General features: G+C 71.0%; 203 protein-coding genes, 1 tRNA gene and 5 pseudogenes (2 of these 209 cut by a window edge). 85 read left to right on the forward strand and 124 right to left on the reverse strand.

Annotated features, from left to right (window positions below):
• From ACFY01_RS07780 to ACFY01_RS07845, 14 genes are all read right to left on the reverse strand, one after another.
• On the reverse strand, positions 1–964 hold the 5' portion of the coding sequence (locus tag ACFY01_RS07780; protein WP_390734785.1) for a pectinesterase family protein. It extends 173 nt beyond the left edge of the window; 964 of the gene's 1,137 nt are visible here — the first part of the coding sequence; its start codon is at positions 962–964; the stop codon falls past the left edge of the window.
• A gap of 80 nt (positions 965–1,044) precedes the next feature.
• Entirely contained in the window at positions 1,045–2,358 is a 1,314-nt protein-coding gene (locus ACFY01_RS07785; protein WP_390734786.1) for a polysaccharide lyase family 1 protein, read from the reverse strand.
• A 16-nt stretch (positions 2,359–2,374) separates the two neighbouring features.
• A complete protein-coding gene (locus ACFY01_RS07790) occupies positions 2,375–3,169 on the reverse strand; it encodes a rhamnogalacturonan acetylesterase (RefSeq protein WP_390734787.1) in 795 nt (264 codons plus the stop codon).
• A 96-nt stretch (positions 3,170–3,265) separates the two neighbouring features.
• On the reverse strand, positions 3,266–4,603 hold the full coding sequence (locus tag ACFY01_RS07795; RefSeq protein ID WP_390734788.1) for an ABC transporter substrate-binding protein: 1,338 nt from the start codon (positions 4,601–4,603) through the stop codon (positions 3,266–3,268).
• A 125-nt stretch (positions 4,604–4,728) separates the two neighbouring features.
• The gene (locus ACFY01_RS07800; RefSeq protein WP_390734789.1) at positions 4,729–6,249 is read right to left on the reverse strand and encodes a family 43 glycosylhydrolase; all 1,521 of its coding nucleotides are present in this window, start codon (positions 6,247–6,249) and stop codon (positions 4,729–4,731) included.
• A complete protein-coding gene (locus ACFY01_RS07805) occupies positions 6,246–7,091 on the reverse strand; it encodes a PmoA family protein (protein ID WP_390734790.1) in 846 nt (281 codons plus the stop codon). The genes ACFY01_RS07800 and ACFY01_RS07805 overlap by 4 nt, the downstream gene beginning before the upstream one ends.
• A complete protein-coding gene (locus ACFY01_RS07810; RefSeq protein ID WP_390734791.1) occupies positions 7,088–8,236 on the reverse strand; it encodes a Gfo/Idh/MocA family protein in 1,149 nt (382 codons plus the stop codon). Before ACFY01_RS07810 ends, ACFY01_RS07805 begins: the two co-directional genes overlap by 4 nt.
• A 2-nt stretch (positions 8,237–8,238) precedes the next feature.
• Positions 8,239–9,129, reverse strand: a complete 891-nt coding sequence (locus ACFY01_RS07815; protein WP_390734792.1) for a carbohydrate ABC transporter permease — start codon at positions 9,127–9,129, stop codon at positions 8,239–8,241.
• Positions 9,126–10,061, reverse strand: coding sequence for a carbohydrate ABC transporter permease (locus ACFY01_RS07820; RefSeq protein WP_390734793.1), 936 nt, complete (start codon positions 10,059–10,061; stop codon positions 9,126–9,128). The genes ACFY01_RS07815 and ACFY01_RS07820 overlap by 4 nt, the downstream gene beginning before the upstream one ends.
• 119 nt (positions 10,062–10,180) lie before the next feature.
• Positions 10,181–11,902, reverse strand: a complete 1,722-nt coding sequence (gene araD, locus ACFY01_RS07825) for an L-arabinonate dehydratase (protein ID WP_390734794.1) — start codon at positions 11,900–11,902, stop codon at positions 10,181–10,183.
• The gene (locus ACFY01_RS07830; RefSeq protein WP_390734795.1) at positions 11,899–12,807 is read right to left on the reverse strand and encodes a dihydrodipicolinate synthase family protein; all 909 of its coding nucleotides are present in this window, start codon (positions 12,805–12,807) and stop codon (positions 11,899–11,901) included. Before ACFY01_RS07830 ends, araD begins: the two co-directional genes overlap by 4 nt.
• Positions 12,804–13,460, reverse strand: coding sequence for a GntR family transcriptional regulator (locus tag ACFY01_RS07835; protein WP_390734796.1), 657 nt, complete (start codon positions 13,458–13,460; stop codon positions 12,804–12,806). Before ACFY01_RS07835 ends, ACFY01_RS07830 begins: the two co-directional genes overlap by 4 nt.
• Before the next feature lie 153 nt (positions 13,461–13,613).
• Complete coding sequence (locus ACFY01_RS07840; RefSeq protein ID WP_390734797.1) at positions 13,614–14,366, reverse strand: MBL fold metallo-hydrolase; 753 nt, start codon at positions 14,364–14,366, stop codon at positions 13,614–13,616.
• 34 nt (positions 14,367–14,400) lie between these two features.
• Positions 14,401–14,997, reverse strand: a complete 597-nt coding sequence (locus ACFY01_RS07845) for a TIGR03086 family metal-binding protein (protein WP_390734798.1) — start codon at positions 14,995–14,997, stop codon at positions 14,401–14,403.
• Positions 14,998–15,187: 190 nt separating this feature from the next.
• Here ACFY01_RS07845 and ACFY01_RS07850 point away from each other — a divergent pair, with 190 nt between their 5' ends.
• Complete coding sequence (locus ACFY01_RS07850) at positions 15,188–16,414, forward strand: MFS transporter (RefSeq protein WP_390734799.1); 1,227 nt, start codon at positions 15,188–15,190, stop codon at positions 16,412–16,414.
• On the opposite strand, the gene ACFY01_RS07855 is transcribed toward ACFY01_RS07850, so the two are convergent.
• A complete protein-coding gene (locus ACFY01_RS07855; RefSeq protein WP_390734800.1) occupies positions 16,357–17,523 on the reverse strand; it encodes a hypothetical protein in 1,167 nt (388 codons plus the stop codon). The genes ACFY01_RS07850 and ACFY01_RS07855 overlap by 58 nt on opposite strands.
• Entirely contained in the window at positions 17,520–18,461 is a 942-nt protein-coding gene (locus ACFY01_RS07860; RefSeq protein WP_390734801.1) for a 5-dehydro-4-deoxyglucarate dehydratase, read from the reverse strand. The genes ACFY01_RS07855 and ACFY01_RS07860 overlap by 4 nt, the downstream gene beginning before the upstream one ends.
• Positions 18,462–18,695: 234 nt before the next feature.
• On the opposite strand from ACFY01_RS07860, the gene ACFY01_RS07865 reads away from it, so the two are divergent.
• The 7 genes from ACFY01_RS07865 (at position 18,696) to ACFY01_RS07895 (ending at position 26,163) form a co-directional block, all read left to right on the forward strand.
• A complete protein-coding gene (locus tag ACFY01_RS07865) occupies positions 18,696–19,520 on the forward strand; it encodes an NAD-dependent epimerase/dehydratase family protein (protein ID WP_390734802.1) in 825 nt (274 codons plus the stop codon).
• 259 nt (positions 19,521–19,779) lie between these two features.
• On the forward strand, positions 19,780–20,550 hold the full coding sequence (locus tag ACFY01_RS07870) for a DeoR/GlpR family DNA-binding transcription regulator (protein WP_390734803.1): 771 nt from the start codon (positions 19,780–19,782) through the stop codon (positions 20,548–20,550).
• A 94-nt stretch (positions 20,551–20,644) separates the two neighbouring features.
• Positions 20,645–22,018, forward strand: a complete 1,374-nt coding sequence (locus ACFY01_RS07875) for an ABC transporter substrate-binding protein (RefSeq protein WP_390734804.1) — start codon at positions 20,645–20,647, stop codon at positions 22,016–22,018.
• Entirely contained in the window at positions 22,015–22,953 is a 939-nt protein-coding gene (locus ACFY01_RS07880) for a carbohydrate ABC transporter permease (protein WP_390734805.1), read from the forward strand. Before ACFY01_RS07875 ends, ACFY01_RS07880 begins: the two co-directional genes overlap by 4 nt.
• Entirely contained in the window at positions 22,950–23,792 is an 843-nt protein-coding gene (locus ACFY01_RS07885; RefSeq protein ID WP_390734806.1) for a carbohydrate ABC transporter permease, read from the forward strand. The genes ACFY01_RS07880 and ACFY01_RS07885 overlap by 4 nt, the downstream gene beginning before the upstream one ends.
• Positions 23,789–24,778 (forward strand): zinc-dependent alcohol dehydrogenase family protein, encoded by a 990-nt coding sequence (locus ACFY01_RS07890; RefSeq protein ID WP_390734807.1) that lies wholly within the window; start codon positions 23,789–23,791, stop codon positions 24,776–24,778. Before ACFY01_RS07885 ends, ACFY01_RS07890 begins: the two co-directional genes overlap by 4 nt.
• 206 nt (positions 24,779–24,984) lie before the next feature.
• On the forward strand, positions 24,985–26,163 hold the full coding sequence (locus ACFY01_RS07895; protein WP_390734808.1) for a TerD family protein: 1,179 nt from the start codon (positions 24,985–24,987) through the stop codon (positions 26,161–26,163).
• Between the two features lie 285 nt (positions 26,164–26,448).
• On the opposite strand, the gene ACFY01_RS07900 is transcribed toward ACFY01_RS07895, so the two are convergent.
• Positions 26,449–27,015 (reverse strand): TetR/AcrR family transcriptional regulator, encoded by a 567-nt coding sequence (locus ACFY01_RS07900; protein ID WP_390734809.1) that lies wholly within the window; start codon positions 27,013–27,015, stop codon positions 26,449–26,451.
• A 144-nt stretch (positions 27,016–27,159) separates the two neighbouring features.
• Here ACFY01_RS07900 and ACFY01_RS07905 point away from each other — a divergent pair, with 144 nt between their 5' ends.
• Positions 27,160–28,605 carry an MFS transporter gene (locus ACFY01_RS07905; protein WP_390734810.1) on the forward strand — a complete coding sequence of 482 codons (1,446 nt, stop codon included), beginning with the start codon at positions 27,160–27,162 and terminating at the stop codon, positions 28,603–28,605.
• Between the two features lie 100 nt (positions 28,606–28,705).
• On the opposite strand, the gene ACFY01_RS07910 is transcribed toward ACFY01_RS07905, so the two are convergent.
• From ACFY01_RS07910 to ACFY01_RS07920, 3 genes are all read right to left on the reverse strand, one after another.
• A complete protein-coding gene (locus tag ACFY01_RS07910; RefSeq protein ID WP_390734811.1) occupies positions 28,706–30,286 on the reverse strand; it encodes a TROVE domain-containing protein in 1,581 nt (526 codons plus the stop codon).
• 466 nt (positions 30,287–30,752) lie between these two features.
• Positions 30,753–32,195, reverse strand: coding sequence for an alkaline phosphatase PhoX (locus ACFY01_RS07915; protein ID WP_390734812.1), 1,443 nt, complete (start codon positions 32,193–32,195; stop codon positions 30,753–30,755).
• A 210-nt stretch (positions 32,196–32,405) separates the two neighbouring features.
• Positions 32,406–33,851 carry a hypothetical protein gene (locus ACFY01_RS07920; RefSeq protein WP_390734813.1) on the reverse strand — a complete coding sequence of 482 codons (1,446 nt, stop codon included), beginning with the start codon at positions 33,849–33,851 and terminating at the stop codon, positions 32,406–32,408.
• Positions 33,852–34,118: 267 nt separating this feature from the next.
• On the opposite strand from ACFY01_RS07920, the gene ACFY01_RS07925 reads away from it, so the two are divergent.
• Positions 34,119–35,945 carry an endonuclease/exonuclease/phosphatase family protein gene (locus ACFY01_RS07925; RefSeq protein ID WP_390734814.1) on the forward strand — a complete coding sequence of 609 codons (1,827 nt, stop codon included), beginning with the start codon at positions 34,119–34,121 and terminating at the stop codon, positions 35,943–35,945.
• 72 nt (positions 35,946–36,017) lie between these two features.
• Here ACFY01_RS07925 and ACFY01_RS07930 read toward each other — a convergent pair whose 3' ends face one another.
• Genes ACFY01_RS07930 through ACFY01_RS07945 form a run of 4 tightly spaced genes read right to left on the reverse strand, consistent with a single transcriptional unit; the run spans position 36,018 to position 37,820 of the window.
• Positions 36,018–36,515: a DUF3618 domain-containing protein gene (locus tag ACFY01_RS07930; RefSeq protein ID WP_390734815.1), complete on the reverse strand. Its 498-nt coding sequence runs from the start codon at positions 36,513–36,515 to the stop codon at positions 36,018–36,020.
• Positions 36,512–36,931, reverse strand: a complete 420-nt coding sequence (locus ACFY01_RS07935) for a phage holin family protein (RefSeq protein WP_390734816.1) — start codon at positions 36,929–36,931, stop codon at positions 36,512–36,514. The genes ACFY01_RS07930 and ACFY01_RS07935 overlap by 4 nt, the downstream gene beginning before the upstream one ends.
• A 53-nt stretch (positions 36,932–36,984) precedes the next feature.
• The gene (locus ACFY01_RS07940) at positions 36,985–37,677 is read right to left on the reverse strand and encodes a hypothetical protein (protein WP_390734817.1); all 693 of its coding nucleotides are present in this window, start codon (positions 37,675–37,677) and stop codon (positions 36,985–36,987) included.
• A complete protein-coding gene (locus tag ACFY01_RS07945; RefSeq protein ID WP_390734818.1) occupies positions 37,674–37,820 on the reverse strand; it encodes a hypothetical protein in 147 nt (48 codons plus the stop codon). Before ACFY01_RS07945 ends, ACFY01_RS07940 begins: the two co-directional genes overlap by 4 nt.
• A gap of 158 nt (positions 37,821–37,978) precedes the next feature.
• On the opposite strand from ACFY01_RS07945, the gene dapA reads away from it, so the two are divergent.
• Complete coding sequence (gene dapA / locus ACFY01_RS07950) at positions 37,979–38,908, forward strand: 4-hydroxy-tetrahydrodipicolinate synthase (protein ID WP_390734819.1); 930 nt, start codon at positions 37,979–37,981, stop codon at positions 38,906–38,908.
• Here dapA and ACFY01_RS07955 read toward each other — a convergent pair whose 3' ends face one another.
• Positions 38,909–40,147: a YncE family protein gene (locus ACFY01_RS07955; protein ID WP_390734820.1), complete on the reverse strand. Its 1,239-nt coding sequence runs from the start codon at positions 40,145–40,147 to the stop codon at positions 38,909–38,911.
• Entirely contained in the window at positions 40,144–40,704 is a 561-nt protein-coding gene (locus ACFY01_RS07960) for a SigE family RNA polymerase sigma factor (RefSeq protein ID WP_390734821.1), read from the reverse strand. Before ACFY01_RS07960 ends, ACFY01_RS07955 begins: the two co-directional genes overlap by 4 nt.
• Before the next feature lie 142 nt (positions 40,705–40,846).
• Here ACFY01_RS07960 and ACFY01_RS07965 point away from each other — a divergent pair, with 142 nt between their 5' ends.
• Entirely contained in the window at positions 40,847–41,344 is a 498-nt protein-coding gene (locus tag ACFY01_RS07965) for a hypothetical protein (RefSeq protein WP_390734822.1), read from the forward strand.
• Between the two features lie 60 nt (positions 41,345–41,404).
• On the opposite strand, the gene dapD is transcribed toward ACFY01_RS07965, so the two are convergent.
• Both dapD and ACFY01_RS07975 read right to left on the reverse strand, forming a co-directional pair.
• Entirely contained in the window at positions 41,405–42,391 is a 987-nt protein-coding gene (gene dapD / locus ACFY01_RS07970) for a 2,3,4,5-tetrahydropyridine-2,6-dicarboxylate N-succinyltransferase (protein ID WP_390734823.1), read from the reverse strand.
• Between the two features lie 94 nt (positions 42,392–42,485).
• Positions 42,486–42,920: pseudogene (locus ACFY01_RS07975) on the reverse strand (TetR/AcrR family transcriptional regulator); the annotation flags it as partial.
• Positions 42,921–43,188: 268 nt separating this feature from the next.
• Between ACFY01_RS07975 and ACFY01_RS07980 the strand changes: the two are divergent.
• Positions 43,189–44,061: an AbfB domain-containing protein gene (locus ACFY01_RS07980; protein ID WP_390734824.1), complete on the forward strand. Its 873-nt coding sequence runs from the start codon at positions 43,189–43,191 to the stop codon at positions 44,059–44,061.
• A 74-nt stretch (positions 44,062–44,135) separates the two neighbouring features.
• On the opposite strand, the gene ACFY01_RS07985 is transcribed toward ACFY01_RS07980, so the two are convergent.
• From ACFY01_RS07985 to ACFY01_RS08020, 8 genes are all read right to left on the reverse strand, one after another.
• Positions 44,136–44,468, reverse strand: a complete 333-nt coding sequence (locus ACFY01_RS07985; RefSeq protein WP_390734825.1) for a metal-sulfur cluster assembly factor — start codon at positions 44,466–44,468, stop codon at positions 44,136–44,138.
• Positions 44,465–44,932: a Fe-S cluster assembly sulfur transfer protein SufU gene (gene sufU / locus ACFY01_RS07990; protein WP_390734826.1), complete on the reverse strand. Its 468-nt coding sequence runs from the start codon at positions 44,930–44,932 to the stop codon at positions 44,465–44,467. The genes ACFY01_RS07985 and sufU overlap by 4 nt, the downstream gene beginning before the upstream one ends.
• An 18-nt stretch (positions 44,933–44,950) precedes the next feature.
• Positions 44,951–46,225: a cysteine desulfurase gene (locus ACFY01_RS07995; protein WP_390734827.1), complete on the reverse strand. Its 1,275-nt coding sequence runs from the start codon at positions 46,223–46,225 to the stop codon at positions 44,951–44,953.
• Entirely contained in the window at positions 46,222–46,986 is a 765-nt protein-coding gene (gene sufC / locus ACFY01_RS08000) for a Fe-S cluster assembly ATPase SufC (RefSeq protein ID WP_390734828.1), read from the reverse strand. The genes ACFY01_RS07995 and sufC overlap by 4 nt, the downstream gene beginning before the upstream one ends.
• Positions 46,987–46,993: 7 nt before the next feature.
• Positions 46,994–47,314 (reverse strand): non-heme iron oxygenase ferredoxin subunit, encoded by a 321-nt coding sequence (locus ACFY01_RS08005; protein WP_390734829.1) that lies wholly within the window; start codon positions 47,312–47,314, stop codon positions 46,994–46,996.
• A complete protein-coding gene (gene sufD / locus ACFY01_RS08010; RefSeq protein WP_390734830.1) occupies positions 47,311–48,495 on the reverse strand; it encodes a Fe-S cluster assembly protein SufD in 1,185 nt (394 codons plus the stop codon). The genes ACFY01_RS08005 and sufD overlap by 4 nt, the downstream gene beginning before the upstream one ends.
• Positions 48,496–48,556: 61 nt before the next feature.
• Positions 48,557–49,978: a Fe-S cluster assembly protein SufB gene (gene sufB / locus ACFY01_RS08015; protein WP_225828092.1), complete on the reverse strand. Its 1,422-nt coding sequence runs from the start codon at positions 49,976–49,978 to the stop codon at positions 48,557–48,559.
• Positions 49,975–50,718: a helix-turn-helix transcriptional regulator gene (locus tag ACFY01_RS08020; protein ID WP_390734831.1), complete on the reverse strand. Its 744-nt coding sequence runs from the start codon at positions 50,716–50,718 to the stop codon at positions 49,975–49,977. Before ACFY01_RS08020 ends, sufB begins: the two co-directional genes overlap by 4 nt.
• 161 nt (positions 50,719–50,879) lie before the next feature.
• Here ACFY01_RS08020 and ACFY01_RS08025 point away from each other — a divergent pair, with 161 nt between their 5' ends.
• The 4 genes from ACFY01_RS08025 (at position 50,880) to ACFY01_RS08040 (ending at position 54,682) form a co-directional block, all read left to right on the forward strand.
• A complete protein-coding gene (locus ACFY01_RS08025) occupies positions 50,880–51,695 on the forward strand; it encodes an aminoglycoside N(3)-acetyltransferase (protein WP_390734832.1) in 816 nt (271 codons plus the stop codon).
• A 208-nt stretch (positions 51,696–51,903) separates the two neighbouring features.
• Positions 51,904–52,827 carry an ABC transporter ATP-binding protein gene (locus ACFY01_RS08030; RefSeq protein ID WP_390734833.1) on the forward strand — a complete coding sequence of 308 codons (924 nt, stop codon included), beginning with the start codon at positions 51,904–51,906 and terminating at the stop codon, positions 52,825–52,827.
• A gap of 50 nt (positions 52,828–52,877) precedes the next feature.
• Positions 52,878–53,594 carry an ABC transporter permease gene (locus ACFY01_RS08035; RefSeq protein WP_390735268.1) on the forward strand — a complete coding sequence of 239 codons (717 nt, stop codon included), beginning with the start codon at positions 52,878–52,880 and terminating at the stop codon, positions 53,592–53,594.
• A gap of 86 nt (positions 53,595–53,680) precedes the next feature.
• Positions 53,681–54,682 (forward strand): heme A synthase, encoded by a 1,002-nt coding sequence (locus tag ACFY01_RS08040; protein ID WP_390734834.1) that lies wholly within the window; start codon positions 53,681–53,683, stop codon positions 54,680–54,682.
• Positions 54,683–54,704: 22 nt separating this feature from the next.
• Here the strand turns inward: ACFY01_RS08040 and ACFY01_RS08045 are convergent, their stop codons facing one another.
• The 3 genes from ACFY01_RS08045 to ACFY01_RS08055 form a co-directional block, all read right to left on the reverse strand.
• Positions 54,705–55,811: an amidohydrolase family protein gene (locus tag ACFY01_RS08045; RefSeq protein ID WP_390734835.1), complete on the reverse strand. Its 1,107-nt coding sequence runs from the start codon at positions 55,809–55,811 to the stop codon at positions 54,705–54,707.
• A 68-nt stretch (positions 55,812–55,879) separates the two neighbouring features.
• Positions 55,880–56,212, reverse strand: coding sequence for a hypothetical protein (locus ACFY01_RS08050; RefSeq protein WP_390734836.1), 333 nt, complete (start codon positions 56,210–56,212; stop codon positions 55,880–55,882).
• 93 nt (positions 56,213–56,305) lie between these two features.
• Positions 56,306–57,259, reverse strand: coding sequence for a heme o synthase (locus ACFY01_RS08055; RefSeq protein WP_390734837.1), 954 nt, complete (start codon positions 57,257–57,259; stop codon positions 56,306–56,308).
• A gap of 377 nt (positions 57,260–57,636) precedes the next feature.
• Here ACFY01_RS08055 and tkt point away from each other — a divergent pair, with 377 nt between their 5' ends.
• Genes tkt through pgl form a run of 5 tightly spaced genes read left to right on the forward strand, consistent with a single transcriptional unit; the run spans position 57,637 to position 64,295 of the window.
• A complete protein-coding gene (gene tkt, locus ACFY01_RS08060) occupies positions 57,637–59,724 on the forward strand; it encodes a transketolase (RefSeq protein ID WP_390734838.1) in 2,088 nt (695 codons plus the stop codon).
• Positions 59,725–59,757: 33 nt separating this feature from the next.
• Positions 59,758–60,876, forward strand: coding sequence for a transaldolase (gene tal, locus ACFY01_RS08065; protein WP_390734839.1), 1,119 nt, complete (start codon positions 59,758–59,760; stop codon positions 60,874–60,876).
• Position 60,877: 1 nt separating this feature from the next.
• Positions 60,878–62,416 carry a glucose-6-phosphate dehydrogenase gene (zwf, locus tag ACFY01_RS08070; protein WP_390734840.1) on the forward strand — a complete coding sequence of 513 codons (1,539 nt, stop codon included), beginning with the start codon at positions 60,878–60,880 and terminating at the stop codon, positions 62,414–62,416.
• Positions 62,413–63,516, forward strand: a complete 1,104-nt coding sequence (gene opcA / locus ACFY01_RS08075; RefSeq protein ID WP_390734841.1) for a glucose-6-phosphate dehydrogenase assembly protein OpcA — start codon at positions 62,413–62,415, stop codon at positions 63,514–63,516. Before zwf ends, opcA begins: the two co-directional genes overlap by 4 nt.
• Positions 63,513–64,295 (forward strand): 6-phosphogluconolactonase, encoded by a 783-nt coding sequence (gene pgl / locus ACFY01_RS08080; protein WP_361815869.1) that lies wholly within the window; start codon positions 63,513–63,515, stop codon positions 64,293–64,295. The genes opcA and pgl overlap by 4 nt, the downstream gene beginning before the upstream one ends.
• Positions 64,296–64,375: 80 nt before the next feature.
• Here the strand turns inward: pgl and ACFY01_RS08085 are convergent, their stop codons facing one another.
• The 5 genes from ACFY01_RS08085 to ACFY01_RS08105 form a co-directional block, all read right to left on the reverse strand.
• Positions 64,376–65,215 carry a carbohydrate ABC transporter permease gene (locus ACFY01_RS08085; protein ID WP_390734842.1) on the reverse strand — a complete coding sequence of 280 codons (840 nt, stop codon included), beginning with the start codon at positions 65,213–65,215 and terminating at the stop codon, positions 64,376–64,378.
• Positions 65,212–66,582, reverse strand: coding sequence for an ABC transporter permease subunit (locus ACFY01_RS08090; protein ID WP_390734843.1), 1,371 nt, complete (start codon positions 66,580–66,582; stop codon positions 65,212–65,214). The genes ACFY01_RS08085 and ACFY01_RS08090 overlap by 4 nt, the downstream gene beginning before the upstream one ends.
• An 8-nt stretch (positions 66,583–66,590) precedes the next feature.
• Positions 66,591–67,916 (reverse strand): ABC transporter substrate-binding protein, encoded by a 1,326-nt coding sequence (locus tag ACFY01_RS08095; RefSeq protein ID WP_390734844.1) that lies wholly within the window; start codon positions 67,914–67,916, stop codon positions 66,591–66,593.
• A gap of 75 nt (positions 67,917–67,991) precedes the next feature.
• Entirely contained in the window at positions 67,992–69,638 is a 1,647-nt protein-coding gene (locus tag ACFY01_RS08100; protein WP_390734845.1) for a glycoside hydrolase family 13 protein, read from the reverse strand.
• 139 nt (positions 69,639–69,777) lie between these two features.
• Entirely contained in the window at positions 69,778–71,049 is a 1,272-nt protein-coding gene (locus ACFY01_RS08105; protein ID WP_390734846.1) for an ABC transporter substrate-binding protein, read from the reverse strand.
• A 130-nt stretch (positions 71,050–71,179) separates the two neighbouring features.
• Here ACFY01_RS08105 and ACFY01_RS08110 point away from each other — a divergent pair, with 130 nt between their 5' ends.
• From ACFY01_RS08110 to ACFY01_RS08120, 3 genes are read left to right on the forward strand one after another with little or no spacing between them, the layout of a single operon-like run.
• Positions 71,180–71,695: a PadR family transcriptional regulator gene (locus tag ACFY01_RS08110; RefSeq protein ID WP_390734847.1), complete on the forward strand. Its 516-nt coding sequence runs from the start codon at positions 71,180–71,182 to the stop codon at positions 71,693–71,695.
• Positions 71,692–72,444, forward strand: coding sequence for an ABC transporter ATP-binding protein (locus ACFY01_RS08115; protein WP_390734848.1), 753 nt, complete (start codon positions 71,692–71,694; stop codon positions 72,442–72,444). The genes ACFY01_RS08110 and ACFY01_RS08115 overlap by 4 nt, the downstream gene beginning before the upstream one ends.
• Positions 72,445–72,450: 6 nt before the next feature.
• The gene (locus ACFY01_RS08120) at positions 72,451–74,733 is read left to right on the forward strand and encodes an FtsX-like permease family protein (RefSeq protein WP_390734849.1); all 2,283 of its coding nucleotides are present in this window, start codon (positions 72,451–72,453) and stop codon (positions 74,731–74,733) included.
• 133 nt (positions 74,734–74,866) lie between these two features.
• Here the strand turns inward: ACFY01_RS08120 and pgi are convergent, their stop codons facing one another.
• The 12 genes from pgi to uvrC form a co-directional block, all read right to left on the reverse strand.
• Complete coding sequence (pgi, locus tag ACFY01_RS08125) at positions 74,867–76,519, reverse strand: glucose-6-phosphate isomerase (protein WP_390734850.1); 1,653 nt, start codon at positions 76,517–76,519, stop codon at positions 74,867–74,869.
• A gap of 73 nt (positions 76,520–76,592) precedes the next feature.
• Positions 76,593–77,861 carry an MFS transporter gene (locus ACFY01_RS08130; RefSeq protein WP_390734851.1) on the reverse strand — a complete coding sequence of 423 codons (1,269 nt, stop codon included), beginning with the start codon at positions 77,859–77,861 and terminating at the stop codon, positions 76,593–76,595.
• Between the two features lie 190 nt (positions 77,862–78,051).
• Entirely contained in the window at positions 78,052–78,387 is a 336-nt protein-coding gene (locus ACFY01_RS08135; RefSeq protein WP_003976875.1) for an RNA polymerase-binding protein RbpA, read from the reverse strand.
• Between the two features lie 224 nt (positions 78,388–78,611).
• Positions 78,612–78,842 (reverse strand): preprotein translocase subunit SecG, encoded by a 231-nt coding sequence (secG, locus tag ACFY01_RS08140; protein ID WP_390735269.1) that lies wholly within the window; start codon positions 78,840–78,842, stop codon positions 78,612–78,614.
• Positions 78,843–78,956: 114 nt separating this feature from the next.
• Positions 78,957–79,733, reverse strand: coding sequence for a triose-phosphate isomerase (tpiA, locus tag ACFY01_RS08145; protein ID WP_390734852.1), 777 nt, complete (start codon positions 79,731–79,733; stop codon positions 78,957–78,959).
• Positions 79,734–79,739: 6 nt separating this feature from the next.
• A complete protein-coding gene (locus ACFY01_RS08150) occupies positions 79,740–80,951 on the reverse strand; it encodes a phosphoglycerate kinase (RefSeq protein ID WP_390734853.1) in 1,212 nt (403 codons plus the stop codon).
• A 138-nt stretch (positions 80,952–81,089) separates the two neighbouring features.
• Entirely contained in the window at positions 81,090–82,097 is a 1,008-nt protein-coding gene (gene gap, locus ACFY01_RS08155) for a type I glyceraldehyde-3-phosphate dehydrogenase (protein ID WP_132854504.1), read from the reverse strand.
• 252 nt (positions 82,098–82,349) lie between these two features.
• Positions 82,350–85,313 carry a M14 family zinc carboxypeptidase gene (locus ACFY01_RS08160; RefSeq protein WP_390734854.1) on the reverse strand — a complete coding sequence of 988 codons (2,964 nt, stop codon included), beginning with the start codon at positions 85,311–85,313 and terminating at the stop codon, positions 82,350–82,352.
• Between the two features lie 150 nt (positions 85,314–85,463).
• Positions 85,464–86,453, reverse strand: coding sequence for a DNA-binding protein WhiA (gene whiA, locus ACFY01_RS08165; RefSeq protein ID WP_189942915.1), 990 nt, complete (start codon positions 86,451–86,453; stop codon positions 85,464–85,466).
• Positions 86,444–87,511 carry a uridine diphosphate-N-acetylglucosamine-binding protein YvcK gene (yvcK, locus tag ACFY01_RS08170; protein ID WP_390734855.1) on the reverse strand — a complete coding sequence of 356 codons (1,068 nt, stop codon included), beginning with the start codon at positions 87,509–87,511 and terminating at the stop codon, positions 86,444–86,446. The genes whiA and yvcK overlap by 10 nt, the downstream gene beginning before the upstream one ends.
• The gene (gene rapZ / locus ACFY01_RS08175) at positions 87,508–88,509 is read right to left on the reverse strand and encodes an RNase adapter RapZ (protein WP_390734856.1); all 1,002 of its coding nucleotides are present in this window, start codon (positions 88,507–88,509) and stop codon (positions 87,508–87,510) included. The genes yvcK and rapZ overlap by 4 nt, the downstream gene beginning before the upstream one ends.
• A complete protein-coding gene (gene uvrC, locus ACFY01_RS08180; protein WP_390734857.1) occupies positions 88,506–90,638 on the reverse strand; it encodes an excinuclease ABC subunit UvrC in 2,133 nt (710 codons plus the stop codon). Before uvrC ends, rapZ begins: the two co-directional genes overlap by 4 nt.
• A 306-nt stretch (positions 90,639–90,944) precedes the next feature.
• Here uvrC and ACFY01_RS08185 point away from each other — a divergent pair, with 306 nt between their 5' ends.
• The 3 genes from ACFY01_RS08185 to ACFY01_RS08195 all read left to right on the forward strand — a co-directional run bounded on the left by ACFY01_RS08185 (position 90,945) and on the right by ACFY01_RS08195 (position 93,937).
• Positions 90,945–91,895, forward strand: coding sequence for a hypothetical protein (locus tag ACFY01_RS08185; RefSeq protein WP_390734858.1), 951 nt, complete (start codon positions 90,945–90,947; stop codon positions 91,893–91,895).
• A gap of 72 nt (positions 91,896–91,967) precedes the next feature.
• Positions 91,968–93,029, forward strand: a complete 1,062-nt coding sequence (locus ACFY01_RS08190; protein WP_390734859.1) for a LacI family DNA-binding transcriptional regulator — start codon at positions 91,968–91,970, stop codon at positions 93,027–93,029.
• On the forward strand, positions 93,026–93,937 hold the full coding sequence (locus ACFY01_RS08195) for a carbohydrate kinase (RefSeq protein ID WP_390734860.1): 912 nt from the start codon (positions 93,026–93,028) through the stop codon (positions 93,935–93,937). Before ACFY01_RS08190 ends, ACFY01_RS08195 begins: the two co-directional genes overlap by 4 nt.
• A 70-nt stretch (positions 93,938–94,007) precedes the next feature.
• Here ACFY01_RS08195 and uvrA read toward each other — a convergent pair whose 3' ends face one another.
• The gene (gene uvrA, locus ACFY01_RS08200; protein ID WP_390734861.1) at positions 94,008–97,034 is read right to left on the reverse strand and encodes an excinuclease ABC subunit UvrA; all 3,027 of its coding nucleotides are present in this window, start codon (positions 97,032–97,034) and stop codon (positions 94,008–94,010) included.
• 223 nt (positions 97,035–97,257) lie between these two features.
• Between uvrA and ACFY01_RS08205 the strand changes: the two genes are divergently transcribed.
• Both ACFY01_RS08205 and ACFY01_RS08210 read left to right on the forward strand, forming a co-directional pair.
• Positions 97,258–97,947, forward strand: a complete 690-nt coding sequence (locus ACFY01_RS08205) for a maleylpyruvate isomerase family mycothiol-dependent enzyme (protein WP_390734862.1) — start codon at positions 97,258–97,260, stop codon at positions 97,945–97,947.
• A gap of 46 nt (positions 97,948–97,993) precedes the next feature.
• Complete coding sequence (locus tag ACFY01_RS08210) at positions 97,994–98,647, forward strand: MBL fold metallo-hydrolase (RefSeq protein ID WP_390734863.1); 654 nt, start codon at positions 97,994–97,996, stop codon at positions 98,645–98,647.
• Between the two features lie 173 nt (positions 98,648–98,820).
• Here ACFY01_RS08210 and ACFY01_RS08215 read toward each other — a convergent pair.
• The 7 genes and pseudogenes from ACFY01_RS08215 to ACFY01_RS08245 form a co-directional block, all read right to left on the reverse strand.
• Positions 98,821–99,534 (reverse strand): annotated as a pseudogene (locus ACFY01_RS08215) (PhzF family phenazine biosynthesis protein); the annotation flags it as partial.
• 15 nt (positions 99,535–99,549) lie between these two features.
• Complete coding sequence (locus tag ACFY01_RS08220; RefSeq protein ID WP_390734864.1) at positions 99,550–99,684, reverse strand: PhzF family phenazine biosynthesis protein; 135 nt, start codon at positions 99,682–99,684, stop codon at positions 99,550–99,552.
• A 20-nt stretch (positions 99,685–99,704) separates the two neighbouring features.
• Positions 99,705–100,643 carry a class I SAM-dependent methyltransferase gene (locus ACFY01_RS08225; RefSeq protein WP_390734865.1) on the reverse strand — a complete coding sequence of 313 codons (939 nt, stop codon included), beginning with the start codon at positions 100,641–100,643 and terminating at the stop codon, positions 99,705–99,707.
• 71 nt (positions 100,644–100,714) lie between these two features.
• Complete coding sequence (locus ACFY01_RS08230; protein WP_390735270.1) at positions 100,715–101,143, reverse strand: HGxxPAAW family protein; 429 nt, start codon at positions 101,141–101,143, stop codon at positions 100,715–100,717.
• Positions 101,144–101,353: 210 nt separating this feature from the next.
• Positions 101,354–101,770, reverse strand: a pseudogene (locus tag ACFY01_RS08235) (winged helix-turn-helix transcriptional regulator); the annotation flags it as partial.
• Positions 101,733–103,313: an MFS transporter gene (locus ACFY01_RS08240; RefSeq protein WP_390734866.1), complete on the reverse strand. Its 1,581-nt coding sequence runs from the start codon at positions 103,311–103,313 to the stop codon at positions 101,733–101,735. The pseudogene ACFY01_RS08235 and the gene ACFY01_RS08240, both read right to left, overlap by 38 nt.
• 66 nt (positions 103,314–103,379) lie before the next feature.
• Entirely contained in the window at positions 103,380–104,582 is a 1,203-nt protein-coding gene (locus ACFY01_RS08245; RefSeq protein ID WP_390734867.1) for an Acg family FMN-binding oxidoreductase, read from the reverse strand.
• 189 nt (positions 104,583–104,771) lie between these two features.
• Between ACFY01_RS08245 and ACFY01_RS08250 the strand changes: the two genes are divergently transcribed.
• The gene (locus ACFY01_RS08250) at positions 104,772–106,970 is read left to right on the forward strand and encodes a LuxR C-terminal-related transcriptional regulator (RefSeq protein ID WP_390734868.1); all 2,199 of its coding nucleotides are present in this window, start codon (positions 104,772–104,774) and stop codon (positions 106,968–106,970) included.
• A 66-nt stretch (positions 106,971–107,036) separates the two neighbouring features.
• Positions 107,037–107,252 carry a hypothetical protein gene (locus ACFY01_RS08255; protein WP_390734869.1) on the forward strand — a complete coding sequence of 72 codons (216 nt, stop codon included), beginning with the start codon at positions 107,037–107,039 and terminating at the stop codon, positions 107,250–107,252.
• A 23-nt stretch (positions 107,253–107,275) separates the two neighbouring features.
• Here the strand turns inward: ACFY01_RS08255 and ACFY01_RS08260 are convergent, their stop codons facing one another.
• Entirely contained in the window at positions 107,276–108,406 is a 1,131-nt protein-coding gene (locus tag ACFY01_RS08260; RefSeq protein WP_390734870.1) for an FAD-dependent oxidoreductase, read from the reverse strand.
• 121 nt (positions 108,407–108,527) lie between these two features.
• Between ACFY01_RS08260 and ACFY01_RS08265 the strand changes: the two genes are divergently transcribed.
• The 5 genes and pseudogenes from ACFY01_RS08265 to ACFY01_RS08285 all read left to right on the forward strand — a co-directional run bounded on the left by ACFY01_RS08265 (position 108,528) and on the right by ACFY01_RS08285 (position 112,419).
• Positions 108,528–109,109 (forward strand): TetR family transcriptional regulator, encoded by a 582-nt coding sequence (locus ACFY01_RS08265; protein WP_390734871.1) that lies wholly within the window; start codon positions 108,528–108,530, stop codon positions 109,107–109,109.
• A gap of 229 nt (positions 109,110–109,338) precedes the next feature.
• Positions 109,339–109,536 (forward strand): annotated as a pseudogene (locus ACFY01_RS08270) (MBL fold metallo-hydrolase); the annotation flags it as partial.
• Between the two features lie 347 nt (positions 109,537–109,883).
• On the forward strand, positions 109,884–110,768 hold the full coding sequence (locus tag ACFY01_RS08275; RefSeq protein WP_390734872.1) for an ABC transporter substrate-binding protein: 885 nt from the start codon (positions 109,884–109,886) through the stop codon (positions 110,766–110,768).
• Positions 110,765–111,670: an amino acid ABC transporter permease gene (locus tag ACFY01_RS08280; protein ID WP_390734873.1), complete on the forward strand. Its 906-nt coding sequence runs from the start codon at positions 110,765–110,767 to the stop codon at positions 111,668–111,670. Before ACFY01_RS08275 ends, ACFY01_RS08280 begins: the two co-directional genes overlap by 4 nt.
• A complete protein-coding gene (locus tag ACFY01_RS08285; RefSeq protein WP_390734874.1) occupies positions 111,667–112,419 on the forward strand; it encodes an amino acid ABC transporter ATP-binding protein in 753 nt (250 codons plus the stop codon). The genes ACFY01_RS08280 and ACFY01_RS08285 overlap by 4 nt, the downstream gene beginning before the upstream one ends.
• 26 nt (positions 112,420–112,445) lie before the next feature.
• Here the strand turns inward: ACFY01_RS08285 and aroQ are convergent, their stop codons facing one another.
• A complete protein-coding gene (gene aroQ / locus ACFY01_RS08290) occupies positions 112,446–112,919 on the reverse strand; it encodes a type II 3-dehydroquinate dehydratase (protein WP_390734875.1) in 474 nt (157 codons plus the stop codon).
• A 103-nt stretch (positions 112,920–113,022) separates the two neighbouring features.
• Between aroQ and ACFY01_RS08295 the strand changes: the two genes are divergently transcribed.
• Both ACFY01_RS08295 and ACFY01_RS08300 read left to right on the forward strand, forming a co-directional pair.
• The gene (locus ACFY01_RS08295; protein WP_390734876.1) at positions 113,023–114,069 is read left to right on the forward strand and encodes a S66 peptidase family protein; all 1,047 of its coding nucleotides are present in this window, start codon (positions 113,023–113,025) and stop codon (positions 114,067–114,069) included.
• A 61-nt stretch (positions 114,070–114,130) separates the two neighbouring features.
• Entirely contained in the window at positions 114,131–115,453 is a 1,323-nt protein-coding gene (locus ACFY01_RS08300) for an MFS transporter (protein ID WP_390734877.1), read from the forward strand.
• Here the strand turns inward: ACFY01_RS08300 and ACFY01_RS08305 are convergent.
• The 7 genes from ACFY01_RS08305 to ACFY01_RS08335 all read right to left on the reverse strand — a co-directional run bounded on the left by ACFY01_RS08305 (position 115,443) and on the right by ACFY01_RS08335 (position 124,113).
• A complete protein-coding gene (locus ACFY01_RS08305; protein ID WP_390734878.1) occupies positions 115,443–116,543 on the reverse strand; it encodes a calcium:proton antiporter in 1,101 nt (366 codons plus the stop codon). The two genes, ACFY01_RS08300 and ACFY01_RS08305, sit on opposite strands and share 11 nt — an antisense overlap.
• A 110-nt stretch (positions 116,544–116,653) precedes the next feature.
• Positions 116,654–116,956, reverse strand: coding sequence for a hypothetical protein (locus ACFY01_RS08310; RefSeq protein ID WP_390734879.1), 303 nt, complete (start codon positions 116,954–116,956; stop codon positions 116,654–116,656).
• Positions 116,957–117,086: 130 nt separating this feature from the next.
• Positions 117,087–118,088 carry a TerC family protein gene (locus ACFY01_RS08315; protein WP_390734880.1) on the reverse strand — a complete coding sequence of 334 codons (1,002 nt, stop codon included), beginning with the start codon at positions 118,086–118,088 and terminating at the stop codon, positions 117,087–117,089.
• Positions 118,089–118,310: 222 nt separating this feature from the next.
• Positions 118,311–120,272 carry a TerD family protein gene (locus tag ACFY01_RS08320; RefSeq protein ID WP_390734881.1) on the reverse strand — a complete coding sequence of 654 codons (1,962 nt, stop codon included), beginning with the start codon at positions 120,270–120,272 and terminating at the stop codon, positions 118,311–118,313.
• A gap of 46 nt (positions 120,273–120,318) precedes the next feature.
• A complete protein-coding gene (locus tag ACFY01_RS08325; protein ID WP_361810727.1) occupies positions 120,319–120,897 on the reverse strand; it encodes a TerD family protein in 579 nt (192 codons plus the stop codon).
• A 164-nt stretch (positions 120,898–121,061) separates the two neighbouring features.
• Positions 121,062–123,209, reverse strand: coding sequence for an excinuclease ABC subunit UvrB (gene uvrB, locus ACFY01_RS08330; protein WP_390734882.1), 2,148 nt, complete (start codon positions 123,207–123,209; stop codon positions 121,062–121,064).
• 40 nt (positions 123,210–123,249) lie between these two features.
• Positions 123,250–124,113: an MHYT domain-containing protein gene (locus ACFY01_RS08335; protein WP_390734883.1), complete on the reverse strand. Its 864-nt coding sequence runs from the start codon at positions 124,111–124,113 to the stop codon at positions 123,250–123,252.
• A gap of 337 nt (positions 124,114–124,450) precedes the next feature.
• Between ACFY01_RS08335 and ACFY01_RS08340 the strand changes: the two genes are divergently transcribed.
• Complete coding sequence (locus ACFY01_RS08340) at positions 124,451–125,323, forward strand: glycerophosphodiester phosphodiesterase (protein WP_390734884.1); 873 nt, start codon at positions 124,451–124,453, stop codon at positions 125,321–125,323.
• 54 nt (positions 125,324–125,377) lie between these two features.
• Positions 125,378–125,932 carry a methylated-DNA--[protein]-cysteine S-methyltransferase gene (locus tag ACFY01_RS08345; RefSeq protein ID WP_390734885.1) on the forward strand — a complete coding sequence of 185 codons (555 nt, stop codon included), beginning with the start codon at positions 125,378–125,380 and terminating at the stop codon, positions 125,930–125,932.
• A 24-nt stretch (positions 125,933–125,956) separates the two neighbouring features.
• Here the strand turns inward: ACFY01_RS08345 and ACFY01_RS08350 are convergent, their stop codons facing one another.
• The gene (locus ACFY01_RS08350) at positions 125,957–126,385 is read right to left on the reverse strand and encodes a VOC family protein (RefSeq protein ID WP_390734886.1); all 429 of its coding nucleotides are present in this window, start codon (positions 126,383–126,385) and stop codon (positions 125,957–125,959) included.
• 99 nt (positions 126,386–126,484) lie between these two features.
• Between ACFY01_RS08350 and ACFY01_RS08355 the strand changes: the two genes are divergently transcribed.
• Positions 126,485–127,393, forward strand: a complete 909-nt coding sequence (locus tag ACFY01_RS08355) for a pseudouridine-5'-phosphate glycosidase (RefSeq protein ID WP_390734887.1) — start codon at positions 126,485–126,487, stop codon at positions 127,391–127,393.
• Entirely contained in the window at positions 127,390–128,322 is a 933-nt protein-coding gene (locus ACFY01_RS08360; RefSeq protein ID WP_390734888.1) for a carbohydrate kinase family protein, read from the forward strand. Before ACFY01_RS08355 ends, ACFY01_RS08360 begins: the two co-directional genes overlap by 4 nt.
• A gap of 54 nt (positions 128,323–128,376) precedes the next feature.
• Here the strand turns inward: ACFY01_RS08360 and ACFY01_RS08365 are convergent, their stop codons facing one another.
• Positions 128,377–129,216, reverse strand: a complete 840-nt coding sequence (locus ACFY01_RS08365) for a methyltransferase domain-containing protein (protein WP_390734889.1) — start codon at positions 129,214–129,216, stop codon at positions 128,377–128,379.
• A 149-nt stretch (positions 129,217–129,365) separates the two neighbouring features.
• Between ACFY01_RS08365 and ACFY01_RS08370 the strand changes: the two genes are divergently transcribed.
• On the forward strand, positions 129,366–130,493 hold the full coding sequence (locus ACFY01_RS08370) for a magnesium and cobalt transport protein CorA (RefSeq protein ID WP_390734890.1): 1,128 nt from the start codon (positions 129,366–129,368) through the stop codon (positions 130,491–130,493).
• Between the two features lie 34 nt (positions 130,494–130,527).
• Here ACFY01_RS08370 and ACFY01_RS08375 read toward each other — a convergent pair whose 3' ends face one another.
• Both ACFY01_RS08375 and ACFY01_RS08380 read right to left on the reverse strand, forming a co-directional pair.
• Positions 130,528–130,941, reverse strand: coding sequence for a PPOX class F420-dependent oxidoreductase (locus ACFY01_RS08375; RefSeq protein ID WP_390734891.1), 414 nt, complete (start codon positions 130,939–130,941; stop codon positions 130,528–130,530).
• Between the two features lie 114 nt (positions 130,942–131,055).
• A complete protein-coding gene (locus tag ACFY01_RS08380; RefSeq protein ID WP_390734892.1) occupies positions 131,056–131,697 on the reverse strand; it encodes a uridine kinase in 642 nt (213 codons plus the stop codon).
• A 62-nt stretch (positions 131,698–131,759) separates the two neighbouring features.
• Here ACFY01_RS08380 and ACFY01_RS08385 point away from each other — a divergent pair, with 62 nt between their 5' ends.
• From ACFY01_RS08385 to ACFY01_RS08395, 3 genes are all read left to right on the forward strand, one after another.
• Positions 131,760–132,455: a DUF2293 domain-containing protein gene (locus ACFY01_RS08385; RefSeq protein WP_390734893.1), complete on the forward strand. Its 696-nt coding sequence runs from the start codon at positions 131,760–131,762 to the stop codon at positions 132,453–132,455.
• A 129-nt stretch (positions 132,456–132,584) separates the two neighbouring features.
• Entirely contained in the window at positions 132,585–133,064 is a 480-nt protein-coding gene (locus ACFY01_RS08390; RefSeq protein WP_390734894.1) for a DUF1772 domain-containing protein, read from the forward strand.
• Positions 133,065–133,254: 190 nt separating this feature from the next.
• On the forward strand, positions 133,255–134,742 hold the full coding sequence (locus ACFY01_RS08395; protein ID WP_390734895.1) for a glutamate synthase subunit beta: 1,488 nt from the start codon (positions 133,255–133,257) through the stop codon (positions 134,740–134,742).
• A gap of 40 nt (positions 134,743–134,782) precedes the next feature.
• Here the strand turns inward: ACFY01_RS08395 and ACFY01_RS08400 are convergent, their stop codons facing one another.
• From ACFY01_RS08400 to ACFY01_RS08410, 3 genes are all read right to left on the reverse strand, one after another.
• Complete coding sequence (locus ACFY01_RS08400) at positions 134,783–135,595, reverse strand: SAM-dependent methyltransferase (RefSeq protein WP_390734896.1); 813 nt, start codon at positions 135,593–135,595, stop codon at positions 134,783–134,785.
• A gap of 109 nt (positions 135,596–135,704) precedes the next feature.
• The gene (locus ACFY01_RS08405; RefSeq protein WP_132854465.1) at positions 135,705–135,959 is read right to left on the reverse strand and encodes a DUF397 domain-containing protein; all 255 of its coding nucleotides are present in this window, start codon (positions 135,957–135,959) and stop codon (positions 135,705–135,707) included.
• A complete protein-coding gene (locus ACFY01_RS08410) occupies positions 135,959–136,819 on the reverse strand; it encodes a helix-turn-helix transcriptional regulator (RefSeq protein ID WP_390734897.1) in 861 nt (286 codons plus the stop codon). The genes ACFY01_RS08405 and ACFY01_RS08410 overlap by 1 nt, the downstream gene beginning before the upstream one ends.
• A gap of 251 nt (positions 136,820–137,070) precedes the next feature.
• Between ACFY01_RS08410 and ACFY01_RS08415 the strand changes: the two genes are divergently transcribed.
• From ACFY01_RS08415 to ACFY01_RS08425, 3 genes are all read left to right on the forward strand, one after another.
• The gene (locus ACFY01_RS08415) at positions 137,071–137,766 is read left to right on the forward strand and encodes an ATP-binding protein (protein WP_390734898.1); all 696 of its coding nucleotides are present in this window, start codon (positions 137,071–137,073) and stop codon (positions 137,764–137,766) included.
• A 26-nt stretch (positions 137,767–137,792) separates the two neighbouring features.
• Positions 137,793–138,209: a hypothetical protein gene (locus tag ACFY01_RS08420; protein WP_390735271.1), complete on the forward strand. Its 417-nt coding sequence runs from the start codon at positions 137,793–137,795 to the stop codon at positions 138,207–138,209.
• Positions 138,210–138,439: 230 nt separating this feature from the next.
• Positions 138,440–140,404, forward strand: coding sequence for an ABC transporter ATP-binding protein (locus tag ACFY01_RS08425; RefSeq protein ID WP_390734899.1), 1,965 nt, complete (start codon positions 138,440–138,442; stop codon positions 140,402–140,404).
• A 6-nt stretch (positions 140,405–140,410) separates the two neighbouring features.
• Here ACFY01_RS08425 and ACFY01_RS08430 read toward each other — a convergent pair whose 3' ends face one another.
• From ACFY01_RS08430 to ACFY01_RS08460, 7 genes are all read right to left on the reverse strand, one after another.
• Positions 140,411–140,587 (reverse strand): hypothetical protein, encoded by a 177-nt coding sequence (locus ACFY01_RS08430; RefSeq protein ID WP_165955606.1) that lies wholly within the window; start codon positions 140,585–140,587, stop codon positions 140,411–140,413.
• 101 nt (positions 140,588–140,688) lie between these two features.
• Positions 140,689–141,927 (reverse strand): cytochrome P450, encoded by a 1,239-nt coding sequence (locus tag ACFY01_RS08435; RefSeq protein WP_390734900.1) that lies wholly within the window; start codon positions 141,925–141,927, stop codon positions 140,689–140,691.
• Between the two features lie 31 nt (positions 141,928–141,958).
• Positions 141,959–143,812, reverse strand: a complete 1,854-nt coding sequence (locus tag ACFY01_RS08440; RefSeq protein WP_390734901.1) for an FUSC family protein — start codon at positions 143,810–143,812, stop codon at positions 141,959–141,961.
• A gap of 546 nt (positions 143,813–144,358) precedes the next feature.
• Positions 144,359–145,090, reverse strand: coding sequence for a hypothetical protein (locus ACFY01_RS08445; RefSeq protein WP_390734902.1), 732 nt, complete (start codon positions 145,088–145,090; stop codon positions 144,359–144,361).
• Between the two features lie 19 nt (positions 145,091–145,109).
• On the reverse strand, positions 145,110–145,877 hold the full coding sequence (locus ACFY01_RS08450) for a nucleotidyltransferase domain-containing protein (protein WP_390734903.1): 768 nt from the start codon (positions 145,875–145,877) through the stop codon (positions 145,110–145,112).
• Entirely contained in the window at positions 145,874–146,056 is a 183-nt protein-coding gene (locus ACFY01_RS08455) for a DUF397 domain-containing protein (RefSeq protein WP_390734904.1), read from the reverse strand. Before ACFY01_RS08455 ends, ACFY01_RS08450 begins: the two co-directional genes overlap by 4 nt.
• Positions 146,053–146,868, reverse strand: a complete 816-nt coding sequence (locus ACFY01_RS08460; RefSeq protein ID WP_390734905.1) for a helix-turn-helix domain-containing protein — start codon at positions 146,866–146,868, stop codon at positions 146,053–146,055. The genes ACFY01_RS08455 and ACFY01_RS08460 overlap by 4 nt, the downstream gene beginning before the upstream one ends.
• Positions 146,869–146,998: 130 nt before the next feature.
• Here ACFY01_RS08460 and ACFY01_RS08465 point away from each other — a divergent pair, with 130 nt between their 5' ends.
• The 3 genes from ACFY01_RS08465 (at position 146,999) to ACFY01_RS08475 (ending at position 149,229) form a co-directional block, all read left to right on the forward strand.
• Positions 146,999–147,436, forward strand: a complete 438-nt coding sequence (locus ACFY01_RS08465) for an ATP-binding protein (RefSeq protein WP_390734906.1) — start codon at positions 146,999–147,001, stop codon at positions 147,434–147,436.
• Positions 147,437–147,480: 44 nt separating this feature from the next.
• Positions 147,481–148,152: an SMI1/KNR4 family protein gene (locus ACFY01_RS08470; protein ID WP_390734907.1), complete on the forward strand. Its 672-nt coding sequence runs from the start codon at positions 147,481–147,483 to the stop codon at positions 148,150–148,152.
• A gap of 111 nt (positions 148,153–148,263) precedes the next feature.
• The gene (locus tag ACFY01_RS08475; RefSeq protein ID WP_390734908.1) at positions 148,264–149,229 is read left to right on the forward strand and encodes an expansin EXLX1 family cellulose-binding protein; all 966 of its coding nucleotides are present in this window, start codon (positions 148,264–148,266) and stop codon (positions 149,227–149,229) included.
• A gap of 7 nt (positions 149,230–149,236) precedes the next feature.
• Here ACFY01_RS08475 and ACFY01_RS08480 read toward each other — a convergent pair whose 3' ends face one another.
• From ACFY01_RS08480 to ACFY01_RS08490, 3 genes are all read right to left on the reverse strand, one after another.
• Complete coding sequence (locus tag ACFY01_RS08480) at positions 149,237–150,289, reverse strand: hypothetical protein (RefSeq protein WP_390734909.1); 1,053 nt, start codon at positions 150,287–150,289, stop codon at positions 149,237–149,239.
• Positions 150,286–150,702, reverse strand: a complete 417-nt coding sequence (locus ACFY01_RS08485; protein WP_390734910.1) for a hypothetical protein — start codon at positions 150,700–150,702, stop codon at positions 150,286–150,288. The genes ACFY01_RS08480 and ACFY01_RS08485 overlap by 4 nt, the downstream gene beginning before the upstream one ends.
• A 101-nt stretch (positions 150,703–150,803) precedes the next feature.
• Positions 150,804–151,295, reverse strand: a complete 492-nt coding sequence (locus tag ACFY01_RS08490) for a hypothetical protein (protein ID WP_390734911.1) — start codon at positions 151,293–151,295, stop codon at positions 150,804–150,806.
• Positions 151,296–151,542: 247 nt separating this feature from the next.
• Here ACFY01_RS08490 and ACFY01_RS08495 point away from each other — a divergent pair, with 247 nt between their 5' ends.
• Together ACFY01_RS08495 and ACFY01_RS08500 are read left to right on the forward strand one after the other, a co-directional pair.
• Positions 151,543–151,944, forward strand: coding sequence for a RidA family protein (locus ACFY01_RS08495; protein WP_390734912.1), 402 nt, complete (start codon positions 151,543–151,545; stop codon positions 151,942–151,944).
• A complete protein-coding gene (locus ACFY01_RS08500; RefSeq protein ID WP_390734913.1) occupies positions 151,941–152,399 on the forward strand; it encodes a GNAT family N-acetyltransferase in 459 nt (152 codons plus the stop codon). The genes ACFY01_RS08495 and ACFY01_RS08500 overlap by 4 nt, the downstream gene beginning before the upstream one ends.
• Here ACFY01_RS08500 and ACFY01_RS08505 read toward each other — a convergent pair whose 3' ends face one another.
• Together ACFY01_RS08505 and ACFY01_RS08510 are read right to left on the reverse strand one after the other, a co-directional pair.
• The gene (locus tag ACFY01_RS08505) at positions 152,400–153,122 is read right to left on the reverse strand and encodes an aspartate/glutamate racemase family protein (RefSeq protein WP_390734914.1); all 723 of its coding nucleotides are present in this window, start codon (positions 153,120–153,122) and stop codon (positions 152,400–152,402) included. It abuts the gene before it with no gap.
• Positions 153,123–153,127: 5 nt separating this feature from the next.
• A complete protein-coding gene (locus ACFY01_RS08510) occupies positions 153,128–154,579 on the reverse strand; it encodes an NCS1 family nucleobase:cation symporter-1 (RefSeq protein WP_390734915.1) in 1,452 nt (483 codons plus the stop codon).
• Between the two features lie 164 nt (positions 154,580–154,743).
• On the opposite strand from ACFY01_RS08510, the gene ACFY01_RS08515 reads away from it, so the two are divergent.
• Positions 154,744–155,403, forward strand: coding sequence for a GntR family transcriptional regulator (locus ACFY01_RS08515; protein WP_390734916.1), 660 nt, complete (start codon positions 154,744–154,746; stop codon positions 155,401–155,403).
• A 48-nt stretch (positions 155,404–155,451) separates the two neighbouring features.
• Here ACFY01_RS08515 and ACFY01_RS08520 read toward each other — a convergent pair whose 3' ends face one another.
• Complete coding sequence (locus tag ACFY01_RS08520; RefSeq protein ID WP_390734917.1) at positions 155,452–156,156, reverse strand: uracil-DNA glycosylase; 705 nt, start codon at positions 156,154–156,156, stop codon at positions 155,452–155,454.
• 90 nt (positions 156,157–156,246) lie between these two features.
• Here ACFY01_RS08520 and ACFY01_RS08525 point away from each other — a divergent pair, with 90 nt between their 5' ends.
• Positions 156,247–156,786: an RNA-binding S4 domain-containing protein gene (locus ACFY01_RS08525; RefSeq protein ID WP_390734918.1), complete on the forward strand. Its 540-nt coding sequence runs from the start codon at positions 156,247–156,249 to the stop codon at positions 156,784–156,786.
• A gap of 14 nt (positions 156,787–156,800) precedes the next feature.
• Here the strand turns inward: ACFY01_RS08525 and ACFY01_RS08530 are convergent, their stop codons facing one another.
• From ACFY01_RS08530 to ACFY01_RS08540, 3 genes are all read right to left on the reverse strand, one after another.
• The gene (locus ACFY01_RS08530; RefSeq protein WP_390734919.1) at positions 156,801–157,268 is read right to left on the reverse strand and encodes a DoxX family protein; all 468 of its coding nucleotides are present in this window, start codon (positions 157,266–157,268) and stop codon (positions 156,801–156,803) included.
• A 66-nt stretch (positions 157,269–157,334) separates the two neighbouring features.
• Positions 157,335–158,012, reverse strand: coding sequence for a class I SAM-dependent methyltransferase (locus ACFY01_RS08535; RefSeq protein ID WP_390734920.1), 678 nt, complete (start codon positions 158,010–158,012; stop codon positions 157,335–157,337).
• Positions 158,013–158,086: 74 nt separating this feature from the next.
• Positions 158,087–158,998, reverse strand: a complete 912-nt coding sequence (locus ACFY01_RS08540; protein WP_390734921.1) for an acyltransferase domain-containing protein — start codon at positions 158,996–158,998, stop codon at positions 158,087–158,089.
• A 65-nt stretch (positions 158,999–159,063) separates the two neighbouring features.
• On the opposite strand from ACFY01_RS08540, the gene ACFY01_RS08545 reads away from it, so the two are divergent.
• Entirely contained in the window at positions 159,064–159,384 is a 321-nt protein-coding gene (locus ACFY01_RS08545) for a DUF6343 family protein (RefSeq protein ID WP_390734922.1), read from the forward strand.
• 70 nt (positions 159,385–159,454) lie between these two features.
• On the opposite strand, the gene ACFY01_RS08550 is transcribed toward ACFY01_RS08545, so the two are convergent.
• From ACFY01_RS08550 to rpsA, 4 genes are all read right to left on the reverse strand, one after another.
• Positions 159,455–159,835, reverse strand: a complete 381-nt coding sequence (locus ACFY01_RS08550; protein WP_390734923.1) for a tetratricopeptide repeat protein — start codon at positions 159,833–159,835, stop codon at positions 159,455–159,457.
• A gap of 50 nt (positions 159,836–159,885) precedes the next feature.
• Entirely contained in the window at positions 159,886–160,518 is a 633-nt protein-coding gene (coaE, locus tag ACFY01_RS08555) for a dephospho-CoA kinase (RefSeq protein WP_390734924.1), read from the reverse strand.
• Positions 160,519–160,577: 59 nt separating this feature from the next.
• The gene (locus ACFY01_RS08560) at positions 160,578–161,516 is read right to left on the reverse strand and encodes a PAC2 family protein (protein WP_390734925.1); all 939 of its coding nucleotides are present in this window, start codon (positions 161,514–161,516) and stop codon (positions 160,578–160,580) included.
• Positions 161,517–161,779: 263 nt separating this feature from the next.
• Positions 161,780–163,279: a 30S ribosomal protein S1 gene (gene rpsA / locus ACFY01_RS08565; RefSeq protein ID WP_361437177.1), complete on the reverse strand. Its 1,500-nt coding sequence runs from the start codon at positions 163,277–163,279 to the stop codon at positions 161,780–161,782.
• A 319-nt stretch (positions 163,280–163,598) separates the two neighbouring features.
• Here rpsA and ACFY01_RS08570 point away from each other — a divergent pair, with 319 nt between their 5' ends.
• Both ACFY01_RS08570 and hrpB read left to right on the forward strand, forming a co-directional pair.
• Positions 163,599–164,459 (forward strand): class I SAM-dependent methyltransferase, encoded by an 861-nt coding sequence (locus ACFY01_RS08570; RefSeq protein WP_390734926.1) that lies wholly within the window; start codon positions 163,599–163,601, stop codon positions 164,457–164,459.
• Positions 164,460–164,463: 4 nt separating this feature from the next.
• A complete protein-coding gene (gene hrpB, locus ACFY01_RS08575; RefSeq protein ID WP_390734927.1) occupies positions 164,464–166,959 on the forward strand; it encodes an ATP-dependent helicase HrpB in 2,496 nt (831 codons plus the stop codon).
• Here the strand turns inward: hrpB and ACFY01_RS08580 are convergent.
• From ACFY01_RS08580 to ACFY01_RS08590, 3 genes are all read right to left on the reverse strand, one after another.
• The gene (locus tag ACFY01_RS08580; protein ID WP_390734928.1) at positions 166,949–167,941 is read right to left on the reverse strand and encodes a DUF3068 domain-containing protein; all 993 of its coding nucleotides are present in this window, start codon (positions 167,939–167,941) and stop codon (positions 166,949–166,951) included. The genes hrpB and ACFY01_RS08580 overlap by 11 nt on opposite strands.
• A 25-nt stretch (positions 167,942–167,966) precedes the next feature.
• Positions 167,967–168,104, reverse strand: coding sequence for an SPW_0924 family protein (locus ACFY01_RS08585; protein ID WP_390734929.1), 138 nt, complete (start codon positions 168,102–168,104; stop codon positions 167,967–167,969).
• 164 nt (positions 168,105–168,268) lie between these two features.
• Positions 168,269–170,047 carry a lytic transglycosylase domain-containing protein gene (locus tag ACFY01_RS08590; protein WP_390734930.1) on the reverse strand — a complete coding sequence of 593 codons (1,779 nt, stop codon included), beginning with the start codon at positions 170,045–170,047 and terminating at the stop codon, positions 168,269–168,271.
• A gap of 281 nt (positions 170,048–170,328) precedes the next feature.
• Here ACFY01_RS08590 and ACFY01_RS08595 point away from each other — a divergent pair, with 281 nt between their 5' ends.
• Positions 170,329–171,183, forward strand: a complete 855-nt coding sequence (locus tag ACFY01_RS08595) for a DUF4184 family protein (protein ID WP_390734931.1) — start codon at positions 170,329–170,331, stop codon at positions 171,181–171,183.
• On the opposite strand, the gene ACFY01_RS08600 is transcribed toward ACFY01_RS08595, so the two are convergent.
• On the reverse strand, positions 171,104–171,496 hold the full coding sequence (locus tag ACFY01_RS08600) for a hypothetical protein (RefSeq protein WP_390734932.1): 393 nt from the start codon (positions 171,494–171,496) through the stop codon (positions 171,104–171,106). The two genes, ACFY01_RS08595 and ACFY01_RS08600, sit on opposite strands and share 80 nt — an antisense overlap.
• 241 nt (positions 171,497–171,737) lie before the next feature.
• Positions 171,738–174,464, reverse strand: a complete 2,727-nt coding sequence (polA, locus tag ACFY01_RS08605; RefSeq protein ID WP_390734933.1) for a DNA polymerase I — start codon at positions 174,462–174,464, stop codon at positions 171,738–171,740.
• A 212-nt stretch (positions 174,465–174,676) separates the two neighbouring features.
• Here polA and ACFY01_RS08610 point away from each other — a divergent pair, with 212 nt between their 5' ends.
• The 8 genes from ACFY01_RS08610 to ACFY01_RS08645 all read left to right on the forward strand — a co-directional run bounded on the left by ACFY01_RS08610 (position 174,677) and on the right by ACFY01_RS08645 (position 184,251).
• Positions 174,677–176,956, forward strand: coding sequence for an FdhF/YdeP family oxidoreductase (locus ACFY01_RS08610; RefSeq protein WP_390734934.1), 2,280 nt, complete (start codon positions 174,677–174,679; stop codon positions 176,954–176,956).
• A gap of 48 nt (positions 176,957–177,004) precedes the next feature.
• Positions 177,005–177,493, forward strand: a complete 489-nt coding sequence (locus tag ACFY01_RS08615; RefSeq protein ID WP_390734935.1) for a PaaI family thioesterase — start codon at positions 177,005–177,007, stop codon at positions 177,491–177,493.
• Between the two features lie 82 nt (positions 177,494–177,575).
• The gene (locus ACFY01_RS08620; RefSeq protein WP_390734936.1) at positions 177,576–178,004 is read left to right on the forward strand and encodes a hypothetical protein; all 429 of its coding nucleotides are present in this window, start codon (positions 177,576–177,578) and stop codon (positions 178,002–178,004) included.
• Positions 178,005–178,491: 487 nt separating this feature from the next.
• Positions 178,492–179,718 (forward strand): branched-chain amino acid ABC transporter substrate-binding protein, encoded by a 1,227-nt coding sequence (locus ACFY01_RS08625; protein WP_390734937.1) that lies wholly within the window; start codon positions 178,492–178,494, stop codon positions 179,716–179,718.
• A gap of 129 nt (positions 179,719–179,847) precedes the next feature.
• Complete coding sequence (locus ACFY01_RS08630; protein ID WP_390734938.1) at positions 179,848–180,777, forward strand: branched-chain amino acid ABC transporter permease; 930 nt, start codon at positions 179,848–179,850, stop codon at positions 180,775–180,777.
• A gap of 5 nt (positions 180,778–180,782) precedes the next feature.
• Positions 180,783–182,603: a branched-chain amino acid ABC transporter permease gene (locus tag ACFY01_RS08635; RefSeq protein ID WP_390734939.1), complete on the forward strand. Its 1,821-nt coding sequence runs from the start codon at positions 180,783–180,785 to the stop codon at positions 182,601–182,603.
• Positions 182,604–182,608: 5 nt separating this feature from the next.
• Positions 182,609–183,538 (forward strand): ABC transporter ATP-binding protein, encoded by a 930-nt coding sequence (locus ACFY01_RS08640; RefSeq protein ID WP_390734940.1) that lies wholly within the window; start codon positions 182,609–182,611, stop codon positions 183,536–183,538.
• Complete coding sequence (locus ACFY01_RS08645) at positions 183,535–184,251, forward strand: ABC transporter ATP-binding protein (RefSeq protein WP_390734941.1); 717 nt, start codon at positions 183,535–183,537, stop codon at positions 184,249–184,251. The genes ACFY01_RS08640 and ACFY01_RS08645 overlap by 4 nt, the downstream gene beginning before the upstream one ends.
• A 95-nt stretch (positions 184,252–184,346) precedes the next feature.
• Here the strand turns inward: ACFY01_RS08645 and ACFY01_RS08650 are convergent, their stop codons facing one another.
• The gene (locus ACFY01_RS08650; RefSeq protein ID WP_390734942.1) at positions 184,347–185,003 is read right to left on the reverse strand and encodes an ANTAR domain-containing response regulator; all 657 of its coding nucleotides are present in this window, start codon (positions 185,001–185,003) and stop codon (positions 184,347–184,349) included.
• A gap of 103 nt (positions 185,004–185,106) precedes the next feature.
• On the opposite strand from ACFY01_RS08650, the gene ACFY01_RS08655 reads away from it, so the two are divergent.
• Both ACFY01_RS08655 and ACFY01_RS08660 read left to right on the forward strand, forming a co-directional pair.
• A tRNA-Leu gene (locus tag ACFY01_RS08655) sits at positions 185,107–185,190 on the forward strand.
• Positions 185,191–185,271: 81 nt separating this feature from the next.
• On the forward strand, positions 185,272–186,027 hold the full coding sequence (locus ACFY01_RS08660) for a transcriptional regulator (protein WP_390734943.1): 756 nt from the start codon (positions 185,272–185,274) through the stop codon (positions 186,025–186,027).
• A 16-nt stretch (positions 186,028–186,043) separates the two neighbouring features.
• Here ACFY01_RS08660 and pyk read toward each other — a convergent pair whose 3' ends face one another.
• Entirely contained in the window at positions 186,044–187,474 is a 1,431-nt protein-coding gene (gene pyk / locus ACFY01_RS08665; protein WP_390734944.1) for a pyruvate kinase, read from the reverse strand.
• 174 nt (positions 187,475–187,648) lie between these two features.
• Complete coding sequence (locus ACFY01_RS08670; RefSeq protein ID WP_390734945.1) at positions 187,649–188,332, reverse strand: SIMPL domain-containing protein; 684 nt, start codon at positions 188,330–188,332, stop codon at positions 187,649–187,651.
• Positions 188,333–188,481: 149 nt separating this feature from the next.
• Between ACFY01_RS08670 and ACFY01_RS08675 the strand changes: the two genes are divergently transcribed.
• On the forward strand, positions 188,482–190,296 hold the full coding sequence (locus ACFY01_RS08675) for a bifunctional metallophosphatase/5'-nucleotidase (protein WP_390734946.1): 1,815 nt from the start codon (positions 188,482–188,484) through the stop codon (positions 190,294–190,296).
• A 33-nt stretch (positions 190,297–190,329) separates the two neighbouring features.
• Here the strand turns inward: ACFY01_RS08675 and ACFY01_RS08680 are convergent, their stop codons facing one another.
• Together ACFY01_RS08680 and ACFY01_RS08685 are read right to left on the reverse strand one after the other, a co-directional pair.
• Positions 190,330–191,742 (reverse strand): lysine N(6)-hydroxylase/L-ornithine N(5)-oxygenase family protein, encoded by a 1,413-nt coding sequence (locus tag ACFY01_RS08680; RefSeq protein ID WP_390734947.1) that lies wholly within the window; start codon positions 191,740–191,742, stop codon positions 190,330–190,332.
• Positions 191,739–193,097 carry a pyridoxal phosphate-dependent decarboxylase family protein gene (locus ACFY01_RS08685; RefSeq protein ID WP_390734948.1) on the reverse strand — a complete coding sequence of 453 codons (1,359 nt, stop codon included), beginning with the start codon at positions 193,095–193,097 and terminating at the stop codon, positions 191,739–191,741. Before ACFY01_RS08685 ends, ACFY01_RS08680 begins: the two co-directional genes overlap by 4 nt.
• Before the next feature lie 167 nt (positions 193,098–193,264).
• Between ACFY01_RS08685 and ACFY01_RS08690 the strand changes: the two genes are divergently transcribed.
• Entirely contained in the window at positions 193,265–193,813 is a 549-nt protein-coding gene (locus tag ACFY01_RS08690) for a GNAT family N-acetyltransferase (RefSeq protein WP_390734949.1), read from the forward strand.
• Positions 193,814–194,014: 201 nt separating this feature from the next.
• Here the strand turns inward: ACFY01_RS08690 and ACFY01_RS08695 are convergent, their stop codons facing one another.
• From ACFY01_RS08695 to ACFY01_RS08715, 5 genes and pseudogenes are all read right to left on the reverse strand, one after another.
• Positions 194,015–194,848 carry an NAD(P)H-binding protein gene (locus ACFY01_RS08695; RefSeq protein WP_390734950.1) on the reverse strand — a complete coding sequence of 278 codons (834 nt, stop codon included), beginning with the start codon at positions 194,846–194,848 and terminating at the stop codon, positions 194,015–194,017.
• A 148-nt stretch (positions 194,849–194,996) separates the two neighbouring features.
• Positions 194,997–197,498, reverse strand: coding sequence for an aminopeptidase N (gene pepN, locus ACFY01_RS08700; RefSeq protein ID WP_390734951.1), 2,502 nt, complete (start codon positions 197,496–197,498; stop codon positions 194,997–194,999).
• A gap of 99 nt (positions 197,499–197,597) precedes the next feature.
• On the reverse strand, positions 197,598–198,146 hold the full coding sequence (locus ACFY01_RS08705) for a two-component system response regulator (RefSeq protein WP_390734952.1): 549 nt from the start codon (positions 198,144–198,146) through the stop codon (positions 197,598–197,600).
• 114 nt (positions 198,147–198,260) lie between these two features.
• Positions 198,261–198,611 (reverse strand): chorismate mutase, encoded by a 351-nt coding sequence (locus tag ACFY01_RS08710; RefSeq protein WP_390735272.1) that lies wholly within the window; start codon positions 198,609–198,611, stop codon positions 198,261–198,263.
• Positions 198,612–198,647: 36 nt separating this feature from the next.
• Positions 198,648–199,505, reverse strand: a pseudogene (locus ACFY01_RS08715) (helix-turn-helix domain-containing protein); the annotation flags it as partial.
• A gap of 184 nt (positions 199,506–199,689) precedes the next feature.
• Between ACFY01_RS08715 and ACFY01_RS08720 the strand changes: the two are divergent.
• Together ACFY01_RS08720 and ACFY01_RS08725 are read left to right on the forward strand one after the other, a co-directional pair.
• Positions 199,690–201,462, forward strand: a complete 1,773-nt coding sequence (locus ACFY01_RS08720) for a beta-galactosidase family protein (protein WP_390734953.1) — start codon at positions 199,690–199,692, stop codon at positions 201,460–201,462.
• 38 nt (positions 201,463–201,500) lie between these two features.
• Positions 201,501–202,382 (forward strand): hypothetical protein, encoded by an 882-nt coding sequence (locus tag ACFY01_RS08725; RefSeq protein ID WP_390734954.1) that lies wholly within the window; start codon positions 201,501–201,503, stop codon positions 202,380–202,382.
• Between the two features lie 7 nt (positions 202,383–202,389).
• Here the strand turns inward: ACFY01_RS08725 and ACFY01_RS08730 are convergent, their stop codons facing one another.
• Both ACFY01_RS08730 and ACFY01_RS08735 read right to left on the reverse strand, forming a co-directional pair.
• Complete coding sequence (locus ACFY01_RS08730; RefSeq protein ID WP_390734955.1) at positions 202,390–203,295, reverse strand: SDR family oxidoreductase; 906 nt, start codon at positions 203,293–203,295, stop codon at positions 202,390–202,392.
• 1 nt (position 203,296) lies between these two features.
• Positions 203,297–204,043: an SDR family oxidoreductase gene (locus tag ACFY01_RS08735; protein WP_390734956.1), complete on the reverse strand. Its 747-nt coding sequence runs from the start codon at positions 204,041–204,043 to the stop codon at positions 203,297–203,299.
• Between the two features lie 98 nt (positions 204,044–204,141).
• Between ACFY01_RS08735 and ACFY01_RS08740 the strand changes: the two genes are divergently transcribed.
• Genes ACFY01_RS08740 through ACFY01_RS08755 form a run of 4 tightly spaced genes read left to right on the forward strand, consistent with a single transcriptional unit; the run spans position 204,142 to position 207,538 of the window.
• Positions 204,142–204,900, forward strand: a complete 759-nt coding sequence (locus ACFY01_RS08740; protein ID WP_390734957.1) for an enoyl-CoA hydratase family protein — start codon at positions 204,142–204,144, stop codon at positions 204,898–204,900.
• The gene (locus ACFY01_RS08745; RefSeq protein ID WP_390734958.1) at positions 204,901–205,749 is read left to right on the forward strand and encodes a CoA transferase subunit A; all 849 of its coding nucleotides are present in this window, start codon (positions 204,901–204,903) and stop codon (positions 205,747–205,749) included. It abuts the gene before it with no gap.
• Entirely contained in the window at positions 205,746–206,489 is a 744-nt protein-coding gene (locus tag ACFY01_RS08750; RefSeq protein WP_390734959.1) for a CoA-transferase subunit beta, read from the forward strand. The genes ACFY01_RS08745 and ACFY01_RS08750 overlap by 4 nt, the downstream gene beginning before the upstream one ends.
• Positions 206,489–207,538 (forward strand): NAD(P)H-dependent flavin oxidoreductase, encoded by a 1,050-nt coding sequence (locus ACFY01_RS08755; protein WP_390734960.1) that lies wholly within the window; start codon positions 206,489–206,491, stop codon positions 207,536–207,538. The genes ACFY01_RS08750 and ACFY01_RS08755 overlap by 1 nt, the downstream gene beginning before the upstream one ends.
• A 149-nt stretch (positions 207,539–207,687) precedes the next feature.
• Here ACFY01_RS08755 and ACFY01_RS08760 read toward each other — a convergent pair whose 3' ends face one another.
• From ACFY01_RS08760 to ACFY01_RS08770, 3 genes are read right to left on the reverse strand one after another with little or no spacing between them, the layout of a single operon-like run.
• Positions 207,688–208,845 carry an acetyl-CoA C-acetyltransferase gene (locus ACFY01_RS08760; protein ID WP_390734961.1) on the reverse strand — a complete coding sequence of 386 codons (1,158 nt, stop codon included), beginning with the start codon at positions 208,843–208,845 and terminating at the stop codon, positions 207,688–207,690.
• A gap of 23 nt (positions 208,846–208,868) precedes the next feature.
• A complete protein-coding gene (locus ACFY01_RS08765) occupies positions 208,869–209,504 on the reverse strand; it encodes a TetR/AcrR family transcriptional regulator (protein WP_390734962.1) in 636 nt (211 codons plus the stop codon).
• 15 nt (positions 209,505–209,519) lie between these two features.
• Positions 209,520–210,305 (reverse strand): SDR family oxidoreductase, encoded by a 786-nt coding sequence (locus ACFY01_RS08770; RefSeq protein ID WP_390734963.1) that lies wholly within the window; start codon positions 210,303–210,305, stop codon positions 209,520–209,522.
• Between the two features lie 72 nt (positions 210,306–210,377).
• Between ACFY01_RS08770 and ACFY01_RS08775 the strand changes: the two genes are divergently transcribed.
• Together ACFY01_RS08775 and ACFY01_RS08780 are read left to right on the forward strand one after the other, a co-directional pair.
• Positions 210,378–211,517, forward strand: coding sequence for an acyl-CoA dehydrogenase family protein (locus ACFY01_RS08775; protein WP_390735273.1), 1,140 nt, complete (start codon positions 210,378–210,380; stop codon positions 211,515–211,517).
• Positions 211,517–212,467 carry an acyl-CoA dehydrogenase family protein gene (locus ACFY01_RS08780; RefSeq protein WP_390734964.1) on the forward strand — a complete coding sequence of 317 codons (951 nt, stop codon included), beginning with the start codon at positions 211,517–211,519 and terminating at the stop codon, positions 212,465–212,467. The genes ACFY01_RS08775 and ACFY01_RS08780 overlap by 1 nt, the downstream gene beginning before the upstream one ends.
• A gap of 29 nt (positions 212,468–212,496) precedes the next feature.
• Here ACFY01_RS08780 and ACFY01_RS08785 read toward each other — a convergent pair whose 3' ends face one another.
• Positions 212,497–213,219: a vWA domain-containing protein gene (locus tag ACFY01_RS08785; RefSeq protein WP_390734965.1), complete on the reverse strand. Its 723-nt coding sequence runs from the start codon at positions 213,217–213,219 to the stop codon at positions 212,497–212,499.
• Positions 213,220–213,359: 140 nt separating this feature from the next.
• On the opposite strand from ACFY01_RS08785, the gene ACFY01_RS08790 reads away from it, so the two are divergent.
• The 4 genes from ACFY01_RS08790 (at position 213,360) to ACFY01_RS08805 (ending at position 220,307) form a co-directional block, all read left to right on the forward strand.
• On the forward strand, positions 213,360–214,244 hold the full coding sequence (locus ACFY01_RS08790) for a rhomboid family intramembrane serine protease (RefSeq protein ID WP_390735274.1): 885 nt from the start codon (positions 213,360–213,362) through the stop codon (positions 214,242–214,244).
• A 76-nt stretch (positions 214,245–214,320) separates the two neighbouring features.
• A complete protein-coding gene (locus ACFY01_RS08795) occupies positions 214,321–219,534 on the forward strand; it encodes a caspase family protein (RefSeq protein ID WP_390734966.1) in 5,214 nt (1,737 codons plus the stop codon).
• The gene (locus tag ACFY01_RS08800) at positions 219,531–219,860 is read left to right on the forward strand and encodes a hypothetical protein (RefSeq protein ID WP_390734967.1); all 330 of its coding nucleotides are present in this window, start codon (positions 219,531–219,533) and stop codon (positions 219,858–219,860) included. Before ACFY01_RS08795 ends, ACFY01_RS08800 begins: the two co-directional genes overlap by 4 nt.
• Before the next feature lie 3 nt (positions 219,861–219,863).
• Entirely contained in the window at positions 219,864–220,307 is a 444-nt protein-coding gene (locus ACFY01_RS08805; protein WP_390734968.1) for a hypothetical protein, read from the forward strand.
• Positions 220,308–220,429: 122 nt separating this feature from the next.
• Here the strand turns inward: ACFY01_RS08805 and ACFY01_RS08810 are convergent, their stop codons facing one another.
• The 3 genes from ACFY01_RS08810 to ACFY01_RS08820 all read right to left on the reverse strand — a co-directional run.
• A complete protein-coding gene (locus tag ACFY01_RS08810; RefSeq protein ID WP_390734969.1) occupies positions 220,430–221,893 on the reverse strand; it encodes a glutamate synthase subunit beta in 1,464 nt (487 codons plus the stop codon).
• Positions 221,886–226,493 (reverse strand): glutamate synthase large subunit, encoded by a 4,608-nt coding sequence (gene gltB, locus ACFY01_RS08815; RefSeq protein WP_390734970.1) that lies wholly within the window; start codon positions 226,491–226,493, stop codon positions 221,886–221,888. The genes ACFY01_RS08810 and gltB overlap by 8 nt, the downstream gene beginning before the upstream one ends.
• Positions 226,494–226,875: 382 nt before the next feature.
• A protein-coding gene (locus ACFY01_RS08820) for a VIT1/CCC1 transporter family protein (RefSeq protein ID WP_390734971.1) crosses the window boundary here: on the reverse strand, positions 226,876–227,592 show its 3' portion. The gene runs 15 nt beyond the window's last position; the window shows 717 of its 732 coding nt (coding positions 16–732); the start codon falls outside the window, past its right edge; it ends in the stop codon at positions 226,876–226,878.

A 227,592-nucleotide genomic window follows, 5' to 3' on the forward strand; every position in this document is an offset into this window, starting at 1 on the left:
TGTCGGTGTAGGGCGCGACCGCGTCGATGCCGGGGCCGAGGTGGGTGTCCCGGACGGTCAGCATCGGGCGGGCGGTGGGATCGGAGCCGGGGACCCAGGGGCGGGCCAGCTTGTAGCAGGCGTCCGGGGCCCCGCTGCTGACCCTGCTGCGTATCACCAGGTAGCCGCGGGGATGGGCGACCGCCGTGGAGGGCGCGAAGACGAAGCCGTAGGGGGCGGCGGTGAGGTCGGTGCGGTTCAGCGTGCGGAAGTGGCAGTGCTCGTAGACGGCCGTGGCCCGGCCGAAGACGAAGTCGACGTCGCCCTCGATGTAGCAGTGGGCGTAGTACTGGCGGGCGAAGACGCCGAGCGCCGTCGAGTCGGCGTACAGGGTGTCCTGGTGGCCGAGGAACCGGCAGTGGGTGAAGGCGCTCCGGTCGCCCTGCACCTTGATGGCCACCGCCTGCGTACCGGTGATGTCCGGGTGGTCGGCGCGCAGCCAGTCGTTGGCGAAGGTGATCCAGCGGGCGGTGAAGCCGTCGGCCTGGACGGTCGTGGTGGCCGAGCCCGTGGTGCCGTAGGTGCCCGAGCCGTCCGGCTTCGGCGTGCCGTTGGCGTTGTCGTAGACGATCACGACGTCCCGGGGGTCCTCCGAGGCGCCGATCCAGGTCGCCTCGGTGCGGGTGGCGTCGACGGCGACGGTCTCCCGGTAGGTGCCCGGCGCGAGGACCAGGGTCCGGCCGGTGCCGGTCGCGGCGGTCACGGCGGACCGGACGGTGGTGAAGTCGCCGCGGCCGCGCGGGTCGACGTACAGGGTCTGCGGCGTCAGGCGGCGCGCCGGTGACCCGTACCGGCCGAAGGGGCGCCGGTCACCGGTGGCGTGCGCGGGGGTGGCGGTCGCGAGGCCGAGCGCGGCGGCTTGGGCGCTCGCCGCGAGGAAACCCCTTCTGGACAGGAAGGGTGGTGGGAGGTGGGGCGAGGGCATGCGGATGCTCCTTCGCGGTGCGGCTCGTCGGGGGATGCCGGCCGGGGCCCGTGCGGGGCCCCGGCCGATTCGTGCGGCGCTCAGCGCAGGTGCCCGGCGCCCGCACAGTGGTCGACGATCTTCGGGACGGCCTTCGCCCGGTCGACCTTCGTCCTCAGGGTCGGCGTCCAGCCGGCGCCCGGCTGGAGGATCTCGCCGGGGACCTGGGCGTTGTGGACGGCGATCAGGTCGGTCGGGGTGCCGTTGACGTAGTTGTCGTCGGCGGTGACCGGTGCCTCCTTCCACTTCTTCAGGATCGAACCGGCGGCCACACCGTCGGGCAGCGTGAACGCGTTGTGCTCGGCCACGAGTTGGGACTCCATGCCGATGCCGTAGCTGTAGCCGTAGCCGTCACCGGCGACGAAGTGGTTGTTGTAGGAGTCCACCTGGCCGAAGCGGACGCGGGGCGCGCGCTCCACCAGGTTCGCGAACAGGTTGTGGTGGAAGGTGACCTTCAGGTGCCCCCGGTCCACGGCGGCCGTCGAGGCGCTGTCGCTGTTGCCGATCAGGATCGTCTTGTCGTGGTCCTCGAAGACGTTCCAGGAGGCGGTGACGTAGTCGGCTCCCTTGACGATGTCGAGCTCGCCGTCGTGCTGCTCGTAGATCCGGCCGTAGTAGTACGGCAGGGTGCTGTCCGGGTGGTCGCCGTCGGTGAAGGTGTCGTGGTCCATCCACACATGGGTGGAGCCGTAGACCACCGCGCTGTCGTACTCGGAGTTCCAGTTGCCGTCGGCGGTGTCGGTCGGGTCCCACTGCGGGAAGCAGTCGAGCGGGCTCTCGAAGCCCAGGTTGCGGACGATGACGTTGTCGACGCCCTTGATCTGGAGGCTCGCGCCCCTGAAGCCGGCGTCCTTGCCGGTGCCGACGATGGTGGTGTTGGCCGGGACGTTCGCCTTGATGTAGGCGTCCTGGAGGGCGGCGGAGGCGCGGCGCAGGCCCTCGGGGCTGTCGTCGGGCTCGCTGTCGAGGGTCTTGGTGCGGCCCCACACGGCCGGGTCGTACGTCTTGAGGTAGGTGTCGAAGTCGTACCCCGGCACCGCGAAGGACGCGCAGCTGGGCCCGTCGGCGTCGATGGTGCCCTTCACTCTGATGATCTTGGGTGCGCTGCCGCCGTCGGCGAGGGCGGCCTTGAAGGCGTCCCAGGTGGTGACGGTGTAGACGTGCGCGGGGTCGGCGGCGGCGCCGCCGGTGGTGCCGGTGGTGGCCGCGCCCCAGCCGTCGTTCGCGGCCAGCACCTGGCGGTCGGGCGCGACCCGGTGGGGGGCGGCCTGGGCCGTCCCGGTCACGGACAGCACGAGGGCCGTGCAGCCCGCGAGCGCCGCTATGACACGTCCATGACATTTCTGTGTGCGCACTGTGCGGTCTCCTCGTTCACGATTCCGATGCGGGTGGCCAAGTGATCCAGGACGTCGGAATGTCCTCGTGCAGCCGGACGACGTCGTGCCGGGCCAGCACCCGGGTGCGCAGCAGCTCCTGCGCCACCAGCCGGGCCACGGCGATGGCGCCCGGCGGGTTGAAGTGCGTGTTGTCCTGCTCGGTGTCCGTCCAGTTGAAGTACGTCTTGGTCGCCTCGACTCCGAGCGACTGCCACAGCGCGAGCGACAGCGCCTCGACGTCGAGCAGCGCCACGCGCTCCTCCGCGGCGAGGGCACGCATCGCTGCCGGATAGTCGCCGTGGGTCGGCACGGCGTTGCCGTCGGCGTCGAACTTCCTCCGCTCGACGGGGGTGGCGAGCACGGGCCGGGCGCCCTTGGCCCGCGCCCCGTCGGCATAGAGCCGCAGATAGTCCTGGTACGTGGTCCACGGCTCGGTGTAGCGGGTGGGGTCGGCGGACTTCTCGTCGTTGTGCGCGAACTGGACGATCAGCAGATCGTGCGGCCGGATGGTGGCGAGGATGGCGTCGAGCCGGCCCTCGTCGACGAAGCTCTTGGAACTGCGGCCGTTCACTGCCTGGTTGGAGACGCCGATTTCCTTCCGGAGGAAGAACGGGAGCGCCATTCCCCATCCCGTCTCGGGGGCGGCGTCGGCGTATTTCTGGGCGGCGGTGGAGTCACCGGCGATGTAGAGGGTGCGACGGTGAGGGGCGGCCTGCGCGGTGCCGTTGGCGGCGAGGAGCGGGAGGGCGGCGAGAGCCGCCAGTGTTACCTGTCTGCGGGTGGGAGACACGACGGTGCCTTTCAAACAGGGAGTGAGGGGCCCGCGCCCCAAAGGGGCGCGGGGAACTGCGCGACCAGCCACAACCGGCCCGCAGCCGAAACGACCTCAGTGGTTCTTCTTCCAGTCGGCCTGCGCCTTGTTCAGCTGGTCGGCCAGCGTGTCCAGGAACTCCTTCGCGCTCATCTTCCCGAGCAGCAGCTTCTGGAAGTTCGGCTCGTTGTCCGCCTTGGAGATCGTGTTCCAGTCCGGCAGGTAATACGGCAACTGCACGATCTTCGTGCCGGCCCCGTTCAACGCCTCGGCGGCGAGTTTCGTCGGCTCGGCCTGCTGGATCCAGGCGTCCTTGGCCGCGTCGGTGTTCGCCGGGACCTGCCCCGCCGACTCGTTGAACTTGGAGTTCTCCGCGGCGGAGACCGCGAACTCGATGAACTTCCAGGCGGCAGCCTTGTTCTTGCTGGACTTGAACAGGCTCAGCCCGTCCACCGGGTTGGACACCTGCACCCGGGTGCCGTCGTCCATGGTGGGGTTGGGAACGCCCCGGAACTTGTCCTTGCCCAGCGCCTTCAGATGGTCCTGGTACGAGCCCAGGTTGTGGCTCAGCATGCCGATCGTGCCGCTGTCCCACTGGGCGACCATCTTCGTGAAGTCGTTGTTCACGTCGGCCGACGGGGTGTCCTTCTTGTAGAGCGCGACGTACTTCTGGAGGGCGGCCACGTTCTTGGGGTCGTTGACGGTGGTCTTGTCGCCGTTCCAGAACGACGTGATCCCGGTCTGGCCGTACACCGCGTCGAGGGCCGGCGCGATGGCGCCCTCGCCGCCGCGGATGGTGAAGCCGAACTGGTTCTTGCCCTTGTTCGTGAGCTTGTCGGCGGCCGCGTAGAACTTCGACCAGGTGGTCGGCGCGTCCAGGCCGGCCTTCTTGAACAGGTCGGTCCGGTACCACAGCGTGCCGTTGTTCGCGGAGGTCGGCACCTGGTACAGCGTGTCACCGCCACCCGCCGCCTTGCTGACGTCGATCAGGTTCTGGCTCAGCTTTCCGTTCAGCGGGCTCTTCTTCAGCCGGCCGTCCAGCGGCTCCAGCGCGCCCTGGGCCCCGACCTCGGCGAGCATCGCGGTGCCCACGCCGCCGACGTCCGGCAGGCCGCCGCCCTGGATGGCGGTGTCGTACTTGGACTGGGCGCCGGCCGCCGGGATGCCGACGTACTTGACCTTGATGTCCGGGTACTTCTGCTCGAAGTCGGCGATGATCTGCTTCCAGATGTCGGTGCGGACACCACCGTTGTTGTCCCAGAAGGTGATCGTGCCCTTGCCGGAGCCCTCGTCGCCCTTGTCCCCCGCGCCGCCGCTGCCGTCGTCACCGCAGGCGGTGGCGGCCAGCGCGAGCACGGAGCCCAGGGCGACGACCGTGGCGGCGCGCCTGCTTCTGCGGATGCTGCTCTTCATCGGTCTGCTCTCTTCTTCCGGGTTCAGTTCTTCTGTCTTCAGCGGAGACATGAGGGGCAAGCGCTTGCTACGGAGGTGCGTCATTGCGGCTCCCAAGAGGCGTGCGGGTTGAACCAGGCAGGTGATCAGCAGGGCTGGATACGGAAGTGCGTGAAGGTGCCCGAACCGGCGTGCCCGGTTCCGGCCGGCGCGGTGGCGAACAGGCCGAGCAGGGCGCCGACCCAGCGCCAGGGGGTGGCGGCGAAGACGGGGCCCGACGGGCGGAAGCCGTCCCCGGTGTCGGCGGCGAAACGGCAGCGCGCGTCCGGGCCGATCTCGATGCGCAGCCGGGCGTGTCCCTCGGCGGCGGGCCGCGGACGCTCGGCGTCCCGCTCCTTCTCCGCCGCCGCCTCGGCGAACCGGTGCACGAGGTGGACGGTCCCGTCGGCCCGGCGCTCCAGCCCGATCCAGCCGAACGCGTCCCCGAGGACCGCCAGCCCGGCCCGCGCCCCCGGTTCCTCGCTGTGCAGCCGGAGCCCGACCTCGACGGTCGCCGGTGTGCCGGGCAGCCGCTGGGTGAGGATGTGCGGCAGCCTGCGCAGGTCGTGGGCGTCGGAGGTGGGGACGCAGGTCAGCCGCAGTCCGTCGGCGGAGTGCTGGGTGGCCCAGCCGTCCTGGGGGTTGGCCGTCCACTGCCACTGCCGGCCGTACCGTCCGCCGGGGAAGTCGTCGTCGGTGGCGGGCGCCGCGGGCGGCTGCGGCGGCAGGGCGGGGCGGCGGTGCTCGGTGACGGGGGCGCCGTCGTCCCCGATCACCGGCCAGCCGTCGGCACCCCAGCGCATCGGCTGGAGGTGCACGACACGGCCGTACGCGCCGCGCTGCTGGAAGTGCAGGAACCAGTCCTCGCCGGACCGGGTGCGCACCCAGCCGCCCTGGTGCGGCCCGTTGACGCCGGTGTCCCGTTGTTCGAGGACGATCCGCTCCTCGTACGGCCCGAAGAAGTCCCGGGACCGGAAGGCGCCCTGCCAGCCGGTCTCCACTCCCCCGGCGGGCGCCAGGATCCAGAACCAGCCGTCGTGCCGGTACAGCTTGGGTCCTTCCAGGGTGAACCAGCCCGGGATCGCGTCACCGTCGACGATTGTCCTGCCCTCGTCGAGGAGGCCGGCGCCGTCGGGGTGCATCCGGTGGCCGGTGAGCCGGTTCTTGACGCCCGAGCGGGACTTCGCCCAGGCGTGCACCAGATACGCCTCACCGGTCTCCTCGTCCCACAGCGGGCAGGGGTCGATGAGCCCCTTGCCCCTCTTGACGAGGTGCGGGCGGGTCCAAGGGCCGCGGATCTCGGGCGCGTTGACCTGGAAGATGCCCTGGTCGGGGTCGCCCCAGAAGATCCAGAAGCGGTCGTCGTGGAAGCGCGACGAGGGTGCCCAGACCCCGCAGTCGTGGCGCGGCGCCCTGAACTCGGCGGCCGGCTGCAGGCGTTGCAGGGCGTGGCCGACCAGGGTCCAGTTGACCAGGTCGCGGGAGTGCAGCAGCGGCAGGCCCGGGGCGCGGCCGAAGCTGGACGCGGTGAGGTAGAAGTCGTCGCCGACGCGCACGACGTCCGGGTCGGACCAGTCGGCGTTCAGGACCGGGTTGCGGTACGTCTCCTCGGCCGGGCGGACGCTCATTGACTCACGGCCTTCCGCACCAGCGCGGCCGCCTCGTCCCGGCCGAGCCGGCCGTCGGCGACGACGGTGACGACCCGCCGTACGACGGTGTCGCCGGGCGCGATCGGCAGCCGCTCGGCGGACGCCAGCGAGGAACCCACCCCCGGGTACTCGGCGGTGCGCACGAACCACGGGTCGCGGCGGGTCTCCTCGGTGGCCCCGGCGAACACCAGCGTCCAGCCGGCGCCGGCCAGCGCCAGCCAGTCGGCGCGGGCACCGTGCACCTCGGCCTCGCCCGCCCGCTCGCCGGTGAAGACGTCCGGCGCCGACGCCTCCTTGCGGGCCCGCCAGAAGAAGCCGCCGTACGCGGCACCGGGGCGCCCGTTCGTGGCGGGGCTGCCGATGGACAGCGCCTTCGGCGTGACGTTGGTGAGGGAGAAGGTGAAGTCCAGCGCCCAGGCGGTGGCGGTGAGTTCGGTGGCGGCCACGGTACGGCGCTCGCGCAGCAGTTCGGCGCCCGGGGCGACCCAGCGCAGCTCCTCGACGAAGCCGTCCGGGTCGCGCAGCTGGAAGCCGGTGTGGCGCTGGGCGCCATGGTTGTCCAGCTCGGTCGGGCCCTGGTCGCGGACGTAGGTGCGCCCGCCCCAGAAGTTGTGCCCCTCGACGTCGGGAACGGCGACACCGACGCCGAGGTGGTGTGTGTGGTCGGCGGGGCCGAGCTCGGTGACCGCCGTGCCGGCCAGGGTGGTGACGGGGTGCAGGTAGGGGCGCGGGGAGAGCCGGGCCGGCAGCTCGGGCCGGGTGACGTAGCGGCCGACCGGGCGGCCCGCGACCCGCAGGACGTGGGTGTCGTCGGGTGTCATCGGGTGCTCACCTCTTTCGGTAGGGCCCAGGAGGCGCCCAGCTCGGAGTAGAGGGCGAGGGTGTCGGCGGCGGCCGCGACCAGGGAGTCGATGCCGGGTACGACCCGGCGGTTCTCGTCCGGGAGGAGGTGCCAGGCGTCGGCGGGCAGCGCGGCCGGGTCCTCGGCCAGCCGGATCGCCTCGACGACCTTCATGAAGGCGCCCGTCGACTCGGGTTCGACCAGCAGGGCCGCGCCGGTGGTGAGGTGGTCGACGAGGTTCTCCAGCAGGTCGGTGCGGCCGTACTCGTGCTCCTCGGGACCGTGGCCCGCCCGCTGGAGCAGCACGCGGTCCTGCTTGTACCAGTAGGTGATCCGGCCGCTGGAGCCGTGCACCACGACGTACGGCTCGCCCGGCTCCTCGGCGCACAGGGTCGCGGCTACGGTGACCGGGCCGAGCCCGGTGGTCACCCGGACGCAGGAGGTGTCGTCGGACTCGATGTCGTTGGCCCGCAGCAGTTCGGTCTCGATGCCGGTGACGTCCTCGGCGCGGGTGGTGCCGAGGAGGGCGAGAGCGGTGGCGACGGCGTGGGCGAGGGGGTTGGTGAGGACCCCGTCGATCACGTCGACGCCGTTCAGCCGGCGCTTGCCGGCCCAGGGCGCCCGCCGGTAGTAGGCCTCCTCGCGCGCCCAGGCCCCGGCGCCGCCGACCCCCATGACCTCGCCGACCGCGCCCTCGGCGATCAGCCGGCGGATCGCGGGCACGGCGTGCGAGCCCAGCGACTGGAACCCGATCTGGCAGGCCACGCCCGCCGCGGTGACCCCGTCGGCCATCCGGCGGAACTCCGCGTACGACGGTGCCGGCGGCTTCTCCAGCAGCAGGTGCACGCCCTTGCGGGCGGCCGTCAGGGCGAGGTCGGTGTGGGTCGGGATCGGCGTGCAGACGACCGCGGCCCGCGCGCCGGTGGAGTCGAGGAGCGCGCCGAAGTCGGCGGACTGCTCGGGCGTGCCGAGACCCTCGGGGATCTCGCCGGCGGCCAGCGGGGTCAGTTCGCAGACGCCTGCCAGCCGGACGACGCCCTCGCTCTGGAGCCGGCGGACGTTGTCGAGGTGCCAGCGGCCGTGGCCGCGCGCGCCGGCCAGCACGACCGGTACGGCTGTGCTCATGCTCATCCCTTCACCGCCCCCGCGCTGAAGCCGGTGATCAGCCACTTCTGGATGAAGGCGAACACGATCACCACCGGTACGGCCGCGATGATGCCGCCCGCCGCCAGGGCGCCCAGGTCCACGCTGTCGGAGCTCATCAGGGTGTTGAGGCCGACCGGGATGGTCTGCTTGCTCTGGTCGGACAGGAACATCAGGGCGAACAGGAAGTGGTTCCAGGCGTGCACGAAGGCGAAGGAGCCGACGGCGATCAGCCCGGGCCGCAGCAGCGGCAGGACGACGATGCGGAAGGCGGTGAAGCGGTTGCAGCCGTCCACCCAGGCTGCCTCCTCCAGGGAGTACGGCACGTTCCGGATGAAGCCGCTGATCAGGATCATCGACAGCGGCAGCTGGAAGACGGTCTCGGCGAGGATCACGCTGCCGAGCGAGTTGATCATCTGGAGCTTGGCGAAGATCTGGAACAGCGGCACCAGCAGCAGCGCGCCCGGCACGAACTGGGAGCACAGCAGGGCCAGCATGAAGGCGCGCTTGAGCCGGAAGTCGAAGCGGGCCAGGGCGTAACCGCCGGCCAGCGCGACCACGGTGGTCAGGACCAGGGTGGCGACGCCGACGTACACGCTGTTGGTGAAGTAGGTGCCGAAGCTCCGCTCGCTCCACACCTTGTGGAAGTGCTCGAAGGTGACCGGCCAGGGCACCAGCGAGGTGGAGCCGGCCGGGCGGAGGGCGAAGAGGAGGATCCAGTAGAAGGGGATCAGGGTGAAGAGCAGGTAGACGGACAGGGGCAGGTAGATCTGCCAGCGCGGGGCCTCGTCCCAGGCGCGGCGCCTGCCGCGGCGCGCACGGGCGGGCTCGGGGGCCACGCGCTCGTCCTCCGCGGGGGCGATCTCGGTGATCACTTCCCGTCACCTCCGAACTTGCTCAGTCGCAGATAGGCGATCGAGCAGAAGAGCAGGATCACGAACGCCACGGTGGTGAGGGCGGACGCGTAGCCGAAGTTGTGGGCGTCGACGCTGGTGTTGGCGGTGTAGAGCGGGAGGGTCGTGGTCTCCCCCGCCGGGCCGCCGCCGGTCAGGGTGTAGAGCAGGTCGACGTTGTTGAACTCCCACACCGCCCGCAGCAGCGTGGACAGGACGATGGCGTCCTTCAGGTGCGGCAGCGTGATGTGCCAGAACTGCTTGAGCCGGCTCGCGCCGTCCACCTCGGCCGCCTCGTACAGGTCCTTGGAGACGGACTGGAGGTCGGCGAGGATGAGGATCGCGAAGAACGGGACCCCGCGCCACAGGTCGGCGGCCACCGCCGCCGGGAACACGGTCGAGGTGTCCGACAGCCAGCTGGTCCCGTACGAGCCGATGCCCGCGTCGGCGAGGTAACGGGTGATGCCGGTCTGGGAGTTGTAGAGCAGCACCCAGATCGCGGAGGTCAGCACACCGGAGACCGCCCAGGGGGAGAAGACCAGCGCCCGGCCCAGCGCCCGTCCGGCGAAGGTCTGGTTGACGATCAGGGCGAGGGCGAGACCGCAGAGCAGCTGGAGTCCGACCTCGACGACCACCCACTTCGCGCTGAAGGTGAGCGTGTCCCAGAACTGGGGGTCGTGCGCGAAGGCCTGGGTGAAGTTGTCGAGGCCCGCGAACCCGTTCCGCCACGGCTTGGTGGGGTTGTAGTTCTGGAGGCTGTAGTAGAAGACGCTGAGGACCGGGTAGGCGATGAAGCCCAGCATGAGCAGGGCCGCCGGGGCGATCAGCAGGTACGGGAGCCTGCGCGGCGTCGCGGAGGCACGGCGTCGCCGGGGTGGCGCGGGCGGTTTCGCCACGGCTGCGGCTTGGGCCATGACTGTTCTCCGTTCTGGTGCGTCGTGCGGTCTCGTGCGGGTGAGGCGGGTGAAGCGGGTGAAGCGCTTTCTCCGTGTGCATGCGTGTGCGGGGCCGGGGCGTGCCCCGGGTGCGCGGGTCAGCCCGCGTAGGGGTCCGCGACCTTGCCGGGGCGGGCGAGGAACTCGAAGTCGCAGCCGGTGTCGGCCTGCGTGATCTGGTCGTCGTAGAGCGCGCCGTAACCGCGCTCGTAGCGTGTGGGCGGCGGCGTCCACCGCGCCCGGCGCCGGTCCAGTTCCGCGTCGTCCACGTCGAGCCGGAGGGTGCGCGCCTCGACGTCCAGGGTGATCAGGTCCCCGGTGCGGACCAGCGCGAGCGGGCCGCCGATGTAGGACTCCGGTGCCACGTGCAGCACGCAGGCGCCATAACTCGTCCCGCTCATCCGGGCGTCGGAGATCCGCACCATGTCGCGCACGCCCTGCTCGAGCAGGTGGTCCGGGATCGGGAGCATGCCGTACTCGGGCATGCCCGGGCCGCCCTTGGGGCCGGCGTTCCGCAGCACGAGCACGCTGTCGGCGGTGATGCCGAGGGCGGGGTCGTCGATGGTGCGCTGCATCGTCTTGTAGTCGTCGAAGACGACGGCGGGACCGGTGTGCTTGAGCAGGTGGGGCTCGGCGGCGATGTGCTTGATGACCGCGCCGTCCGGGCAGAGGTTGCCGCGCAGCACCGCGACCCCGCCCTCGTCGGCGACCGGGTTGTCCCGGGGCCGGATGACGTCGTCGTTGTGCACCTGGGCGCCGGCGAGCTGCTCGCGCAGTGAGTCATGGGAGACGGTCGGCCGGTCGAGGTGGAGCAGGTCGGTGATCCGGGAGAGGAATCCGGGGAGGCCGCCGGCGAAGTGGAAGTCCTCCATGAGGTACGTCCGTCCGCCGGGGCGGACGTTCGCCAGGACCGGGACGGTGCGGGCGACGCGGTCGAAGTCGTCGAGAGTGAGGCGGATCCCGGCGCGTCCGGCCATGGCGATCAGGTGGATGACGGCGTTGGTGGAGCCACCGAGGCCGAGGACCGTGGTCACCGCGTCCTCGAAGGCCTCCCGGGTGAGGATGTCGGACAGCTTGCGGTCCTTGTGGACCAGTTCGACGATGCGCAGACCGGATGCGGCGGCCATCCGGTCGTGCCCGGAGTCCACGGCGGGGATGCTGGACGCGCCCGGCACGGTCACGCCGAGCGCCTCCGCGGCGGCGGTGAGGGTGGAGGCCGTGCCCATGGTCATGCAGTGGCCGGGCGAGCGGGCGAGGCCGCTCTCCAGCTCGGTCATCTCGCAGTCGCCGATGAGGCCGGCGCGCTTGTCGTCCCAGTACTTCCACATGTCGGTGCCGGAGCCGAGGACCTCGCTGCGCCAGTGCCCCGGCAGCATGGGCCCGGCGGGCACGAAGACGGTGGGCAGGTCGACGCTCGCGGCGCCCATGAGCAGGGCGGGAGTGGACTTGTCGCAGCCGCCCATGAGGACGGCGCCGTCGACCGGGTAGGACCGCAGCAGCTCCTCGGTCTCCATCGAGAGCATGTTGCGGTAGAGCATGGGGGTCGGCTTCTGGAAGGTCTCGCTGAGGGTGGAGACCGGGAACTCCAGGGGGAAGCCGCCCGCCTGCCACACGCCGCGCTTCACGGCCTGCGCCCGGTCCCTCAGATGCACATGGCAGGGATTGATGTCGGACCAGGTGTTGAGGATCGCGATGACGGGCTTGCCCAGGTGCTCCTCGGGCAGGTAGCCGAGCTGGCGGGTGCGGGCCCGGTGGCTGAAGGAGCGCAGTCCTTCGGTGCCGTACCACTGGTGGCTCCTGAGCTCTTCCGGCTTCTTCATATGGCCCACCCGGCGGCGATGGCGGCGACCTCGGCGCGTTCGCCCTCGGGCAGTGGCCTGCTGGGCGGGCGGACGTCGCGGCGGCACAGTCCGAGGGAGGCGAGGGCCTCCTTGACGACGGTGACGTTGTTGGCGGACCCGTTGGCGGCGCGCAGTTCCTCGAAGCGGCGGATCTGCTCCCAGACCTTCATGGCGGCCGGGTAGTCACCGGATCGAAGCGCTTCGATCATGTTCAGCGAAACGGCCGGGGCGACGTTGACCAGCCCCGAGGTGAAGCCGGTGGCGCCCGCGGAGAAGTACGAGGGGGCGTACGGCTCGGCCAGGCCCGCCACCCACACGAAGCGGTCCAGGCCGGCGTCCCGGGCGAAGGCGGCGAACCGGGCCGCGTCCGGCACCGCGTACTTCACGCCGATCACGTTCGGGCAGGCGTCGGCGAGTTCGGCGAGACGGGCGCCGGTGAGCTGGGCGTTGCGGATGTACGGGACCACGCCCAGTTCGGGGACGGCCTCGGCGATGGCGCGGTGGTAGTCGACCCAGCCGGACTGGGAGACGTACGGGTGGACCGGCTGGTGGACCATCACCATCCGCGCGCCGAGCTCGCGGGCGTGCCGGGCGGAGGCGACGGCGGTCGGCACGTCGTGCCCGACGCCCACCAGGACGACGGCGCGTTCCCCGGCCTCCACCAGGGTCAGTTCCGTGACGAGACGGCGCTCCTCGGGGGTGAGGGCGTAGAACTCGCCGGTGTTGCCGTTCGGGGTGAGGGTGGTGATGCCGCCGTCGAGCAGGCGACGCAGCAGGGCCCGGTGGGCGTTCCGGTCGACGTCGCCGTCCGCGGTGAACGGGGTCACCGGGATCGCCACCACGTCGGCCAGGGCGGCCCGTTGGGTCTCGAACGTCGCGCTCATTCCTGACCTTCCTCTTCCTGGGAGTGGGGGAACGCGCGCCGCACGAACGACGCGATGTGCCCGTGCAGGGCGGCCGCCGCGCCGTCCGCCTCGCCCTCCAGGGCGAGCCGGAGGATCTCCCGGTGCTCGTCGGCCTCCCGCTCCCAGGAGGGGTCGGCGGCCCAGGCCACGGCCGAGACCAGGGCGGCCTGGTCGCGGACCTCGTCGAGCATCCGGCCGAGCAGCGGGTTGCCGCAGGGCAGGTACAGCGCGCGGTGGAACTCCCGGTTGGCCAGCGAGCGTTCGGCGGTGTCGCCGGCCGCGTCGGCCCGCCGCAGGGCGTCCCGGGCGTCGTCGAAGGAGGCGCCCCGGCGCACGGCACGCCTGAGGGCCTCCGGTTCGAGCAGCAGCCGCACGTCGTAGACCTCGCTCGCCATGTCCGCGTCCACCATGCGCACCGTGACGCCCTTGTACTGGTTCATCACCACCAGCCCGGTCCCGGCCAGCGTCTTGAGCGCCTCGCGCACCGGGGTCTTGGACACCCCGAACTGCGCGGCGAGCTCCGTCTCGACCAGGGCCTGGCCGGGCGTCAGCTGCCCGGTGAGGATGCGGTGTTTGATCCCCTCCAGCACGAACTGCGTGCGGGAGGGGATCGGCGTGGGCACAGAGGTCATGCGCGCCTCTCGGGTGTCGCGTATCTGATCTCGCGTATCGCGTCTCATATATGACGTACGAAGTACGACGCGATGAAGGTAGGAGGGAGCCTGTGTTTCGTCAATGCTTCCGACAAAGGAAGTTGAGGCTGCCGAGGCGGGAGGGGCGGCGGGTCAGACGGTTCGCGTCTCGCCCTCGCGGGCGGTGTCCGTGGGCCGGCCGGCGATCACGGCAGCGCGCGCGGTCGCGGTCTCGCGGCCGAGCGTCGGTCCGACATGGGTGATCAGCAACTCCCCCACACCCGCCGCCCGGGCGACACGCCCCGCGTCCTCCGGTGTCAGATGAACCTGTTCGCCTTCGCGATGCTCGTCGATGTCCGCCTCGCACAGGAACAGGTCCGCGTGGACGGCGAGTTCGCCCAGCGCGGCGCAGGGGCCGCTGTCCCCGGAGTACGCCAGGACGCTCCCCTGGGACTCGGCGCGCAGGCCGTACGCCTCGGCGTCGTGGACGACGGCGCGGGTGCTGAGGCGGAGGTTCCAGTGCTGGACGACGTGGCCGTCGTACAGGGGACGGAAGTCCAGGACGTGGCTCAGCCCTCTCACGTCCGACCGGCCGAAGAAGCCCGCGAGACGGCGCGCGCAGTCCTGGGGCGCGTAGACCGGGATCGGCGCGGGCGGGGTGAGTCCGCCGAAGGCGAAGGCGTAGGCGGCGGCGAGCAGGTCGGCGCTGTGGTCGGCGTGCAGATGTGAGATCCAGATCGCCGTCAGCCGTGCCGGGTCCGTGTGCCGCTGCAATTCCGCGAAGGTTCCGGTCCCGGCGTCCACCCACACCTCGGCGCCCCCGCCGCGCAGCAGGTACCCGGAGCAGGGGCGGCCGGGACCCGGGTGCGGGGAGGCGGTGCCGAGGACGGTGAGGGTGAGGGGCACGCCAGGAGAGTACGTGCCGCCGTACCGTCCTGACTCAGTTCACGGCATTCGTCGTCCACCCCGGGTCGCGTCCGCTGAGCCCCACCGCCCGGTCCAGCAGGGGTGCGTCGGCCGGGACGGGGACGACCGGGCCGAAGATGGCGCCACGGCCCGGATCGTCGGCCGCCGCGCGGAGGAAGCCGTACGAGGCGTCCAGCGCGGCCGGGTCGGGGGTGTACTCCTGGCCGGTGGCGCGTGCCAGGTCCCAGCCGTGGATGACCAGTTCGTCGACGGCGACGGCCGCCGCGACCGTGCCGGGCAGGTCCACGGAGCCCGCGCGGGTCATGCCGGTCCAGGCGGCCGGGTCGCGCCATGCCTCGGCGAGCTCGTCGAGCACTTTGGGCAGTTCCTCGCGCCAGCCGGGGCCGATGTCCGGCACGGCGGCGTCCGGGCGGGTGTCGGTGGTGACGCCCAGGTCCTTGCGGGCCGCGTCGCGGAAGGCGGCGGCGAGGCCCGCGAGGTGGCCCAGCAGGTTGCGCACCGCGAGGTCCGGGCACGGTGTGACGGCCGACAGCTGTTCGTCGGTCACCCTCTCGGCGAGCAGCGCCACGGCTCGGGCCTGCGGGCCGAGGTCGAGGATCGTGTCGGTCATGGTCCTGCTCCTTCGGGCGTGCGGTACCGGTACGGAGGGTGGACCGGGCGGCGCCGGGAAACTCATCGGTGGGCCGGAGGTTTTTTCGCCGGGGGTTTTTGCCCGGGCTTCTTCCCTGGGCTTCTTGCCGGGGTTTCTAAGGCACCTGCCCGATGCTCCCGGGCAGGCCTTAGACCCACGATGACCAGGCATGACCACCTCCTGGACCGTGGCCCGCCTGCTCCGCGACCGCAACGCGGCCCTCTACCTCACCGGCGTCGTGGTGTCGGGCTTCGGCAGTTCCGCGCTCTGGCTCGTGTCGGGCGTCTGGGTCAAGGACCTCACGGGCTCCAACGGCCTCGCCGCCCTGTGCACCGCCGCCCTGTGGGCCCCCACCCTCGCCGGCCCCGCCCTCGGCACCCTCGCCGACCGGGTCCGCCGCAAACCCCTGCTGATCTGCGTCAACCTCGGCCTCGCCGGCCTCCTGCTCCCCCTGTGGACCGTCGACTCCGCCGCCTCCGTCCCGCTGCTCCTCACCGTCCTCGTCTGCTACGGCGCGGCGGGCGTCGTCGAGGACGCGGCCAACTCCGCCCTGGTCGCCGCCGCCGTCGACCCCGCCCTGCTCGGCGACTTCAACGGACTGCGGATGACCGCCCGCGAGGGCATGAAGCTTCTCGCCCCGCTGACCGGCGCCGCGCTGTACACGGCGTACGGCGGGCCGAGCGTCGCGATGCTGGACGCCGGCACCTTCGTACTGGCGGCGGGGCTGTGCGCGCTGCTCCGGGTCCGTGAGGAACGCCCCGGGCCGGCCGGCGGCGACTGGTGGCGGCAGACCGTCGAGGGCGCCCGGGGTCTGTGGGCGCACACCACGCTCCGCCCGCTCGTCCTGGCCGGCGGGACGACCATGTGCCTCACCTCGCTCGGCAGCAGCCTGAACTACGCCGTCGTGGACGCCCTCGGCCACTCCCCCGCCTACACCGGCGTGATGTACGCCGTCCAGGGTGTCGGGTCGGTCGCGGTCGGGCTGGTGTCCGGGCCCGCGCTGCGGCGGCTCGGTGAGCGCCGGTTCGCGGCGTACGGCATCGCGCTGACGGCGGTCGCGGTGGCCGCGCGGGCGGTGCCGTACGACGCGGTGGTGCTGGCGTGCGCCGCGGCGGGCGGGCTCGGGCTGCCCTGTGTGCTGATCGCCGCCTACACCGCCGTACAGCGGGAGATCCCGGCCGACGCGCTGGGGCGGGCGACCGCGACCGCCGGCACGCTGATGTTCACGCCCAATGTGATCGGCCTGGCCGTCGGGGCCGCCCTCGTCGAACTCGTCGACCACCGGCTGCTGCTGGTGCTCCTCGGCGGCGCGCTGCTCGCCACCGCCGGGTCACTGGCTCAGCGCAGTGCCTCCCGCACCGCCGCCAGGTCCCCGTCCGACGCCAACCCGGCGTGATAGAGCCGCAGTTCCGTCGCGCCCAGCGCACGGGCCCGCGCCGCGTCCGCCGCGAGGGTGCCCGGGCTGCCGCCCATGCCGGACACCACGGTGAAGTTGGCGGCGATCACCGCACCCGCCCGGCCCTGTTCGGCGAACGGCACCAGCGGCTCCGTACCGCCCGCGCAGGGGACGACCACGCCGTCCGCGACGGACAGGATGTGCGCGGGGTCCACGCCCGGGTTGGCACCACAGTGGTAGGACACGGGGTCCGCGTGCAGCAGCACCTGGAAGCCCTCGGGCGCGGCGGCGCGGACGGCGGCGACCGCGTCCTCCTGGAGCGTGCGGGCGGTCCGGTCGCGCCACGCGCGCGTGGCGGCCGCCGTCTCCCCGCCGAGGAGCTTCTCCACGCCCGCCCAGCCCCCGTCGTCGGCCGCCGCCGCGCCCTGCCACAGGGGCTCCAGCGCGGCCCGTACGGAGGCCGCCAGCTCGTCGGCGTCCAGGCCCTCCTCGGCGTAGCCCTCGCGGCAGGCCGGACAGAAGCACAGCGCCATCAGGTACTGCCCGGCCTCCCCCAGGCCGACGCCGGAGGTCTTGTCGTGGGCGTGCAGGTGCTGGAGTCCGTACCAGCCGAGGGACTCCAGCTCCGTGCCGCGTGCCCCGGGCCGTACGGCGGCCTCGGCGGCCAGGTCGACGAGGTACGCGCGCGTGGCGGGCTGGGCGACGCAGGGCGCCCAGGGATAGCGGTCACCGTAGGCGTTGACGACCGAGGTGGCGGGGTGCTCGGCGCCGAGGCGGGAGTTGTGCGCGAGGACCACCCAGGTGTGCACCTCCAGGCCGGCCGCCGCGAGGGCGTCGGCGGCCTCGCCGTAGGCGTCGCCCAGGGCCCAGTCGCCGGCCGGGTAGGGGCGCGGGGTGCGGCCCTCCCAGCGCCGCTGGTCGGCGGGGTAGAGCACCGCCGCGTGCTCGGCGGTGACGATGCGGTGGCGGGGGTGGCGGGGGGTCAGCGCGCGCGTGGAGTGGTAGGCGGCGGCGAGGGTCACCTGCTCCACGCCGAGTCCGGCGATCCGCTCGGGGGCCCGCGGGTCCCCGTTGACGTCCCAGGGGTAGACGAACGCCGACGCCTTCACGCGTCCTCCTCCAGCAGTGCGTATCCGCGCTCGATCAGCTGAGCGAGCTGCTTGACATGATCCTCGGTCGGCCCGTGCAGCGGGGGCCGCACCTCCCCCACGTCCAGGCCGCGCAGCCGTACGCCCGCCTTGACGAGGGCGACGGCGTAGCCGCGGCCCTGGGCGCGCAGGTCGACGAACGGGCGGTAGAAGCCGTCCAGCAGGCGGCGCACGGTGTCCTGGTCGTCCGTCTCCAGGGCCCGGTGGAAGGCGAGGGCGATCTCGGGCGCGAAGCAGAACACGGCGGAGGAGTACAGGCGGATTCCGATGCCGCGGTAGGCGAGCTGGGTCTGCTCGGCGGTGGGCAGGCCGTTGAAGTACAGGAAGTCGCCGGGGGCCTCGGTGCGGACGGCGCTGACGATCCGCTGCATCAGGTCCAGGTCGCCCAGGCCGTCCTTGAGGCCGATGATCCCCTCGGTGCGGGCCAGCTCGACGGCGGTCTCGGGGGTGAACACCGCGTTGTCGCGCTGGTAGACGATCACGGGCAGCTCGGTGGCCGCGGCGACCTGCCGGTAGTGGCGCAGCAGACCCTCCTGGCCGGGGACGACCAGGTACGGCGGCATGGCGAGCAGGCCGTCGGCCCCGGCCGCCCGGGCCAGCGCCGCGTAGCGCACGGCGAGCGCGGTGCCGTATCCGGCGCCGGCGACGACCGGTACGCGCCCCCCGGCCGCCTCGACGGCCGCCCGTACGCACGCCTCGAACTCCTCGGGCAGCAGGGCGTGGAACTCGCCGGTGCCGCAGCAGGCGAACACGGCGGCGGCCCCCGCGTCGACGCCCCGGCGCACGTGCGTGCGGTAGACGTCGAGGTCGATCGAGCCGTCCGGACCGTACGCGGTGACGGGGAAGAACAGCGGCCCCCGGGGGTCGCTGAGACGAGCGGCGAGCGGGGCTGACGTCACGGGCTCTCCCTGTCGGTGCATACTTCTGATCGACGTCTATATTTCTGAACACAGCCACGCTAAGGGCCCCACTCAACGCGGGTCAAGCACGCAAATGCGCAACACGCGAGCGGATTTCCGCACTCCACGGCACACTTGACCCGGTGCGCGACCCGTCCTTAACGTGTCCACGCATGTGAATGCCGGATATGTAGCCGGATGTGGACGCGCCGCCCGAGCCAAGGAGACTCAAGGATGCCCGCACCCCGTACCGTTCTGCTCACCGGCGCCGCAGGCGGGCTCGGCACCCTGATGCGCGGGCTGCTCCCGGAGTACGGCTACGACCTGCGCCTGTTCGACGTGCGCCCCATCGAGGACGCGCCGGAGGCGATCACCGCCGACCTCGCCGACCAGGAGGCGCTGCGCGAGGCGGTCCGGGGCGTCGACGCGGTCCTGCACCTCGCCGGCATCTCCCTGGAGGCGCCCTTCGAGAAAATCCTCAGGGCGAACATCGAGGGCACCTACAACCTCTACGAGGCGGCCCGCCAGGAGGGCGTCCCGCGCATCGTCTTCGCCTCCTCAAACCACGCGGTGGGCTTCACCCCCGCCCCGCGCGGCGACACACCTCTTGACCACAGCGCGCTGATCCCGATCGGCACCCCGCGCCGCCCGGACACCTTCTACGGCCTGTCCAAGTCCTTCGGCGAGGACCTGGCGCAGCTCTACTGGGACAAGCACGGCCTGGAGACAGTCTCCGTCCGCATCGGCTCCTGCTTCCCCGAACCGACCAACGTGCGCATGCTCTCGGTGTGGATGAGCCCGGCCGACGGCGCCCGCCTCTTCCACGCGGCGCTGACCGCCGAGGAGGTCGGCCACACCGTCGTCTACGGCTCCTCCGCCAACACCCGGCTGTGGTGGGACCTGACCAGCGCGCGGGCGCTCGGCTACGAACCCCAGGACGACTCCGAGCCCTACGCCGAGAAGCTCGTCGCCGAGCAGGGCGAGCTGGATCCCGACAACCCGGCGCACACCCACCTGGGCGGCCCCTTCGTCAGCGACCCGCCGATCTGGCCGTACTGACCGGCGGCGAACGACCCCGCACGCGGCGGGCGGGCACCGAACGGGCCCGCCCGCCGCCGCGTTCGGGCACGGACCCCGCCCGATCCCACGCCCGGACGGACAGCCCCGCAGGTCCGAGCCGGGCACACCCGGCCGGGAACGGGCACACCCGGGCAGTATCGGGCAGGCGACAGGCCTGTTCACTGCCCGGACCCCGCTGTACAAATTCCCTCATGGGCCTCACAGGGCCCGAACGGGCACACGGCGGGAGGTGCGGGGTATGGACGGCAGGACGGCGGAGGAACGCCAGCGCGAGATCGTGCGGACGGCGCGCGCCACCGGCGCGGTCGACGTCACCGCCCTCGCCGCCGAGCTGGGCGTGGCCAAGGAGACCATCCGGCGCGACCTGCGCGCCCTGGAGGACCACGGCCTGGTGCGCCGCACACACGGTGGCGCCTACCCCGTGGAGAGCGCCGGGTTCGAGACGACGCTCGCCTTCCGCGCCACCAGCCACGTGCCCGAGAAGCGCCGGATCGCGGCCGCCGCGGCCGAACTGGTCGGGGACGCGGAGACCGTCTTCGTCGACGAGGGCTTCACCCCGCAGCTCATCGCCGAGAACCTGCCCGGGGACCGGCCGCTGACCGTGGTCACCGCGTCCCTGCCGGTCGCCGGCGCGCTCGCCGAGGCCGAGAACGTCTCCGTCCTGCTGCTCGGCGGCCGGGTCCGCCCCGGCACACTGGCGACCGTCGACCACTGGACGACGAAGATGCTCGCCGGTTTCGTCCTCGACCTCGCCTACATCGGCGCCAACGGCATCTCCCGCGAGCACGGCCTGACCACTCCCGACCCGGCGGTCAGCGAGGTGAAGGCCCAGGCGATCCGTGCCGCCCGGCGCACCGTCTTCGCGGGGGTGCACACCAAGTTCGGCGCGGTCAGCTTCTGCCGGTTCGCCGAGATCGGCGCCCTGGAGACGATCGTGACGAGCACGCTCCTCCCGGCGGCCGAGGCCCATCGGTACGCACTTCTCGGACCACAGGTGATCCGGGTCTGAATCCCGACTGACTCCGTAGACCGCACCCACCCCTGCATGGCACATTCACACCTCAACCCGGCCCCTTATCTCCTCATATGTCCAGGAGCGATCCATGCGAACCCAGAGCCGACGACGGCCGTCGCGAGCCACGCTCGCCCTGGCCGCCGCAGGGACGCTGCTCGCCCCGCTGCTCTCCGGCTGCTGGGTCGGTGCGGGCGGGTCCGGTTCCGGCGGCGACTCCATCAACGTCCTGATGGTCAACAACCCCCAGATGACCGAGTTGCAGAAGCTCACCGCCGCCCACTTCACGAAAGAGACCGGCATCAAGGTCAACTTCACGGTCCTGCCCGAGAACGACGTCCGCGACAAGATCAGCCAGGACTTCGCCAACCAGGCCGGCCAGTACGACGTGGCCACCCTCTCCAACTACGAGATACCGATCTACGCCCGCAACGGCTGGCTGCACGAGATGAACGGCTACGTCGCGAAGGACCCGGCGTACGACGAACAGGACGTCCTGGGGCCGATGCGCCAGTCCCTCACCGCGGACGACGGCAAGCTCTACGGCCAGCCCTTCTACGGCGAGTCGTCCTTCCTGATGTACCGCAAGGACGTCTTCGAGGCGAAGGGCCTCACCATGCCCGCGCACCCGACCTGGACCCAGGTGGCGGACCTGGCCGCGAAGGCGGACGGCGCCCGGCCCGGCATGAAGGGCATCTGTCTGCGCGGTCTGCCCGGCTGGGGCGAGCTGATGGCCCCCCTCACCACCGTCGTGAACACCTTCGGCGGCACCTGGTTCGACAAGGACTGGAAGGCCCGCCTCGACTCCCCCGGGTTCGAGAAGGCCACCAGGTTCTACGTCGACCTCGTCCGCGCGCACGGCGAGTCCGGCGCCGCCCAGTCCGGGTTCGCCGAATGCCTCAACAACATGACCCAGGGCAAGGTCGCCATGTGGTACGACGCCACCTCGGCGGCCGGATCCCTGGAGGCGAAGGGCTCCCCGGTCAAGGGCAGGCTGGGCTACGCCCCCGCCCCGGTCGAGCGGACCAGGTCCTCCGGCTGGCTCTACACCTGGGCCTGGGGCATCCAGAAGGCCTCCCGCAACCCCGACAAGGCCTGGAAGTTCGTCTCCTGGGCGTCCAGCAAGCAGTACGAGCAGCTCGTCGGGGACACGAGCGGCTGGTCGAACGTCCCGGCGGGCAAGCGCTCGTCGACGTACGCCAACGCCGCCTACCGCAAGGAGGCCGCAGCCTTCCAGGACATGACGAAGGACGCCATCGAGAACGCCCGGCCCAACGACCCCGGAGTCCAGCCGCGCCCGGCGCCCGGCATCCAGTTCGTCGACATCCCCGAGTTCACCGACCTCGGCACCAAGGTCTCCCAGGAGATCAGCGCGGCCATCGCCGGACGCCAGTCCACAGACTCGGCCCTGAAGAAGTCCCAGCAGCTCGCCGAGCGGATCTCCAAGGAGTACGAGGGACGATGACCGCCACCACCACGGCCCCCGTGGCCGCCGCTCCCGTACGCGCCACCCGGCCGCCCTCCGCCCGGCTGCGCGCCTGGGCCACCCGAGCCCCGCTGCTCCCCGCGCTCGTCTTCATGATCGCCGTGACCCAGCTGCCGTTCCTGGCCACGCTGGTGATCTCCTTCTTCGACTGGAACGCCCTCTACCCCAAGGCCCGCCACTTCACCGGCCTCGACAACTACCACCAGGTGCTGACCGACGCCGACCTGCGCCACTCGGTGTGGACGACCGTGCTGCTGACGGTCGCGGTGGTCCTGGCCAGCCTGGTCCTGGGACTGGGCCTCGCGCTGCTGCTGGACCGCAGGTTCCGCGGCCGGGGCGTGGTCCGCACCCTGCTCATAGCCCCGTTCCTGGTGGTCCCGGTGGCGGCGGCCCTGCTCTGGAAGCACGTCCTCTACAACCCCGAGTACGGCCTGCTCAACGGACTGTTGCACTACCTGGGCGGCCCACAGCCCGACTGGATCTCCCGCACCCCGCTGCTCGCGGTGGAGGCCTCCCTGGTGTGGCAGTGGACGCCCTTCATGATGCTGATCCTGCTCGCCGGACTCCAGAGCCGCGACCAGCAGCAGATCGAGGCCGCCCGGGTGGACGGCGCGAGCGACTGGCAGATCTTCCGCCACCTCACGCTGCCGCACCTGCGCCGGTACCTGGAGCTGGGCGCCCTCCTCGGCTCGGTCTACATCGTCCAGAACTTCGACGCGGTCTTCACCATCACGTCCGGCGGCCTGGGCACCGCCAACCTGCCGTACACCGTCTACCAGAGCTTCTACCAGGCCCACGAGAACGGCCTCGCCTCGGCCGCCGGCGTCCTGGTGGTCATCGGCTCGATCGTCATCGCCACCTTCGCCCTGCGCGTGGTGTCGTCCCTGTTCCGCGAGGAGGTGTCCCGCGCATGAGCGCCGGCGCCGTACGCGTCCGCCGCAAGGGCACGGGCCTCGGCCTGGTGGCCTGGCTGGCCGGCATCGTGTTCTTCCTGCCCATCGCCTGGATGGCCCTGACGTCCTTCCACTCGGAAGCCGACGCGGCCACCAACCCGCCCTCCTTCGCGGCGTCGCTGACCCTCGACGGCTACCGCGAGTTCTTCGGCACGGGCGGCGGGGCGAGCCCCTGGCCCGCGCTGATCAACTCCGCCGTGGCCTCGGTCGTGTCGACCCTCTTCGTCCTGGTGCTGGCCCTGCCGGCGGCGTACGCGCTGTCGATCCGGCCGGTGCGCAAGTGGACGGACGTGCTGTTCTTCTTCCTGTCCACGAAGATGCTGCCGGCCGTGGCGGGCCTGCTGCCGATCTACCTGTTCGCCAAGAACGCCGGGATGCTCGACAACATCTGGCTGCTGGTCATCCTCTACACCTCCATGAACCTGCCGATCGCGGTCTGGATGATGCAGTCCTTCCTGGCCGAGGTCCCCGTGGCGGTGATCGAGGCCGCCCGGGTGGACGGCGCGCGCCTGCCGACGATCCTCACGCGCGTGGTGGCACCGATCGCCCTGCCCGGGATCGCCGCCACCGCCCTGATCTGCTTCATCTTCAGCTGGAACGAGTTGCTGTTCGCCCGGGTCCTCACGGGCGTGGTGGCGGAGACCGCCCCGGTCTTCCTGACCGGCTTCATCACCAGCCAGGGCCTGTTCCTGGCCAAGGTGTGCGCCGCATCGCTCGTCATCTCCCTGCCGGTGCTCGCCGCGGGGTTCGCCGCCCAGGACAAGCTGGTCCAGGGCCTGTCGTTGGGAGCCGTCAAATGAAGGCCGCCGTCATCGAGTCCGTGGGCCGCGCCGTCGTCACCGAGGTCCCCGACCCCACGCCCGGCCCCCGCAAGGTCGTCGTCGAGGTCGCGGCCTGCGGACTGTGCGGCACCGACCTGCACATCCTCCAGGGCGAGTTCGCGCCCAAGCTGCCGATCGTGCCCGGGCACGAGTTCGCCGGCGAGGTCGTCGGGGTCGGCACCCAGGTCACCGAGGTCGCGGTCGGCGACCGGGTGGCGGTCGACCCCTCCCTGTACTGCCACGAATGCCGCTACTGCCGCACCGGTCACAACAACCTGTGCGAGCGGTGGGCCGCGATCGGCGTGACCACGGCGGGCGGTGCGGCACAGTACGCGGTCGCCCCGGTGGCCAACTGCGTCAGGCTCCCCGAGCACGTCCGCACCCAGGACGCGGCCCTGGTGGAGCCCCTGTCGTGCGCGGTACGGGGCTACGACGTCCTGCGCTCCCGCCTCGGCGCCCACGTGCTCGTCTACGGCTCCGGAACCATGGGCCTGATGATGCTGGAGCTCGCCAAGCGCACGGGCGCGGCGAGCGTGGACGTGGTGGACGTCAACCCGGCCCGGCTGGAGACGGCGCGGCGGCTGGGCGCCTCGGCGACCGCGGGCAACGCCGACGAGCTGGACCGGCCCCAGGGCTGGGACCTCGTCGTCGACGCGACCGGCAACGCGGCGGCGATCCAGGACGGGCTGGGGCGGGTGGCCAAGGCCGGCACGTTCCTCCAGTTCGGCGTCGCCGACTACGCGACCCGCGTGACGATCGACCCGTACCGCATCTACAACCAGGAGATCACCATCACCGGTTCGATGGCCGTACTCCACAGCTTCGAACGCGCGGCCGAACTGTTCGCGAACGGGGTGCTGGATCCCGAGCTCTTCATCAGCGACCGGATCCCCCTGGAGCGCTACCCGGAGGCGCTGGAGCAGTTCGCGGCGGGGGTGGGGCGCAAGATCGTGGTGGTGCCGTAGGGGCTGACATCTCAGCCCGTCCGGCGTTTGAGGACGAGGCCCGTTCAGGGCCGAACGGGGGTCTGGGGGCGGAGCCCCCAGCGGGGGTCCGGGGCAGCGCCCCGGGATGGGACGGGTAGGGGCGGCGGGGGCGAAATCCATCGGCCCCGGCGCCCACGGTAAGGGAACGGTAAAGCGCCCCCGCTCGTTCACCCGGCATGACAGCTATGACCCCTGGCTCGAACATCCCTCTCTCCGTCTCCCGCGTGGCGGTGGACGTCGCCGCCCCGGTGCGGCTCGACGTGTCGGGCCTGCTGCTGACCGCCGACGGCAAGGTGCGCTCCGACGACGACTTCATCTTCTACAACCAGCCCGCCGGCCCAGGCGTGACGTACCGCTCGGGCGGCGGCGCGGCCCCCGACGCGATCATCGTCGACACCGCCGCCGTCCCGCCCGGCATCGAGAAGATCGTCGTCACGGCGAGCCCGGACGCGGCGGGTCAGACCTTCCAGGGCATCGAGCCCACGGCGACCGTCCGCAACGCGGACGACGGGTCCGTGCTGGCCACGTTCACCCCACCGCAGCTGGGCACGGAGACGGCGCTGGTGGTCGTGGAGGTCTATCTGCGGGGCGGCCAGTGGAAGGCCCGCGCCGTCGGCCAGGGGTACGCGAACGGCCTGGCGGGCATCGCGACCGACTTCGGTGTGACGGTCGAGGAACCGGCCCCGGCCGCGCCTCCCACCCCGCAGCCGACCCCCACCCCGCAGCCGACCCCCGCCACACCCCCGGTCCCGTCCGCGCCCCCCGCCCCGCCGGCCCCCGGCGCCGGGAAGATCAACCTCGACAAGGGCCGGGTCAGCCTCCAGAAGAACCAGACCGTCTCCCTCATCAAGGGCGGCCGCCCGCTGCTGTCGCAGGTCAAGATGGGCCTCGGCTGGGAGCCGGCGTTCCGCGGCAAGGACATCGACCTGGACGCGTCGGTCATCGCCTACGGCCCGCAGCGCAACCACATCGACAGCTGCTACTTCGGCAAGCTCACGATCCTGAGCGGCGCGGTGAAGCACTCCGGGGACAACCTCACCGGCGAGGGCGGCGGGGACGACGAGGTGATCACGGTCGACCTCGGGCGCCTGCCGCAGGAGGTCACCGGCCTGGTCTTCACCGTGAACTCCTTCTCCGGGCAGAAGTTCACCGAGGTCGCCAAGGCCTACTGCCGTCTCCTGGACGCCGCGACCGGCGAGGAACTGGTCCGCTTCGACCTCACCAACGCCGAATCGCAGACGGGCGTGATGATGGCCAAGCTCGTCCGGCAGTTCTCCGGCGAGTGGGACATGACCGCGATGGGCGACTTCGTGAAGGCCCGTACGGTACGGAACATGGTGAAACCGGCCGCCGAGGCCCTCTAGGCCCTGTCGTTTGGATCATCCCGGCGTCGCGGGGCCTGGCACGCACATCTGCGGCGTTGTCGTCGGTTGCCAACTCCCCCACTCTCGGCTTCGCTCGAGCGGGGGGACCCCCATCGCGTCGGCGCCCTCCTCCGCCTTGCAGCTGCACGCACCAGACCCCGCTCGGGTCGGCTGCAAGGCACCGTGGCCCAAGGCCGGCCTGATCCAAACGACAGGGCCTAGCGGCCGGGCGAGCAGTCGTACGACACCGGCGGGCGCCCTCGGGCCGGGGCGCCCGCCGTCGGCCTACGGCCGCAGTCCCTCCGTCAGCAGGGACAGATACCGGCGGATGTGCTTGCCCTCGCCGTTCGCCAGCTCGGACGCCGTGGCCACGCCGTGCGCCAGCCGCAGGATGTCGATGGACTCGACGTCCCCGCGCAGCGTTCCCTCCCGCTGCGCCGCCTCCACCAGCCGCTGAGCCGCCGCCTTCACCGAGTTGCCGCAGGCCGTGACCACGGCGGAGCTGCCGTCCGTGACGGCGGAGCCCAGCAGCGCCTTCAGGCCACGGACCTGGATCATTCCCGCGCCGAGCTCGTTCAGCCACTCGGCCAGCGCCTCGCCGGGCGGCAGCTCCCGCGCGAGCTCGTCGGCCCGCGCCGCCAGCGCCTCAATGGCGTCGACGTACACCGTCTCCAGCAGCGCCTGCCGGGTCGGGAAGTGCCGGTAGAGCGTCCCCGAACCGACTCCCGCCCGCTTGGCGATGTCGTCGAGCGACGCGTTCTCCCCATGCTCGGCGAAGGCCTCCGCCGCCACCTTCAGCAACCGCTCGTAGTTGCGCCGAGCGTCCGCACGCATGGGCTTGACCTGCGTCATCCAGTTACTCCTTGCAAACCGGGGACCCTCTCCGTATCTTATCGAACACCAAACGGAGACCGTCCCCGCTTATTTTCGTGTGCTCCGCGGGCAGTCCGACCTGCCCTTTCGCGCCTCACCGGGGACGCCACAACGGGAGAACCCATGTCCACCCCGTCCAGCCCGTCCGCGCCGCCCACGACCGTCGGCACCCTCTCCGCACCACCGCATCCCGCCAGACTCGGCACCGTCCTTCTCGTGATCGTGACCGCCTACTTGATGGTCGGCGTCGACTCGACCGTCGTCAATGTCGCGCTCCCCGACATCCAGCGGGGCCTGCACTTCAGCCGCACCGGCCTGTCCTGGGTCCTCAACGCCTACACGCTCACCTTCGGCGGTCTGCTGCTGCTCGGCGGACGCGCCGGCGACATCCTCGGGCGCCGGCGCACGCTCACCGCCGGCGTCCTGGTCTTCGCCCTGTCCTCGCTGCTCGGCGGGCTCGCCGGCGAGGGCGGCTGGCTGCTCGCGGCCCGCGCGCTGCAAGGCGTCGGCGCCGCCCTCATCGCGCCGAGCACCCTCGCCCTGATCACCACCAACTTCCCGGAGGGACCGCGCCGCCACCACGCCCTGAGCGTCTACGCCTCCATGGCCGGCATCGGCGGCTCCGTCGGCCTGGTCCTCGGCGGCATGCTGACCTCCTGGGCCTCCTGGCGCTGGGCCCTGCTCATCAACGTGCCCATCGGCCTCGCCCTCGCCCTGGCCCTGCCCCGCTTCGTCACCGAGACCCCGCGCCAGGCGGGCCGGTTCGACGCGGCGGGCGCGCTGACCGGAACGGCCGGGATGACCTCGCTGGTGTACGCGTTCATCCGGGTCTCGGAGCAGGGCTGGAGCGACGGCCAGGCGCTGCTCGGCTTCGGCGCGGCGGCCGCGCTGCTCGCCGGGTTCGTCGTGATCGAGGCCCGCGCCGGACAACCGATCATGCCGCTGCGCCTGTTCGCCGACCGGGACCGGGCCGGCGGCTACGTGAGCATCATGCTGCTGCCCGCGGGGCTGTTCGGCGCGTTCTACTTCCTCACCCTGATCGGCCAGCAGGTCCTGGGCTTCAGCCCGTTGCGCGCGGGGCTCGCCTTCCTGCCGCTGACACTGGTGATGTTCACGATCGTGCGCCTCGTGCCCCGGCTCCTGGCCCGGTTCGGCGTCAGGCCGGTGCTGCTCACCGGCATGACGCTGATCACCGTGGCGAGCGTGTGGCTGTGGTGGCTGCGACCCGACGACGGCTACGTGACCGGTCTGCTCGGCCCTCTGCTGCTGATGGGGCTGGGCGTCGGCCTCAGCTTCATGCCGCTGAACGCGACGATCCTCGCCCGCATCGAACCCCGGGAAGCGGGCGCCGCCTCCGGCCTGCTCCAGACCCTCCAGTGGCTCGGCGGTACCCTCGGACTCTCCGTCCTGGTCACGGTGTTCGGCACGGCGACCCGGCACGCCACGGGCTCCCCGGCCGCCCTCCTCACCCACGGGGCGTCCCGCGCCTTCGGCACCGGAGCACTGATCGCGCTGGCCGCGCTGCTGGTGGCGGCGTTCACGATCAGGGGGCGGCGCGCGGATGCCTGAGGTACATGCCTGGGACTCGCGCTGCAGCCCCTGAGGGCACGGGCACCGAGAAGGGTGTGGCCCGCACCCCCCGTAGAAGTGCGGGCCACGCTTCAGGGGCTCAGGCAGCCCAGGGCCAGTCGGCGTTGCGGGCCCCTTCGAGCAGCGGCACCATCCGGAAAGCCGCGTCCGAGAGGCCCCCGAACGTGTGCCGGTTCGCCTTGCCCGACGGGCCGTGGCCCGCCCGGTAGCCGGCGAGGTTCCAGGTGTAGACCGGCACGTGCGCCGGGACCTGCTCGGTCGGGTCGCCGTAGTGGTTGAAGGCGTACTGCTCGTCGGTGACAATCAGCACCCGGTCCTGCCCCCGGTAGTGGGCGCGGACCGCGCTGGTGGTGTCGGTGCCGCCCAGGTCGCGGAAGCGGTCGAGGATCTTCAGCACCGACTCGCCCTCGCGGAGATCCAGGCGCCGGCTCGTGGTGCCGAACTCGACGAGGTCCGCGTCCGCCGCCCGCAGCGCGAGCGCCGTGCCGAAGATCGCCGCCGCGTCGGCCCGGTTGAGCTCCGAGCGGTCCGACAGGGGCGCCCACATCGAGCCGGAGCGGTCGACGAGGACCAGGGTGCGGCCGGGCAGCGCCGGCACGTTGGCCAGCGAGTGGCCCAGCGCCTGCTCCAGCGGGTACGACCAGCGCAGCGAGGGCGCGTGCCGGTACGCCGCCAGGTACCGGAAGGGGAACTGCCGCGAGCGCTCGACCTCGGCCGGGTCGCTGATCTTCGCCGCGACCCGGGCCGCGACCTCGTCCGAGACGCCGGCCTGGTCGAAGTTGCGCAGGTTGCGGACCAGTGCCATGGCGCCCATGGACGGGATCACGGCCTCCCAGGCCGCCTTGTCCATCGGACCCTGGAGCCAGCCGGCCAGCGCCTCCCAGGTCATCCCGGCCGCCGCGAGCCGCTCGGCACCGCCCTCGGACGTCACCACCGCGCGCCGCCGCTGCACCGGCAGCGCCATCAGCTCGCGGTGCGCGGTCAGGACACGGTTCGACGCGGGCGGCACGGCGGTGTCGGGGTTGTGCCGGCGGTCGAGGGCGTACTGGAACAGCTCGCCCTGCCACGGCTTGTCCGGGTCGGGCGCCGCGTGCACCAGGTTGAGGATGTCGCCGAAGCGGTAGCCCTTGGACGCGGTGTCGTACTTCAGCAGCGACTTGCCGCTGTAGAGGCGGCGTACGGCGTCGGCGACCCCGCGCTTGACGGGCTTGGGGATGCTGCGGCCGTAGGTCGCGGTCCAGTAGCCGAGCAGCTCGCCGGGCTCGTCGGGCCGCCGGAGCACGGAGGCCACGACCTGGCGGTTCGAGGGACCGTCGGTGGCACCCGCCGTCAGGCGTGCGTGTACGTACTCGGCGGCGCCCACGATCGAGGCGGTCCGCATGCCGCCCTCGCCCCGCAGCCAGCCGAGCAGGCCGGCCGTCCACGTGGGATCCTCGACGGCGAGCTGCCGTACGAGCTTCGCGAAGCGGTCGTCGCGGTCACCGCCGGTCTCGTAGAAGGCCCGCTGCGAGACGAAGTTGGCGACCGCGAGCAGGAAGAGCTCGGAGCGCGCGTCGCGCTCACGGCCGCGGCCGCCCTCGAAGGTGCGCAGCACCCGCCCCGTCGAGGTGACCCACGAAGTGGGCTGCGCGCGGGCGGACTTGCGGTTGAATCGCGCCATGGTGAATTCCCCCGAATTCATTGGAGTTTCGGAGGGAGGCGCAGCAAAAGGAGGGTGCCCGAGATCAGGAGTCGGCGACGGGACTTATCATCTGGCGCGTCTTCCGTTTCCGCCACACCGACCCTGAGTCGATGACGGGATTCGAACCCGCATCCCTGTTCCCTGGGACCAGATCCCTGAAGTATCCGCTGCCTGCGCACCGGGCACCCACCATGAGCTGCGCCCCCCGAGATCGTGTTCGCACCGGGAGGTGCATGAAGTTTTGGGTGTCCAGAGATCGAAGTCGGCGGAACCGACGTAGGTGCTCTAACCCCTGAGCTACACCGGCCTGTTGTGCCGGCGGCGGGACTCGAACCCGCGGCCGCCCCATTATGAGTGGAAGTAGGTCCTGCCTTCGCACCTGGACGTGCATCACTCTAGGAGGCGGCCCGCGGGACGGGCGAGCGAATTAATTCCCGTGCGTGTTTTACCGCTTCTGGCGCTTCCAGGGGCCCGTGATGGCCAGCATGATGCCGGGCGTCTGGATGTTGGCGAACAGGGTGCTGCCGTCGGGTGAGAAGGTGACGCCGGTGAACTCGCTGTATTCCGGCTCCTCGGCGGTTCCGATGTTCAGCTCGTTGCGGGCGATGGGGTACGTGCGTCCGCTGTCGGTGGCGCCGAACAGGTGCTGGACGCCCTCGCCGTCCTCGGCGATGACCAGGCCTCCGTAGGGGGAGACGGTGATGTTGTCCGGGCCGTCGAAGGCGCCGTCCTCGGCCGGGTCGGGGTTCACGCCGAGCAGGACCTTCAGGGTCAGCGTGCGCCGCTTGGGGTCGTAGAACCAGACCTGGCCGTCGTGCTGGACGGGGCTCTCCTCACGGGCGTACGAGGAGACGATGTACGCGCCGCCGTCGCCCCACCACATGCCTTCCAGCTTGCGGGCGCGGGTGATCTGCCCGTCGGTGAACTGCTTGCGGACGGAGGTGGTCCTGGCGTCACGGTCGGGGACGTCGACCCAGTCGACGCCGTAGACCGTGCCGGTCTTCGTGGCGCGGGAGAGGTCGTCGACGAACTTGCCGCCGGAGTCGAAGCACTTGAACGCCTGGAACGCACCGGCGTCGTCGGCGAGGGTGCGCAGTTTGCCGCGGCCGTGGTGGAAGCCCGCCGGCGGGGTCCAGCGGTAGAGCAGGCCGTTGGGGCCGGCCGCGTCCTCCGTGAGGTACAGGTGGCCGCGCCCCGGGTCGACGACGACGGCCTCGTGGGCGTAGCGGCCGAGGGCCTTGATCGGCTTGGGGTCGCGGTTGGCACGGCGGTCCTCGGGGTCGACCTCGAAGACGTATCCGTGGTCCTTGGTCATGCCGTTCTGGCCGGCCTTGTCCTCGGTCTCCTCGCAGGTCAGCCAGGTGCCCCACGGGGTGTTGCCGCCCGCGCAGTTGGTGGAGGTGCCGGCGATGCCGACCCACTCGGCGACGTGGTCGCGGCGGACCTCGACGACCGTGCAGCCACCGGAGGCGGCGGGGTCGTAGACCAGACCCTCGGTGAGCGGCACCGGGTACTTCCAGTTGGCGCGGGGGCCCTTCAGCTCGTGGTTGTTGACCAGGAGCGTGGCGCCGCGCGGGCCGTGGAAGGTCGAGGTGCCGTCGTGGTTGGACGGGGTGAACTCACCCGACTCCAGCTTGGTCCTGCCGCTGTAGGTGATGACGCGGTACTCGAAGCCGGCGGGCAGCGCAAGGATGCCGTCGGGGTCGGGGAGCAGCGGCCCGTAGCCGACCGATCCGTGCCCGCCGTGCGCTTCCGCGTCCGCGCCGTCGGTCTCCGTGGACGCGAGGGCGTTCGGCGCGGTGGCGAGGGCGCCGACGCTGCCCGCCAGCGCGACTCCGGCACCGGTGATCGCGGATTTCCTGGCGAAGTCCCTGCGGGTGAGCGACATGGTGTCTCCCGTGATGGTGTGCGTGCCGTGGAGGGTGGCGGACCTCGGGTCGGCGAAACAGTCCCGCCCGCCCCTGAACGGCGGTTGAACACCGGGCGACTTCACCGGACCCACTTCCATGAATCCGTAATTACTCCCTCACGGGCGCCAAAAGTCCCGCCGACTTCCGGCCGTTGCCCAGGACTTCGCAGCCCCCGGGTCACACCGGGCTCAAGTTCCCTGCTGGGACCTCGCCTTGAACGCCGCCTTCCGGGCCTCCTTCGCTATCCGCTTGTCCGGGTGCAGGCGGCCCATGGCCTCCAGGACGTCCGCGGTGGCCGGGTGGTCCACTCGCCAGGCCGCCGCGAAGAAGCTGCTGTGCTGGCGGGCGAGGCCCTCGACGAGGGCTTGCAGTTCCTCGGAGTTGCCTTCGGCCTGGAGCTGGGCGGCGACCGTGTCGATGGTCAGCCAGAAGACCATCCGCTCGGACGGCGGCGGCACGTCGGCCGCGCCGCGCTCGCTCAGCCACACCCGGGCCAGTCCGCCGAGTTCCGCGTCGTCGAGCACGTCGCGCAGCGCCGGTTCGGCCTGCGGGCCGACCAGGGACAGCGCCTGCTGGCAGCGCAGCCTGCGCAGGGGCGCGCCGGGGTCCGAGCCCCGCGCGGCGGCGAGCAGTTCGGTCGCGGCGTCGAGCGGTTCCCGGCGGGTGAGCCACTGCTCGGTCTCGGCCTGGGCGGCGGCCGGCGGATAGGCGGACGTGCCGTCGAGCAGTACGTCCGCGCCCTTGTCGGCGAGGTCACCGACGGCGGGTGCCTCCAGCCCGCCCTCCAGCAGGCGGGCCCGCAGCCCGTAGACGCCGAGCGGGGTCAGCCGGACCATGCCGTAGCGGGTGACGTCGGTGTCGTCGACCGGCCCGGTGGCGTCCTCGGCGGCGCCGCCGGTGCCGTCGGGGTCCGCCATCAGCGCCTCGTCGACCGGCTGGTACTCCACGAGCCCGATCGGCTCCAGCACCCGGAACTGGTCGTCGAGCCGCATCATCGCGTCGGAGACCTGCTCGAGTATGTCGTTGGTGGGCTCGCCCATGTCACCGGGCACGATCACCGAGGCGGCCAGCGCGGGCAGCGGGACGGCCGCGTCGCCGGGGCCGTTCTCGCTGACGGTGAGCAGGTACAGGTTCCTGAGGACCCCGTCGAGGAACGCGGCCTCCGCCTCGGGGTCCCAGTCGAGTGACGAGAAATCGACCTCGCCGCCGGCCTCCATCGCCTCGGCCAGGTCGTCGAGGTCGGGCACGCTCGCGTCGGCGGCCACGGTCTCCAGTGCGGTCAGCCACACCGCGAGGACATCCTGCGGGGACCCGCCGGTCAGCCGTGCCAGCTCCTGCCCCGTGGCGACGGTGCCGGCCTCCTCGTCGAGGATCTCGACCAGACCGGTGTCCACGGCGACCCGCCAGGCCTCGCTCGCGAGGGCGGCCGCGTCGTCCCCGCTCAGCGAGAGCACCTCGGCGGCGGCCGGGAGCTGCTCGTCGACGAGCCCCCCGCCGGCGTCCACGCGGGTGCCGGGTCCGGCCCAGCGGGCGAGCCGGGCGGCCCGGGAGAGCAACGGCGTGGACAGCGCGTCACGCGCCAGCTCCGCTTCGGGGTGCAGCCTGACCGGCGGCAGGGGGGAGCTGTCTGACATCGGACTCCTCGCGGTTGTCAGGGGTTCAACCGCTCAGCCTAGACGGATTTGGCCCCATGCCGCCCGGTTCATCTCCCCGTCGACGGGCGTACATGGCCGAAACCTTGACAACTGGCCTGGCCAGGCAGGAGATTGACGCGCGTAGAAACGGGGGGACAACTGTTCACTCACTTGTTTCACGCGGCTCTACGCGTGTCACGTCGTTCCACTCAGGGCACGCTGTCCCACCCTCGTCCCGGCGCTCACGTACGTCCCCGGAGGGATCCCTTGCCGAGCAGGTCTTCCGCGCGCCTCGCCGCGCTCACCGTCGCCGCTGTCTGTGGCGCGGCGTCCACCGTCGCCCTCACCTCCCCCGCGCTCGCCGACTCCGTGCGCATCCACGACGTCCAGGGCTCCACCCGCATATCGCCGTACGCCGGCCAGAAGGTGACGGACGTACCCGGCATCGTCACGGCCACCCGCACCTATGGCTCCTCCAGAGGCTTCTGGATCCAGGACCCGACCCCGGACGACAACCCGGCGACCAGCGAGGGCGTGTTCGTCTTCACCAGCTCCGCCCCGAAGGTCGCCGTCGGCGACTCGGTCACGGTCACCGGCACGGTCTCGGAGTACGTGCCCGGCGGCACCTCGACCGGCAACCAGTCGCTGACCGAGATCACGAAGCCGACGGTCACCACCGTCTCCACGGGCAACGCGGTCCCGGCCCCGACGGTGATCGACGCGAAGTCGGTGCCGGACCGGTACGCCCCGGCCGGCGACACCGCCGCGAACGGTTCGGTCAACGGCCTGACCCTGGACCCGGCGAAGTACGCCCTGGACCACTACGAGTCCCTGGAGGGCATGAACGTCCAGGTCGCCGACGCCCGCGTGGTGACCGCCACCGACCCCTACAGCGAGCTGTGGGTCACCGTGAAGCCGCACGAGCACCGCAGCCTCCGCGGCGGCACGATCTACGGCTCCTACACCTCGCAGAACACCGGCCGCATCCAGATCCAGTCGCTGGGCTCGACCGCCGACTTCCCGAAGGCGAACGTCGGTGACACCCTCACCGGCACCACCAGCGGCCCGCTGGACTACAACCAGTTCGGCGGCTACACCCTCGTCGCCGGGCAGCTCGGCACCCTCAAGAGCGGCGGCCTGGAGCGGGAGACCACCCGCAAGCAGTCCCACGGCGAGCTGGCGGTGGCCACGTACAACGTCGAGAACCTCGACCCGTCCGACGCCACCTTCGACAAGCACGCCTCCGCGATCGTGAACAACCTCCAGTCGCCGGACATCGTGTCCCTGGAGGAGATCCAGGACAACAACGGCGCGAAGGACGACGGCACGGTCGCCGCCGACGTGACGGTGAACAAGCTGATCGACGCGATCGTCGCGGCGGGCGGCCCGAAGTACGACTGGCGCTCGATCGACCCGGTCAACGACCAGGACGGCGGCGAGCCCGGCGGCAACATCCGCCAGGTGTTCCTCTTCAACCCGGAGCGGGTCTCCTTCACCGACCGCGCGGGCGGCGACTCCACCACCGCGGTGGGTGTCACCAAGGTGCACGGCAAGGCGCAGCTGACGGCCTCCCCGGGCCGGATCGCCCCCGCCGACGCGGCCTGGCACTCCAGCCGCAAGCCGCTGGCCGGCGAGTTCGTCTTCCGCGGCAAGACGGTGTTCGTGATCGCCAACCACCTCAACTCCAAGGGCGGCGACCAGGGCCTGACCGCGCAGTACCAGCCGCCGGTGCGCAGCTCGGAGGTCCAGCGGCACGCCCAGGCGACGCTGGTCAACGCGTTCGTCAAGAACATCCTCGACGTTCAGAAGAACGCGGAGGTCATCGCGCTCGGCGACATGAACGACTTCGAGTTCTCCGGTACCGCCAAGATCCTCGAAGGTGACGGCGCGCTGTGGTCGGCGATCAAGTCGCTGCCGACGAAGGAGCGCTACACCTACGACTACCAGGGCAACCAGCAGGTGCTGGACCAGATCCTGGTGAGCCCCTCGATCCGGCGCGGCTGCGACTTCGACTACGACAGCGTGCACATCAACTCGGAGTTCAACGACCAGATCAGCGACCACGACCCGCAGGTGCTGCGGTTCCGTCCGTAGCGGCCACGGGCCGGACGACGCGGGGGCCGCGGGATCGTGGGATCCCGCGGCCACCGCGGCCGTGGCGCCCGCTCAGCGGTGGGTGCGGCGCACGCTCCACCAGATGCCCGCCGCGAGGAGCGCCGCGCCCGCCGCGCCGACGATCATCGTCGGCACCGGGTGCCGCGCACCCGCCTGGACGAAGGAGCGTGCCTGGCGCGGCACGCGCTGCTCGACGGCGTGCCCGGCGTGCGTCGCCCTGTCCTGCGCGAGGTGTCCGGCGTGCCCAGCCCGTTCCTGAACCGTATGGCCCGCCCGGAGCGCCCGCTCCTGCACCGTGTGTCCGGCCTTGGCCGCCCGTTCCTGCACGGTGTGCCCGGCCTGCGCGGCACTGCTGCGCAGCTGTACGGTCATCGCGCCCGCCTTGTCCCTGAGGTCGGCGGCGCGGGCCCGGGCGCGGCCCTTCACGTCCGCCCTGGCGGCCAGCTCCTCCACGGTGCTGCCGAGCTGGCTCCTGGTGTGCTTGATCTGCTGCCGCAGCTCGTCGGGGCCTTTCGCGCCGCCCCCGCCGGGTCCGCTCCTGTTCGTCATCGGTGCGCCCTTTCCCTGATCTCCTCGACGTCCGCCTTGACGCTGCCGAGCGTCTCCTCGGGTGTGGGCGGTGCGGCGCGCCGCAGCTGGGCGCGGCCGGTCGCGGCGAGCACCGCGGCGACGGCGAAGAGCACCGCCGTGACGATGAGCGCCGCGGCCCACACGGGCAGCGTCAGCGAGAGGGCGGCGGCGGCCGCTGCGGCGAGGCCCAGGAAACCGGCGTAGGCGACGGCGCCCGCCGCGCCCAGCAGTCCGCCGCCGCGCCCGGCCCGCCGCCCCTTCTGCGCCAACTCCTCTTTGGCGAGGGCCACTTCCTGCCGCGCGAGCTGCGAGAGCTGTTCAGTGGCCCGGCTGACGAGTTCGCCCACGGAAGGGTGCTCATCGGTGGTGGGCCGCACGTTCATGGTCCCGGTCACGGCGCTCCGCCTCCTCTCGGTCCGGAACATCCGAGTACCCCGGCCGGCGGCCGTTAAGGGGGCGGCCCACCGCCCGCCCCGCGCTCGCCGAGGCGGGCCAGCTGGGTCTGGAACCAGTCGAGGCGGGCCTGCAACAGGGCGGCCTCCGCGACGAGTTCGGGCACGCCGAGCCCCTCGGGTCCGGGTGGGCCGTCGCCCGCGGCCGGGGCGGTCCCGCCCGCGACCACCCGCAGCCGGTCCCCGGCCAGCCGGGCGAAGGAGGCGAGCGAGACGGACGTACGGCCGCGCAGGCACAGCGGGCAGGAGGCGGTCAGGGCCCGCCACCCGGGCCTGCCCCAGCCCGCGTCGGCGAGGGCCGCCGGGGGCGCGCCGCAGGCGCAGGGGCCGACGGTGGCCGTCCGCACCCGTTGCCGGGCGTAGCGGAAGCCGCGCTCGAAGCGGATGTAGACGCCGAGGACGGAGACCTCCAGCAGGACCGCCGTCCGGTGCTCGGTGGTGGTGAGCAGCGCCTCCGCGGCCGTACGGTCGTGCACACAGTGGAAGCCGCAGTCGCACAGCCGTGCGGGCGGGCGGTGCCGGCGCCCGTAGACGCAGGACGCGTCGTCCAGGACGGCGTACGGCAGCGCGCCGCCGAGCGACACACCGGTGAACCCGGCCCGGGTGCCGTCCTGGGACAGCACCGGGTGGGCGATCTTGTATCCGGTCGGCGGCTCCGTCGGGCGTTCCGTGGGGAGCCGCAGTCTCATCGGGCGGCCGGGACCTCTTCGGGCACGGAGTCCTGCGGTTCGCGGATCTCCTCGGTGAGGTCGAGTTCTTCCTCGTGGACGACCGGCTGCTCCTCAGCGACTCCGGTGGCCAGTGCCTTGCCGAGCTTCATGGTGCCTCCCATGACTGCCGTGGGTACCGTCCTGGCCATAGTGACCCATGAAGGGCCGAGTTGGACACAGGGCAGAGCCGCGCACCTGACCCCACGTCGCAGCAACACTTAGCAATACATGGTAGAAGAATTAAGTGGAGCTTCATCTTCGTCGTGCCGAGACTACTCCCATGACGACCGCCATGACGACCGCCCCGCACCCTTCTCCGTACCCCTCCCCCCGCCCGTTCGGCCGCACGCTCTGCGCGATGATCACCCCCTTCACCGAGGCCGGCGCGCTCGACCTTGACGGCGCGGGGCGTCTGGCCGAGCGGCTGGTGGCGGAGGGCTGCGACGGCCTGGTCCTCAACGGCACGACGGGCGAGTCGCCGACCACGAGCGACACCGAGAAGGCACACCTGATCAGGGCCGTGCGGGAGGCGGTCGGCGAGCGGGTACCGATCGTGGCGGGCGTGGGCACCTCCGACACCCCGCACACCGTGGAGCTGGCCCTGGCGGCCGAGAAGGCGGGGGCGGACGGCGTGCTGGTGGTGACGCCGTACTACAGCCGGCCGCCGCAGGACGCGCTGGAGGCCCACTTCCGCCAGGTCGCCGACGCCGGCGGACTGCCGGTGATGTTGTACGACATCCCGGGCCGTACCGGCACCCGCATCGAGCCCGAGACGATGATCCGGCTCGCGGACCACCCCAGGATCGTGGCGGTCAAGGACTGCTCTTACGACTTCCTCGGCACGCAGAAGGTACTGGCCCGCACCGGCCTGGCCTACTACGCGGGCTGCGACGAGCACATCCTCGCCCTGTACGCGGTGGGTGCCGCGGGCTGTGTCAGCACGGTGGCGAACGTCGTCCCGCGCCGGATCGCCGAGATCCTGGACGCGTTCGAGGCGGGCGACACCCCCGTGTCCGCCCGCCTCCAGCAACGCGCCACGCCCCTCATGGAGCTGATGACGGCGTCCGGTCTGCCCGGCACGGTCACCGCCAAGGGCCTGCTGGACGCGCTGGGCCTGCCCGCGGGCCCTGTCCGCTCACCGCTGCTGCCCGCCGGCCGCGAGGCGGTCGACAGGCTGCTGGCGGCGTACGAGGAGCTCACGGCCGCCTGATCAGCGGCGGACGAAGAGGGGCTGCCACTCCTCTCGGTCGAAGTACTTGTTCGGGTCCTTGGCACCACTGAGCGGCACGACCTTGTCACTGCCGATCGTGACCAGCACGAGCTGCGGCCGGTAGTCCTCCTTCAGGCTCGTGACCCGCTCCCAGGCGATGAGCCGCTTGTCGTCCACCCAGGCGAGCAGACTGTCGCCGCGGACCTTGGTGATCTCCTTGCCCGTACGGGGATCACGGAGCGAGGAGTAAGACTTCCCGGGGTTGCCGGAGACCTCCTTCGTCAGGCCCCAGGCGGCGAGCCTGCCGTTCGGGGACAGCCGCGCGGGGACGTCCGCGCGCAGGTACCCCTCGGCCGCGGGCGCGGCGACCTTGTTGCCCTTGAGGTCGTAGAACTGCTGCAGACCGTCCTTACCGCCGACGAACGGCGTGTACACCCGGGCGCCGTCCCGGCTGAACGAGAAGTCCTGGCGGGCGTTGTCATCGCGTCCGTGTGCGACCGGGCTCCAGGAGCGCCGGCCGGAGACCACGTCGAGGACATAGAAGCCGGACCGGCTCGACTCGCCGAACCTCGCCGCCCAGATCCATTTGTCCTCGCCGTCGGCTCCGTGCAGTTTCTCCTTGACCCGCAGGTCGGGGTTCTCGCCGTACGCCGTCGCGACGAGCCTGGTGCCGTCGGCGGAGAACGCGAGCCCGCCGACCCCGTGCCCGACCGGGATCCACCGTTCGACCTTCCCCGTCGCGAGGTCGAGCAGCCCGATCCGGTGGGCGGGCAGGTTCCGCTCCAGCACGGCGGCGGTCCGCAGGCCCGGGGCGACGGCGACGAAGGACCAGCGCGTGTCCTTCTCGTACTTCCCGGTCTTCTGGTCGAGCAGCCAGTAGGTGCGTTCGTAGACGGCCCGCTGCTTCGTCTGCGGGTGGGGCTCCGCCGTGTAGTAGGCGGCCAGCAGCGTGTCCCCGGCCCCGATCAGGTCGCGCGGCGGCGACTGGTCCGGGTGGGCGTGGACGCCGCCCTGGTTCAGGACTTGCGCGGGACGTACGTCGTCCTTGCCGTGGTGCAGCAGTGGCACCCCCACGGCGATGGCGACCACGGCGGCCGCGGTGGCGGCGACGGACGCGAGCCTGCGGGTACGGCGGCGCCTGCGCAAGGTCAGCACCCGGTCGGCGAACCGGGGCCCCTCCGCGGGCTCTTCGGCGGCCAGCTCCCGCAGGGTGTCACGCACCAGTTCCTCGACGTTCACGGGCGTACCTCCACGGGCGAGTAGTCACGGGAGCGCGGCTGCGGCCCCTTGTCGGCCGGGCCGAGCCCGGCCAGCTCCGGCGCGAGGGCGCGCAGCCGGGCCAGGGAACGGTGGGTGGTGGACCGTACGGTGCCCACCGAGCAGCCCAGGATCCGGGCCACGTCACCCTCGGGCAGGTCCTCGAAGTAGCGCAGCACCAGCACGGTGCGCTGCCGGTCGGTGAGCCGGGCCAGCGCCCCGCGCATCAGCAGCCGCAACTCGGCGGCGGACGAGCTGTCGGTGCCCGCCGGCGCCTCGGGCGGCTCGGCGACGCTGAACTCCCGCCGTCTCCACTTCAGCCGCCAGCGGCTGATCTGCTGCCGGTACAGGATCTGCCGCACATAGGCCTCGGGCTCGTCGATCCGCCGCCACCGTCCCGCCACCTTGACCAGCGCGTTCTGCAACAGGTCCTCGGCGGCGTGCCGGTCCCCGCCGGTCAGCAGGACGGCCGTCTTCAGCAGCGCGGACGACCGGTTCGCCACGAAGTCCCGGAAGCTGTCCTGCGCTTCGGCATCCATCGTCACCTTCTCTTTCCCCCGGGGCGGACGCCGTGCCCGGCCCCTGTACCCCTTGTGACGCGGCCGGCCGCCCGCCGCTATGCCTGAGCACCGCGAGGAAAGTCCCGCCGGTCCGCGGCGCCCGGTGCCGTACGTTGTCCCCGTGAGCCGCCCTCTGCTGTACCTGGACGTCGACGGCCCCCTCAACCCGTACGCGGCACAGCCCGAGCGGCGCCCCGAGGGCTACACGACGATCCGGGTGGCCCTGCGCCCCGGCCGCGCCCTGCGGGTCTGGCTGAACCCGGCCCACGGCCCGGCGCTCCTGGACCTCGGCTACGACCTGTGCTGGGCGACCACGTGGATGGACGCCGCCAACCGCTGGATCGGCCCGGTCGTCGGCCTGCCCGAGCTGCCGTACGTCGACTTCGGCGCGGGCCTGTTCGCGATGCGGCCCGACGGCGTCCACTGGAAGACCGAGGCCATCGTGGCCCACGCCGCCGACCGCCCCTTCGCCTGGGTGGACGACGAACAGACCCCGGCCGACACGGCGTACGTGCGGACCCACCATGCCGGGCCGGCACTGCTCCACCACGTCGATCCGAGGATCGGGCTGCGCGAGGAGGACTTCACGATCCTGGCGGACTTCGCGGCGGGTCAGTGAGTACGAAAGCGCCCTTCCGGGCCGTCTCGGGGCCGGAAGGGCGCTCGGAGCCGCCGGTGATCAGTTGTGGCTGTGCAGGATCTCGTTCAGGCCGCCCCACACCGCGTTGTTCGGGCGGGCCTCGACCGTGCCGGTGACCGAGTTGCGGCGGAAGAGGATGTTGGAGGCGCCGGAGAGCTCGCGGGCCTTCACGATCTGTCCGTCGGGCATGGTGATCCGGGTGCCGGCGGTGACGTAGAGGCCGGCCTCGACCACGCACTCGTCGCCGAGGGCGATGCCGACGCCCGCCTCGGCGCCGATCAGGCAGCGCTCGCCGATGGTGATGCGGACGTTGCCGCCGCCGGAGAGCGTGCCCATGGTGGAGGCGCCGCCGCCGATGTCCGAGCCGTCGCCGACCACGACGCCCGCGGAGATACGGCCCTCGACCATGGAGGTGCCGAGGGTGCCCGCGTTGAAGTTGACGAAGCCCTCGTGCATGACCGTGGTGCCCTCGGCGAGGTGGGCGCCCAGGCGGACGCGGTCGGCGTCGGCGATGCGGACGCCCTTGGGGGCGACGTAGTCCGTCATGCGGGGGAACTTGTCGATCGAGGTGACCTGGAGGTGCAGGCCCTCGGCGCGGGCGTTGAGCCGCACCTTCTCGACGTCGTCCACGGCGACCGGGCCGAGCGAGGTCCAGGCGACGTTGGCGAGGTGGGCGAAGATGCCGTCCAGGCTCTGGCCGTGCGGCTTGACCAGGCGGTGGGAGAGCAGGTGCAGGCGCAGGTAGACGTCGTGCGTGTCGATCGGCTTGTCGTCGAGCGAGGCGATGACCGTGCGGACCGCGACCACCTCGACGCCCCGGCGGGCGTCCGGGCCGATCGCCGCGGTCGCGCCGCCGCCGAGCAGCTGCGCGGCCTGCTCGGCGGTCAGCCGCTCGGTGCCGGAGGGGCCGGGCTCCTCCGAGAGCTCCGGCGCGGGGAACCAGGTGTCGAGGACGGTCCCGTCGGCGGCGATCGTGGCGAGGCCCGCGGCGACGGCACCGGTGGTGCGTGCGTTCTTGTCGGTCATAAGGGAAACCTAACGTGGCCTGGGCCGCTTGGGCGAACCGCGTCTCACGTGCCGAGCCGCGGGATACCGGCCCGCGCCACACGGTCGCCCCGTCGATCAGCCGCGCCGGCGCGTCCCGCGCGTACTCCTCGTCGTACTCCGCTCCCGTGAGCAGCACCTGGAGGCTGCTTTCGTCCATCAGCACGAGGAGTGCCCTCGCCGTCACCGGACCAGCGCGCACCACCAGCCGCCGGGCCGTCTCGTCGGTCCACTCCGCGGCGACGGGACGCAGGGCGGGGCGGCGCAGGGCCGCCGGTTTCAGCTCGTACTCCAGCTCCACGCCCGGCCGGTCCCCGCCCAGCCAGTCCCCGAGGACCCGCGCGAGCCGCGCCGCGAGGTCGCCGCCGGGGCCGTCGTCGAGCGTCGCGAAGTGGTACGTCGTGGAGCCCAGCGGGAGGTCCGCGGCGACCGGGCGGTGGCTCAGACCCGCGATGTTCGCGGCGATGGTCGCGGTGCCCACACAGGCCCGGACGGCGTACGCCGTTCCGATGGAACGGAAACGGCTTTCCCGTCAGCCCGTGGTCCAGCGGGCGCGCTGCCCGCCCACCGTGCCGGCCTCGTCGTGAGCCGGGACCGGGAGGGCGCGGAGAAGGAAATGTGAAGTCCCACGCGGAACATGAGGTGGTTTCAATTTCATGGAAACCGCTCGCTCAAACATCTCCCGACGCCCCGTCGGCTCCACTAGTGTTTCACCGCTCACATACCTCACCCTCACACCCCCGGCCGCCGCCCCGCGCGCCGCTGGAGGAAATCAGCGCATGCAAGACACCACGCCCCAGCCCCCTCGGAACGAGCCTTGGGAGAACGGCTGGGCCCCCGATACGTCCCGGGCTCCCGGAACGCGAAGACTCTGGCTGGCCGGCGGGCTGGCCGCCGCGACGATCGCCGCCTGTCTGACGGCGATAGCCGTGAACCACAACGCTCCTGACAGGTCGTCGCCCCAGGCGAAGTCGGCGGGCCCCACCGACGGCGGTCCCGGCCTGCTCTCCTTCGCCTCGCCCTCGGCGAGCACCAAGGCCGCGCCCGGAACGAAGAGCCTTCCGTCGTCGGCCACGCCCACCGCCACGGGCTCGACCGCGTCCCCGGACGACGGCAAGGACGGGTCCAAGGCATCCGCCGAGCCGTCCAAGTCCTCGGGCTCGTCGGACTCGTCCGGAAAGGGCTCGGACGGAAAGGGCTCGGACGGCGGTTCGCACGGCTCGAAGACCTCGTCCGCATGGAAGTCGGTCCGGTCGGTCAACTATCCGAACCGCTACTGGCACGTCAGCGGCGGCTACGTGAAGCTCGATCCCGTCGGCTCCGCCTCCGCGCGCCGCGACGCCACCTTCAAGGTGGTCGAGGGCCTGGCCAACGGCTCCTGCTACTCCTTCGCCACGGCCGACGGCACCTATCTGCGGCACCGCAGCTTCGTACTGCGCTCCGAGCGCGACGACGGCTCGTCCCTGTTCAAGCAGGACGCCACCTTCTGCCCGCGGACGTCCATGTACTCGGGCTCGGTGATGCTGGAGTCGGTGAACTACCCCGGCCGCTTCCTGCGTCACCAGAACTTCCAGCTCAAGCTGGACTCGTACCAGAACAGCAACCTGTACTGGGCGGACTCGGCGTTCCAGCTGGTCGACGGCCTCGCCTGAACACCCTGACCGGCCCGAACACACGGAAGCGGCGGCACCCCTCGGGTGCCGCCGCTTCACGCGTGCAGGAGGTCTCAGACGTTGAAGCCGAGCGCCCGCAGCTGCTCACGCCCGTCGTCCGTGATCTTGTCGGGGCCCCACGGCGGCATCCAGACCCAGTTGATGCGCAGTTCGTTGACCAGGCCGTCCGTGGCGGACTTGGCCTGGTCCTCGATGACGTCGGTCAGCGGGCAGGCCGCCGAGGTCAGGGTCATGTCGACGGTCGCGATGTTGGCGTCGTCGACGTGGATGCCGTAGATCAGGCCGAGGTTGACGACGTCGATGCCCAGCTCGGGGTCGACTACGTCCATCAGGGCCTCGCGGAGCTCCTCCTCCGAGGCGGGCTTGATCTCAACGGTGTCGCTCATGCCGTCTTCCTTTCGGCGTCGGCTCCGCCCAGGGCCTGAGCCGTCGCGTCCTTCCACGCCATCCAGCTCAGGAGGGCGCACTTGACCCGGGCGGGGTACTTGGAGACACCGGCGAACGCGACCGCGTCCTCCAGGACCTCTTCCATCGTGTCGTCGGGCTCGATCTTGCCCTTGGACTGCATCAGCTCCAGGAAGGTCTCCTGGATCTTCCGCGCGTCCGCCAGGTCCTTGCCGACCAGCAGATCGTTCAGCACGGAGGCGGAGGCCTGGCTGATGGAGCAGCCCTGGCCCTCGTACGAGACGTCCTCGATCTTCATGCCGTCGTACTTCACTCGGAGGGTGATCTCGTCGCCGCAGGTCGGGTTCACGTGGTGCACCTCGGCGTCGCCATCCCGCAAGCCCCGCCCGTGCGGGTGCTTGTAGTGGTCCAGGATGACTTCCTGGTACATCGAGTCCAGCTTCACGGTTTCAGCTCACGCCCTTCAGCCGAAGAAGTTCCGAACGTGCTCCAGCCCCTCGACCAGTGCGTCGATCTCGGTCGGCGTGGAGTACAGATAGAACGACGCTCGCGTGGTCGCGGGAATTCCGTACCGCAGGCAGACGGGTCGCGCGCAGTGGTGGCCGACGCGGACCGCGATGCCCTGCTCGTCGAGGACCTGGCCCACGTCGTGCGGGTGGATGTCGCCCAGGGTGAAGGAGATCGCGGCCCCGCGGTCCTCGGCCGTGGTCGGGCCGATGATCCTCAGGTCCGGGACCTCGCTCAGCCGCCGCACGGCGTACTCGGTGAGCGCGTGCTCATGGGCGAGGATCTTGTCCATGCCGATCGACGACAGGTAGTCGATCGCGGCGCCCAGACCGACCGCCTGGGCGATCGGCGGGGTGCCCGCCTCGAACTTGTGCGGTGCCGGGGCGTACGTCGAGGAGTGCATCGACACCGTCTCGATCATCTCGCCGCCGCCGAGGAACGGAGGCAGGTCCTCCAGCAGCTCCTGGCGGCCCCACAGCACGCCGATGCCGGTCGGGCCGCACATCTTGTGGCCGGTGAAGGCCACGAAGTCGGCCTGGAGGGCCTGTACGTCCAGCGGCATGTGCGGCGCGGCCTGGGAGGCGTCGATGCAGACCAGAGCGCCGACCTCCTGGGCGCGGCGGACTATCGCCTCGACCGGGTTCAGGGTGCCCAGGATGTTCGACACCAGCACGAAGGAGACGATCTTCGTCTTCTCCGTGATGATCTCGTCGATGTTGGACAGGTCCAGGCGGCCGTCGTCGGTCAGGCCGAACCACTTCAGCTTCGCGCCGGTGCGCTGCGCGAGCAGCTGCCACGGCACGATGTTGGAGTGGTGCTCCATCTCCGTGATGACGATCTCGGTGTCCGAGTCCACCCGGTAGGGCTCGTCGGCCCAGCCGAGCATGTTCGCCACGAGGTTGAGCGACTCGGAGGCGTTCTTGGTGAAGATCACCTCGTCGCGGCTCGGCGCGTTGATGAACGCGGCGACCTTGTCGCGCGCGCCCTCGTACAGCGCCGTGGCCTCCTCGGCGAGCACATGCACACCGCGGTGGACGTTGGCGTTGTAGCGCTCGTAGTACTCGCTCAGGGCGTCCAGCACCTGGCGCGGCTTCTGCGAGGTCGCCGCGTTGTCCAGGTACACGAGCTTCTTGTCGTCGTGGACCAGCCGGTCCAGGACGGGGAAGTCCTTGCGGATCGCCTCGTCAAGCAGTTGGGGTGTCCCGGTGAGGAGGCCCGGCAGCTGTGTCACGCGGATACGCCACCCTTCGTGTATGCCTCGTAGCCCTCGTCCTCCAGCTTGTCGGCGAGCTCCGCGCCGCCGGACTCCACGATCCGGCCGGCGGAGAAGACGTGGACGAAGTCGGGCTTGATGTAGCGCAGGATGCGCGTGTAGTGGGTGATCAGCAGGGTGCCGACCTCGCCGGTCTCGCGGACGCGGTTGACGCCCTCGGAGACGATGCGCAGCGCGTCGACGTCCAGGCCGGAGTCCGTCTCGTCGAGGATCGCGACCTTCGGCTTGAGCAGTTCGAGCTGGAGGATCTCGTGGCGCTTCTTCTCACCGCCGGAGAAGCCCTCGTTGACGTTGCGCTCGGCGAAGGAGGGGTCCATGTTGAGGCGCTCCATGGCCTCCTTGACCTCCTTCACCCAGGTGCGCAGCTTGGGGGCCTCGCCGCGGATGGCGGTGGCGGAGGTGCGCAGGAAGTTGGAGACCGAGACGCCGGGGACCTCGACCGGGTACTGCATCGCCAGGAACAGGCCCGCGCGGGCGCGCTCGTCGACGGACATCTCCAGGACGTCCTCGCCGTCGAGGGTGACGGTGCCGCTGGTGATCGTGTACTTCGGGTGACCCGCGAGCGAGTAGGCGAGGGTCGACTTGCCCGAGCCGTTGGGGCCCATGATGGCGTGCGTCTCGCCCTGCTTCACGGTGAGGTCGACGCCCTTGAGGATCTCCTTCGTGGCGTTGTCGGCCTCGACGGTGACGTGCAGGTCTCGGATTTCAAGCGTTGCCATGGGTGCCTCAGGACTCCTTGAGGGAGACGAGAACGTCGTCCCCTTCGATCTTTACGGGGTATACGGGGACGGGGCGCGTCGCGGGAAGGCTGTCGGGCTTTCCGGAGCGGAGGTCGAAGCGCGAGCCGTGCAGCCAGCACTCGATGTGGCAGTCGTCGACCTCGCCCTCGGACAGCGAGACGTTCGCGTGGGAGCAGATGTCGTTGACGGCGAACACCTCACCCTCGGTCCGCACGACCGAGACGGGCGTGCCGTCGATCTCCACCCGCTTGGGGGTGTCGTCCTCCAGCTCGCTCAGCCCGCAGACTCGCACGAATGCGTCGCTCATGCGACCGACGCCTCCAGCTCTTCCTCGATCTTGGCGATGAGGCGCTCCTCGATGTCCGCGACGCCGATCTGCTGGACCAGCTCGGCGAAGAAGCCGCGGACGACGAGGCGGCGGGCCTCGTGCTCGGGGATGCCCCGGGCCATCAGGTAGAAGAGCTGCTCGTCGTCGAAGCGGCCGGTGGCGCTGGCGTGGCCGGCTCCGACGATCTCGCCGGTCTCGATCTCCAGGTTCGGCACGGAGTCGACCCGGGCGCCGTCGGTGAGGACGAGGTTGCGGTTCATCTCGTACGTGTCCGTGCCCTCGGCCTTGGCCTCGATGAGCACGTCGCCGATCCACACGGCGTGCGCGTCGTCGCCCTGGAGCGCGCCCTTGTAGGCGACGTTGGACTTGCAGTGCGGGGTGTTGTGGTCGACGAGGAGACGGTGCTCCTGGTGCTGGCCGGAGTCGGTGAAGTACAGGCCGAACAGCTCGGCCTCGCCGCCGGTGCCGGCGTAGGCGACGCGCGGGTGCAGGCGTACGAGGTCACCGCCGAAGGTCACCACGAACGACTTGAAGGTGGCGTCCCGGCCGATCAGCGCGTTGTGCTGACCGACGTGGACGGCCTTGTCGTCCCAGTCCTGGACGGAGACGACGGTCAGCTTGGCGCCGTCGCCCAGGACGTAGTCGACGTTGGCGGCGAGTACGGCGTCACCGGTGTGGTCGATGACGACGACGGCCTCGGCGAAGGCTCCCAGCTCGACGACCTGGTGGCCGTAGGCGGTCCCGCCCTCGCCGTGCACGGCGATACGGATCGGCTCGGTGAGCACCGTCTCCTTGGGGACGGTGACCACGCCGGCCTTCTCGAACGCCGAGTACGCCTGGGCGGCGACGCGGTCCACGGGGGTGCCGGCCCGGCCGAGGCGCGCGTCGTCGCGGCCCACGGTCTCGACGGTCACGCCCTCGGGGGCCCGGACGTCCACCTTCACGCCGTCGCCGGTGGCGACCGCCGTGCCGTCGTGCAGCCCGCGCAGCCGCTCCAGCGGCGTGAACCGCCACTCCTCCTCGCGGCCGTGCGGGACCGGGAAGTCCGCCACGTCGAAGGACGGGGGCGCGCTCATGCGCGTGGCGACGGTCGACTCGGCGGCCACCGCGATCTGGCCCGCGGTGGTGGACCCCACGGGGATGTTCTGGGCCTCAGCCATGGCTGTCGGTCTGCTCTCTTTCCTGCGTCAGATTTCGATAGCTGTCGTCCGGAAGGGGGTCTTAGCCGACCGCGCCTTCCATCTGCAGCTCGATCAGCCGGTTCAGCTCGAGGGCGTACTCCATGGGCAGCTCCTTGGCGATCGGCTCGACGAAGCCGCGCACGATCATCGCCATCGCCTCGAACTCGCTCAGACCGCGGCTCATCAGGTAGAACAGCTGGTCCTCGGAGACCTTGGAGACGGTCGCCTCGTGGCCCATGGACACGTCGTCCTCGCGGACGTCCACGTAGGGGTACGTGTCGGAGCGGGAGATGGTGTCGACGAGCAGCGCGTCGCACAGCACGTTCGACTTCGATCCGGCGGCGCCCTCGCCGATCTCGACCAGACCGCGGTACGAGGTGCGGCCGCCGCCGCGTGCCACCGACTTGGAGACGATGTTGGAGGACGTGTTCGGCGCCATGTGGACCATCTTGGAGCCGGCGTCCTGGTGCTGCCCCTCGCCCGCGAAGGCGATGGAGAGGGTCTCGCCCTTGGCGTGCTCGCCCATCAGGTAGACGGCCGGGTACTTCATCGTCACCTTGGAGCCGATGTTCCCGTCGATCCACTCCATGGTCGCGCCCTCGTAGGCGACGGCGCGCTTGGTGACCAGGTTGTAGACGTTGTTCGACCAGTTCTGGATGGTCGTGTAGCGGCAGCGGGCGTTCTTCTTGACGATGATCTCGACGACCGCGGAGTGCAGCGAGTCCGACTTGTAGATCGGGGCCGTACAACCCTCGACGTAGTGCACGTAGGCACCCTCGTCGACGATGATCAGGGTCCGCTCGAACTGGCCCATGTTCTCCGTGTTGATCCGGAAGTAGGCCTGGAGCGGGATCTCCACGTGCACGCCCTTCGGCACGTAGATGAAGGAGCCACCGGACCACACGGCCGTGTTCAGGGCGGCGAACTTGTTGTCACCGGCCGGGATGACGGTGCCGAAGTACTCCTTGAAGAGCTCCGGGTGCTCCTTGAGCGCGGTGTCGGTGTCGAGGAAGATGACGCCCTGCTCCTCCAGGTCCTCGCGGATCTGGTGGTAGACGACCTCCGACTCGTACTGGGCGGCGACACCGGCGACGAGGCGCTGCTTCTCGGCCTCCGGGATGCCCAGCTTGTCGTAGGTGTTCTTGATGTCCTCGGGCAGGTCCTCCCAGGACTCCGCCTGCTTCTCCGTGGAGCGCACGAAGTACTTGATGTTGTCGAAGTCGATGCCCGACAGGTCCGAGCCCCAGTTCGGCATGGGCTTCTTCTCGAAGAGCTTCAGACCCTTCAGGCGCAGCTTCGTCATCCACTCGGGCTCGGACTTCTTGCCCGAGATGTCACGGACGACGTCCTCGTTCAGGCCGCGCCTTGCAGAGGCACCGGCCACGTCGGAGTCGGCCCAGCCGTATTCGTACTTGCCCAGGCCCTCGAGTTCGGGGTGGGCAGTCTCCGTGGGGAGAGTCATGCGGGGTTCCTCCCGGCCGTGCTTGCAGATGCGTCGGTTGCGTCAGTGGAAATCTTTGGGATGAACGTCGTGCAGACGCCGTCGCCGTGCGCGATGGTCGCCAGTCGCTGGACGTGGGTACCCAGCAGCTCGGCGAAGATCTCCGTCTCCGCCTCGCACAGCTGCGGGAACTGCTCCGCGACGTGCGCGACCGGGCAGTGGTGCTGGCACAGCTGTTCGCCGACCGGTGCGCTGCGCGCCGTAGCAGCGTACCCGTCCACGCTCAAGGCCTTGGCCAGGGCTTCGGCGCGTTTGTCGGGGGTGACGGCCTCGATCGCCTTGCGGTACGCCCTCGCCTGCGCGGCGATCCGGGCCCTGGCGAAGGCGGTGACCGCCTCCTGCCCGCCCTCGCGCTCGGCGATCCAGCGGAGCGCTTCCGCGGCGAGCTTGTCGTACGACTGGTCGAAGGCGTCGCGGCCGCAGTCGGTGAGCGCGAAGACCTTCGCGGGACGGCCGCGCGTGCGCGTGCCGTACACCCGCTGCTCGCGTGCCTCGACGACGTCGTCGGCGGTGAGCGCGTCCAGGTGACGCCGTACGGCCGCCTGGGTGAGTCCCAGCCGTCCGGCCAGCTCCGCGACGGTCGACGGGCCGTGGTCCAGGATGGACCGCGCGACCCGGTTGCGGGTGGACCGCTCCCCGGTCGCGAGCTCCTCCTGAGGGGCCCCCGTGGGGGTCTCCCGAGCCTCGCCGACGTTTTTCACAACGCCATTGTTGCGTAATTCCGCAGAGGCAGGCAAGCGGCGTCCGAGTGGACCGACGGTGCCCTGCGTCACTTAGGTATACCTAATCCGACCTGCGGAAACGATCATCGATCGATCGAACGGGTGGCGCGTCCGGCCGTGGTCCAAGAGACTGCCGAACCATGCCGACACGCCCTCCGACCGGCCCACTCGTGACCCGCGACACCCTCTGCGCGGAGCTGCGCGCGCTGGGCGTGGAACGCGGCGAGATCCTCCTGGTGCACTCCTCGCTCAGCTCGCTCGGCTGGGTGTGCGGCGGCGCCGTCGCCGTGGTCCGAAGCCTGCTGGACTGCGTCGGCCCGGACGGCACGATCGTCGTCCCCACCCACTCGGGCAACCTGTCCGACCCGGCTCTGTGGAGCAGGCCGCCGGTGCCGGAGGCCTGGTGGGAGCGGATCCGGGCCGCCATGCCCGCGTACGACCCGCTGATCACCCCCTCGCACGGCGTCGGCGTGATCCCGGAGACCGTTCGGACCTGGCCGGGCGCCCTGCGCAGCGCGCACCCGCACGCCTCGTTCGCGGCGCTGGGACCGCGCGCGGCGGGGATCGTCGACGGCCACGCCCCCGACTGCCGGCTCGGCGAGCGCAGTCCGCTGGCCAGACTGGAGGAGCGGGGCGCCCGGGTACTGCTGCTCGGGGCCGGATACGACAGCTGTACGAGTTTCCACCTCGCCGAGTACCGGATACCCGCGCCGCTCGAACGGGTCGGCCGGCCGGTGGCCGGTGGCGGCTGGGAGACGATGACCGAGGTGTCGATCAGTTCGGACCGCTTCGACGAGCTGGGCCAGGACTTCGAACGGGACCGGCCCGTCCGGCTGGGCAAGGCGGGCGCGGCCGACGCACGGCTGTTCCCGGTGGCGGACGCGGTGGCCTACGCCGAACGGTGGCTGGCGTTGCACCGGCCCCGCGAGCAGGACATCCTGCACCCGCCCGCCTGAGCCCGGCACGACCGGCCCCACGCCCGGCGAGCCCAGGCCGGCCCACCGGCGGAACCCACCCGCCCGCACCGGAACACAGCGGCACCACCGACGCACGGCCTCTCGGACGACCACCGCCGTCATCCACCCGAGCCCCGACCTGCCCCGCGAAAGCGGATTCCGCACCCGGCCGCCTGAGTCCCGGCGCGCCTACCTAGACTCTGGACCCATGCGAAGTGAGCCCGTGGTCCAGGTCCACGCCTTGGTCAAACGGTATGGCACGAAGACCGCGGTGGACGGCCTCGAACTGGTGGCCAGGGCCGGTGTGACCGCCGTGCTCGGCCCCAACGGGGCCGGCAAGACGACGACGATCGAGACCTGCGAGGGGTACCGGAGGCCGGACTCCGGCACGGTGCGCGTCCTGGGCCTCGATCCGGTGCGGGAGTCGGCCGAGCTGCGACCCCGGATCGGCGTGATGCTCCAGTCGGGCGGGGTGTACTCCGGCGCCCGGGCCGACGAGATGCTGCGCCACGTGGCCAAGCTGCACGCGCACCCGCTGGACGTGGACGCCCTCATCGAGCGCCTCGGCCTCGGCTCGTGCGGCCGGACCGCGTACCGACGGCTGTCAGGCGGCCAGCAGCAGCGGCTCGCGCTGGCCATGGCCGTGGTGGGCCGCCCGGAGCTCGTCTTCCTCGACGAGCCGACGGCCGGGCTCGACCCACAGGCCCGCCGGGCCACCTGGGACCTCGTGCGGGACCTGCGGGCCGACGGCGTCTCCGTCATCCTCACGACGCACTACATGGACGAGGCCGAGCAGCTCGCGGACGACGTCGCGATCATCGACGCGGGCCGGGTCATCGTCCAGGGCTCCCCCGAGGAGCTGTGCAAGGGCGGCGCCGAGAACACGCTCCGCTTCACCGGCCGCCCCGGCCTCGACGTGAGTTCCCTGCTGAAGGCCCTCCCGGCCGACTGCACGGCCGCCGAGCTGACCCCGGGCGCCTACCGGGTGGTCGGCAAGGTCGATCCCCAACTGCTCGCCACGGTGACCTCCTGGTGCGCCCAGCACGGGGTGATGCCGGACCGGATCTCGGTGGAGCGGCACACTCTCGAAGACGTCTTTTTGGAGCTCACCGGTAAGGAGCTGCGGTCGTGACCGCTGTGGACACGTTCACCCCCAAGCCCGGCGCCGCGCCCCTGCCCCGCATGATCGCCGCCCAGGCGGCGCTGGAGACGAGGATGCTGCTGCGCAACGGCGAGCAGCTGCTGCTGACGGTGGTCATCCCGACCCTGCTGCTGGCCCTCTTCAGCTCCGTGGACATCGTGGACACCGGCGCCGGCGAGGCCGTCGACTTCCTCGCCCCCGGCATCCTGGCCCTCGCCGTGATGTCGACGGCGTTCACCGGGCAGGCCATCGCGACGGGCTTCGAGCGGCGCTACGGGGTACTGAAGCGGCTGGCCGCCTCCCCGCTGCCCCGCTGGGGGCTGATGACCGCGAAGACGGCGTCCGTGCTGGTCACGGAGATCCTCCAGGTGGTCCTGCTGACGGTGATCGCCTTCGCGCTGGGCTGGTCCCCGCACGGCAACCCCGCCGCCGTCCTGCTCCTGCTGGTCCTCGGCACCGCCGCCTTCTCCGGGCTCGGCCTGCTGATGGCGGGCACGCTGAAGGCGGAGGCCACGCTGGCCGCCGCCAACCTGGTCTTCCTGCTGCTGCTCGTGGGCGGCGGGGTCATCGTCCCGCTCGACAAGTTCCCCTCCGGCGTCCAGGACGCGCTCGGGCTGCTGCCCATCTCGGCGCTCTCCGACGGCCTGCGGGACGTGCTCCAGCACGGGGCCGGGGTGCCGTGGGGCGACCTGGGGATCCTGGGCGTGTGGGCGGTCGTGGGGCTGGCGGCGGCGGGGCGGTTCTTCCGCTGGGAGTAGCGCGGGGAGGCGCTGGCAGTGCCCCGGGAGGCCCCGGACGGGACCCTCGTGAAAGCGTGCACAAGCGTCCCGCCTACCATGGACCCGTGCCTAAGCTGACCCCCACAGACGCCGCAGCTGCCCTGCGCAACCCCCTCTCCTTCATCGCCGCGCGCTGGACGCCCGCCCCCCGGACGGTCCGGCGGGCGGCGCTGGCCGCCCTCGTGATGTCGGTGATCATCGTGGTGACCGGCGGTGCCGTACGGCTGACCGGCTCGGGCCTGGGCTGCCCGACCTGGCCCACCTGCACCGACGACTCGCTCACCACGACCCGGGCGATGGGCTTCCACGGTGCCATCGAGTTCGGCAACCGCATGCTGACGTACGTGCTGTGCGCGGCCGTCGGCTGGGCGATCGTCGCCGCGCGGGCGCAGAAGCCGTGGCGGCGGAGCCTGACCCGGCTGGGCTGGGCGCAGTTCTGGGTGGTCATGGGCAACGCGGTGCTCGGCGGCATTGTCGTCCTGGTCGGTCTGAACCCGTACACCGTCGCGGCCCACTTCCTGCTCACCACGGCGCTGATCACCGTCGCCACGGTGATGTGGCAGCGCACCCGCGAGGGCGACGGGGCGCCGCGCCTGCTGGCCGGCAAGGCCGTGCAACAGCTGGTGTGGTTCCTGGTGGCCGCGTCCGTGCTGCTCATCGCGGTGGGCACGGTGGTGACCGGGGCCGGTCCGCACGCGGGTGACTCCACCGAGGTCAAGCGCATCCCGATCGACTGGGAGACCGTCGCCAAGCTGCACGCGGTGCTCGCCTGGATCGTGGTGACGCTGACCTTCGCCCTGTGGTTCGTCCTGAAGGCGGTGGACGCGCCCAAGGGGCCGCTGGACCGGACGCGGGACCTGTTCCTGATCCTGCTCGCGCAGGGTGTCATCGGCTACGTCCAGTACTTCACGCACCTGCCCGAGGTCCTGGTCGGCCTGCACATGCTCGGCTCGTGCCTGGTGTGGATCGGGGTGCTGCGCGTCCTGCTGGCGCTGCGCGAGCGGCCGGAGGCGGTGCCCGAGGTGCCCGGTCCGACGACCGGGGCGGCGGTGGCCACGAGCGCGTGAGTCACCCGTACGCCGCTACGTCTCACCCGAGTCCGTAGATCCTGCGGGCGTTCCCCACCGCCACCATCGCGGCCACCCGCTGCGCGTCCCCCAGGGACCACGCCCCCTCGGCCACCCAGGTGCCCAGCACCCGTCCGAGGGATTCGCGGAACAGCCGGGCGGCCACGACGTGCAGTTCGGGCAGGCCGTGAGCGCCGCTGGAGAACAGGATCTTGCCGAACGGGGCCAGCTCCAGCACCTCCGCGAGGATCGTCGCGGCCCGGGCGCCGGTGCGGACCAGGGCGGCGCCCGAGTCGGCGTAGACGTGCGGGAAGACGGCGGCGAGGTGGGCGGCGTGGCGGTGGTACGGGTAGCCGTGCAGCAGGACCAGGTCGGTCCCGAGGCCCGCCGTGGCCCGCACGAAGTCGGTCAGCAGGACCGGGTCGGTGCGGTCGATGCGCGCGCCCGGTTCCCCGAGCCCGGCGTGCAGCTGGAGCGGCAGGCCCGAGGCGACCGCGATCCACAGCAGGTGCCGCAGCAGCACCGGGTCGCTCAGCTCGCCGCCGACCCGCCGCCCGGCCAGCCAGCGGCCCGCCGCGCCCCGCACCTCGCCCGGCCCGGGTGGCTCGGGCGCCAGCGCGAGGCCGTGCCGTAACCCGGCCACCGAGGTGAAGGCGACGGCCTGCGCGGCGGCGCCGTGCACCGACTCGGCGAGATTGGCGAGGAACGACTCGACGGTGCCGGAGGTGTCGGCGACCTGCTCGGCGAGGAGCTCCAGGCGGACGATCTCACGGGCGTCGGCGTCACCCGCGGAGGCCAGCTCCGCGGGTCCGGTCAGATCGCCCGGCAGCCCGGTGTCGACCAGGTAGGTGGTGATGCCGCTGCCCCGCAGCAGACGGCGGCCCGCCTCCAGCACGCCCAGTTCACGGCGGCGGGCGAGATACCGCGCGGGGGCGCAGTGCGGCTCCAGGCCGAGCAGCGGCGGGCACCAGCGCCGCACGGCGAAACCGGTCTGCGTGTCGAAGAGCGTGGTCCCGGGGGCGGGCGGCCCCTCGGTACGGGCCAGCTGGGCCTCGAACGTGCCGAGGCCCAGCTCCGTGCGCAGCACGCCGTGGCAGTACTGGTCCACCAGGGACGGCGTTTCGATCATCCGGACTCCCCGTGACTGGACCTCGTCCTCCTGAAGTCCTAACGGGTGAACCGGGTGTCAGGTGTTGCTCAGGAGTTGCTTGGCCCACCCACCTGGATTCCGGCCATGCGCGTCCACTCGTACGGGCCCGTCCTCACCTTGGCCGCGAACTCGCCGTCGAACGCCTCGTGGACGGTGATGCCGGCCTTGCGCACCGCCTGCTCGGCGATGGCGGGGCTGGGGGCCACCAGGTCGCCCCAGCCGCCGTCCTCACCGACGAGCACGATCCGGGCGCCGCGCTCGCCGATGTGGGCCACCTGGCCCTCGGCCCCGCCGTGCGCCTTGGAGAAGGCGTCGATCTGCTTGGCGAGCTTCGCCACCCTGCGTTCGGCCTTCGGGTCAACCTGCTGCGTGTCTGCCATGGTCAGGATGCTACCGACGGGTAGATCAAACGGCGACGGGCGGGGTGCGTGGCCTTTGCCACGCACCCCGCCCGTACCGGCGCATGAACGGGGCTACCGAAGGAACGGGTCCACCGCGACCGCCACGAACAGGATCGACACATAGGTGATGGACCAGTGGAACAGGCGCATCTCCTTGAGCTTCGCGCCCGTCACCTCGGCCTTGGCGCGGTTCTGGAGGGCGTGCGCCTCCCACAGCCAGAAGCCGCCCGCGAGCAGCGCGACCGCCGTGTAGAACCAGCCGGTGTAGCCGAGCGGGTTCAGCAGGAGGGAGACGACGACCATGACCCAGCTGTAGAGCACGATCTGCTTGGCGACGACCTTGTTGGAGGCGACGACCGGCAGCATCGGCACGCCCACGCGCGCGTAGTCCTCGCGGACCTTCATGGACAGCGGCCAGTAGTGCGGCGGCGTCCAGAAGAACATGACGAGGAAGAGGATGACCGGCGCCCAGGACATCGAGTTGGTGACGGAGGACCAGCCGATCAGCACCGGCATGCAGCCGGCGATGCCGCCCCACACGATGTTCTGCGACGTACGCCGCTTGAGGAGCATCGTGTAGACGACGACGTAGAAGAGGAGCGCTCCGAGCGACAGCCAGGCCGACAGCCAGTTGACGGTGAGTCCGAACAGCAGCGTCGAGACGACCGCCAGTGTGATGCCGAAGGCGAGGCACTCGCGCGGGCTGACCATTCCGGTGACCAGCGGGCGCTGCGAGGTGCGGTCCATGAGCGCGTCGATGTCACGGTCGATGTACATGTTCAGCGCGTTGGCGCCGCCCGCGGAGAGGTAGCCGCCGAGGCAGGTCAGCAGCACCAGGCCCAGGTCGGGCACGCCCTGCTGAGCCAGGAACATCACCGGAACGGTGGTGATGAGCAGCAGCTCGATGATCCGCGGCTTGGTCAGAGCCACGAACGCCTTGACACGGGCCCCGAACGGCCGGTGAACCGGGCTCTCGCTCGCACCGAGCAGCCCCGCTGGACGGGATTCGACGGCCGTCACGCACACCCCTGACAGAGACTCCCAGCGAGCCCCGCCGTGTGAACTGACGGTAAAGGCTCGCGCGTACCACGCCACTTTAGACGTTGCCCAGACCCGGACATTCGCGGGGGTCCGTTCGTGTTGGCGGGGGCCGCCGAGCGTGCGTGGGGAGGCTCGATTGAGCAGTCAGATGAGCGGCTCCGTATTCATGTGCCGAATGCCGTTCCGGCCAGTCGGGAGGCGGATCGACGACATGCCCGTCAGTCTGGAATGGCTCGAAAAAACGCACGTACCTACAGGGGTAGGCTCGACAACGGCCGGTGGGCACCCAGTGCACCGGCAGCCGGTGGGCGCGCGCCCAGAACGCCGGTATTCGATCATGTGGAGAGGAGCCCTGACCCAGGGTGAGCACCAAGCCGACCACCACAGACCTCGAGTGGACCGAATTGGACCAGCGGGCCGTGGACACCGCCCGTGTCCTGGCCGCCGACGCCGTACAGAAGGTCGGCAACGGCCATCCGGGTACGGCAATGAGCCTGGCGCCCGCCGCCTACACCCTCTTCCAGAAGGTGATGCGGCACGACCCCGCCGACCCCGACTGGGTGGCGCGCGACCGCTTCGTGCTGTCCGCCGGCCACTCGTCCCTGACCCTCTACACGCAGCTCTTCCTGGCCGGCTTCGGCCTGGAGCTGGAGGACCTTCAGTCCTTCCGCACCTGGGGCTCGAAGACCCCGGGCCACCCGGAGTACGGGCACACCAAGGGTGTCGAGACGACGACCGGCCCGCTCGGCCAGGGTGTCGCCAACGCGGTGGGCATGGCGATGGCCGCCCGCTACGAGCGTGGCCTGTTCGACCCCGAGGCCCCGCAGGGCGAGTCCCCCTTCGACCACTTCATCTACTGCATCGCCGGTGACGGCTGCCTCCAGGAAGGCATCTCCGCCGAGGCCTCCTCGCTGGCCGGGCACCAGAAGCTGGGCAACCTGGTCCTGCTGTGGGACGACAACCACATCTCGATCGAGGGCGACACCGAGACCGCCGTCTCCGAGGACACCGCCAAGCGGTACGAGGCCTACGGCTGGCACGTGCAGCGGATCGCCCCGAAGCCGGACGGCGACCTCGACCCGCACGCGATCTACAACGCGATCGAGGCCGCGAAGAAGGTCACGGACCGGCCGTCCTTCATCGCGATGCGCTCGATCATCGCCTGGCCGGCCCCGAACGCGCAGAACACCGAGGCCGCCCACGGCTCGGCGCTCGGCGACGACGAGGTCGCGGCCACCAAGCGCGTCCTCGGCTTCGACCCGGACAAGAGCTTCGAGGTCGCCGACGAGGTGCTGGCCCACACCCGCCAGGCCCTCGACCGGGGCCGCGAGTTCAAGGCCGAGTGGGAGAAGTCGTTCCAGCTGTGGCGTGAGAACAACGCCGAGCGTGCCGCCGACTTCGACCGGATCGCCGCGGGCGAGCTGCCCACCGGCTGGGAGGAGAAGCTCCCGGTCTTCGAGCCCGGCAAGTCCGTCGCCACCCGCGCCGCGTCCGGCAAGGTGCTCCAGGCGCTCGGCGCGATCGTCCCCGAGCTGTGGGGCGGCTCCGCAGACCTGGCCGGTTCGAACAACACCACCATCGACAAGGACAGCTCCTTCCTCCCCGAGGGCAACCCGCTGCCGGAGGCGAACCCCTACGGCCGCACGGTCCACTTCGGTATCCGCGAGCACTCCATGGCCGCGGAGATGAACGGCATCGCCCTGCACGGCAACACCCGCATCTACGGCGGCACCTTCCTGGTGTTCTCCGACTACATGCGCAACGCCGTGCGTCTGTCGGCCCTGATGCACCTGCCGGTGACGTACGTGTGGACGCACGACTCCATCGGCCTCGGCGAGGACGGCCCGACCCACCAGCCCGTCGAGCACCTGGCCTCGCTGCGCGCCATCCCGGGCCTGAACGTGGTCCGCCCGGCCGACGCCAACGAGACCGCGATCGCCTGGCGCGAGATCCTGGGGCGCTGGACGAAGGAGTTCGGCAAGGGCCAGCCGCACGGCCTCGCGCTGACCCGCCAGGGCGTGCCCACGTACGAGCCCAACGAGGACGCAGCGCGCGGCGGTTACGTCCTGTTCGAGGCCGACGGCGGCGAAGCCCAGGTCGTGCTGATCGCCACCGGTTCCGAGGTGCACGTCGCCGTCGAGGCGCGCGAGCGGCTCCAGGCCGACGGGGTCCCCACGCGGGTCGTGTCCATGCCGTCCGTGGAGTGGTTCGAGCAGCAGGACCAGGGGTACCGGGACAGCGTCCTGCCCCCGTCCCTGAAGGCTCGTGTCGCCGTGGAAGCCGGTATCGGTCTGACCTGGCACAAGTACGTCGGGGACGCCGGTCGCATCGTTTCCCTGGAGCACTTCGGTGCTTCCGCCGACGGCAAGGTCCTCTTCCGCGAGTTCGGCTTCACTGCCGAGAACGTGGCCGCCAAGGCCCGGGAATCCATCGCGGCCGCCCAGCGCTGACGCTCACATACGACACGTAGGAGATGTAATTCCATGACAGACGCACTCAAGCGCCTCTCCGAAGAAGGCGTCGCGATCTGGCTGGACGACCTGTCGCGCAAGCGGATCACGTCCGGCAACCTCGCCGAGCTGATCGACCAGCAGCACGTCGTGGGCGTCACCACCAACCCGACGATCTTCCAGAAGGCGATCTCGCAGGGCGACGGCTACGACCAGCAGCTCTCGGACCTCGCCGCCCGCAAGGTCACCGTCGAAGAGGCCATCCGCATGATCACCACGGCGGACGTCCGCGACGCCGCCGACATCCTGCGCCCGGTGTTCGACGCCACCGGCGGCCAGGACGGCCGGGTCTCCATCGAGGTCGACCCGCGCCTGGCGCACAACGAGAAGGCGACCGTCGCCGAGGCCAGGCAGCTGGCCTGGCTGGTCGACCGCCCGAACACGCTGATCAAGATCCCGGCCACCATGGCGGGCATCCCGGCGATCGCGTCCACCATCGGCAACGGCATCAGCGTCAACGTCACGCTGATCTTCTCGCTCGAGCGTTACCGCGCGGTCATGGACGCGTACCTCACCGGCCTGGAGAAGGCCAAGGAGCGCGGCCTGGACCTGTCGAAGATCCACTCCGTGGCGTCCTTCTTCGTCTCCCGCGTGGACACCGAGATCGACAAGCGCCTGGACGGCATCGGCACCGACGAGGCCAAGGCGCTGCGCGGCAAGGCCGCCGTCGCCAACGCCCGGCTCGCCTACCAGGCGTACGAGGAGGTCTTCTCCTCCGACCGCTGGACCGCGCTGGAGAGCGCGGGCGCCAACAAGCAGCGTCCGCTGTGGGCGTCGACCGGCGTGAAGGACCCGGCGTACCAGGACACCATGTACGTCACCGACCTGGTGGCGCCCAACACGGTGAACACCATGCCGGAGGCCACGCTGGAGGCCGTCGAGGACCACGGCGAGATCAGCGGCAACACCGTGTCCGGCACCTACGAGCAGGCGCGCGCCGACCTCGACGCGCTGGAGAAGCTCGGGATCTCGTACGACGACGTGGTCCAGGTGCTGGAGGACGAGGGCGTCGAGAAGTTCGAGGCGTCCTGGAACGACCTGCTCAAGTCGACCGAGGCGGAGCTCCAGCGCCTCGCCCCCTCGGAGGGCTGAATTGTCCCCCTCTTCCGGCTCCGGGGCGAACCCGCTCCGTGATCCCGCCGACCGACGGCTCCCGCGTATCGCGGGGCCGTCGGGCCTGGTCATCTTCGGCGTCACCGGTGACCTGTCCCGCAAGAAGCTGATGCCGGCCGTGTACGACCTCGCCAACCGGGGTCTGCTGCCGCCGGGCTTCTCCCTGGTCGGCTTCGCCCGCCGCGAGTGGGCCAACGAGGACTTCGCCGCCGAGGTCCACGACGCCGTCAAGGAGCACGCCCGCACCCCGTTCCGCGAGGAGGTCTGGCAGCAGCTCATCCAGGGGATGCGCTTCGTGCAGGGCACCTTCGACGACGACGACGCCTTCGAGCGGCTGCGCTCCACCATCGAGGAACTCGACAAGGCGCAGGGCACGGGCGGCAACTTCGCCTTCTACCTGTCGGTGCCCCCGAAGTCCTTCCCCGTGGTGATCCAGCAGCTGAAGAAGCACGGGCTGGCCGACCAGACCGGCGGTTCCTGGCGCCGCGCGGTCATCGAGAAGCCGTTCGGCCACGACCTGAAGTCGGCCGAGGAGCTGAACCGGGTCGTGCACGAGGTGTTCTCGTCGGACCAGGTCTTCCGGATCGACCACTACCTCGGCAAGGAGACGGTCCAGAACATCCTGGCGCTGCGCTTCGCCAACACCATGTTCGAGCCGATCTGGAACCGGTCCTTCGTGGACCACGTTCAGATCACCATGGCCGAGGACATCGGCATCGGCGGCCGGGCCGGCTACTACGACGGCATCGGCGCGGCCCGTGACGTCATCCAGAACCACCTGCTCCAGCTCATGGCCCTGACGGCCATGGAGGAGCCGGCCTCCTTCGACGCGGACGCGCTGGCCGCGGAGAAGACCAAGGTGCTCGGTGCGGTCCGGCTGCCCAAGGACCTGGGCAGCGCCACCGTGCGCGGTCAGTACGCGGCGGGCTGGCAGGGCGGCGAGAAGGTCATCGGCTACCTCGAAGAGGACGGCATCGACGCCAAGTCGAAGACCGACACCTACGCGGCGATCAAGGTGGAGGTCGACAACCGCCGCTGGGCGGGCGTCCCCTTCTACCTGCGCACCGGCAAGCGGCTGGGCCGCCGCGTCACCGAGATCGCGGTCGTCTTCCAGCGGGCCCCGCACTCCCCCTTCGACCACACGGCGACGGAGGAGCTGGGCCAGAACGCGGTCGTCATCCGCGTCCAGCCCGACGAGGGCATCACGGTCCGCTTCGGCTCGAAGGTGCCGGGCACCTCGATGGAGATCCGGGACGTGTCCATGGACTTCGCCTACGGCGAGTCCTTCACGGAGTCCAGCCCGGAGGCGTACGAGCGGCTGATCCTGGACGTGCTGCTGGGTGACGCCAACCTCTTCCCGCGCACCGAGGAGGTCGAGCTGTCCTGGAAGATCCTCGACCCGATCGAGGACTACTGGGACAAGAACGGCAGGCCCGCGCAGTACAAGTCGGGCACCTGGGGTCCCGTCGAGGCCGACGAGATGCTCGCACGAGACGGACGGAGCTGGCGCCGGCCATGAAGATAGACCTCACGGACACCACGGCCAGCAAGATCAACAAGGCGCTGGTGCAGGGCCGCCGGGCCATCGGCACGCCCGCCGTGGGCATGGTGCTCACCCTGGTCATCGTCACCGACGAGGAGAACGCCTACGACGCGCTGAAGGCGGCCGGCGACGCCTCCCACGAGCATCCCTCGCGGACGCTGCTGGTCATCAAGCGCGTCTCCCGCTCCCCCCGCGACCGCACGCAGTCCCGGCTGGACGCCGAGGTGCGGGTGGGCGCGGAGGCGGGCACCGGCGAGACGGTGGTGCTGCGGCTGTACGGCGAGGTGTCCGACCACGCCGACTCCGTGGTCCTGCCGCTGCTGCTGCCGGACGCCCCGGTCGTCGTCTGGTGGCCGGTGGACGCCCCGCTCGACCCGGCCAACGACCCGCTGGGCGCCCTCGCCCAGCGCCGGGTCACCGACACCTACACCGCCGAGCAGCCGGTGCGGGACCTGTCAGCCCGGGCCTCCGCCTACACGCCCGGCGACACGGACCTGTCCTGGACCCGGATCACGCCCTGGCGGTCGATGCTGGCCGCCGCGCTGGACCAGGTCGTGTGCGAGGTCAAGGCCGTCGAGGTGGAGGGCGAGGAGTTCAACCCGAGCTGCGAGCTGCTGGCGATGTGGCTCGCGGACCGGCTGGACGTGCCCGTCAAGCGCTCCCTGTCGTCCGGCCCCGGGCTCACCGCGGTCCGCATGGACACCAGCGGCGGCCCGATAACGCTGGACCGCGCGGACGGCTCGCTGGCCACGCTGTCCATCGAGGGCCAGCCGGACCGCGCGGTGGCGCTGAAGCGGCGGGACACGGCCGAGCTGATCGCGGAGGAGCTGCGGCGGCTCGACCCGGACGACACGTACGCGTCGGCGCTGCGGTTCGGGGTGGAGCGGCTGGGCGCCTCGGCCGGCGGTACCGACCAGGCTCCGGCCGCCCCTCCGGCACCGGACGCGGCGCCCAAAGGAGAGGCGGCCCCCAAAGGAGACGCGGTCGCCGTCGAGACCCCTGTCGAAGCAGCTGCGAAAGCTCCCGCGAAGGAAGCGGCGGCGAAGGCTCCGGTGAAGAAGGGGGCGGCGAAGTGAGCGCCCCCCAGCTGGTCGTCCACCACGACAAGGAGCTGATGGCGCAGGCCGCCGCGGCCCGGCTGATCACCAAGATCGTGGACGCGCAGTCCTCGCGTGGCTCCGCGTCCGTGGTGCTCACCGGCGGCCGCAACGGCAACGGCCTGCTGGCCGCGCTGGCCTCGGCCCCCGCCCGGGACGCCGTCGACTGGGCGCGGCTGGACCTGTGGTGGGGTGACGAGCGCTTCCTCCCCGAGGGGGACCCGGAGCGCAATGTCACCCAGGCCCGCGAGGCGCTGCTCGACGCGGTGCCCCTGGACCCGGAGCGCGTGCACGCCATGCCCGCCTCGGACGGTCCGTACGGTGCCGACGTGGAGGCGGCGGCGGAGGCGTACGCGGCGGAGCTGGCCAAGGCCGCCGGCCCCGAGAACCACGGCAGCGTTCCCGCCTTCGACGTGCTGATGCTGGGCGTCGGCCCGGACACCCATGTGGCCTCGCTCTTCCCCGAGCTGCCCGCCGTCCGGGAGACCGAGCGGACGGTGGTCGGCGTGCACGGCGCGCCCAAGCCGCCGCCGACCCGGATCACCCTCACGTTGCCGGCGATCCGCGCGGCCCGCGAGGTCTGGCTCCTGGCCGCCGGTGAGGACAAGGCCCAGGCCGCCGCGATCGCCCTGTCGGGCGCGGGTGAGATCCAGGCCCCGGCCGCGGGGGCCCGCGGCCGGTCCCGCACCCTGTGGCTGCTGGACTCGGCGGCGGCCTCCCAGCTGCCGCGGTCGCTGTATCCGCCGGCTTCGCCGTGAGACCGGACTCGCCGTGAACGAAGGGGCGGCGCGGGCGATGCCCGCGCCGCCCCTTCGTCGTCACTACTTGTTCGTCGTCACTACTTGACGGAGCCCGCCATCACCCCCTGCACGAAGTGCCGCTGGAAGGCGAAGAACACGGCCACCGGCACGATCAGCGACAGGAACGCACCGGGTGCGAGGACGTCGATGTTGCTGCCGAACTGCCTGATCTGGGACTGGAGTTCGACCGTCAGCGGCTGGGAGGAACTGTCGGCGAACAGCAGGGCCACCAGCATGTCGTTCCAGACCCAGAGGAACTGGAAGATGGCGAGGCTGGCGATGGCGGGCCGGCCCACGGGCAGGACGAGGCGGGTGAAGATGCGCCACTCGCTGCCGCCGTCCATGCGGGCCGCCTCCAGCATCTCCTTGGGCATCTCGGCGAAGTAGTTGCGCAGCAGGAACACCGCGAACGGCAGGCCGTAGGCGACGTGGAAGAGGACGACGCCGGGAATCGTGCCGAACAGGCCGAGCTGCCCGAAGAGTTTGGCGACCGGCAGCAGACCGATCTGCACCGGCACCACCAGCAGGGCCACCACGAGCAGGAAGACGGCCTCGCGGCCCGGGAAGTCCAGCCAGGCGAAGGCGTATCCGGCGAGGGACGCGATGACGACGACGAGGACGGTCGCCGGCACCGAGATCAGCACCGTGTTCCAGAAGGCCTGGGTCATCCCGGCGTTCTTCAGCAGCGCCGAGTAGTTGTCGAAGGACAGCTGCCCGGGGCTCGCCAGCGCCGTCCACCAGCCGCCCTTGGCGGTGTCCTGCGCCGAGCGCAGGGAGGAGAGGAACAGGCCGGCGAGCGGGGTCAGCCAGACCAGGCCGATCACCACGAGGAACGCCTGGACCAGACCGTTGCCCAGCCCACGCCTTACCGCGTTCATCGCTGACTCCTTCGGAAACGGCGGACGTTGAAGACCATCGCGGGGATCACCAGGAGCAGGAGCAGCACACCGAGCGCGCTGCCCAGCCCCTGGTTGTTGCCGCCACCGAAGGACACCAGCCACATCTGGGTCGCGAGGACGGTCGCGTCCTCCTGCACCGGACCGGGCGCGATGATGTAGACGAGGTCGAAGACCTTCATCACGTTGATGACCAGGGTCACGAATACGACGGTCAGCACGGGGGCCAGCAGCGGGACCGTGATCCTGCGGAAGATCTGCCACTCGTTCGCCCCGTCCATCCGGGCCGCCTCCAGGGCGTCCCGGGGCAGGGCCGACAGTCCGGCGCCGATCAGCACCATCGCGAATCCGGTCCAGATCCAGAGGTACGCGCCGATGATCGCGGGCGTGACGAGGGTCGGGCCGAGCCAGGAGACTCCCTGGTAGGGCGGTGCGAAGTTCGACCCGGGCAGCTTCAGCGTGTACGAGCCGGTGTCCAGCCCGGAGAAGCGGAAGGAACCGTCGGACGCGGTCGTCGTGCTCGCGGCCGTCTTCCCGCCGCGCACCGCCTCGACCTTCATGCCGGGCAGCCCGCTCTCCCGCCGGTCGACCTTGCCCTGCCTGCCTCCGCCGCCGGGTGTGAAGTCCAGGTAGACGACGCCGCGCAGTTCATCGGCGGTGGCCTTGCCGCCGGCCGCCGGGTAGGCGGGCGCGGCGCCCTGGGGCAGGTCCTTGGGCAGGACGCCGACCATGGGGAACGTCACCAGGCCGCCCGGTGACACACCGGTCTTCGTCTCGTACGAGCCGTCGCTCCCCTGGGTCAGGTCCTGTCCCACCCGAGCGCGTGCCGTCGGATAGGTCGAGGCGCCCTTGAAGGCGTCGTGCACGGAGACCACGGCGGCGTTGAGCACCCCCTTGGCGGGGTCCTGGTCGTAGGCGAGGCGGAAGATGATCCCCGCCGCGAGGAAGGACACCGCCATCGGCATGAACAGCAGCAGCTTGAACGCGGTGGCCCAGCGGACCTTCTCCACCAGGACGGCGAGGATCAGGCCGAGCCCGGTCAGCAGGGCCGGGGCGACGACCACCCAGATGGTCGTGTTCCGGACGGCCTTGAGCGTCGCCGGGTCGCGGAACATCTCCGTGTAGTTGTCCGCGCCGACGAAGCGCGAGCCGGAGGCGTCGAAGAAGCTCCGGCCGACGGAGAACAGCACCGGGTAGACGACGAGCGCGCCGAGCAGGAGCAGTGCGGGGAAGACGAAGAGCAGGGCGATGATCCGGCCGCGCCGCCGCGAGCGCCGGGCGCGCTCGGCGAGCGAGCCCGGCGGCGGGGAGCCCGCCCCTTTCTGCTTCACGAGTGTGGTTGCGGTCATCTGCCGGCTCAGTCCTGGTAGGCCTTGGCCGCAGCGGCCTCGAGCTTCGCCGCGGTCCCCTTCGGGTCGGACGGGTCACGCAGGAAGTCCTGGAGCAGCTTCCACTCCCCCACGCCCTTGGTGCCGCCGAAGGAGGCGGGTGCCTGGTCGGACATGTCGAAGCGGACCGAGTCACCCGCCGCGATCAGGGACTTGGCGGTGGCGCGGGTGACGTCGTCGCCGTAGGAGGCCAGGTCGAGCTGCTTGTTCGGGGACAGGAAGCCGCCCGCCTTCGCCCACACGGCGGCGGCCTCGGGGGTGGCGAGGTACTCCAGGAGCTTCATGCCGGCCTTGGAGTTCTTGCCGTCCTTCAGGACCACGGCCGCGTCACCGCCGCTGACGACCGGCGCCTTGCCGCCGTCGACGGCCGGGAACGGGAAGAAGTTCGCGTCCTTGCCGATGGCCTTGCCGAACTGGTCGTGGGCGACGCCGGCGACGAAGTCGCCCTCGTAGACCATGCCGGCCTCGGGCTTGGGCCCGAACACCTTCTCGACCGAGCCCGGGAAGTCGGTGTTGAGGGCTTCCTTCTGGCCGCCCGCGATCAGCTGCTTGTCCTTGAACAGCTTGCCGAGCGTGCCGAGCGCCTTGACCACGCTGGCGTCGGTCCACTTCAGCCTGTGCGCGGCGAGGGCGTCGTACTTCCCGGGACCGGCCTGGGAGAGGTAGACGTTCTCGAACCAGTCGGTCAGCGTCCAGCCGTCCTGCCCGGCGACCGCGAAGGCGGCGAGCCCGGAGTCGGAGACGGTGTGCCCGGCCTTCAGCAGCTCGGTGTACGTCTTCGGCGGCTTGACGCCGGCCTGGGTGAGGGCGTCGGGGCTGTACCAGACGGTCGACTTGTGGGCGGCCTTGAAGTACAGGCCGTACAGCTTGCCGTCGACGCTGCCGTACTTCTTCCAGACCGGCGCGTAGCCGGCGTCCACGGACTTCTCGGTGGTGGCGGACAGCGGCTTCAGCCAGCCCTTCTTGGCGAACTGCTGGAGCACGCCGACCTGCGGGACCATCACGACGTCGGGCGCGTTGCCGCCCTCGATCTTGCTGCCGACGACGGTGGAGACGTTGTCGCCCGTGGACACGAACTGGGTCTTGGCGCCGGTCTTCGCGCTGAACGCGTCCAGCACCTTCTGGAAGTTCTTCTGCTCGCTGCCGGACCAGACACCGGCCACGGTGACGGTCTGGCCGCTGAGCGCCTTGTCGCCGCCGCCGGAGGAGACCGGGCCGCCGCCGCAGGCGGTCGCGCCGAGCGCCAGGACGAGGGCGGTGCAGCCGGTGAGCAGGGTGGTGCGTCGTCGCATCATCGTTGATGTCCCTTCGAGGGGTGGGGAAATGACGGGCGAAATCACGGGCGAGATGACGGGTGAGATGACGGGCGATCAGAGATCGTTGATCCACCAGGCGGCCGTGGAACCGGGGAGCACCCCGGCCGGGCAGGGGCCGCTGGACAGCAGGGGGGTGCCGGAGACCGGCGCGGGTGTGGGCGCCGTACCGAAGTTGACGGCGCAGACGAGGCCGTCGCCGCGGACGAAGCCGAGGACGCCCGGCGGGGTGTCCAGCCAGCGCAGCGAGCCCTCACCCAACTGGGGCAGTGATGCGCGCAGTTGGAGGCCGTCGCGGTACAGGTGCCAGAAGGAGCGGGTGTCGGCGAGGGCGCGGTCGGTGGCGTACTCGGCGAAGTACTCGGGCTGCGGCAGCCACGGCTTGGCGCTCTCCGCTCCCGGCGTGAAGCCGAACGGGGAGGCCTGCCCGGACCAGGGCAGCGGCACCCGGCAGCCGTCGCGGATACGGGCGCGGCTGCCGGTGCGCCGGAAGATCGGGTCGGTGAGCACGTCGTCGGGCAGGTCGACGACCTCGGGCAGGCCCAGCTCCTCGCCCTGGTAGATGTACGCGGCTCCGGGCAGCGCCAGCATCAGCAGCGCGGCGGCGCGGGCGCGGGCGGTGCCGAGGCCGCTGCCCTCGGTGGCGGGTTCGCCGTAGCGGGTGACGGTGCGGACCTGGTCGTGGTTGTTGAGCACCCAGGTGACCGTGGAGCCCGTGCCGGCGATGTCCGCCATGGCCTCGGTGATGACCTTGCGGAAGGCGTCGGGGTCCCAGGGGGCGCTGAGCAGGTCGAAGAAGAAGGCCTGGTGGAGTTCGTCGGGGCGGACGTACTGGGCGTGTTCGCGGGCGGACGGGACCGAGACCTCGCCGACGAGGAGACGCTCGTGGCCGTCGCGTGCGGTGTACTCCTCGCACACCGACCGCCAGTGCCGCCACACCTCGTGCACCTCGGGCTGGTTCCAGGCGAGCGGATTGACCGAGTCGCGGGTGCGGGCGTCGGCCTCCGGGTCGTCGGAGTCGGGCAGGTCCGGGTGCTTGAACAGGCCGGCGGCGACGTCGATGCGGAAGCCGTCCACACCGCGGTCCAGCCAGAAGCGCAGGATCCGGTCGAACTCGGCGGGGACCTCGGGGTCGCGCCAGTTCCAGTCGGGCTGCTCGGGCGTGAACATGTGCAGGTACCACTGGCCGTCGCCCACCCTGGTCCAGGCCGGGCCGCCGAACATCGCGTGCCAGTTGTTGGGCGGCTCGCCGCCGTCGGGACCGCGGCCGTCGGCGAAGTGGAAGCGGGCCCGGGCCGGGCTGCCGGGCGCGCTGTCCAGCGCCTCGCGGAACCACGGGTGCTCGCTGGAGCAGTGGTTGGGGACGATGTCGAGGAGCACCTTGATGCCCAGCCGCCGGGCCGTGGCCACCAGCAGGTCGAACTCGGCGAGGTCGCCGAAGAGCGGGTCGACGCCGCAGTAGTCGGCCACGTCGTAGCCGTGGTCGTGCTGGGGCGAGGGGTAGAAGGGGCTCAGCCAGATGCCGTCGACACCGAGCTTCTTCAGGTACGGCAGCCCGGCCCGGACGCCGGCCAGATCGCCGACGCCGTCGCCGGTGCTGTCGAGGAAGCTGCGGACGTAGACCTGGTAGATCACCGCGTCACGCCACCAATGATGCCTGTTCAACCCTGTGGCCTGTCTCTGTGAAGGGCAGCAGTTATGCATGCATGTTAAGTAGGCGCTTCACAGAGGTGTCAATGAAAAGAACGGAGGCTACTGAGGAGTTGGTGAATCAAATCCGGACTTATCCGGGCGTTGCGAGCCCAGATGAGACGTCCGCGTTACCTAACAAGTAACTAGGAAACTATCGACGGGCGACGGCGTCGAGTTCCCGCGCCAGCCGCGCCACCGCCACCTCGGGCGTCTCCCGCCCGGTCAGCGCGTCGTGCACGACCGCCTGCACCACCAGACTGACCTGGTCGTAGTGCGGGCTCTTGGGCCGCGGCTTGGCGGCGCGCAGGGCGGCGCGCAGGGTCGGCAGGTACGGGAACTCCCGTACGAGCTCGGGGTCCTTGTACAGCGCGGCGCGTACGGGCGGCAGCGAGCCGCGCGTGAGGACCTGGCGCTGGACGGGCTCACTGGTGAGGTACGCGATGAGGCGCGCGGCGGAGTCGGGGTGCCGGGCGTGTGTGTTCACGGCCAGATCGGAGCCGCCCAGGACGCTACTGCCGGGCCCGTCCGGCCCGGGCAGCGGTACGGCGCCGATCTTCCCGGCGACCTCGGAGCCCTTGGCCGAGGCGACGGCGTACGCGTAGGGCCAGTTGCGCAGGAAGAGCAGACGTCCGTCCTGGAAGGCGTCCTTGGACTCCTCCTCCTTGTACGTCAGCGCCTGCTTCGGGATCCAGCCCTCGCGGATGCCGCGCGCCAGGAAACCGATGCCCTCACGGGCGGCGGCGGAGTCCACCGTGACGCGCTCCCCCTCGTCTCCGAGGATGGTCCCGCCCGCCGAGTAGACGGCCTCGGCCGCGTTGACCGTGAGGCCCTCGTACGGCAGGAACTGGCCCGCGTACCCGTCGAGCCCGTATTTCGGCGCGATGGTCTTCGCGTCGTGTTCCAGCTCGGCCCAGGTGCGCGGCGGCGGCACACCCTCCTTGTCCAGGACGTCCTTGCGGTACAGGAGCAGGCCGGCGTTGGTGACGTACGGGACGGCGTACAGGTGTCCGTCGTAGGTGGCCGTGTCGACGACCGGCTTCAGGAAGGTGCCGAGGGGGAAGCGGTCTCTCGGCAGCGGCCGGATCCAGCCGGCGGCGGCGAACTCCGAGGTCCAGTTGACGTCGATGTTGAGCACGTCGAACCGGCTGCGGTCGCCGCCGCGCAGGTCGGTGGTCATCTGCGCATGGGTCTCGTCGGCGGAGTCCGGCAGCTCGACGAGCTTGACCTTCTCGCCGGGGTGGGTACGGTTCCAGCCCTGGAGCAGCGGGCCGAGATAGCCGGTGAGGTCCCCGGCGGTGGCCAGGGTGAGCGGGCCGCGGCCACCGGTGCCGCCCTCGTCGGCATGGGAACCCGAGACGGTGTACCCGGTCATGACCACGACGAGGACGAGAAGGCCCCTACCGGCGGCGTGTATCCACCGCATAGGTTCCTCCCTGAACACGTACACCGGCCCACGGGCATCTTCGCCGACGGGTCAGAGGCCATGTATACCTGTTAGGTATGGGCGATACTAGGGCCTGGAGCACATTACGCAGACTAGGAGGACAGCACGAGTGCGCCTGCCCCTCCTGGCACTCCTCGCGCGCGGCCCCGCCCACGGCTACGAGCTGAAGCAGGCCCTTGAGCAACTGCTGGGCTCCGCGTACCCTCAGCCGAACGTCGGCCAGATCTATGTGACCCTCGGCCGCCTCGAGAAGTCGGGACTGATCGAGGGCGAGGACGTCGAGCAGTCGAGCCGGCCCAACAAGAAGGTCTACAACCTCACCGAAGCCGGGCGTGAGGCGCTGCGCGTCTGGTTCGAGGAGCCCGAGGACGAACCGCGGGTGCGGGACGAGTTCTTCATGAAACTCGCCCTCGCCCCGCAGACCGGTCTCGTCGACCAGATCGCCCTCATCAACAAGCAGCGGCGCCAGTACCTCAACACCATGCGTGATCTGTCGAAGCTGGCCGCGGCCGAGAGCCGGGACAACCGAATCGCCCATCTGCTGATCGAGGGCGCGATGCTGCACCTTCAGGCCGACCTGGACTGGCTGGAGCGGTGCCAGGAGGAACTGGAGGAGCTGGAGTGAGCGAGAGCCCCGCTCCGCTGCTGCGCGCCGAGGGCCTGGCCAAGACCCATTACGGCGAGGGCGCGCCCGCCCGTGCCGTGCGCGGGGTCGGCCTGTCCGTGCGGCCGGGCGAGTTCGTGGCGGTCACCGGCCCGTCCGGGGCCGGCAAGTCGACGCTGCTGCACCTGCTGGGCGGGCTCCAGCGGCCCGACGAGGGCAGCATCTGGCTGGACGGCCGGTGCACGGACGGCTACAGCGAGGCGCGCTGGGCCGAGGAGCGCAGGAAAGGGATCGGGATCGTCTTCCAGTTCTTCAACCTGGTCTCCAATCTGTCGGTCGCCGACAACGTCGAGCTGCCCGCGCTGCTGGTCGGCCGCTCGCCGAAGCAGGCACGGGCCGAGCGGGAGGAACTGCTCGCAGAGCTCGGCCTCGAGGGCAAGGAGCGCAGCATGCCGGGCGAGCTGTCCGGCGGTGAGCAGCAGCGGGTCGCACTCGCCCGCGCCCTGGTCAACCATCCCCCGCTGCTGCTGGCCGACGAGCCCGCCGGCAGCCTGGACAGCAAGGGCACCCGCGAGGTGATGCGGCTGCTGTCCCGGTTCCACCAGCGCGGGCAGAGCATCGTACTTGTCACCCACGACGCCCGGCTGGCGAGCGCCGCCGACCGCGTGATCAGCTTCTTCGACGGGCGGATCGCCGACGACGCGGAACTCGACGGCACACCGTCGCGCCGGCGCACGGGGACAGCCGGCGTGCTGGAACTGAAGGACTGACCACCCGTGCGAGCCACCCTGCGCTGGGCGCACTCCGATCTGCGCGCGCACCGCGGCGAAGCGCTGTTCATCGTGCTGGCCACCGCCGGCATCGTCGGCGCGCTGCTGCTGGCCACGGCGCTGTTCGGCTACGCGACCAACCCCTGGCAGCGGGTCTTCACCCAGTCCCGCGGCGCCCACGTGTGGATCCACACCGTACGGTCCGCCGACACCGGCCGCCTCGCCTCGCTCGACGGCGTGGCGTCCGTCGCCGGTCCCTACCGGACCGAGTCCGCCACCGTCTCCTCGCGCGGCACCCGCGCCTTGGTGGAACTGCGTGCGACGTCCGGGAAGCCCTCCGTGGGCCGCCCGCTGCTCACTTCCGGCCACTGGCTCGACGCCGGCGACCCCGACGGTGTGGTCCTGGAGAGCCGTCTCGCCCGTGCGCTGCTGGCCGAGCCCGGGGACACGCTCACCCTGCCCGGCACCTCCCGGACACTGACCGTCGTGGGCGTCGCCGACAGCGCCGAACCCCGCTACCGGGCGGGCGAGCAGCCCGGCCTGGTCTGGGCCCCGCCGCCCGCCCTACGAGGTCCCGGCGGCAGGGTGATCGGACTCCGCCTCACCGACCCCGACGACACCGACTACGCCGTCCAGCGCGCCGTCACCGTGCTCGGCGCGGGCGCGGTCGGCGAGGTCTCCACCTGGCGGCAGGCGCGGGCCGAGGCACAGGGCGACAACCGGCTGCTCGGCCAGGTGCTGGGCCTGTTCGGCCTCGGTGCGCTCCTCGCCGCCGGGTTCGCGGTGCACGGCGCGATCGCCACCCGTATCCGCGGTCATCTGCGGGACATCTCGGTGCTGAAGGCGATCGGCTTCACCCCCGCCCAGGTCGTCCGCATCTTCCTGCTCCAGCACGTCGCGTACGCCGTGCTGGGCGCCGTGGCCGCCGCCGGCCTGATCCAGGCGCTGGGCACTGCCATCCCCGGCCGGCTCGGCGACGCGGTCGGCGTGTGGCAGGGGCTGCCCGGACACGCGGTCGCCCTGCTCGCGGTGCCGGTGGGCGCGGTGCTGTTCATCGGCGCGGTCACCGGGCTCGCGGCCTGGCGGGCGGGCCGGGTGCCCCCGGTGCCGGTGCCCCGGCCCGCCGCTCCGGCCGGGGGCCGCCTGACGGGCCTGGCGCGCCGGGCCCTGGGCCTACGCCTGCCACCGGCGCTCGTCCTGGGCTGGCACCAGGCCTTCACCCGCCGCCCTCGCACGCTCGCCACGATCGGGCGACTGGCCCTGCCCCTGCTGCTGATCGTGGTGGCGATGAGCGCCTGGACCACGATCGACCGCTTCCACCGCAGCCCCGAGCGGATGGGCCTGCCGGCGGCGCTCACCGTACGCGCGGACAGCGGCATGAGCGACGGGGAGGCCCGGTCCCTGCTGGACCACGATCCCCGGGTCACCGCCGTCTACCCGGGTGTCGAGGTGGCCGCCCTCGTCCCGGGCCAGACCGCCACCATCGCCCTGCGGGGCCTCGGCACCCACCGCGCCCCCTACCCGTACGCGCTCGCCGCGGGCCGCCCCGCGACCGGCCCCGACGAGGCGGTGGCCGGGCAGGGCCTGCTGGACCTGCTGGACGTACGCGTCGGCGACTGGGTGCGGATGACGGTCGGCGACCAGCCGCAGATCCTGCACATCGTGGGCCGCAGCATCGAACCGGAGAACGCCGGCCGGGTCATCTCCACGTCCCTGGACACCCTCCGCGAGAACGACCCGCGGCTGGCCCCCACCCTGTACCAGCTGCGTCTGCGGCCGTCCGCCGACCCGCAGCGCGCCGCCGCCGACCTGACCAGGGCCGGCCGCGGCCACCTCGATGTCCACGCCGTCACCAACCCGGCCGACGGCCTGTCCGCGCTGCGCGGTGTCGTGGTCGGGCTGATCGCGGTGCTGGCGTCGATCGGCCTCATCGAGTTGCTGACCGCGATCGGCGGCACGGTCCGCGAGAGCGAACGGGACCTGCTGGCGCTCAAGGCGATCGGCATGTCCCCGCGCCAGATCACCGCGATCACCGTCACCGCGACGAGCTGCACGGCCCTGGCCGCGGTCCTCACCGGCACGGCCCTGGGCCTCCCCCTGGCCCACTGGCTGATCGACACCCAGGGCCGCTCCAGCGGCATCGGCGCGGGCATCGCGCAGTCCCCGTCCGCGCTGCTCCTCCTGCCCTTCGCGCTGGCAGCAGTCCTGGGCGCCGCCACCCTGGCCACCCTCCCGGCAACCCGGGCGGCCCGCCGGAGGCTGGCGGACACGTTGAGCGCGGTGGCCTGAGGGCCGCGCGGGGGCGCATGGGCGAGCCCGGCAGGAGGAGCAGGGACGAGCCCGGCCCGGGGGTGCAGGGGGCGGAGCCCCCCGCCGGGGTCCGGGGCGGAGCCCCAGGGGCCGGGGCAACCTCACCCCTCCCTCAACGCCCGCGCAGCGCCCGGTACTTGGCGACCAGCGCCGTCGTCGACGCGTCCAGCCCCGGCACCTCGGCCCCTTCCGTCAACGCGGGCTCGACCCGCTTGGCGAGGACCTTGCCGAGCTCCACGCCCCACTGGTCGAAGGAGTCGATGTTCCACACCGCGCCCTGCACGAACACCTTGTGCTCGTACAGCGCGACGAGCTGACCGAGCACGGACGGCGTCAGCTCACGCGCGAGGATCGTGGTCGTCGGCCGGTTGCCCTTGAAGGTCTTGTGCGTCACCAGTTCCTCGGGCACCCCCTCGGCCCGCACCTCGTCCGCCGTCTTGCCGAAGGCGAGCGCCTGCGTCTGGGCGAAGAAGTTGGCCATGAGCAGATCGTGCTGCGCCTTCAGCTCGTCCCGCAGCTCCGCGACCGGCTCGGCGAAGCCGATGAAGTCCGCCGGGATCAGCTTCGTACCCTGGTGGATCAACTGGTAGTAGGCGTGCTGCCCGTTGGTGCCCGGCGTCCCCCACACCACGGGTCCGGTCTGCCACTCGACCTCCTGCCCGTCGCGCGCCACCGACTTGCCGTTGGACTCCATGTCCAGCTGCTGCAAGTAGGCGGTGAACTTGGACAGGTAGTGGCTGTAGGGCAGCACCGCGTGCGACTGGGCGTCGAAGAAGTTGTTGTACCAGATGCCCAACAGCCCCAGCAGAAGCGGCACGTTGGACTCCGCCGGCGCGGTCCTGAAGTGCTCGTCGACGATCCGGAAACCGTCCAGCATCTCCCGGAACCGGTCCGGGCCGATGGCGATCATCAGCGAGAGCCCGATCGCCGAGTCGTACGAGTACCGCCCACCGACCCAGTCCCAGAACTCGAACATGTTGGCGGTGTCGATGCCGAACTCACCGACCTTCTCGGCGTTCGTCGACAGGGCCACGAAGTGCTTGGCGACGGCCTCCGGCCCGGCGTTCAGCTCGCTCAGCAGCCACGCGCGGGCCGAGGTGGCGTTGGTGATGGTCTCGATGGTGGTGAAGGTCTTGGAGGCGATGATGAACAGCGTCTCCGACGCGTCCAGGTCACGCGTGGCCTCGTGCAGGTCCGCCCCGTCGACGTTGGACACGAAGCGCACCGTGAGGTCGCGGTCGGTGAAGGCGCGCAGCGCCTCGAACGCCATCGCCGGACCAAGGTCCGAGCCGCCGATACCGACGTTGACGACGTTCTTGATGCGCTTGCCGGTGTGCCCCCTCCACTCACCCGAACGGATCCGCTCGGCGAAGTCGCTCATCCTGTCGAGCACGGCGTGCACCGCCGGGACGACGTTCTCCCCGTCGACCTCGATCACCGCGTCGCGCGCGGCTCGCAGCGCCAGGTGCAGGACCGCCCGGTTCTCGGTCGTGTTGATCTTCTCGCCGCGGAACATGGCGTCCCGCAGGCCGAAGACGTCGGTGGCGGCGGCCAGCTCGCGCAGCAGCCGCAGCGATTCGTCGGTGACCAGGTGCTTCGAGTAGTCGATGTACAGGTCACCGACCTGGAGGGTGTACCCGGCGCCGCGACCCGGGTCCGCGGCGAACAGGTCCCGCAGATGGGTGTCGGTGAGCTCCTCCCGGTGCTTGGCGAGAGCGGTCCACTCGGGCGTCTGGTTGAGCCTGGTACGGCCGTCTGCGTTCATTTCGGACTTCAGCCTTCTTTCCTACCTGTCCCTGCTGCGTACCTTGCCCCGCTGCCGGTTCCAACCTAGTTGATCAGCGCGTGACGTGAGCGGTCGTCGCACCGTCGTCCGCTGCAACAACAGGTACGTCCGGCCGACGCGCCGGTATCAACGAGGTGACGGCCAGAGCGAAGAGCACGGCCGCGAACAAGGCGGGCCCGTTCAGCCCCCAGGCCCGGGCCGCCACGCCGCCGAGCAGGGCGCCGAGCGGCGCGCCGGAGGTCGAGGCGGTGCGGAACGCGGACGCTATGCGCCCCACCATCGACGCGGGGCTGCGTTGCTGCATCAGCGTGACCTGGTTGACGTTCCACACCATGCCCATCGCGCCCAACAGCAGCATCCCGGCGAGGAGGGCGCCGAGGTGCCGGACGGTGCCGATGAGGACGAGGGACGAGGTCTGCACCGCGCCCGCGACCAGCAGCGCCCCGACGCGCCCGGTGCGCCGCGCGATCCGCTGGGCGACGAAGCCGCCGAGCAGGCTACCGGCCGCGTACGCCGTCATGGCCGCCGCGTATCCCGCGTTGCCCGCGTCCAGCCAGCGGGTCACGTGCAACACCAGCGTGGCGATCAGTGCGCCCATGCCGATGTTGCACAGCAGCGTGGCCACGCAGACCGCTCGCAGCGCCCGGTCCCGCCACAGGGCGCGCAGGCCCGCGCCGATCTCCGCGCGCAGGGTGCTGCCGGCCGGGCGCGGCTCCCGCTCGGCCGGCCGTGTCCGCAGGGAGGCCACGAGGGCGGCGGCGACGAGGTACGTGCCCGCGTCGGCCGCGAACGGCATGAAGGCGCCCGCGGTCAGCAGCAGCGGCACGAAGGGGCCCGCCAGGAGGCCGCCGGCGAGCTGCTGGCCGGTCATCAGGCGGGCATTGGCAGCGCCCAGGGCCTCCTTGTCCACCAGGGACGGAAGCAGGGCCGTGGAGGCGTTGTCGAAGAGGGTCTGGAGGGTGGTCAGCGCGAAGGCGAGCGCCAGCAGCAAGGGGATCGAAGCGTGTCCGAGTCCCACGGTGAGGGCGAAACCGGCGACGATCAGGCCCCGTACCGTATCCACCGCCCACATGGCGCGCCGCTGGTCCACCCGGTCCGCGACGGCACCGCCCAGCAGCCCGAACAGCAGCCAGGGAACGTACCCGCAGGCGGTCACCGAGGCGATGACGAGCGGCTCGTCGGTGAGCCGCACGGCGAGCAGGGGCAGCGCGGCCGTCCGTAACGCGTCCCCGAACCGGGACACCACCGCGGCCGTCCACAACCGCCCGAAACCCCCACGCCACGCGGGCGCGGCCTTGCCCGCGCTCTCGACCGTCGTCACGACTCCCCCTCACGGCTGACCTGACACGAACCGTAGAGGACACCACTGACAATCGGCCGTCGGCAGAGCGCGCACCGACGGAGAACCGGCGGAGGACCGACGGAGGAACCGACGGAGGAACCGGCGGAAAAGCCGGCAGGAGAAACAGCTCCGGCCAGGCGCCCGCAGGCACCCGGCCGGTTCTCAACTCCTAGATCTCGCCCCGCAGTTTGGCGAGGGCCTCGGCGAGGATCGCCTCGCCGTCCGCGTCGCTGCGCCGCTCCCTGACGTACGCGAGGTGCGTCTTGTAGGGCTCGGTGCGCGGCGGGTCCGGCGGGTTGTCCCGGTCCTGACCGGCCGGGAAGCCGCAACGCGGGCAGTCCCAGGTCTCGGGCACCTGCGCGTCGCTGGCGAAGCTGGGCTGTGTCTCGTGCCCGTTGGAGCACCAGAAGGAGATGCGCAGACGCGGCGCGGACTCGCCGCGCTCGGCCTCGCCCATCGGCCCCGCCCCGACCCGGCTACCTCGGATCGCGTTGCCACTTGCCACGGTCGTAACTCCCTGCGTGATGGTGCCGCGAAGCGAGTCGGCGTTTCCGCTTCGCTGCGAGCGCCTCAGTCTACGTAAGGCCCAACGCGCGTCCAGTGATTGGAGTTACAAGAGCCCCGCTCCAAAGACGCAAGCCCCATGATAGGCCGCGCTCAGGAGCGCGTACCGAACATGGGGCCTTACGTACGGAATATGTGTGCTTGTGAGACGCTGGTCGGCTGGGATCAGCTGTTCGTCTTCATCAGCAGGCCGAGGACGACGATGCACGCGAACCACAGCAGACCGATCACGATCGTGATCCGGTCGAGGTTGCGCTCGGCGACCGAGGAACCACCGACGGAGGACTGCATGCCGCCGCCGAACATGTCGGAGAGGCCGCCGCCCTTTCCCTTGTGCATCAGCACCAGCAGCATCATCAGCAGGCTGAAGACGATCAGGGCGATCGAGAACCCCAAAACCACGGCTGGACCAACTTCCTCGGATTCGGATGGACGACGGGGGCACGGCGCACTCGCTGTGCCCCCGCAAGAGTACGACGGATCGCCGCTACCGCCTACTCACGGCCGGGCTCACTGATCGCGGAAACGCACGATCTTGACGAACTCGTCCGCGTCCAGCGAGGCGCCGCCGACCAGGGCGCCGTCGATGTCGGCCTTGGCCATGATCTCGGCGACGTTGCCGGACTTCACGGAGCCGCCGTACTGGATGCGGACCTGGTCGGCCACCTCCTGCGAGTACAGCTCGGCGATCTTGCCGCGGATGGCGGCACAGACCTCCTGGGCGTCGTCCGCGCCGCAGACCTTGCCGGTGCCGATGGCCCAGACGGGCTCGTAGGCGATCACGATGGACTCGGCCTGCTCGGCCGGGAGGTCCTTCAGGCCGCCCTCGACCTGGGCGAGGGTGTGGGAGACGTGGTTGCCCGCCTCGCGCACGTCCAGTTCCTCGCCGACGCACAGGATCGGGGTCAGACCGTGCTTGTAGGCGGCCTTGACCTTGGTGTTCACGAGCTCGTCGGTCTCGTTGTGGTACTGGCGGCGCTCGGAGTGGCCGATGACCACGTACGTGCACTTCAGCTTGGCCAGCATCGGGCCGGAGATCTCGCCGGTGTAGGCACCGGAGTCGTGTGCCGAGAGGTCCTGGGCGCCGTACTTGATCTTGAGCTTGTCGCCGTCGACCAGGGTCTGCACGGAGCGCAGGTCGGTGAAGGGCGGCAGGACGGCGACCTCGACGGCCTCGTAGTCCTTGTCGGCCAGGGCGAAGGCGAGCTTCTGGACGTGCGCGATGGCCTCGAGGTGGTTGAGGTTCATCTTCCAGTTGCCCGCCATGATCGGCGTGCGAGTGGTCATGCGGGGTCAGTCCTCCAGTGCGGCGAGGCCGGGGAGCGTCTTGCCCTCGAGGTATTCGAGGGAGGCGCCGCCTCCGGTCGAGATGTGTCCGAACGCGTTCTCGTCGAAGCCGAGGATGCGCACGGCGGCGGCGGAGTCACCGCCGCCGACGACGGTGAAGCCCTTGGACTCGACGAGCGCCTGGGCGACCGCCCGGGTGCCGTCGGCGAAGTCGGGGTGCTCGAAGACGCCCATCGGGCCGTTCCAGAACACGGTCTGGGCGTCGGCGAGCTTCGCGGCGTACAGCGCGCCGCTCTCGGGACCGATGTCGAGGCCCATCTGACCGGCCGGCATCGCGTCCGCGGCGACGGTGGTGGGATTGCCCGGGGCCTTGGTCTTCAGGTCCGGGAACTCGGGGGCGACGACGGTGTCGACGGGCAGGACGAGCTCGACGCCGGTCTTCTCGGCGCGCTCGATGTACTCGGTGACCGCGGCGAGCTGGTCCTCCTGGAGGAGGGAGCTGCCGACCTCGTAGCCCTTGGCCTTCAGGAAGGTGTACGCCATGCCACCGCCGATGAGGATCCGGTCGGCCTTGCCGAGCAGCTCGTCGATGACGGCGAGCTTGTCGGAGACCTTGGCCCCGCCGAGCGCGACGGCATAGGGGCGCTGGACGTCCTCGGTGAGCTTCTTCAGGACGCCGACCTCGGTGGCGATGAGGTAGCCGGCGTAGTGCGGCAGACGGGCCGGCAGGTCGTACACCGAGGCGTGCTTGCGGTGCACGGCGCCGAAGCCGTCGCCGACGTAGACGTCCGCGAGGGCCGCGAGCCGGTCCGCGAACTCGCCGCGCTCGGCGTCGTCCTTGGAGGTCTCGCCGGGGTTGAAGCGCAGGTTCTCGATGACCGCGACCTGGCCGGGCTGGAGGCCGTCCACGGCGTCGTGGGCGGCGGGGCCGACCGTGTCCTGGGCGAACGCGACGGGCGCGTCGAGGAGTTCACCGAGCCGCTCGGCGGCGGGCAGCAGCGAGAAGGCCGGGTCCGGGGCGCCCTTGGGGCGGCCCAGGTGCGAGGCGACGACCACCTTGGCGCCCGCGTCGGCGAGCGCCTTGACGGTGGGCAGGACGGCGCGGATACGGCCGTCGTCGGTGATGGTGCCGTCGGCGAGCGGCACGTTGAGGTCGGCGCGGACGAAGACCCGCTTGCCGTCCACGCCGTCGGCGAGAAGTTCGTCGATCGTCTTCATTGAGGGGGACTCCTAGAGGAGGGCTCGTGATGCTCGTGATCGTAAAGAGGGCCTGATCCGCACGTGAGTCAGGGCTCGGGCAGCGCGACCGTGCGCTGCCCGAGCCCTGTCCTCACACCGAGGTGCCTGCTTCGGCGATCAGAGCTGGTTGCCGACGAAGACCGTCAGGTCGACGAGGCGGTTGGAGTAGCCCCACTCGTTGTCGTACCAGCCGATGACCTTCACGTTCTTGCCCTCCTGGACCATGGTCAGGGAGGAGTCGAAGGTGCAGGACGCCGGGGCGTTGACGATGTCGGAGGAGACGATCGGGTCCTCGGTGTAGTCGAGGAGGCCCTTCAGCTCGCCCTCGGCGGCCTTCTGGAAGGCGGCGTTGACCTCTTCCTTGGTGACCTCGCGGCCGAGTTCGACGACGAGGTCGGTGACCGAACCGGTCGGGACCGGGACGCGCATCGCGATGCCGTCCAGCTTGCCCTTGAGCTGCGGCAGGACCAGCGCGGTGGCCTTGGCGGCACCCGTGGTGGTCGGGATGATGTTCTCGGCGGCGGCACGGGCGCGGCGCAGGTCCTTGTGCGGGAAGTCCAGGATGCGCTGGTCGTTCGTGTAGGCGTGCACCGTCGTCATCAGGCCCTTGACGATGCCGAAGTTCTCGTCGAGGACCTTCGCCATCGGCGCCACACAGTTGGTGGTGCAGGAGGCGTTGGAGATGACGTGGTGGTTCGCCGCGTCGTACTTGTCCTGGTTGACGCCCATCACGATGGTGATGTCCTCGTCCTTGGCCGGGGCCGAGATGAGGACCTTCTTCGCGCCACCGGCGATGTGCTTTGCGGCGTCGTCCTTCTTGGTGAAGATGCCGGTCGACTCGATGACGATGTCGACGCCCAGCTCACCCCACGGGATGTCGGCCGGGTTGCGCTCGGAGAGCACCTTGATGGTGTGGCCGTCGACGGTGATCGTGTCGGCGGTGTGGGAGACCTCCTGCTTGAGGCGGCCCAGGATCGTGTCGTACTTGAGCAGGTGGGCGGTGGTCGCGGTGTCACCCAGGTCGTTGACAGCCACGACCTCGATGTCTGCACCCTGCTCCAGCAGCGCGCGGAAGTAGTTACGTCCGATGCGGCCGAAGCCGTTGATGCCTACGCGGATCGTCACGAACCGATCTCCTCGTTGGTACGCCGGCCATGCGGTGCCGGCGAGCTGTGTTTGGGATGTCCCCGACCACCCCCGACCCTACCTCCCTGGGGCCCTGGTGGTGACATCCAGATACCCCATACACGGCAGGGTGGCCCGTACCCGCCAGTAGGGGTACGGACCACCCCGGTTCTGCGCCGGGATCACCCCGTTTCGCTATGGAGTGTCAGGGCCGGTCGAGTGCCCGGATCACTCGTTCGTGAGCGCGTCGGCTCACTTGTCGAGTGCCGCGAGGGCCCTCTTCACCAGGGCCTTCCGGTCGGCCGCCGCCGGGACCTGCTCCAGGCCGAAGCCGAGCAGCACGGTCCGGTCCGTGGTGACCGCTCCGTACGTCTTGAACAAGGCTCCAGTGCGCGTCCAGTCCTTGAGGACCGCGGGGCTGCCCGGAGGCGGTCCGGAGACCTTCCACGCGCCCAGCGAGGTTTCGAATCCCTCGGTCTCCTTGGCCGTGCCGCCGACGACGAGCGAGGCGTCGTCGGCGAGTACGCCGTGGCCGCCGGTGCCCGGGTCGGTGATGTAGGCGAGCGAGACCTCGACGGACTTCCCGGCGTAGGCGCTCAGGTCGAAGCCGACCGACTGCCAGCCGTTGGAGCTGCCGGTGAGGCTGTTCCAGGAGCCGCTGCTGCCGGTCGCGGTGCAGCCGCCGGTCGCGACGGTCAGGTAGTGCCCCAGCCACGGGTGCTCGTTGACCAGGAACCCGGCCTCGCAGTCGGCCGGCACCGCCGTGGAGGTGGCGCCGCCCGCCTCCGGAAGTGTCGTCCAGTCGTCGGCACCGGTGGTGTGCGCCTCGACCACCGCGTGGTCGTAGCCGGGCTCGGTGTCCCACAGCAGGCGGGTGCGCAGCGTCGGCTTGTCGGCCGCGCTGACACCGGTGAGGTCGATGGTGCGGGTGAGCCGCTTGTAGGCGTCGTCGGTGTGCACCGCCGCGGCCATGTACGAGCCCGTGTACGGCCCGTACGGGTTGACGGTCCCGGCGAACTGGCCCGCCCCGGCGCTGGCGAACTGCGGGTAGCCGGCCTTGGGGAGTTCGTCGGAGGTGACGGAGTAGGTGCCGGCCTTGTCGAGCGGGTTGCCGGGCGCGTCGCCGAGGGCGCCGGTGAAGCCGCCGAGTGCGCCGGAGCCGGTGAAGCCGGTGGCTCCGGTGAGCGACGTGCGCGAGTAGGCGCCGAGGTAGTACTGGCTGAAGTCGTCCGACGGGGTGCCGTCGGCGAGGGCGACGTTGCCGCCTGCCAGTTCACCGGCCTCGATCAGCTTGCCGCCCTCGTTGAGGTAGGCGCGCAGCTGGAGCTGGGTGGCGTTGCCCGGGCCGTTCGTGCCGGAGTAGTGCACGACCGTCCTGAAGTACTTCAGCACGCCGAGCGCGTCGGGCGCTCCCTGCGTGGCGACGTCCCAGACGACCGCCTTGTGGCCGGCCGCCTTCAGCGCGTCCACGTACTTCTGCGCCTGAGTGGCGGCCGCGCCCTCTTCGGCGACCACGAGGGTGTCCGCCGCGGGCCGCTTGGCCACGGTGTACGTGAAGTGCGTGCTGGAGGTGCGCTTGCCGCTCCTGGTCCTGCCGGTGAACCACACCTCGACCTTGTCGCCGGGCTTGCCGCCCCGGACCTTGGCCCGGTACTCGTCGAAGTAGAGGTTGTCCTCACCGCCGTAGGTCTCGCCGCCCTTCCAGTGCCTGAGCGCCTGGTCCTGCGTACGGCCGCCGTCGACGCGGTACTTGAGCTCCTTGTCGCGCACGGACTTGCGGACGACGACCGAGACCTGCTGGTCGGCGCCGCGCGAGTACGACGTGGAGAACGTCGCCGGGGTGAAGTCGGCGGCGCTCAGCCCGACCGAGGAGGACGGCTTGTCGGGGTGGGCGGCGGTCTCGGCGACGGAGAGCGCGAACGGGATGTTCTTGGCGAACTCCTGCTGGATCAGCTTCTCGTCGTCGGGGAAGTTGAAGACCGACCGGCAGTCGGAGGCCTTCCAGGCGTCGTTCGGGTCGAGGTTCGACGCGGTCTGGCAGGTCGACATCTCGGGGGTGAACATCGCCATGCCGTTGACGTTGGAGGCGTGGCCGTCGGCCTCGCCGTTGGTGGTGTACAGCTCCGAGGAGACCTGCGGGTGGTAGCCCGGGATCGCGGAGTGGTCGGGGGTTCCGGCGAGTGCCTTGTAGACGACGTCGTCCGGGGTCGGGGTGGCGACCTGCCAGCCGACGCCGTAGAGGAGCAGTTCGGCGGCGGAGTGGTAGTTGATGGCGTACGTGAAGCCGACGCGCTTCTCGAAGCCGTCGAGGGCCTTGGTCTCGGGCTCGGACTCCGGGCTCGCGCCCCGATAGGTCTCGCTGGTGGGGTTGGGTGACGAACCCTCGTCGTCGTAGCCCCACTTGTAGGCGAAGTTGCGGTTGAGGTCGACGCCGTCGCCGGTGGAGATGACTCCGTCGCCGTTGACGTCCCGCAGGTTCTTCCGCCACAGGCGGGTGGCGGAGTTCTTGAAGGTGTAGTCGTAGCCGTCGGGGTTGGCCGAGAGGACGAACCACAGCTCGGTCGAGTCGACGATCTTCTTGATCCGCTTGTCCGTCTTGTAGCCGTCCAGGTAGTAGTGCATCAGCCGACGGGTCATCTCCGGCGTGATCCACTCGCGCGCGTGCTGGTTGGACATGTACAGCACGGAGGGCTTGGAGCCGTCCTTGGACCTCTTCGCGTTCCTGGTCAGTTTGAGCGCGAGGATGTCCTGGCCGCCCACGGTCCTGCCGATGGACTCGACCTTGGTGAGGCCGGGGTTCTGCCGGGCGGTCCGGAGGATCTCCTCCTTCAGGCCGCCGCTGCCGCTGTAGGGGCGGAACACACCCTGGGCCGCGTCCTCGACGCGGGTGGCGGCCCTGGCGGAAAGTGTGTGTTCGGTGAGGTCGACGCCCTGCTTCTCGAGCTTCTTCGCCTGCTGGTCGGTGAGGTAGACCTCGACGGTGTGCTTGCCGGGTCCCGCCGTCTGCTCGCCGAGTTCGTTGCCGTCCTGTCCGGCCGCGAGCAGCAGGGGCACCTGCTTCTGGGTGACTTCGGCGCGGAACACCTTGACCTCGTTGTCGCTGTTGGCGTCAGCTTTGGCCGGGGTACCGCTCTGTGCCTGGGCGATGGGTGCGAGGCTCGCTCCGCCGATGAGGAGCGCGCCGACAGCGAGGATCGATCTCGCTCTGTGTCTCATGAACCCCCCTTGCCGTGGTTCGCCACAGCGGCGAACATCTGCCAGGCTCATGACACATCATGATCGAGTCAAGGGCGCCTCACGGACAGCAAAACGCCGGTGCCGATCACCCAAGTGGGCTCGGACACCGGCGATCTGACAAGCCGTCAATCATCCTACGAGGTTGTCGGCCAGCTCCTCGGAGAGGTTGGCCTCCGTCCCCGGGATACCGAGATCGGAGGCGCGCTTGTCGGCCATCGCCAGCAGACGGCGGATACGGCCGGCGACGGCGTCCTTGGTCAGCGGCGGGTCGGCGAGGGCGCCCAGCTCCTCCAGGGAGGCCTGCTTGTGCTCCATGCGCAGCCGCCCGGCGGCCGCGAGGTGCTCGGGGACCTCGTCGCCGAGGATCTCCAGAGCGCGCTGCACGCGGGCACCGGCGGCGACGGCGGCGCGGGCCGAGCGGCGCAGGTTGGCGTCGTCGAAGTTGGCGAGCCGGTTCGCGGTGGCCCGCACCTCGCGGCGCATCCGGCGCTCCTCCCAGGCCAGCACGGACTCGTGCGCGCCGAGCCGGGTGAGCAGGGCACCGATCGCGTCGCCGTCCCGGACGACCACCCGGTCCACGCCCCGCACCTCGCGGGCCTTCGCGGCGATGGACAGCCGGCGGGCGGCGCCGACCAGCGCCAGCGCGGCCTCGGGTCCCGGGCAGGTCACCTCCAGGGAGGAGGAACGGCCGGGCTCGGTCAGCGAGCCGTGCGCCAGGAAGGCCCCGCGCCAGGCCGCCTCTGCGTCACAGGTCGCACCGGAGACCACCTGCGGGGGCAGGCCGCGGATCGGGCGGCCCCGGCCGTCCACCAGACCGGTCTGCCGGGCCAGCTGGTCGCCGCCGGCGACCACCCGCACGACGTACCGCGAGCCGCGGCGCAGCCCGCCGGGCGCCATCACGATCAGCTCGGAGGTGTGGCCGAAGATCTCCAGGATGTCCCGCTTGAGGCGGCGGGCCGCCATCGCGGTGTCCAGCTCCGCCTCGATCACGATGCGCCCGCTCACCAGGTGGAGGCCGCCGGCGAACCGCAGAATGGCGGAGACCTCCGCCTTCCTGCAGCAGGTCCGGGTGACGGGGAGCCGGGAGATCTCATCCTTCACCGCTGCCGTCATCGCCATGGGCCGATCCTTCCATGCATCCGAAAAATACGGTCGTACGCGGCGGCCAACAGCTCCGGGTCGTGCCTCGGGGTCCCGTCGGTCCGGGCCACGGGCGCCAGCTCGACCGCGGCTCCCAGCCGCTTGGCGGCCTCGGTGAGCGAGTCGCGGTCGGGCACGGCGGCCTCGTCGGCCAGCACCACGTCCAGGGCGAGTTTAGGGGCGTGTCGCCCCAAAACCTCCAAATGACGCTGCGGAGAGAAGCCCTCGGTTTCTCCGGGCTGCGGGGCGAGGTTCAGCGAGAGTACCCGGCGTGCCTTGGTCTCCGTGAGGGCGTCCAGGAGTTCGGGGACGAGCAGGTGCGGGATGACCGAGGAGAACCAGGAGCCGGGGCCGAGCACCACCCAGTCGGCGTCCAGGACGGCGGCGACGGCCTCCGGGACGGCGGGCGGGTCGTGCGGCACCAGGTGCACGGACTGCACCTCGCCCGGGGTGAGGGCGACGGTGGCCTGCCCGCGCACGGTGTCGACCTCGTCCGGGCGCTCCGGGTCGTGCCCCCTGACCAGGGCCTGGAGCTCCAGCGGCACGGCGGACATGGGCAGCACGCGCCCGTGCGCGCCCAGCAGCTTGCCGACCAGGTCCAGGGCCTGCACATGATCGCCGAGCTGTTCCCACAGAGCGACGATCAGCAGGTTGCCGACGGCGTGTTCGTGCAGGTCGCCCTGGGACTGGAAGCGGTGCTGGATGACCCGGGCCCAGGTCTGCCCCCAGTCGTCGTCGCCGCACAGCGCGGCCAGCGCCTTGCGCAGGTCGCCGGGCGGCAGCACGCCCAGCTCGTCGCGCAGACGCCCGCTGGAACCGCCGTCGTCGGCCACGGTGACGACGGCGGTGAGGTCGCCGGTGATCCGGCGCAGCGCGGCGAGCGAGGCGGACAGGCCCATGCCGCCGCCCAGGGCGACGACCTTGGGCTGGGTGCCGCGACGGCGCGGCCGGCCGCCGCGGACCTCCGCGGGCCGGCCGGCCCTGGCTTCGGGCACCATCCGGCGCAGCCTGCTCAGCCGCGGTGTACGTTCCGTCATTCCCGTCCCATGTCCCGGTGGACGACCACCGTCTCCACGCCCTCGGCCGCGAGGCGCGCGGCGAGCTTCTCCGACATGGCGACCGAGCGGTGCTTGCCGCCGGTGCAGCCGATGGCGATGGTCACATAGCGCTTGCCCTCACGGCGGTAGCCGGCCGCGATGAGCCGCAGCAGCTCCGCGTACCGGTCGAGGAACTCCTTGGCGCCGGGCTGGTTGAAGACGTACGCGGCCACCTCCTCGTTGACACCGGTGTACGGGCGCAGCTCCGGGACCCAGTGCGGGTTGGGCAGGAAGCGCATGTCCGCGACCAGGTCGGCGTCGACGGGGAGGCCGTACTTGAAGCCGAAGGACATCACGGTGGCCCGCAGCTCGGGCTCCTCCTCACCGGCGAACTGGGCGTCCATCTTGGCGCGCAGTTCGTGCACGTTGAGGCTGGAGGTGTCGATCACCAGGTCGGCGTCACCGCGCAGCTCGCGCAGCAGCTCCCGCTCGGCGGCGATGCCGTCGACGATCCGGCCGTCGCCCTGGAGGGGGTGCGGGCGGCGCACCGACTCGAAGCGGCGCACCAGGGCCTCGTCGGAGGACTCCAGGAAGACGATCCGGCGGGTGACGCCCCGGGTGTCGAGGTCCGCGAGGGACTCGCGCAGGTTGTCGAAGAAACGCCGGCCGCGCACGTCGACGACGACCGCGATCCGCGCCACGTTGCCCTGGGAGCGGGCGCCGAGCTCCACCATGGTGGGGATCAGGGCGGGCGGGAGGTTGTCGACGACGAACCAGCCGAGGTCCTCCAGACACTTGGCGGCCGTCGAACGGCCGGCTCCGGACATGCCGGAGATGATCACCAGCTCGGGGATGGCCGTGTCGGGGGCCCCGGCTGTCTCGCTGCCCGTACTCACCTGTGCTCCGTTGTCCTGGACCTGCTGCTGCGGCTGATCCTCACCGGTGTCCTTGTGTGCCGGATCTCGGTCCGCTGTGGGCTGTGCGTCGTGCTCGTTCATGTCTCCTGCCCCCGTCGTTCGTCCGGGGCGCCCGCGGGTACGGGCTCCCCCGAGTCACCCGCCGTCGTCTCGGGCTCCTCGTCTTCAATGATCTCTCCGGTCGCCGTGTTCACGGCGGGTGCGGCCGGGGCCGCCCGTGCGAGTGCCGCGGCGATGGTCTCGGCCGTCTTGCGGCCTATGCCGGGCACCTCCTGGATCTGGGTGACGGTGGCGGCCCGCAGCTTCTTCACCGAGCCGAAGTGCTTGATCAGCGCCTGTTTGCGGGTCTCACCGAGGCCGGGCACGTCGTCGAGGGGGCCGGCGCGGAACCGCTTGGCGCGCTTGGTCCGCTGGTAGGTGATCGCGAACCGGTGCGCCTCGTCGCGGACGCGCTGGAGCAGGTAGAGGCCTTCGCTGGTGCGGGGCAGGACCACCGGGTCGTCCTCGCCCGGCACCCAGACCTCCTCCAGGCGCTTGGCGAGGCCGCAGACGGCGATGTCGTCGATGCCGAGCTCGTCCAGCGCCCGCTGGGCGGCCGCGACCTGAGGCGGCCCGCCGTCGACGACGACGAGCTGCGGGGGGTAGGCGAACTTCCTGGGGCGGCCGTCGTCGTCCTTGAGTCCCTCCCTGACGTCGCCGTTCCCCATGGCGCCGTTCCCCATGGCGCCGTTCCCCATGGCGCCGTTCCCCATGGCATCGTCGCCCGTGACGCCGTCCTCGGAGGTTTCGTCGACCCACTCGCCGGTCCGCTCCTTCTCGGCGAGATAGCGCCGGAAGCGGCGGGTGATCACCTCGTGCATGGAGCGGACGTCGTCCTGACCGGCGAAGCCCTTGATCTGGAAGCGCCGGTACTCGCTCTTGCGCTGCAAGCCGTCCTCGAAGACGACCATGGAGGCGACCACGTCGTCGCCCTGTAGGTGCGAGATGTCGTAGCACTCGATCCGCAGGGGCGCGCTGTCCAGGTCGAGGGCCCCGGCGATCTCCTCCAGGGCGCGGGAGCGGGTGGTGAGGTCGGAGGCGCGCTTGGTCTTGTGCAGGGCGAGGGCCTGCTGGGCGTTGCGCTGCACGGTCTCCATGAGCGCCTTCTTGTCGCCGCGCTGCGGGATGCGCAGCGAGACGTTCGAGCCGCGGCGGCCCGTCAGCCATTCCTGGACCGGTTCGACCGGCTCGGGCAGGGCGGGGACCAGGACCTCCTTGGGGACCGCGTCACCGCTCTCCTCGCCGTAGAGCTGCTGGAGGGCGTGCTCGACCAGGGCGCCGGTGGTGACCTCCTCGACCTTGTCGGTCACCCAGCCGCGCTGGCCGCGCACCCGGCCGCCACGGACGTGGAAGATCTGGACGGCCGCCTCCAGCTCGTCCTCGGCCACGGCGATGAGGTCGGCGTCGGTCGCGTCGGCGAGCACGACCGCGTTCTTCTCCATGGCCTTCTTCAGGGCCTCGATGTCGTCGCGCAGGCGGGCGGCCCGCTCGTACTCCATCTCGTCGGCCGCCGCCATCATCTGCTTCTCCAGACGGCGCAGATACGTGCCGGTGCGGCCGGCCATGAAGTCGCAGAACTCCTCGGCCAGTTCGCGGTGCTCCTCGGCGGAGATCCGGTCGACGCAGGGGGCCGAGCACTTGCCGATGTAGCCGAGCAGGCAGGGGCGGCCGGTGCGGGAGGCGTTCTTGAAGACGCCGGCCGAGCAGGTGCGCACCGGGAAGACGCGCAGCAGCAGGTCGACGGTGTCGCGGATCGCCCACGCGTGCGCGTACGGGCCGAAATACCTGACGCCCTTCTTCTTGTGACCGCGCATCACCTGGACCCGGGGGAACTGTTCGTTCATCGTCACCGCGAGGTACGGGTAGCTCTTGTCGTCGCGGTACTTGACGTTGAACCGGGGGTCGTACTCCTTGATCCACGAGTACTCCAGCTGGAGCGCCTCGACCTCCGTGGACACCACGGTCCACTCCACGGACGCGGCGGTGGTGACCATCGTCCGGGTGCGGGGGTGGAGGTTCGCCAGGTCCTGGAAGTAGTTGGCCAGGCGCTGGCGCAGGCTCTTCGCCTTTCCGACGTAGATCACCCGGCGGTGCTCGTCACGGAACCTGTAGACCCCGGGGGAGTCCGGGATGTCTCCCGGGGTGGGGCGGTAGCTGGAGGGGTCGGCCATGTCTCACACCCTACTGGCGAGGACCGACACCGCGACGGGCCTGTGGACAACGCCGTGCGCCTACCGGCCGCCCGGGGGGTCGCGCCTCGGCCAGGTGTGTACGGCGGCCGGACGCGAGGTGTTGTCGGAGCAAGGTCAACACGCTTCAATGCGGGGGAACTCGGGGGCCGTGAACGACGGCGCACGGATACGGCGTACGGATGTGCGGACGCACCGGCGCCGACGGGGTGGCCCCGACCGGGCCCGAGGGCCTGTTGCGAACGGTCTGACCAGCCGTAGTGAACCTTCACAGAAAGGCCCCTCTGCATGCCGCACGTCACACAGCGCGCGGGCGTCGCCACCGCGGAACTGGACACGGCCCTGCGGGGCGGCCCCTTCCACGTCGCCCTGCGCGCCGCGATCGCCGCCCGTGGGCTTCCGCTCCAACGCGTGCAGCACCACCTCTCGCGCCACGGGGTCAAGGTGGGCGTGACCAGCCTCAGCTACTGGCAGCAGGGTGCCCGGCGCCCGCAGCGCCCCGAGTCGCTGCGCGCCGTGCGGGCCCTGGAGGAGATCCTTCAGCTGCCGGACGAGTCACTGATCCGGCTGCTCGCCGAGTCCGAGGAGAGCCGGGCCGCCGCACGCCCGGCGGCGGCCAGGTCGTACCGCTCCCTGGTCGAGGCCTCCGACGTCCTGGAGCGGCTCCAGGCCGACCTGGGCTGGGCCCTCGACGGCGGGTTGCACACCCTCGGCCACCACGAGCGGATACGGATCGGCCCGCGCCGTGAACTGGCCGGCCGCGAGTCGCACCACATCGTGCGCGCCCACCAGGACGGCGTGGACCGCTTCGTGGCCGTCCACCACGGGGACCCGGGCTGCGTGCCGCGGCGCATGACGGTGCACGCCCTGGAGAACTGCCGCACCGGCCGCATCCGCTGGGACCAGGACAGCGGGCTGCTCGTCGCGGAGCTGCTCTTCGACACCCGGCTGCGGTCCGGCGACACCTTCCTCTTCCGGTACGGCGTCGAGGACGGCACGGCCGGGGTCTCCCGCGAGTACGCGCGCGGCTTCGGCTTCCCCGGCGGCCAGTACGCCCTCCAGGTGCGCTTCGCCGCGGGGGCGGTGCCGGTGCGGTGCCACCGGTTCGCCCAGCACTCGACGGCGGCCCCGCGCAGCGGGCGGCAGGAGCTGCCGCTCAGCGGGCTGCACCGCTCGGTGCATCTGGTCGAGCCACGGACCCGGCCGGGCATCGTGGGCATCTGCTGGGACTGGTGCTGAGTCCGGTCGGCCGAGACGTAAACGTTTGCGCAAGCGTTTACGTCAGGCGTCCGGATGGGATATACCCGTCCCATGCCCACCATGGCCGATGTCGCCCGGAGCGCCGGAGTCTCCGTGGCGACCGTCTCGCACGTGCTCAACGGAACGCGCCCGGTGCTCCCGCACACGCGCCAGGCCGTCCTGGACGCCGTCGACGAACTCGGCTACACGCCCAACACCCTCGCCCGCTCCCTGGTGACCTCCCGTACCCGCTCCATCGGGCTCGCGGTGTCGGCGATCAGCAACCCGTACTTCACGGAGATCCTCCAGGGCGTCGAGGCCGCCGCCCTGGAGGAGGGATACAGCCTCCTCATCGCCGATCCGCACGACGACCCCGAGCACGAACGCAAGGTCGTCCAGCTCCTCCACGAGCGCCGCGTCGACGGCATGATCGTCGCCCCGTCCGCGGCCCCCCGCGACCTCGTCGCCTACCTCGGCCGGCACGACGTACCGACCGTGTTCCTGGACCGGGTGGTCGCGCGGGTGAGCGACGACCGAACCGGCACCGGCACCGGCACCGGCACCGGCCCGCGCTTCGACCAGGTCTGCGCGGAGAACACCGAACCGATGACCCGGCTCGTGACCCACCTCGCCGGGCTCGGCCACCGCCGGATCGGGCTGGTCGCGGGACTGCCCGGGCTGAGCACCACCAGCGAGCGGATCGCCGGCTACCGGCACGGCCTCGCCGCCGCCGGGCTGGCCCGCGACGAACGCCTCGAGATCTGCGGCAACTCCGAGTCGGCCGGCGCCGAGCGGGCGACCGCGGCCCTGCTGGCACTCGCCCCCGCGCCGACGGCGCTCGTCACCGCCAACAACGCGATGACCATCGGCGCCCTGCGCGCCCTGCGCGAGCGGGGCCTGTCCGTGCCCGGCGACATCGCCCTGTGCTGCTTCGACGACTTCGCGTGGGCCGATCTGTTCTCCCCGCGGCTCACCGCGGTCGCCCAACCCAGCAGGGACATCGGGGCACGGGCCGTCCGGGTGCTCCTCGACCGCCTCGCCGCACCGGACGGTCCGGCCCGGACCCTCCGGCTGCCCTGCTCCTTCGTCCATCGCACGTCGTGCGGGTGCCCCGAGAAAGGAACCGACTCGTGATCGTCGTCGCCGGTGAGGCACTGATCGACCTGGTACCGCGGGGCCCGGGACCCCTCGCGGGGCTACAGCCGGCGCGCGGCGGCGGCCCCTACAACACGGCCGTGGCGCTGGGCCGCCTCGGCTCCCCCACCGCCTTCTGCTCCCGCACCTCCCTCGACGCCTTCGGCGAGGCCCTGCTCGACGGGCTGCGGCAGGCGGGCGTGGACGTCTCGGACGTGCAGCGCGGCACGGAACCGACCACCCTCGCGGTCGCCACCGTCGGCACCGACGGCTCGGCCGCCTACTCCTTCTACGTCGAGGGCACCGCCGACCGCCTGTTCACAGCTCCCGCCCGCCTTCCCGCCGGCACCCGCGCGGTGTCGTTCGGCACCTGCTCCCTCGTCCTGGAACCGGGGGCGAGCGCCTACGAGGAACTGATGCGGTCCGCGGCCGGGGAGGGTCTGTTCACCGCGCTCGACCCGAACATCCGGCCGGGCCTGATCCCCGACGCGGACGCCTACCGGGCGCGCTTCAAGGGCTGGCTGCCGTCGGTGACCCTGCTCAAGCTCTCCGAGGAGGACGCCCGGTGGCTGGGCGGCACCCCGGGAGACTGGCTGGCCGCGGGCCCCTCGGCCGTCGTGATCACCCGGGGCGGCGACGGTCTCACCGTCTTCACCCGGGAGGGCGCGGAGCACTCCGTGCCGGGTGTGCAGGTCGACGTCGTGGACACCATCGGCGCCGGTGACACGGTGAACGCCGCCCTGCTGCACGGCCTGGCCGGCCAGGACGCCCTCTCCCCCGGGGCCCTCGCCGCCCTGGGCGCGGACGGCTGGACGCGGCTGCTGCGGTACGCGGCGCGCGCGGCGGCGATCACCTGCTCACGGGCGGGAGCCGAGCCGCCGTTCGCCGCCGAGCTGGGGGACATCTGACGGTGGAACGGGCGGTGCCCCGCGGTGAGTCGCCGCGGGGCACCGTGTTCTGTCGTGTTCCGGCGACGGATCAGGACGTGGCCTTGCGCGCCCGCGTCGTCTTCTTCGCGGGTGCCGCCTTCTTCGTGGCCGCGGCGGCCTTGCCGGTCGCCGTGTTGTTGGCGGCCTTGGCGGCCTTGGCGGTCCGGGCCGTCGCGGTCTTCTTCGCCGGTGTCTTCGCCGGTGTCTTCGCCGGCGGTGTGGCGTCGCTGATCGTCTCCGGCTGGAGGATCTCCCGGAGGAACTTGCCGGTGTGGCTGGCCGGAACCCCGGCCACCTGCTCGGGGGTGCCCTCCGCGACGACGAGGCCGCCGCCGGCACCGCCCTCGGGGCCCATGTCGACGATCCAGTCGGCGGTCTTGATCACGTCGAGGTTGTGCTCGATGACGATGACCGTGTTGCCCTTGTCGACCAGGCCGGAGAGGACCTTGAGCAGCTTGCTGATGTCCTCGAAGTGCAGGCCGGTGGTCGGCTCGTCCAGCACGTAGACCGTGCGGCCGGTGGAGCGGCGCTGAAGCTCGCTGGCGAGCTTCACGCGCTGTGCCTCACCGCCGGACAGGGTGGTCGCGGACTGCCCGAGACGGACGTAGCCGAGGCCGACGTCCTTCAGCGTGTTGAGGTGGCGGGCGATCGCCGGGACGGCCGCGAAGAAGTCCGTGGCCTCCTCGATCGGCATGTTCAGGACGTCGGCGATGGACTTGCCCTTGTAGTGGACCTCCAGGGTCTCCCGGTTGTACCGGGCGCCGTGGCAGACCTCGCACGGGACGTAGACGTCCGGGAGGAAGTTCATCTCGATCTTGATCGTGCCGTCACCGGCGCAGTTCTCGCAGCGGCCGCCCTTGACGTTGAAGGAGAAGCGGCCGGGCAGGTAGCCGCGGACCTTCGCCTCGGTCGTCTCCGCGAACAGCTTGCGGACGTGGTCGAAGACGCCGGTGTACGTCGCCGGGTTCGACCGCGGGGTGCGGCCGATGGGCGACTGGTCGACGTGCACCACCTTGTCGACCAGGTCGTCTCCGTCCACGCGCGTGTGCCGGCCCGGCACGTTGCGCGCGCCGTTCAGCTCGCGGGCCAGGTGCGTGTACAGGATGTCGTTGACCAGCGTCGACTTGCCGGAGCCGGACACACCCGTGACGGCCGTGAACACGCCGAGCGGGAAGGACACGTCGATGTCCTGGAGGTTGTTCTCCCGGGCGCCGTGCACGGTGAGCTGCCGCGAGGGGTCGCGGGGGCGGCGGATGTCCGGCACGGGGATCGACTTCTTGCCGGCCAGGTACTGGCCGGTCTGCGACTCGGCGTTGGCGAGCAGTTCCTTCAGGGAGCCGCTGTGCACGACCTTGCCGCCGTGCTCGCCGGCGCCGGGGCCGATGTCGACCACCCAGTCGGCGACCTTGATGGTGTCCTCGTCGTGCTCGACGACGATCAGCGTGTTGCCCATGTCCCGCAGCCGGACCAGGGTCTCGATCAGCCGGTGGTTGTCGCGCTGGTGCAGGCCGATGGACGGCTCGTCGAGGACGTACAGGACGCCGACGAGGCCGGAGCCGATCTGGGTGGCCAGGCGGATGCGCTGGGCCTCTCCGCCGGAGAGGGTGCCGGCCGCGCGGTTGAGCGAGAGGTAGTCCAGGCCGACGTCGACCAGGAACCGCAGCCGCTCGTTGACCTCCTTCAGCACGCGCTCGGCGATCTTCTTGTCGCGGGCGCTCAGCTTCAGCTCGCCCAGGAAGTCCGCGCAGTCGCTGATGGACATCGCGGAGACCTCGGCGATCGACTTCTCCATGATCGTGACGGCGAGGACGATCGGCTTCAGGCGCGTGCCCTCACAGGTGGGGCAGGGCACCTCGCGCATGTAGCCCTCGAAGCGCTCGCGGCTGGCGTCGCTCTCGGCCTCGCTGTGCCGGCGCTTGACGAAGGGGACGGCGCCCTCGAAGGGGGTGGTGTACACGCGCTCGCGGCCGTACCTGTTGCGGTAGCGGACCTCGATCTGCGTCTTGTGGCCGTACAGCAGGGCCTTCTTCGCGCGCTGCGGCAGACCGGCGAAGGGGATGTCCGTCCGGAAGCCCAGCGCGTCCGCGAGGGCGCCGACCAGACGGCCGAAATAGTCCTTGGTGTGCCCGTGCGACCAGGGGTGTATGGCGCCCGCGTCGAGGGACTTGTCCTCGTCGGGGACGATCAGCTCCGGGTCGACCTCCATGCGCGTACCGATGCCGGTGCACTCGGGGCAGGCGCCGAAGGGCGAGTTGAAGGAGAAGGAGCGGGGCTCGAGCTCCTCGAAGGACAGGTCGTCGTACGGGCAGTACAGATGCTCCGAGTACATGCGCTCGCGCTCGGGGTCGTCCTCGGGGAGGTCGACGAAGTCGAGCACGACCATGCCGCCGGACAGGCCGAGGGCGGTCTCCACGGAGTCGGTGAGCCGGCGCTTGGCGGAGTCCTTCACCGTGAGGCGGTCGACGACCACCTCGATGGTGTGCTTCTCCTGCTTCTTCAGCGTGGGCGGCTCGGAGAGCTGGATGGTCTGCCCGTCCACGCGCGCGCGGCTGTAGCCCTTGGTCTGGAGGTCGGCGAAGAGGTCGACGAACTCGCCCTTGCGCTCGCGCACCAGCGGCGAGAGCACCTGGAAGCGGCTCCCCTCCGGCAGCTCCAGGACCTTGTCGACGATGGCCTGCGGCGACTGGCGCGAGATGGGGCGGCCGCACTCGGGACAGTGCGGCTTGCCGATGCGCGCGAACAGCAGACGCAGGTAGTCGTAGACCTCGGTGATGGTGCCGACCGTCGAGCGCGGGTTGCGCGAGGTCGACTTCTGGTCGATGGAGACGGCCGGGGAGAGGCCCTCGATGAAGTCGACGTCCGGCTTGTCCATCTGGCCGAGGAACTGGCGGGCGTACGAGGAGAGCGACTCCACGTAGCGCCGCTGGCCCTCGGCGAAGATGGTGTCGAAGGCCAGGGAGGACTTGCCCGACCCGGACAGGCCCGTGAAGACGATGAGCGAGTCCCGAGGCAGGTCGAGCGAGACGTTCTTGAGGTTGTGCTCGCGCGCGCCACGGACGATGAGACGGTCGGCCACGCCGGTCCGCACCTTTCTTGAGAGAAGTGACAGGGGCGGGGCCCCCGTGCTTCTTCAGACTAGGGGGAGCCACTGACAACGCCGGTCGGATTCCCGGTTGCATAACAATCCCCGGCCATCCAGCATGCCCGACGCCACACCCGACCATATAGCACGCGCATTCGATTTACGGCACAGCTTCACCACCTTCACCCGAATGAGTGGCGGGGCTAGTGTCAGCAGCATGATTGATCACGCACGTGACCTGGCCTCTGTACACGAGGCGACCGAGCGGCTCCTCACCGCAGCGGCCCGACTGGACAACGCGGCTGTGACCGAGCCGTCACGGCTGCCCGGCTGGACCCGCGGTCACATCCTGGCCCACCTCGCCCGCAACGCGGACGCCCTCGTCAACGTCCTGGAGGGCCGTCCCATGTACGAGTCGGCGACCGCCCGGGACGCCGACATCGAGCGGGACGCCCCGCGCCCCCTGGACGTCCAGCTCGCCGACCTGCGCGCGACGGCCGGCCGCTTCCAGGAGACGGGGGCCGCCCCCGCCGACTGGTCGCGCACCGTGGAGCTGCGCAACGGGGTCACCGACTCCGCGGCCCGGGTGCCCTTCCGGCGCTGGATCGAGGTCGAGCTGCACCATGTCGACCTCGGGATCGGGTACGAGCTGGAGGATGTCCCGGCGGAGTTCGCGGAACGGGAGATCGACTTCCTCGCGGAGCGCTTCGACGGGCACAAGGACGTGCCCTCGACCGGATTGCGTACCGACGACGGCCGGACCTGGACCACCGGGGGCGGCGCCGAGGGCGGTCCGGTCGTGGTCGAGGGGACGGCCGCCGGCCTGCTCGGCTGGCTCGCCGGCCGCCGCGACGGCTCCGGGCTCGCGGTGAAGGGCGGCGCGCTGCCGTCGCTGCCGCCGCTGTAGCACTTGAGCGGCCTGTGGACCGCTCCCCCGCTATAGGCTGATCGTCATGACGTACAGCGGAGAGGTGACGGTCGGCGGACCGGCCGATGTGCACGAGCTCAAGGACCTGATGATCACCAAGATCGCGGTGGGTCCCATGGAGAACAATGCCTATCTGCTGCGCTGCCGGGCCACGGACGAGCAGCTGCTGATCGACGCCGCCAACGAGGCGCGGACACTGCTGGGGATGATCGGTGACGACGGCATCGCGTCCGTCGTCACCACGCATCGGCACGGTGACCACTGGCAGGCGCTCGCCGAGGTCGTCGCCGCCACCGGCGCCCGGACGTACGCGGGCCGCGAGGACGCCGCCGGCATCCCCGTGCCGACGGACGTCCTCGTGGACGACGGCGACACCATCCGGGTGGGGCGCGTGGAACTCACCGCGCGCCATCTGGTGGGGCACACCCCGGGCTCCATCGCGCTGGTCTACGACGACCCGCACGGCCACCCGCACGTCTTCACCGGCGACTGCCTCTTCCCCGGCGGTCCTGGTAGGACAACACGTCCGGAAGAGTTCAACTCCCTGATGGACGGCCTGGAGACCAAGCTGTTCGGCATCCTGCCCGACGAGACGTGGATCTACCCCGGCCACGGCAACGACACCACCATCGGCACGGAGCGGCCCCACCTCGCGGAGTGGCGCGCACGAGGCTGGTGATCCATGTGCCCGCCAGCCACCCGGCCGCAGGTCCTCATCCCCCCGGGATCGCAGAGGCATGGTCAACGTCGACGCCTGCGGTTCCTGGGCCGACCCGCTCGGGCGTCCGGCATCCTGCGGACCCCATCAGGTCCGACTGCGGCGCGGATGGCGTCGGGGCAATGCGGAGAGGCTCATGCGGGCAGCGCCCTGAGGTGCCCTTCGGCAACGAACGCCACCTCGCCGCCAACCCTCACTGAGCGGATGTCCTGCCCTTCGCCGTGTGCGCTGATTGCCATCCGGCTAGCGCGGCCGGTGAGGCGCCCCTGGTGCAGGGTGACGGTCTCTCCGTCACCGATCCGGCTGTGCCGCCGCAGGTAGGCGGCGGCACAGCCGGCGCCGGAGCCGGTGGCCACATCCTCCAGGAGGCCGTCGTTGTTCCAGTGGCGTCCTTCCAGCGCGGCGGCGTCGAGCAGGTAGGCGAACTGCTCGCCGAGCTCGGCGAGCGGGGCTTCGAGGTCATGGGCGATTCGGCCGCGTTCCAGCGCGTCACCGCGCACGGGGACCATGAGGTATCGGAGTCCCGTCGAGAGCACTTCCGGAGGCAGGTCCGGGTCCAGGTCGTCGGCGTCCAAGGAGAACCAGGAGGCCAGCTCGGGGATGTCGGGGCGGCCGAGGAATGCGGCGGGGCCCTGGTCGAGAACGGCGGTGTAGCGGCCCGCTGCGCGGCGTCGGGTGGTGACGTCGACCGTTCGGGCTTTCAGCTCCAGGGGCCAGGTCTCGGTGTCATCGGCGCCGTGCAGCGCGTGCAGGACAGATGCCGCCCCGATGAGGGGATGGCCGGCGAAGTCGAGTTCCCCGGCGAGGTCGAAGACGCGCGCACCCCAGGTCCGCTCATGGGCGGGGTGGCAGGCGAGGAAGACCTATTCGAAATGCCGCATCTCCCGGGTGATGCGCGTCATCTGCTGCCCGCTGAGCCCCGCGGAGTCGGGGAACACCGCCAGGCTGTTGCCGCTGTAGGGCTGTGAACTGAAGACATCGACGTGCAAGTAGTGCATGTTTCGGAAACTCCGGTCTGTCACAGGCTCGAGGATTTTGTGACCTCTGCGGGGCGGGGCCCTCGGCAGCCGGCGTCCCTCGGGTGTCCATCGGGTGGGGGCGGGAGAGCTGCGCTGAGCGAGTACAGGATGGGCAGGTAGGTGTCGCTGAACGGGAACCGGTACAGGCCGTCCGGGCCTTGCGGCAGGATGTGGCGCCCGTCGGTCTCGGTTTCCGTGTGCTCGCCGAGGCGCTCGACGACCAGCCCCGCCGAAGCGGCCGCTGTCACGATCTCGCCGACCGAATACGGATACTGGGTGGACCTCTTCGGCTGGAGGGGAGCGTCGGCGTGGGCGTAGGTGCCTGTCATCGCGTCGTGCTGCGGTGCGCCGCCACCGTAGGGCCAGTCGGCCACGAAGGGGTCGAACGTGAGCACCGTCTGGAAGACGGGGTGAAGGTCCACGAGAACGAGTCGGCCGCCCGGCCGCAGCGCTGTCGCCGCACCGCCCATCCAGGCACCGAGGTCCCCGATCCAGGACAGGACCCCGTAGGTGGCGACGACCAGGTCGAACCTGCCCGCCAGGGCGTCGGGGAGGCGCTGGGTGTCCGCTTCCACGAACTCCGCGGCCAGACCGGCCTGTTCCGCCAGGGTTCGTGCCCGTGCGATCGCCCTGGAGGAGAAGTCCACGCCGGTGACGCGTGCGCCCAGGCGCGCCCAGTTCAGGGTGTCCATACCGAAGTGGCACTGCAGGTGGAGCAGATCCTTGCCTGCCACGTCGCCCGCGAGTTCCCGCTCGATCCCGCGCAGCGTCTGCCCGTCGGCGAGGAATGCCTGCACATCGTACGACCGGTCTTCAGGATCGGTGCCGTGGAATGCGGCGAGGTCGTCCCACAGGGCCCGGTTGGCCGCGAGGCCGTCGTCGATCGCCACGCCGTCCTCGCGGGCGCATAGGTCGTCGAATGTGTTCTCAGCAGCCATTACCGGCCTCTCCTTTGCTCTTTGTCTCTGTTCTGAAGATGCTTTCCGACGGGCAGTCAGCGGCGTAGCCGCTAGAGGAGCGGCTGGCCCTCTTCCACAGGCCCCGCTGTTTGGACGCCCGAGCTGTGCGGGTTCTGGCGCGGCGGCGGCAAGGTGGCTGCCACGGACGTCGGCTGTGCGCTCGTCGCGACCGCCTTGACTCGCCTTCCGGCCATACGGCACCCCAGGCAGTCCGGGTGCCCCTGCCGGGCGCCGAGGTCCTTCACCCGCCAGTCCCACTGGTCGGCCGGGCGGGGGCCGCTGGGCTTCCCCCAGCCCGCCAGGTGGAGAAGCCAGGTGATGACCGCGGCCAGGGCGATCACTGCGACGCCGGAGATCACCAAGGCCGCGGACACTGCGATGACTCCGAGACCTGCGACGCAGAAGCCGACCAGTGCGACGGCTGTTCCGGTCCAGCCGGCGACCGTATGACCCAGGTCGACGTTTTCGTGTGCGCTCATTTTCCCAATTCCAGTTCTGTGGATGTCGATGGTGCTCGTCGGCGCTAACGACGAGGCGCTGTCACCCCTGGCCTTCGCGCGACCGCTCGGGCCACTGCGGCCCGCCCCCGCCCGGTCGCGTTGCGGAGGTCGCGCTTCCCCGGGGGCCTTCGCAGGGAGGTGGTCCTGTGCCCACACGGTCAGGGCGGCCAGGGGAATGAGGAGCGCCTTGCCGTGTGAGGCGAGCGTGTAGACGGTGGGTGCGGGGGTGCCCGGGTGGTCGGTTCGGGCCACCAGGCCGAGGGCGGTCATCTCCCGAAGGCGTCGGGTGAGCAGGCCGTCGCTGAGGCCGGGAACGCGTTCGTGAATGAGGTGGAGGTCGGCCGGGCCCTTGGCCAGGGCAGTGATGACGAGCCCGGTGCCACGTGTGCCGAGGAGAGCGAAGGCCCGGGTGAGGGCTTCCAGAGGCTCCGGCAACGGCTCAGGGCCGGGCTGGTGCACCGCCTGCGTACGCGGTGGTGCCATGTCGGTTCCCTTCCCGGTACGGCGCGCGGGACGGATCGTGGTCCCTCGCGCCGCCCGTCGTTGGTGGATGTGTCCGGCAGTCGGCCTACGCCGTCGCCTGCGCCGTGTCCCGGTCCGCGCCATCGGTCTGCGTCTCTGCGGCGGCCGTGGCCGGTTTGCCGTTTCGGCGCAGCAGGAGGGTGACGACGACGGCGGCCAGGAGGGTGGTCGCGGCGCCGCTGACGAGGGCGAGGTGCATCCCGGAGGCGAAGGCGTCCCGGGCCCGCTCGATCAGTGCCGGGTTGCCTGTGGCTTGGCCTATGTGGTTGGCGGCGGCGAGGGAGGAGCGGGCCGCGTGCGCGATCGGGGCGGGGAGCCCGCTGGTGTCGAGCTCGTCGCGGTACTGGGCGCTCATGAGGCTGCCGAGGACGGCGATGCCCAGAGCGCCGCCGAGCTCGCGTGAGAGGTCGTTCACGGCCGAGCCCACGTTCTGCAGACGGGGCGGCAGGGCGTCGGTGATTGCCGCGGTGGCCGGCGTGGTGGCCAGGCCCATGCCCGCACCGAGCGGCACCAGCCCGCCGGCGACCAGCCAGTACGAACTGCCGGCGTCGAGCTGGGCCAGCACGACCAGGCCGGTGGTGACCAGGAGAAGGCCGACGGTCCACGGGCCGCGGGCGCCTCGCCGGGCGACCAGGCGCGGGGCGAGCCGGGCGCTGGGGATCATCGCCGCGGACATCGGCAGCACGCTCACCGCGGCCATCAGGGCGCTGTCACCGCGCACCAGTTGGAGGTACTGCATGGTGACGAAGATGAACCCGAAGAATGCGAAGAACTGCAGCGTGGTCGAGATCGACCCGGCCGCGAACGCCTTGTGGCGGAACAGCCGCGGGTCGAGCAGGGGATGCGGGTGCCTCAGTTCCCAGGCGACGAAGGCGGCCAGGACGACGAGCCCGATGGCCATGCCGGTCAGGGTCCGCGTGCTGCCCCAGCCGTGCTCGGGCGCCTCGATCACCGAGTAGACCAGCACCCCCAGCCCCGCCACGGTGAGCACCGCTCCGACCACGTCCACCCGGTGCTTGCCCGGCTGCGCGGACTCCGGGACGAAGAAGTGGGTGCCGAAGAACGCCACGGCGGCCATCACCGCGTTCAGCCAGAACACTGATCGCCACGACCACACCTCCAGCAGCAGCCCGGAGGCGAACAGTCCCAGCGCCGCGCTCGCGCCGGCGACCGCAGCCCAGACACTGATGGCACGCGCCAGCTGATCGCGGGGGAACGTGCTGGTGATCGTGGACAAGGTGGCGGGCATGACGAACGCGGCGGCCACGCCGAGCAGGGCACGCAAGGTGATCAGGACGCCCGGTTCGTCCGTGAAGGTCGCGGCGAACGATATGGCGGCGAAAAGTCCGACGCCGCCGAGCAGGGCCTTGCGGCGGCCGAAGCGGTCGCCGAGGGTCGCGGCGAACAGCAGCAGTGAGGCGAAGATCAGACTGTAGGAGTCGATGATCCACGACAGCTGGGTCTGGTTGGCGTGTGTCTCCCGGGCGACGTCGGGCAGCGCCACGCTCAGCGATGCCATCGCCGACACGACGGTGGCAAGGGCCAGGCAGGTCACGGCGAGGACGGCGCCGGGGCGCAGTGCGCGCACCGGACCGGTGGCCGGGCCCGTGGCGGGTGAGGCGGGCATGGGGAATCTCCTATGTACGAAAACTGGTGGACGGGCGGCGCTTCAGACTCGCCGCCCGGGCATGGGTCAGCTGGTGACGACGTCGTCGAGGCGGCGGCGCGGGCTGAGGCCCGGTGTGCGCTCGGGGTGGCCGATGCGGAAGGACAGCAGGCCGGTCGAGGCGGGGCGGCCGAGCAGGGCGGCCCAGCGGGCGGAGAAGACGTCGGGGGTGGCGGCCGCGGTGTCGCGGTCGATGCGTTCGGTGATCTGGTTCATGTGGTGCAGGCCGAGGCCGAGCGTGGTGGCGGTGAGGTGGATGCGGGCCAGCAGCCGTCCGCCGTTGACCTGGGCGGTGCGGTCGGTGACGTCGTCCACGGCGATGACGCCGTAGGCGGCGGCGGTCGCGGTGTGCACCTCGCGGGTGGCCTTGACCCAGTAGGCGTCGCCGTCCTTGCGGGACTGCGCCGGCAGGAGTTTCGCGGCGAACAGGGTCAGCCCGCTAAGGCCCTGACCGTCGAGGGTGAGCCCGTCGCGGTGCTTATCGATGCTGTCGCGCGAGCTGCGGAACCAGCTGAACGCCTCGCTCGACTGAGCGGTGTCCTTGGTGATCGCCTCGGTGGCCTCGACGTAGAGCCGTCCCAGCCGTTCCCGCGTCTGCTCGTCGGTGATCCAGAGCACGCTCGCCCCGTCGATGCGGGAGCTTTGCCCGGTGAAGCCGCTGAGGTCGACGGCCGCAGACGTGTAGGGGCCGCGGTTGGTGTGCCGGTGTGGCATCGCGGCGGCGAGGTCGCGGTCCCGCACGGTGCCGCCTTCCCGCAGCACGATCCGCGCGACGTGTTCCGCAGCGACGCCGTCCGGGAACAGGACGACTTCGGTGGTGAAGCCGGCCGGTCCAGCGGCGATCACCATGTTCTCCACGGCGCAGCCGAGCCCGGCGAAGTGCTCGCGGCCACTGGCGTCGTTGAGCGGCATCCGCCGGCTGGGGTCGGAGTGCACGTCGATGGTGTCCCCGTCGACGTGGATGCGCCAGGGTTGGGTGTTGTGCGGGTTGCACGCCAGGACACCGGCGGCGACCACCTGCTCGATGCCGGACATCGTGGTCCAGTCGTGCCAGAGGTCGTACGGGTCGCCGGATCCGGCGCTGAAGGCGCCGTTGGTGACGGCCCGCAGTCCGCCGACGCCCACACCGAGGGTGGCTACCGAGCCGATGCCGAGGCCCGCCAGTTTCAGCGCGTCCCTGCGGGTGAAGGCGATCTCCGGGGGTTCGTCTGGGACGGTGTCAATGGCCATTGCGTCTCTCCTGTCGCGCGGCCTCGGGTTGTGGCAGGAGACTCGCGTCGGACAGGGTGTCGGCGCACCACCCTGCCGCGAGATGTACCCGGGGTGGTGGGGCTGGCAGAATCGGCGTCGGGTTGCGGTACCGGGCCGCAGGTCGGGAGCGTCGTGACGTCGGACAGTCCTACGCGGCCTCTGCTGGCCGTGAAGCAGGTGATCCCGCCGGCCCGGGCCGGCGCGGTCCCTCGTGAACGCCTGCAGCGGCAGTTGCGTCTGGCTGAAACCCGTCTGACGGTGGTGGTGGCGCCCGCCGGCTGGGGCAAGACGAGTCTGCTCAGCGGCTGGGCGGCGGACCCCGAGGAGAAGCGCCGCATCGCCTGGGTCTCGCTCGACGAGAACGACGACGAACCAGTCCGGTTCTGGAGTTATGTACTCACCGCGCTGCACAACGCCGGCGACGCGATCAGCGCAGGCCCGCTGCAGGCACTGGACGCGGCCAGCGTCTCCCCCATCGACCTCGCGCTGCCGATGCTGCTGAACGAACTGGCAGCGACCGCGGTGCCGCACGTACTGGTCCTGGACGACTACCACCTGCTCGCCGATCGCCGGATCCACGAGGCGGTCGAGTACCTCGTGGCATACCTGCCCGCCTCGCTGCGCATCGTCATCGCCTCGCGCACCGACCCGCCACTGCCGATCGCACGGCTGCGGGCCCGCGGTGACCTGACCGAGCTGCGGGCGGCACAGCTGCGTTTCTCGCCCACCGAGGCGGCGGCCCTGGTGGCCGCGGTGTCGGGGCACGACCTCGACGAAGCGGTCGCGGCAGCCGTATGGGAACGGACGGAAGGATGGGCGGCCGGCCTGCAGCTGGCCGCTCTCGCCCTGCGCGCGGACTCGGCGCAGGCCCACGCCGACGACCGGCATCTGCTGGACTACTTCGCTGCGGAGGTTCTGCCGGGCCTCGCGCCGAGCCATCGCGACCTGCTGGTGCGGGCCGCGCCGCTCGAACGGCTCTCCGGTCCGTTGTGCGACGCCGCACTGCAGGTGACCGGATCGGCCGGGGTGCTGGCCGATCTGGTCAGGGCCGATCTGTTCGTGGCAGCCCTGGACGGCGAGCAGCAGTGGTACCGGTGTCATCATCTGCTCCGGGAGGTTCTGGGACGTGAGTCCACGACGGACTCGCGTGAGGTCTTGGGCCATGCCGCCATCTGGTTCGCCGACCAGGACCGCATCGACGACGCGGTGCACCACCTGTTGCGGGCCGACCGCGACGAAGAGGCCGCCGAACTGATGCTGCACAACGCGGAGAGCTGGTTCTTCCGCCGCGGGGCCGCGGCGACGTACTTGCAGTTCGGCGAGCGGCTGCCCGGACGAGCGGTGGGCCCGGAGCTGGCCTACTCGCTGGCCTTCGCGGCGGCGCTCTGCGGCGACCAGGACCGTGTGAACCGCTGGCTGGACGTCTGCGAGGTGCGCGCCACCCCGGACACCGTCATGGCCGGTTGGCACAGCTTCCGCGGTGCCGTGCTCACCGTGCGCGCGGGCTTCGGCATGTCGGATGCCGAGGCCGCGCGATCCGTGGCCCTGGCGCGGCAGGCTCTCGAACTGGAAACCACCGGCGGTGTCTCCGCGCACCCCCACGTCCCGGCGACGCTCGGTGGCGTGCTGGCTCGCGACGGCCGGTTCGACGAGGCAGCGGCCCTGCTGCTCGACATGTGGCAGCACCGCCACCGCGACTCCTGGCCCCTGTGGACCGTGATGGCTGTAGCGGGCATGCTGGCGGTCAGCCTTGTCGAGGCCGGCCGCGGCGAAGAGTGCGGCCGAGTGCTGCGCGAGGCCGGTCCCACAGCCGACGCCGTCGAGCGTGAGGGGAGGGAGGCCAGCACCCCAGGGCTCGCCGCGCTGCGGATCGCCGCCGGCCGGCTCCGCTACCTGAACGCCGACGTGGAGGGGGCCGCGGTACTGCTGCGCCGTGCCGTCGCCCTCGCAGAACTCCACCCGCGGCCGACGACACTCTTTCTCGGCCTGCTGTACCTCGCGGACGCCGAACTCGCCCGCGGCGACCGGCCCGCCGCCCGCGCCGCACTGGCCCGGGCCCGCGAGGTGGTGGACGAAGAGCCGGTGAGCACCCACGCGAAGCGGCGGCTCGAGCAGAGCGAGGCCCGGCTGGGCCGGGCCGGCGCCCGTACCGCAGTACGCTCCGGCGCCCTCGCGGAGGAACTGACCGACCGCGAGCTGTCGATCCTGCGGGCACTGCAGGGGCCGGCCACCCAGCGGGAGATCGGAGCCGCGATGTTCCTGTCCATCAACACGGTCAAGGCGTACAACAAGAGCCTGTACCGCAAGCTCGGCGTCGCCTCCCGGCACGACGCCGTCACAGCGGGGCGCGAGCTCGGCTTGATCTGACCCCACCCCGGGTGCTTCTCCCGGCGGGTGGTGCGCGGCCACCCGGGCGAAGGGTTCCCTGGGCTCATGGCCCCTCCCCGCTACGAGCTCACCCTGCACCGGCCGATCTCCCGCAGCCTTCTGGACGTGATCGAAACCAGGTTCGATCACGTGTCGACACCGGGCGCGGACGGCACCGTCTTGGTCGTCGACAACGTCGACCAGGCGTCGGTACGCGCCCTGCTGACCCTGCTGTGGGACACCGGCCACCACGTGCTGGCCTTCGAGGAGAAGACGGCCTGAAACGTCCCCGAACAACGTTTGTCCTAACGGTAGTTGAGCTCAGCGAGCTCGGTCGCGAGCTTCCTGGGCATCGCCGTGTGGCCGAGCAGGGGAAGCACGATGTTGCGTACCCCACGGGCCATCGGGTTGCGCGTGGTGGCGACACGGGTCATCCGGTCGGTGAAGGCGACCACCCGCTGGGCGACGGGCCGACGCCGCGCCTCGTAGCCGTCGAGCTGCCCGGTGGCGAACGCCTGGCCCAGGGCGTAGCCGTCCTGGATGCCGGTGTTCATCCCCTGCCCGCCGGCGGGGCTGTGCACGTGAGCGGCGTCGCCGGCCAGCAGCAGACGGCCGGCACGGTAGTGGTCGGCGACCCGGTGATGCACCCGGAACCGTGACGACCATGCCAGGCCGGTGACCTTGGCCTGGCCGGGGGCGCGTTCGTCGAGCAGCCGCTGGACGAAGTCGATGTCCGGTGTGGCGGGCGCGTCGCCCACGGTGGCGACGACCCGGTAGTGCCCTCCGGGCAGCGGCGCCACGACGGTGAGTCCCGCGGTGCCGAAGGTGAGCGAGACCTCCTCGGGGCCCGGGGCCCAGTCCATCATGACGTCGGCGAGCACGAAGGACTCGGCGTAGGCGTTGCCGGTGAACCCGATGCCCGCGGCCTCGCGCACGGTGCTGTGCATACCGTCGGCGCCGACGGCGTACGCGGCGCGCAGCGTCTCGCCGGTGGTCATGGTGAGCGTGACACCGTCCTCGTCGTGGACGACGGAGGCGACCTCGTAGGGGCGGTGCACGTCGCCGCCGAGCGCGCGCAACCGCTCCAGCAGCACGCTCTCGGTCTCGTACTGGGGAACCATCAGCGTGTACGGGTGCGCCGTGGGCAGCCGGTCGAACGGCACGGTCAACAGTCTCCGCGCACCGTCGCGGACGGCGAACCGGGTGACCTGGACGCCTCGCGCGATCAGTTCCTCGGAGGCTCCCAGCTCGTCCAGGACCTCCAGGGTGCGGGCGTGGACGACGGCGGCACGCGATGTGTTCGCACCCTCGGCCAGCCGGTCCAGGACGACGAAGTCGATGCCGGCCGAGGCGAGCGTGACGGCGAGCGCGAGCCCGGTCGGGCCGCCGCCCACGATGGCGACCTCCGTACGGTCAGGGAGTGCGGTGGTGTTCATGTCTCTTTCCTTCAGGACGTGAGTCAACAGCCGTTTGCCAACGTTTGTAGGCCAACGTTCGTTGACATCATGCGTGACTTCACGCTGGAAGGTCAACACGCGTTGGCCTACAGTCGTTGGCATGACACGACCCACCGAGATCACCAGCAGCGATCGGCGTTCGGATCGCACCAAGGCCGCGATCCTGCGCGCCGCACGAGAACGATTCGCAGCCCAGGGCTACGAGCGCACCACCATCCGAGCCGTGGCCTCCGATGCCGGCATCGACCCGTCGATGGTCATGCGCTACTTCGGAAACAAGGCCCAGCTCTTCGACGCGACACTCGCCATCGACCTGCGCCTGCCGGACCTCTCGGGCGTCCCGGCGGACAAGCTCGCCCAAGCCCTGGTGCGGCACTTCCTCGAACGTTGGGAGGGCGACCCTGCCGACGACGCGCTGCTCGTCATGATGCGTTCGGCGGTCACCAACGAACAGGCCGCGGCGCGGATGCACGAGATCTTCGCGGCGCAGGTCGCTCCTACGCTGGCCGCCGCCCTGGGCCCAGAAGTCGCCGCACAGCGCGCCGGCCTGGTCTCCGCGCAACTCCTCGGCCTCGGGCTCACCCGCTATCTGCTGCGCCTTCCGGCAGTGACCACCCTGACACCGGACGAGATCGAAAGAGGGCTGGCCCCGGCCATCCAAGCCGTGCTCGACCCCGAGTAGGGCCGCTCTCTCACCGTCATCACGCGCGACCGGCGAGACGCGCCGGAGGCTGCGGCGAGTGCCCCGAAGGAGCCGAACGCCGGAGGCGTGGGCGATGTGCCGGAAGGGCAGCCCTGCGCGGTGGATGGCGGCGGCCAGCACCGGTGCCGGCGCAGGAGAGCCGCCGCTCCTCGCTCACGCTGGGTCCGGCGCGCTTCCGGCGAGGCCGCCGGGGTCGGTCCTCGGGGACGGCGACTGCCTCTTCCCGGGCGGCGTGGGCAACACGTTCAAGGATCCGAAGGCGTTCGCCAGCCTGATCCACGACGTGGAGACGAAGATCTTCGAGGTGCTGCCGGACGAGACCTGGGTCTATCCGGGCCACGGCAACGACACCACCCTGGGCGACGAGCGACCGCATCTGCCGGAGTGGCACGCGCGCGGGTGGTGAGGCACCGTCCGGCCCGCGGCGCGTACGCCGCGCCCCCGCGCCCCGCGCGAGTGCGTACGAGCGCCCCGCGCGAGCCTCGCGCGCGCCCCGTGTGAACCGCGCACACATGCTGACGGCGCGTGCGCGCTCGCGGGGCGCGTTGTTGCGCGCTCAACTGGTAGGAGCCACGCGCGGGAAGACGGCACCCGCGCGGAACGGGCCGCCGGCCTACCTTTCCCCGCCCTCGGCCGGCGGCTCAGGCGAGCCCCGCGGGGACGTGTTCACGAAAATGCAACACCCGCTCCCAATATGCGGACAGTTGGCGCTTTGACCTCGACAAACGGGCGCCGTGCTGCCACTCTCCCGCCATGCAACTCGCCCCTCGCGCACTGCGCCGCGCCGTCGCCTCGGCGGCCATAGCCCTGCTCGCCACCGCCGTCGGCTGCGCTCCGCAGCCCGCGGAGAAGGCCGCCGCCTCTCCGTCCGGGTCGGCCGGGAAGAGCTGTGCGAAGGGCAAGTTGGCCACCGAGACCTCCGGCAAGCTGACGATCGCGACCGACGAGCCGGCGTACGAGCCCTGGTTCAAGGACGACAAGCCCGCCAACGGCAAGGGCTTCGAGTCGGCGGTCGCCTACGCCGTGGCGCAGCGGCTCGGCTACGGCAAGAACGCCGTCGTCTGGCAGAGCGTCCCCTTCAACAAGGCCTTCGCGCCCGGCGTGAAGACCTTCGACTTCGACATCAACCAGGTGTCCATCAGCGCCGAGCGCAAGAAGGCCGTGGACTTCTCCTCCGGGTACTACGACGTCCGCCAGGCCGTCATCGCGCTCAAGGGCAGCAAGGCCGCGAAGGCGACGGGCATCGCGGACCTCAAGGGGCTCAAGCTGGGCGCCCAGGTGGGCACCACCAGCCTCGACTACATCGACGACGTGGTGAAGCCGTCTCAGGAGGCGGCCGCGTACTCCAAGAACGACCAGGCCGTCTCGGCGCTCAAGAACGGCCAGGTGGACGCGATCGTCGTCGACCTGCCGACTGCCTTCTACGTCACCGCGGCCCAGGTGACGAGCGCCAGGATCGTCGGCCAGTTCGAGAACCAGGGCGGCACGCCCGAACAGTTCGGGCTCGTCCTGGACAAGGGCAGCGACCTCACCTCCTGCGTGACGTCGGCCGTGGACGCCCTGCGCGAGGACGGCACCCTGGCGAAGCTGGAGAAGCAGTGGCTGTCGGACGCCGTCGACGCTCCGGTGCTCAAGTGACGGTCACGAAGGAAGAGGCCGGGGAGGACTCCGGCGACGACGACATGCGAGGGGACGCCTACGTCCCCTCGGAGCGACGGCTGGAGCGGGAGCGCCACAAGCGCGCACGTTCCCGCCGCGCGACCGCGATCGCCGCGCTGTCGACTCTGGTCACGGCCGTCGTCCTGTACGTGGTCGTGGTCAGCGCGCCGGGCTGGCAGCGCACCAAGGAGACCTTCTTCGACGGGCACTACGCGCGCGAGGCCTTCCCCAAGGTTCTCGACGGTCTGTGGCTCAACGTCCGGCTGCTGCTGATCTGCGGCGTACTGGTGCTCGTCCTGGGCATGCTGATCGCCATCGCACGCACACTGCCGGGGCCGGTGTTCTTCCCCCTGCGGGTGCTGGCGGCGGCGTACACGGACTTCTTCCGCGGTCTCCCGCTGATCATCAACCTGATGATCGTGGTCTTCGGGGTACCCGCGCTGCGCCTCCAGGGCGTGACCGTCGATCCCGTGCTGCTGGGCGGTACGGCGCTGACACTGACGTACTCCGCGTACGTCGCCGAGGTGTTCCGCGCGGGCATCGAGTCCGTGCACCCTTCGCAGCGCGCCGCGGCCCGCTCGCTGGGTCTGACCAATCGGCAGGCGCTACGGTACGTGGTGCTCCCCCAGGCCGTACGCCGTCAGGTGCCGCCCCTGCTGAACGACCTGGTGTCGCTCCAGAAGGACACCGGGCTCGTCTCGATCGGCGGCGCGATCGATGCCGTACGGGCGGCCGACATCATCGCCCAACGCAGCCTCAACTACACGCCGTACATCGTCGCCGGGCTGGTCTTCGTGGCGCTGACCATCCCGATGACCCGTCTCACGGACTGGGTGACGGCCAGGATGGACCGGCAGCGGGCCCAGGGAGGAGCCATATGAGCGACGCGCCCGTCCTGCGGATGGAGTCCGTCCGCAAGACCTTCGGGGGCTCGGTCGTGCTGCGGGACGTCGGCCTCGAGGTCGCCCCGCACACGGTGACCGCGCTGATCGGTGCCTCCGGCTCCGGCAAGTCCACGCTGCTGCGGTGCGCCAACCTGCTGGAGGAGATCGACGACGGCGCGATCTGGCTGGACGGCGAGGAGATCACCGACCCGCGGGCCGACCAGGACGCCGTCCGGCGCCGTATCGGCGTGGTCTTCCAGGCGTACAACCTCTTCCCGCACATGACGGTGCTGGAGAACATCACACTGGCCCCGCGCCGGGTGCACGGCGTGCCCCGCGCGGAGGCCGAGGAACGCGCCAGGGAGCTGCTGGAGCGGCTCGGGCTGGGCGGCAAGGCGGACGCGTACCCGGACCGGCTGAGCGGCGGCCAGCAGCAGCGGGTGGCGATCGTGCGTGCCCTGGCGGTGCGTCCCCGGCTGCTGCTGCTCGACGAGATCACCGCGGCCCTCGACCCGGAACTGGTCGGCGAGGTGCTCACCGTGGTGCGCGATCTGAAGGACGACGGCATGACCATGGTGCTGGCGACGCACGAGATGGGCTTCGCCCGCGATGTCGCGGACCAGGTTTGTTTTCTGGACGGAGGGGTCGTGCTGGAGCGCGGCACCGCCGAGCAGGTCTTCGGCGATCCGCAGCAGGAGCGCACGCGGCGGTTCCTGCGGCGGATCGTGGAAGCGGGCCGCCTGTAAGGGGCGGGCGCCATGGCGCCCGGGGCTTACGCCTCGGTCCGCGCCGCCCCAACCAGCGCCGCGACCCGCTCCACCCCGAACACATAGCCCTGCACGCCGCATCCCGCGATGACGCCGTCGGCGCGCAGGGAGACGTACGAGTGGTGCCGGAACGACTCGCGCTGGTGGATGTTGGAGATGTGGACCTCCAGCACGGGCATGCCGTCACAGGTGTTGAGCGCGTCCAGAATCGCGACCGACGTGTGCGAGTAGGCGCCGGGATTGATGACGATCCCGCAGTGGCCCAGCCTCGCCTCGTGGATCCAGTCGACCAGCTCCCCCTCGTGGTTGGACTGCCGGAAGTCGACCGTGCCGCCGTGCGCGGCCGCCGCCTTGACGCACAGCGCCTCGACGTCGGTGAGCGTGTCGGAGCCGTAGATCTCGGGCTGACGCTGGCCGAGCAGGTTCAGATTGGGCCCGTTGAGGATCATGATCGGGGAGTTGGCCAGGGTGCGGGTCACGGTTCCTCCGGTCCGTTCGGCGTGAGCGGCCCGCCGGGGACCGCTGCTCACCCCCGGTTTATCACGGTGAAACGAGGCGGACGCAGGCCGTACGCTCCCGGGCATGACCGCCCCCCAGTACCCTCCCAAGCCCTCGCCCGGCGACCGCATAGCCGTCGTCTCGCCCTCCGACGGCCTGCCCGAGCTCTTCCCGCGCCCCTACGAACTGGGCCTGCGCCGGCTGCGCGAGGAGTTCGGCCTGGAACCGGTCGAGTACCCGGCGACGCGGAAGATGGGCACCACCCCCCGGGAGCGGGCCGATGACATCCACGCGGCCTTCGCGGACCCGTCGGTCAAGGCGGTCATCGCGTCGATCGGCGGCGACGACCAGATCACCGTCCTGCCGCTGCTGGACCGGGAGTTGCTGCGGGCCAACCCGAAGCCCTTCTTCGGGATGAGCGACAACACCAACCTGCTCGCGTTCCTGTACAACGCCGGCGTGGTCGCCTACCACGGCGCGAGGGTGATGTGCGAACTGGGCCGACCCGGAGCCATGCACCCGTGGACCGCCGACTCCCTGCGGGCGGCGCTGTTCACCTCGGGCCCGTACGAACTGCGCCCCGCCGAGCACTGGAACGACGTCGACCGCGACTGGGCCGACCCCGCGACCTTCGAGGCGGAACCGGCGACCCGGCCGGGCACCGGCTGGACCTGGCTGGGCGCCGACCGCGTGGTGGAGGGCCGGGCCTGGGGCGGCAACCTGGAGATCCTCTCCTGGCTGCTGATGGCCGACCGGGAGGTGTCGCACGACCTGTCCCTGTACGACGGCGGCGTGCTGTTCCTGGAGACCTCGGAGGAACTGCCGAGCGCCACGGAGGTGTTCCGGATCCTGCGCGGCATGGGCGAGCGCGGCCTCTTGCAGCGCTTCCCGGCGCTCCTCATGGGCCGCGCGAAGACCTGGTCCTTCGAGCACCGCAACGGCCCGGAGGAGGGCGCGCGGTACGCCGCCGAGCAACGCGAGGCAGTGCGGCGGGCGCTGAGCGCGTACGCCCCGGGCACACTGGCCGTCTTCGACGTGGACTTCGGCCACACGGATCCGCAACTGGTCATCCCCTACGGGGGCACCGTCCGCGTCGACGGCCCGGCCCGGCGCATCACGGTCACCTACTGACACAGGGACGTACCCCCGCACGCCCCCGTAACCACCGGTCACCGTGGGTAGTTGACGCGGCATGCGCGACGTACGCACCGTAAGGGCACCCTCCATGCTGCGGCTCGGGGCCGCCTCGCTCGCCGGGACAGCGATCGAGTTCTACGACTTCTTCGCCTACGGAACGGCGGCCGCCCTGGTCCTGGGGCCGCTGTTCTTCCCGACGTTCTCGCCGTTGGCCGGGACGCTGGCGGCCTTCGTGACCTTCGGGGTGGGGTTCGTGGCCCGGCCGCTGGGCTCGGTGCTGTTCGGGCACATCGGGGACCGGCACGGGCGCCGGCCGGTCCTCGTCGTCTCGCTGCTGCTCACCGGCGCCTCCACGGTCGCGGTCGGCTGCGTGCCGACGTACGGCACGATCGGCGTGGCCGCACCCCTGTCGCTGCTGCTCCTGCGTTTCCTGCAAGGGCTGGGGCTCGGCGGTGAGTGGGGCGGGGCGGTGCTGCTGACGGCCGAGCACGCACCGGCCGGGCGGCGCGCGCTGTGGTCGAGCTTCCCGCAGGTGGGTCCCTCTCTGGGATTCCTGCTGGCCAACGGCCTGATGCTGGCGCTGTCGGCGCTGCTGTCCGACGCGCAGTTCGCGCAGTGGGGGTGGCGGGTGCCGTTCTGGGCCGCCGGGGTGCTGGCCGTGGCCGGGCTGTGGCTGCGCCGCTCGCTGGTGGAGAGCCCCCGGTTCCTGGAGATCGAGGACCACGCCCGCGTGCCGCTCGTCGAGGTCGTACGTGACCACTGGCGGCTGGTGCTGCTGACGGCCGGCGCGCTCGCGGTCGGCTACGCGGTGTTCTACGCCGTGACGACCTGGTCCCTGGCCTACGCGACGGAACGGCTGGGAGTGAGCCGCATTGTCATGCTGACCTGTGTCATGGCCGCCGTGGCCGTCAAGGGGGCGTTCACCCCACTGATGGCGCTGCTCGGCGACCGGTTCGGGCGGCGGCCCCTGTGCCTGGCGGGCTGTACGGCGGCCGCGCTGTGGATGTTCCCGATGGTCGCGCTCCTGGCGACCGGTGCGCCCGCGCTGATGTTCCTCGGCTTCCTCGGGGCGCTGCTCGCGTTCATCACCATGTTCGCATTGATCGCCGCGTATCTGCCCGAACTGTACGAGCCGAGGGTGCGCTGCACCGGCGCCGCGGTCGGCTACAACCTCGGCGGGGTGCTCGGCGGCGCGCTCACCCCCATCGTGGCCACCGCACTCGCCGAGCACTCGGGCCGTGTGCCCTGGGGCGTGGGCGCCTATCTGACCGGGGTCGCACTGTTCAGCCTCGGGTGCTTCGCGCTGCTGCCCGAGACGCGTCCGGTGCCGGTGGTCGCGGCGGTGGAACCGGTCACCGGTCGAACCGCTACGGGTTGATCGCCAGCTCCAGGTAGGCGGCGAACAGCACCAGGTGGACGCCTCCTTGCAGCGGTGTGGCCCGCCCCGGCACCACCGTCAGGGAACTGACCACCACCGTCAGGGCGAGCAGCACCATGTGGATCGCGCTCAAGCCGAGAACGAGCGGACCGGAGAGCCAGACGGAGGCGAGGGCGACGGCTGGGATGGTGAGACCGATGCTGGCCATCGACGAGCCGTAGGCGAGGTTGAGGCTGGTCTGCACGCGGTCGCGGCGGGCCGAGCGGAGGGCGGCGATCGTCTCGGGCAGCAGCACGAGCAGAGCGATGACCACACCGACGACGGCCGGGTGCAGACCGGCGGCCGACACGCCCGACTCGATGGTGGGCGACACCCCCTTGGCCAGTCCGACCACACCGATCAGGGCGAGGCCGAGCATGGCCAGGCTGATCCACGCGGTACGGACGGTCGGCACGTCGGCGTGGTCGTCCGCCTCGATCACCCCGCCCTGCCGGGCGATGGGCAGGAAGTAGTCCCGGTGCCGCACGGTCTGGGTGGCGACGAACAGGCCGTAGAGGATCAGCGAGGACAACGCCGCGAAGGTCAGCTGCATGGAGGAGAACTCCGGGCCGGGCTTGCTGGTGGTGAACGTCGGCAGCACGAGGCTGAGCGTGGCCAGGGTGGCCACGGTCGCGAGGGCGGCACCGGTGCCCTCGGGGTTGAAGACCGCTGTGCCGTGCCGCAGCGAGGCGACCAGCAGGCACAGGCCGACGATGCCGTTGCAGGTGATCATCACGGCCGCGAAGACCGTGTCCCTGGCCAGCGTCGCGCTCTTGTCGCCGCCGTCGGCCATGAGCGTGACGATGAGCGCGACCTCGATGACCGTCACGGCCAGGGCCAGGACGAGGGAACCGAAGGGTTCGCCGACGCGATGGGCGACCACCTCGGCGTGGTGCACCGCGGCCAGCACGGAACCGGCGAGGACCACGGTGACCAGCGCGACGACCACTCCGGGCAGATCTTTGCCCCAGGTCAGGATGAGGAGGACGACCGCGAGAACCGGCACGAGGAACGTCCACTGGGTGGTGAGCGACCTGAGCTTGGCGATCATGCGGTGATGGTGGCAGAGGTGTACACGGTTCGCATTCCAGTCCTTTCGTTGCCGGGGGCCTCTGCCGACGCGGTAAGGACCCCCGGCGGACCGGGTGTGCAGCGCGTCGGTTACCCGAACTCGCTCATGTCCACGACGTCGCAGTCGGTGAAGGACGGCGGCCGGGTGCACAGGGCGGCCATCTGCTCGGCGAACTTGCTTGTCTCGGGATCGCCGTTGTTGCGCATGGCCTCCTCGTACGAGTCGAACTCGATCACCGCGAGGTAGCGGCCCGGCTGATTGCGGTCTGCGAGGACGAGCCGGCGGGTGGGGCCGTCCTCGCGGTTTGCCGAGCGGTTGTCCATGTCTTCGGAAAGCTGCCTCATCTCCTCGATGCGGTCGGTCTCGAACTCGATGATCTGGACGAACGTCACGGACGTCTCCCCCCGGGCAACGGCGTCCCCGGCCGGGGACGCGCTCAGCACCCAACGAAGCACCGGGAGCGATGGTCGGCAATGCGCCACGCACCGCTCCCCGTGCTGGTTGTTCCTACGTCCGACGGGGTCAGGCGTCGATGCTGTCCTTCGGAGCGCTCTCGTCGCCTGCCTGCGCCGTCTCGAGCGCCGCCTGCTTCCTGGACGCCATGAGACTGGTGACGGTGGTGACCGCCAGGACCGCGCAGATCACGCCGAGCGAGACCGGGATGCTGATCTCCGGGACGTGCACCCCGGACTCGTGCAGCGCGTGGAACACCAGCTTCACGCCGATGAAGCCGAGAATGACGGACAGCCCGTAGGAGAGGTGGACCAGCTTCTTCAGCAGACCGCCGATGAGGAAGTACAGCTGGCGCAGGCCCATCAGGGCGAAGGCGTTCGCGGTGAAGACGATGTACGGGTCCTGCGTCAGGCCGAAGATCGCGGGGATCGAGTCCAGTGCGAACAGCACGTCCGTCGTGCCTATCGCGAGCATCACGACGAGCATCGGCGTCATGACGCGCTTGCCGTTCTGCTGGATCCACAGCTTGGTGCCGTGGTAGCGGTCGGCCACACCGAACTTGTGCTCGGCCGCCTTGAGCAGCTTGTTCTCCTCGAACTCCTCGTCCTCCTCGTCGGCCCGGGCCTCCTTGATGAGCTTCCAGGCGGTCCAGATCAGGAAGGCACCGAAGAGGTAGAAGACCCACGAGAAGCTGGCGAGGATCGCCGCTCCGGCGGCGATGAAGACGGCCCGCAGGATCAGGGCTATGAGCACTCCGACGAGCAGCACCCGCTGCTGGTACTGCGAGGGCACGGCGAACTTCGCCATGATCAGGACGAAGACGAAGAGGTTGTCGACACTCAGCGACTTCTCGGTGATGAAGCCGGCGAAGAACTCTCCGGCGGGCTGTCCGCCGCCGAAGACGAGCAGGCCGACGCCGAAGAGCCCGGCCAGGGCGATCCAGACGACGGTCCAGATCCCGGCTTCCTTGATGGACACGTCATGGGGCTTGCGCCCGATGAAGAAGTCGACCGCGATGAGAGCGGCGAGGCCGACGATGGTCAGGACCCACAGGGTGGTGGTGACTTCCACTGCGCCTCCGGCAGTACGTAACGGCAAACAGTCAGCGTCATCGCTGCCGGAGGTCTCTTCCACCCGCGATGGGCCGACGCCCCGGGATCTCGTCCGATCCGTATTGACGGGTACGCCGCAGTCAGGGAGTACTCCCCTCCGTACGAAAGACAGTACCCCATTCACCAAGGAAAGGTAAAGTGATCGGCAAAGAAAAGATCAAAACTCCTGTTCAGGGAGCCTTTACCTTTGCTTGGGAGAAGCTGCTGCCACTTTGGCGAGCACGTGGTGGAGCACCTCGCTGCCCGGCGGCACCAGTGACGGCTCGTACGTCCAGGCATGGCCGACCCAAGGGTCCGCGAGATGGTCGTCGGGCACCGGAGTGAGTCGCATGAGGGAACGCCACAACGGATCGAGCAAAGGTCCGTAGGCGGCGGCGTCCTCGCGGTCGGCGACCACCAGCAGATGCACGCCGACGGCCGGGCCCTCGTCCGCCAGGTAACGCAACGCGGTCACGGCCCGGTCGTCGAAGCCGTGCGGGAAGTCGGTCACGATCAGCAGCTGCCGGGCCGTGTCCAGACCGGGCGGCAGTGATTCGGCCGCGCCACCACGCACCGCCATCTGCACCAGGTCGACACGACGGGTGAGGCGCTCCAGGACGTCCGTCACTCCCGCGGCACCGGCTGCGGGCGGAGTGGCGAGGACACCGCTGCGCACCAACGGGACCAGCGCCTGGACCGCCGAACCGGCCGGATCGATCACTTCGACGCCGAACTCCCCCGCCGGGTGTACGGCGAGCAGCCGGGTCGCGAGCGCCACCGCCGCCTCCATGGCGAGGTGCCGCAGTTCGTGCGGCTCGGTCACCGTGCCGTCGGGCGCCGTCACTCGGCCGCTGTCGATCCACAGGCCGCGTTCCAGCGGCAGCCGGACCAGCATCGGGACGCGCAGCGGGGCGCTCTCGGGCAGGTGGAGGTCGCCCAGGCGCAGGGCGAGCGGCGGCTCTGTCGGGACCTGGTAGCCGTGCCAGACGGGGTTGTCCCAGCCGGCGTAGGCCGGCGGGAGGGCGGGCTCGACGACCTCGGCCTCGGCGGTGAGCTGGTCGAGGTCCCGGTCGAGGGCCGCCCGTGCCTGGTCGACGATGCCGTCGCGCTTGGCCCGGGCCGCCTCGCGTGCCGTCTCGCCCGCCGAACCGAGCCGGCTGCGCGGGTCGGACAGGACCTGGTCGAGCTCCTTCTCCAGGCGCGCGTCGGCGAAGTCGACCGCGCTGCGGTAAGCGGCCGTGGTGCGGGCCAGGTCCTCGAACATGCCCCAGACCTGGTTGTACAGCCGTTCGTCCATGGACCAGCCGACAGCGTCACCCGCGACCGGCACCGCGGGCTGCCCCGTCGGGACAGGGGGCGGCTCTGGTGCGGGAGGCGGCGGGGCAGCGTGGCGCCGGGGGTGCGTGTAGTCGACGTTGCCCAAGGGCCCGGACGGGTCGGCACCGGCGCCCGGCGGCTGACCGTCGTGGGGTCGCGTGGTCCACGGCGGCATCGCCTCCGGGGCACCCTGGGGTGCCGGGCCGGACTGGTCGAAGCCGGGCGCGGGAGTCGTCGCCTGCCGCGAACGGTCCGCGTCCGCCGTGTGCGGCTCGGGCGCAGGTATGGAGCGGGCCAGGCCTCGCGCCACCGCCTCCTGGATGCTGCCGGCGAGCTCGTCGGCCTGGGGCAGGCCCTGGTCGGTGAGCAGCGCGGCGAGACCGCCCGCGTAGCCCTGGCCGACGGCACGTACCTTCCAGGCGCCCTGTCTGCGGTACAGCTCCAGGGCGACGACGGCCGTTTCGGTGTCCAGGCCGGTGAGTGTGTAGCGCGCGACCTGAGTGCCGTCGAGGTCGGTGACGGCGACCGAGGGGGTGGCGACGGTGCCGAAGCGGAGCGGTCCGCCCGTCCCCGTCGGCAGGGCCAGCAGCACGTCGACGCGGTGCACGTGCTCGGGCATGGCGGCCAGGTCCACCGCCAGGCGGTGTTCGGTGGCTGCCTGGCGGGAGACCTCCAGGCCGGGCAGGGTGGGGGCACCCGGGTGGGCGACCCACTCGACGCCCCGCACCTTGCCGCTGTCGTCGCTGAGCGTGGCCCCGGCCACGACCGGCACGCCGGCCGCGATCCGGATCTCCAGCCGCACCTGCGAGAGCGGGTGGTTCTGCCCCCGCACCAGCTCGGCCGTCATCGCCTGTCCCCCCTGGTCGTATGTCGTGCGCGGGTCGTAGAGCCGGCTACAGATGCGGCAGGATCGCCGGCATCAGGTCCTGGAAGGTGCGGCCGTTGGACGGGGTGCCCAGGGCGGTCATCGTCCACCCCGAACCCGACCGGTGCACCTTGGCCATGATCTGGGCGGTGTACGCCCCGCCGCCCGCCAGCGTGTAGCGGGCCAGCTCCTGGCCGTTGGTCTCGTCGACCAGGCGGCAGAAGGCGTTCTGCACCTCCTGGAAGGTCTGGCCGGTGAAGGAGTTGACGGTGAAGACGATCTGGTCGATGTGGACCGGGACGCGCTGGAGGTCGACGAGGATGGCCTCGTCGTCGCCGCCCTGGCCCACACCGCCGACGAGGTTGTCGCCGGTGTGCCGCACGGATCCGTCGTCACTGACCAGGTGGCGGAAGAACACGACGTCCACGGGCTGCTTGTCGGCGAACAGCACCGCGGAGGCGTCCAGGTCGATCTCCCGGGTGCGCGAGCCGAACAGACCGCGTCGGGGAGCCGCCTGCCAGCCGAGACCCATGCGAACCGCGGTCAGGCTGCCCCCGTCCTTCTTCTCCAGGCTGATGGCCTGACCCTTGGTCATGTTGACGGTCACGGCGGTTTCCCCTCTCGGATTTCCCCTGTTGCCGCGGTGCGCGCGGTTGACCGAAACCCTACGCAGGGGCACTGACAGTGCCGACCCCCGGCCCGGGCTTTGTGTCGGTGTTGCAACACACCGCACTCCACGCGGACACCGGGGCCGGCCGAGGCGGCCCGGGCTCAGGACAGGCCGGCCTCCTTCATCTGACGCAGTTCCTTCTTCATCTCGGAGACCTCGTCACGCAGCCGGGCCGCGATCTCGAACTGGAGATCAGCGGCGGCGGCGCGCATGCGCTCCGTCATCTCCTCGATCTGCTCGGCGAGTTCGGCCGCGGGACGGTCGGTGGGCACCGCGTCCTTGGCCTTGCCCTTCGCGGACTTGGCGGCCTTCGCGCCCTTGGCGGCCTTGTCGCCGAGCGCCGGCACCGGGGCCTTGGCGCCCTTGCCGTCCTTCAGCTTCCGGTAGCCGGAGCCGAGCAGCTGTTCGGTGTCGACCTCCTCGCGGGCGATCTGGGCGACGATGTCGTTGATCTTCTTGCGCAGCGGCTGCGGATCGATGCCGTTGGCCTTGTTGTAGGCGACCTGCTTCTCCCGGCGGCGGTTGGTCTCCTCGATGGCCCGCTCCATCGCCGGGGTGATCTTGTCGGCGTACATGTGGACCTGGCCGGAGACGTTGCGCGCCGCGCGGCCGATGGTCTGGATCAGCGAGGTGCCGGAGCGCAGGAAGCCCTCCTTGTCGGCGTCCAGGATCGCCACCAGGGACACCTCGGGCAGGTCGAGGCCCTCGCGCAGGAGGTTGATGCCGACCAGGACGTCGAACTCGCCGGAGCGCAGCTCCCGCAGAAGCTCGACGCGGCGCAGCGTGTCGACGTCGCTGTGCAGGTAGCGCACCTGGATGCCGAGCTCCAGGAAGTAGTCCGTGAGGTCCTCGGCCATCTTCTTGGTGAGCGTGGTGACCAGGACGCGTTCGTCCTTCTCCGTGCGCTCGCGGATCTCGTGCACCAAGTCGTCGATCTGGCCCTCGGTGGGCTTGACGACGACCTCGGGGTCGACCAGGCCCGTGGGGCGGATGATCTGCTCCACGACGCCGTCCCCGCGCGACAGCTCGTAGTTGCCCGGGGTCGCCGACAGGTACACGGTCTGGCCGATGCGCTCCTGGAACTCCTCCCACTTCAGGGGGCGGTTGTCCAGCGCGGAAGGCAGCCGGAAGCCGTGGTCGACCAGGGTGCGCTTGCGGGAGGCGTCGCCCTCGTACATGGCGCCGATCTGCGGGACCGTGACGTGCGACTCGTCGATGACGAGCAGGAAGTCGTCCGGGAAGTAGTCCAGCAGGGTGTTGGGCGGTGAGCCGGGCGAACGGCCGTCGAAGTGCATCGAGTAGTTCTCCACACCGGAGCAGCTGCCGATCTGGCGGAGCATCTCGATGTCGTACGTCGTGCGCATCCGCAGGCGCTGGGCCTCCAGGAGCTTGCCCTGCTTCTCCAGCTCGGCCAGGCGCTCCCCCAGCTCCTTCTCGATGTCGTTGACGGCCCGCTCCATGCGTTCGGGACCGGCCACGTAGTGGGAGGCCGGGAAGACGTACAGCTGCTGGTCGTCACTGATGATCTCGCCGGTCAGCGGGTGGAGCGTGGAGAGCGCCTCGATCTCGTCGCCGAACATCTCGATGCGGACGGCCAGCTCCTCGTACACCGGGAAGATCTCGATGGTGTCGCCGCGGACCCGGAAGGTGCCGCGGGTGAAGGCCAGGTCGTTGCGCGTGTACTGGATGTCCACGAAGCGGCGCAGCAGCTCGTCCCGGTCGATCTCGTCGCCGACCCGGAGGGGGACCATCCGGTCCACGTACTCCTGCGGGGTGCCCAGGCCGTAGATGCAGGACACCGAGGCGACCACGATGACGTCGCGGCGGGTGAGCAGCGAGTTGGTCGCCGAGTGGCGCAGCCGCTCGACCTCCTCGTTGATGGAGGAGTCCTTCTCGATGTACGTGTCCGACTGCGGGACGTAGGCCTCGGGCTGGTAGTAGTCGTAGTACGAGACGAAGTACTCGACGGCGTTGTTCGGGAGGAGCTCGCGGAACTCGTTGGCCAGCTGGGCGGCCAACGTCTTGTTCGGCGCCATCACGAGTGTCGGGCGCTGGAGCTTCTCGATCATCCACGCGGTGGTGGCGGACTTGCCGGTGCCGGTCGCGCCGAGCAGGACGACGTCCTTCTCACCTGCTTCGATGCGTCGGGCCAGCTCGGCGATGGCCGTCGGCTGGTCGCCGCTCGGCTGGTAGGGGCTGACGACCTCGAAGGGCGCCACCGTGCGTTCGATGTGGGAAACGGGCCGCATGACATCAACCGTACGACCCCGCACTGACAACGGGGCCTGATCAGCGGTTCTGCGGGACGCGGGAGCTTCGGTGGCCCTGCGGGCGGGCCGTACGCAGCGGCGGGCGGCGGTCCGGGTGGGCCATGGTGCCGGCCGGGACGCCCGGCTTGTGCTCGACACGGGTCCAGTCGGGTTTGCCCATGACCATCAGCGGGTCGAACATCACGACGACACCCGCGAGGAGGAGGAAGGCGAGGGGGCCGATCAGCATGGGCGCGAGCAGGGCGGCGGGCGACTCGCCCTCGGGCGTCCCGGAGGTGCCGTGCAGGTGGACGCTGAGGGCGGCCATCCCGGTGTAGTGCATGCCGCTGACCGCGAGGCCCATGATGAGGCTCGCGCCCACGCTCCACAGGAATCCCCGGACCTGTCCGGCGGCCCACAGCGCGGCGGTGGCGGCCACGACCGCTATCACCACCGAGGCGGCGACGGTGAGCGTGTTGTACCCGAGCGTGCCGTTGAGGTGCATGCCCGCCATGCCGAGGTAGTGCATCGAGGCGACACCCAGACCGGTGATCGTGCCGCCGGTGAACAGGGCCGTGCCGGTGGCGCCGCGGTAGCCGACGATGAAGATCCCGACGCCGACCATGACGATGGCGAGGCCGAGGCTCGCGTACGTCGTCGGTTTGTCGTAGTGGACCGGCGTCTCCTTGACGCTGAAGCCCATCATCGCGACGAAGTGCATGGTCCATATGCCGGAGCCGATCGCGGCCGAGCCGAGGGCCAGCCAGGCGGGGCGCCAGGAGTGGGCCACCAGCATCGAGCGCGTGGTGCAGCGCAGGCCGAGGGCGCCGCCCAGGCAGGCCATCAGATAGGCCACCAAGGGGGTGACGACCCCGTAGCTGAAACCGTCGACCGTGCCTTGCATGCGCGGCTGCCCTTCCGCCCTCTTGCGTTCCGGAATGTATGACAAGCGCCCCCGCCCAGGACCGCTCCAGCGGTCAGGGTTGTCGCTGAGAGTATGACCCCCACCGGAATGGTCGAACGATTTTCCGGCAAAGAAACACACCCTTGCCCCACTTGTGCGGCACCCGTGAGCGGACTTGGGCAAGTCCGTTCAATCCGCGGCCATCGCACGCACCGTCGCTGTTGCCGCTCTGCTGTCAGGCTGGTGCCGTCCGCATTCATCGGTATCCACGGCATCCGTGGGTATTCATCATCATCCGTCGGTACCGTCGGCATCCGTCTCGACGCGAGGAGTACGCATGCACGCGCGCGCAGTCGCCGCCACGACCACCGCACTCCTGGGAGCTGCCACCCTGCTGACCCCCACCTCCCACGCCCGGACGGACGACGTCGGTGGGCATCCCGAGGTCATCGCCCACCGGGGCGCCTCCGCCTATGCCCCGGAGAACACCCTGCCCGCCATCGACAAGGCGGCCGGCCTGGGCTTCTCCTGGGTCGAGAACGACGTCCAGCGCACCAAGGACGGCGAACTGGTCGTCATCCACGACGACAGCCTCGCCCGCACCACGAACGTCGAGGACCTCTTCCCCGGCCGGGCACCCTGGAAGGTGAAGGACTTCACGGCCGCCGAGATCGCCCGGCTGGACGCGGGCAGCTGGTTCAGCCACGCGTACCGGGGCACGCGCGTGCCGACACTGGAGCAGTACATGCGCCGGGTCGAGCACAACCACCAGAAGCTGCTCCTGGAGATCAAGAACCCCGAGCTGTACCCGGGCATCGAGCGGCAGACCCTGAAGCTCCTGAGCAACGAGGGCTGGCTGGACCACGGGCACCGGGGACGTCTGATCGTGCAGAGCTTCAGCGCGGACAGCCTGCGCGTCGTCCACGACCTGAAGCCCGGCATCACGACCGGCTTCCTCGGCACGCCGTCGGTGGGCAGCCTCCAGCGGTACGCGGGCTTCGCCGACCTGATCAACCCCTCGTACGGGTCGATCTCCGCCGGCTACGTCACCTCCGTACACATGTTCGATGGGCCGCACGGCAGGCCCATGGGCGTGTTCGCCTGGACCGTCGACGACGCGGTCACCGCCCGGAGCGTGGCCCGCTACGGCGTCGACGGCCTGATCACGAACAGGCCCGACGTGGTGCGGGCGGCGCTCGAAGGGTCCTGAGTCCGCGACCGGTGGTCGGCGGCGTTGTCAGTGGCGGGTCGTACCGTGGGGCTCATGGACAGCCATGGGCAGTACGAGCAGCGGGTCGTGTGGGCCGTCGTCGGCACCGACATCGGCCCTCTGCTGCTGGCGGCAACGGGCGACGGCCTGGTCAACGTCGTGTTCCACGCCACCGACGCGGTGCGCGACCGGGCGCTGGAGCGGCTGGCGGCCCGGCTGGGCACCGACCCCGTCGAGGCGCCCGGCTCTCCACTGCTGGCCGAGGCGACGCGCCAGATACGGGCGTATTTCGCGGGTAAGCGGCACACGTTCGAGCTGCCGCTGGACTGGTCGCTGATATCCGGCTTCAACCGGCAGGTGCTGCGGGAGCTGGCGGCCGCCGTTCCGTACGGCGCGGTCGTCGGGTACGGCGACCTGGCCGGGCGGGTCGGGCAGCCGGGCGCGGCGCAGGCGGTGGGAGCGGCGATGGGCGCCAATCCGCTGCCGGTCGTCGTGCCGTGCCACCGGGTCGTCGAGAGCGACGGCGGGATCGGCGGGTTCGGGGGCGGGCTGGAGACCAAGCGCAAGCTGCTGGCCCTGGAGGGCGTACTGCCCGAGCCGCTGTTCTGACGGCCCGGGCGGCTCGGGCGGCGGTCACGCGTAGTGCCGGGCCTCGAAGACGTTGCCGTCGGGGTCGCGGAAGTAGAAGCTGCGCCTGGCCTCGCCACGGGCGCCATAGGAGTCGTGCGCGATCTCGGACACCGGGACGGCGCGTTCCTCGAGCCGGGCGCGGAGCGCGTCGAACGCGTCCGGCGGCAGGGAGAGACAGACGTGGTTGACGGGGTGGCCCGCGCTGTCGGCGGAGCCGGGGAGCATGTTCATGCGCTCCGCGAGGGTGCGGGGCGCGAGGTCGAGGATGGTCTCCTCGTTGACCCGCACGGAGGGGAAGGAGACCTTTCCCGCGGTGAACTCGGCGACCCTGAGGGGCTCCAGGCCGACCGCCTTCTCGTAGAAGTCGGCCGCGGCAGCCGGATCGCTCACCCACAGGACGACGTGGTCGAGACGTGTGCTGTTGTCGGTCATACGGCCAAGGCTGGTGGCGGCCACCACAGGCCGCAAGCGTTTATCCGGGCGCACGGCCCGCCAGAGATGAGGGAAGACGGACTGACAGGAGGCAGGCACGTGGTGCTGGTGGTTTCCGAGGAAGTACGTGAGGCGTTCAACGCGCGTCGGCCCGTGGTGGCGCTGGAGTCCACGATCATCGCGCACGGGCTGCCGCGTCCGCGCAACCTGCAGGTGGCCCGGGAACTGGAGGAGGTCGTACGGCGGGAGGGCGCCGTACCCGCGACGATCGCGGTGCTGGACGGGCGGCCCCATGTCGGCCTCGACAAGGAGCAGTTGGAGCGGGTCGCGAACGAGGACGGGATACGCAAGCTGGGCCACCGGGACCTGCCGCTCGCGGTGGCGGCCGGGGCGAGCGGGGCGACCACGGTGTCGGCGACCGCGCTGCTGGCGGCCCTGGCGGGCGTCCGGGTGTTCGCGACGGGCGGGCTGGGCGGTGTGCACCGGGAATGGACGGCCACACAGGACGAGTCCGCGGACCTGGGCCTGCTGGCGCGGACTCGGATCACGGTGGTGTGCGCGGGGGTGAAGTCGATCCTGGACGTGCCGGCCACCCTCCAGCGGCTGGAGACGCTGGGTGTGGCCGTCGCCGGATACGGCACGGACCGCTTCCCCGGCTTCTACCTCTCCGACTCCGGGCACCCAGTCGACTGGACGCTGGAGACCCCCGAGCAGGTGGCGGAGGTCATGCGGGCACAGGACGGCCTGCGTGTGCCGGAGTCGGCGCTGATCGTCGCCAATCCCGTCCCCGAGGAGGAGCAGCTCGACCCCGCGCTGCACGCGCGCGTGCTCGCCGACGCGCTGCACGCCTGCGAGGCGGAGGGCGTCACCGGCCAGGCGGTCACACCGTTCCTGCTCGACTATCTGGTCCGGCACACCGACGGGGCGTCGCTGAGCGCCAACCTCGCCGCGGTGCGCGGCAACGTCCGGCTGGCGGCGCGGATCGCGACGGCTTGGGCGCGGGGGTGACAGCGGGCTCCGGGGGCCCGGCGGGCGGCAGCGGGGCGTTGCTGGTGGTCGGGGACGTCGTCACGGACGTCGTCGCCCGGCACCGGGGGCCGCTCGCGGCCGGCACCGACACGGCGGCCGCGATCCGGACGCTGCCGGGTGGCGCGGGCGCCAATGTGGCCTGCTGGGCCGCCTACACGGGCTGCGCGGACGTACGGCTGCTCGGGCGGGTGGGCGTGGACGCGGGGGCCTGGCACGAGCGTGAGCTGGTCTCGGCCGGCGTGCGGCCACGGCTCGTCGTCGACCCGGAGGCGGCCACCGGGACAGTGGTCTGCCTGGTCGACGCGGGGGCAGCGGCCGAGCGTACGTTCCTCACGGACAGCGGCGCGTCGCTCCGGCTGGAACCCGCCGACTGGTCCGACGCGCTGCTGGACGGAGTCGCCCGGCTGCATCTGTCGGGCTACCTGCTGTTCTCCGAGCCGAGCCGGGCGCTGGCGGCGGTGGCCCTCGGGGCGGCGCGGGCCCGTGGTGTGCCGGTGAGCCTGGATCCGGCGTCGGCGGGTTTCCTCGTGCGACTGGGAGTGGACCGGTTCCTCGCCTTCGCCGAGCGGCTGGACGTGCTGCTGCCGAGCCGGGACGAGGCGGCTCTGCTGACCGGTTTGCCGGATCCGGTGGACGCGGCTGCCAAGCTGAGCCGCCATGTCCCGTTGGTGGTGGTCAAGGCGGGCGCGGACGGAGCGCTGGTGGCCCGGTCCGGCGCCCTGCTCGCCAGGGTCCCGGCCGCGCCTGCGACACCGAGGGACACCACGGGCGCCGGGGACGCCTTCACCGGCGCGTTCCTCGCCTCGCTCGTCTCGGGCGCGGCCCCCGAGGAGGCGGCGGTCGCGGGCTGCCGGGCGGGAGCTCGGGCTGTGGAGCGGGTGGGCGGCAGGCCGCCGACGCCCGGGTGACGGCACCCGGTCGGTCCGGGGGTGCTCTGCCAGAGGTCCTCTGCCCGGCGAGCTCTACGCCTTCCACCCCCACGCCGAGATCATCGGTGCCGTGGCCAGGTCCATGGAGCCGGAGGCGATGTGGGACAGGTGCCGGTCGATCTCCTCGTCGGTGGCTATGCCCGCGGCCACGAGCTGCCCGCGGATCTGGCGCACGGTGGCGGACTCCAGAGCGGCGCAGGCGGGTGAGGTCATGGGGAAGAAGGCGTCGGCCCGCACGTCGCGCAAGCCGGCCTCGCGCAGCAGGCGCGGAAGCTTGCGGCCGTAGGACAGGTCGGCACCGCGGTCGGCGAGCAGCTTGCGGAAGCCGTGCCGCAGCCGGTTGGCGAGCTGTTGCGCGGGGCTGTGCTCGTCGGGGCAGAGCAGCGGTTGCAGGGCCGGGTCGGCGTCCTCGATCAGGAGCCGTCCGCCGGGCCTCAGCGCCTCGACCATCGACCGGAGCGCTCTTTCCCTGTCGGGCACATGGACGAGGACGAGCCGGGCGTGCACCAGGTCGAAGCCCTGCCCCGGCGGCTCGTCGGCGCCGACGTCGTGGACACGCGCCTCCACCGGTGGGCGGGCGGCCGCGGCGACCCGCGAGATGTCGATGTCGGTGGCGACCACCGTGCCGGTGGGGCCGACCTTCTCGGCCAGCCAGGAGACCACGGAGGTTCCGCCGGCTCCCACCTCCCAGCAGCGCAGGCCGGGGCCGATGCCGAGTCCTTCGAGATGCCGGAAGGTGGTGGGGTCGAAGAGGGTGGCGAAGGCGTCGAAGCGCTGTCCCGCCTCGTCCTGCCGGTTGTCGAGGAGATACCCGTCGGACGGCGTTGAGTCGTGTGGCGGCGCATCGGACGGCGTCGAGTCGGATGGCGTCATACCGAGATCATCCAACGTTTTGTCCACAGCCGGGAACCAAGCGGAATCACCCGTTTCCACAGGCTTACCCGCTGCTCGGGCAGGACTGGCAAACTGGCTCGGCAAGGCGCTGAAGCGTTACGCGAGGAGATCCACGCAAGGAGATCCATATGTCCATGGCAGGGAATCTGCGGAAGGTCACGGGCCTCGGCAGGGTCGGCGGTCTGCGCCGGGTGGCGCGGCTGGCCCGGCGGCGGCCGAAGGTCGACCTGAGTCATCCCGCACGCTCCCCGCTGGGCTCCTCGGTGGTGAACTGCGTGACGTACCAGGACGGCGTCCGGGTCCCCGGGGACGGCGATCTGGTGGACATCGTGGAGCGGGTGCGCAAGAGCGGCGACGGCTTCGTCTGGCTGGGGCTGCACGAGCCGACGGACCGTGAGTTCGCGGGCCTCGCCGAGCTGTTCGACCTGCACCCGCTGGCGGTCGAGGACGCGGTCGAGGCCCATCAGCGGCCGAAGCTGGAGCGGTACGGCGAAACGCTGTTCGCGGTGTTCAAGACGGTCTGCTACGTCGAGCACGAGCAACTGACGGCGACGAGCGAGGTGGTGGACACCGGCGAGATCATGGTGTTCGTGGGCCAGGACTTCGTGGTCACGGTGCGGCACGGGAGACACGGCTCCCTGGGTCCGCTGCGCGAGGAGTTGGAGTCGGATCCGCAGCAGCTCGCCAAGGGGCCGGCGGCGGTGCTGCACGCGATCGCGGACCATGTGGTCGACGACTATCTGACCGTGACTGACTCGGTGCAGGCGGACATCGACCAGGTCGAGACGGATGTGTTCGCGGAGAACGGCGCGCGGGTGGATCCGGGCCGCATCTACCAGATGAAGCGCGAACTCCTCGAACTCAAGCGGGCCGTGGCGCCCCTCGGCCGCCCGATCGAGGACCTCGCGACCAAGCCGATACGAGTGGTCGCACCGGAGATACAGGCCTACTTCCGTGACGTCTTCGACCACCTGATGCGCGCCAAGGAGCAGATCGCGGCCTTCGACGAACTGCTCAACTCCATTCTTCAGGCGCACCTCGCGCAGGTGACGGTCGCACAGAACGAGGACATGCGGAAGATCACGGCGTGGGCGGCGGTGATCGCCGTACCGACCATGGTGTGCGGGGTGTACGGCATGAACTTCGATCACATGCCGGAGCTGCACTGGCGGTTCGGCTATCCGCTCGTCATCGGTGTCATATCCGTGGCGTGCCTGGCGCTGTACCGCGGTTTCCGGCGCAACGGCTGGCTCTGACCCCGGCCGGCTCCGACCACGGCGGACGGGCCGGTCAGACCGAGAAGGCCACGACCTTCGTCGGGACGATCCTGACGATCACGCGGACCTCGTCGTCCTTCTCCGCGGGCGGGTCTATGCCGAGGTACTTGTGCGACAGCTCGTACGGGAGCCGCTTGCCCTCGTCGGGAAGGATCTCGGCGGTGCCGCGGATCTCGGCCGAGGTGTAGGGGTTCGCCAGGTCGAACACCGAGAGGCTGACGCGGGGGTCGCGGCGGAGGTTGCGCACCTTCTGGCGTCCGTCCACGGAGGAGAAGAGCACGGTGTCGCCCTCGCGCTTGATCCAGACCACCGAGTTCTGCGGCGCTCCGTCGGGGCCGAGCGTGGCGACGCCGGCGAAGTTCCTGCCGTCGAGGAGGGCGCGGACGGAGTCGTCGAAGGAGACGTGATCGTCTGTGGAGATCGTCATGGCGCCAGCATAGTTACATGCGCGTGCATACAAAAGCGGTTCGCGGAAAGCGAACCCCCGCACGACCCCCGCACGTACGCCCTCATGTACGCACGCGCCCGGCCGCCGCGCCGGTCAGCCGTTCCACGCCGGATGCCGGGGATCGTCGGCACGCACCAGGACGTCGGCGGTCCCGGCGGGGTCGGTCTCGGCCGTGTAGCGCTCGAAGGCGGGGAGCGTCCAGTGGTCGGCCTCGGGGGTGCGGCGCCGCAGGGCGCCCGGCGAGAGGAGGACATGGACGGTCAGGTCGAAGGGGAACCAGTGGCGCAGGAGGAGGGGTCCGTGCAGCAGCAGAAGACCGCCGGGCGGGAGCTGGACATGGGGGCTGCGGGTGGCCCGGTCGGTGCCGGGGTCCCACAGGTCGGGCAGGACGCGGCCGGTGCCGCCGGCTTCGAGCGGGGCGAAGACCTCGCGCCACAGGGCGCCGGTGTCGAACCATCCGCCGTAGTACGACTCCACGTCCCTCCTGCCGTGCTCCAGCCGCAGCGAGGCCGGGCGCAGGAAACCCTCCGTCCCCACCACCAGCGAAGGGCGACCGCGTACCCGCAGGGCCTGCGCGACGCGTTCGGCGAGGTCTCCCGGCCGGGCCGCCGGGGCCCCGTCGAAGGCGACGCGTGGCCAGGAACCGCCGTCGGCGGGCTTCAGCTCGGCCAGCCGGTCGGCGAGCAGCTCGCCGAGCCGGTCCCAGGTGATCGCTTCGAGTCGCACAGGGCCCATGATGCCGCGCGGTCCCACGCCCGTGGCGTGGCAGCCCGGGCGCCAGGGGGAAGAAACCGAATATGGTGCGACCCGCAACCACCTCGTTCCACGCCGGACTTCTCGTCATCCAGCCGCTGCGGCGCAAACGCTGCGCCACGTGCCGGCGCGGGCCGCTGTCACTGCTCGTCCTGGAGGAGGGCGTGCCGCGCTGTCTCGACTGCGCGGACCTGGGGCATCTCGTCTTCCTGCCGCGCGGCGACACCGCGCTGACGCGCAGGTCACGCGAGGAGAGCACGCTGTCGGCGGTGGTGGTGCGCTTCAACCGGCGCAGGAGCCGGTACGAGCGGCAGGGCGTCCTCGTCGAGGAGGGGGCACTGGCGCGGGCCGAGGAACGGTGCCTGGCGGACGCGGAGGCGCGGCGGCGGCGCCGGGCGCGGGACGCGCGGCGCAGGGCGGCGGAGGACACGCGGTTCGCGGAGGCGTTCGCGGCGGAGGTCCGGCGGCTCTTCCCGGAATGCCCGGCCGAACGGGCCCGGGCGATCGCCCTGCACGCCTCCCTGCGGGGCAGCGGGCGGGTCGGGCGGAGCGCGGCAGGGCGGGCGCTGACCGAGGGGGCGGTGGTCTCGGCGGTCGTGGCGTCCGTACGGCACCTGGACACGCCGTACGACCAGCTGCTGATGAGCGGGGTGCCGCGGTACGAGGCGCGGCGGCGGATCGCGGCGGCCGTGGAGACCGTGCTGGGCGGGTGGCGAGCGGCCGGGGCGGACGTCGGGTGAGATGAGTGAGACAGGCGAGACAAGTGAGATGAGTGACATGGGGGCGGGAGTCGGCCGGTCCATGGCGGGCCGCGGTCGTCGCGGGCAGGCGGGGACGGCGCCCGATTCGAGGCGGGAGGTGGGTGGAGCATGATCCACGGGCCGTACTTGGTACTGGTCGTGCTGGGTGTGCTGGGGACCGGGCTGGTGGCAGGGGTCTTCTGCGCGTTCTCGACGTTCGTGATGAGAGGGCTCGCCGCCCTGCCGCCCGCGCAGGGCGTCGCGGCGATGAACGCGATCAACGTGGCGGCGGTGACACCGGCCTTCATGGCCGTCTTCGTGGGGTCGGCGGTGCTGTGTGCGGTGATCGCCGTGGTGACCTTCGTGTTGTGGCCTGCCGACGGGACGGTGGAGCTGCTGCTGGGCAGTGCGCTGTACCTGTGCGGCTCGTTCGGGCTGACCGTCGTGGCGAACGTGCCGCGCAACGAGACGCTGCTGCGGCTGGATCCGGGCACTGCGGAGGCGGCCGCCTACTGGCCGGGATACGTGCGCGAGTGGACCTTCTGGAACCACCTGCGCACGGCCGCCTCGGCCGCCGCCGCGCTCGTGTACGTGCTGGCTCTCACCTGAGGGAGGTCTCGGGGGGGCCTCGGAGAACCCTGGCCCCTGCCTGAGCGGCTCACCGCAGACACCTGAGGAATCCCCGCAGAAAGCGCTGTCCACCCCTCTGCGGGCGAGGCGGAGGGGACGTAAAGTGGCCGAAAGAGTGTGCCGCCCGATGACGCACGGCCCGTCCTACGCCCGAGCAAGGAAGACGGCCATGGCCGATCCCAAGGGTTTCATGAACACGCCCCGCCAGGAGTGGCCGCGCAGGCCGGTGGCGGAGCGCGTCCAGGACTGGGACGAGGTGTACGTCCCGGGAGCCCTGCTGCCGATCATCAGCAAGCAGGCCGACCGCTGCATGGACTGCGGTGTCCCCTTCTGCCACGACGCCTGCCCGCTGGGGAATCTCATCCCCGAGTGGAACGACCTGGTCTCGCGCGAGGACTGGCGGGCGGCGAGCGACCGGTTGCACGCCACGAACAACTTCCCCGAGTTCACCGGGCGGCTGTGTCCGGCGCCGTGCGAGGCGGGGTGCGTGCTGGCCATCAACCAGCCGGCCGTCACCATCAAGAACGTCGAGTGCGCGATCGCCGACCGGGCCTGGGAGGAGGGTTTCGCGCCGCCCCGGCCTCCGGAGCGGCTGTCGGGGTGGACCGTCGCGGTGATCGGCTCGGGTCCGACGGGGCTGGCGGCGGCCCAGCAGCTGACGCGGGCCGGGCACACGGTCGCGGTGTACGAGCGGGACGACCGGATCGGCGGGCTGATGCGCTACGGCATCCCGGCGTTCAAGATGGAGAAGCGGCATCTGGACCGGCGGCTGGAGCAGATGCGCGCCGAGGGCACCAAGTTCCGCACGTCGACGGCGGTCGGGCGGGATGTCGACGCGGCCGAGCTGCGCGCACGGTACGACGCCGTCGTCATCGCCACAGGAGCCACAGCCTGGCGTGAACTGGACGTTCCGGGCCGGGAGTTGGCCGGCATACACCAGGCGATGGAGTACCTTCCGCTGGCCGACCGGGTGTGCGAGGGCGACCTGGAGGTGTCGCCGCTCTCGGCCGCCGGGAAGCACGTCGTCATCGTGGGCGGCGGCGACACGGGGGCCGACTGCCTGGGCACGGCGGTGCGGGACCGGGCCGCTTCCGTCACCCAGCTGGACATCTACGCCCAGCCAGGCGCCGAGCGCGACGAGGACACCGAGCCCTGGCCGACGTATCCGAAGATCTACCGGATGTCGGCCGCGCACGAGGAGGCGCGCGACCTGGAGACCGCGCCGGCCGCGGATGCCGACGCGCGGCTGTTCGCCGCGTCGACGCTGCGTTTCACCGGTGACGCGGACGGGCACGTGCGGTCGCTGCACCTGGTCGAGGTGGACGCGCTGCGCCGCCCGCTGCCCGGCAGTGGGCGGGACATCCCCGCCGATCTCGTTCTGCTGGCCCTCGGGTTCACCGGGCCCGACCGCGGGGACGGCCTGGTCGACCAGTTGGGGCTGGCGCTGGAGCCACGTGGCACGATCAGCCGGGACTCCGGCTTCGCGACCAACGTCCCCGGCGTGTTCGCCGCCGGGGACGCCGCGCGCGGGCAGTCGCTCATCGTGTGGGCGATCGCGGAGGGGCGGGCGGTGGCGGCGGCCGTCGACCGTCATCTGACGGGGAGTTCGCGGCTGCCGGCGCCGATAGGCCCGTACGACCGGCCCATGAGGGTATGAACCGTCCCGGGGTCCCGAGGCCCTCGAGGACCACTCGGGGTTACGCCTTGCGGCCCACCGCCCCGTAGCCCGGGATCACCCCGTCGTCCTGCCCCGGAACCGGATCGCCCAGCTCGGGGTGCCACTTGTGGACGATCTCGACGCCGGGGTCGGCCAGTTCGAGTCCGGTGAAGAAGCGGGCGAACTCCTCGCGGGAGCGCAACGCCAGCGTGACGCCCGCGGCCTTGAGCTTCTCGGTGGCCGCCGCGGACTCCTCGGGCGTGAAGTCGGCGGTGGCGTGGGTCATCACCAGGTAGCTGCCGGAGGGGAGTTCGGACAGCAGCCGGCCGACCAGCTCGTGCGCGCCGTCCTCGTCGGAGACGAAGTGCAGCAGGGCGACGAGCGAGAGCGCGACGGGACGGTCGAGGTCCAGTACCTTCTTCGCGCCCTCGATGATGGCGGCCGGGTCGCGCACGTCGGCCTGAAGGTACTCGGTGGCACCCTCGGGCGTGCCGCGCAGCAGGGCCGCCGCGTGGGCCAGCACGATCGGGTCGTTGTCGCAGTAGACGACCCGGGAGTCCGGTGCCACCCGCTGGGCTATCTGGTGCAGGTTCGGCTCGGTCGGGATGCCGGTGCCGACGTCCAGGAACTGCCGTACGCCGTGCTGGGCCAGCCACCGTGTCGCGCGGTGCATGAACGCGCGGTTGACCCGGGCCATCACCGGCACCCTGGGGTCGAGGGCCAGCATCTGCCGGCCCATCTCCTCGTCGACGGGGTAGTTGTCCTTGCCGCCGAGGTACCAGTCGTACATGCGCGCGGGGTGTGGCCTGCTGGTGTCGATCTGGGTGGCGGCCGTGGGGTCCTGCCCGGTCATGAGGCACTCCGTAAGGTGTTCAAGTCATTACCCGTAAGGGGGGAGTTCAGCAAGTAACAAAAACAACAGTCGGTTAGAACATTCGATTAGAACAGGCGACTCAGGAGGTTCAGGACAGCAGGAAGTCGGCCTCCCCCGCTTTGGCGCCCTCGATGAAGGCGGTCATCTCGTCCGTGGTGTAGATCAGCGCCGGACCGTCCGGGTCGGTCGACTGGCGTACGGCGATCCGGCCGTCGGCGAGCTTCATCGCCTCCAGGCAGTTCCCGCCGTTGCCGCCGCTCCAGGGCTTGTGCCACCCCTCGCTGCCCAACTCCCGCGCGGGCATGCCGTTGTAGACGCGACTGCGCGGCTTGATGCGATCCATTACAGCTCCTTGCGGAGATCCCGGAGGATCTCCTTCGTGCGTTGTGCCGTAGCGGCCTGCGCCGCCATGCGGTCCATGACCTCGAGGTGGGTCGCCACCTCGGTACGCGCGTCCAGGTAGACGGCACCGGTCAGGTACTCGCTGTAGACCATGTCCGGAAGTTCGGGCATGGCGAATCGGAACAGCACGAAGGGCCCGTACGTGCCGGGGTGCGGCCCGTTGGCGAACGGGGCGACCTGCAGTGTCACGTTGGGCAGCTTCGTGGCCTCGATCAGCCTGTCGAGCTGCGCGCGCATCACCTCCGGGCCGCCGACCGGACGGCGCAGGGCCGTCTCGTCCATGACGGCCCAGAACCGGGGCGCGTCGGAACGGGTGAGCAGTTGCTGGCGTTCCATGCGCAGCGCGACGTGCCGCTCGATGTCCTCGGGGCGGGTCTGTCCGATGGCGCCCGACCTCAGGACCCCGCGCGCGTAGTCCTCGGTCTGGAACAGACCGGGCACGAAGTGCGGTTCGTACGACCGGATGAGGCTTGCCGCGCCCTCGAGGCTCACGTACATCGAGAACCAGCCCGGCAGGATGTCGTGGAACCGCTGCCACCAGCCGGGCTTGTTGGCGTCCTCGGCCAGCCGGACGAAGGCTTCGGCCTCCTCGTCGCAGACTCCGTAGGCCTTCAGGAGCAGTTGGAGGTAGGGGATCTTGAGGCCGACCTCGGCCATCTCCATGCGGCGGACGGTGGCGGGGGCGACGCGGAGGATCCGGGCGGCCTCCTCCCGCTTGAGCCCGGCGCGTTCCCGCAGGTCCAGCAGGCGCCGGCCGAGGACCACCTGGCCCACCGTCGGCGCGGACCGTGGCTCGCTCACGCTCCCACCTCCACGGACGAATACGGCTCAACCACGGCTCAACGCGCCGAACGCGACGGAAAGCCGAGGAAATCTGACAGACCTACGGCGCCATTCGAAATCACGTTCGAAGATCATGTGGATCCTCGACGATCCCAACTGGCGCCGCTCAACGTGCTGTTGCGAGCAGTGTGCCACGGCGTTTGACCGAGTCACACAGCACTCTGCAATTTTCAGAGTGACACTTGCCAAGTGTTCGCGGCGGGGCGATAGTGGCAAGCGTGATTCCGTCCGCGCCCTTAGGAACAGACGCCGCCGCAGGCCGTTTCGGTCTCGGTGCCGCCACGGGAGTCGCCCCAGGTGGGGGCGCTGCCGGGCGCCGGTTCCGCTTCGAGCTGGCCGCACATCCGGGTTCGCCCGCACAGGCGAGACGTCTGGCGCGTGCCCGGTTGACGGGCTGGCAGGTCTGCGCGGACACCTGCGACACCGCGGTTCTGGTGATATCCGAGCTGGTCACCAATGCGATCGTGCACACCGCGAGCAGTCGCGTCGTGTGCGAGCTGCACGATCACGAGGACACCGTGCGCATAGCCGTGCAGGACGAAGGCTGTGCCCCCGGTGAGCCCCACCCGTCCCCGCAGCGGCCCGACGAGGAGCACGGGAGGGGGTTGCTTCTCGTCGACGCCATGTGCCGGGCGTGGGGTGCGCAGGAGCTCGGGTCAGGCCTGATGGTCTGGGCCGAGCTGCCGCGCAGGGGTGACGCACCGCACGACGACGCTGACGGACCGCGCAACGACCTCGGCTGGGGCGCCCGCTCCAAGCCGGCCGCACCGCATGGCACGGGCCACGGCACGGGCCACGGCTCGGGGCGTGGACCGGGCGAGGACGAGCAGGCGAAGGCGCGGCACGACCTGGGCGCCTTGGGAAGGATCCCGCGCGAGCGGGACCGGACGTGGGGAAGGCTGTGACCGGCACTTCTCGCCCCGGCCAGGCGATGGGCCTGGACACTCTGGTGCGCATCCGGCGTGAGCAGGGCCCCTCGGGGCGTGCCGGGGGCGTGGGCGACGCCCAGCCGACGGCCGTCCCCGACGGCATGACGGCCCCGCTGGGCTGCGACGCGGTGGCCGTCCCCGCCCGTTTCGGACCGGTGATCGTGCCCATGCTGCCGCGCGTGGGGTGCGTGTACACCGACGGCGTCCACTGGTGGTGGATCGTCCCGTCCGACTCCGACTACGCCCTGTCGTGGCCCGCCCCCGCCCACTACGCCGCCGGCGCCCCGGTCCCCCGGGCCGCCCGCCTCATCCACCGGCCGGAGGGCACGGTTCCGTACACCCCGCCGATCCCGTTGTACCTCGCACTGTGCCGGGTCACCGACACCACGCCGGACTGGTCGCGCCCCCTCAGCGCGTAGCGCTCCGCGGGGTTGCGGCAGTCGGTTCCGCCCCCGCCGCGCCTGCCCTTCCCGTCCTCCAGGGGCTGCGCCCCTTCGACTCCGCCTGCGGCTCCGCCCCCGACCCCGCTCCTCGAACGCGGAGGGGCTGACTCTCAGCGAGCCGGGTGGTGTACGCCCGCGTGCCCCCGGCGATTCGGCTCGCGCTCTGCCCCGTGCGCGTTCGCGCCCGCGATAGTGGCCGTTCGGTCATGACCCGGGGGAGGTTGACGGTGGGTGAGAGGCACGGCTCGGCGGGGCCCGAGGTGTCCGAGTCGGAGCGGCTGCTGTTCGGCGGGCCGTTGCGTTACGACATGGGGTGGAACCAGCACACGGACGCCTTCCTGGAGTTGGACTTCCGGGCCATGGTGACCCGGCTGCCCGGCATGCTCGCGAGCAGCTTGCGGCTGGCCCGCGAGGCCGACCCGAAGGCCGCCCGTACGGTGCTGGCCGCCGAGGCGGGCCGGGGCGTGGCGCAGGCGGTGAGCCTGCTGGCGGTGAACAGCGTGCTGGGCCGGCTGATCGGCGGCGGTGCCCTGGAGGAGCGGCTGCGCGGCGCCGCCCCCGCTCTGATCGTCATGGCCGCGGTGGCGCTCATCACCACGCTGCTGGGTGCCGCGTCGACGTACGCGACCGGCCGGCTGGAGCCCAAGGTGGAGCGGGTGGCCACCGAGCTGTATCTGGAGCGTGCCGCGGCCGTGGAGCTGTCCGCGATCGAGGACCACGCCTTCCACAAGCTGCTGGACACCGCGCAGTACGGTGCGTCGTCGGCGCGCCGCATGATCATGTACGGCACCCGCGTGATCAACGCGATGATCTCGCTGATCGCGGCGGCCGGCGTACTGACCGTGCTGCACCCGGCCCTGCTCCCCCTGCTGATCACGATGACCCTGCCGAGCGCCTGGGGCGCGCTGACCAACGCCCGGCGCCGCTACGAGTCCTTCCACACCTGGGTGCAGCACGCCCGCGCCGGGCATCTGATCAGCAGCCTGCTCACCGAACCGGAGGCCGCCCCGGAGATCCGCGTGCACGGCGTCGGGCCGTTCCTGCTGCGGCACTTCCGGGCGATGTCGGAGAGCGCGGAGGCGGAGCAGGAGCGGCTGGCCCGGCTGGCGGCCCGTACGGGTCTGATCGCGGCGGCCTGGACGGGCCTGGCGACGGTGGCGACGTACGCGACGCTCGGCGCGCTGCTGCTGTCCGGCGCGATGGCGTTGTCCGTGGCGGGCACCGCGGTGATCGCGATCCGCACCGGCTCTGCGAGCCTCGACACGCTGGTGCTGGAGATCAACACGCTGCACGAGGAGGCCCTGTTCGTGGGCGACTTGCAGCGGCTCTACACCGAGGCCGCGGAACGCGCCATCCCGGTCGGCGGCGAGGCCCTGCCCGAGGATCCGCATGAGATCCGCTTCGAGAACGTCACCTTCCGCTACCCGGGTGACTCCACCCGCCCCGCCCTGGACGACGTCACGCTCAGCCTGCCGCTGGGCCGGATCGTGGCACTGGTGGGCGAGAACGGCTCGGGCAAGACGACCCTGGTCAAGCTGCTCGCGGGCCTGTACAAGCCGGACCGGGGCCGGATCCTGTGGGACGGTGTCGACGCGGCGCGGGCCGACCGGCGGCACCTGGCCGAGCGCATCGCGATGGTCGCGCAGGACTTCAAGCGCTGGCCGTTCACGGCCCGCGTCAACGTCGCCGTCGGCCGTTCCTCCGCGCCCATGACCGAGGAACGCCTGGCCGACGCCGTCGAGGACGCCGGCGCGCGGGAGGTGGTCGCGGACCTGCCGCGCGGCCTCGACACCCTGCTGGCCCGCAACTTCAGCGGCGGGCACGAGCTGTCCGGCGGCCAGTGGCAGCGCCTGGGCATCGCCAGGGCCGCGTACCGGCGCGGCCGCATCCTGATCGTGGACGAGCCGACCGCGGCCCTGGACGCCCGGGCCGAGCTGGAGGTCTTCGACCGGATCCGCGCGCTGGCGGGCAGCGGCCAGACCGTCGTACTGATCACCCACCGGCTGGCGTCGGTGCGCCACGCCGACGTGGTGCACGTCCTCGACCAGGGCCGGCTCGTGGAGTCCGGCAGCCCGGACGAGTTGCTGGCCACCGGCGGCCTCTACGCGGAGCTGTACGCGCTCCAGGCGGAACAGTTCACGGCGAAGCTGCCCGCCCCGAAGGCGGGTTGAGCCCGCTCACTCGGCGCCGTCGGCACCCCGGACGATCACCAGGAACATGTCGGTCGCCAGATCCATGACGACCTCGGCGGGCAGCCCTTCGAGGCGCCGCGCGTGCGCGAACTCCTCGGCCGGCCACGATCCCCGCGGTCCACCGGCGGGAAAGCGTTCGAGCACCGTTCGCCCGTTCACCATCCTGCACCTCCAGAAGTGCGTCGTACTCGTAAAGGAGTTAACGCTCTGGAAAGGGAAAACGGCTCGCTCGGTGACGGGACTGAGACATTGTTGACACCTGTTCAGCGCGGTAGGTGAGAGTCCGTGCACTTTCCGGCATCGAAAGCACCGACCGTGTCGGATTGAGCACGCGTCGCGAACGTCACCAAAAGCGCGGCCAGCCCCCGGGCGCGCAGGGAGGGCCGCCACCGCAACGCGTCCTCGGTGAGCGCGAGGTGCGGGAACCGCTCCAGCAGCGCCGCCAGCGCGATCTCGGTCTCGGCGCGGGCCAGTGGGGCGCCCAGGCAGTAGTGGATGCCGTGGCCGAGGGCGAGGTGCCCGCCGGTGTCGCGGGTGAGGTCGAGGCGGTCGGGGTCGGGGAAACGGGCGGGGTCGCGGTTGGCGGCGGACAGCGACACCCAGACCGTCTCACCGGCGGGCACGGTGACCCCGCCGATGGTGACGTCCTCGACCGGGAAGCGCCGGATGCCGAGCAGGGCGGGCCCCTCGTAGCGCGCGATCTCCTCCACGGCGGCGGGGAGCAGCGCGGGGTTCTCGCGCAGGGCGGCCAGTTGGTCGGGGTGGCTCAGCAGGGCGAGCACGGCGTTGCCGATGAGCTGCACCGTGTTCTCGTATCCGGCGAACAGGATGAGGAAGGCCAGGGACATCAACTCGTCCTCGCTCAGCCGGTCGCCCTCGTCGCGCACGGCGATCAGGTCGGAGAGGAGGTCGTCGGCGGGCTCCCGGCGCTTGTCGGCCAGGAGACGGGTGAGGAAGCCGAGCATGGCGACCATCGCTTCGCGTCCCGCGTCCGGGTGTGCCGGGTCGGGGACCATGAGGGTGTCGGTCCACACCCGGAAGTCGAGACGGTGGCTCTCGGGGATGCCCAGCAGGTCGCAGATGACGGTGATGGGAAGCGGCGCGGCATAGGAGGCGACCAGGTCGGCGGTACCGTGCGGGCCGAGCGCGTCGAGGAGTCCGTCGGCGGTGCGCCGGATGGGCTCGCGGAGCTGCTGGACGCGGCCCGGGGTGAAGACCCGGCCGACCAGGCGCCGGATGCGGGTGTGGTCGGGCGGGTCCATGTTGAGGAGGTTGGCGTCCAGGGCGGGCGGCAGGGCGAACCCCTTGTACGTGCCCGCCGTGGCGTGCTTCCTGTCGAGCGACAGCCGAGGGTCGGCGAGGGCCTCGCGCACGTCCTCGTACCGCGTCACCAGCCAGGCCGGCGTCCCGTCGGGGCCGGCGATGCGATGTACGGGCGCCTCCTCGCGCAGGCGCCGGTACACGTCGTAGGGCTGGTCGATGAGGCCGTCGGCGAGATCCATGGGATCCACCCTATGGAGAACGGCACTCCCCTCACGGGGAAACGGAGCCCGCGTTCAGCGGAACGGGTTTGCCGCTCCCCCGCTCCAGCTCGCCGACGAGTTCGGTGAGGAGCCGGGTCTGCTCCGGGGTCAGGTGACCGGTGTCGTCGAGGTGCACGGCGCTCGCCGTGGTCGTGTCGACGAGCCGTTCGAGGACGGCGGCGACGCTGTCCGTGCCCTCCGTGTGGCGGGCGAGGGCGGGCAGCTCGGCGGCGGACAGGGCGATGGCGGTGCGGGCCTCGGCGAGGGCACGGTAGGCCTCACGGCGCAGCGCCCACCGTTCGGCGTGGTCGTCGGACTCGCTCAGCACGTGGGCGAGGTAGGCGCGCGCGGCGTGTTCGGCCGCCGCGAGCCGCTGCCGTACGCCCGCGCCGCGCGCCCCCGGCATCGGCAGGTGCCCGACGATCAGCACGAGGGCGCAGGCCAGCAGCGTCTCGCCGAGCCGGCCGGCGGAGGCCTGCGGTTCCCCGCCGACCATGACGAGGGCGAGCACGAGCAGGGTGAAGACGGCGGTCTGGGCGGCGAAGTGCCGGGCGGCGACGGGGATGAGCGCCCCGCAGACGGTCACGAGCGCGATGAGCCCCTCGGGCCGGGGCAGTACGGCGGCGAAGCCGGCGAAGACGAGGGCGCCCAGGACGGTTCCGGCGGCCCGGGACAGCACCCTGGACGCGAGCGGCCCGAGGTCGGGCTTGACGAGCCACACCGCCGTGACGGGCAGCCAGTACCAGTGCTCGTGCCCGTACCAGCGGGCGTGGTGCAGGGCTTGGGCGATGGCCACGCTGGCCCCGAAGCAGAGGGCGATCCTGAGGGCGTACTCCCGTCCACCGCTGCCGAGGGCGGTGCGCAGGAGGTCCCGTGCGGTGCGCCGGCGGATCTGTAGCCGCTGCCGTGCGTCCCCGGCCCGGTCGAAGGTCTCGGCGGCGCGCAGCAGGGCGTCGTCGAGGGCGCGCAGCGCGGGTGCGGACCGGTGGGGTGCGGGCAGCGGGCCGGTGCCACTGTTGTCGCGTACGGCGCCGGCGAGCCGCCGGGGCCCCTCCGAGGCGCGCTCACCGACGGCGTCCCCGGCCCAGGCGAGGGCGGTCGCGGCCTCGGCGAGGGGCAGCGCGGCGGCGTACTGGGCGTGCAGCCGGCGCTCGGCCGCGGAGCTGGCATGGCGCCGCAGCCGGGGCCCGGCGAGGGCGTCCTGCGCGTGGTCGAGGGCGGCGGTCAGCGCGGCCCGGCGGGTCAGGGCGGCTTCGGTCCCCACCGCGTCGAGCAGTTCGGCGATCGCGTCGTACACCCCGGCGACGGCGTCCCGCTCCCCGTCGAAGCGGAAGTCACCGGCGAGGGAGCCGGGGGTGGGCAGCACCAGCCGCAGCGCGAGCAGCCAGCCCGCCCCGGCGAGGAAGGCGAGAGCCCGCAGCCAGCCGGGTTCGGGCAGCGGCATCCCGGCGCCGACGGCGGCTCCGACCAGCAGCTGTGACCCGGCGGCGCTGGCGGCGGGCCCGACGGCGACCGCGCCGCCCGCGATCAGGCCGAGCCCGGTGAGCAGCAGTGTCAGCGGCACGGCTGCCAGGTGCTGCCCGCCGTACGTCCCGGTGAGCAGCCCCGCCGCCCCGGCCAACGCGGGCACCCCGAGCCGCTTGACCGAGGCCCGTCGACTGCCCGGCCGGTCGTTGGTCCCGGCCAGCATGGCGGCGATGGCGGCGACGATGCCGAGCGAGACGCGGTCGGCGAGCACGGCGACGAGGAGCAGCGGACCGGCGGCCAGCGCACCCCGCGTGACCGCGCTCCAGGGGACGGGCCCGCGCTGGGCACGGAAGGCGTGGGCGAGCCACGGGGGCAGAACGGGGGAAACGCGGGTCACTGGGCTCCTGTGCGAACGAGGGCGGGGTGCGCCTTCGGGCGACGGTGGCCGGGCTGCTCGGTGCTTCAATCCTAAATCGGGTTCCCGAACGGGACGGGGCGTATGTGTTTCGCCGGTGTGACATATGACCCGGAAGCGGTGTTCTTTATGTACGCAATTCCCTGAGCCACGTCATCCGTGGGCCATGTCACACGTAAGCGGACCCGAGGGCGTAGCCTGCCCCCGGGTCCTGAAATGCCGCCCGTGTCGGCACGCCGGCACGCTTGAGAGCCCAGGTCAGTCGTAATGTCGCCGCGTCCTGCCTTTGGACCACCGCGCATCGAGCTGCGCGGGCTGGACTTGAACCAGCATTTCGACGTGCTGGGGCCTGGGCCCGGTCGATCCGGCGATCGGCGGCGAATGCTGAGTCTGGAGCGAGAGTCTGAGATTGAACGCGGTCCGTCCCTGTGTTTCCTTGGCGGGTACGGCCGCTCATCACGACAAGCCTCAGCTTCAGCTTGCGCTCCTCGCGCACCCCGGCCGCGATGGGCCGGGGAGTCTTTGAGATTACCCGAACAGGTAACCGAAAACAGCGTCCCCGACCCGCTGGTCGACGACCTCCACGCCGTTCGCCTCCTCCCGGGCGAACTTCACGGCCTGCTGGAGCCTCTCGACGCGGTCGAGGATCTCGTTCACACGTCGGGCGGGGAGGGCGCCGGAGAACTTCACGGTCGTCCAGTACCCGACCGGAACGTCCTCGTAGTACACCTCGACCTGCGCCGGATGCTTGTCCGTCGCCTCCGCCTTCACGTGGTTGCGCGGCACCTTCTTGGTGCGCAGCGTCCGCACGGGCTCGGTCTTCCACGCGTCCGTGGACGGGTCCTGCACCCAGGACTCGGAGGCGTCGAGGACGGGCAGCTTCCGCACGAAGGTGTTGAGGTCGACGAGCTGCTTCTCGAGGAACAGCAGGTAGGCCACCGGCACGTCGGCGAGCAGTACCCGCCCGTCCACCTTCACATCGGCGCGGGCGGCGCAGTTGGCCCAGTCCTTGGTGGCGGTCACATCGAACAGCCGCGTGAGCGTCGCCGCCGTCTGCCGCAGCACGTCCTCGGCCTGCACCTGCACCCGAGTCGACTCGGGCGGCAACTGCTCGCCCTCCTCGTCCTTCGGCTGGTACGTCCGCGAGATACCGGCCAGCAGGGCAGGCTTCTGAAGGCCGTGGTGAGCGGCCGTCAGGTCCTGGTGTGCCTTGGACTTGACGCCCTTCTCCACTGCGATGATCTGATTGAGTTTCGCCACGGAAAGGACGCTAACAGCGTCAGTTGCCCCCGTTCCAAGCATTATCGGGGGCGAGAATGCCCTCGGCGGCGCGGACCGCGTCCCGGAGGGCCTCGGGGTCGGGGCGCAGTGCCCCGAGAACCTCGTCGATCCCGCGCAGACCGGCCCTCTCCAGCAGCCGCTTTTCATTCGTCACCCATTCCCCCCGCCCCGCGAGCACGGCGTGCCCGGTCTGCACGGCGGCCAGGGCCAGGGCTCCGGCGACCTCGGTGAGGCGGCCCGCAGGGGCGTGGTTGGCCCGCGCGTAGGAGAGAGTGGCCCGGGCGGTGCCGTACCAGCGATCGGAGGCCGTGCGCCGGAGCTTGTCCGGATAGCCGGCGGGCCTCGGCAGTTCCCCGCGCAGCACCCGGTTGACGGCGAGTTCGGCGACCACCAGGTACGTGGGGATCCCCGCGAGATGGAACAGCAGCGGCTCCACCCGGAACCGCCCCTCCTCCGCCTCGGCCAGTTCGTGCTCGACGACATCGAGGTCCCGGTAGTGCACGTCGACCCGCCGCCCGTCGATCGTCAGCCACGCACCCCCGTTGAACACCCCGCCGCCCCACCCGCCGACCTCGGAGACCTCCCCCTCCCAGCCGACGGCACGCAGGTCGGCGGGGTCGAAGGCGCCCCGGTAGTAGACGGCCAGGTCCCAGTCGCTGTCGGGACGGTGGGTGCCCTGGGCCCGCGAACCGCCGAGGGCGACGGCCCGGACGGTGGGGAGGGCGGCGAGGCGGCCGGCGGTGGAGTCGAGGAAGGCCGTTGTCACAGCGCCGCGTGCTCGACGAACGCGGCCCAGGTGCCGGGCTCGACGGTCAGAGGGGGGCGGTTCGTGTCCTTGGAGTCACGGACGTGGACCCTGTCCGGGCGTACGGCGACCTCGACGCACTGGCCGCCCTCAGCTCCGCTGTAGCTGCTCCTGACCCAGGTCAGCGCTTCGGCGTTCATACCTCTCCCAGCAACTTCTCGATGAAGGCCAGTGACTCACTCGGAGTGAGGGCCTGGGCTCGGATGATCCCATAGCGGGCCGACAGTGCATGGACCTCTTTGCGATCGGTCACCAGTGTGCTCCGACCCTGCGCCTCCATGTATCCGACCGGGTTGCCGCTCCCCGGAGTCAGCAGGGTGAAGGCACCATCCACACCGGCGTTGTCCTCACGGTCGAGTGGCATCACCTGGATCTCGACGTTCCGTTTCTGGCCGATGAGAAGGAACTGTTCCAGCTGCCCCCGCCAGACCTGTCGCCCACCGAGGGGCCGCCGCACCACCGGCTCCTCCATGACGAAGCTCAGCAGCGGAGCGGGCCACTTGCTGAAGATGTCCTGCCGCGCCAGCCGTGCCGTCGCCCGCAGCTCGATGGTCTCCGCGTCCAGAAGGGGGCGGCGCATGCCCAGCAGGGCCCGCGTGTACCCCTCGGTCTGCAACAGGCCGTTCACCACGTGGGTGTCGTACAGCTGTAGCTCAACCGCCTCGGCTTCCAACTTCGCCGCATCACGGAAGAACGCCGGATACTGAGCCCGAGCCACCTCCTCCTTCCCCGCGCTCAACACGCCACCGGCGCCGAGCACTTCATCGGCCCGGTCGATGAACCCCGGCGGCGGAATGCGCCTCCCCTGCTCGTACGAGGCGATGGTCGACGCCGAGTACCCCGCCCGCGACCCGAACTCCGCCCGGTCCAGCCCCGCCCGCTCCCGGAACAGCTTCAGTTGCCGCCCGAAGACGTGCAGCATGCCCGTACCGGGCTCGTACTCGTCGTCCATGCCGCAGTTCCTCCCGCACCACAGGTCACGCCCCGCATCACGTACAAGCGCGCGGCAGCCACGTACAGCCCGCGCTGGTCAGCGCGTCACACCTGGCCAAGACTACGCACAGTGCATGACCGTTGACGGCATGAAGTCGGCAATCACCCCCGTCCACGAGTTCGCGATGCGGTTCACCTCGACCCCGCGCGGCGCGCGCCTGGCCCGCCGTCTGGTCTCGCACCGCCTGAACGACTGGGGGCACCCCTACGACAGCCCGGTCAGCGAGACGCTGACCCTCATCGCGGCGGAGCTGACGGCGAACGCCGTACGTCACGGCCACGTCCCCGGCCGGGACTTCGACCTCCGGCTGACTTTGACCGGCGGCGACACGTTCCGTATCGAGGTGACCGACACCCGCACGGAGAAACAGCCCTCGCGCACTCCCCCGTCCCCCGACGCGGAAGCGGAATCGGGCCGCGGCCTCCTCCTCGTGGCCGCGCTCGCGGACGACTGGGGAGTCACGCCCCGCGCCTCCGCACCGGGCAAGACCGTGTGGGCGGAACTCCTCCAGCCACCCCGCCGCTGAAATCCCGGCAGGTACGGGCGCGGGACGACCGTAGGGTCGCGGGTGTGACCGACGACCGACAGCAGGAAGAGGCCGCAGCGGGCGCCTGGGCCAGGATCGAAGGATGGCTGGAGCAGAACGCTCCGCGCTCCCACCGGATGCTCCCGCCACCTGCCCCGGAAACCGAGATCCTTGAGGTCGAGCAGGAACTCGACCTCACCATGCCACCGGGCCTCAAAGCCTTCTACCGCCTGCGCGACGGCACCGGCCACCCCGCCGACTTCGGCTGGACACCCGAGCCCGAAACCGGGCTTCCGCTCGAAGGACAGGGAACGGCCTGGCTGCTGCCGATGCAGCACGCGATCCCTCCGGTGCAGCAGCTGACGTACTGGGACGAGGGCCCGCACACCATCGGTATGCCGGTCGATCCCGCGATGCGGTACCTCGCCTTCGCCGCGACCGACCGCAGTTGCCTGTACGGGCTGTTCACGGACTGCACCCCGGGACCCGGCTACGGACGGATCGGAACCTTCGAGGAGGCCGGCATTCCCAAGCTGGGCGCGTGGCCGTCGTTCGCCGACTACCTCATCGAAGTCGCCGACGCCCTGTACGAGAACCGTGGCGTGGAGTACGCGGACGGGCACCAGGACAAGAACGTGCCGGGTCTCGTCGATCGGGCCCTGGTGTGGGACCGTCCTGCGCGTCCGCAGGACCCGGACTGGACGCGGTCCGCATAACCCTGTGGCCGAAACCGCGGCAACCTTCCCGGCCCCGGCGACCACTGATGAGTCGGAAGCGCATGTCCTCACGTATCACGTGTGGACTCGAAGGACTCAAAGGAGTCACCCGTGGCATCTTCACCCCACCGCCGCCCCGTCCCCAGACGGCGCACGGCGCTCGTCTCCGCCGTCGCCGTGGTGGCCGTGGGACTGCTCGTCTCCCTGGTGATGGCGTTCCGCCCGCACGACGCGCCCCGGACCGTGCGGGCCGCGGCCGCGCCCGCCGCGAGCACCCGGCAGACGAGCGCCGGGACCGCGACACCGACACGTTCGCCCAAGCCGAAGCCGTCCACGGCGTCCCCGACGCCGAAGCCCACCAGGACCACCCCGAAGCCGGCCAAGGCCCACACCGCGTCGGCACGGCCGTCGCCCGCCCACACCACCCCCGCCGCCGACGCCCGTCCGGCTTCCGGCGCGGCCCCGCTGGCGGGGCGGATCAAGCCGGGGGTCACATACACCGGAGTGGCCACCCACTACGACGCGGCGGACGGCAACGGTGCCTGCACGTACGGCCCGACCTCCGATCTGATGATCGTGGCGATGAACCACACCGACTACGAGACGGCCAAGGCGTGCGGGGCGTACATCAGCGTCCACGCGGGCGGGGCCTCCGTCACGGTGCGGGTCACCAACGAGTGCCCCGAGTGCGCGCCCGGGGCGCTCGACCTCAGCGAGCAGGCCTTCGCGAAGCTCGCCGCCCTCAATGCCGGCCGTATCCCGGTCACCTGGAGTCTGCTGAGCCCCAGCACCTCCGGCACGATCTCGATCCGCTACAAGACCGGCTCCAGCGCCAACTGGTGCGGCATCCAGGCCCTCGGCCACCGCAACCCGCTGGCCCGCCTGGAGGTCAGCACCGGCAGCGGCTGGCGCCAGCTGACCCGCGAGACCTACAACTACTTCCTGTCCGAGAGCGGCACCGGCTGCGGCGGCTCGCTCCGGCTCACCGACATCTACGGGGAGCAGCTGACGGTCAGCGGGATCGCCGTACGCCCGGACGTCGTCCAGGCGACCCGGGTCCAGTTCGCCCGGCACTGACCGACGGTCACAGCGGCCCCAGGTACTCACCAAGGAAGTGGCCGACGGCGGTCAGCGCCGGGAGGGCCTTCGGGTCGAGCCCGATTGCCACGACGAAGAGCCCGAGGCCGAGGAAGAGGTAGAAGCCCCAGCTGAGGACCAGGACCACGGTCGACAGGTCGAGCAGCGCCACGAACGCCGCGCAGAGGAAAACGGTGATCAGGCCCGCGAACAGCACCATCCCCAGGATGAAGCCGGTCCCATACCCGGCCGGCGGCGGTGCGTCGGCCGAGTACACGGCCCGGACGGCGGAACCGGCGACCGGGAAGGGCAGTGCGGCGGCGAGGACGATCACGACCGCCATGAGCCAGGCCACTGGAGGGGACACCACGAGGGAGCCGGCGAGCTTCGTCGGAGTGCTCGGGCGGTAGGGGCGTACCTTCTCGGCCGGGTCCGGCTTCACCACGCGCGGACCCGGCACGACCCCCGGCGGGGGCTCGCTGCCCCGCGAGTGCGCCTCCTCGCTCAACTGCCGCAGGTTGTCCCGCACCGTGCCGAGTTTCGCTTCCGCCTGCTCCATGCTGTGCGCGAACCGCCGCGTCTCCGGGCTGTCGCCCGCCGCGTCCGCCGCACCGGCGACCGTCCCGGCGTCCCCCACCGCCTCCCCGCGCAGGCGCGCCAGTTCGCGGTATGCCTCGTCCAGCAGCTTCTCGGTCTCCGCCCGTGCCTCCTGGGCCGCACGCATCATCTGCTGGGTGTGCAGTACATGGAGCTCGGCGTCCTTGAGCTTCTCGGCGAACTCGGCATGGGCCTCCGCCCGTCCTTCGGCCTTGGCCCGCCGCGCCTTCTCCTCCAGATCGTCGCACCGCATGGCCAGTTGCCCGACCGCGCGCGTCAGCGTGTGAACCACGTGGTCCGCGCGGTCCCGCGCCTCCAGGACAGCCTGCTCGTGCTCCACAGTGAGTTGAATGTAGGTCACATACTGATTGGCGCCGGACTGGATCACGAGCCCGTTCTCGGAGGCACAGCCATAGGCACGGATGCGTTCACCACCGTCGTCGGGGTGTTCCGCAACGCTCATCGCTCGTTGACGTACTGGTCCCGGGCCGCCTGGTAGACCCGGCCGTCACCCTCGGCCCGCCCCTCCAGGTGGACGGTGCCGTTGACGGTCTGGCCGGCCGGGCGGGGGGCCGGACCCAGCAGGTCGCTCAGTGCGCCGACCGCCTGCGGGTGCTCGGCCAGCAGTCCTTCGAACCGCCTGCTCCACCGGTCCGCCAGGCCGCTGCTCGCCGCGTGGTCCCCGTTCGCCTCCGCGTCCTGTGCGGCCTGCCTGGACGCGTCGAGTTCGCGCCCCACCTGGTCCGCGTCCAGCGGCCGGAACCGCCGCCACAACGCGACGACCTGGTCGCGGGTCTGTTGCCAGCCCTCTTGGACGAGCAGGGTCACGACGGTCGTACCGGCGGTGCCGGCCACGGAGACGAGATACGGATCCACGATGCCCCCCAGCAGATCACGCTGGGTCGATGGACAGGACCCAGAGCGTAATCCTCAACGATAACCCAACGCTGCTGCGACGCAGCGCGGTTCGTGTGCCGTCAGGCGTAGGTCCAGCGCCACGCGCCCGAGCTGTAGCTGCACCTGATGCTCGTACCTGCGGCGTTCGTCGTCTGGGCGCCGTGGTCGCCGTTGCGGCAGTACTGGCCCGCCGAGTAGCAGTTGCCCGCGTTCGAGGTGATCGAGCAGGTGCCGGTGCCGGTGTCGCTGCTCCCGCCGCCGCTGCCGACGCTGCTGGTGGTGCCGCTGTTGCTGGTGCCGGAGACGCTGTGCGCGGCCTTCGTGACCGTGACGGTCGGGCCGGGCTTCTTCACGGTCTTCGTCTTGGTGACCGTGGGCGCGGGCGCGACCTTCGGTACGTTCGTCACGGTCGCCGTGGCCGTCACCGTGATGGTCGGCCGGGGCTTGGCGGCAGCGGCCTTCGCCGCGTTCACCTCGTCCTGCGCGCTCTGGGTGCCACCCATGGCGCCCAGGCCGAACACGGCCACAGCAGCCACCCACACGCGCTTGCGCTTGTACCACTGGTTGTTCATTTCGCCCCCCTGAGGATCTTTCAGCGGGACGTACGGTAAGTACATGTACGCGCCACACAAAAGAGGGGTGAACATTTGGTGATCGTTTTGTGATGAACCATCTACCCGGTCGAGCTGACACGCGTTGTCACCGCGTTTCCTCGAACCGCTGCTCGCCGCCCGGAAATTGGGATGCGGCGAAGGGCGGCGGTTCGGATGATCGGATGGTTGCCCGCCATCCGATCATCCGACCCCAGGAGCCCCGCCCATGATCCGGCGCGTCACCGCCCCCGGTCTCTTCCCGCCGCCCACCTACTCGCACGCCACCGTCGTCGAGGCCGGTACGAAGCTCGCGTTTCTGGCCGGCGCGGTGCCTCTGGACGAGGAGGGGGAGGTCGTCGGGCCGGGAGATGCCGTGCGGCAGGCGGAGCAGGTGATCCGCAATCTGCGGGAGCAACTGGCCGCGGTGGGAAGCGACCTGGCACACGTCGTGTCGACGGACGTGTACGTGGTGAGCGGTGAGCCGTCGGTGCTGTCGGCCGTGTGGGAGGTGGTGGAGGCGTCCGGGCTCAGTGCGGGGCCGCACTCGTCCACGCTGATCGGGGTGGCGTGCCTCGGGTACACCGGGCAGCTCGTGGAGATCACGGCCACGGCCGTGGTGCCCGAGTGAACGACCGGGAGGGGGTCGTCCTGCGCAGGGCGGTCGATGCCGACGCCGCCGCCGCGGCCGATGTCTGGCTGCGGTCTTTCGCCGCCGCGCTGCCCACGGTCGTCCGGCCGCGTTCCGATGACGAGGTGCGCCAGTACTTCCGGGAGGTCCTGGTGCCGCTGCGGGAGACCTGGGTGGCCGAGGCGGCGGGCGCGGTCGTCGGGGTGATGGTGCTCCAGGGGGAGTTGCTGGCGCAGCTCTACCTCGATCCGGACCGGCGCGGGCGAGGCATCGGGGACCGGTTCGTCGCGCTGGCCAAGGAGCGCGGCCCACAGGGGCTCACCCTGTGGACCTTCCAGGTCAACAAGCCCGCCCACCGCTTCTACGAGCGGCACGGGTTCGTCGCCGTGGAGTTCACGGACGGCAGCGGGAACGAGGAGCGGGAGCCGGACGTTCGTTATGAGTGGCGGCCGTGATCAGGCGGACGGGCGGCCCCACAGTCTCCGCTTGGGGAGGGGCTTTGCGTAGGTGCCCGTCCGGCTCGTCGTGAGGCCCAGCGAGACCAGGGACTCGGCCAGCTTCACCGCCGCGCCGACCCCGTCGACGACCGGTAGCCCGAGCTTCTCCCCCACCGCCCGCCGCAACCCCGTCATCCCGGCACAGCCGAGCACCAGTACCTCCGCCCCGGCCTCGCGTGCCCGCTCGGCCGCCGCCAGGAAGGCGGTCTCCGTGCGTTCGTCGTCGTCGCCGAGGCGGAGGACACCCAGTCCTGTGCCGACGACCGCGGCGCAGTTGCGTGCCACCCCGGCGGTCTCCAGGCTGTCCTGGATCTGCCCGCACGAGCGCTCCAGGGTGGTGACGACGCCGTACCGCCGCCCCAGGAGACACGCCAGGTGGGCCGCGGCCTCCGTGATGTCGACGACCGGTACGTCCACCAGCTCCCGTACGCCTTCCCGGCCGTGCTCACCGAAGCCGGCCAGGACCACGGCGTCGTAGGGCGGCCCCTTGTACGTCCGCAGCGCGTCGAGGACGGCCGCGGCGGACAGGTAGCTGTCGAGCCAGCCCTCCGCGGACTCCGGTCCCCATGCGGGGGTCAGTCCGGTCACGGTGGTGCCCGGCCCCGCGGCGGCCCGGGCACCTCGCACGATCTCCTCGGTCATCTCCCGCGTGGTGTTGCAGTTGGTGACGACGATCCGCACGTCGGTCAGCCCTCCTCGGTGGCGCGCTCGCCGCGGCACAGTCCCGCGTACAGCCCGGCGGCCAGGGCCGTGCCGATGAACCAGGAGTACGGCGCCACATCGCTGAAGGCCTTCACCAGGGCCAGCACGGCCGCGACCGCCGCCGACGGCAGGAACGCCCACAGCGCCCTGGGGTTGACGCCCCTGCGGTAGTGGTAGCGGGAGTCCGGCGCGGCGTCGAAGAGTTCGTGGACGTCCACCCGGCCGCGCTTCACCCAGTAGTAGTCGACCATGATCACGCCGAACAGCGGGCCCAGGAAGGCTCCGAGGCCACCGAGGAAGTAGTTCACGACCGTGGGGTTGGAGAACAGGTTCCACGGGGTCACGACCAGCGCGGCCACCGTGCTGATCATGCCGCCGACCTTGAAGGTGATCTTCTGCGGCCAGACGTTGGCCAGGTCGTACGCCGGGGAGACGAAGTTGGCGACGATGTTGACGCCCATGGTGGCCACGGCGAAGGTCAGCGCGCCGATCACCAGCACCCACTTGTTGCCGATCTCGGCGACGAGGTACGCCGGGTCGGTGATCTCCTTGCCGAACACCTCGTACGCGCCGGCCGTGACGATCACCGACACGATCACGAAGGCCGTGGAGTTGACCGGCAGGCCCCAGAAGTTGCCCCGCTTGACGGTCCGGTAGTCGGGCGCGAAACGCGAGAAGTCGCAGAAGTTCAGCATCAGCGTGCCGTAGGTCGCCAGGACCAGGCCGACCGCGCCGAACCACTGGCGCCACTGCTCGCCCGTGGACACCGGGTGCGGGGTGGAGGTGAGCGCGATGGTCCAGTCGGCCTTGGCCAGGACCCAGACCGCGAGCGCGATCATCACGACCCAGATGGCGGGACCGCAGAAGTCCTGGAACTTCCGCACCGACTCCATGCCCCGGCTGATGATCAGGGCCTGGACGATCCACAGCGCCACGAAGGAGACCCAGCCGAGCGTGTCCAGGCCGAGGAAGGAACTGTGCGTCCACGACTTCAGGCCCGGCCAGGCCGCCAGCAGCATCACGTTGACGGCGACCGAGGCGAGGTAGGTCTGGATGCCGTACCACATGATGGCGATGACGGCCCTGATCAGCGCGGGGATGTTGGCGCCCCAGACACCGAAGGCGATCCGGCTGACGACCGGGAAGGGCACGCCGGTGCGCTGGCCGATGCGGCCCATCATGTTCATTCCGAGGTAGATGATCACGAAGCCGGCGAGCAGCGACGTGAAGATCTGCCAGACGTTCATGCCCAGGAAGAGCAGTCCGGCGGCGAAGGTGTAGTTGCCGAGGTTGTGGACGTCCGACATCCACATGGCGAAGAGGTCGAAGACCTTCCAGGAACGGTTGGCCGCGGGAGCGAGGTCGTCGTTGGTGAGCCGGGGGTCGGGGACGAACGATGATGTGCCGGTGGCTTCGGCACGGTCGGCGAGGGACACGGGGGCCTCCATGGACGGGGGACGGAGGAGGACTGCTCGGGGGGTGGCTGGCCGGACCGTTTGGTATACCAAACTGTGCCATAGTCCCGCCGTCAAGAGTCGCGACCGATGTCCGTCCTGTTACGGCCCCGTAAAAGACCCCTCGCGTCGGCGAAGATGGCCCCATGGCGAAGATCGAACCCCTCGGCGCGGTGCGCGAGCGCGTCCTCGCCGACCTGCGGCAGGACATCATCGCGGGCCGCCTGCGCCCCGGTGACCGGCTCGTCGAGCGTGAGCTGGCCGAGCGTTTCGGGGTCTCGCGCGTGCCGGTCCGGGAGGCGATCCGGGCCCTGGTCGCCGAGGGCTTCGTCCTCTTCGAGACACCCCGCCGTACGGTCGTACGCCGGCTGACCCCCACCGACGTCAAGGAACTCTTCGAGCTGCGCGAGGCCCTGGAGGTGTACGCGGCCGGGCTCGCCGCGTCACGGGCGACCCCGCAGGCGCTGGCGGAGCTGCGCGAACTGCTGGCCCGGTCGGCCACGGCCACCGAGACGGGGGACGCCGAGACGATCACCGACGTCAACACCCGTTTCCATGACCGCATCCGGGCCCTGGCCGGCAACAGCCTGCTGATCTCGGTCATGGAACCGGTCGACGGCCGGCTGCGCTGGCTGACCCGGCAGAACGAGGAGTGGCCCCAACTGCTCATGGAACACCGTGAGTTGTACGAGGCGATCGCCTCCGGCGACCCGGACCGCGCCCGCGCCCACGCGCTCCGCCACGTCCAGGCCAACTACCGGTCGACGGTGCGGCACCTGTTCGGCGAGGCCGCCGACGCCGGGTGACGTGACGCCGGAGTGACGTGACGCCGGGCTACACCCGGTGGTGCCGGGTCAGACTGACAGCCCGGCCGTCTGCGCTGCCGTGTGCAGCACTTCGCGCAGCATCTCGGGGGTGAGCCGGCCGGTGAAGGTGTTGCGCTGGCTGACGTGGAAGCAGCCGAAGAGGTCCAGGTCGTCCGGGCCGTCCAGCGCCACGCGGGTGCCGTGGGCGAAGGCAGGTCTGGGACGGGGGACGTTCCAGCCCGCCTCGGCGAACGCGGGCAGCGCGGCCTGCCAGCCGAAGGCGCCGAGCACCACCGCGGCCCGCAGCGTCGGCCGCAGCAGCCGCAGCTCCTGTACCAGCCAGGGCCGGCAGGTGTCCCGTTCGCCGGGGGTCGGCTTGTTGGCGGGCGGGGCGCAGTGCACGGGCGAGGTGACGCGGACGCCGTACAGCTCGAGCCCGTCGTCGGCGCTCTCGGAGGTGGGCTGAGAGGCCAGGCCCACGTCGTACAACGCCTGGTACAGCACGTCCCCGGAGCGGTCGCCGGTGAACATGCGGCCGGTGCGGTTGCCGCCGTGGGCGGCGGGGGCGAGGCCGATGACCAGCAGCCGGGCGTCGGGCGGCCCGAAGCCCGGCACGGGCCGTCCCCAGTACGTCCAGTCGGCGAAGGCGGCACGCTTGGTGCGGGCCACCTCCTCCCGCCAGGCGACCAGCCGGGGGCAGGCCCGGCAGTCCGCCACGCGCCGGTCGAGCTGGGCGAGGCCGCTGGTGTTCATGCCTCCACGGTAGGGGCTGCGCCGCGACCGGTTCGTCCGGGTGGAAAATCGGGTCCTGCTCCCGCACCCCGGCGAGCTAAGGTCGAGGACATGGCTTCCCAGGATGCGGACGAGGACACCACCCGCGACACCGGCGGCACCGGCGACGGCGCCGACCCGGGCCCGCGCGCGGCGGACGCCGTCGACCCGAAGGTCGCCGCCGCCGTGGCCGCGGCCGAGGCGGCGGGTCCCGCGAGCGGTGAGACCGTGCGCATCGACAGCTGGATCTGGGCGGTCCGGCTGATCAAGACCCGCTCCCTGGGGGCCACCGCCTGCCGTGGCGGACACGTCCATGTGAACGGTGAACGCGTCAAGCCCGCGTACTCCGTGCGCGTCGGCGACGAGGTGCGTCTGCGGCAGGAGGGCCGGGAACGGGTCGTGATCGTCAAGCGCCTGATCCGCAAGCGGGTCGGCGCCCCCGTGGCCCAGCAGTGCTACATCGACAACTCGCCGCCGCCCCCGCCCCGCGAGGCCGTGGCCCCCGCCGGTCTCCGCGATCCCGGTACCGGCCGCCCCACCAAGCGCGACCGCCGCGAGCTGGAGCGTCTGCGCGCGCTGAACGGGCTCAGGGGGCGTCCCGGCGGACAGTGACGTCACGCTGCCCGTCACCGGGCCGGCCGCAGCAGCCGCAGCAGCTCCGCGTTGTGCCCGCGCCGGGCCCAGGCGATCAGGGCCAGCGGCACGATGAGGATCAGCGGTGTCGCGGCGTACTGACCGTCGAAGACGGTGAGCTGGACGATGAAGGCACCCACCATCAGCGCGCTCAGCGCCATCGCCGCCAGTGACTGGAGCACCGGGACCAACAGGGCCACGGCCCCGGCGAGTTCCAGCGCACCGATCGCGTACATGCCGGCGCTGCCCCAGCCGATCCGGTCGAAGGACTCGACGGCCGACGGGTGGGCGATCAGCTTGGGCAGCGCGCTCGCGATCCCGTAGAAGAGGGCGAGCAGCACCTGCACCGTGCGCAGAGCGACACGGGCGACCTGTGCACGGCGGCCGCGGGCCGGCGCGGAGGCGGCGGGACCGGCGGAGATGGCGCTGTCGGAGGCGGCGGGGGTGGTGGTCTCGGCCATGGGGTTCTCCTGGGTGGAGCGGTCTCGGTTGCTGTCACCGATGTAGACCCACCCCGGGCCGAAAACTCATCGGCGTACCGCTCTCACCCACACCCGGTCCGGGGTCAGGTACTCGTCCACCTCCAGTCCCGCTTCCGCCAGCGCCTCCTCGAACTGCTCCTTCGACAGCGGCCGGCTCAAGAACGTCTGTGTCCACACCGCGTCCGGGAACACATACTCTGCTCGGACCGAGTTCGCCCCGTCACCGACCGGTTCCGCCGACACCATCCGTACCGTGAACCCGGCGGGGTCGAGCCGCTCGCGCGGCAGGTCGGTGTGGTAGTCCTCTCCTTCCCGCTGGATCAGCACGCAGCCGCCCTCCGCCAGGTGCCGGGCGCAGGTGCGCAGCAGTCCCCGGCGGACCTCGACGTCGCCGGCGTGGACCAGGAACGACGCGAGCATCACCACGTCGAACTTCTCGCCCAGGTCGAGGTCCTCGATCGGGCTGCATATCGTGCGCGCCCCGCGGACGCGCTCCAGCATCTCGGCGGACTCGTCCACCGCCGTGACCGTGAAACCGCGCTCCAGCAGCGGGTGGGTCACCCGGCCCACTCCGCTGCCCAGTTCCAGGATGTGTGCCCCGGCGGGCACCGCCGCCGCGATGATGTCGGGTTCGTCGCGCACCGGCAGCCGCGAGTACAGCTCCACCGCGCAGCCGTCCGGAGTGATCGCACCGGGACCGGTTCCCTCGTATCCCTCACGCATTTCGACCTTCATGCCCGGACAACGGCCGGTCCCCGCACGCCCGTTCCCACTCGGTCGCTGTTCACTCGTTCGAGTTATTCGGCCTGCAGAGGGAACCAGCCGTCCCCGACGTACCAGTGCCCTCCGGCCCGCAGGTGATCCCCGACCGCCCGTTCCACGGAGGTCCGGCGCGGCAACTCCCCCACCGGCAGGTCCGGGTCGCCGAAGACGAACCGGACGGGCTCCCGGTCGGCCGGTTCCGTGTCCTGGCCGGCGAGGCGGAACCGTTCCTGGAAGCGGACGATGTTGGACCGCGCGGGCAGGTACCGCCTCAGTTGCGGGTCGAGCAGCCAGGAGTGGCAGACCGCGGCCGAGTACGGCTCCTCGGGAAAGTGCAGGGCGAAGAACTTCCGCGCCAGCGCCACGGAGCGGTCGCAGGCCGCCGGGGTCAGGGGGCCGTGGAAGTCGGGTATGTGGACGGCGAGGCAGGGGTCGCCCGCCGCAGCCCGCAGCCCGGCCGCCACCAGCCCCGGTGCGGCGAGCTGCCCGAGCGCCGCCCGCTCGAACTGAAGTCGCCCCAGCTGGTAGAGCTCACCGCGGAAGTGATGGGCCAGCCAGCGCGGGGACTGCACGCCGGCCGTGCCGTGCCGTCTGCGGTGGGAGGCGAGGTTACGGCCGAGGTCGGCGAGGGTGCGGCGGGAGACATCGGCCGTGATGCCGCGCTCGCGGTGGTATGCGCGCGCGTATGGCACCGCGGCGAGGAAGACGTACACGGCGAAGTACCGCGCCAGGGCGGCCGGCGCGGCGGCGATCCGCTCGTCGATGTCCGGCGTCCGGCCGATCTCCCCGAGGTCACGGACCAGCTCCTCCACGCACTCCGCCAGGAGTCGCAGCACGCCCGGGTCACCCGTCACCGTGCTCCGCAGTCCGACCAGTTCGTTGATGTCCTCGTGCGGTACGGCGAGGTCGAGAAGCAGCTCGGGCAGGTCGTCGGCGTCCGGCAGCACGGTGCGGTCCCCCTTGGGTGAACGTCCTCGTCGAAGGGTACGTGAGAGGGAGGAGCGTGAAGGTGATGCGTACGGGCAGTGAGCCGGCGACCGCGCGCAGTGCGCTGCGGGCGCGGTTGTGGCTGAGCGTGTGGGGTCTGGCCTGGGCGATCTTCGGCACGGCGGCGTTCACGCTCACCGGACGTCCCGGGTGGGCGGCGGCCTGCGGGGTGCTGTGGCTGGTGGCCGCCGTCGACATGACCTTGATCGTCCGGCACATCCGGCAGGGCCCGCACTACCAGCCGGGCCGGGACGTGCCGCCGTACCGTCCGGTGGACGACCACCCGCCCCACCGCGCGCCACGGCGCCGCCGGCCGCTCCTGCCACCGCGGCACCGGCATCCGTGACCAGCGGTCAGGAGCCACAGGGTCTCGGACCGAAGCGGTCCGGAGCCGAAGCGGTCAGGAGTCGAAGCGGTCAGGAGTCGAAGCGTGCCGCCTTCAGGTACTGCGGATTGGGGTCCAGCGCGGCCGCCAGCCGGAAGTGGCGCTTGGCCTGGTCGTGCCGTCCCTGACGTTCATAGGTGCGGGCGAGCGCGAAGTGCGCGAAGGCGTTGTCGGGCTCGCGCTCCAGAACGATGGTGAATTCGAGCTCCGCGGGCCGCAGTTGCGCGGCGGCGAAGAAGGCACGCGCACGCAGCAGCCGCGCGGCCGTGTTCTCCGGGTGGGCGGCGATGACTCCGTCGAGCAGCTTCACCGCGCCCCGCGGGTCCCGCGCGTTGAGCAACTGCTCGGCGGCACGGAAGTCGATGACATGCGTCTCCGGAGTACGTCCGGTGGAACCGCTGGTCTCGGGCACGGCGAAGTCCTTCCCTCACTGGAAGGGTTCAACGCCCGGATCGGAGGCCGCTATTCCTGGGGCGGCGCAGGGGCGTCCCCGCGCGGCGCCTGCGCCCTGCGGACCAGGTCGTCCCACACTTCGCGGACCCGCTGCCGCAGCACCTGAAGCGGTACGTCGTTGTCGATGACGATGTCCGCGATCTCCAGGCGCTTCTCACGGGTCGCCTGTGCGGCCATGCGTGCGCGTGCGTCCTCCTCGCTCATGCCCCGCAGCCGGACCAGCCGGTCGAGCTGGGTCTCAGGGCCGGCGTCGACGACGACCACGAGGTCGTACAGCGGAGCGAGGCCGTTCTCCGCGAGGAGGGGGACGTCGTGGACGACGACGGCGTCCTCGGCCGCCGCGTTCTCCAGTTCACGGGAGCGGGCGCCCACCAGGGGGTGCACGATCGAGTTGAGCAGAGCGAGCTTCTCCGGGTCGGCGAAGACGATCGAGCCGAGTTTCGGCCGGTCCAGGCTGCCGTCCTCGGCGAGCACCTGGTCGCCGAAGACCTCGGCGACGGCCGCCAGACCTTCGGTGCCGGGCGCCACGACCTCGCGCGCGATGCGGTCCGCGTCGATCAGCACGGCTCCGTGCTCGACGAGCAACCGCGACACCTCGCTCTTGCCGGCGCCGATGCCACCGGTCAGGCCCACTGTCAGCATGAGCGGAAGCTTAGGGCCTGCCTCTGTCGCGGCGCCCGGCGGGCACGGTGGCGGACCCGCTAGCTGTCGCCCTCCCGCTCCGCCAGGAAGCGTTCGAACTCGCGGCCGATCTCGTCCGCGGAGGGGATGTCGGCCGGTTCCGCGAGCATGTTGCCCCGGGTTTCGGCGCCCGCCGCGGCGTCGTACTGGTGCTCGAGGCCCTGGACGAGAGCGGTGAGTTCCTCGTCGCCCTCGCGGATCTGCCGGTCGATCTCGGTCTGGGTCCGGTGGGCGTCCGTGCGCAGGGAGTGCGCGATGCCGGGGAGGACCAGGCCGGTCGCGGCCGTGATGCCCTCCAGGACGGTCAGGGCCGCGTCCGGGTACGGGGAGCGCGCGATGTAGTGCGGGACGTGCGCGGCGACGCCCAGGACGTCGTGGCCCGCCTCCATGAGGCGGTACTCGATGAGCGCCTCGGCGCTGCCGGGCACCTGGGCCTCGTCGAAGGGGCTGCGGTGGCCCGGGACCAGGTCGGTGCGGTTGCCGTGCGGGGTGAGACCGACGGGCCGCGTGTGCGGGACGCCCATGGGGATGCCGTGGAAGTTCACGGACAGACGGACACCGAGGCGCTCCACGATCTGCCGTACGGCCGCGGCGAACCGCTCCCACTCCACGTCCGGCTCCGGGCCCGACAGCAGCAGGAAGGGCGCACCGGTGGTGTCCTGGACGAGCCGGACCTCGATGGCGGGATCCTCGTACTCGGTCCAGCGGTCGCGCTTGAAGGTCAGCAGCGGGCGACGCGCGCGGTAGTCCACGAGCCGGTCGTGGTCGAAGCGGGCGACCAGCTGGTGGGGCAGCGAGTCTAGGAGCCGGTCGACGATCTGGTCGCCGGTGTCCCCCGCGTCGATGTATCCGTCGAAGTGGTAGAGCATGACAAGACCGGCCGACTCCTGGGCCAGCGCCATGTCGACTACGGCCAGCCCCTTCGGCTCCCACGCGTACAAACCCTGCGGATCAAGCACAGTGACCGCCCCTCCTCGTGTTCACAGAGCACAACACGCCCTGGAACGTGGGCATTCCCGCGCCACGCCATTGATCAGGGATCTCACTGCGCCGGTACGAACAAGGGGCAGGTGCAGCCCACCTAAGGGGCGCGGGGAACTGCGCGACAAGCCACGGACGGCGTGCACTCGAAAGACGGCGGACACCCCCGAAAACGCCTGAGGGGCCGCACCTCGAAAGGTACGGCCCCTCAAGACCATCGGCTAAGCCCAGCGGCTAGCGATCAGCTCTGGCCGCCGGCCAGCTTCTCGCGCAGCGCGGCGAGCGCCTCGTCCGAGGCCAGCGCGCCGGAGGTGTCCGGGCCCTCGGAGGAGTACGAACCGCCACCGGACGCGGCCGGAGCCGCACCCGCCGCGTCGCCGCCCTCGGCAGCGGCCTTCTCGTCCGCCTCGCGGGACTTGATGACCTGCGCCTGGTGCTGCTCGAAGCGCTGCTGCGCCTCGGCGTACTGGTGCTCCCACGCCTCGCGCTGGGTCTCGTAGCCCTCGAGCCAGTCGTTGGTCTCGGGGTCGAAGCCCTCGGGGTAGATGTAGTTGCCCTGGTCGTCGTAGGACGCGGCCATGCCGTACAGGGTCGGGTCGAACTCGACCGAGGCCGGGTCGGCACCGAAGGACTCGTTGGCCTGCTTCAGCGAGAGGCTGATGCGACGGCGCTCGAGGTCGATGTCGATGACCTTGACGAAGATCTCGTCGTTGACCTGGACGACCTGCTCCGGGATCTCCACGTGGCGCTCGGCCAGCTCGGAGATGTGGACCAGACCCTCGATGCCCTCGTCCACGCGGACGAACGCACCGAACGGAACCAGCTTCGTGACCTTGCCGGGCACGACCTGGCCGATCTGGTGGGTGCGGGCGAACTGCTGCCACGGGTCTTCCTGGGTCGCCTTCAGCGACAGGGAGACGCGCTCGCGGTCCATGTCGACGTCGAGGACCTCGACGGTGACCTCCTGGCCGACCTCGACGACCTCGGAGGGGTGGTCGATGTGCTTCCAGGACAGCTCGGAGACGTGGACCAGACCGTCGACGCCACCCAGGTCCACGAAGGCACCGAAGTTGACGATCGAGGAGACGACGCCGGAACGGACCTGACCCTTCTGGAGGGTGGTGAGGAACGTCTGGCGGACCTCGGACTGGGTCTGCTCCAGCCAGGCACGGCGGGACAGGACCACGTTGTTGCGGTTCTTGTCCAGCTCGATGATCTTGGCCTCGAGCTCCTTGCCCACGTAGGGCTGGAGGTCGCGAACACGGCGCATCTCGACCAGGGAGGCCGGGAGGAAGCCGCGGAGGCCGATGTCGAGGATGAGACCACCCTTGACGACCTCGATGACGGTACCGGTGACGATGCCGTCCTCTTCCTTGATCTTCTCGATGGTGCCCCAGGCACGCTCGTACTGGGCGCGCTTCTTCGAGAGGATCAGGCGGCCTTCCTTGTCCTCCTTCTGGAGGACCAGGGCCTCGATCTCGTCACCGACGGCGACGACCTCGTTCGGGTCGACGTCGTGCTTGATCGAGAGCTCGCGGCTCGGGATGACACCTTCGGTCTTGTAACCGATGTCGAGCAGGACCTCGTCCCGGTCGACCTTCACGATGACGCCGTCGACGATGTCGCCGTCGTTGAAGTACTTGATCGTCTCGTCGATCGCTGCGAGGAAGGCTTCCTCGTTACCGATGTCGTTGACCGCTACCTGCGGGGTGGTGGCGGTGGTCTCGGTGCTGCTCGTCATGTGGGAAAGGGCTCCGGTACGGACATTGAAGTCGTAGGTACTGCTTACGCCGGGAGCCCGTTTCGCTCTGCAGAAGCCGGACAGCCAAGGAAGCGCCCCACCGGATATTGGTGATGACGCCTCGACAACCGAGGGGACATACAACAGATGCGAGCGCAGCCTGCTACGTCTGAGGTGCGCAGGCCCGCAGCGCAACTTGTAGCATACGGGGGCAGCCGGACAGGGTCAATGCGCGAAGCCGCACACCCGGGGCGGATCGCTACATACCCGGCACAAGAACCGTCCCGCGAGGCCGAAGCAGGCCTGAGGGACCTCCTCCGTGACACGACCCCGGCGGGTTGCACGGAAGAGTACGACGAGGGAGCCGATCATCCAAGAGCCCGAACCGTTCGAACCGGAAGCCACCCGGCGTGACGCCGGGGTGACGGAGAGCTCCCGGGCCAACCGGGGCTGGTGGGACCGGAACGCGGACGAGTACCAGATCGAACACGGCACGTTCCTCGGCGACGACCGCTTCGTGTGGTGTCCCGAGGGCCTGGACGAGGTGGAGGCGGAGCTGCTCGGCCCGCCCGAGGACCTGAAGGGCCGGGACGTACTGGAGATCGGCGCGGGCGCCGCCCAGTGCTCGCGCTGGCTGGCCGCCCAGGGAGCCCGCCCGGTGGCCCTGGACCTCTCGCACCGCCAGCTCCAGCACGCGCTGCGCATCGGCGGATCGTTTCCGCTGGTGTGTGCCGACGCCGGCGCGCTGCCCTTCGCGGACGGCTCCTTCGACCTGGCGTGCTCGGCCTACGGCGCGCTGCCGTTCGTCGCCGACCCACGGCTGGTGCTCCGCGAGGTGCGCCGGGTGCTGCGGCCGGGCGGCCGGTTCGTGTTCTCGGTGACGCACCCCGTCCGCTGGGCCTTCCCGGACGAGCCCGGGCCCGAGGGCCTGTCGGTGTCCGCCTCCTACTTCGACCGCACGCCGTACGTCGAGCAGGACGACGAGGGCCGGGCGGTGTACGTCGAGCACCACAGGACGCTCGGGGACCGGGTCCGGGACATCGCGTCCTCGGGCTTCCGGCTGGTGGACCTGGTGGAGCCGGAGTGGCCGGCCTGGAACAGCTCCGAGTGGGGCGGGTGGTCGCCGCTGCGGGGAAGCCTGATCCCGGGGACGGCGATCTTCGTGTGCGTACGAGACTGAACGTGTGATCCGTTACGACGCCCTGGACGCCCTGCCCGTGCGCAGCGCTCTGCCCGCGCTGAACGACGCCCTGGAGGAGCACGGCGCCGCCGTCCTCGGAGCGCCACCCGGCACCGGCAAGACGACGCTGGTGCCGCTCGCGCTGGCCGGACTGCTCGGGGACGGGCCGGTGCGGCGGGTGGTCGTGGCCGAGCCGCGGCGGATCGCGGCGCGGGCCGCTGCCCGGCGGATGGCCTGGCTGCTGGGCGAGAAGGTCGGCGGCAGCATCGGTTACACCGTGCGCGGCGAGCGGGTCGTGGGCCGGCACGCGCGCGTGGAGGTCGTCACGACCGGGGTGCTGTTGCAGCGGCTCCAGCGGGACCAGGAACTCACCGGTGTCGACGTGGTCCTGCTCGACGAGTGCCACGAGCGGCACCTGGACGCGGACACGGTGGCCGCGTTCCTGTGGGACGTCCGGGAGACGCTGCGGCCGGAGCTGGCGCTGGTGGCCGCGTCGGCGACCACGGACTGGGGGGAATGGGCCCGGCTGCTCGGCGGGGCGCCGATCGTCGAGGCCCGGGGTTCCGCACACGCGGTCGGCATCGTCCACGCGCCCCCGGCGCGTGCGGTACGGCCGCCGCACGGCATGCGGGTGGATCCGGCGCTGCTCGCGCACGTGGCCTCGGTGGTGCGGCGGGCGCTGGCCGAGTGTGCGGGCGACGTGCTGTGCTTCCTGCCGGGTGTGGGCGAGATCGCACGTGTCGCCGGCCTGCTGGGGGACCTGGGAGACGTGGACGTGCTCCAGGTCCACGGACGGGCGCCGGCGGCGGTGCAGGACGCCGTGCTGGCGCCCGGACGGCGGCGCCGGGTGGTGCTGGCGACCTCCGTGGCGGAGTCGTCCCTGACGGTTCCCGGGGTGCGGGCGGTCGTCGACTCGGGGCTGGCCCGGGAGCCGCGGGTGGACCACGCGCGCGGGCTGAGCGCGCTGACGACGGTACGGGCGTCGCACGCGGCCGGGCGGCAGCGGGCCGGACGGGCGGGGCGTGAGGCGCCGGGGGTCGTGTACCGGTGCTGGTCCGAGGCCGAGGACGGGCTTCTGCCGCGTTTCCCGTCACCGGAGATCAAGGTGGCCGACCTGACCGCGTTCGCGCTCCAGGCGGCCTGCTGGGGCGACCCGGACGCCTCCGGGCTGGCGTTGCTCGACGCTCCGCCGGGTGGAGCGATGGCGACCGCGCGCTCCGCTTTGGCAGCCGTTGGGGCGGTGGACTCCTCCGGGCGGGCGACCGACCGCGGTGCCGTGCTGGCTCGGCTGGGCTTGCACCCCCGGCTGGGGAGGGCGTTGCTGGACACCTCTGGCGCGGGTGCGGAGGTTGTCGCGTTGCTGAGTGAAGAGGCGCCCAGGGATTACGGGGACGACCTGGCGTCGGCTCTGCGTGTGGCGCGGCGTGGGGGCGACGCGTACGCCAAGCGGTGGGCTGCTGAGGTTCGGCGGCTGCGGGCCGTCGTGTCGGAGGGGGTTTCCCACCCACCAGCGGGTGCGGAAGCCGACGACGACCAGATCGCCGGGCTCGTCGCCGCTCTCGCGTTTCCTGAGCGGGTCGCCAAGCTCGATGGCGGGTCGTACCTCATGGTCTCCGGGACGCGGGCCGAGCTGGCCGAGGGGTCGCCGTTGCACGGGGCGCCCTGGATCGCCGTCGCGGTGGCCGACCGGCCGCTGGGCAAGGGGCACGCGCGCGTGCGGCTCGGGGCCGTGATCGGCGAGGAGCTCGCGCGGTCCGCGGCGCGAGCGCTGTACGAGGAGCGGGACGAGGTGCGCTGGGGGGAGGGGGACGTCGTCGCGCGCCGGGTGGAGCGGCTGGGGGCGGTCGAGCTGGCGGTGCGGCCCCTGAAGGACGTCGATTCCGGTCTCGTACGCCAGGCGCTGCTCGACGGGCTGCGGCAGGAGGGGTTCGGGCTGCTGCGGTGGCCGGCGGAGGCCGTCGGGCTGCGGCAGCGGCTGGCCTTCCTGCGGCTGCGGGTCGGGGAGCCCTGGCCGGACGTGTCCGACGAGGCGCTGTACGCGCGCGTGGACGAGTGGCTGGAGCCCGAGCTGGGCCGGGCCCGGCGGCGCGCGGACCTGGCGCGGATCGACGCCGGGGCGGCGCTCGGGCGGCTGTTGCCCTGGTCCTCGGGGCAGGCCGCGCGGCTCGACGAACTCGCCCCCGAGCGGATCACCGTACCGAGTGGGTCCAGGATCCGGATCGACTACGGCGATCCGGAGCGGCCCGTCCTCGCCGTGAAGCTTCAGGAGATGTTCGGGCTGCCGGAGTCGCCCGTGGTGGCGGGGGTGCCGCTGCTCGTCCATCTCCTCTCCCCCGCCGGGCGGCCCGCCGCGGTCACCGCCGACCTCGCGTCCTTCTGGAAGGACGGCTACAAGGGCGTACGGGCCGAACTGCGCGGGCGGTATCCGAAGCATCCGTGGCCGGAGGACCCGACGACCGCCGAACCGACGCGCCACACCAACGCCCGGCTCAGGCGCTGACCGGCTCCGGCGTGGTGGCCGGGGTGGGTTCCGGGTCCGACGGCCGCCGGCCGTGTGCCTCCAGGTACAGGGACAGCGCCAGCAGCAGGGTGCCCAGGATCAGGAAGCCCCAGGGCAGGTACGACGTGAGCAGCAGGACGATCGTGCGGTTGTGCTTGACCAGGGCCACGGTGTGCTCGATGTAGTCCTCGCGCATCTTCACGTCGCCCGCGAACGCCGTCACCTTGGCGCGTCCGCCGAGCAGGGTGCCGCCGCGCAGCTCCTCCTGGTGGCTCTCCTCGCCGTAGACGGGGGCGCCGGTGACGGGCTCGACCCAGAACCTGCGGACGGTGGTGTACCAGCGGGTCGTGCCCGTCTTGGCGACCGACTCGGGGGTGATGCCCTTGACCGGCATGGTCCTGGGCATGCCGACCTTGGTCCAGGGGATGGTCTGTTCGAAGTAGTAGACCTTCAGGCCGCGGAACGTCCGGGTGCCCTCGTAGTGGATGGGGTTGGTGGTGCGGGTCTGCGCGTCGAAGTACTCGTAGTCCCGTTTCTGCGTGAGGAAGGGCCACTTGAACTCGATGCCGTTCCGCTTGACGGGGTCGCCGTCGACCATCTCGCCGGTGGCGTGGACGGGTTCCTGGGAGTGGGCGTCGAAGATGTAGCGCTCGGGGACCTTGGAGACCATCTTGCCGTCGGGGCCCTGTATGTAGGACAGACCGTTCCAGACGACCACGTCCCGCCCCGCCGTCTTCCCGATCTTCCGCGCCGCCTCCACATCGCCCTTGAGGGTCTGCACGATGGTGACCTTGGAGACCTTCTTCGCCTTCATCGTGCCGTAGTCGAGGAGGGTGGCGTTCTTCGCCTCGAGAACCATGTCCTGGTACTGGTTCGCGGGGATCTTGGCCAGGCGCGGGAAGGCGTACCAGCGCAGCAGCGGGGACAGCGCCGCGAAGAACACGGCGAGGGCGAGCAGGATCAGACTGGCCGTGCGGCGCATCTCGGTCTCCCTCCCGGGCGGGCGGTCACGGGTGCGGGGGCACCGTGGTGAGCAGCGGCTTGGGGGACGTGCTGCCGGTCGTGGAACCCATCGCGGTGACCGCGAGCACCACCAGGGCGAACGCGAGGACGAAACCGGTCGCGGCGGCGATCAGGGCACGCATGCGGGACCTCCCCCGGGCCGTCCGGAACCGATTCACCTGACGTGCCGTCAGGTCCGGGCACGGTAGCAACGGGAGGGCGAGATGAGAACACGTCGCGCACACGGAACGAGGGCGCCCTCCCGCCGGAGCGGAGGGGCGCCCTCGTCAGGCCGCGGCCTGGGACCCTATGCGGAGGGGCTCGGGGACGCGGAGGTGCTCTCGGTGCCGCTCGGCGACGGGCTCGCCGACGAGTCCGCCGCGGCGACCTCGAGTTCGACGGTCAGCGTCGCGCCACCGGTGGTGGTGATGCGGAGCAGGAACGTGCCGGTGGTGTCGTCCGCGTACAGCTTCGGCAGCTTCAGCAGGCCCTTGGCGTCCGTCTCCAGGCCCGTCAGGGTGCGGACGGCCTTGCCGTCGGCGTCCTTGAAGTAAGGGCCCTTGTCGTTCGCGGTCAGGTCGTCCGCGGACTTGATCAGGGTCGCGGTGGCCGCGACCTTGTCGGCGACGGCGCCCTTGTAGGTGGCCTTCACCTCCACCTGGTCGGCGAACTCGCCGCCCGGTGTGCAGGTCAGCGCGGTGTCGCTGGTGCGGGCGAGGGTGTCGGCGGCCCGGGCCGTGACGGTCGCCTTGTAGTCGACGCCGGCGACCGAGCGGCCCACGACGGCCGTGTGGACGGTGAAGTCGCCGGTCTTCTCGCCCGCCTGGAGCGGGGGTGCGACGGCGATGCCGGTGCTGGCGGTGACCACGGTGGCGACCTTCTCACCGCCGGTGAAGGTGGCGTCCGTGTCGCCGGTGATGGTGAACCGGATCCTGACCTTGCCGACGGCCTTGCCGGCCTTGGTCTCGGCGCGCGTGCTGATCCGCTTGCTGAAGGCGTCCCCGGCCATCGCGGTGAGCTTGGCGGTGCCCGCGTCCTCCAGGTGGTCCACCGTGTCGGTGGGGGTGGGGGGCGTGCTCGGCGGCGTGCTCGGGGGTGTGCTGGGCGGCGTGCTCGGGGGCGTGCTGGGCGGTGTGCTCGGCGTCGACGGGTCGGGGCTGCTGTTGCCGTGGCCCGGCTCGGTCGGCTTCGACGGTGTCGACGGCTTCGACGGCTTCGGGGAGGGGTCGGTCCCCGGCGTGTGGTCGTCGCTGCGGTGCGAGGGCACCGAACCGGTGCCGTCGGGGACGGAGTGGGTGCCCTTGCGGTAGTACTCCAGCCACGACAGGACCGTGTTGAGGTAGTCCTGCGAGTTGTTGTAGCTGAGGATGGCGCTGTTCAGGCCGCTCTGCTGGGACAGGTCCCAGTTGTTGCGGCACAGGTAGTGGCCGGCGGCGAGCGCGGCGTCGTAGACGTTGTTGGGGTCCTTCACGCCGTCGTCGTTGCCGTCGCGCCCGGCCCAGGCCCAGGTGGACGGGATGAACTGCATGGGTCCGACGGCCTGGTCGTAGGAGCTGTTGCCGTCGTACGCGCCGTGGTCGGTGTCCTTGATGAGCGCGAAGCCGTTGCCGTCGAGCTGCGGACCGAGGATCCGGCCGATGGTCGTGCCGCCCGCGTCGACGCGTCCGCCGCGCGCCTGACCGGACTCGACCTTGCCGATGGCGGCGAGCAGTTGCCACGGCAGGTTGCAGCCGGGCTTGGACTGGCGCAGCTCGGCCTCGGCCTTCTTGTAGGCGTCCAGGACGGTCGCGGGTATGCCGGCCTCGGCCGCGCCCGCCGAGGCGGGCGCGCCGGCGGTCGGCGACGGGCTGGGGCTTGGGTTCGGGCTGTTCAGGGGCGGCAGGTCCGTGTAGTACGGCGAGTTGCCGGTGGCGTTGTCGTCGGACGTCGCGTCCGGCACGGTGGCGGCGCCGGCGGCGGCCTGTCTGCCCGCGTCCTCGGCCGTCACTCCAGGAGCCTGGGAAGCGGAGAGAGCCGCGACCGCCGCCGCGGCCACGGCGGTGGTCGCCGCCCCTTTGCGCAGCCGACTGCCGAAATGCGCCGCCATAGAGTGAACCCCTCCCATGGACGCCCGAGCGCCCGTCTCAAGTCTTTCCGCTCTTCCCGCTCGCTCTGTTCTGACGGATGACCTGTGGCTGTGGTTGCCCCCGTTGCGTATTTCCACTCGAACGCCGATGTGACCCTACGACAACTTCCTTTGCGGGGGCACCCGGTGCTGCCCGATTTTCACCGGTTGGCCATGTCCCGTTGGTCCGGGGCGCGGTCCCGCATACTGGGCGACGCGATCACGGGCGATCCGCCCCGTAACATCCGGCGAAAGGGGCCGAGTTGCCGTTCACTTTCAGCCACGCGGCGGCGGTGCTGCCCGCGGTCCGCGCGGACGGAGCCGGCCGGGGCCGGCTGATAACGGCGGTGCTCGTGGCGGGTTCCTTCGCTCCCGACATGACCTACTACGCGGCGAGCCTGCTGCCCGGGGCGATGCGGTTCGGGGACGTCACGCACTCCTTCGCCGGAGTGCTGAGCGTCGACGTGCTGGTGTCCTGGGGCCTGGTCGGGCTGTGGCTGGTGCTGCGCGAACCGCTGGTGGCACTGCTGCCGCGGGCCCGCCAGGGGCGGTGGGCGGCCCTGCTGCGGTGCGGGGCGCCACGCGCGCGCGTGCGGCCCGATACGGTCGCCTGGTGGTACGTCTCCGCGGTGCTCGGCGCGTCGACGCACGTGGTGTGGGACGCGTTCACGCACCACGACCGCTGGGGGGTGCGGCTGTTCCCGGTCCTCGACCGGTCCGCGGCGGGGATGCCGCTGTACTCGTACCTCCAGTACGGCTGTTCGCTCGTGGCCGCCCTGGTCGTCGCGGCGTGGCTGGGGCGTGCGGTACGGCGGGCACCCGTCAGCGATCCGGTTGGGGTTGCGCTGCTGTCGGCGCGGGACCGGTGGTGGGCCGCCGTGGTGATCGGCGGCTGCGCGGTCGCCGGAGCCGCTCAGCGGGCGCTGCGGTGGTGGGCGTACTGGGGTGCCGTCGCGAAGCCCTGGGATCTGGTGCCGACGGTGTGCTTCGGGCTGGGTGCGGGGCTGGTGCCGGGGCTGCTCGGGTACGCCGTGGGGGTCAGGGTGTGGCGTCCGGTCCGGGATGCCGCCGGTCCGGGCGGGGCCGACGCGCGGCGGACCCGGTCGGCCGCTCGGTGAGGGGTGCCACGAAGACGGTCATGGTGCGCGCGGGGCGGGTTCTGGGGAGCCGCGCGAGGAGCAGGGCGAAGTAGCCGCGGCCGAGGTCGGCGGCCGCTCTCCTCGTCCGGGAGAGCCGGCCGGTGAGCCTGCGTCTGACGTCCGCCGTCGTCCTGCGGACGGCCCCGGCGGGGTCGGCGGGGATGCGGGCGGTGCTTGCCTCGGCCGAGAGGGCCGGAACCGGCGGGGGCGGCGTGTCCGGTGCCTCGGCGGCACCCGGGCGGCTCGGGGGCCGTGCGTGGGCCGTCCGGCGGTGGAGCGTGCGTATACCCATGACCGCATCTTTACGGGCGGGGGCGGCGGGGGCGTTCTGGCGGGGGCCACGTGAGTGACGGTTCCCTGCGGGGCTTCGGCGGGGTTCGGGCGTGCGGGTGGGCCTCGTGAACAGGATTGGGGTCGGTTCGGCACCGCCGGGATGCGCCGTTGTGGTTGCTCGCCGTCGCGGCGGAGATCAAACGCGGGCGGGGATTCTCGGCCGGGTCGGCTGAGAATCCCCTCCGTCTGACCGCCGGAGGCTAGTGCGCCGCCGATTCCCAGTCGGGGCCCACGCCGACCGAGACGTCCAGCGGGGCCTTGAGGTCGACCGCGGCCGCCATTTCGCGGCGGACGATCTCCTCCGTGGCCTCGCGCTCGCCGGGGGCGATCTCCAGGACGATTTCGTCGTGGACCTGGAGGAGCATGCGGGACCTGAGGTCCGCCGCCCGCAGCGCGCTGTCGACCTTGAGCATGGCGATCTTCACGATGTCCGCCGCCGTGCCCTGGATGGGCGCGTTGAGGGCCATGCGCTCGGCCGCCTCACGGCGCTGGCGGTTGTCGCTGTTGAGGTCGGGGAGATAACGGCGGCGCCCGAAGAGCGTCGCCGTGTAGCCCGTCGCCCGCGCCTCGTCGACCGCCCGGCGCAGATAGTCCCGTACGCCGCCGAAGCGCTCGAAGTACGCGTCCATGAGGGCGCGGGCCTCGGCCGCCTCGATGTTGAGCTGCTGGGACAGGCCGAAGGCCGACAGCCCGTACGCCAGGCCGTACGACATCGCCTTGATCTTGCGGCGCATCTCCGCGTCCACCGCCGAGGCGTCCACCGCGAACACCTGGGAGGCCGCCGTCGTGTGCAGGTCCTCGCCGGAGGTGAACGCCTCGATGAGGCCGGCGTCCTCGGAGAGGTGGGCCATCACGCGCAGTTCGATCTGGCTGTAGTCCGCGGTCATCAGGGACTCGAAGCCGTCACCGACGACGAAGCCGCGGCGGATCGCCCGGCCCTCGTCCGTGCGGACCGGGATGTTCTGCAGGTTGGGGTCCGTGGAGGACAGCCGGCCGGTCGCGGCGACCGTCTGGTTGAAGGTGGTGTGGATGCGGCCGTCGCCCGCGATCGTCTTGATCAGGCCCTCGACCGTGACCCGGAGCTTCGCCTGCTCACGGTGCCGGAGCATGATCACCGGGAGTTCGTTGTCGGTCTGGCCGGCGAGCCAGGCCAGGGCGTCGGCGTCCGTGGTGTAGCCGGTCTTGGTCTTCTTCGTCTTGGGCAGGGCCAGCTCGCCGAAGAGGACCTCCTGGAGCTGCTTGGGCGAGCCCAGGTTGAACTCGTGGCCCGCCGCCGCGTGCGCCTCCTTCACCGCCTGCTGCACCGCGCCCGCGAACATCTGTTCCATCGCTTCGAGGTGCGCCCGGTCGGCGGCGATGCCGTGCCGCTCCATGCGGGCCAGGAGAACCGAGGTGGGCAGCTCCACATCCCTGAGGAGCTCCGCCGCGCCCACTTCCTCCAGCTGGCCCTCGAAGGCCTCACCCAGGTCGAGGACGGCGCGGGCCTGGATCATCAGGGCCTCGGCCTCGGCTCCGTCGTCCGCGCCGAAGGCCAGCTGGCCGTCGGCCGCCGCGGCGGGGGCCAGCTCGCGGTGCAGGTACTCCAGGGACAGCGCGTCCAGGTCGAAGGAACGGCGGCCCGGCTTGACCAGGTAGGCGGCGAGCGCGGTGTCCATGGTCACGCCCTCGACGGACCAGCCGTGCTCGGCGAAGACACGCATGGCGCCCTTGGCGTTGTGCAGGACCTTGGGGCGGTCCGCGTCGGCGAGCCAGGCCGCGAACGCGTTCTCGTCGGTCTCGTCCAGCTCGGCGGGGTCGAACCAGGCGGCGGCCCCGCCGGCCGCGGCGAGCGCGACCTCGGCGACCGATCCGGTGCCCAGCGCCCAGGTGTCGACGGTGGCGACGCCGAGCCGCTCCGTGCCGTGCCCGGCGAGCCACGGGGCCAGCTCGCCCGTGCCGAGGACCGTGCCGTCCAGCTGCACGCCGTCCGTCGCGATCGGGGTGGCCTCGGCCTCCTCCGCGCCGGGGTCGACGGCGTAGAGCCGCTCGCGCAGGGACGGGTTGCGGATCTCCAGGGTGTCCAGGATCATCGCGACGGCCTTGCGGTCGTACGCGGCCCGCTCCAGGTCGCCGACCGCCTTGGGCAGCTCGACACGGCGCTCCAGCTCGGTGAGCCGGCGGTTGAGCTTGACCGCCTCCAGGTGGTCACGGAGGTTCTGCCCGGCCTTGCCCTTGACCTCGTCGACGCGCTCGACCAGCTCCGCGAACGAGCCGAACTGGTTGATCCACTTCGCGGCGGTCTTCTCGCCGACGCCGGGGATGCCGGGGAGGTTGTCGGACGGGTCGCCGCGCAGCGCCGCGAAGTCGGGGTACTGCGCGGGCGTCAATCCGTACTTCTCGAAAACCTTCTCCGGGGTGAACCGGGTGAGCTCCGAGACGCCCTTCGTCGGGTACAGCACCGTCGTGTGCTCGGAGACCAGCTGGAAGGAGTCGCGGTCGCCGGTGACGATCAGCACCTCGAAGCCCTCGGCCTCGGCCTGGGTGGCGAGGGTGGCGATGACGTCGTCCGCCTCGAAGCCCTCGACGGCGAAACGCGGCGCGTGCATCGCGTCGAGCAGTTCACCGATCAGCTCGACCTGGCCCTTGAACTCGTCCGGGGTCTTGGAACGGTTCGCCTTGTACTCCGTGAACTCCTCGGAGCGCCAGGTCTTGCGGGAGACGTCGAACGCCACCGCGAAGTGCGTGGGCGCCTCGTCACGCAGGGTGTTGGCCAGCATCGAGGCGAAGCCGTAGATCGCGTTCGTCGGCTGGCCTGTCGCGGTGGTGAAGTTCTCCGCGGGCAGCGCGAAGAACGCGCGGTAGGCCAGCGAGTGCCCGTCCATGAGCATCAGCCGGGGCCGCGTGCCACCGGGGGTCTTGTCGGTCGTCTTCGATGCTGTTTCTGCCACGCCCCCGATCCTGCCACGCCCCACTGACAGTCGGGGTCGGGGTGCGGCGCCGGCTTCCGCGGTGGCAGCGAGGAGCACAGGACCGAGTGCCGGCAGCGGCCCCGGGCAAGCAGAGCTCCCGTTCTTCGCCCACTCCCGACCGCAGGCATTGTCACCGCCTCGTGCGAGGATCGGTCCCGCACGGCACACACGCAGTCGAAGGGGAGCGTGCGATGGCGACGAAGCCGCCCACGGGGGATCCGGTCCAGGACGCGCCGCAGGTCGAAGGACCGAAGCACGCGGCGGCGGGGCTGCCGGCCATCGGGCACACCCTGCGCATCGCCCAGCAGCAGATGGGCGTGCGGCGCACCGCGCTGACGCTCCTGCGGGTCAACCAGAAGAACGGCTTCGACTGCCCCGGTTGCGCCTGGCCCGAGCCGGACCACCGGCACAAGGCGGAGTTCTGCGAGAACGGCGCGAAGGCGGTGGCCGAGGAGGCCACCCTGCGCCGGGTCACCCCCGAGTTCTTCGCCGCGCACCCGGTCGCCGATCTCGCCCGCCGCAGCGGTTACTGGCTCGGCCAGCAGGGCCGCCTCACGCACCCCGTGTACCTGCCCGAGGGCGGCGAACACTACGAGCCGGTCAGCTGGGAGCGCGCCTTCGGCATCATCGCCGAGGAGATCACCGCCCTCGCCTCCCCCGACGAGGCAGTCTTCTACACCTCGGGCCGGACGAGCAACGAGGCCGCGTTCCTCTACCAGCTGTTCGCCCGTGAGCTGGGCACGAACAACCTGCCCGACTGCTCGAACATGTGCCACGAGTCGTCGGGCTCGGCGCTGAACGAGACCATCGGCATCGGCAAGGGCAGCGTCCTGCTGGAGGACCTCCACAAGGCCGACCTGATCATCGTCGCCGGACAGAATCCCGGCACGAACCACCCCCGGATGCTCTCCGCCCTGGAGAAGGCCAAGGCCGGCGGGGCGAAGATCATCAGCGTGAACCCGCTGCCCGAGGCGGGCCTGGAACGCTTCAAGAACCCGCAGACCCCCCAGGGCATGGTCCGGGGCGCCGCCCTCACCGACCTGTTCCTCCAGATCCGCATCGGCGGTGACCAGGCCCTCTTCCGTCTCCTGAACAAGCTGATCCTCCAGACGGAGGGCGCGGTCGACGAGCGGTTCGTCCGCGAACACACCCACGGGTTCGAGGAGTTCGACGAGGCCGCCCGCGCCGCCGACTGGGACGAGACGCTCACCGCGACCGGCCTCACGCGCGCGGAGATCGAAAAGGCCCTCGGCATGGTCCTGGCCTCCAAGCGCACCATCGTCTGCTGGGCCATGGGCCTCACCCAGCACAAGCACTCCGTGCCGACCATCCGCGAGGTGGTCAACTTCCTGCTGCTGCGCGGCAACATCGGCCGCCCCGGCGCCGGCGTGTGCCCGGTGCGCGGCCACTCCAACGTGCAGGGCGACCGCACGATGGGCATCTTCGAGCGCCCCGCCCCGGCCTTCCTGGACGCCCTGGAGAAGGAGTTCGGCTTCGCGCCCCCGCGCGAGCACGGCTTCGACGTCGTACGGGCCATCCGCGCACTGCGCGACGGCGAGGCGAAGGTCTTCTTCGCCATGGGCGGCAACTTCGTCTCCGCCTCCCCCGACACCGACGTCACCGAGGCGGCCATGCGCCGGGCCCGGCTGACCGTCCACGTGTCGACGAAGCTCAACCGCTCGCACGTCGTCACGGGCGCGCGTGCCCTCATCCTGCCGACGCTGGGCCGTACCGAACGCGATGTGCAGGGCGCGGGCGAGCAGTTCGTGACCGTCGAGGACTCCATGGGCATGGTGCACGCCTCACGCGGCCGTCTGGAGCCCGCGAGCCCGCACCTGCTGTCCGAGCCGGCGATCGTGTGCCGCCTGGCGCGCCGTGTGCTCGGCGAGGACAGCAAGGTGCCGTGGGAGGAGTTCGAGAAGGACTACGCCACCGTCCGGGACCGCATCGCGCGCGTGATCCCCGGCTTCGAGGACTTCAACGCGCGCGTGGCCCGGCCCGGCGGCTTCGCCCTTCCGCACGCCCCGCGCGACGAGCGCCGCTTCCCGACGGCGACGGGCAAGGCGAACTTCACGGCGGCCCCCGTGGAGTACCCCGAACTGCCCGAGGGCCGCCTCCTGCTCCAGACGCTGCGCTCGCACGACCAGTACAACACCACGATCTACGGCCTGGACGACCGCTACCGGGGCATCAAGAACGGCCGCCGGGTCGTCCTCGTCAATCCCGAGGACGCACGGAAGCTCGGCGTGGCCGACGGGTCGTACGTCGACCTGGTCGGCGAGTGGAAGGACGGCGTGGAGCGGCGGGCGCCCGGCTTCCGGGTCGTGCACTACCCGACCGCACGGGGTTGTGCGGCGGCGTACTACCCGGAGACCAACGTCCTGGTCCCGCTGGACGCCACGGCGGACACCAGCAACACCCCGGCCAGCAAGTCCGTCGTCGTGCGTCTGGAACAATCGGCGACCGACTGAGCGTTTGCTCAGTCGACAGGCACATGTATGACGAACGGAGCCGGGCCGATGGGTGAGCAGCAGCACGTGAAGTTCCCGCAGGAGGTCATCGACGAGTACGCCGCGCTCGGCGTCGACCTCCTGGCGCTGTTCTCCGCCGGGCACCTGGGCACGCGGATGGGTGTGGAGATCACGGAGGCGTCGGCGGACCGGGTCGTCGGCACCATGCCGGTGGAGGGCAACACCCAGCCGTACGGGCTGCTGCACGGCGGCGCCTCCGCGGTGCTGGCGGAGACCCTCGGCTCGGTGGGCTCGATGCTGCACGGCGGCAGCTCGAAGATCGCGGTCGGCGTCGATCTGAACTGCACCCACCACCGCGGAGTGCGCTCCGGTCTCGTCACCGGCGTGGCCACACCCGTGCACCGGGGCCGGTCGACGGCGACGTACGAGATCGTGATCAGCGACGAGGAGGACCGGCGCGTGTGCACCGCGCGGCTGACCTGTCTGCTGCGGGACGTGCGGCCCGGCGACGGAACCCACCTGCGGGCGACCGACTGACCCGCCTTCAGCTGATCCGCCTTCAGCAGCCCCCGGCCGCCCGGCAGTTGCTGTCCCGCACCCGGCCGCATAGCGTCGAGGCATGGCTACGGGACGGGCCTCCGCGCCGGGGGCGGCACTCGGATTCGGGCTCGCTCTGGTACTCCTGACGGGCCCCCTGGCCGCCGGCTGCGCGGGATCAGGCGCCGCAGACGGGGCGGTGAGCCGGAGCAGCCCGGCGGCCGCCACCGGCGCGCCCGCACCCCGCACCACGTCACCCGAGGAACTGTGCACGCGGGTCGTCGCGTACTGGTCGCGCAGGCAGCTCAAGGAGGACACCGTCGGCGACTACCAGGAGATGGGCCTGTCCGACGGCCAGTACGACATCCTCCGAGACGTCGTCGACGCCGCCCGCGCCAAACTCCAGCACGGTGACGCCGACGCGGCCGACCGGACCGTCGACCGCAGGGCACGCGAGGGATGCGACCACTGGTACCGGACCGGTGGCCCAAGCAAAGGCCCTTGGGGATGAGCGGCGCCCTTGTTCACCGTTGTCACGGAATGCAGGAATGCGTCGGCAAACGCCCGACCGCCTTTCCCCGGCGTAACTCTGCGTAATACGCGCGCAATGAGAGCCACGCGCGTCAACTCGGGCACTTCCCCTGCCCACATCGCCCCCGCAAGCTGCCCTGGTAGCCCGCGGCAACAACCCCACGTCATCACCAAAACAGTTCGACGCTACTGAAAACACGAACGCACGTCCTGCGGATTCTCACAATGCGGACAGGGCGAATCGGCTGGAATTCCACGCTTCCCCCCACCCGGTACCGCTCTGCATTACGTCGTGTCATAACAAGAGCGTCACAGCCTTGGTCAGACACTCCTCCACCTTCCCTGCACACGCTTAGAGTCACGGCCAGTCACCGCGCCAAGGGATTCACAGCCCGCCACACGGCCAAGGCGCCGGACTCGGTGCGTTCCACGGGGAGCCGCCGCGCGCCAGGGAAAGGACCTGATTCGTGCGTCAACGTTCGATCATCGCCATCACCGCCGCACTCGCGGCGGGATCGCTGACACTCACCGCCTGTGGGTCGCGCGATGACAAGGGCAGCAGCAGCGGCGACAAGACCACGGTTGTGATCGGTGTCGACGCTCCCACCACCGGCGACCTCTCGGCCCTCGGCCTCGGCATCAAGAACTCCGCCGACCTGGCCGCCAAGACGGCCAACAAGCAGGGATTCGTCAAGGGCGTCGAGTTCAAGGTCGAAGCCCTCGACGACCAGGCCCAGCCCTCCGTCGGCCAGCAGAACGCCACGAAGTTCATCAACGAGAAGGACGTCCTCGGCGTCGTCGGCCCGCTGAACTCCAGCGTCTCCCAGCAGATGCAGAAGCCGCTCAACGACGCCGGCCTCACCCAGGTCTCCCCCGCCAACACGGGTACCGAACTCACCCAGGGCGACGGCTGGAAGACCAACAACCGGGTCCGCCAGTTCAAGACCTTCTTCCGCACCGCCACCACGGACGAGATCCAGGGCGCCTTCGCGGCCGACTACCTCTACAACCGCGCCAAGATCAAGAAGGCCTACCTGATCGACGATCAGAAGACCTACGGCGCAGGCCTCGCCGCCTCCTTCAAGACGAACTTCACCAAGCTCGGCGGCAAGATCGTCGGCGCCGACCACGTCAACCCCGACGACCGCGACTTCAACGCCATCGTCGCCAAGGTCAAGAAGACCGGCGCCCAGGCCCTCTACTACGGCGGCGAGTACCCGGCCGCCGCCCCCCTGAGCCAGCAGCTCAAGGACAGCGGCCAGAACATCCCGCTCATGGGCGGCGACGGCATCTACTCCGGCGACTACCCCAAGCTCAACAAGAAGGCCGAAGGCGACCTCGCCACCTCCGTCGGCAAGCCCGTCGAGCAGCTCCCCTCCGCCAAGACGTTCATCGCGAACTACAAGAACGCGGGCTACAAGGACGCCTACGAGGCCTACGGCGGCCTCACCTACGACGCCACCTGGTCCATCATCGAGGCCGTCAAGCTCGCCGTCGAAGGCAACAGCGGCAAGCTCCCCTCCGACGGCCGCAAGGCGGTCCTGGAGGCCATGAGCAAGGTCAAGTTCGACGGCGTCACCGGCACCATCTCGTTCGACCAGTACGGCGACACCACCAACCACACCATGACCGCGTACAAGATCAAGAACAACGCGTGGACGCCGGAGTACAGCGGGGTGCCCAAGATCGGCTGAGCGAGGAAAGAACACCGGTTCAAAGAACACCGGTTCCTCACCACTGCACACATTGATCAGGCCGCGCGGGAGTGCCCACCAGCGCTCCCGCGCGGCGCCGTATCCGAACCACTCCACGGAGGCCCTGCGGTGAACGAACTGCCGCAACAGCTGGCCAATGGACTCATCCTCGGCGCGATGTACGGACTCATCGCGATCGGCTACACGATGGTCTACGGCATCGTCCAGCTCATCAACTTCGCCCACGGCGAGATCTTCATGGTCGGGGGCTTCGGGGCCCTCACCGTCTGGCTCTGGCTGCCCAAGGACTTCTCCCTGGGCATCGCCATCCCCCTCATGATCCTCGGCGGCGTCATCGTCTCCGTCGGCGTCGCCACCGCGGCGGAACGCTTCGCCTACCGCCCCCTGCGCAACGCACCCCGCCTGGCACCCCTCATCACCGCCATCGGACTGTCCATCGTCCTCCAGCAGATCGTCTGGAAGTGGTACCCGGACGCCAAGAAGGACCGCCCCTTCCCCCAGTTCGACGGCGGCCCCTTCGACGTCTTCGGCGCCAACATCCAGCGCGGCGACCTCTTCGTCATCATCGCCGCCCCCCTCTGCATGATCGCCCTCGGCCTCTTCGTCACCAAGACCCGCTCCGGACGCGGCATGCAGGCCACCGCCCAGGACCCGGACACCGCCAAACTCATGGGCATCAACACCGACCGCATCATCGTCATGGCCTTCGCCATCGGCGCCGCGTTCGCCGCCATCGCCGCCGTCGGCTACGGCCTCCACAACGGCCAGGTCGGCTTCCGCATGGGCTTCCTCATGGGCCTCAAGGCCTTCACCGCGGCCGTCCTCGGCGGCATCGGCAACATCTACGGCGCCATGCTCGGCGGCCTCGTCCTCGGCGTCGCCGAATCCCTCGCCATCGGCTACATCGGCGACATCCCCGGCATGGACCTCTTCGGCGGCGGCGCCTGGAAGGACGTCTGGGCCTTCGCCCTCCTCATCCTCGTCCTCCTCTTCCGACCGCAGGGCCTCCTCGGCGAGCGCGTCGCGGATCGGGCGTGATACCCATGACCACCAAAACACCCACCGGCACCCCGGACAGCACCAAGTCGCCCACCCAGGCGACCCCGTTGATCCCGCTGCCCCCGGCCGTCGCCCGCATCACCACCATCGCCGGCTCCGCCGTCGCACTCGTGGGCACCTTCCTCGCCTGGACCTGGACCGCGGAATTCCCCGGCGACCTCACCGTCACCGGCTACCCCGGCGGCCTCCAGGTCCTCACCCTCATCGGGGCCATCCTCACCCTGCTCTTCGCCCTCAGCGGCTACGGCATCCGAGGACTCGGCTGGCTCACCCCCGGCGGCACCAACAGCCCCGTCGTCCTCCTCGCCCTCGGCACCTTCGGCACCACCGGCTACGCCATGGGCGCCATCAGCGACGAACTCGGCGGCCTCGTCAACCTCGAACCCGGCGCCTGGGTCTCCGGCATCGGCTCCCTCATCGCCGTCATCGCGGCCTTCGGCCTCCCCGTCGACCAGCCGTACGACGAAAGCGACCCCAACCCCAGCCTCTGGGGCAGGTTCCGCCACTCACTCACCGCCCCCGAACCCCGCCGCGCCAAGGAACTCCCCTCCTGGGCCGAGATCCTCGTCATCGCCGCCGGCTTCGGCATCGGCCTGTACGTCTTCTCCTACGGCATCGGCACCGACTACTCCGAACTCTTCGTCGGCTTCCTCATCATCGCCGGCTTCGGATTCACCGCCCTCACCCGCGCCGGACTCCTCAAGCGGCTGTCGGCCCTCACCGCCAAACACCGCAACATCACCGTCGCCGCCGCCTTCGCCGCCGCGATCTGCTTCCCCTTCACCCAGTCCAACGACCAGTTCGCCCTCATCGGCGCCAACATCCTGATCTTCGCGACCGTGGCCCTCGGCCTCAACGTCGTCGTCGGTCTGGCCGGTCTGCTCGACCTGGGATACGTCGCCTTCCTCGGCGTCGGCGCCTACGCCGCGGCCCTGGTCTCCGGCTCCCCCCAGTCCACCATCGGCGTCCAGTTCCCGTTCTGGGCCGCCGTCCTCACCGGCGCCGCCGCCTCGCTGATCTTCGGCGTGGTCATCGGAGCCCCCACCCTGCGGCTGCGCGGCGACTACCTCGCCATCGTCACCCTCGGCTTCGGTGAGATCTTCCGCATCACCATGAACAACCTGAACGGGAACAGCGGCCCCGACGTCACCAACGGCTCCAACGGCATCCCGAACATCCCCGACCTGGAGATCTTCGGCTACAACCTCGGCATCCCCCACGACGTCCTCGGCCACCAGCTCACCCGCTCCGCCAACTACTACCTGCTGATGCTCCTGTTCACGGCCGTCGTCGTGACCGTCTTCCGCCGCTCCGCGGAATCCCGCATCGGCCGCGCCTGGGTCGCCATCCGCGAAGACGAGACCGCCGCCACCGCCATGGGCATCAACGGCTTCCGCCTCAAGCTCCTCGCCTTCGCCCTCGGCGCCTCCCTCGCCGGCTTCGCCGGCACCGTCCAGGCCCACGTCTCCTACAGCGTCACCCCCGAGCAGTACCAGTTCGCCGGCTCCGTACCCCCCAACTCCGCCTTCCTCCTCGCCGCCGTCATCCTCGGCGGCATGGGCACCATCAGCGGACCCCTCATCGGCGCCGCCCTCCTCTACCTCATCCCGGCCAAACTCCAGTTCATGGCCGACTACCAGCTCCTCCTCTTCGGCATCGCGCTCATGCTCCTCATGCGCTTCCGCCCCGAAGGCCTCGTCGCCGACCGCCGGAAACAACTCGAATTCCACGAGACCGGACAACTCGACGTACCCGAGGACGCGGAACTGCCAGAGACCACCGGCGTCGCCAAGGCAGGTGCGTGACCGCCATGACCACCACCACAACCGCAACCACCACCACGGTCCTCGACGCCAGCGACGTCACCATGCGCTTCGGCGGCCTCACCGCCGTACGCTCCGTCGACCTCACCGTCAACAGCGGCGAGATCGTCGGCCTCATCGGACCCAACGGCGCGGGCAAGACCACCTTCTTCAACTGCCTCACGGGCCTCTACGTCCCGACCAGCGGCACAGTGAAGTACAAAGGCACCGTCCTGCCGCCCAAACCCCACCTCGTCACCCAGGCCGGCATCGCTCGCACCTTCCAGAACATCCGGCTCTTCGCCAACATGACCGTCCTGGAAAACGTGCTCGTCGGACGCCACACCCGAACCAACGAAGGCCTCTGGTCCGCACTCCTGCGCCTCCCCGGCTTCAAGAAAGCCGAAGCCGAATCCCGCGAACGCGCCATGGAGCTCCTGGAGTTCACCGGCCTCGCCGCCAAAGCCGACCACCTCGCCCGCAACCTGCCCTACGGCGAACAGCGCAAGCTCGAGATCGCCCGCGCACTCGCGAGCGAACCCGGCCTGCTGCTCCTCGACGAACCCACCGCGGGCATGAACCCCCAGGAGACCCGGGCCACCGAGGAACTCGTCTTCGCCATCCGCGACAAGGGCACCGCCATCCTCGTCATCGAGCACGACATCCGGTTCATCATGAACCTCTGCGACCGCGTCGCCGTGCTCGTCCAGGGCGAGAAGATCGTCGAAGACAGCGCCGAAGTCGTCCAGGCCGACGAACGCGTCATCGCCGCCTACCTCGGCACGCCCTTCGAAGGCGCGCCCGGCACGGAGGAGGCCGCGGAGGTCGAGGCCGCGGAGGTCGAGGCCGCGGAAGCCGGGGCCTCCGATGACGTGGCCGCCGAGGACGAGGCCGAGGACGCCGAGGCGCAGAGCACCGCAGAAGGAGACGCCAAGTGACCGCACTGCTCGAGGTCGAAGACCTCAGGGTCGCCTACGGCAAGATCGAAGCCGTCAAAGGCATCTCGTTCAAGGTCAACGCCGGCGAGGTCGTCACCCTCATCGGCACCAACGGCGCCGGCAAGACCACCACCCTGCGGACGCTCTCGGGCCTCCTCCAGCCCCTCGCCGGACAGATCAAGTTCGACGGCAAGACGCTGAACAAGATCCCCGCCCACAAGATCGTCTCGCTGGGGCTGGCCCACTCCCCCGAAGGCCGGCACATCTTCCCCCGCATGACCATCGAGGACAACCTCCGCCTCGGCGCCTTCCTCCGCAGCGACAAGGAAGGCATCGAAAAGGACATCCAGCGCGCCTACGACCTCTTCCCCATCCTCGGAGAACGACGGAAGCAGCCCGCAGGCACCCTCTCCGGCGGCGAACAGCAGATGCTCGCCATGGGACGCGCCCTGATGTCCCGCCCCAAACTGCTCATGCTCGACGAGCCCTCCATGGGCCTCTCCCCGATCATGATGCAGAAGATCATGGCCACCATCCAGGAACTCAAGGCCGACGGCACCACCATCCTGCTCATCGAGCAGAACGCCCAGGCCGCACTGTCCCTGGCCGACCACGGCCACGTCATGGAGGTCGGCAAGATCGTCCTCTCCGGCAGCGGGCAGGACCTGCTGCACGACGAGTCCGTACGCAAGGCGTACCTCGGCGAGGACTGAACCGACCGAGGCACGTAGACCGTACGTGCGTATATACGACGAGGCCCGCGCCCGTTTCTCCGGGGCGCGGGCCTCGCCGCGTACGTGCGAAGGGCTCAGCCCTTGCCCGCCTTCTTCTCCTCGCTGTCCGCGATGACAGCCTCCGCGACCTGCTGCATCGACATCCGCCGGTCCATCGACGTCTTCTGGATCCAGCGGAACGCCGCCGGCTCGGTCAGCCCGTACTCCGTCTGGAGGATCGACTTCGCCCGGTCCACCAGCTTGCGCGTCTCCAGCCGCAGCGTGAGGTCGGCGACCTCCTTCTCCAACTGCTTCAGCTCCGTGAAGCGCGAGACGGCCATCTCGATCGCCGGCACGACATCACTCTTGCTGAACGGCTTCACGAGGTACGCCATGGCGCCCGCGTCCCGGGCCCGCTCGACCAGGTCGCGCTGGGAGAAGGCGGTGAGCATCAGCACGGGCGCGATGGACTCCTCGGCGATCTTCTCCGCCGCGGAGATGCCGTCCAGCTTCGGCATCTTCACGTCCAGGATGACCAGGTCCGGCTTGTGCTCACGGGCCAGCTCCACCGCCTGCTCACCGTCACCGGCCTCGCCTACGACGGTGTACCCCTCCTCCTCCAGCATCTCTTTGAGATCGAGCCGGATCAGGGCCTCGTCCTCGGCGATGACGACACGGGTCGTCAGCGGAGGCACGTGCGACTTGTCGTCATCGGGCACGTCTACGGGCTGGGGCGACTCGGGGGCGGTCACGGGGGCTCCTTGGTACGGGCCGGGCAGGTGCTGCTGCCCCAGAGCCTACCTAGCTGCGGCATCCCGTGGTCACCCGGTACACTTCCCAGCAGTTCCACGGCCTGCCCGGTTGGAGGAATCTGGTCAGACTCGCGGTGCTCAAACCACCGTGCCTTAGGGCATGTGGGTTCGAATCCCACACCGGGCACCTTTAAGCGGAGGATCACGTTCGCGTGGTCCTCCGCTTTTTCATGCACAGCGTCACGATCAGTGACCCACAGTGGGTCACATGTACGACGTCAGCACACGCAAGCGAGCCCTCGCCCTGGTCGCCCAGGGCCGCAGCCTCAACTCGGTGAGCCACGAGACCGGCATCTCGCGCGCCGCGATCCGCTCGTGGCAGGACCGCCTCGAACCGCTACCCCGCATGGTGCCGCCGGACCCCGGACCACCGTCCGACGACCGCGCGTACGCCTACTTGCTCGGCCTCTATCTCGGTGACGGGTGCATCAGTCCTCACCCGCGCAGCGGCTACCACCTGAGAATCGCGTGCGCCGATGCGTGGCCCGGACTCCTTCAACAGTGCCGGGAGGCCATCGCAAAAGTGCGCCCCGGCGTCGGCGTCTACACGCTTCAGAAGCAGGGCTGCGCGATGGTGACCAGCTACTACGCTCACTGGCCCCTCTTGTTCCCCCAACACGGCCCCGGCAAGAAACACGAACGTCGCATCGTCCTCGCGCCCTGGCAACAGGACATCGTCGACGCCTACCCCTGGAAATTCATCCGGGGCCTCATCCACTCAGACGGCTGCCGCATCACCAACTGGACCGAGAAGGTCATCGCCGGTGAGCGCAAGCGCTACGAATACCCGCGGTACTTCTTCACCAACGTCTCCGAGGACATCCGCCGCCTCTACACCGACACCCTCGACACGCTCGGCGTCGAGTGGACGCAGTGCACGCGCAACGGAACCCCCTTCAACATCTCCGTCGCCCGCAAAGCCTCCGTAGCCCTCATGGACACCCACGTGGGCCCCAAGCACTGATAAGGGCCCCGCAGGGTCAGCAGTCGTCCTCGCCGATGTGGTGCACCCGCACCATGTTCGTCGAGCCGGAGACACCGGGCGGGGAGCCAGCCGTGATGACGACGGTGTCGCCCGGGCGGCAGCGGCCGTACCGCAGGAGCAGTTCATCCACCTGGTCGACCATCGCGTCGGTCGAGCCGACGTCCGGCACCAAGAAGGTTTCGGCGCCCCAGGTCACGGCGAGCTGGGACCGTGTCGCCGGTTCCGGGGTGAAGGCCAGGAGGGGGATCGGTGAGCGGTAGCGGGAGAGGCGGCGGGCGGTGTCGCCCGACTGGGTGAAGGCGACGAGGAACTTGGCGCCGAGGAAGTCGCCCATCTCCGCGGCGGCGCGGGCGACGGCGCCGGCCTGGGTGCGGGGCTTGTTGTTCTCGGTGAGGGGTGGGAGGCCCTTGGCCAGGAGGTCTTCCTCGGCGGCTTCGACGATCTTGGACATGGTGCGGACCGTCTCGACGGGGTACTTCCCGACGCTGGTCTCGCCGGAGAGCATCACGGCGTCGGTGCCGTCGATGACCGCGTTGGCGACGTCGGAGGCCTCCGCTCGGGTCGGGCGGGAGTTGTCGATCATCGAGTCCAGCATCTGGGTGGCGACGATCACCGGCTTGGCGTTGCGCTTGGCCAGTTTGATCGCGCGCTTCTGGACGAGGGGGACCTGTTCGAGAGGCATTTCGACGCCGAGGTCGCCGCGGGCGACCATGATGCCGTCGAAGGCGGCGACGATGTCCTCGATGGCGTCGACGGCCTGCGGTTTCTCGACCTTGGCGACCACCGGGAGGTGGCGGCCCTCCTCGTCCATGATCCGGTGGACGTCCTCGATGTCCTTGCCGCTGCGGACGAAGGACAGGGCGATGACGTCGAAGCCGGTGCGCAGCGCCCAGCGCAGGTCGGCTTCGTCCTTTTCGGAGAGGGCGGGGACGGAGACGGCGACGCCGGGGAGGTTGAGGCCCTTGTGGTCGGAGATGATGCCGCCCTCGACGACGGTGGTGCGGATGCGGGGGCCGTCGACGGCGGTGACTTCGAGGCAGACCTTGCCGTCGTCGACGAGGACGCGTTCGCCGGGGGTGACGTCGGCGGCGAGGCCGGAGTAGGTGGTTCCGCACTGGTGGCGGTCGCCTTCGGCGTGTGGTTCGACGGTGATGGTGAAGGAGTCGCCGCGTTCAAGGAGTACGGGGCCTTCGGCGAATCGGCCGAGTCGGATCTTCGGGCCCTGAAGGTCGGCGAGGAGTCCGACGCTGCGCCCGGTCTCGTCCGAGGCCTTTCGTACGTGGTGGTAGCGCTCCTCGTGCTCGGCGTATCCGCCGTGGCTGAGGTTGAATCGGGCGACGTCCATTCCGGCGTCGACCAGTGCCTTGATCTGGTCGTATGTGTCGGTGGCGGGCCCAAGAGTACAGACGATCTTTGCTCGGCGCATGTTTCGAGCCTAGGCCTTACCCGCCGGTAGAGATTCGGTGGGGCGTGACTACTCAACGTCCTTTGGATGAAGCCTCGTTGACAAGTGTTGAATTGTGCGACCGGCCGCTCTGATGAGCATTTTTGCGGCACTGGCTGGAATTGCTTCCGAACGGAATGTGAGCGCCGTTCCTTTTCACAGCCGTGGCGGGGCCATGGTGAATTGGGCGCTGACCTGAGCGCTGACGCGGAGGCGTTCGGGTTCCAGGTCAAGCGGTTCGGGGGGCTCGGCGCCGGCGGCGAGGGAGGCGCGGTGGACGCCGCGTTCGAAGGGGGCGCGGGTGGAGCGGGGTCGGTCGGTGCCGGTGTCGGCGAGTTCGATGAGGGCGGCGACGGTGGTGCCGAGGGCGGCGGCGTATTCGTGGGCGCGCTGGACGGCTTCTCGTACTGCTTGCTGTCGGGCTTGGCGGTGTACGGGTGAGTCGGGGCGTAGGAGCCACCAGGGTCCGTCGAGGCGGGTGAGTTCCATGTCGGCGAGGCGGGTGGTGAGTTCGCCGAGGACGGTGAAGTCGGTGAGGTCGGCGGTGAGGTGGACGCGGCCGTGGTAGGCGTGGACGCGTTCGCCGCGGCCGCGTTCGCTGAGTTCGGGGGTGATGGAGAAGGCGCCGGTGGAGAGGCGTTCGACGGTGTCTCCGTAGGACTTGATCAGGTCGAGGGCGGTGGTGTTGCGGCGGGTGAGGTCGTCGAGGGTGGTGCGTCGGTCGCGGCCGCGGGCGGTGACCGTGATGCTGATGCGGGCGATCTCGGGTTCGACTTCCAGTTCGGTTTCGCCGCGGACTACGAGGAGGGGGGCGTCCGGGGTGCCGTGGGGGGTGGTCATACGTCCCACTCTGTCAGGTCTTTTCGGTTGGCGAGGCGGGAGTTGACCGGTTAGGTCACCAGATCGCAACCTGCCGTATCTGTTGCGGCAAGTCATGAACGGGTCAGAATCTACGCGCGTCGTTGACCGTTTCCCGAGGAGATCGAGACATGCCGTTGAACCGTCGGAAGTTCCTGAAGAAGTCCGCCGTGACCGGGGCGGGGGTGGCGATCGCCGGTGCGGCGGCGGCTCCGTCGGCCGAGGCGGCGGAAGCGAAGAAGCCCGGGAAGCCGGCGAAGCAGCCGAAGCGGTATTCGCTCACCGTGATGGGCACGACGGACCTGCACGGGCACGTCTTCAACTGGGACTACTTCAAGGACGCGGAGTACTCCGACAAGGCGGGCAACGCGATGGGCCTGGCCCGGATCTCGACCCTGGTCGACCAGGTGCGCGAGGAGCGGGGCCGCTGCAACACCCTGCTGCTGGACGCGGGCGACACGATCCAGGGCACCCCGCTGACGTACTACTACGCGAAGGTGGACCCGATCACCGCCAAGGGCGGTCCGGTGCATCCGATGGCGCAGGCGATGAACGCGATCGGCTATGACGCGGCGGCGCTGGGCAATCACGAGTTCAACTACGGCATCGAGACGCTGCGGAAGTTCGAGCAACAGCTCCACTTCCCGCTCCTGGGCGCGAACGCGCTGGACGCGAAGACGCAGAAGCCCGCGTTCCCGCCGTACTTCATCAAGAAGTTCCATGTGCCGGGCGCCCCGCCGGTGAAGGTCGCCGTCCTGGGTCTGACCAACCCTGGTATCGCGATCTGGGACAAGGCGTATGTGCAGGGGAAGCTGACCTTCCCGGGTCTGGAGGAGCAGGCGGCGAAGTGGGTGCCGAAGCTGCGTTCGATGGGCGCGGACGTCGTGGTGGTGTCGGCGCACAGCGGCTCCTCGGGCACGTCGTCGTACGGTGACCAGGTGCCGTACGTGGAGAACGCGGCCGCCAACGTCGCCAGGCAGGTGCCGGGCATCGACGCGATCCTGGTCGGGCACGCGCATGTGGAGATCCCGGAGCTGAAGGTCACCAACGAGGCGACCGGCCGGACGGTCGTGCTGTCGGAGCCGCTGTGCTTCGCCGAGCGGCTCACGCTGTTCGACATCGAGCTGGTGTTCAGCAAGGGCAGGTGGGAGGTCGAGTCGGTTGCCGCGTCGCTGCGGAATTCCAACTCGGTCGCCGACGACCCGAAGATCACCAAGCTGCTGGCGGACGAGCACGCGAAGGTCGTCGAGTACGTCAACCAGGTCGTCGGCACCGCCACCGCGACCCTGACCACGGTCGAGGCCCGCTACAAGGACGCCCCGATCATCGACTTGATCACGAAGGTCCAGGAGGACGTGGTCAAGGCGGCGCTCGTGGGCACCGAGTACGCCTCGCTGCCCGTGGTCGCGCAGGCCTCGCCGTTCTCCCGCACCTCTCAGATCCCAGCCGGCAATGTGACGATCCGGGATCTCTCCAGCCTGTACGTGTACGACAACACGCTGGTCGCGAAGCTGATGACGGGCGCGCAACTGCGGGCGTACCTGGAGTACTCGGCGGAGTACTTCGTGCAGACGGCCGCCGACGCGGCGGTCGACGTGGAGAAGCTGACCAACGCGAGCGGCCGTCCGGACTACAACTACGACTATGTCTCGGGCTTCCGGTACGAGATCGACATCGCCCAGGCGGCCGGTTCGCGGATCAAGAACCTGACCTTCGGCGGTGCCGCTCTGGACGACGCCCAGCAGTTCGTACTGGCGGTGAACAACTACCGGGCCAATGGCGGCGGTGCGTTCCCGTTCGTCGCTTCGGCCAAGGAGTTGTGGTCGGAGTCGACGGAGATCCGTACCCGGATCGCGGAGTGGGTGACCGCGAAGGGTGTGCTGGATCCGAAGGACTTCGCGTCGGTGGACTGGAAGCTCACGCGGAACGGCACGTCCGTCTTCTAGTGGGCCGGGAATCCCCGCTGTCGGCGGGGATTCCTACCTGCCGTCGACGAGGGGGGTGAGGATCATGTCGGGCCGGCGGGTGTCGGGGACCTGGGCTTGCCGGTCGAGGCCGAAGGTGGTGAAGGCGGTGCGGGCGGGCAGGGGGTAGGGGTCCTTGCCGGTCAGGGTGTTGAGGATGGTGGCGCTGCGCCAGGCGGCGAGGCCGAGGTCGGGGGCGCCGACGCCGTGGGTGTGGAGTTCGGCGTTCTGTACGTACACCGTTCCGGTGACGGAGGGGTCGAGGACCATCCGGAAGTGTTCGTCGACTCGGGGGCGTTCGCCGCTGTCGCGGCGCAGGTAGGGGTCGAGGCCGGCGAGGAGTTGGCCGAGGGGGCGTTCGCGGTAGCCGGTGGCGAGGACGACGGCGTCGGTGGTGAGGCGGGAGCGGGTGCCTTGCTGGACGTGTTCGAGGTGGAGTTCGATCTTGCTGGTGGCGATGCGTCCGGCGGTGCGGACGTGGACGCCGGGGGTGAGGACGGTGTCGGGCCAGCCGCCGTGCAGGGTGCGCTGGTAGAGCTCGTCGTGGATGTCGGCCATGGTGTCGGCGTCGATGCCCTTGTGGAGCTGCCATTGGGAGGCGACGAGCCGGTCCCGGGTGGGCTGGTCGAGGGCGTGGAAGTAGCGGGTGTAGTCGGGGGTGAAGTGTTCCAGGCCGAGTTTTGAGTACTCCATGGGTGCGAAGGACTCGGTGCGGCCGATCCAGTGGAGCCGTTCGTGGCCTGCGGGGCGGTGGCGGAGCAGGTCGAGGAAGACTTCGGCGCCGGACTGTCCGGAGCCGACGACGGTGACGTGGCCGGCGGCGAGGATGGTGTCGCGGTGGTCGAGGTAGTCGGCGGCGTGGACGACGGGGACGCCGGGGGCTTCGACGAGGGGTTTCAGCGGGTCCGGTACGTGGGGTGCGGTGCCGACGCCGAGGACGATGTTCCTGGTGTGGGTGCGGCCGAGGGTCTCGGTCTCTCCGTCGGTGTCGAGTTGGGTGAAGTCGACTTCGAAGAGGGCGCGTTCGGGGTTCCAGCGGACGGAGTCGACCTGGTGGGAGAAGCGCAGTCCGGGGACGTTCTGGGAGACCCAGCGGCAGTAGGCGTCGTATTCGGCGCGCTGGATGTGGAAGCGCTCGGCGAAGTAGAAGGGGAAGAGCCGGTCGCGGGCCCTGAGGTAGTTGAGGAAGCTCCAGGGGCTGGCGGGGTCGGCGAGGGTGACCAGGTCGGCGAGGAAGGGGACTTGGATGCGTGCGCCGTCGATGAGCAGGCCGGGGTGCCAGTCGAAGCCGGGGCGCTGTTCGTAGAAGACGGCATCGAGTTCGGGGAGGGGGTGGGCGAGGGCGGCGAGGGAGAGGTTGAAGGGGCCGATGCCGATGCCGACCAGGTCGCGTGGCGCTTCGGGCTCGTGGCGTGGGGGGATGGTCATCTGGGGGTGGTTCCTTCCACGAGTTTCAGGAGGTGGGCCAGGTCGTCGGGCCCGGTGTGGGGGTTGAGGAGGGTGGCCTTGAGCCAGAGGCGGCCGTCCATTCGGGCCCGGCCGAGGACGGCGCGGCCGTCCTGGAGGAGTCTGCGGCGTACGTCGGCGACGGCGTCGTCGGTGGCGCCTGTGGGCCGGAACAGGACGGTGCTGATGACGGGCCGGTCGTGGAGTTCGAAGCCGGGGTGGTCGTGGACGAGGGCGGCGAACTGCCGGGCTTGGGCGCAGACCTGGTCGATGAGGGCGCCGATGCCGGTGCGGCCGAGGGTCTTGAGGGTGACGGCGATCTTGAGGATGTCCGCGCGGCGGGTGGTGCGCAGGGAGCGGCCGAGCAGGTCGGGGTGGCCGGCTTCGGTGTCGTCGTCGGCGTTGAGGTAGTCGGCTCGCTGGTTCAGGACGGCGAGGTCGCGGGGGCGGGCGACGGCGAGGAGGCCGGCGGCGATCGGCTGCCAGCCGAGTTTGTGCAGGTCGAGGGCGACGGTGTGGGCGGCTTCGAGTCCGGCGAGTTTTTCCCGGTGGCGGTCGCTGAAGATCAGGGCTCCGCCGTAGGCGGCGTCGATGTGCAGTCGGGCGCCGTGGGCGGCGCACAGGCCGGCGATCTCGGGCAGCGGGTCGATGAGGCCGGCGTCGGTGGTGCCGGCGGTGGCGGCGACGAGCAGCGGGCGGGGCAGGCGGGTGAGGGCTTCGTCGAGGGCGGCGGGGTCGAGGGTGCCGCCCGGCGCGGGGACGACGACCGGGTCGGGCAGGCCGAGCAGCCAGGCGGCGCGGGGCAGGGAGTGGTGGGCGTTGGCTCCGCACACCAGTCGGACGCTGCCGCCGTGGGCTTCGCGGGCGAGCAGGAGGGCGAGTTGGTTGGCTTCGGTGCCGCCGGTGGTGACGAGGGCGTCGGCGAGGCCGGTCTCGTGGGCGAGGGCGCGGGTGACGAGGGCTTCGAGGGCGGAGGCGGCGGGGGCCTGGTCCCAGGAGTCGAGGGAGGGGTTGAGGGTGCTCGCGGCGAGATCGGCGGCGGTGGCGACGGCGAGTGGCGGGCAGTGCAGATGGGCGGTGCACAGCGGGTCGGCGGGGTCGGCGGAGCCTTGGGCGAGGGCGTGTACGAGGGTGCGCAGGGCGTCGGGTTCGCCGTTGTGGGGCAGGATGTCGCCGGCGGCGTCGGTGATGCGGGCGGTGACGGCCTGCGGGCCGCCTTCGGGCAGTGGGCCGCCGCGGGAGCGGCCGCCTTCGCGCAGGGCGTCGAGGACGGTGTCGAGCAGCGGCCTGAGGGCCGCGGGGCCGTCGGGTCCTGAGGCGAGGGGCGGCAGGCTCATGGGCTCTCCTCCGGGGCGCGGGCGAGGGGGCATCCGCAGCGGTGGTTCCGGCTTGTACGCGGATGGGGCTGCGCATCCTGAAAGTTCAACGAGCGGACCGGGAAGTGGGTACTCCCGTGCGGGGAAAACGTGTTGGGGACGTACCGGAGGGTGGTGGCATCGGTCTGATGGTTGACGCGTGGATGCTGGATGTGCCCGGTGAGCGGGTGGTGGTGCGGGAGCCGGTCCCGGCGGACGAGGCGCCGCTGCTGGCGCTGTTCGAGGCGTGCGAGGACTGGTTCGTGGCCGCGACGGGGCTGCCGTCGGCGCCCGGTGATGTGCAGAGCCTGTTCTACGCGCTGCCGGAGGGGGCCCGGCCGGAGGACAAGGTGCTCCTGGTCGTGGAGCGGGGCGGGGTGGTGACGGGCCTGGTGGACGCGGTGCGGGACCACCCGGAGCCGGGTGCGGTGTCGGTGGGCATGTTCCTGCTGGCGCCGTGGGCCCGTGGGCGGGGGCTGGGCCGGGCGGTGGCCGGGGCGCTGCTCGCGCGAGCGGAGGGTGTCTCCCGGGTGCGGGCGACGGTCCCGCCCGGCTGGCGGCCGGGTGAGCGTTTCCTGGAGGGGCTCGGTTTCGTGCTGGAGGAGGAGTCGGCGGTCGGCGCGGAGGTGGGCAACCGGCGGGCGGGGCCGCGTGAGCGGGGTGTGCGGCGGGCGGAGTTGCGCGTCGGCCGGGGCTGACGCGCCGGCCGGTGCCCGTTCGGCTGCGGGGGCGGTGCGCGCCGGGGACGCCGGTGGCGGTCGGCGGCGCCGTCCGCGCGCACCGCCGGTAGCCGCCGGCCGTCCTGCCGATCGCGGCAGGCAGCTGGGTGTGGGCGGCGGCCTCGGGGCCGGTGGGGCGGTGGACGGCGCCCTGGTGTGGCGCCGGGCGCGCCGGCCCGGTCAGCCGCGGAAGTCGTCCGCGTGGTCGTGCGCCCACTGGGCGAAGGTGCGGGCGGGGACGCCGGTGATCTTCTCGACGGTGGTGGTGATCTCCGGGGTGGCGCCCACGGTGGCCTCGAAGGTCTTCAGGAGGCCGTGCAGGAAGTCCGGGGGGACGTTCGGGAACAGTTCGGGGCCGATCTCCTCGGGAGGTGCTTCCACGAACCGCAGGTCGCGGCCGACCGCCCGGCCGATCGCGGTGATCTGCTGGGCGTTGGTGACGGCTTCGGGGCCGGTGAGGCGGTGGGCGGCGCCTTCGTGTCCGGGGTCGAGGAGGGCGCGTTCGGCGACGGCGGCGATGTCGTCCTCGTGGATGGGGGCGGTGACCATGTCCGCGTAGACGCCGCGGACGGTGTCCGAGGCGCGGATCTGGGGAGCCCATTGCATGGCGTTGGTGGCGAAGGCGCCCGGTCGCAGGAAGGTCCAGTGAAGGCCGCTGTCGCGGATCTGGCGTTCCGCGGTGGCGTGCATGACGTGGATGGGGTGGGTCTCGTCGGCGCCGTCCTGGATGATGGCGGAGGAGAGCAGCACGACGTGCTGGACGCCTGCCTTGCGGGCCGCGTCCAGGAGGGCGGCGGTCCGGTCGCCGCCCGCCTGCACGTACAGGAACAGTTTGGACGCGCCTTCGAACAGGGCGGGGCCTTCTTCGGGGCTGAACCGCACCACCTCGGCGTCCTGCGGCAGTGCGGCCCGCTGGGGGTCGCGGGTCAGTGCCCGTACGGGCCGGCCGGCGGCGACGAGCCGTTCCACCAGGGCACGGCCGACGTTGCCGGTGGCGCCGGTCACTGCGATCACGTTTTCTCCTCGGATGCTCGGGCTGATCGTCCTCGGGCTCTGCCGACCCTAGACAGGACGACCGGCCCGCCGCATCGTCGGCGGGGACCAGACGTGCCCTACGTCGCCGGTCCTAGGGCACTGGGAGCGGTCGTGTTCCTGGCGGGCCCTAGGAGCGGTCCTGTGCCTGGCGTACGCGCAGTGCGCGGGCGAGGTCGTCGAGTTCGTCGGCGAGTTTGCGGCGCAGGGCGGTGACGGGGTCGGCGTCGCGCAGGCAGGCTTCGCCGAGGCGGAGGTTCTCGGCGTCGACGGCGTGGGCGGGGAAGGCGAGGCGGCCGGTGGCGATGGCGATGGCGGGGCCGCGGCGGGCGGCGAGGGCGGGTGCGTCCTGGTAGTAGCGGGGCACGTACTCGCGTACCAGGTCGGCCTGTTCGGGCTGCCAGAAGCCCTGGGCGGTGGCCGCGAAGAGGTAGTTGGAGAGGGTGTCGTCGGTGAACATCGCCTCCCAGGCGCGGCGCTTGGCCTCGGGGTCGGGCAGGGCGGCCCGGCAGCGGGCGGCGCCTTCCTGGCCGCTGGCGCTGGGGTCGCGTTCCAGTTCGGCGGCGATGGTGGTCTCGTCGGTGGCGCCGAGGACGGCGAGCCGGCCCAGGATGCGCCAGCGCAGCTCGGGGTCGAGTTCCGGTCCGCCGGGCACGGTGCCGTCGGCGAGCCAGGCGGCGATGGTGTCGGGGTGGGCGGCGACGTCGATGTAGTGGCGTACGGCGATCAGGCGCAGGCCGGGGTTGTCGCCGTCCTCGGTGCGGCGGATGAGGTCGCGGCACAGCGCGGTGAGGGTGGCCAGGGCGGCGGGCCGTTCCTCGGGGCTGAGGTAGCGGTCGGCGACCTGGGTGGCGGCGAAGGCGAGCACGCCCTGTACGAGTGCGAGGTCGGTCTCGTGCGGGAGGTGGGTGCGGGCGGTGTCCAAGTAGGCGGCGGGCGGGAGTTCGCCGTCGCGGACGGCGTCCCTGAGGGCGTTCCACACCACGGTGCGGGTGAGCGGGTCGGGCAGGCCGGACAGGCTGGTGCGCACCGCCTGGAAGGATTCGGGGTCGAAGCGGATCTTGGTGTAGGTCAGGTCGCCGTCGTTGAGGACGAGCAGCGAGGGGCGTTTGCCGATGGGCTTGGGGTCGGTCTGCGGGACGTCGACGTCGATGCGTTCGCGCAGGGTGAGCCGGCCCTCGTCGGCGAGGTCCTGGTCGTAGAGGCCGACGGAGACGCGGTGTGGGCGGCTGCCGGTGCGTTCGACGGTCAGGGCGCAGGTGGCGCCGTCGGTGGTCAGCCGTGGGGTGAGGGTGTCGACGCCGGTGGTGCGCAGCCAGGCGTCGGCCCAGGCGTGGACGTCGCGTTCGGTGTTGGCTGCGAGGGAGTCGATGAAGTCGGCGAGGGTGGCGTTGGCGAACTTGTGGCGGGCGAAGTGGGTGTTGATGCCGGCCAGGAAGTCCTTCTCGCCGAGCCAGGCGACCAGCTGGCGCAGGGCGGAGGCGCCCTTGGCGTAGGAGATGCCGTCGAAGTTGAGCAGGGCGGCGGCGGTGTCGTCGACGGCTTCGGGGGCGACGGGGTGGGTGGTGGGGCGCTGGTCGGCGTCGTAGCCCCAGGATTTGCGGACGACGCCGAACTCGACCCAGGGTTCGGTGAAGCGGGTTGCCTCGAGGGTGGTCTGGTAGCCCATGAACTCGGCGAAGGACTCGTTGAGCCAGATGTCGTCCCACCACTTGAGGGTGACGAGGTCGCCGAACCACATGTGGGCCATCTCGTGGGCGATGACCATGGCGCGGGTCTGGCGTTCGGTGTCGGTGACGGCGGAGCGGTAGACGAACTTGTCGGCGAAGGTGACGAGGCCGGGGTTCTCCATGGCGCCGGCGTTGAACTCGGGTACGAATGCCTGGTCGTAGGAGTCGAAGGGGTAGGGCTCGTCGAACTTCTCGTGGTAGCGGTCGAAGCACGCGCGGGTGACGTCGAGGATCTCGTCGGCGTCGGCGTCGAGGTGGGGGGCGAGTGAGCGGCGGCAGTGGATGCCGAAGGGCAGGCCGCGGTGTTCGGTGCGTACGGAGTGGAAGGGGCCGGCGGCGACGGCGACGAGGTAGGTGGACAGTGGCGGGGTGGGGGCGGCCTGCCAGCGTCCGTCGCCGAGGTGTTCGGTGATGCCGTTGGCGAGTACGGTCCAGCCCTGGGGGGCTTTGACGGTCAGCTCGAAGACGGCTTTGAGGTCGGGCTGGTCGAAGGCGGCGAAGACGCGCTGCACGTCTTCCATGAAGAGCTGGGTGTAGACGTAGGTCTCGCCGTCGGTGGGGTCGGTGAAGCGGTGCATGCCCTCGCCGGTGCGGGAGTAGCGCATCGTCGCTTCGACGCGCAGTTCGTGCTCGCCGGGGGTGAGGTCCTTCAGGGGCAGGCGGTCCTGGTCCAGGGTTTCCGGGTCGAGGGGCTGTCCGTCGAGGGTGACGGAGCGCAGCTCGGCGGGCTTGATCTCGACGAAGGTGTCCACGGTGGTGCTGTCCGGCCGTACGGTGAACCGGATGACGGCACGCGAGTCGAAGGTCTCGTCCCCGGTGGTCAGGTCGAGGTCGATCGTGTAGTGGTGGACGTCGAGGAGCTGGGCACGGGTCTGCGCTTCGTCGCGCGTCAGTACGGACATGCACGACATGCTGCCTGATGTCGCTGACACGGCACAGGGGCGGATCGGTACGCGCCATATGTCCGGTCCGCGCCGGGGGATGTGGGGCGTGCGCCGGGGTCAGGGCCGGTCGCGGCCCGCGCCGGTGCGGTACCCGTCGCGCGGGGGTGGGACGTGGGCGTCGGGGTGGGGCAGGGAGGGGTGCGCGGTGTGGTCGTGGTGCCGGGTGGGGTCCTCCTTGACCAGGGCGCGCAGTTCGCGGATCTCCTGTTCCAGGGCGAGCCGGTGCTGGTGGGCGTCGTAGAGGTAGCGGACCTTGGTGCGCAGGGCCCAGGGGTCGACGGGTTTGAGGACGAGGTCGGCGACGCCGAGGGCGAAGGCGCTGGCGGTCAGTTCCTGGTCGGGGCCGAAGCCGGTGAGCAGGATGACCGGTATGTGCTGGGTCTGCTCCAGGCGGCGCAGGTAGCGCACGACGTCCAGGCCGCTGACGCCGGGCATGCGCACGTCGCACAGCAGGAGGCCGACCTGGCCGCGCAGCACCTGCTTGAGCGCCTCGTCTCCGCTGGTGGCTCGGCCGAGTCGGTAGCCCAGCGGGGCGAGGGCGCTCTCCAGCGCGTACAGCGTGTCCTTGTGGTCGTCGACGATGAGGATCTTGGCATCCGACGGCATGGCCCGACGTCCCTCCCACGTGGACAACCAGCTTACGTCCCGGCACTGACACCGGGTGCTCGCCGGTTGACGATGCGTGCGCGTGAGGGTCCGGGCGGGCACGCCCGCGGGTGGTCAGCCGGCGTTGGATGCCTGGTGGTTGACGGTGTCCTCGGCGATGCGCTCGTGGTGCCTGATCACCTCGGCGATGATGAAGTTCAGGAATTTCTCGGCGAACGCCGGGTCGAGCTTGGCGTTCTCGGCGAGGCTGCGCAGGCGGGCGATCTGGCGGGCCTCGCGGGCCTGGTCGGCCGGTGGGAGCTGGTGGACGGCCTTGAGCCGGCCGACCTGCTGGGTGGCCTTGAAGCGTTCGGCGAGCATGTGCACGACGGCCGCGTCGATGTTGTCGATACTGTCGCGCAGCCGTTCGAGTTCCTCGCGGACGGACGGGTCGACGGCACCGGTACCGGTGTTGCTGGTGGTCATGGGGGTCAACCCTAAGGGGCGCGGGCCGGCGTTCGTCGGTGGACCGTCGGGGGACCGGCCGTTCCCGTCGCCGGGGACAGCGCGGCCCTGCTGGGCGCGGAAGCGGACGGGGGCGAGGCCGACGCGGCGGGCGAACAGGCGGGAGAAGTAGGCCGGGTCGTCGTAGCCGACGCGGCGGGCCACGGCGGCCACGGGGAGGTCGGTGGCCGCCAGGAGTTCCTTGGCGCGGCCCAGGCGGATGCCGAGCAGGTAGTCCTTGGGGCTGCATCCGGCGCCGCGGCGGACGGCGGCGCGCAGTTCGGCGGAGGTCATGCCGTGCCGGGCGGCGTGCTCGGCGACGGTCATCGGGGTGCATGCGTCCCGGGCGAGGGCCTGAAGGACGTCGTCGCCGTCGGGGGCGAGGCCGGCGCGGGCGCGGCGCAGGGCGACGAGGAGTTCGTGGACGGCGGCGGCGGTCTCGACCTCCAGCAGGGGGTTGCCGCGGCGGGAGGCGCGGACGATGCGGCCGATGACGGCGCGGGGGCCTGCGGCGTCCGCGAGGGGCACGACGGGCCGCTCGGGGTCGATGTAGCCGAGTTCGGTGTAGGTGGCGGTGGCCGGCCCGGTGAAGTCGACGAACCCCTCGTCCCAGCCGGTCGCCTGGTCGGGTGCGTAGTGGTGCGGCACGCCGGGCGTGAGCCACAGCAGCGCCGGCGCGGTGACGGTGGTGCGGCGTCCGTCGGGGGTGCGGTACCAGCCGCCGCCGGCGCTGATCACGACGGCGACGTGGTGGTCGAGGGTGCGCGGTCCGACGGCGGGCAGGGCGCCGTACTGGAGGCCGACGCCCAGGCAGACGAGGCCGAGGCGGTGGTGGACCGGGCTGGGGCTGAAGTACCGCATCCAGTGGTGGTACATGGCCGCGTGCTCCTCCCCCGCGTCGCTTCAGGCGTGGTGTCCGGTGTTGCTTCAGACGTCGTTTCCGGCGTCGTTTCCGGCGTCGTTTCCGGCGTCGTGTCCGGCTGCTTCGCCGTTGTTTCCGTCCAAGTGGATCCGATCTTTGTCCATGGCGTTGATCGCCGCCAGGGGCGAGGGTGGGCGCATGAGCGAGTTCACTGTGGGAGACACGGATTTCCTGCTGGACGGGCGGCCGGTGCGGCTGCTGTCCGGGGCGCTGCACTACTTCCGGGTGCACGAGGAGCACTGGCGGCACCGGCTGGGGCTGCTGCGGGCGATGGGCCTCAACTGCGTGGAGACGTACGTCCCGTGGAACCTGCACGAGCCGCGCCCCGGCAGCTTCCGGGACGTGCGGGCGCTGGGCCGCTTCCTGGACGCGGTGCGGGAGGCCGGCCTGTGGGCGATCGTGCGGCCGGGGCCGTACATCTGCGGCGAGTGGGAGAACGGCGGGCTGCCGCACTGGCTGACGGGCGAGCTGGGCCCGCGCGCGCGTACGCGTGACGAACGCTACCTGGCCCATGTGGACCACTGGTTCCACCATCTGCTGCACGAGATCGTGCCCCGGCAGCTGGACCGCGGCGGACCGGTGATCATGGTGCAGGTCGAGAACGAGTACGGCAGCTACGGCTCCGACGAGGTCTACCTGCGGCACCTGACCGACCTGCTGCGCGCCAAGGGTGTGACGGTGCCGCTGTGCACCTCGGACGGGCCCGAGGACCACATGCTCTCCGGCGGTTCGGTGCCGGGCGTCCTGGCCACGGTGAACTTCGGCTCCCGCGCGCGTGAGGCCTTCGCGACGCTGCGCCGGCACCGCCCCTCGGGACCGCTGATGTGCATGGAGTTCTGGTGCGGCTGGTTCGACCGCTGGGGCGGCGAGCACACGGTACGGGACGCCGGGGACGCGGCACGGAGCCTGCGGGAGATCCTCGAGTGCGGTGCCTCGGTCAACCTGTACATGGCGCACGGCGGTACCAGCTTCGCCGGCTGGGCGGGCGCCAACCGCGGCGGCGGCGACATGCACGAGGGTCCGCTGGAGCCGGACGTGACGTCGTACGACTACGACGCTCCGATCGACGAGTACGGGCGCCCCACGGCGAAGTTCTGGGCCTTCCGCGATGTCCTCGCCGCCCATCACCCGGACCCGCTGCCCGAACTGCCCGAGCTGCCCGCGCCGTTGGGTGCCCCGGCGGAGGTGGGGCTGTCCGGTTGGGCGTCCTTGGGGGAGATGCTGGACACGCTCGGCGGCCGGGAGAGCGTCGGTGGTGTCCCGCCCACCTTCGAGGAGCTCGACGTCGACCGGGGGCTGGTCCGCTACGAGGTGACCGTGCCGGGCCCGCGGCAGCCGTACCCGCTGACCCTGCGCGGTCTGCGGGACCTGGCGGTGGTGTACGTCGACGGGGAGCGGGCCGGGGTGCTCACCGAGGAGGATCCCGTGCTGGAGAAGCCCGTGGCCGGGCACGCGCGCGTGGAGGTGTGGGTGGAGTCGCTCGGCCGGGTCAACTACGGGCCCCGCAGCGGCGAGCCCAAGGGCGTCACCGGGGGCATCCAGCACGAGCGGCAGTATCTGCACGGGGTACGCGCGCGTGGGCTGCGGCTGGACACCCTCGACGACGGCGTCGACCGGGTGCCCTTCGGTGCGCTGCCCGGCGACGGCGCCCCCGGGCTGTACCGGGGCACCGTCACGGTCCGCGGTGCCGGGGACGCGCGGCTGGAACTGCCGGGCTGGACCCGTGGGTTCGTCTGGATCAACGGCTTCGGTCTGGGCCGCTACTGGTCCGCGGGTCCCCAGCGCTCGCTGTACGTCCCCGGCCCGGTGCTGCGGGAGGGGGAGAACGAGGTGTGGGTGCTGGAGCTGGAGGGGACCGAGCCGGGTGCGTGCGCCGTGCGTCTGAGCGCCCCGCCGCGGCCCGCCGCATAGAGTGGAGAGGAGGCCCGAACGTCTTTGGGGGTACGGACGTGGCGAACGGCGGACCGGTCGAGCACGGCTACCCACATCTGGAGACGGTGCGGGCCTCCATCACCGCGCTGTACAAGCGCCTGTCGTACGACACCATCCAGACCTTCGCGACCAGCGTGGCCCCCGCCGACGTGGCCTTCTGCGACACCGACGACCTCTATCTGGGCGCGCAGCGGGTGGCCCGCGAGATGGTGCGGCACTTCCGGTTGCCGGACGCCCGCCTGGTGGTGAGCTTCCGCGAGATGACGCACGCGGCCAACGTCGAACTCGCGGCGGGCCCCGAGTACTTCGTGGAGTTGAACGACCGCTTCCGCGGTCACCGGCGGGACATCGGCGCGGCTCTCGCCCACGAGGTGATGCACGTCTACCTGCACCGTCTGGACCTGTCCTTCCCCGGCACCCGGGAGAACGAGATCCTCACGGACACGGCGACGACGTACCTGGGCGCGGGGTGGCTGCTGCTGGACGCCTACCGGGAGGACGCCGTGTCCTCCCAGAAGCTGGGCTACCTCACCCCGGAGGAGTTCGGCTACGTGCTGGCCAAGCGCGCCCTGTTCTTCCACGAGGACCCCTCGGTGTGGTTCACCAGCCCGCAGGCCTACACGGCGTACGCCAAGGGCATGGCCGAGGCCCGCCGGGACGAGCAACAGCCGCCGCTGACCGGCGCCGGCTGGGCGGGGCGCCGCCGCTACGCCCGCGACCGCCGCCACGCCCCGGGGCCCCAGCCGGGCATCGGCTACACCTTCTCCCCCGACGTCGGCGGTCGGCTGCGCGTCTCCTTCCCCTGTCCGACCTGCCACCAGCGGATCCGGGTGCCGGTGCGGGGGCGGGTGCGGGCGAGGTGTTCGCTGTGCCGGACGGTGCTGGAGTGCGACACGTAGCCGTTCCCTACGCCCCGTACACCGCTCGGGGCCCCTCCGCCTCGGCGAGCAGTTTCAGTGCCGTCTCCCCCGCCTCGGCCGGAGTCCACCGCGCTCCCTTGTCGGCGGTGGGGCCCGGCCGCCAGCCCTCCATGACGGTGATCCGGCCGCCCTCCGCCTCGAAGACCCGGCCGGTCACGCCCGCGCTCGCGGCGGAGCCCAGCCACACCACGAGCGGGGAGACGTTGCCGGGGGCCATCGCGTCGAAGCCGGAACCGGGGGCGGTCATGGTCTCGGCGAAGGTGTGTTCCGTCATCCGGGTGCGGGCGGCCGGGGCGATCGCGTTCACCTGGATCCCGTAGCGGCGCAGCTCGGCCGCCGCGACCAGGGTCAGCCCGACGATCCCGGCCTTGGCGGCGCTGTAGTTGCCCTGCCCGACCGAGCCCAGCAGTCCGGCGCCGCTGCTGGTGTTGACGATCCGGGCGGCCGGCGTGCGTCCCGCCTTGGCTTCGGCCCGCCAGTGCGCGGCGGCATGCCTCAGCGGCAGGAAGTGGCCCTTGAGGTGCACTCTCATCACCGCGTCCCAGTCGTCCTCGTCGAGGTTGACCAGCATGCGGTCACGCAGGAAGCCGGCGTTGTTGACGAGGGTGTCGAGCCGGCCGTAGGTCTCGACCGCGGTCCTGATCAGTGAGGCGGCCCCGGCGGTCGTCGCGATGTCGCCGCCGTGCGCGACGGCCTCGCCGCCGGCCGCCCGGATCTCGTCGACGACGGTCCCGGCGGGACTGTCCGGACCGGGCAGGCCGTCGAGGCCGACGCCGAGGTCGTTGACGACGACCCGGGCGCCCTCGGCGGCGAAGGCGAGCGCGTGGGCCCGGCCCAGTCCGCGCCCGGCGCCGGTGACGACGACGACCCGGTCCGTGCAGATGCCGCTCATCTCAGTCCTCCTTGTTGGCGGTTGCCGCGTCCAGGAACGCCGGCCGTTCTCCGCCCCCGTGCACGAGGAGGCCGGCCCCGCTGATGTAGGCGGCCGTGTCGGAGGCGAGGAAGACGGCGGCGGCGCCGACGTCGGACGGGGCGGCGAGGCGGCCGAGCGGGACGGTGCGGGAGACGGCGTCGACGCCGTCCTGGCCGCCGTAGTGGAGGTGGGCCAGTTCGGTGCGGACCATGCCCACGACCAGCGTGTTGACCCGGACCTCCGGCGCCCATTCCACCGCCATGGACCTGGCCAGGTTCTCCAGTCCCGCTTTGGCCGCGCCGTAGGCGGCGGAGCCCGGCGAAGGACGGCCGCCGCTGACGCTGCCGATCATCACCACCGCTCCCCGGCTCCTCCTGAGGTGTTCGTACGCGGCGAGGGAGGCGGTCAGCGGGGTGACGAGGTTCAGTTCGATCACCCGGGCGTGCCGCTCGGCGTCGGCGTCGGCGAGCCGCCGGTAGGGGGTGCCGCCCGCGTTGTTGACGAGCACGTCGACGCGGGGCAGGGCGTCGAAGAAGGCGCGTACGGCGGGTGGGTCGCGGAGGTCGAGGGGGGTGAATTCGACGCCGTCGATGCGTTGTTCGGGGGGCCGGCGGGCACAGGTCAGCACATGGGCACCGGCCTCGGCGAAGGCCCGGGCGATCCCGGCCCCGACGCCCCGCGTGCCGCCCGTGACCACGACAGTGCGACCGTGCAGCGAGTTATCCACAGGGCCTCCCGCTTGTCGGAGCCGACTGCTAGCTTCGAAGCCTCACCTAACAAATGTTTGGTGGAAAGGCGTTGAGTGCGAAGGTAGCTGATGCGTCCATGGGTGTCTCCACCTCGTCCCCGGAAAAGGGACCCGGAAGTAGTGGGATCGCCGTCGTCACGGTCGACTTCCCGCCGGTGAACGCGCTGCCGGTGCGCGGCTGGTTCGCCCTGGCCGACGCCGTGCGCGCGGCCGGGCGCGATCCGCGGGTGCGGTGCGTGGTGCTGGCCGCGGAGGGGCGCGGGTTCAACGCGGGCGTGGACATCAAGGAGATACAGGCGGAGGGGCATCCGGCCCTGCTCGGCGCCAACCGGGGCTGCGCGGAGGCCTTCGCGGCGGTGTACGAGTGCGAGACCCCGGTGGTGGCGGCGGTGCACGGCTTCTGTCTGGGCGGCGGGATAGGCCTGGTGGGCAACGCGGACGCGATCGTGGCGAGCGAGGACGCCGTCTTCGGGTTGCCCGAGCTGGACCGGGGCGCGCTGGGTGCCGCCACCCATCTGGCCCGGCTGGTTCCGCGGCATCTGATGCGGACGCTGTACTACACCTCGCGCACGGTGAGCGCGGCCGAGCTGCACGCGCACGGCTCGGTGTGGCGGGTCGTGCCGCGCGACGGACTGCGCTCGGCCGCGCTGGAGCTGGCGCGGGAGATCGCCGCCAAGGACGGGCGGCTGCTGCGCCTGGCGAAGGCCGCCATCAACGGGATCGATCCCGTCGATGTGCGCCGCAGTTACCGCTTCGAGCAGGGCTTCACCTTCGAGGCAGCCGTGAGCGGGGTGGCCGACCGGGTTCGTGACACGTTCGGGAAGGAGGGCGTGTAGGTGAGGGACAAGACGATGACCGCCGACGAGGCCGTCGCGCGGCTGGAGAGCGGCATGACCCTGGGCATCGGCGGCTGGGGGTCAAGACGCAAGCCGATGGCCCTGGTCAGATCCCTGCTGCGGTCCGGGATCGGTGATCTCACCGTCGTCTCGTACGGCGGCCCGGACGTCGGGATGCTGGCCGCCGCGGGCCGGATCCGCAAGCTGGTGGCCGCCTTCGTCACGCTCGACTCCGTCCCGCTCGAACCGCACTACCGGGCGGCGCGCGAGCGGGCGGCCTTCGAGCTGATGGAGGTGGACGAGGGGATGTTCATGTGGGGGCTCACCGCGGCGGCGAACCGGCTGCCCTTCCTGCCGGTGCGGGCCGGGATCGGTTCGGACGTGATGCGGGTGAACCCCGGCCTGCGGACGGTCACGTCGCCGTACGAGGACGGGGAGACGTTCGTGGCGATGCCCGCGCTGCGGCTGGACGCCGCCCTGGTCCACGTCAACCGCGCGGACCGGCTGGGCAACGGGCAGTACCTGGGTCCGGACCCGTACTTCGACGACCTGTTCTGCGAGGCGGCGGACGCGGCCTACGTCAGCTGCGAGCGGATCGTGGACACGGCCGAGCTGACGAAGGCGGCGGCACCGCAGTCTCTACTGGTCAAGCGGCATGCGGTGACCGGAGTCGTCGAGGCGCCGAACGGCGCGCACTTCACCTCCTGCGCCCCCGACTACGACCGGGACGAGGATTTCCAGCGGGAGTACACGAGCACGCCCTGGCCGGAGTTCGCCGAGCGGTTCCTCGGCGGGGACGAGCAGGCGTACCGGTCGGCGGTACGGGCCTGGCAGGAGGAGCGGCGATGACCGGGCCCACCCGCGCCGAGCACTGCGTGATCGCCTGCGCCGACGCCTGGCGCGGCTCCGGCGAGATCCTGGCCAGTCCCATGGGCCTGATCCCGTCGCTGGGCGCGCGGCTGGCCCGGCTCACCTTCGCGCCGGACCTGCTGCTGACCGACGGCGAGGCGCTGCTCGTCCGGCCGGACGGGACACCCGAGGGCTGGCTGCCCTACCGGCAGCATCTGACGCTGGTGGCCGGCGGGCGGCGGCACGTGATGATGGGGGCCAGCCAGATCGACCGTTTCGGCAACCAGAACATCTCGTGCGTCGGGGACTGGGCGAGACCCCGGCGGCAGCTGCTCGGCGTGCGCGGGGCGCCGCTCAACACGCTGAACAACCCTACGAGTTACTGGATACCGCGGCACTCCCGGCGGGTCTTCGTGGAGCGGGTCGACATGGTGTGCGGGGTCGGGTACGACCGTGCCGCCGGGCATCCGGACACGGCTCGATACCACCGCGTACCGCGGGTCGTCTCCGACCTCGGCGTGTTCGACTTCGCCACGCCCGACCGCTCGATGCGGCTCGCCTCACTGCACCCGGGGGTGACCGTGGCGCAGGTCGTGGAGGCGACGGGCTTCGCGCTCGCGATACCGGAGGAGGTGCCGGTGACCCGGGAGCCGACGGCCGAGGAGCTGCGGCTGATCCGCGAGGTGCTCGACCCGGGCGGCACTCGCGCGCGCGAGGTTCCCGAGGGGGTGCGGGGCTGATGGAGACCGCGCTCACCCGGCTGGTCGGGATCCGGCACCCGGTCGTGCAGACGGGGATGGGCTGGGTGGCGGGCCCGCGCCTGGTCTCGGCGGCGGCGAACGCGGGCGCGCTGGGCGTGCTGGCCTCCGCGACGATGACCCTCGACCAGTTGCGCACGGCGATACGCGAGGTCGCGGCGCGCACGGACGCGCCGTTCGGGGTGAACCTGCGGGCGGACGCGGGCGACGCCGGGGACCGGGTCCGTCTGATCATCGACGAGGGGGTCCGGGTGGCGTCCTTCGCTCTGGCGCCCTCCCGGGAGCTGATCGCGGAGCTGAAGGAGGCAGGGGTGGTCGTGATCCCGTCCGTCGGGGCGCGGCGGCACGCGGAGAAGGTGGCGGCCTGGGGCGCGGACGCGGTGATCGTGCAGGGCGGCGAGGGCGGCGGGCACACCGGCGAGGTGGCGACCACCGTGCTGCTGCCGCAGGTGGTGGACGCGGTGCGGATACCCGTCGTGGCGGCCGGCGGCTTCTTCGACGGGCGGGGGCTGGTCGCGGCGCTGGCCTACGGGGCGGCGGGGATCGCGATGGGCACGCGGTTCCTGCTCACCTCGGACTCGACGGTGCCGGACGCGGTCAAGGCCAGGTACCTCGCGGCCACCGTCAGGGACGTCACGGTCACCACGGCCGTGGACGGCCTGCCGCACCGCATGCTGCGCACCGACCTGGTGGAGGCCCTGGAGCGGTCCGGCCGCACGCGCGCGCTGCTGCACGCCGTCCGGCGGGCGGCGGGGTTCCGGCGGCTGTCCGGGCTGACCTGGCGACGGATGGTGCGGGACGGGCTCGCCCTGAGACACGCAAAGGAGCTGTCCTGGAGTCAGGTCCTGCTCGCCGCGAACACGCCGATGCTGCTCAAGTCCGCGATGGTGGACGGGCGTACGGACCTCGGGGTGATGGCGTCCGGGCAGGTCGCCGGGGTGATCGACGACCTGCCGTCGTGCGCGGAACTGGTGGAGCGGATCATGAAGGAGGCGGAGGAGGTACGGGCGAGGCTCACAGCCTCTCGATGATCGGCACCCTCCTCAACGGCCCCCTCGCACTGCTCGGCCCCAAGGGGCCTCCCAGGCTTCGGGAGCCTGCGCCGGACTCCGTCCGCCGGAGCAGGTGGCGGGCGGTGTGCGGCAGGTGGCGGGCGGCCGCCCCTTCGCCGCTCCGGTGGTCACAGGCGTTCGATGATCGTCACATTCGCCTGGCCGCCGCCCTCGCACATGGTCTGGAGTCCGAACCGGCCGCCGGTGCGCTCCAGTTCGTGGAGCAGGGTCGTCATCAGCCGGGCGCCGGTCGCGCCGAGGGGGTGGCCGAGGGCGATGGCCCCGCCGTTGACGTTGACCTTGTCCGGGTTCGCGCCGGTCTCCTTCAGCCAGGCCAGGACGACGGGGGCGAAGGCCTCGTTGATCTCGACGAGGTCGATGTCGTCGAGGGTCAGGCCGGTCTTCTTCAGGGCGTGGGCGGTGGCCGGGATGGGTGCGGTGAGCATGCGGATGGGGTCCTCGCCGCGTACGGAGAGGTGGTGCACGCGGGCGCGCGGGCGCAGCCCGTGTTCCCGCACCGCCCGCTCCGAGGCCAGCAGCAGGGCCGCGGCGCCGTCGGAGACCTGGGAGGAGCAGGCGGCGGTGACGGTGCCGCCGTCGATGACCGGGTTGAGCGCGGCCATCTTTTCGAGGGAGGTGTCCCGGCGCGGGCCCTCGTCCACGGTGACGTCGCCGTAGGGCACGGTCTCCCGGTCGAAGCGGCTCTCGTCGATGGCCCGTACCGCCCGCTCGTGCGAGCGCAGGGCGAACTCCTCCTGGTCCTGGCGGCTGATCCCCCACTTCGCGGCGATCATCTCGGCGCCGGCGAACTGGTTCACCGGCCGGCTGCCGTAGCGGGCGCGCCAGCCCTCGCTGCCCGCGAAGGGGCCTTCGGTGAAGCCCAGGGGCTCGGCGGCCTGCCGGGTGGCGAAGGCGATCGGGATCTGCGACATGTTCTGCACGCCGCCCGCGACGACCAGGTCCTGGGTGCCGGAGAGCACGGCCTGCGCGGCGAAGTGCACGGCCTGCTGCGAGGAGCCGCACTGCCGGTCGACGGTCACGCCCGGTACCTCCTCGGGCAGTCCGGCCGCCAGCCAGCAGGTCCGGGCGATGTCCCCGGCCTGCGGGCCCACCGCGTCCAGGCAGCCGAAGACGACGTCCTCGACGGCGGCCGGGTCGACTCCCGAGCGGGTGACGAGTTCCCTCAGTACGTGTGCGCCCAGGTCGGCCGGGTGGACCGCGCTCAGTCCTCCGCGGCGCCGGCCGACGGGTGTGCGGACCGCTTCGACGATGTAGGCCTCGGCCATGACAACTCCCTTGTGGATAAGGGCTATTCGCGTACGGCGATCCCGTCCAGCACCATCGACAGGTACTGGCGGGCGATCTCCTCCGGGCTATGCTGTCCGCCGGGCCGGTACCAGGACGCGGCGACCCAGACGGTGTCGCGGACGAACCGGTAGGTGAGCCGGACGTCGAGGTCGGCCCGGAAGACGTGCGCGGCGACCCCGCGTTCCAGGGTGGACAGCCACGCCTTCTCGAACTTGCGCTGCGATTCGGCGAGGAACGTGAACCGTTCCTGCGCGACCAGTTGCTTGCTCTCCTTCTGGTAGATCGCGACGGCGGCGCGGTGCCGGTCGATCTCGCGGAAGGACTCGGTGACGAGCGCCTCGAGCGTCTCGCGCGGGCCGAGCCGGTCGGCCAGGACGCTGTCGTAGCCGCCCCAGAGTTCGTCGAGGAAGGTCCGCAGGATCTCCTCCAGCATCGATTCCTTGGAGTCGAAGTGGTAGTAGAGGCTGCCCGCGAGCATGCCCGCGTGATCGGCGATCTTGCGGACGGTGGTGGCGTTGTAGCCCTGCTCGGCGAAGACCTCGGCGGCGGTGTCCAAAAGTTCGCGGCGGCGGTCGTGAGCGGCGGCGGCCGCGGGCCTGCTCGCGGCGGTCACCTGGGGCTTCTTCTTGGTCGGCACGGCTCCATTGTGGTCCTAGGCATGCTGGCTGCTCACGGAGACGACCTCCCCGGTCATGTACGAGGAGTAGCCGGACGCCAGGAACACGATCACGTTGGCGACCTCCCAGGGCTCGGCGTACCGCCCGAAGGCCTCGCACGCGGTCAGTTCCGCCAGCAGCTCGGGCGTCGTCACCTTCACCAGGTGCGGATGCATGGCGAGGCTGGGCGCGACCGCGTTGACCCGCACCCCGTACTCGGCCGCCTCGATCGCGGCGCACCGGGTCAGCGCCATCACCCCGGCCTTCGCGGCGGCGTAGTGCGCCTGCCCGGCCTGGGCGCGCCAGCCGACCACGGAGGCGTTGTTGACGATCACGCCGCTCCCGGTCTCCCGCATGGCGCGCAGGGCCGCCCGGACACAGCGGAAGGTGCCGTTCAGCGTCACGTCCAGCACGCGGGACCACTGTTCGTCGGTCATGTCGACGAGGGGCGAGGTCCCGCCGAGCCCGGCGTTGTTGACGACGACGTCCAGCTGCCCGTGTTCCCGCACGGCGGTGTCGAACAGGGCCCGCACCTGGGCCTCGTCGGTGACGTCGCAGGGTATGGCCGTCACCGCTCCCGGGAACTCCCGGCTCAGCTCGGCCTCGTGCTCCTTCAGCCGGCGGGTGTGCGCGTCGCTGATCAGGACGCGTGCGCCCTCCTGAAGGAAGCGGCGTGCGGTCGCCCCGCCGATCCCGGCTCCGGCCGCCGCGGTGATGACGGCGGTGCGTCCCCTCAGCAGCCCGTGCCCGGGCACGTGTGCCGGGCTCTCGACGCCTGTCATAGGGCCACGCTAACCTACCAAACACTTGTTAGGGAAGAACGGGGAGTGACGGGGAAGGACGGTGACCCGATCGTGGACCTCACCCACGCTCCGGCCGACGAGCGGTTCCGCGCCGAGGTCCGGGCCTGGCTCCGGGCGCACGTGCCCGCCGAGCCGCTGCCGTCCCTGGAGACGGCGGAGGGCTTCGCGGCCCACCGCGCGTGGGAGGCCGAGCTGGCCGCGGACCGCTGGTCGGTCGTCAACTGGCCGGCGGAGTACGGCGGGCGGGACTCCGGCCTGGTCCGGTGGCTGGTCTTCGAGGAGGAGTACTGGGCGTCGGGCGCGCCGGGCCGGGTCGGGCAGAACGGGATCAGCCTGCTCGCGCCGACCCTCTTCGACCACGGCACGGCCAAGCAGCGGGCGCGCGTGCTGCCGTCCATGGCGACCGGCGAGGTGGTCTGGGCGCAGGCGTGGTCGGAGCCCGAGGCGGGCTCGGATCTGGCCTCGCTCACCTCCCAGGCGGTGCGAACCGACGGGGGCTGGCGCTTGAGCGGGCAGAAGACCTGGTCGTCGCGGGCCGCGTTCGCCGACCGGGCCTTCGGCCTGTTCCGCAGCGACCCCAACACGCCGAAACCCCACCAGGGCCTGACCTACCTCATGTTCGACCTGCGCGCGCCCGGCGTCACGGTCCGCCCGATCGGCCGCCTGGACGGCAAGCCCGCCTTCGCCGAGGTGTTCCTGGACGAGGTGTTCGTGCCGGACGAGGACGTGATCGGCGAGCCCGGCCAGGGCTGGCGGATCGCGATGTCGACGGCGGGCAACGAACGCGGCCTCACCCTGCGTTCCCCGGGCCGCTTCCTCGCCGCCGCCGACCGGCTGCACGCCCTGTGGCGGGAGCAGGGCGGTCCGCACTCGGCACGCGCCCGCGTGGCCGACGCCCTCATAGGTGCCCGCGCCTACCAGTTGTTCACCTACGCGGCCGCCTCCCGCTTCCTCGACGGCGACGCCCTCGGCCCGGAGTCCAGCCTGAACAAGGTCTTCTGGTCCGAGTACGACCTGGCGCTGCACGAGACCGCCCTCGACCTCCTCGGCGCCGAGGGCGAGAGGGCGGACTCCGCCTGGTCGCAGGGGTACGTGTTCGCGCTCGCCGGCCCCATCTACGCGGGCACGAACGAGATCCAGCGGGACATCGTCGCCGAGCGCCTGCTCGGACTGCCGAAGGGACGCCGCTGATGCGCTTCCTCCTCGACGCCGAGCAGCGCGCCCTCGCCGGCTCGCTGCACGCGATGCTGACGGCGGCGGACACCCCGTCGGTGATCCGGGACTGGGGCCGCGGCGACCACACGAGCGGGCGCGCGCTGTGGGCGCGGGTCGCCGAGGCGGGGGTGTTCGGGCTGGCGGTCGCGGAGGCGTACGACGGGGCGGGCCCGCTGCCCGTGGAACTCGCGGTCGCCTTCGTGGAGCTGGGCAGGCACGCGGTGCCCGGCCCGCTGGTGGAGACGGTGGCGGCCGCCGCGCTGCTCTCCGGGCCGGGCCTGGCCGAGCGGTTCCTGCCCCCGCTCGTCGCGGGCGGGACGATGGCCACGGTCGCCGTCACGGAGTACGCGCTGGACGGCGACGCGGCGGCCCTCCGCCTCGCCCTCTCCCCCGACGGCCTGCGCCTGTCGCCCGGTACCGGTCCGGTCCGCGCCTGCCTGGACCCCGCGCGCCGCCTCACCCCGCTCGCCCCGGGCGGCGAACTGCTCACCCGTGAGCCGCCCGTGGCGCGGGCCGTCACCTGGGCGCGGCTGGCCACCGCCGCACAGGCGCTGGGCGTCGGACTCACCCTCCTGGACAGAACCGTCGGCTACGTGAAACAGCGCACCCAGTTCGGCGCCCCCATAGGCTCGTTCCAGGCGGTGAAGCACCGGCTGGCCGACGCGAAGATCGCCCTGGAGTTCGCCCGCCCCCTGCTCTTCGGCGCCGCCCTGACGATGGACCCGGTGGACGTGGCCGCCGCCAAACTGAGCGCGTGCGAGGCCGCGTACACCACGGCCCGTGCGGCGCTCCAGCTGCACGGCGCCATCGGCTACACGGCGGAGTACGACCTGTCCCTCTGGCTGACCCGGGCCCGGGCCCTGCGCACCGCCTGGGGCGGCCCGGACGAGTGCCGGGACCTGGTGCTCAACCGGGGAGGCCGGTGAGGCTGGTGAGTCCCCGTCAGTAGTCCCCGTCAGCCCGCTACGATCCCCGCGGCCCGCGCGGCCACCAGCCACTTGGGGAACTCGCCCACGAGACGGTCGTACAGCTCGGCGTCGGGAACGGTCCGCGGATCGGTGCCCGCGTGGAAGAAGCCGGCGTTGTCGACGGCCCGCTTCTCCGGCACCGCCAACTCGTCGAGTCTGCGCAGGAACTGGAACTGCTTGCTGCCGGGATCGCCGAAGCCGATGAACTGCCAGAACAGGGGCAGCTTCGCCGCCTTGCACAGGTACCGTTCGGCGGCGAGCTTGTTGATCGGGCCGCCGTCCGTCTGGAAGACGACGAGGGCGGGGTGGCGGGAGCCGCTGTCGAGGTAGTGGTCGATGACGGCGTCCATCGCCAGGTGGTAGCTGGTCCTGCCCATGTGCCCGAGCCCGGCCGCGATCCGCTCGACCCGTCCCTGGTGGTCGGCCAGACAGATGTCGGAGACGGCGTCGATGTCGGTCGAGAAGAACACCACCGGCACCCGGCCGTCGTCGTCGAGGTGGGCGGACAGGCCCAGCACGCGGTCGGCGAGCGCCTGCACGCTGCCGTCGGCGTAGTACGGCTTCATGGAACCGGAGTGGTCGAGCACGAGGTAGACGGCGGCCCGCAGCCCGTCCAGCCCGTGCCGGGCGAGGGACGCCCCGGCGCTCTTGTACAGGCTGACCAGCGCGGGTGCGCTCTGCTCCACCTTGCTGAGACTGATCGCGACCATGGCCCCACCTTCCCATCCCGGCCTCACCGTTCGCTATTTTGATCGCCGCCGTCCCCACCGGCTCATCCGTCCCCAACCTTCCCGAGGAGCCGGCCGTGGCGCCCGAGTCAGCCGAGTCCACCCAGTCCCCCGAACCAGGCGTGGCCCCCGAAGCCGGCGCGCCCGCCGTCACCACCTGCTACCGCCACCCCAAGGTGGAGTCCCACGTCCGCTGCACCCGCTGCGACCGCTACATCTGCCCCGCCTGCATGCGGGAGGCCGCCGTCGGCCACCAGTGCGTGGAGTGCGTGAAGGAGGGCGCCCGGTCGGTGCGCCAGGCGAGGACGGCGTTCGGCGGCCGGATCGCCGCCGTGCCGCTGGTGACGTACGTGCTCATCGGGCTGAACGTGCTCGCGTACCTGGCGGAGCTGGTGCGGCCGGCGGTCGTGGGCCGGTTCGGGATGCTGGGCACCGTGCCGGCGGGCTACCTCCCGGAGGGTGTCGCGCACGGCGAGTGGTACCGCCTGCTGACCGGCGCGTTCCTGCACAGCCCGCCCACGGACGGCACGTTCGGGATCCTGCACATCCTGATGAACATGGCCGCGCTGTGGAACATCGGCCGGATCGTGGAGGGGCAGCTGGGCCGCGTCCGCTACCTCGCCCTGTACCTGCTGTCCGCGCTCGGCGGGTCGGTCCTGGTCCTGTTGATCGCCCCGCACGATCTCGTGGTCGGCGCGTCCGGCGCGATCTTCGGACTCGGCGCCGCCTACTACGTCATGGCCCGCCGCCTCGGCTCCGACATGGACACCGTCAACCGCTTCATGGGCGGCCTGCTGCTGTGGCTGCTGATCTCCGCCGGCCTCACCTCCTGGCAGGGCCACCTCGGCGGCCTGCTGGCGGGCGGCGCGGTGACACTGGCGTACGCGTACGCGCCGCGGGACGGGCGACGGACGCTGGTGCAGGCGGGGGTATGCGTGGGGTTGCTGGCGCTGCTCGTGTTCCTCGCCTGGGCCAAGGCCGACGCGCTGGCCGGTGTGACCGCCTGACCGCACGACGTACCTGTCCAGAGCGGCATCTGATGTCATGATGTGAGCTTCGGTCGGTACGACGGAGGGGGCGGCAGTGACGGGGGAAGCAGGGGCCGCAGCGGCAAGACGCGCGCTGCTCATCGGAGTCAGGGAGACCCCGTATCTCGCGGAGGACTCCGGCCTCGCCGCCCGCTACCCCGCCCTCGACTTCGTCGACCGCGACCTGTCGCTCATACGCACCGCCCTGGAGGACTCCGACTACGAGGTCGAGGTCAGAGGCGAGGACACCGGACGCGGCCCGGTCATCGGCGCGATCTCCCGGTTCTTCGCCTCCTGTGCACCGGGCGACACCGCCCTGCTGTACTTCTCCGGACACGGCGAAGCGGTCAGCGAGCTCGATCATCTCGTCCTCACCGACAGTCAGGCCGACGTGCCCGCGCCCGACGGCACCATCGCCCTGGACGTCAACACACTGCTCCGGGCCGACCCGAGCACCCTCCTGCGTCGCCTGCCGAAGGGTGTCACCGCGATCATCTGCCTCGACATCTGCCGGAGCGGCGGCGCCAGGGGCGAGCAGCGGGACGAGGACGGCGGCTGGCTCGCGGACCACAACGCGTACTGGCTGTACAGCTGCGGCGCCGGTCAGCGCTCCTACGCGGACCCTGTCACCGGCAGCTGGTTCGCTCAAGCCTTCACCGAGGCCCTCTCCCGGGTCACCCCGCCCACCACCTTCCATGAGGTCGCCCGCTACACCGCGACGGAGTTGACGCGGATAGCGGATGAGTACGGGCAGGTGGACCCACCGACGGTGGCAAAGCAGTTGCCCTGGCCGCTGCGCGACGGCGAGCACCGCGACCCGGTGATCTGTGAGGGGTCGGAGCAGACGCTGGAGTGGACCCGGGTCATCCGCGACTCGGGCCTCTGGCGGCATACGTCCGGCCCTGTCTCCGCACATGAGCGGATCAAGGGCCGGTTGGCCGAAATCGTGCGCTGGGTCGTGGAGTCCAGCGCGGGTACCGCCGCCCATCGGGAAGACCCCTGGTCCGACCCGCGTTATCCGGCCCGGGTCGAGGAACGGCTCTCCGCCCTGGTGGAGTGGGCACGCCTCACCGACGACGAGCTCTTGTCCCCAGCAGAGACGGCTTGTCTGCTGGCCGCCGCGGTGGTGCAGGAGGGCGTGGTCGCCGTCGCGCTGGACGAGTTGCGCCGGCTACTGCCCGGCCGTATCGACCCGGGACCGCGCGGCGACACCGCACAGGCCGTCGACCACGCGGATCTGGTCCGCGAAGCCGCACGGGACGTGTGCCGTGCCCACACCCAGGTCGTGCGGGCGGCGGATACCCTCCGGCGCCGGAACTTGAAGGAAGCCACGGCCGCTGCGGACCACTGGCTGCGGCACCGGTTCATCGCCGACTGGGACCGCCTGTGGGAGTGGGAGCCGCCAGGTTCCTACCCTGCGGTCGACCAGTTGGTCGGCCTCGTCGTGGAAGCCATCGAGGCGGCTGCCGACACTCCCGCCGCCGGGCCGCGGACCGACGGGGAACGCCGTGAGATCGACCGGCAGGTCCGTCAGGTTCTCGGCCACCTCACGGTCAAGCCCGACCGCAGCCCCCGGATCAACGACAGTGCTCACGGCGAGCACTGGATCGACCGCAAGCCGATACGTGGCAACCAGTGGCGCGGGCACCAGCTCGCCCGGTTGCTGTGGACCGCTGGGCTGCTGGCTGCCGATCCCCGCAGGCTGTCCAGCGTCCTGGTCGACCACCTCGGCGCGCACGAACCCATCGTGGCCCGGCAGGTGGCTTCAGCCCTGCACGGACTCGACTACGACACCGCGGACGGGCGCACGGTGCACACCCACGGCCTCGCCATGCGCTTCGACTGTCCCCATCCCGCGTTGCACGCGGCCCTGGAAGAACTCACCGTCGCCGCCGACGCCACCGTCCAGGCGTTCCGCCAGGACGCGCCGTCCCAGCCTCTGTTGCGCGGCCTGCCCGACCGCGTCGCGGCGGACGAGCTCCGGCCGATGGCGGGCCGGTACAAGGATCCTCTGGAACGCTTCCGCCTCGCCGAGGACGAAATACGACCGCTGCTCATGGGGACCCAGCTGTACGGCGACCGGATGCTCGCGGTCCGCGAGCTGTACCAGAACGCCCTGGACGCCTGCCGCTACCGGGACATGAGGCGCCAGTACGGGCGGCTGGGAACCACCTGGGAAGGCACGATCGCTTTCACTCAGGGCCGGCACGAGGGACGTCCCTACATCGAATGCCTCGACAACGGCTCCGGCATGACCCGCACCAGGCTCACCTCCATGTTCGCGCGCGCCGGCAAGCGCTACGAGCAGGATCCGGAATTCGTTCAGGAGCGGCGCAACTGGCGCCGCGAGGGCATCACCGAGCAGGCTATGAACTCACGTTTCGGCATCGGTGTCTTCAGCTACTTCATGCTCGCCGACGAGGTTGTGGTCTGGACTCGCCCGGTCGACCGCTTCGGCCGCGTCGGTGCCGAACCCGCGCTGCGCGCGGACATCCAGTCCGGGTCCGGTCTGCTACAGATCGGGACGTCGCACGACGCGGAGGTACCGGAGGACGGGGGAACGCGGGTACGGCTGTACCTGGCGGAACCGCAGGAGGGGGAGAAACACCCCTCGCTGGTGGAAACGCTGCGGAAGCAGTTGTGGGTGACGGAGCACCGGGTTTCGGCGGAGGAGCGCGGGGAGTCCGGCGAGAAGGTCGGGGAAGTCCTCGAGTGGACGCCCGGACAGCTGGTGAAGCAGGACGACTGGCCCGATGACCCACTTCCGGTCGGGATGGACGGGGACCTGTGGTTGGTCCAGGGCCATGGACAACTGCTGCTGGACGGCGTGCTCATACCGGACGCTTCCCCGTCGTACGGATGTGTGATCAACCTTAGGGAGCGGCACAGCCCGGTACCCAGCGTGGACCGCAACCAGCTGCTCTCCTACGACAAGGAACTCGTCATGTGCGAGTTGCTCGGCGGGGTGGCAGAGGCGGTCGGCCAATGCACGGAGGTTTCCCTCCCCTGGCTGTGGCGGCTCTCGCGTACCGCCCCGCGGGTGGCCATCGCTGTTCTGGACGCGCTGTCCGAGCAGGTCACCGCCACACTGGATTCTGTCACCGGTAGTCGCCTGGGAACGGGGCAGGTGCAGCTGGCCAAGGCCGGATGCTTCCCGTGCGACGAGAACATCATGAACGAGCTGTACGGCCACGGCGCCGCCTTCGACGGGGCCCGGGAGGACGAGACCTGGCTCCTTCAGGAATGGCAGTCCACCCGGCTGGGGCTGCGCCAGGCCAGGGATCGTTTCGACCCGGAGGGTTATCCGGAGCCCATCGGTCTGGATGCCGCCCTGTTCCAGCACGGTATCCCCCGGGAGTGGGTGTCCGTGCTCCAGATGTCAGCGCAGTTGAGAACGCCCGTCCGGGTACTCCTCCGCGCCCTCCGCCGTCACGCGATCATGGGCATCCGCGTCCCGGCCGTCCAGGACCTGCGGTCCCTGAGTGAACTGACGGTCACCCAGCCGGCAGCCGATCTGTATTCGGCATACGTCGCCCTTCGGGAACACACCCGAAGGCTCATGGTCGACGTTCCGTCACGATTCCTGCGGCGCAGCCGTGCGCTGAGCCGGCAACGCCCGCCGGCGCCACACGCGCCGATGCTCGCCGTGTCGTCCTTGCACGACATGCCACTGGGTGAGCTGTCGGAGCTACTGCTGAGCCTTTCCAAGGTGGACCCCGAACTGCCGATGCCACCGGAGCTCGGCCCCGCCCTCGCCGACCGCCGTGTCAGCCGGGCCGAGGTCAGCCACCTTGTCAACAGAGGAACCACCCGGCTGACGAGCCCGTGGTCTGAGGAACCGAGCTGGCTGCCCGGGACCGTGGGCCCGGTCGACCTGCTGCACCGGGCGGGGCGTGCCAGTTCGCTCGAGCAACTCGCCCGCCTCATAGAGGAGTTCCGCCCCTTCGGCTTCAGCCTCGACGAACCGGTCACGGATGAGGCGCGAGCGCTGGGGTCCCTTCCGCCCGACCAGCAGCTCCTGTTGTCGGACGGGCTGGACCGTACACCGCCGTGGCATGAACACACGGTCTCCGTCTACCAGCTGCTCCATGCCTCGGAACAGTCCGAGGCGACACTCGGAGTCCTCGCGGAACGTATCAACGCCCTGACCGCCGCAACCAGGGTCCGAGCGCCGGAACTTCCCGCGGAGGCGGCTCAATGGGTCGCCCCTGACTGGGTCACCGGGATGGTGCACGGCCTCGAGATGGTGAAGGACAGTCCGCTGAGACCCTGGCAACTGGTCGGCGGCTTCATCGCCGGGGACGGCGACATAGCGGAACTCCCCGACTGCCTGGCGGCGCTGGACAGCTGTGGCCTGATCGACTGGGGTACGGCCGACCGCAAGTCGCTCGAACAGCAGATCAGAAACCCGCATCCGCTGCTGATCGCCGACCCGGACGAAGGCCGGCTCCCCGGCGGCTCCTACCTGTCCTTCAGCGGAGACTTCAGCGGAGAGGGAGCGACGCCGGCGTACTGCCTGGCCCTCGCGGCGAGCAGCGGAAAGAGTCTGGGTACGGTCTGCGACGAACTGGCCGAACTGAAGCCGTCTCTCGCCCTTCGGATCAGCGGTGTGCCTCCCGAGGCACGCGAATTGCAGCCGAGCGTGGAAGACGTCCGGACACTGAACGTCATCGACGCAGGACCTGAGCGTTTCCGCCCGGTGCTGACGATCGGAGACCTACTGACACATTGCTCGCGCGTCTACGGCCCGTTGGCCGACTCGGTCCGCCACCTCGCTGCCTTTTCGCTCATCGGCGCCCCCGCGCCCCCCGGCCACTTCACCGGCCCCGACGCCGCCCTCCTCGCTGACTTCAGACCCGGCCTCTTCGATCACGCCGCGTTCGACGACGGCCTCCTCGGCCCCGGCGTCCTCGGCCCCCTCGAGCTCGTGCTGGTGGCTGGGCGCTTCGGCTGGCCCCTGGGGCAGACGTACAACCGTTACGCTCCGTTCCGCTGCCTGGGCCTGGAGGTCACCACGCGTGCCCCGGACCCCGACGAGGAGCGACTGATCCCGGACTGGCGAGACGTCATTCTGCTGACCGAACAGCTGACAGGACGTCCGCCCGCGTTGACCGGGCAGGTGAGTCAGGAGCACATCACCCTCTGCGCCGAGGAGACGGACCTCGACGAGGAGCAGGTACGTGAGCGGCTCGACCGCTACGCCGCCTTCTTCGGACTGGTCCTCCCCCCGCCCGAGGAAGACAAGGAAGACAAGGACACACCCTCATGAGCCAGGCCATGGAATACCGGCGCCACCGCCATCCCGGCCTCGTCACCTTCCAGTGGACGGTCGAGGACGCCGACGGCGAGCCGGAACTGATCGCTGTCGGCGACTGTCCGGTCTGTACGTGCAAGATGACACGATCCTTCGGTCCCGTGCAGCCCTTGATCGCCAAGGGTGGTTTCCTGGGCCGCCGTCAGGGCCCTGGCACCGAGCCCTGGACCACTACCTGCCGCTGCGAGAGTTACCACCAGCCACGGCCCGCCGGCGCACACGGCTGCGGAGCTCTGCTCACCATCGCTCCACCGCCTTCCGGCCTCACCGGTGAGAACTGATCCATGGCATTCACCGACGACCAACTGCGTGACGCCGAGGCCAGGGCCGACGCCCTGCGTGACCCGCACCAGCAACTGCGGCTCGCCATCGGGCAGGCGGAGGGGTACCGGACGTATCTGTCCTCGCTGACCGGTCTGTTGACGGCGGTCTTCGTCCTCAAGGGGCAGGAGAACCTAGGCAAGCTCGCGCACGGTCCGCGGTGGGCCGTGATCTGCCTGCTGATCCTCGGGTTCACCGCTCTGATCGGAGCCTCGTGGTGCAGTGTCCTCGCGGTGCACGGCCGCCCTGGGGAACAGGTCTACGCGGAGCCCACGCGCCTGCTGCGGTACGAGAGGAAGCGGACGAAGACGGTCTGGCGCCTCGTCGAGGGCGCCCGCTGGCTGGGGCTTCTCGGCGTCCTCGCCATCGCCGCCGCCGTGATCGTCACCTGGGTCGCCCCCGGGTGACCGTGACACCGCGCGGAAAAGGCGGCGGCGCCTGCCCAAGGTCCGGTCGGGGACTGGGCAGGCGCCGTCTGTGTTCCGTACGCCTTTGTACGGGACGTCTCTTGGGGGTTTTGCCGTGACCGTCAGACCATCAGCGCGCGGTCCGTCGGGCGGATCGGGGCCGGCAGGTCGCTCGCTCCGGTGAGGAAGCGGTCGACGCCGCGGGCGGCCGAGCGGCCCTCCGCGATGGCCCAGACGATGAGGGACTGGCCGCGGCCGGCGTCACCGGCGACGAAGACGCCCGGCACGTTGGTCTGGAAGGCGGCGTCGCGGGCGATGTTGCCGCGCTCGTCGAGGTCCAGGCCGAACTGCTCGACCAGGCCGTTCTCCCGGTCGGTGCCGGTGAAGCCCATGGCGAGGGTGACCAGCTGGGCGGGGATCTTGCGCTCCGTGCCCGGCTTCTGGGTCAGCTTGCCGTCGACGAACTCGACCTCGGCCAGGTGCAGCCACTGCACGTTGCCGTCCTCGTCGCCCTCGAAGTGGGTGGTGGACGCCGAGTAGATGCGCTCGCCGCCCTCCTCGTGGGCCGAGGTGACCTTGTAGAGGATCGGGAAGGTCGGCCAGGGCTGGTTCGTCGGGTGCCGCTCGTCGTTCGGGCGGGGCATGATCTCCAGCTGGGTGACGGAGGCCGCGCCCTGGCGGTGGGCGGTGCCCACGCAGTCCGCTCCGGTGTCACCGCCGCCGATGACGACGACGTGCTTGCCCTCGGCCGAGACCGGGGGCGCCACGTAGTCGCCCTCCTGCACCTTGTTGGCCAGGGGCAGGTACTCCATGGCCTGGTAGATGCCCTTGAGCTCGCGGCCGGGCACGGGCAGGTCGCGGGAGGTCGTCGCGCCGACCGCCAGCACCACCGCGTCGTACCGCTTCTTCAGGTCGGTCGCCTTGAGGTCGCGGCCGATCTCGATGCCCGTGCGGAAGCGGGTGCCCTCCGCGCGCATCTGCTCGATGCGGCGGTTGATGTGCCGCTTCTCCATCTTGAACTCGGGGATGCCGTAACGCAGCAGGCCGCCGATGCGGTCCGCGCGCTCGTACACCGCGACCGTGTGGCCCGCCCGCGTGAGCTGCTGGGCGGCGGCCAGGCCGGCCGGGCCCGAGCCGATGACGGCGACGGTCTTGCCGGACAGGCGCTCGGGGATCTGCGGGGCGACGTCCCCGGTCTCCCACGCCTTGTCGATGATCGAGACCTCGACGTTCTTGATGGTGACCGGCGGCTGGTTGATGCCCAGCACGCACGCCGACTCGCAGGGGGCCGGGCAGAGGCGGCCGGTGAACTCCGGGAAGTTGTTCGTCGCGTGCAGACGCTCCGAGGCGGCCGCCCAGTCCTCGCGGTAGGCGTAGTCGTTCCACTCGGGGATCAGGTTCCCCAGCGGACAGCCGTTGTGGCAGAACGGGATGCCGCAGTCCATGCACCGGCTCGCCTGCTTGCTGATGATCGGCAGCAGGGAACCGGGGACGTAGACCTCGTTCCAGTCCTTGACGCGCTCACTGACGGGGCGGGTCTTGGCGACCTCACGGCCGTGGTTCAGGAAGCCCTTGGGGTCAGCCATTGATCGCCGCCTCCATCATCTTCTCGTGGGTCTCGGTCTCGGTGAGACCGGCTCGCTCGGCGGCGTCCTTGGCGGCGAGCACTGCCTTGTACGTGCTGGGGATGATCTTGGTGAAGCGTTCCGCGGCCGTGTCCCAGTCGGCCAGCAGCTTCTCGGCGACCGTCGAGCCGGTCTCCTCGGCGTGGCGGCGCACGACGTCGTGCAGCCACTGCTTGTCGGCTTCATCGAGCGCCTGGACCGAGTCGAGGTTGCCGGCGTTGACGTTGTCGCGGTCGAGGTCGATCACGTAGGCGACACCGCCGGACATGCCGGCCGCGAAGTTGCGGCCCGTCTCGCCGAGGACCACCGCGTGACCGCCGGTCATGTACTCGCAGCCGTGGTCGCCCACGCCCTCCGAGACGACCAGCGCGCCGGAGTTGCGGACGCAGAACCGCTCACCGGTGCGGCCGCGCAGGAACAGCTCACCGCCGGTCGCGCCGTACGCGATGGTGTTGCCCGCGATCGTCGAGTACTCGGCGAGGTGGTCGGCGCCCCGGTCCGGGCGGACGACGACCCGGCCGCCGGAGAGGCCCTTGCCGACGTAGTCGTTGGCGTCGCCCTCCAGGCGCAGCGTGACACCGCGCGGCAGGAAGGCGCCGAAGGACTGGCCGGCGGAGCCGGTGAAGGTGATGTCGATGGTGTCGTCGGGCAGACCGGCACCACCGAACTTCTTCGTCACCTCGTGGCCGAGCATGGTGCCGACCGTGCGGTTGATGTTGCGGATGGCGACCTGGGCGCGCACCGGCTGGGCGTCGGTCGCCGAGTCGGCGGCCAGCGCGTCGGCGGCGAGCTTGATCAGCTCGTTGTCCAGCGCCTTCTCCAGGCCGTGGTCCTGCGCGATCACCTGGTGGCGCACCGCGCCCTCGGCCAGCTCGGGCACGTGGAACAGCGGCTCCAGGTCCAGGCCCTGCGCCTTCCAGTGGTCGACGGCACGGGTGACGTCGAGCGCCTCCGCGTGGCCGACGGCCTCCTCGATGGAGCGGAAGCCCAGCTCGGCGAGGATCTCGCGGACCTCCTCGGCGATGAACTGGAAGAAGTTCACCACGTACTCGGCCTTGCCGGTGAAGCGCTCGCGCAGCACCGGGTTCTGGGTGGCGACGCCGACCGGGCAGGTGTCCAGGTGGCAGACGCGCATCATGATGCAGCCGGAGACGACGAGCGGGGCGGTCGCGAAACCGAACTCCTCGGCGCCCAGCAGCGCGGCGATGACGACGTCACGGCCGGTCTTCAGCTGGCCGTCGGTCTGCACGACGATGCGGTCGCGCAGGCCGTTGAGCAGCAGGGTCTGCTGGGTCTCGGCGAGGCCGAGCTCCCAGGGGCCGCCCGCGTGCTTCAGCGAGGTCAGCGGGGAGGCACCCGTACCACCGTCGTGGCCGGAGATCAGCACGACGTCCGCGTGCGCCTTCGACACACCCGCGGCGACCGTGCCGACGCCGACCTCGGAGACCAGCTTGACGTGAATCCGCGCCTGCGGGTTCGCGTTCTTCAGGTCGTGGATCAGCTGGGCCAGGTCCTCGATGGAGTAGATGTCGTGGTGCGGCGGCGGGGAGATCAGGCCGACGCCCGGGGTCGAGTGCCGGGTCTTGGCGACCCACGGGTAGACCTTGTGGCCGGGCAGCTGGCCGCCCTCGCCGGGCTTGGCGCCCTGGGCCATCTTGATCTGGATGTCGTCCGCGTTGACCAGGTACTCGGAGGTCACACCGAAGCGGCCGGAGGCGACCTGCTTGATGGACGACCGGCGCGCCGGGTCGTACAGCCGCTCCGGGTCCTCGCCGCCCTCACCGGTGTTGGACTTGCCGCCCAGCTGGTTCATGGCGATGGCGAGGGTCTCGTGGGCCTCGCGCGAGATGGAGCCGTAGGACATGGCGCCGGTGGAGAAGCGCTTGACGATCTCGGAGACCGGCTCGACCTCGTCGATGGAGATCGGCCGACGGCCCTCCAGGCCCGTCTTGAAGCCGAACAGGCCGCGCAGCGTCATCAGCCGCTCGGACTGCTCGTTCACCCGGTCCGTGTACTTCTTGAAGATGTCGTAGCGGTTGGCGCGCGTCGAGTGCTGGAGGCGGAAGACCGTCTCCGGGTCGAACAGGTGCGGCTCGCCCTCGCGGCGCCACTGGTACTCGCCACCGATCTCCAGCGCGCGGTGCGCGGGAGCGATGCCGGAGGCGGGGTAGGCCTTGGCGTGGCGGGCGGCGACCTCCTTGGCGACGACGTCGATGCCGACGCCGCCGATCTTGGTGGCCGTTCCGTTGAAGTACTTCTCGACGAAGGCCTCGTCGAGACCGACGGCCTCGAAGACCTGGGCGCCGCGGTAGGAGGCGACGGTCGAGATGCCCATCTTGGACATGACCTTCAGCACGCCCTTGCCGAGGGCGTAGATCAGGTTGCGGATGGCCTTCTCGGCCTCCATGCCCGGCAGGAAGGTGCCCGCGCGGACGAGGTCCTCGACGGACTCCATCGCCAGGTACGGGTTGACGGCGGCGGCGCCGTAGCCGATGAGCAGGGCGACGTGGTGGACCTCGCGGACGTCGCCGGCCTCGACCAGCAGGCCCACCTGGGTGCGCTGCTTGGTGCGGATGAGGTGGTGGTGGACGGCCGAGGTGAGCAGCAGCGACGGGATCGGGGCGTGCTCGGCGTCCGAGTGGCGGTCGGACAGGACGATCAGGCGGGCGCCGTTCTCTATGGCGGCGTCGGCCTCGGCGCAGATCTCCTCGATACGCGCGGCGAGGGAGTCACCGCCGCCGGAGACCCGGAACAGGCCGGAGAGGGTCGCGGCCTTGAAGCCGGGCATGTCGCCGTCGGCGTTGACGTGGATGAGCTTGGCCAGCTCGTCGTTGTCGATCACCGGGAAGGGCAGCACGACGGACCGGCAGGAGGCCGCGGTCGGCTCCAGCAGGTTGCCCTCCGGGCCCAGCGACGAGCGCAGGGAGGTGACCAGTTCCTCGCGGATCGCGTCCAGCGGCGGGTTCGTGACCTGCGCGAACAGCTGGGTGAAGTAGTCGAACAGCAGGCGCGGGCGCTCGGAGAGGGCCGCGATCGGCGAGTCGGTGCCCATGGAGCCGATCGGCTCGGCGCCGGCCTTGGCCATCGGCGCGAGGATGACGCGCAGCTCCTCCTCGGTGTAGCCGAAGGTCTGCTGGCGACGGGTGACCGAGGCGTGCGTGTGCACGATGTGCTCGCGCTCGGGCAGGTCGCCGAGCTCGATCTCGCCGGCCTCGAGCCACTCCGCGTAGGGGTGCTCGGCGGCGAGCTGCGCCTTGATCTCGTCGTCCTCGATGATGCGGTGCTCGGCGGTGTCCACGAGGAACATGCGGCCGGGCTGGAGGCGGCCCTTGCGGACGACCTTGGCGGGGTCGATGTCGAGGACGCCGACCTCGGAGCTGAGCACGACGAGGCCCTCGTCGGTGACCCAGTAGCGGCCGGGGCGCAGGCCGTTGCGGTCGAGCACCGCGCCGACCTGGGTGCCGTCGGTGAAGGTGACGCAGGCGGGGCCGTCCCAGGGCTCCATCATCGTGGAGTGGTACTGGTAGAACGCGCGCCGGGCCGGGTCCATGGAGTCGTGGTTCTCCCACGCCTCCGGGATCATCATCAGCACGGAGTGCGGCAGCGAGCGGCCGCCGAGGTGCAGCAGCTCCAGCACCTCGTCGAAGGAGGCCGAGTCGGAGGCGTCGGGCGTACACACCGGGAAGATGCGCTCGATGGCCTGCTCGTCGCTGCCGAACAGGTCGGAGACGAGCTGGGACTCGCGGGCGCGCATCCAGTTGCGGTTGCCCTTGACGGTGTTGATCTCACCGTTGTGCGCGACGAAGCGGTACGGGTGCGCGAGCGGCCAGCTCGGGAAGGTGTTGGTGGAGAACCGGGAGTGCACGAGCGCGATCGCGGAGGCGAAGCGGCGGTCGGACAGGTCCGGGAAGAAGGGTTCGAGCTGGCCGGTGGTCAGCATGCCCTTGTAGACGATCGTGCGGGCCGAAAGGGACGGGAAGTAGACGTCCGCCTCGCGCTCGGCGCGCTTGCGCAGCACGAAGGCCCTGCGGTCCAGCGCGATGCCCTCGCTGGCGCCGTCGGTGACGAAGACCTGCCGGAAGGACGGCATGGTCGAACGGGCGGTGGCGCCCAGCAGTTCGGGGGCGACCGGGACCTCGCGCCAGCCGAGGACCGTCAGGCCCTCCTGGGCCGCGATCGTCTCGATCTTCGAGACGGCGTCCTCGGTTCCCTCCTCGGGGAGGAAGGCGATACCGACGGCGTACGAGCCCGCCGCGGGCAGGTCGAATCCGGCCACCTCGCGGAAGAAGGCGTCCGGCACCTGCGAGAGGAGGCCCGCGCCGTCGCCGGAGTCGGGCTCGGAGCCGGTGGCGCCGCGGTGCTCGAGGTTGCGCAGAACCGTGAGCGCCTGCTCGACCAGCGCGTGGCTCGCCTCGCCGGTGAGGGTGGCCACGAAGCCGACGCCACAGGCGTCGTGCTCGTTGCGGGGGTCGTACATACCCTGCGCAGCAGGGCGAGCATCCATGAACGACCAGTTCTGGCCATTCGCGGAATGCTGGGACGGCTGGCGCGGCGTACGCATCGGCTCTCCCGTCGTCGTCATGTGGCATGTGCATGTGCCGAGGGACGACGTTGGCCCTCTGCGTGAGTGCAAAATTTCGTGCAGGTTACATGATGGAGTGGTTCTCGGGAACCGGATACTGCCTTCCAACATGCGGACACCACGAGGTGGCGGTGGGGGGTGCCGCACAGCGTGGTGGAAGTGTGTGGGGACCGGTCCGTACACGATCGGTCAGATCGGTGCCGGCCGGCCGAAGGGGACGGGAGAAGCGTCGCCACCCGCCCCACGGGTGCGCGGCAGGCGTCATTGCCCGCAGCGCTTACGGCTCATGCCCGGTGATTAAGCATTCGAAACCAGCAAGTAACGGCTACTTATACGGCCCAACGCATAGGTAGCGGTCGGACTATCCTACGGCCGTTCCGAACAGGCTGCCCAGGGCGTACGTCACACCGGCCGCGGCGCCGCCGAGCGCGAGCTGCCGCAGTCCGCTGTACCACCAGCTGCGCGCGGTCACCCTGGCCACCACGGCACCGCAGCCGAAGAGGCCGACGAGGGCCAGCAGCACGGCCGGCCACAGCGCGGTCGCGCCCAGCAGGAACGGCAGTACGGGCAGCAGGGCGCCCAGCGCGAAGGACCCGAACGACGACACGGCCGCGACCAGCGGGGAGGGCAGGTCGCCGGGGTCGATGCCCAGCTCCTCACGGGCGTGGATCTCCAGCGCCTGCTCGGGGTCGCGGGACAGCTGCCGGGCCACCTCGCGGGCCAGCTCGGGCTCGACGCCGCGCGCCGCGTAGAGCGCGGCGAGCTCGGCCTCCTCGTCCTGGGGGTGCTTGCGCAGCTCACGGCGCTCGACGTCCAGCTCGGCCTCGACGAGCTCGCGCTGCGAGGCGACGGAGGTGTACTCGCCGGCCGCCATGGAGAAGGCCCCGGCGGCCAGGCCCGCGAGTCCCGTGATCACAATGGTGTGCTGCCCGACCGAACCGCCCGCGACGCCGGTCAGCAGGGCGAGGTTGGAGACCAGGCCGTCCATCGCACCGAACACCGCTGGGCGCAGCCAGCCGCCGTTCACATCCCGGTGCGTGTGGTTGTCACGGTGCGCCTCGTGCAGCACCGCCTCGGT

This window comes from Streptomyces sp. NPDC001480, from assembly GCF_042894725.1.
In the GTDB taxonomy this organism is placed as follows: domain Bacteria; phylum Actinomycetota; class Actinomycetes; order Streptomycetales; family Streptomycetaceae; genus Streptomyces.

Coding starts and splice junctions, on each gene's coding strand:
- ACFY01_RS07795 (WP_390734788.1), bottom strand. CDS start 4,603: ATGAAGAGCAGCATCCGCAGAAGCAGGCGCGCCGCCACGGTCGTCGCC.
- ACFY01_RS07800 (WP_390734789.1), bottom strand. CDS start 6,249: ATGAGCGTCCGCCCGGCCGAGGAGACGTACCGCAACCCGGTCCTGAAC.
- ACFY01_RS07805 (WP_390734790.1), bottom strand. CDS start 7,091: ATGACACCCGACGACACCCACGTCCTGCGGGTCGCGGGCCGCCCGGTC.
- ACFY01_RS07810 (WP_390734791.1), bottom strand. CDS start 8,236: ATGAGCACAGCCGTACCGGTCGTGCTGGCCGGCGCGCGCGGCCACGGC.
- ACFY01_RS07820 (WP_390734793.1), bottom strand. CDS start 10,061: ATGGCCCAAGCCGCAGCCGTGGCGAAACCGCCCGCGCCACCCCGGCGA.
- araD (WP_390734794.1), bottom strand. CDS start 11,902: ATGAAGAAGCCGGAAGAGCTCAGGAGCCACCAGTGGTACGGCACCGAA.
- ACFY01_RS07830 (WP_390734795.1), bottom strand. CDS start 12,807: ATGAGCGCGACGTTCGAGACCCAACGGGCCGCCCTGGCCGACGTGGTG.
- ACFY01_RS07835 (WP_390734796.1), bottom strand. CDS start 13,460: ATGACCTCTGTGCCCACGCCGATCCCCTCCCGCACGCAGTTCGTGCTG.
- ACFY01_RS07845 (WP_390734798.1), bottom strand. CDS start 14,997: ATGACCGACACGATCCTCGACCTCGGCCCGCAGGCCCGAGCCGTGGCG.
- ACFY01_RS07850 (WP_390734799.1), top strand. CDS start 15,188: ATGACCACCTCCTGGACCGTGGCCCGCCTGCTCCGCGACCGCAACGCG.
- ACFY01_RS07865 (WP_390734802.1), top strand. CDS start 18,696: ATGCCCGCACCCCGTACCGTTCTGCTCACCGGCGCCGCAGGCGGGCTC.
- ACFY01_RS07870 (WP_390734803.1), top strand. CDS start 19,780: ATGGACGGCAGGACGGCGGAGGAACGCCAGCGCGAGATCGTGCGGACG.
- ACFY01_RS07875 (WP_390734804.1), top strand. CDS start 20,645: ATGCGAACCCAGAGCCGACGACGGCCGTCGCGAGCCACGCTCGCCCTG.
- ACFY01_RS07880 (WP_390734805.1), top strand. CDS start 22,015: ATGACCGCCACCACCACGGCCCCCGTGGCCGCCGCTCCCGTACGCGCC.
- ACFY01_RS07885 (WP_390734806.1), top strand. CDS start 22,950: ATGAGCGCCGGCGCCGTACGCGTCCGCCGCAAGGGCACGGGCCTCGGC.
- ACFY01_RS07890 (WP_390734807.1), top strand. CDS start 23,789: ATGAAGGCCGCCGTCATCGAGTCCGTGGGCCGCGCCGTCGTCACCGAG.
- ACFY01_RS07895 (WP_390734808.1), top strand. CDS start 24,985: ATGACCCCTGGCTCGAACATCCCTCTCTCCGTCTCCCGCGTGGCGGTG.
- ACFY01_RS07900 (WP_390734809.1), bottom strand. CDS start 27,015: ATGACGCAGGTCAAGCCCATGCGTGCGGACGCTCGGCGCAACTACGAG.
- ACFY01_RS07905 (WP_390734810.1), top strand. CDS start 27,160: ATGTCCACCCCGTCCAGCCCGTCCGCGCCGCCCACGACCGTCGGCACC.
- ACFY01_RS07910 (WP_390734811.1), bottom strand. CDS start 30,286: ATGGCGCGATTCAACCGCAAGTCCGCCCGCGCGCAGCCCACTTCGTGG.
- ACFY01_RS07915 (WP_390734812.1), bottom strand. CDS start 32,195: ATGTCGCTCACCCGCAGGGACTTCGCCAGGAAATCCGCGATCACCGGT.
- ACFY01_RS07920 (WP_390734813.1), bottom strand. CDS start 33,851: ATGTCAGACAGCTCCCCCCTGCCGCCGGTCAGGCTGCACCCCGAAGCG.
- ACFY01_RS07930 (WP_390734815.1), bottom strand. CDS start 36,515: ATGACGAACAGGAGCGGACCCGGCGGGGGCGGCGCGAAAGGCCCCGAC.
- ACFY01_RS07940 (WP_390734817.1), bottom strand. CDS start 37,677: ATGAGACTGCGGCTCCCCACGGAACGCCCGACGGAGCCGCCGACCGGA.
- ACFY01_RS07945 (WP_390734818.1), bottom strand. CDS start 37,820: ATGGGAGGCACCATGAAGCTCGGCAAGGCACTGGCCACCGGAGTCGCT.
- dapA (WP_390734819.1), top strand. CDS start 37,979: ATGACGACCGCCATGACGACCGCCCCGCACCCTTCTCCGTACCCCTCC.
- ACFY01_RS07960 (WP_390734821.1), bottom strand. CDS start 40,704: ATGGATGCCGAAGCGCAGGACAGCTTCCGGGACTTCGTGGCGAACCGG.
- dapD (WP_390734823.1), bottom strand. CDS start 42,391: ATGACCGACAAGAACGCACGCACCACCGGTGCCGTCGCCGCGGGCCTC.
- ACFY01_RS07980 (WP_390734824.1), top strand. CDS start 43,189: ATGCAAGACACCACGCCCCAGCCCCCTCGGAACGAGCCTTGGGAGAAC.
- ACFY01_RS07985 (WP_390734825.1), bottom strand. CDS start 44,468: ATGAGCGACACCGTTGAGATCAAGCCCGCCTCGGAGGAGGAGCTCCGC.
- sufC (WP_390734828.1), bottom strand. CDS start 46,986: ATGGCAACGCTTGAAATCCGAGACCTGCACGTCACCGTCGAGGCCGAC.
- ACFY01_RS08005 (WP_390734829.1), bottom strand. CDS start 47,314: ATGAGCGACGCATTCGTGCGAGTCTGCGGGCTGAGCGAGCTGGAGGAC.
- sufD (WP_390734830.1), bottom strand. CDS start 48,495: ATGGCTGAGGCCCAGAACATCCCCGTGGGGTCCACCACCGCGGGCCAG.
- sufB (WP_225828092.1), bottom strand. CDS start 49,978: ATGACTCTCCCCACGGAGACTGCCCACCCCGAACTCGAGGGCCTGGGC.
- ACFY01_RS08025 (WP_390734832.1), top strand. CDS start 50,880: ATGCCGACACGCCCTCCGACCGGCCCACTCGTGACCCGCGACACCCTC.
- ACFY01_RS08030 (WP_390734833.1), top strand. CDS start 51,904: ATGCGAAGTGAGCCCGTGGTCCAGGTCCACGCCTTGGTCAAACGGTAT.
- ACFY01_RS08035 (WP_390735268.1), top strand. CDS start 52,878: ATGATCGCCGCCCAGGCGGCGCTGGAGACGAGGATGCTGCTGCGCAAC.
- ACFY01_RS08045 (WP_390734835.1), bottom strand. CDS start 55,811: ATGATCGAAACGCCGTCCCTGGTGGACCAGTACTGCCACGGCGTGCTG.
- ACFY01_RS08050 (WP_390734836.1), bottom strand. CDS start 56,212: ATGGCAGACACGCAGCAGGTTGACCCGAAGGCCGAACGCAGGGTGGCG.
- tal (WP_390734839.1), top strand. CDS start 59,758: ATGACAGACGCACTCAAGCGCCTCTCCGAAGAAGGCGTCGCGATCTGG.
- opcA (WP_390734841.1), top strand. CDS start 62,413: ATGAAGATAGACCTCACGGACACCACGGCCAGCAAGATCAACAAGGCG.
- ACFY01_RS08085 (WP_390734842.1), bottom strand. CDS start 65,215: ATGAACGCGGTAAGGCGTGGGCTGGGCAACGGTCTGGTCCAGGCGTTC.
- ACFY01_RS08090 (WP_390734843.1), bottom strand. CDS start 66,582: ATGACCGCAACCACACTCGTGAAGCAGAAAGGGGCGGGCTCCCCGCCG.
- ACFY01_RS08095 (WP_390734844.1), bottom strand. CDS start 67,916: ATGATGCGACGACGCACCACCCTGCTCACCGGCTGCACCGCCCTCGTC.
- ACFY01_RS08100 (WP_390734845.1), bottom strand. CDS start 69,638: ATGCATAACTGCTGCCCTTCACAGAGACAGGCCACAGGGTTGAACAGG.
- ACFY01_RS08105 (WP_390734846.1), bottom strand. CDS start 71,049: ATGCGGTGGATACACGCCGCCGGTAGGGGCCTTCTCGTCCTCGTCGTG.
- pgi (WP_390734850.1), bottom strand. CDS start 76,519: ATGAACGCAGACGGCCGTACCAGGCTCAACCAGACGCCCGAGTGGACC.
- tpiA (WP_390734852.1), bottom strand. CDS start 79,733: ATGACCACTCGCACGCCGATCATGGCGGGCAACTGGAAGATGAACCTC.
- ACFY01_RS08150 (WP_390734853.1), bottom strand. CDS start 80,951: ATGAAGACGATCGACGAACTTCTCGCCGACGGCGTGGACGGCAAGCGG.
- ACFY01_RS08160 (WP_390734854.1), bottom strand. CDS start 85,313: ATGAGACACAGAGCGAGATCGATCCTCGCTGTCGGCGCGCTCCTCATC.
- whiA (WP_189942915.1), bottom strand. CDS start 86,453: ATGGCGATGACGGCAGCGGTGAAGGATGAGATCTCCCGGCTCCCCGTC.
- yvcK (WP_390734855.1), bottom strand. CDS start 87,511: ATGACGGAACGTACACCGCGGCTGAGCAGGCTGCGCCGGATGGTGCCC.
- rapZ (WP_390734856.1), bottom strand. CDS start 88,509: ATGAACGAGCACGACGCACAGCCCACAGCGGACCGAGATCCGGCACAC.
- uvrC (WP_390734857.1), bottom strand. CDS start 90,638: ATGGCCGACCCCTCCAGCTACCGCCCCACCCCGGGAGACATCCCGGAC.
- ACFY01_RS08185 (WP_390734858.1), top strand. CDS start 90,945: ATGCCGCACGTCACACAGCGCGCGGGCGTCGCCACCGCGGAACTGGAC.
- ACFY01_RS08190 (WP_390734859.1), top strand. CDS start 91,968: ATGCCCACCATGGCCGATGTCGCCCGGAGCGCCGGAGTCTCCGTGGCG.
- ACFY01_RS08205 (WP_390734862.1), top strand. CDS start 97,258: ATGATTGATCACGCACGTGACCTGGCCTCTGTACACGAGGCGACCGAG.
- ACFY01_RS08210 (WP_390734863.1), top strand. CDS start 97,994: ATGACGTACAGCGGAGAGGTGACGGTCGGCGGACCGGCCGATGTGCAC.
- ACFY01_RS08220 (WP_390734864.1), bottom strand. CDS start 99,684: ATGCACTACTTGCACGTCGATGTCTTCAGTTCACAGCCCTACAGCGGC.
- ACFY01_RS08225 (WP_390734865.1), bottom strand. CDS start 100,643: ATGGCTGCTGAGAACACATTCGACGACCTATGCGCCCGCGAGGACGGC.
- ACFY01_RS08230 (WP_390735270.1), bottom strand. CDS start 101,143: ATGAGCGCACACGAAAACGTCGACCTGGGTCATACGGTCGCCGGCTGG.
- ACFY01_RS08240 (WP_390734866.1), bottom strand. CDS start 103,313: ATGCCCGCCTCACCCGCCACGGGCCCGGCCACCGGTCCGGTGCGCGCA.
- ACFY01_RS08245 (WP_390734867.1), bottom strand. CDS start 104,582: ATGGCCATTGACACCGTCCCAGACGAACCCCCGGAGATCGCCTTCACC.
- ACFY01_RS08255 (WP_390734869.1), top strand. CDS start 107,037: ATGGCCCCTCCCCGCTACGAGCTCACCCTGCACCGGCCGATCTCCCGC.
- ACFY01_RS08260 (WP_390734870.1), bottom strand. CDS start 108,406: ATGAACACCACCGCACTCCCTGACCGTACGGAGGTCGCCATCGTGGGC.
- ACFY01_RS08265 (WP_390734871.1), top strand. CDS start 108,528: ATGACACGACCCACCGAGATCACCAGCAGCGATCGGCGTTCGGATCGC.
- ACFY01_RS08275 (WP_390734872.1), top strand. CDS start 109,884: ATGCAACTCGCCCCTCGCGCACTGCGCCGCGCCGTCGCCTCGGCGGCC.
- ACFY01_RS08285 (WP_390734874.1), top strand. CDS start 111,667: ATGAGCGACGCGCCCGTCCTGCGGATGGAGTCCGTCCGCAAGACCTTC.
- ACFY01_RS08295 (WP_390734876.1), top strand. CDS start 113,023: ATGACCGCCCCCCAGTACCCTCCCAAGCCCTCGCCCGGCGACCGCATA.
- ACFY01_RS08300 (WP_390734877.1), top strand. CDS start 114,131: ATGCGCGACGTACGCACCGTAAGGGCACCCTCCATGCTGCGGCTCGGG.
- ACFY01_RS08305 (WP_390734878.1), bottom strand. CDS start 116,543: ATGATCGCCAAGCTCAGGTCGCTCACCACCCAGTGGACGTTCCTCGTG.
- ACFY01_RS08320 (WP_390734881.1), bottom strand. CDS start 120,272: ATGACGGCCGAGCTGGTGCGGGGGCAGAACCACCCGCTCTCGCAGGTG.
- uvrB (WP_390734882.1), bottom strand. CDS start 123,209: ATGCGGCCCGTTTCCCACATCGAACGCACGGTGGCGCCCTTCGAGGTC.
- ACFY01_RS08335 (WP_390734883.1), bottom strand. CDS start 124,113: ATGCAAGGCACGGTCGACGGTTTCAGCTACGGGGTCGTCACCCCCTTG.
- ACFY01_RS08340 (WP_390734884.1), top strand. CDS start 124,451: ATGCACGCGCGCGCAGTCGCCGCCACGACCACCGCACTCCTGGGAGCT.
- ACFY01_RS08345 (WP_390734885.1), top strand. CDS start 125,378: ATGGACAGCCATGGGCAGTACGAGCAGCGGGTCGTGTGGGCCGTCGTC.
- ACFY01_RS08350 (WP_390734886.1), bottom strand. CDS start 126,385: ATGACCGACAACAGCACACGTCTCGACCACGTCGTCCTGTGGGTGAGC.
- ACFY01_RS08365 (WP_390734889.1), bottom strand. CDS start 129,216: ATGACGCCATCCGACTCGACGCCGTCCGATGCGCCGCCACACGACTCA.
- ACFY01_RS08370 (WP_390734890.1), top strand. CDS start 129,366: ATGTCCATGGCAGGGAATCTGCGGAAGGTCACGGGCCTCGGCAGGGTC.
- ACFY01_RS08375 (WP_390734891.1), bottom strand. CDS start 130,941: ATGACGATCTCCACAGACGATCACGTCTCCTTCGACGACTCCGTCCGC.
- ACFY01_RS08380 (WP_390734892.1), bottom strand. CDS start 131,697: ATGGGCCCTGTGCGACTCGAAGCGATCACCTGGGACCGGCTCGGCGAG.
- ACFY01_RS08385 (WP_390734893.1), top strand. CDS start 131,760: ATGGTGCGACCCGCAACCACCTCGTTCCACGCCGGACTTCTCGTCATC.
- ACFY01_RS08390 (WP_390734894.1), top strand. CDS start 132,585: ATGATCCACGGGCCGTACTTGGTACTGGTCGTGCTGGGTGTGCTGGGG.
- ACFY01_RS08395 (WP_390734895.1), top strand. CDS start 133,255: ATGGCCGATCCCAAGGGTTTCATGAACACGCCCCGCCAGGAGTGGCCG.
- ACFY01_RS08400 (WP_390734896.1), bottom strand. CDS start 135,595: ATGACCGGGCAGGACCCCACGGCCGCCACCCAGATCGACACCAGCAGG.
- ACFY01_RS08405 (WP_132854465.1), bottom strand. CDS start 135,959: ATGGATCGCATCAAGCCGCGCAGTCGCGTCTACAACGGCATGCCCGCG.
- ACFY01_RS08420 (WP_390735271.1), top strand. CDS start 137,793: ATGGGCCTGGACACTCTGGTGCGCATCCGGCGTGAGCAGGGCCCCTCG.
- ACFY01_RS08425 (WP_390734899.1), top strand. CDS start 138,440: ATGACCCGGGGGAGGTTGACGGTGGGTGAGAGGCACGGCTCGGCGGGG.
- ACFY01_RS08430 (WP_165955606.1), bottom strand. CDS start 140,587: ATGGTGAACGGGCGAACGGTGCTCGAACGCTTTCCCGCCGGTGGACCG.
- ACFY01_RS08435 (WP_390734900.1), bottom strand. CDS start 141,927: ATGGATCTCGCCGACGGCCTCATCGACCAGCCCTACGACGTGTACCGG.
- ACFY01_RS08455 (WP_390734904.1), bottom strand. CDS start 146,056: ATGAACGCCGAAGCGCTGACCTGGGTCAGGAGCAGCTACAGCGGAGCT.
- ACFY01_RS08460 (WP_390734905.1), bottom strand. CDS start 146,868: ATGGACGACGAGTACGAGCCCGGTACGGGCATGCTGCACGTCTTCGGG.
- ACFY01_RS08465 (WP_390734906.1), top strand. CDS start 146,999: ATGAAGTCGGCAATCACCCCCGTCCACGAGTTCGCGATGCGGTTCACC.
- ACFY01_RS08480 (WP_390734909.1), bottom strand. CDS start 150,289: ATGAGCGTTGCGGAACACCCCGACGACGGTGGTGAACGCATCCGTGCC.
- ACFY01_RS08490 (WP_390734911.1), bottom strand. CDS start 151,295: ATGAACAACCAGTGGTACAAGCGCAAGCGCGTGTGGGTGGCTGCTGTG.
- ACFY01_RS08495 (WP_390734912.1), top strand. CDS start 151,543: ATGATCCGGCGCGTCACCGCCCCCGGTCTCTTCCCGCCGCCCACCTAC.
- ACFY01_RS08515 (WP_390734916.1), top strand. CDS start 154,744: ATGGCGAAGATCGAACCCCTCGGCGCGGTGCGCGAGCGCGTCCTCGCC.
- ACFY01_RS08520 (WP_390734917.1), bottom strand. CDS start 156,156: ATGAACACCAGCGGCCTCGCCCAGCTCGACCGGCGCGTGGCGGACTGC.
- ACFY01_RS08525 (WP_390734918.1), top strand. CDS start 156,247: ATGGCTTCCCAGGATGCGGACGAGGACACCACCCGCGACACCGGCGGC.
- ACFY01_RS08530 (WP_390734919.1), bottom strand. CDS start 157,268: ATGGCCGAGACCACCACCCCCGCCGCCTCCGACAGCGCCATCTCCGCC.
- ACFY01_RS08535 (WP_390734920.1), bottom strand. CDS start 158,012: ATGCGTGAGGGATACGAGGGAACCGGTCCCGGTGCGATCACTCCGGAC.
- ACFY01_RS08545 (WP_390734922.1), top strand. CDS start 159,064: ATGCGTACGGGCAGTGAGCCGGCGACCGCGCGCAGTGCGCTGCGGGCG.
- coaE (WP_390734924.1), bottom strand. CDS start 160,518: ATGCTGACAGTGGGCCTGACCGGTGGCATCGGCGCCGGCAAGAGCGAG.
- rpsA (WP_361437177.1), bottom strand. CDS start 163,279: ATGACGAGCAGCACCGAGACCACCGCCACCACCCCGCAGGTAGCGGTC.
- ACFY01_RS08580 (WP_390734928.1), bottom strand. CDS start 167,941: ATGCGCCGCACGGCCAGTCTGATCCTGCTCGCCCTCGCCGTGTTCTTC.
- ACFY01_RS08585 (WP_390734929.1), bottom strand. CDS start 168,104: ATGCGTGCCCTGATCGCCGCCGCGACCGGTTTCGTCCTCGCGTTCGCC.
- ACFY01_RS08590 (WP_390734930.1), bottom strand. CDS start 170,047: ATGGCGGCGCATTTCGGCAGTCGGCTGCGCAAAGGGGCGGCGACCACC.
- ACFY01_RS08600 (WP_390734932.1), bottom strand. CDS start 171,496: ATGGGTATACGCACGCTCCACCGCCGGACGGCCCACGCACGGCCCCCG.
- ACFY01_RS08610 (WP_390734934.1), top strand. CDS start 174,677: ATGGCGACGAAGCCGCCCACGGGGGATCCGGTCCAGGACGCGCCGCAG.
- ACFY01_RS08615 (WP_390734935.1), top strand. CDS start 177,005: ATGGGTGAGCAGCAGCACGTGAAGTTCCCGCAGGAGGTCATCGACGAG.
- ACFY01_RS08620 (WP_390734936.1), top strand. CDS start 177,576: ATGGCTACGGGACGGGCCTCCGCGCCGGGGGCGGCACTCGGATTCGGG.
- ACFY01_RS08635 (WP_390734939.1), top strand. CDS start 180,783: ATGACCACCAAAACACCCACCGGCACCCCGGACAGCACCAAGTCGCCC.
- ACFY01_RS08640 (WP_390734940.1), top strand. CDS start 182,609: ATGACCACCACCACAACCGCAACCACCACCACGGTCCTCGACGCCAGC.
- ACFY01_RS08660 (WP_390734943.1), top strand. CDS start 185,272: ATGTACGACGTCAGCACACGCAAGCGAGCCCTCGCCCTGGTCGCCCAG.
- pyk (WP_390734944.1), bottom strand. CDS start 187,474: ATGCGCCGAGCAAAGATCGTCTGTACTCTTGGGCCCGCCACCGACACA.
- ACFY01_RS08670 (WP_390734945.1), bottom strand. CDS start 188,332: ATGACCACCCCCCACGGCACCCCGGACGCCCCCCTCCTCGTAGTCCGC.
- ACFY01_RS08675 (WP_390734946.1), top strand. CDS start 188,482: ATGCCGTTGAACCGTCGGAAGTTCCTGAAGAAGTCCGCCGTGACCGGG.
- ACFY01_RS08680 (WP_390734947.1), bottom strand. CDS start 191,742: ATGACCATCCCCCCACGCCACGAGCCCGAAGCGCCACGCGACCTGGTC.
- ACFY01_RS08685 (WP_390734948.1), bottom strand. CDS start 193,097: ATGAGCCTGCCGCCCCTCGCCTCAGGACCCGACGGCCCCGCGGCCCTC.
- ACFY01_RS08690 (WP_390734949.1), top strand. CDS start 193,265: ATGGTTGACGCGTGGATGCTGGATGTGCCCGGTGAGCGGGTGGTGGTG.
- pepN (WP_390734951.1), bottom strand. CDS start 197,498: ATGTCCGTACTGACGCGCGACGAAGCGCAGACCCGTGCCCAGCTCCTC.
- ACFY01_RS08705 (WP_390734952.1), bottom strand. CDS start 198,146: ATGCCGTCGGATGCCAAGATCCTCATCGTCGACGACCACAAGGACACG.
- ACFY01_RS08710 (WP_390735272.1), bottom strand. CDS start 198,611: ATGACCACCAGCAACACCGGTACCGGTGCCGTCGACCCGTCCGTCCGC.
- ACFY01_RS08720 (WP_390734953.1), top strand. CDS start 199,690: ATGAGCGAGTTCACTGTGGGAGACACGGATTTCCTGCTGGACGGGCGG.
- ACFY01_RS08730 (WP_390734955.1), bottom strand. CDS start 203,295: ATGAGCGGCATCTGCACGGACCGGGTCGTCGTCGTCACCGGCGCCGGG.
- ACFY01_RS08740 (WP_390734957.1), top strand. CDS start 204,142: ATGGGTGTCTCCACCTCGTCCCCGGAAAAGGGACCCGGAAGTAGTGGG.
- ACFY01_RS08750 (WP_390734959.1), top strand. CDS start 205,746: ATGACCGGGCCCACCCGCGCCGAGCACTGCGTGATCGCCTGCGCCGAC.
- ACFY01_RS08755 (WP_390734960.1), top strand. CDS start 206,489: ATGGAGACCGCGCTCACCCGGCTGGTCGGGATCCGGCACCCGGTCGTG.
- ACFY01_RS08760 (WP_390734961.1), bottom strand. CDS start 208,845: ATGGCCGAGGCCTACATCGTCGAAGCGGTCCGCACACCCGTCGGCCGG.
- ACFY01_RS08770 (WP_390734963.1), bottom strand. CDS start 210,305: ATGACAGGCGTCGAGAGCCCGGCACACGTGCCCGGGCACGGGCTGCTG.
- ACFY01_RS08780 (WP_390734964.1), top strand. CDS start 211,517: ATGCGCTTCCTCCTCGACGCCGAGCAGCGCGCCCTCGCCGGCTCGCTG.
- ACFY01_RS08785 (WP_390734965.1), bottom strand. CDS start 213,219: ATGGTCGCGATCAGTCTCAGCAAGGTGGAGCAGAGCGCACCCGCGCTG.
- ACFY01_RS08800 (WP_390734967.1), top strand. CDS start 219,531: ATGAGCCAGGCCATGGAATACCGGCGCCACCGCCATCCCGGCCTCGTC.
- ACFY01_RS08805 (WP_390734968.1), top strand. CDS start 219,864: ATGGCATTCACCGACGACCAACTGCGTGACGCCGAGGCCAGGGCCGAC.
- ACFY01_RS08810 (WP_390734969.1), bottom strand. CDS start 221,893: ATGGCTGACCCCAAGGGCTTCCTGAACCACGGCCGTGAGGTCGCCAAG.
- gltB (WP_390734970.1), bottom strand. CDS start 226,493: ATGCGTACGCCGCGCCAGCCGTCCCAGCATTCCGCGAATGGCCAGAAC.